Raw genomic sequence first — 230,686 nt, 5'->3', positions numbered from 1 at the left:
GCCCCAGGTGTATTAATAGGATCCTTCTAAATATAGATATCTTATGCATAGCAATTGGTCAGTCTTCAACGGAAATATAACGAAAAATACCTTTTAATATTCACAAATGAATTCAATTCTTTGCCATTTTCAAGATGTTCAACGAATTCATTTGCAAAATAAGGTGCTAATGTTACTCCTTTTGTTCCCAATCCATTAAAAATACACAACCTATCCAGGTCAGGGTGGCGCCCTACCAATGGTCGGCGGTCCCGAACGGAGGGCCTGATACCAGCCTTTTGAGTGATGGTCGTAAATTGTCCCTTTAGTAAGGAGCTAAGTTTACCTTCTAGCTCCTCGCGTGCTGAAGTGGTTGATTCCCAATCGAGCGGATCCCAAGCATAAGTAGCGCCTACTTTGCAATAGTTGGCAGATGTAGGAAGCAGAAATATCCCCTGATTGACCATATATGGGTTGAGTTTTTCTTGGGTTTGTACCTCAAGAATCTCGCCTTTCACGGGTGTAAAAGGCAACCAATTAAAGTAACGATCGTGTTGTCCCAGTGCACCCTGGCTCAAAATAACCTTTCCGAACCGCAATCCTTTCCATTGAATACACTCCGCCTCGGGTTGCAGATCGTTGGCGTCGAACCCCTCGGCCCTAAAACATTGATGCTGCTGAAAGTAGTGGCGACTTTCGGCTATAAAGATAGGGAGATCGACCCATCCTGATCGGACGATATGAAGCCCCCCGTGTGGTGCCTTAATATAAGGTACCACCTCTTCGGCCACCAGCGGCTCACCTACATAGGACGCCAGTGCGGGATCGGCCGACTGGGCCAAATACGAATTTTGTTCTTCTATGCTCCTATAAGGCCTAATAAAAGGTAAATGATGCAAGAAAGAGACGTTCAGCTTTTTCTCTATTTCCCCATAAAAGGTAGAGGCGTAGGGGAAAATAGTATCGGCCATCCAGGTCTTCACCAGTTTTTTGCCAGTGAGCGGATTAAAAATACCTGCCGCCACCAGCGAAGAAGCCGGCAATGCGGGCAAATCTACAATAAGAATCCGCTTTCCCCTTTCCAAGAGCGTCCAAGCGAGGGTAGTCCCTCCTATTCCTTGACCCACTATCAAATAGTCATAATCCACTGCTTGCTCTTCCATGGTTATATGCCGCCAAAGTTTCGCTTTCGCAAGTTGAGCCCTATTTGTTCGTCGGCCAACCTAACCACCATATCCACTTGCTCATCGAGCGTCATTAGGGAGTTGTCGATATAGACGGCATCGGCAGCCTGTTTTAAAGGACTCTCGGCTCGGGTAGTATCTATAAGATCGCGGTGTTTCAGGTTTTCAAAGATTTTCTCTATCCCAATCATTTCCCCCTTTTCCATAAGCTCCAGCTGGCGCCGTTGGGCCCTTATATACGGATCGGCCGTCATGAATATCTTGAGCTCCGCCTCCGGAAACACCACGGTTCCTATGTCGCGACCGTCCATCACGATACCCCTGGTTTTGCCCATCCGCTGTTGCTGTGCCACCAGGGCGTGTCGGACAGCTGGAATGGCACTCACCTCACTGACCTTATCCGATACATACATTTTACGTATCTCCTCTTCTACATTCAATCCGTTGAGATAGGTATCATTTTTACCGGTTCCAACATGCATTCGGAAACTGATGTGAATTTGGCTGAGGGCCATCTCCACTTCCTTGGGGTTGGATAAGGTTACATGATTTTGAAGGAAATATAGGGTAACAGCCCTATACATAGACCCTGTGTCGATATACGGGTAGTTGAGCTGCTGAGCTACTAACTTGGCAGTTGTACTCTTACCACAACTAGAATAGCCATCGATGGCCACGATTATTTTTGGCATAAAAAATTAGAGTTTGTAGGCTATCTTGTTCCGTATCAAATAACTCATGAGGCAAAGGGATAGCGTCCCTCTGCCAATTGCTGTTTTTTGCCTTAACAACATTCGCAAGCCAGACCAAAACTCGGAATACATAATTAATTAAAAACATCGAAATTATGTATTTTTAAAGAAATTCTGAAACCTATGCCCATATAATTCCCTATAAGTTGTCCCTGAATGTGTGGAGCTACTTCGGGGGCACTAAGGAATTCTTTATATTCAACATTACTCTTCCAGCAAGTACACCACCAAACTTCTGGAGCCGTGCGCACCAATTACCAGCGACTGCTCGATGTCGGCCGTCTTGGAGGGGCCAGAGATGAAGCACCCCCATCCCGTGGTGTCGGTCAGCCTTTTATAAGCCTCATGCATATTGCCTACCAAATTTTGGGCAGGGATCACTAAGGCCAGATTTTGAGTGATAAATGGCAAGACTCGGTGGGGCAAATGAGCATCAGAAATCCAGATAGCCCCATTTTCAGCCACTCCAAATTCAGCCTTTAATACCGCCAATTCCAGAGTCTCTAGTTCATGAGGATCCGAAACCGACAGGCTGAAGTCGGCCCAAGGAAGCAAGCTGGGGATGGTCGTCGCCCTGTTCACCACACCTTCATACCGAGCGGTTAGCAATTGCAATAACTCCGTTTCGTTTTTGACCGGAACAACTTCGGTATATACCGTTTTGAGTAGTTCAGTAAATGTCTCGGTTAGGTCCGCAAAATCGCTCTCAAAAGAGAGGGTCTCTGGAAGGACCAATTCCGCAGGTTTATTGATTTTAATTTGTTCTAATATATGATCTCTGGCACTCATGCGATAAAATTTATAGGCTTTGTGAACAAAACTTACTCCCCTTAGCTACCTATAGGGAGATAAATGGATGATCAATTTTCCCTGTTTCTTACATACCAATCCCTAAAACTCTCCTTGGGTGGCTCAGGCATTTCGCGCTGTTTATACCAAGGGTTCATTGCGTTATTGACTACGAAAGGAACCGAGCGCATAACGGCCCTCCCTAACCTCCCCGACCACTGATAAAAACGTGGCTGAGAGAGCACTACCGACATGGCTTTAATCCCCATTTGCTTGCCTTTAGGGACATGTCCATTCTTGGCCAGAACCTGTCGCCATTTATATAGCTGATCGTGGATATCTATTTTCACCGGACAAACATTGGAACAACTACCGCATAAGGTACTTGCGAAGGGCAAATCTGCATTTTTGGTCATATCGAGATTAGGAGCCAAAATAGAGCCTATTGGTCCTGCCACAGCATTATGATAGCTATGCCCTCCACTCCGCCTATATACCGGACAGGTATTCATACAAGCTCCACAACGGATACACTTCAAAGAATTCCGAAAGTCCTCTCGCCCCAGCTGGGTACTGCGCCCGTTGTCGAGTATTACCACGTGCATTTCTTGTCCCTCCCGAGGTTTTTTAAAATGACTACTGTAAGTAGTGATGGGTTGGCCAGTAGCACTGCGTGCTAAGAGTCTTAGAAAGACCCCTAAATGTTCCTGCTTTGGAATTATTTTTTCGAATCCCATACAGGCAATATGTACATCGGCCAGATGCGCCCCCATATCGGCGTTGCCTTCGTTGGTGGCTACTACAAACCCTCCCGTCTCCGCTACGGCGAAGTTCACACCGGTAAGGGCCGCTCTGCGGGTAAGAAACTTATCGCGTAAATGTTGCCGGGCCGCTTCTGTTAAGTACTGAGGATCGGTGGCCCCAGCGTCGGTACCGAGGTGTTCATGAAACAGATCGCCGATGTCTTTTTTCTTAAGGTGGATCGCAGGCAGTACGATATGGCTGGGCGGCTCTTGCCTCAGCTGTACGATTCGCTCCCCCAAGTCGGTATCGATCACATCGATGCCGTTTTGGGCCAAAAATTCATTCATATGGCACTCTTCAGTAAGCATCGACTTACTCTTTACCATTTGTTGCACCTGGTGCTTTTTCAAAATATCCAGGACGATCCGATTGTGTTCGGAAGCATCCTTGGCCCAATGAACGATTACGCCATTTTCCTTGGCGTTCCGCTCAAACTCCACCAGCAGCCTATCCAAATGGGATAATACATAGTGTTTTATTTGTGAGCCTGCCTCACGTAAGGCTTCCCATTCAGGAATATTTTTAGAGGATTTATCCCTTTTTTGACGAACAAACCAAAGGGTTTCATCATGCCAATTGACATAACCCTCGTCTTTGTTGAAGACCTCGGAGGCCTCTGCGTGATCCTTTGGAAGTATAGACATGGCAACTTTAACAATTAGTTAATAGTACTTTATAAAGAACTTCAATTGAACTCCTTATAAACATTGTACTATATCAAGTTTACAGTTTATTTAATAAACAATATTAACCCAAACCAGAATCAGCCTATTTCATTGTATAGCAATACCTTATATATTTGCCATACAAAGTTTTTCGATTGGGTAATCGGAATCTGATCAAAGTTTTGATTTAACTTTTTTTAGATACATTAAATTTTTACTCCTATGAAAATCACAAAAACAATGTTATCCTTCGCCCTGTGTGGCGCATTCCTTTTGGGGATCATTTCGAATGGTCAGGCCCAAAACAATCCAGAAGCAAAGCCATTGACACAAACCGTCAATCAAGATAAATTATCCGTAATTCAATCCAAACCAATGCAATTCCGGGTATCCTATTTGGCTCCTAAAACGGAGGTGATTTATGTACGCATTTATGACCTTCAACACAACATATTATTTTCTGAGTCCAAGCGTGTCGATGCACAATATGTCAAATCTTTTGACCTCTCCAATATCGCCGATGGTACCTATACCTTCGAAATAACGGATGGAAAAGAGAAGCATGCACAGACGTTTGATATACTTACCAAAACGAGTCGCGTGGCATCGGCCAACTAAACGTTGTCGGCGGCTTCTCAGATTCTGAATTCCGAAACTTTGTATTATACCGGCTCTCCTTGGGGGGTCGGTATTTCTATATGGCTACCGTTCAGAATCTGTGCAATATGAATGACCTCTACCTTTGATCCCCCCCTTTTGAGGATCCCCTCGAGGTGCATCAGGCAACTCATATCGGAACCGGTAATGTACGCCGCCCCATTCCGCTGATGATCGGAAACTCTATCCTTGCCCATTTTTACGGAGATAGCCTCTTCACTTACACAGAAAGTACCACCAAATCCGCAGCATTCGTCCTTTCGGTCCAGCTCTACCAGCTCTAAGCCTTGGACCTTCGAGAGTAAGTCGACAGGTTTTGAATAAGCTGGAGCATTTAATTCACTCATTTGTGCCAAGTGAAGCCCCCGTTGCCCATGGCATCCTTGGTGCAAGCCCACCTTATGGGGAAAAGATGACTTTATTTCCGTAATCTTTAAGACGTCGGTAATAAACTCAACCAGTTCGTACACCTTCGTTCTTAAGACTTTGGAGGCCGCCTCGCGACCTTCTACCTTCATATGTTCTTTCAGATGCAAGACACAACTGCCAGAAGGTGACACTACATAGTCGCAGCCTGCAAAACAATCGTAGAACAGTTGATTACAGGCTCCCGTCATATTCTCGAAGCCTGAGTTGGCCATGGGTTGTCCACAGCAGGTTTGGTTGGTCGGAAACAAGACCTTGCAACCTAGCTTTTCCAATAACTCCAGGGTGGCAACCCCCACTTGCGGGTAGAACTGATCGACGTAACAAGGGATAAATAGGCCGACTTTTAATTCAGAAATAGACTTCATATTACCAAAATTCTATGGTGGCTGTTATGGGATAGTGATCGGACACTTCGGGGTATTTCCTAATGACCTTATAATGACTCACCCTTACACTATTATTCAATAAAACAAAAATATAATCCAATCGGTCTCCCGATAGTCCTTCGTTCCAGGTGCTCAATAGCGAACCTTCTGCTGCATCTCGCCAGTTTTTCCTAAAAGAGAAATAGGGTTGTTCATTGGGACGAGCCCCCATATCCATTCCTAGTACCACCGGCTGAATGCTCTCCTCTAACATTCTATTGATATAAGCGGCCTGCAGGGCACGATCTAATACAGAGGCATACTCCAATCGAGAACTACAAAATCGAATTGAAAACCCCTTATGAAGCTTCACAAGCCCACATAATAACACCTTAGGATCGGCTCCGGGAGTGGATGGCAAATTAATGATCTGACTCTTTTCAAAAGGCCATCTCGAGAGTATGCCTACTCCTTGGCTTCCATTGTCGGAGCGATCGGTAATACCATATACATAGTACATCCCCGTTTGAATAGCCAGTTGTCGTAGTTGAAACTGAATTTTACCTTCCGTTTCCAGGCTATCCACCGCCTGTAGGGCCACCAAGTCGGGCTTTTCATTTTGAATAATTTTTAATATACCGAGCATATTATTTTGCTCGTCCATGCCAATACCATGTCGTATATTAAAGCTCATGACCTTTACTTCGGTGGCCCTTTTATGTTCGGTACTGGTTAAGGTGAGCATCATCAAAAGTAATAAAACCGCATGCACTGCCCTCTTAACCAGACCAAACCTTTTGCTTTTCTTCGGTGGACTATACATTTAAACAAATACCATAATTTTAGACTAAACAGTTGTATTTGCTTAAATTAACTAGTCTTATTTCTATTTTTCAAATTTTAATATTACTACCCGACACCTGCTTACCTGAGTATTTCGAAAATTAGGCCAGCTCAAGGCGATAAAACTTCGCGGCATTCCCCCCCATAATCTTCTCACGATCCGTGTTCTCGAAAGAGGCAAGATATTGGTCGAGCACTTGTTTCATTTCTTTATACGATGCGGCCACAAGGCATACTGGCCAATCGGAGCCAAACATCAGGCGATCGGGACCAAAAGCCTCGAAAACCACATCGAGATAAGGGGTAAAATCGGATGGCTTCCAAGCCGTCCAGTCCGCCTCGGTGACCATACCCGACACCTTACAGGACACATTGGGCAATGATGCCAACTGGACCATCCCCTCAGCCCAAGCGTCGACTTCCCCCTTCTTGATATACGGCTTGGCAATATGATCGACGACCATTCTTACTTCTGGCAACTGTCGGGCAAACTCAAAAGCCTCTTGCAGCTGGTGCGGATATATCAGGATATCGTAACTAAAATCGAATGCCGCTAGGGCTCTTACCCCTTTTACAAATTGCGTATCGAGCATAAACCCGTCGGGTTCTCCCTGAACCACATGGCGGAATCCTTTTAGTTTTTCGAACTGTGTCAGGCGGTCTAGCTGGTCGTATAGATCCTTATCTTTTAGGTCGATCCAGCCGACCACCCCCTTGATAAACTCATTGGCCTCTGCCTGTTGCAGCAAGAAAGTCGTTTCGGAATCGGACTGGCTGGCCTGAACGGCCACACAACCCCCAATCCCATTTTCATCGAGAATCGGCTTTAAGTCCTCTGGAAGAAAATTCTTCTGAATCACCGACATCTCGGTAGTGATCCATGAATCACGTATTGGATCGAAAAACCAAAAATGTTGATGCGAATCGATATACATTCCTAAATACTGTTTGGAAAGGATTAAAAATCACTGATAAACATTCTCAAACGCCCTTTCAAGCCTTCCAAGCCTGAGCCTCCTGACGTTGTACCCCAAGCCCTTCAATTCCTAACTCTACGATATCGCCTGGTTTCAAGTATACCTGTGGCTTCATACCTAGCCCTACGCCCGCCGGAGTCCCCGTCGTGATAACATCACCCGGAAGTAAACTCATAAACTGGCTAAGGTAGCTTACCAGGAATGGAATTTGGAAAATCATATCCGAAGTATTGCTATCTTGAATCTTTTTACCATTCAATGAAAGCCAAAGATCCAGCTGATTGGGATTGGCCACATCACTCGCAGGTACCAGGTAGGGTCCTATTGGAGCAAAGGTATCGTTGCTCTTTCCTTTCACCCATTGCCCACCTCTTTCTAGCTGGTAAGCCCGCTCCGAATAGTCGTTATGAATGGCATATCCTGCCACATAACTCAAAGCATCCTCTTCAGATACATAGCTGGCCCTTTTGCCGATTACTACGGCCAATTCTACTTCCCAGTCGGTCTTCTCTGATCCGCGTGGAATCACCACGTTATCGAAGGGTCCGCATAGCGCCGAGGTTGCTTTAAAAAAGATAATCGGCTCTTTAGGAAGCTCCGTAGCACCTGACTCGTAAGCATGCTTGGCATAGTTCATCCCCACGCAGACAATCTTTGAAGGGCGAGCCACACAGGATCCATAGCGAAAGCCTTTTTCCAAAATGGGACAGTCGGCCTGGTTCTCTTTTAACCATTCCTGCAAACGGGAAAGGCCATCGGTAGCAAAAAACTGCTCATTAAAATCTTCTCCAAAGCCAGAAACATCTAAGGACTTACCATCGCTTAGTTCAACACCTGGCTTTTCTTGTTCAAACGCACCAAAACGAAATAATTTCATTATATCAATAGATTTATGGGCTACCTAAGCGGCCACTTATTACACATCAATTCTTTTCAAATTTCCAACGGAAATCGTTAGGTATTCAATTTTTCAAAACCTCCGTCAATCAAATAATCGCAGCCCGTTACGAATCCCGCCTCATCGGAACATAGGTAAAGTGCCAAGGCACCAATTTCATCAGGCTTGGCCATACGACCAATGGGTTGGGTTTTCGATAATTTTTCGAACATCTCCGCTTCCTTGCCTGGATAATTTTTCTTTAAAAAACCGTCTACAAAAGGAGTATGTACCCGGGCAGGAGATATACTATTGCATCGAATGTTCTGATCCAGATAGTCCCTGGCCACCGACAAAGTCATGGAATACACCGCACCTTTGGCGGCAGAATAGGCGAAGCGATCGACCAGCCCTACGGTAGCGGCAATAGAGGCCATATTTAATATTACCCCACCTCCGGCGCCGATCATATGGGGCAGCGTGACGTTCAGGCAATTATAAACCCCTTTGATATTTACCTGGTATATTTTATCCATATCCTCTTCAGAGGTGGTATGCGCCTTGCCAATATGGGCAATTCCAGCATTGTTGACCAGGATGTTGATAGGGCCTAAGGTGGCAATCGCATCGACCACCTTCCGAACTTGGGCCTGATCGGCCACGTTGACGACATGCGCCTGAGCCAACCCACCATTCTTAATGATGTCGGCAGCCACTTGCTGAGCCAAATCTTCATTTAGCTCCAAAATATGTACGAAGGCTCCTTGCTTGGCAAAAGTTTGGCTTATCGCCAAACCAATCCCACTGGCACCTCCAGTAACAATCACTACTTTACCTTTTAAACTAAACATATTTTTTCTTTCAAAGAATAATACTCTGTTCTTTGGCACCTACTTCGAGGCAGACACCAAAGAGGTGAATCAATTAAAGGGATACCCCTCTTTTCCAGGGGATAAAGTCATCTTGTCCTAATTGTTGCGCCTTTGTGAGCTCTCCGCTAGCCGCCTTAATGACATACTCCAGCAGATTTTCTGCATTTTCTTCTATAGATTGGCTCCCGTCGACTACGGGCCCGCAGTCGAAGTCGATCACGTCGGGCATCCGCTCGGCTAGCTTAGTATTGGTCGCCACCTTAGCCACCGGACATACCGGGTTACCCGTTGGGGTCCCCAAGCCAGTGGTGAACAGAATCATATTGGCACCGGCGGCTGTTTGTCCCGTGGTAGCTTCTACATCGTTACCTGGTGTACATACCAGATGTAGCCCAGGTAGCGTAGCCCTTTCGGTGTAGTTTAACACATCGGCAATATAGGCGTTACCTCCTTTTTTGGCGGCACCCGCCGACTTGATGGCATCGGTGATCAGCCCATCTTTAATATTGCCTGGGGAGGGGTTGAAGGCAAAGGCAGAGCCTACAGCTTCCGCTTTTCCGGCGTAGTCCCTCATTAGTTTCTCAAATTTGGCTGCTTTTTCTTCGGTAACACACCGGTTGAGCAATTCCTGTTCTACTCCATTGAGTTCAGGAAACTCTGCCAGTAAGGTTTGGCCTCCCAGGCCTACAACCAGGTCGGAAAGGTGTCCTAATACCGGGTTGGCCGATATCCCAGAAAAGCCATCGGATCCTCCGCATTTTAGTCCAACGCTCAATTTGGACAAAGGTGCCGCCTCCCTTTCAAATTGATTTATCTTGGTAAGTCCATTAAAGGTCTCTTTAATGGCTCCGGACATCAATGAATATTCCGTTCCTTTTTGGTGCTCAAAAGCAAAGAATGGCTTATCAAAGTTGGGGTCCCTTTTCTTAATTTCGTCTTCTAAGGTTTTCAATTCAGAGTTTTGGCATCCCAAACTCAATACCGTAATACCCGCCACATTGGGGTGAACGGCATAGGCAGCAAAAAGCGCACAAAGGGTATTGGCATCCTGGCGTGTCCCTCCACAACCCCCTTCATGAGTCAAGAATTTGATTCCATCGACATTGGGAAAAGGGCGCTCTGAAAACTGCCCCTGGTCAGGCTTTTCGGCAAAGGTCTCTAGCCGCTTCAATTGGCTGTTATCACCCGTTTTGTAAGCCTCTAACATAGCATGAACATGCCGACGGTACAGGTCGGTTTGGGCATATCCCAATTCCCTTTCAAAAGCATCCTTCATGATCAGAACATTCCTGTTTTCACAGAACACGAGGGGCAGAACCAGCCAGTAATTATAGGTACCTACACGGCCGTCGGCACGATGGTACCCATTAAAGGTACGATCGGCCCATTTGCTTACATCAGGCTGGGTATAGCTATAGGGTTGGCGATTGGCCGTGCTATAGTCGTGAGCATCATGCTTTAGGTTAAAAGTAGTAATAGGTTCCCCTCTCTTAATAGGCTGGGTGGCTCGTCCCACCAACACCCCATACATGATGATGGCGCCTCCTGTATCGATATCCTCGGTAACAAATTTGTGTTTGGCCATTACCCCATAAGGTAAGGTATATTGCTCCCCCAGGTATTCAGCTACCGCATTGGACTCTTGATCACGCAGGGCTACAATTACATTATCGGAAGGATGAACTTTTAAAAATTTAGACGCCATGTTATATTTTATTGTTATTTATTAAGTCAAGAAATTATCTCTGAAGCAAATCTATGGAGGCATTTCGGATAAAACCACTGAATTACATAAGAGATTAATCAGTAGCTGAAATACTGATCAAAGAAACATAATTTTTCGGTTCCTGACTTTCTACGACAAAATAATGAAATATAAGTCATGAGAAATTTTACATTTCTAGCATTATCTTAAACTATATTGGCAACAAAATACTTAAATTCGTCACTTAAGTGTATTTAAGCTATGAAACCACAATTAATTAAGGTACCAAAGGCTACCCAAAATTCCTTTAGCATTCGAAGGGATGTGGTACTGTACTTTTACGATCGTTGGCATTATCACCCCGAAATGGAGCTAGTTTTGATCGAACAGGGATCGGGCCGACAATTTATAGGCGATAACATCCAGAACTTCCATAACGGCGATCTCTTGTTGATAGGGCCCAATTTACCACATTATTGGCGCTGCGATGACAAATACTTTGAGGGCCACGAAAACCTGCACGCTCAGGCTACAGTTCTTCACTTTTTACCCGATCTGTTCGGCACCACCTTCCTTGAGCTCCCCGAAAACAAACCCCTCCGCGACTTATTCCAAAAGGCGGCTTCAGGCCTAAAGTTCAATGGCAAAATAAAAGAGCAAGTTATACCCTTAATGCAACAATTGCTGCGAAACCCCAAGGAAAACCGAATCATCCTTTTGCTTCAAATATTAAACAAGCTGGCATTTGCCTCCGATACCGTACAGTTGTCCAACGACTTTAACTTAAAGTCCCTGGATCCCTTCGATACGGACCGGATCAATGCCATATATAGCTATACCTTACAGAATTTCCAAAAGAAGATTAGCATTGCAGAAATAGCCGATATTGCCAATATTAGCCCACATTCCTTTTGTCGGTATTTTAAGAGTCGGAGTCGAAAAACGTACTCCCAGTTTCTAATAGAGCTTCGGATAGGGCATGCTTGCAAGCTATTACTGGAAGAAAAGTGGCCCGTTGCCCAGATTTGCTTCGAAAGTGGGTTTAATAACTTCGCCAATTTTAACAAATGTTTTAAAAATATAATGGGAATCAGTCCATTACAATACCAAAAAAATAATCGCTACTAGTGCCCAGCGACTTTTAAGAAGTATATTCGGTAATAATATCCATTAAAACTGCTGGTAGCCAAATGGCTAAGGCATTCAAAAGATACCTTATGAGAGTCAACCATATTAATCTGCTCGACAGAACAATACAAGAAGTAGTCCTTACCATTTCGGGTGCAAAAATTCAATCCTTGGCTCCTGTGGGCCCCGAAAACCAGGCTTTACCTTATCTTCTACCTGGGTTTGTAGATGCCCACGTACATATAGAGAGCTCTATGCTCACGCCCAGCCAGTTTGCTCGAATGGCCGTAACCCATGGCACAGTGGCTACGGTGTCCGATCCGCACGAAATCGCCAATGTATTGGGCATCGATGGCATTAACTTCATGATAACAGACGGGAAACGCACCCCCTTCAAATTCTGCTTTGGAGCGCCATCCTGCGTCCCTGCAACGAGTTTTGAAACTGCGGGAGCCCATATCGATGCGGCCGACATAGCCGCCCTTATGGCTAGAGAGGATATAGGCTATTTAGCAGAAGTGATGAACTTCCCTGGAGTACTCCACGGAGATCCAGAACTTTTGGCAAAGATCGCCCACGCGCAAGACGTCCAAAAACCTATTGACGGGCATGCTCCGGGGCTCAGGGGCCAAGCCGCCAAGGACTACATAGACCGGGGGATCAGTACCGACCACGAATGCTTCACTTATGAGGAGGCCAAGGAAAAAATTGGGTACGGGGCCAAAATATTGATTCGAGAAGGGAGCGCAGCCAGAAACTTTGATGCCCTCATTCCATTGATGGCCCATCATCCCGAGAGACTCATGTTTTGTTCCGACGACAAGCATCCCGATTCTTTGGAGGAAGGGCATATTAACCTTCTGGTAAAAAGAGCCCTTGCCCTAGGCTACGACCTGTGGGATGTACTCACCTGTGCTTGTGTCAACCCCGTGCTGCACTACCATTTGCCTGTCGGGCTAACGCGGGTGGGCGATCCGGCTGATTTTATTATTGTAGACAACCTCCAGGATCTGAATATCATAGAAAATTGGCTTGATGGCAACAAAGTAGCCGACCAGGGAGTCTCCTTACTACCCGACCTGAGGAGCGAACATATCAATAAAATGGACTGCCAAGCCACCGTAGCAGAAGATTTCAGAATATCCGCAAAAAAAACCGACCTCCCAGTAAGGGTAATACAAGCCTTAGAGGGTCAACTAATTACAAATGAACTAAGGGATACTTTAAATATCCGAGACGGGTATTATCAAGTAGACTTGGAAAAAGACATTTTAAAATTGACCGTTATTAACCGATACCATCCAGCTAAGCCGGGGCTATCCTTTATCAATAATTTTGGACTTAAAGAAGGCGCAATAGCGTCGTCGGTGGGGCACGATTCCCATAATATTCTGGCAGTTGGATGTGACGATGAGAGTATTAGTCGTGCCGTCAATTTGGTGATTGAAGCTAAGGGCGGATTGTCGGCGGTAGGGGCACACCAGGAAATGATAATCCCTTTGCCTATTGCTGGCCTAATGAGCGACGTGGAAGGATACGAAATTTCGAGACAATATACTTTACTGGACCAATTCGTGAAAACCAATTTGAAATCTACCTTAAACGCTCCATTTATGACCCTTTCATTTATGGCTCTTTTGGTGATCCCTCATCTAAAACTAAGCGATAAGGGACTTTTCGATGTGAATGAATTCAAACTTATCGTAGCGGAATAATACAATTCTAATAACTTTAGATATAATACAATTCATTTGGAATATGATTTTTACCTGAAATATTTTTTTTAATCTATTATTTTATAAATATATTTACCAGCGATTTTTTGACCCTTATAAATTCCTAATTCCTAACCCCATCAAATCCTAAACCTTAAAATGGCACATTTACGCTACAAACAAGAAGAAGAACTCAATTTCTGGGATCAATTTAGAAAAGGAGATGAGTATGCCTATGCCTGCTTATATCGCTCCTATGTTAACATTTTGTATCAGTATTGTTCACAATTTACCATCGACAAACCGTTGATCAAAGATTGCATTCACGACCTGTTTGTGGAGCTCTGGAAAAACCGTAACACCCTTGGAGATACGACCTCGGTGCGGTTTTATTTAATGGCCTCCATCAAGCGTAAACTGGTACGACACCTTAACGCCCAGCAGAAGCATACCAGCAACGAAGACATCCCTGTCGAATACTGGCACATTCATACCCCCTCTCATGAAAATCATATGATCTCTGAAGAGGAATTTGACCTCACCAACCATCATTTGAATTCGGCTATTCATAACCTACCAAAAAGACAAAGGGAGGCGGTATTTCTCAAATTCTATATGAACCTCAACAATCACGAAATTGCCGATTTGATGAAGATAAATATTCAGTCGGTTTATAACTTGATCTTTGGCGCATTAGGCAACCTTAAAAAACAGATGGCATTGGAAAGCGTAACGATCTGACCGAAACCACCTATTAAAAAGCACGGCAAGAACTATGCCGTGCTTTTTTTGTTATACAGAGTATATTTAGTAGAAATACGCTGTTTATGAATCAAAGTACCCCCTTAGCAGAAAGGCTACGGCCTCGTAACATTAACGACTATATTGGACAACCAAAGCTAATGGGCCCCAATGGCCCATTGCGGAATGCCATCTCCCAAAACACCTTACCCTCCATGATCCTTTGGGGGCCTCCTGGAGTAGGTAAGACGACCCTCGCCCTGTTGATCGCAGAGGTATCCAAGCGCCCATTTTATAATTTGAGTGCCATCAATTCGGGAGTTAAAGAACTCCGTGAAATTCTGGCTAGGCCATCAGGCCTCTTTCCTGCCATCTTATTTATCGACGAAATACACCGGTACAACAAAACACAACAAGATGCCCTGCTAGGCGCCGTCGAAAAAGGGAAGGTCACGTTGATAGGAGCTACTACCGAAAACCCCTCTTTTGAAATCAACTCCGCCCTGCTTTCGCGATGCCAAGTATATGTATTAGAAGGCTTTGGAGAAAAAGAGTTGAAACAACTCATTATGAGGGCAGTTCAAACCGATCAGTGGCTATTGTCCAAAAATATTCGTTTCGAATCGGACCGAGCCCTGTTCCGACTATCTGGAGGAGACGGCCGGAAATTATTAAATCTATTGGAAATGGTGGTGTTGAGCCAAGGGGATCAAGCCGATATAGTTATAAACGATGAACTAGTAACCCATGTAGTTCAACAGAATATGGGTCGCTACGACAAATCGGGAGAGCAGCATTACGACATTATTTCGGCTTTTATTAAGTCGATACGAGGTAGTGACCCTAACGGCGCTTTATACTGGATGGCCCGTATGATTGTAGGTGGCGAAGATCCTGTTTTTATTGCCCGTCGAATGCTTATTCTCGCCTCCGAAGATATTGGCAATGCCAACCCTACGGCTATGATTATGGCCGAGTCATGCCTACAGACCGTAAAAGTGATTGGCTATCCCGAGTGCCGGATCCCCCTTTCTCAGGTAGCCATCTATTTGGCCACCTCTCCCAAGAGTAATGCCAGCTATCTGGCCATAGACAAGGCCTTGGCCTTAGCAAAGAACACCGAGCATCTATCGGTACCATTACATCTACGCAATGCACCTACTAAGCTAATGAAGGAGCTTGGATATGGGCAGGACTATCGGTATGCCCATGACTTCCCCGGCAACTTCATTGAACAGGACTTTTTACCGCAGGAAATTTCAGGGACCTTACTATACGAACCTGGCGTAAACAATAAGGAACAAGAGTTAAAGAAAAGACTACAGCAGTTATGGAAGAATCGGTACAACTACTAAGGTCAAAAGTCGTCCCTATAATCACTAGAGAATCGATTGGAATTGACTTTGCGAACCTTTGGTAGTTTGGGACGAAGCAACGATTTTTGCTGAAAACAACGCGTACTCATCCCGTTAGGATCCAAGACAGTACTGTGCTTAAAGGCACCACTTAATATTTGTACTTCAACAGACTGTCGGCTCCATTCCACTTTCATTTGAGCACCTAGCTTCTTTAAATTGGCCGGTGTTTCCATTTCTAATAAAAGTGCTTCCAATACAGATTCGATATAGGCCGACCCCCTTAATTTGGATCCAAATAAGGCATATTTTCGAATCGCATTTTCATTTGTCCTCATAGGATACGTCTAAAAATGGATAGAACTCCAACGTTTAAATTTTGCTAACACAAAGATAATCGCAGAAATTCTAATATAGAAAAAAAATATTAAATCATACCAATAGTTCAACCAATAAATAGAAATTATTTATCAATATTCTAGCCAAAATACCGGACTTTGCAACTATATTTTCATAGAGAAATCTCTACACAGTTCTTTCATTTCTATTTTTAGAACCAAGCTGCTCCCCTAGCCAGGACTCAAATTACCTTAACAAAAGGGCCAAGAATAAGGCTAGATATTCCTTAGACTTATAAAAACAAGAAAAGACACTATTTAAACGAGTAAAATCGTATTGACATTTATAACAGAAGGAAACATATAAATTAATTAGCTCACCAAATATAGCTCGAGGCGGATATAATAGGGATTTGCCCGGCCCTTGACCCCTGGAGCCGACCTATGTTTACTTGGCTAGCGTATGATATAAATATTTATTTGTTATATAGATAATTACCAATAATTAATTAACTTTGTTTTTGAAAACCTGTAATATGGTTCTCATAACGTTGAGTAAAATCGAACATCCCCGGGCCTTGCCTTCGGGATGTTTTTTTTTAAAAGGTGGCCAAAGTCATCAGCCTAACAATCTGTAAATGAACGCTCGTCTCCATTATTAATTCCGTATGCAGGGGCACTCTTTGTGCCAATCCATCGTACATTATTCCAACGGATTCTGGCATCCCATTACAGACCTAAAAAGTAACCATGTGATAATAAGTAATTGAAATCCAAACCATACAGGATGGAGAATACTGCCGAATTTTCGGCAACCAGGAGCCTCAGTATTTTAGGATCCTTTGAAAAGAACTACACTTCACTAAAAGAATTCAGGGCATCAACCGATATGTCCCCTATCGTAGGGTAGACTCCACAGCCGTTGGACTACATCTGACCGGATCGCATACACTAAGTCTACCCATAGGCAGCGACTATACGGGAGATCGGACTGCTCTCTTAAGAAAGCCTTCAACAAACTTATACCAAAATTTATCATGCATTCGTACCAAACAGAGAATGGAGTACGAACTTTAAGAAGGAATTTTAAGTATACTACTTGAAAGAAAGTATTCAAAGACAAACATTGCTAACAATTGATTAGTATTTAATAAGAAGCCATTACTTTACCCATACAACCCTATCACAGAATCCATTTAAGTTAAAAAAAACGAAAAAACACCTACAAAAAGCAGTGGATTGCATAGATTCACTTGGAAATAAGCTTTGGAGTGGTTTAATTTGTCGTATAAATTCGAACTACCCCATAAGAATTTTAAATTCCACTTTCTCCACACACTAATGTATCAGGACGCCTAAAAATAGAACCTGGATTCTAGCGGACAATTTTTACATCAAAAGAAAAACTACATTTTCGAAAATATTGGTAAAAATCAACTAATTTAGTTTCGAATTTAAAATTTTTATTTATGTAATTTCGTTATTAACTTCAGAAGTATAAATTAACCCGAAATATTAATTAAAATAACCAAACCATTTAAAGAGCTCTCTAAACCATGAACATAGCGCTAGTAGATGATCACCTACTCCTTACGGAGTCCCTTAGCAACCTTTTGTCACGTATGCCAGAAGTGGAATCTGTAAGTATTTACAATTCAACTGAATCATTTATCCAAAGTAAACCACAAAATGTCGCAGATTTAATTATTACCGACATTATGATGTCTGGTGTGAATGGCATTCAGCTTCTTGATTATTGTAGGGAGAATATGGATGAAAACATAAAAATCATTGTTTTCTCTTCAGCTTATGACTCACAAACGGTTCGTAATGTAATTAGGAGAGGGGCAAATGGTTTTTTAACGAAGTCGACTACCATTGCCGAGCTTAAAGATGCCATCATTCAGATCCATAATGGCAAGCAGTATATCGGCAAATCGGTACGTGAAAGCTTGATCAACAGTGTATTTAGCGACGAGCAAGCAGTATTCCAGCTTTCTCAACGCGAAAAAGACGTGCTTCAAAGCATCTGTCAAGGAAAAACGATTAAGGAGATTGCTGATGATCTTAAATTAAGCTCACATACGGTACAATATTACCAACGGAAAATCATGAAGAAATTCCAGGTAAAACGTACCATGGATATGATTGTTTACGCTATTAAGCACGGGTACTATGTTCCCGAGTTGCGTCAATCGTAATAACTAAAAGGCTAAAATCAGCGGTAATCGGAATCATATATGAAACCGATTACCGCTGATTTTTTAGTAGAAGGAAGGTATTGGGTTCAGGTCAGGATTCATTCGCTGATGCCAATAGGGGTATATAGGTGCTCGTTGGCTTACTTGGTCTAACCGTTGGATTTGCTCTTTGGAGAGTTGCCAACCGATAGAACCTAAGTTCTCCTGCAACTGCTCCTCTGTACGCGCCCCAATAATGACGTTGCATACGCTAGGCCTATTCAACACCCAATTGATCGCCACTTGGGCCACAGTTTTGTTGGTCTCCTTGGCAATGGCATCCAGTTCGTCTATGATTCGATAAAGAAATTCCGGATCCAATTCGGGGCCTTCTCCGCCCCCTTCGGCAATTCTTCCCCGGCTAGGTGCAGGCAAATCTCGGCGGTATTTACCTCCTAACCTTCCCCCAGCCAATGGGCTCCATACCATGCTTCCCACGCCTTGATCCAGAGCCAAAGGCATCAGGTCCCACTCCAGTTCCCTACTTAACAGACTATAATGAACCTGGTGTACCACATATTTGGCCCATCCATATCGTTCCGAAATACTCAATGACTTCATTAAATGCCATCCAGAAAAATTGGAACAGGCAATGTAACGAACCTTTCCGCTTTGAACTAGGCTGTTTAATGCATTTAAGGTTTCGTCAACAGGAGTAATTCCATCGAAACCATGCATATGGTAAATATCCAGATAATCGGTTTTCAACCTTTTCAAACTGTTCTCACACGATTTGATTAGATGAAACCGCGACGATCCAAAATCATTGGGCTCTTTCCCCATTTTAAAAGTGGCCTTCGTAGATATCAGCACCCTATCCCGCAAGCCATGAATAGCCTGGCCGAGTATTTCCTCACTTAAGCCCTGGGAGTACACATCGGCCGTATCAAACAGATTTAAGCCGGCGTCCAAGCATCGATTCACCATTTTTTTGGCATCGTCCACACCAGTATTTCCCCAAGCCTTAAAAAAATCGCCCGTTCCGCCGAAGGTTCCCGTTCCAAAGCTGAGCACAGGAACGCGAAGTCCTGAATTCCCCAGTTGTCTATATTCCATAATAGTCAAATTAATGTTAGAATTACAAGTTACAAAACCTTGGAATGTATCTCAAATTTTAAGGATGCAGATATCTCCTACTTGGCGCCCCCTGATTAATGAATAAAGGCATTGCAGAAATCGGGCGTAATAGTGCGCTACCTACTCTAATACTAAAATAAACCTTACCTTTGAAGAAATATAATGCGTATGGCTTCATCAGATTCCCTGATCGAGAAGGCCATGCGACCTTATTCTATACCAGAGGCCCCCAAGTAGCATGCGTTTCCCCTATATTTCCAAATTATTCTTTCGCGAACCAATCGCCTTCTTCTTACTAAAATGGTTAATTTTATCTGCCATCATAGGGGCGTTAGTAGGTTCGGCATCGGCATTGTTCCTAGTATCGCTCGAATGGGCGACCCTCTGGAGGGAATCTCATCAGTGGATCATTGCCTTACTTCCCATAGGGGGCTTTGTTGTAGGCTTGTCCTACTACTATTGGGGTAAAAATGTAGAAGCCGGCAACAATTTATTATTGGATGAAATACATCACCCTGCCAAAATAGTACCCTTAAAAATGGCCCCTCTCGTATTAATAGGTACGGTGGCCACCCATTTTTTTGGTGGCTCGGCGGGTAGAGAAGGCACAGCCTTACAAATGGGCGGATCCATAGCCGACCAGCTCACCAAGTTATTAGGGTTACGGCCTAGGGATCGAAAACTTATATTAATTGCTGGAATCGCTGCAGGTTTTGGGTCCGTTTTCGGAACCCCGTTGGCAGGGGCCGTATTCGGCTTGGAGGTATTCTTGATAGGACAGCTCCGCTACGAGGCCCTATTCCCGGCCTTTGCAAGCTCTATTTTTGCCGATATCACGACTAGGGCTTGGCATGTAGGCCACACGACCTATCATATTCCTCTTTTCCCAGAGCTCACCTACGGCAATGTAGCCTGGTCCATTGTAGCAGGGATAGCTTTTGGTATTTGCTCATGGATATTTAGCAAAAGTACACTGGAACTGGGCAAACTTTTTAAACGATACATTGCCTTCCCACCACTCAGGCCCTTCGTAGGCGGAGCCATTGTAGCCTTAGCGGTATACCTAATGGGTACCACGCGCTATATTGGCCTTGGAGTTCCCGTCATTGTAGAGGCTTTTCAAACTCCGGTCCTCCCCTACGATTTCGCCCTTAAGATTATCTTTACTGCCCTTACCTTAGGAGCAGCTTTTAAAGGCGGTGAAGTGACTCCTCTGTTCTTTATAGGTGCTACTTTGGGCAACGCTCTGGCATTGGTGATTCCATTGCCCATGGGATTATTAGCAGGTATGGGGTTCGTTGCCGTTTTTGCCGGGGCAGCCAACACCCCCATAGCTTGCACCCTCATGGCCATTGAGCTCTTTGGTGCGGAATGTGGCGTGTATGTCGCCATTGCTTGTATAACCGCCTATTTCCTATCGGGGCATACGGGCATATATCAGTCACAGGTAGTGGGACAGCCCAAACATTTTCTTTTTGGCAGGCAAAGCGGCCGAAAGCTGTCGGAGGTACCTAAAAAGTACAACTTTTAGCTTGCTCAGTGGCCTTCAAGTAGGCCTCTAGTTTCTACACCTAGAAGCTACAAAGACCAGGGCTTCTTCCCGCCTGATGGACAAAAAAAAGGCCCAGTCAACGACTGAGCCTATCTTATTTTTTAAAGGTTTTACTTTATCTCTTCATAATCGACATACTCCCCGCCCTTAAAGTCGGATCGGTCGTTATTGGGGGGGGATTTGTCTACCCGTACTCCCTCATGACTTTGGCCCCTTTTATAGGCTTGATACTGTTTCTTTTGTTCCTTAACCAGCTGTCTACCAACTAGCAAATGAAAGATGAACCGTCTAAACATCGGTACAAATGCGATCAACAAAAAAAATATCAATAATATATTAAAAACAATCTTCATTTTTCCTTTGTTTTAATCCTACTGTATACTGTAAACTTACCAAATTAAGCACAGAATCGAAAACAAAAAGTAAGAACAATCAATTTTCATGATAACGGAGTGCCTAAAAGGTACAAACGGTTATACCCATGCAAATTCGGTGTTATCACGTGCCCCTATAATAGGCCCTTGGGTTATAAAACCATTTTGGCATTTTCAACGACTTTCTCGTAATACGCTTCGTATAATGGAAGTATTTTGGCGATATCAAACTCCTTGGCCCTTGCCAGGGCATTGGCTTTAAAGGTCTCTAACCTGGAGTCGTCAAGTATATAAGCGGCATTTTTGACCATATCGTCCACATCCCCTACGTCACTCAAAAATCCAGAATACCCGTGTACATTCAGTTCGGGCAAGCCGCCTACGTTAGAAGAGATCACCGGTACTTCGCAGGCCATGGCCTCAAGGGCCGCCAGGCCAAAGCTTTCCGATTCGGATGGCAGCAAAAATAAGTCGGCCACCGACAGTACCTCCTCTATGGCATCTAGCTTTCCTAGGAACCGGACGTCGCTGCACATATCCAAGTCTTTACACCTCCGTTCGATGCGGGCGCGGTCGGGACCGTCGCCTACCAATAGAAGCTTGGAGGGCATTAATTTGCGTAATTTCTCGAATATTGAAATCACATCATCAATACGCTTTACCTTTCTAAAGTTGGAAGTATGCACAATCAGCTTTTCATCACCAGGACAAATAGCCTTTTTAAAGTGCTCCTTTTTTTGCCTGTTAAAACGCTCTAAATCTATAAAATTGGGTATCACCTCAATCTCCTTGGTGATATTGAAATGGCTGAAAGTATCTTGGCGTAAAGATTCGGAAACTGCCGTAATACCATCCGATTGGTTAATACTGAAAGTAACAACGGGAGCATAAGATTCATCTTTTCCTACCAGGGTTATATCGGTCCCATGCAGGGTGGTGATTACCGGGATATGAATCCCCTGCGCGGCCAAGATTTGCTTCGCCAAATATGCCGATGAGGCATGAGGAATAGCATAATGCACGTGCAATACATCCAATTCTGAACCTGCCACTACTTGTACCATTTCACTGGAAAGTGCCGATTCATAAGGGGGGTATTGAAACAGCGGGTAAGAAGGGATGTTTACTTCGTGGTAGTACAGATTTTCATTAAAAAAATCGAGACGCTGTGGCTGTGAATAGGTTATAAAATGAACCTGATGCCCCGCTTTTGCGAGTGCTTTTCCAAGCTCGGTGGCCACCACACCACTACCACCGAAGGTAGGGTAGCAAACAATTCCTATTTTCATACAATTACTTCTTTAATATCAAAAAACTACCCGTTAAGGTCTAAAATTAGCGACCAGATAGGCTAATAACACAAAACCTTTGTTTTTCGTCCCAAAACCGGGACAAACTTAAACTTTTCACTTATTCTTATGGGTTAATCTACATTTCTCCGACCCGGTTGACCCTATAGGAACAAGAACTAAAATACTAATAATTAATCACTTACCATCAAAACTATTTTCCCCTGATGTTTCCCTTCTCCAAAATATTGAATTAACCTTGGGGCGTCGGTCCATGGGAAAGGGCCATCAACATGGGTATTCAAGAGGTTGTGATTAAACTGATCCCCAATTTTCGCTAAATCTTTATTGGATTTCAAGCTCAGTACTTGAAACCTTTGCTTGGTTAGTAGGCCTAGGATTTTACCGAAGAGCGCTACTTGCAACAGGCTTAGAACCTCCCCTCCAATGGCCACATAACGCCCCTTGGGGGTAAGTATCTTTGGAAATAAAAATATGGACTTACAACACTTACAATCCAAAATCAGATCATACCGTTGAGAAACCTTGGTAATGTCGGTTTGGCGGTAATCCAGCACCTCATCAAAACCCATCGCTTTCATCTTAGTCAGTTTTTCCTGTGCATCGACCCCTACTACTTCGTAGCCTCTGTTTTTGGCTAATTGTAGGCCAACGGCACCTACACCTCCACCCGCCCCGTTGATCAACACCCGTTGCCCCTTTCCCGCCCTATCCAAATCCTCTAACGCCTGAAAGGCGAGGCCAGCCGCATGAGGAATGGCCGCAGCCTCTACAAAACTCATCCCTGGAGGCATTTTCACCACGGCCTTGGCGTCTATAGCGATGTATTCGGCAAAGGTCCCGAAGCCATAATGAGATATATCTCCAAAAACTGCGTCACCCACTTCAAACTGCCTAACCTCAGCCCCCATTCCTACCACCTCACCCGATAGCTCCATGCCTGGTATATTCATCTTGGGCTTCAGCAGCCCATACATTAGGCGGTATACGAGAGGCTTTCCCCTTAGTACGCTCCAGTCATAATCATTGACGGCGGTGGCCATAACCCTGATCAAGACTTCATTTTCCTGAGGTTCTGGACGGGCTATTTCCCCTAGCTGGAGAACGTCTTCTGGACGACCGTATTTCTCAAATAGTAGGGCTTTCATGGCTGAAAATCGATAAGTATTGCAATTTTTCTAATAAGGCACCATTTCTTTTCTGTCTTCAATATGGGCAAAAGGATCGTAAAATTGAAGTAAATTCTATTTTGATCCTATAGGTTCTCGTTGCTCGACCCTCCCATGGCGCCAGTCATTGGCTTGCGCATCGCACCATATAAAAGCCATTGCTCCGCAGCGCACCATCTTTACGGCTACAAGCCATCCAAATCGGCCGAAACCAACCCTATTCCTGGTTTTGAGCCATTTATATTAAAAGTTTTGGAATCAATACCATTTTGCGTGTTAAGAAAGTTGAATAACTTTATCTTTGAATAATTATCTCGGTAAATTAGCCTAATGAATGTGTCGGCACGATCAAAAATTAAAATCAGGGAATATCTTTGGGGAAGCTTCCGACTGGTCCGGATAACGAATCTAATCATCGTTACCCTTACTCAGTACTTCACAAGAATATTACTAATAGGCCCTGCAGAGAATTGGAGACAAATTGTGGCAGATAAGGATATGTTTATCATTTCGTTGTCTACCGTATGCATTGCTGCTGCCGGCTATATTATTAATGATTACTTCGACATCAAAATCGATATCGTTAACAAGCCCGAGAGAGTCGTGGTTGGCCGATACCTTAAAAGACGTTGGGCCATGGGGGCTCATCAGGTTTTAAATGTATTGGGAGCCGCTTTAGGACTTCTGGTCAGTCCTAAGATATTCCTTATAAATGTCTTTTCAATTACGCTCCTGTGGTTTTACTCCGAACGGTTCAAACGGCTCCCGTTTATCGGCAATTTTATAGTTTCTTTACTCACAGGCCTCTCTTTACTGATCCTGACGGTCCATTATCCAAATAACCGGCAACTGGTGCTTATCTATGCGATCTTTTCCTTCTTTATTTCGTTTATACGAGAAGTCGTAAAGGACATGGAGGACATTAGAGGCGACATGGCCCATGGTTGCCGTACCTTGCCTATCCTATGGGGCATCCCTAAAACTCGAAATTTCTTGTATATTTTTATTGGTGGTTTCGTTCTTATCCTGTTTTCAATGGCCTCTGTACTCAATAATACCTTACTCATGGGCTTGTTTCTGATACTACTGCTGCCCATTATTTTTCTAACCCAAAAGCTTTCAAAAGCCGATACCATTCGTGACTTTAAAGCGCTGAGCACTTATTGTAAAATTATCATGTTGCTAGGCTTGCTGACGATGATAGCCGCTTAGAACTACCAAACAACTATAGGCCCCCAATAAGCTAGGCTCTACAAAGGCCCCACCTACCTAGTCCTCGAATGACAGACTACACAATAGAAAAAATCACCTACCCTTCAAATTCGGTCATTTACTCAGTGGTAGCCAACTTTTCTATTATACTTCGTATCTTTAAAGTGCTTCTATTCACATAAACAAAAGACAACATGTTAAGATCTCTCTATGTATTGCTACTGCTATTCGTCGGAACCATGGCCCACACCATGGCCCAAGAGTGTATGGGAGTGGCTTTAAAAAAAGGTAGTGGCTTCGAGATGGCTACCTTTGACGGCAAAGGTAAACCGTCTGGAAATTTGATATACAAAATCACTGATGTCAAATCGGAAGGCGGCAAAGTGATCGTAACCTTGGAATTCGAGGCTTTCTCAAAAAAAGGAGACTCCCAGATGAAAAACAGCTATAAGATGATCTGTGATGGAAATTCCACCATGATAGATGCTGGATCGATGATCAACCAAGATCAGCTTAAATCCCTGGAAAGCTTCCAAATGAAATTCACTTCCACCGATATTATTTACCCAGGGCAGCTAAATGTAGGCCAAAAACTTAAGGATGCTTCAATAGTGGGCGAAGGAAGCTCTGGCCCATTGAATGTTACCTTTGGACTTTCTATAACCGACCGGAAAGTGGAAAGCAAAGAAAACATTACCGTCCCAGCGGGCTCATACGACGCATTTAAAGTGACCTCTAATATGCTCATGGAGACCAAAATGGGTATGGGGATGAAAATGGAAATGTCCAGCATCTCTTACAGAGCCCCAGGGATATTATGGGATATCAAAACAGAGTCCTATAGAAAAGGAAAGCTTATATCACGTTCGGAACTGGTCAAAATATATTGATCACTGGACAAGGGTAATCCTGAAATTTTACAAGATTATAAAATGCTAAAGCGGCTTTCACACTCGAAAGCCGCTTTCTTTTTATAATTTTACACTTTCTATGGCTCCTTTTCAGGGAAGGAAAGTACCTACAACGATAAAGAAACCCAGTACTCATGAATCGCATTGCCCTATTTGCCTCCGGCTCCGGCACCAACGCAGAAAAGATATTTGAATATTTCGAGAATCAGACCGATGTCGAAATTAGTCTCGTACTCACTAACAATCCAGATGCGGGGGTCATTAGAAGGGCCAGGAAGTTTAGCATCCCGACACTCGTATTCGACAGAAAGAGTTTTTACGATACAGGCAAAATCCTCAACCTATTAAAAAATGAGGGAATAGATTTTATCATTTTGGCGGGTTTTATGATGCTGATTCCAGACGCAATGGTCAAAGCCTATCCGAACCGCATGGTCAATATCCACCCTGCCCTACTCCCTAAGTTTGGAGGTAAGGGTATGTATGGCCACTTTGTACATGAAGCCGTCAAGGAGGCCCAAGAAATAGAATCAGGGATCACCATTCATTTTGTCAACGAACATTACGACGAAGGAAATATCATTTTTCAGGCGCATTGTTCGATAACCCCAGCAGACAGCCCCGAGGATATAGCCCGTAAGGTACAAGTGTTGGAACATAAGCACTATCCAGAGGTGATAGACTCCATTTTACAAAACCTGGCCGATTAACTTTTCAGATGATTTACTTTGCGCTGTCGGTATTTTTTACGGTTTGTTTATACCTCATTATGAGGGCCTACCCAAGCCATCGGGTCAATTCGTTCCATGCCGTGGTCGTAAATTACTACGCCTGCGTGTTAACAGGATTGGTACTTACCCCCGATCTTAATATTTTCTCTCAGATAGACTATAGCAGTAAAGCGAGCTTGTTGACACTGTCCTTAGGGGCTCTTTTCATTGCTATATTCTTACTCATTGGACTTACCGCGCAGAAGGTCAGCGTAACGGCCTCTTCCTTGGCGGCCAATATGTCGTTGGTTATTCCGGTAGTATTCGGCTTGTTTATTTTCCAAAATAACAATAAGGTGTTTACCCCCCTCAACTATGCTGGTATTGTTTTGGCCCTAGTCGCACTAACCTTGGGAGGCATCAAAAAGAACAGCACCCAACACCAACGGAGGAACTTATGGTTACTATCCCTCCCCATACTCACCTTTATAGGTACCGGAACCAATAACACGCTGATCAACTATCTTACTTTCACTTATTATAGCCCGAGTCAAAGTACGGTATTCATGATTATTGCCTGCTCGGGTGCCGCCCTGATTGGGACCCTACTGCTGGCCACATCCATATGGAAAACCAAAGAAATGCTATCGATTCGGAGCATTATGGGTGGAGTCCTTTTGGGCATACCCAATTTTTTGTCGCTTTATTTCTTACTTAAAGCCCTTCAAATATTCGCCAATAGTGCCGCCTTCGTCTTCCCAATTTACAATATTCTTACCATGTTGGTATCGTCAGTAGCTGCATGGCTTCTGTACAAGGAAAAACTTTCAGGCCTCAACCGGCTTGGATTGTTGGTAGCCATTATTTCCGTCATTCTGATCTCCTACCAGGAGCTAGGCATCTCCATCTGACCCGTTATGAACGAACCAACTAAGGCATTACTCCCTATAAAACAACCAGAAGCCTTATGGAGTAAAAAGCAAAAGGAGTTCAAGCAATTGTCTGTAGCCTTAGAAAAAGCTGAAGCTGAATTGTCCTCCTTGAGGAGTACGATTGAGCATTACAGGAGTCGACGGCAATTGGAGTTGACTCCCCTCCAAAAGGTGTATGCCGAATGTTTTCAGGAAATGGTACAGAAGCTCGACCAATGGTACCGAAGCGGGGTATTCGCCCCACACGAAAGCAAGCACCTGGCGAGTATCATCATCGAGTATACCACCTACCTGATGCACGGCTCCGGAACTGAGGCCTTGAAAAACCTCTATCTTCGCTATTGGAACATTACAAACCAGGAGAAACCTGAAGATAATAGAACCCTAGGCCCACCTATAACTCCCACCGAGGAGCAGGGCGACACAGGTACTACATTAGACGAAACAATACCTCTGGCAGATGAATCGAAGGCTTGGTCGCCGGAGGAAAAGCTAGCCGATCGGGCACGACGGGAGCAAGAAAGGCTTCGGCTAGCCATAAGGAAACTCTATCTAAGGCTCATCAAAGAATTTCATCCAGACCTCGAACTGGACGAGAGACTTAAGGAAGAGAAAACTGCAAAAGTGCAAGAAATAACTGCGGCCTATCGAAACGAAGACTTAAAAGAAATGCTGAATCTTCAGCTATCACTAGAAACCGTCCACCTGGAGAGTAGCTCGAAGGTATTGAATCATTATATAAAGGGTTATAAAAGGCAGCTTGAGCGTTTAACAGAACGCTTATCGGCCGAAAGAGAAAACCTGGCGGTGATTTGCCAGATAGATTCGGTACATACACTCAACCCGAAAGCAATAGAAATACAGTTTCAGACCAATATAAACCAGGTAAAAAAAGAAATTAGGACGCTGAAAGCCTATGTTCGGGCCATTCAGGATCCTCAGTTTCTTCGTCAAGAAATAGCCCATCGTATTCAGTCTACCCCGTCGGAGTAGTGCCGACCAATGGCCCACTACGGGAGCATATAATCAAAATAATGTGATAAAAGCTTACCTTTGTGCTTTATTCACCTATTATTGGCATGACTTTCGAAGACCTCAATCTCAACAAACCCTTACTGAATGCCCTTTCGGACCTTGGTTTAAGCACCCCTACCACCATTCAACATAAAGTTTTTTCCGTTACTATGTCAGGAAAAGATGTGTGTGGCATCGCTCAAACAGGAACAGGAAAAACCTTCGCCTATTTGCTTCCTAGTCTTAGACAGATGCAATTTGGCAAGGATCGTCTGCCCCAATTGGTCATATTAGTCCCTACCAGAGAGCTAGTCGTGCAGGTGATAGAACAGGTAGAGAAGCTCAGCAAATACCTCACCCTCCAGACGGTGGGTATATATGGAGGAGGGAACTTAAAAGTTCAGATGGCCGAATTAAAACAAGGCGCCGACATTATCGTAGCCACCCCCGGTCGACTGATCGACATGGCCATGAATGGTACCTTTAAGACTAAGTCGGTCAAAAAATTGGTCATCGATGAGGTAGACGAAATGCTGAATTTAGGCTTCAGACACCAGTTGAATACCATGCTGGATCTTTTACCCAAAAAAAGGCAAAATTTATTATTCTCTGCTACGCTCACTCCAGAGGTAGAAGCCCTCATGAAGCTGCATTTTAATGACCCCGAAAAGGTGGAAGCCGCACCAACCGGAACCCCTTTGAGCAATATACAGCAAGGAGCTTATGCCATACCCAATTTTTACTCCAAAGTAAATTTGTTAGACAAGCTCTTGGAAGACCCTAGCTTCACGAAAGTGATCGTATTTACGGCGACCAAACGCCTGGCCGACCAGCTTTACGAACAAATGGAAGTAAGCCAATTGGGGAAGGTAGGGGTGATACACTCTAATAAGGCTCAAAACAACCGGTTTCAGACTGTCAACCACTTTCAGGATGGCACTTACCGCCTTCTGATTGCGACCGATATTATTGCCAGGGGCTTGGATGTGGCCGAAGTGTCGCATGTCATCAATTTTGATTTGCCGGAAACTCCAGAAAATTACATGCACCGCATCGGCCGGACTGGCCGTGCCGATCAACAGGGGATCGCCATTTCTTTTATTACCGAGCGGGAGCAGGAGTTTCAGGAAGCTATAGAAGAACTGATGAACTATAAGATTCCGATGCTCGACCATCCCGAAGGACTTAAGCTATCGGAAATCCTTACAGAGGATGAGGAACCCAAAGTGCATATGAAGAACATTTTGGTAAAGAGGCCGAAAATGGAAGATGTAGGCCCGGCTTTCCATGAAAAGAAGGCAAAAAATCAAAAAGTCAATGTGCGCAGGAATCATGCGGCCGAAAAGGCGCTAAAATATGGAAGACCTATCAAAAGGTCGGGAAAGAAATAATAACAGAGCACCTCTTCCCAGGCTCATGGACTCCAAAGCACTTCTTAAGCGATTAAGCAGTGCTTTTTTGTAGGCTCAGTATCGACTATTCTTAATTTTGAATTTTTTTTCACCCGGTACTGATCCAAATGTACTCTTTCCTACGTAAGTATGGTAGAACATTTGTTTTGGATCAATTCATTAAAAATATATAACCAGTAAAGGAAACGCGCTCAGGCGATTCATTTTGTTATGGTTATTGTGGAGGGTAAGGTAGTTTTTAGAGCGATAGGCAGCTGCTTATCGCTCTTTTATAATAAAAAATGGCCTATGGAATAGATCCATCGGCCATTTTTTTAGTTATATATGCGCAATGATATTGCTCAATGATTCTCCTTTTCTTTCTCCAAATTAAACAGGTCGTTGAGCACATCGATCAGTGTTTCGGCCTCTCCCCGCTTGCAAGCCGCTTTTAGTTGTAACACGGGCAGCTTTAGGATCTTCTGCATCATACTAGCCGTAATCCTATCCACCTTTTCCATTTCCAATTCGGTAAGGCTCTTATTGAATCGCATAAGCTCCTCCTTACGGATTTGCTCCAAGGCACCCTTCAACTTTTGAATCGTAGGTGAAACGACCATTTCTTTGGACCAGTCATTAAACTCTCTGAGTGCTTCGTCGATAATCTCTCGTACATGAGGTATCGCATTCATGCGTTTTTCTAAAGCCTGATCGGCCCTCGAACGAATGGAGTCCATGGTATATAGCATGACCCCGGGTATTTCCTCTACTTCGGGAGAAACGCTGCGTGGGACCGATAAGTCAATAAAATATTTGAAAGACATCCCTCTAAGCCTCACCATCATTTCTTTGGTAAATAGCGGCTTATCCATAAAGATGGAGCTGACAATAATATCGGCCTTAGCGATTTCCTGTTCTAAGTCGGCAAAGTCGGCTACGCCAAAGCCAAGCTCAGTGGACAGTTCCTCCGACTTCTGGCGCGTTCTATTGAGCAGGGTCACTTCGATACCATCGCGTTCCGACAAATTTCTTACTACATCGGTACCTATCTCCCCCAGCCCCGCAATAAGGATCTTTGGATGAGGCATAAGGCTCTCTAATAGCTCCACGGCGGCATAAGAAACAGAGGCGGCGCCATCTCGAAAAAAGGTCTCTTGAGCTACCCTTTTATTGGCAAAAAAGATGGTATGTAGTAGTCTATGAAGGAAAGGCCCAGCCATATTAAGATCGGCCGACCACTGATAAGCATGCTTAATCTGGTTGGGAATCTGCATATCCCCCATTACCTGAGAGTGCAACCCCGTGGCCACTTCGAATAAATGCCTAGCGGCTAGATCACCACTATCAAATTTTTCGAAATAGGGTAAATACTTCTCAAAGGATGAAATACCTTTTTCCAGCAGGAGCAATTTTATAATTTCATCATTCAAATCACTACCAGCCGAATAGTATACCTCCGTCCTATTACAAGTCGAGACCACCAATACGTCGGTAATCTCAAAGAAGTCTTTCAACCTCAGCATCAAACTCTTGGCCGAATCTTCATTCAAAGCCAGCCGTTCCCTAATCTCTAGAGAGGCGTTATGATGGGATAAACTTATTAATTTGAAATGATTATACATCACTGTTTTCTATTCGATTCACAAAAATACTTCACATTATTCAGATAAAGAACCTATTCAAATGCCTTAATGTTTATTTAGAAAGCATACAAATAAAATCACCTCCGCTTGCTAATTTCTGACCTTTCCGTTCAACAATTCATGATGCTCGTCAGGAAATCAACTGATGCCTATTCAAGATCGGTCCTTAGAAATCCACTAACCTGAAATATTTTACGTTATTTGTGAAAACTAACAATAAGGGGAGCAAGAACGTGCCCAATAATACATGATAATCGAATCGGGAGAAAAAAATAACAAGTCTGGAACTGCTGCTAACAGCAACGCAAGCGGTAAGAAACTGCGATTTTCTATGGCCGGTAACCTGGAAAAAACCAGTTTATACAAGTATATTATTGCCCTTATTCTACTATTACTGAGCATTGGATCGTTGTTCTATACCAATTACCTGGTAGACAAACTAGAGGAAAGGGAACAACGAGAAGTTACGCTTTATGCCGAAGGACTGCGCTATGTAATTAACAGCCAGCCGGGAGAGAACTTCAATGTAGTGATGCAAGTATTGCAGGATGCCGTTAATTTTTACCAAATACCGGCCATCTATGTGGATCAAAACGGTTTTCCCCAGGAAATAAAAAACATCGATTTCCCAGAAAATGCCAGTCCTCAGCTCAAGGAGGAGATTATCAACCAACATCTCACCAAGATGAAGGAAGAACATCCTGCCATCCCGGTGGAAATTACCGGTATTGGTGTCGGATATATTTATTACAGCAACTCATTTTTGCTTACTCAGTTGAGGCTTTATCCCTTCATTTCTCTTTTCGTAATGCTTTTTATTGGCTACTTGGCCTACTTAGCCTTTAGTTCGGCTCGTAAGGCCGAACAAAACAGGGTCTGGGTCGGCTTGGCCAAGGAAACGGCCCATCAGCTCGGCACGCCGCTCTCTTCTCTAATGGCCTGGGTGGAGTATTTCAGGTCCGACCCCGCCATAGACTCCTCCATTGCCGAGGAAATTGAAAAAGATGTGATCCGCTTAGAAATGATTACCACCCGTTTCTCCAATATTGGCTCCATACCCACTATGAAAGATGAGTCGGTAGCGGCAGTGGTTACCAACTTCATACACTATCTGGAAAGAAGGGTGTCTTCCAAGGTCAAATTCCATATCAGCAATGAATTGGCCATTGGACAAAAAGTATCCATGAACAAGAATCTTTTTGAATGGGTAATCGAAAATATCTGTAAGAATGCCGTAGACGCCATGGCAGGCATTGGCGAAATCCATATCATCCTACAATCCCCTCCGCAAACGAATCAAATATTAATCGACATTACGGATACCGGCAAGGGAATGAGCAAGGCAGCCGCATCAAAAATATTCGCACCCGGCTTTAGCACAAAAAAAAGAGGCTGGGGCCTGGGTCTTACACTAGCAAAAAGAATTATAGAAAATTACCACCACGGTAAGCTTTTTGTAAAGTCGTCGGAGCCAGGAAAAGGCACTACCTTTCGTATCGTTCTGAATAGGAACAAAAACGAATAGGCGGCATTATAGAGGATACCCTGGCACGGAGATAGTATCGGTCTCAATCTGGTTACTTACCCTTAAGGCTCTGTCGCGGATGCGGACTTTAAACTTGAGCGTAACTGGGACTGTCGAATTTCCATAGAGATAGGAAGTATTCAAGTCAATTTTACCTTTTATGGGTCCCGATTTTCCGTTTGGCTTGAGCAAGGGCATCCACTTGACCTTGTCTTCTGAAAGAATAAATTCCTGCCAGGTACCATCGGCTAATTTCCGAACAGTTACTAATTCATAATTCCCCCAATCTCCATAGGGTTTTATAAAGGCGGAGTCGCTTCGCTCTTCTGTTGAAACTCCCAGATCACCATCACCATCTGTAAAATCAATAGTAATGATAACGTTCTCCCTTACTTTTTCGTTGGTGGTAGCATTCAATTCGGTAAATTGATCTATCCCATTATAGAAAATCTCCGGAGTTGCATCATAATCGGGGATTTCTACACAGCCTCCTACGGCTAACATTATTAGGGCATATATTGGTATAGGCAATTTCATAGTTTCGCTGGTTTTACTGGCAGTCTTTCATCCCGACTAGAGATAAACTATTTGATAAAAGTGGATAATCTACTAAAATTATTATTTGCACCGATCATATCCTTCCTATTTCTTAGTTCACCCATTAACTTTGCTTCTTCACAACAAAGTAATAGTATTGAACCTAGCAAACAAAATCCCGGCCTCCGAAATCCGCAGTAAGCTGCGAAGAAGAATTTTCAACCTGGAGGAAAGTCAGTTTTCAACCTTGGCTTTGGATATTTTTCGATATCAAGCGGTTTATAACCCTATATATTCGGCATATCTCCGCAATTTAGGAATCAATCCAGACAATATTACGGATATAGCCAAAATTCCCTTTCTACCTATTCAGTTCTTCAAAACACAGGACATAAAAACGGGTACTCCACCAGCAGCTGTCCAAACTTTTGAAAGCAGTGGCACTACGGCCCATCATACGAGTCGGCATCATTTGTACGACCCAGAACTGTATAATTTGGTTGCAAGGAAAATTTTCGAAAGCCATTATGGCCCCATAGAAAATTTTACCATTCTGGCATTGCTCCCTTCCTATCTTGAACGTAATAATTCGTCCTTGGTGTATATGGTAGAGCACTTTATTGGACGCACCCCGTCTAAATATTCTGGTTTTTTCTTACATCACAACGAAGAACTCTCCGAACAGTTGGCGAATATTAAAGAGGCTAACCCTTCAGAAAACGTCCTTCTCCTGGGAGTAACCTTCGCATTATTGGACTTGGCCGAGCAAGGAACGATCGATCTACGCGGTTTTCAAAATTTAACGATCATGGATACCGGGGGGATGAAGGGCCGTAGGAAGGAGTGGTTGAGGGAAGAGGTTCACGACTTTTTGAAAGATCAATTTGAGCAGCCCTTCATACATTCGGAATATGGCATGACCGAACTCTTATCGCAGGCATACGCCAAGGGCGAGGGTCTTTTTGAGGCGCGCTATACCATGCGGGTATTGTTGCGGGATATCCACGACCCCTTCGCCGTTTACAGCGGCCCCAATGCACCTATCCGTACCGGAGGCATCAACGTCATCGACCTGGCCAATCTCGACAGCTGTTCGTTTATAGAAACGCAGGATCTTGGCCGCTTTGGGGACGAACCGGGTACTTTCCAAGTCTTGGGCCGATTCGACAATTCGGATATCCGAGGCTGTAACCTATTGATGTTGTCATGAAATATTATCGGTTGATTTAAGCAACCAGGTTCGGCCTGTTAGGTGCTGAATAGGGCCCTGTGGAGGGTACATGCGCAATTTTAATCTGATAATAGATTTATATTGCTCTGATTTACATCCTCCTAATCCATATTGGTTTTATATAGAATGTTTCTAAAGCAAAACCTGTCCTAAAATTGGTTAAATTCGCCCTATTAATTAAATTGCACTTTACGGGTTTAATATTTAAATTAAAGACCATTAACCTATTACCAAACATATCATGAAAAGACGCGATGCACTAGGTCGGGTAGCCCTGTTGATGGGCGGTGCCTTATCGGCACCAACTATGGTGGCTTTTTTACAAGGTTGTAATCAATCCGGTGAAAATGCCTCTGCAATGAGTTTTCCCTTCACTAGCGAGAGAATGGATTTGGTTTCTGAGGTAGCCGAGGTAATACTTCCTAAGACGGATACTCCAGGAGCAAAAGATGCGAAAGTTGGTCCCTTTATCGAAAAGATGCTAAAGGATTGCTATGAGGCCAAGGACCAGTCAAGTTTCGAAAAAGGACTTGAAGAACTGGAGAAAAAAGGATTCCTAAAGGCTTCGGCGGAGGAAAGAGTGAAGATACTAACCGAAATGGAAAGCCAAGCTAAAGAAGAAATGGCGAAGGCCGGTGAAGATAAAAAGAAATACACCGAGGCTGGAAAAGAATATACAGACGCCGGGGTGCCGTTTTTCAGGCTCATGAAAGAATTAACCCTGTTGGGTTACTTTACGTCTGAAGAAGGAGCCACATTGGCTTTAGAGTATGTACCCGTACCTGGGCGTTACGATGGATGCATCGACTATACTCCTGGCCAAAAGGCATGGGCCATGTAATAAGGGATGCCCAGGCATTGGGGATACTACTTTCCGGTAAATATAAAAACGACATTCGACAATGAATCTAAATATTAAAGCAGCAAAACAAGATACCTACGATGCCATCGTAGTAGGATCGGGAATCAGTGGCGGTTGGGCCGCCAAGGAACTAACCGAAAAGGGCCTAAAAGTGGCGATGCTAGAGCGCGGCCGTGACATAGAACATATCACAGGCTATAAAACAGCCACCCTTGCTCCCTGGGAGTTTGAACATCGCGGCCGTGTAACTACCGAAGCGAAAGAACAATATTGGGCAGGTGTTCGTACTGGCTACACAGCCAATGAAGAACACCGCTACCTATTTGAAAATGATTCTGAAAACCCTTACAAGGAAACCCGTGGGTTTGACTGGATCAGAGCTTACCATGTTGGAGGCCGTTCTCTTTTGTGGGGTCGCCAGAGCTATCGGCTAAACCCACAGGACTTCGAGGCCAATGCCAAAGATGGCCATGGGGTAGATTGGCCGGTTCGCTATGACGAAATAGCTCCCTGGTACGATTATGTGGAGAAATTCGCTGGTATTAGCGGTAACCGCGATGGCCTAGACGTACTTCCAGACGGGCAATTCCTGGCCCCTATGCAGATGAACTGCGTAGAAACTCACGTAAAAGGTCAAGTTGAGAAAAAATTTGCGGGTAGGAATATTATCATTGGCCGTGCGGCACACCTTACTTCCCCTCAAAATTTCCATACTGAGTTGGGCAGAGCTGCTTGCCAGTTTAGGAATATGTGTATGAGAGGCTGCCCTTATGGCGCTTATTTCAGCACACAGTCCTCTACGCTTCCCGCTGCCAAAAAAACTGGGAATTTAACCCTGATAACTGATACTATCGTGTCGGAGGTCATCTACGACGACAAGCTAGGCAAGGCAACGGGCGTACGCACCATCAACCAAAACACCCTAGAAACGAAGGAGTACTATGCCAAGATCATTTTCTTAAATGCATCGGCTATCGCTTCGACTTCTATTCTGATGAACTCTAAATCGTCCCGTTTCCCCAACGGAATGGGCAACGATGGAGATCAGCTGGGACGTAACGTGATGGACCACCACTTGGCTGTAGGGGCTCGTGGAACCATGGACGGCTTCGAGGATAAGTATTATTTCGGACGAAGAGCCAACGGAATCTATGTTCCCCGATACCGTAACTGGGGCAACGACAAAAGAGATTATGTACGTGGCTTTGGTTACCAAGGTGGAGCCAGCCGAGCTAACTGGGGTCGTGGAGTAGGAATGGACGGCTTTGGGGCCAGTTTCAAAGATTCCCTTTCCGAGCCAGGAGGCTGGTCGATGAACTTAGGAGGCTTTGGCGAAATGCTACCTGACGAAGCCAACCGATTCACTTTACACCCTACCGAAAAAGATAAATGGGGACTTCCGGTAGTGGTATTCGATGCCGCTTATGGGGACAACGAGAAAAAGATGCGTCAGGATATGATGAATGATGCCGCCGAAATGCTTGAAGCTGCCGGTCTTAAAAACGTCACCAAATACAACGACGAAACCAAGAACCCTGGAATTGGTATCCATGAAATGGGTACTGCCCGTATGGGACGTGAGGCCAAGTCGTCGGTACTGAATGGGAACAATCAAGTATGGGGAGCCGAAAACGTATTCGTAACCGACGGCTCTTTTATGACTTCTGCATCCTGTGTGAACCCATCGCTTACCTATATGGCTTTTACCGCTCGGGCGGCTGATTTTGCCGTTAAGGAATTGAAAAAGAAAAATCTATAAGGGAGATTCACCCGTTTTTTGATATCAACCAGTCGTATTGGAGTCCTCAGGGAATCTCCAATACGACTTTTTTATTTTCTGTACATCAGTATATCCTTACTACTCCCGACTTTTAAAATCATGGTATCTTAATATATGACACCTATTTTCGGGCTATAGGAAAGCCCACTCTGACCTAAACCTTACTCTTTTTGGAAGCGGCTAAACCCACCCTTCAACGCGTTGCATCGATTGATGCATTTCGTGGATTCGTCATGTTATTAATGATGGCTGAAGTCCTGAACTTCTCCTCAGTTTCTGAAAAGTTACCGGAGTCTACCTTCTGGGCCTTTATAGCCTGGCACCAAAGCCATATACCATGGATCGGCTGCTCCTTACACGACTTAATACAACCTTCCTTTTCATTTTTGGTGGGCATGGCCTTGCCATACTCCCTTGCCAGCCGGAGTCTACAAAACCAAAGTAGTACGCAAATGTGGCTCCACACGCTAAAAAGGGCTCTTATACTCATACTTTTAGGGATTTTTCTAAGGTCCATGCATGCGAGTCAGACGAATTTTACCTTCGAGGATACACTTACCCAAATTGGCTTAGGCTACCCCTTCTTATTTGCGCTTGGGTTTCGATCGACCAAGGCCCAATGGATCGCCCTGGGAGCTATCCTTATTGCTTATTGGCTATTTTTTGCGCTCTATCCTCTGCCAGATGCTTATTTCGACTGGTCGCAAACGGGCCATACGGCACAATGGGCGCATCATATGGAGGGATTCTCTGCCCATTGGAACAAGAACACCAATGCTGCTTGGGCTTTCGACCAATGGTTTATGAACCTGTTTCCGCGCGAAAATATTTTTTATTATAATCATGGAGGATATAGTACCTTGAGTTTTATACCGACTCTGGCCACGATGATCCTTGGTTTGATTGTAGGTAGAAGCCTAAAAAACAGCCAGATACCCAAGGTATTTATTAAAAATCAGCTTTACCTGGCGGCTGGGCTCCTCATTACGGCTGTCATCCTCCATTTCGCCGGCATCAATCCCATCGTTAAAAGGATATGGACACCGGCATGGACCCTTTACAGCGGAGGTTGGGCCATTCTTATTCTTACGTTTTTTTACTACGTAGCCGATGTAAAAGGGTATAAAAGCTGGTTCTCGCCCTTAGTGACTATTGGGGCAAACTCCATAGCCGCGTATATTATGGCGCATACCCTCAACGATCTTATAGACCAATCGTTCCGAATACATCTGAACCCCCACTACGATCAGCTGTTTGGTGTACCTTATGCCACACTGGTTAGTGGGATGGCTATACTGGCTATCGAATATTGGATACTATCCTGGATGTATAAGAAAAAACTGTTTATTAAGATTTAACTAAACAGCTAAGTTCAAGAAACCACTAAAAAGGATTAAATTGCTTTTTTATAATTCATGCTGCCAATTACATTATGCTTCAGCTCAAATCGGTTCATCACATTGCCATTATTTGTACAGACTACCCTACTTCCAAGTCTTTTTATGTCGATATTTTAGGTTTTCAAATCGACCAGGAGGTATATCGGGAAACCAGGCAATCCTACAAACTCGATTTAAGTTTAAACGGACAGTATTGTATAGAGCTATTCTCCTTCCCTAACCCACCGGCTAGGCCCTCTAGGCCCGAGGCCTGTGGACTCCGGCACCTGGCTTTCGCTGTTGACAATATAGAAGCCTCCTGCCAAGAGCTCCTTAAGAAAGGAGTAACCACCGAACCCATTCGTATCGATACCCTGACCGGAAAAAAATTCACGTTTTTCTCGGATCCCGATGGCTTGCCATTAGAATTATATGAATTTTAATAAGGCCTACGATCCCGAAATCGGCTCAGTGAGCCACACTTCTCATTTGAATAGGCGATTCGCAATGGGCCATGGTATTTATAAAGTCCCTGATCCTATCCTTATGTTCTAACAATAACTGTCGGGTATGCGTATCCCAGTCGAAATGATGGAACAAGCCTTGGTAGGATTCCAACACCGATTCTTCAAGACCTCTGAAAAATCCAGCGATATGCCTTTCCTCTTCCAAATCAGTAAGAATGATGATCTGGGCCTGATCGCCTTGCTCTTTGCAAACCAAGTCTAAATCGGTATCGCTCATAAAACATTTGGCATAGTCATATATGGTTTTCAGCTCTCGTTTGAAAAGCATAGCGCTAAAATACCCCTGAGAGAGCACTCTTCGCAGGGCTCCTATTCGGTCCTTTCTCAAGGCCTTCAAGTACAAACTTTCACGAATACACTGCTGATCCCATAACAATCTGATACTCCTTGCCAATTCTGGTTTGTCGCCTTCATAAGTTCTCATATTCCGTTCGTTAAGTTGGCTATTTTTTAAAGTATAAATATTGTACCCTAAGTTTTACCATAAAATGATTGGAATCAATTTATCTATGAAAGTCGGAGTTTCATGAAATTAAAACGTTAAATTTCTGTTATACTAATCATTATACTAATCTGAAGGCTAGGTATGAAGCCAATAGGCCTAGAAGATGTCCTATGTCGGTGCTTTTAAACGAATAGGAAAGGAGCTAACTTTGTTTTTTTAGCTGTATAATTTAGTTACAGTGCATCAATATTCATGACATGTTAAAAAAAGCGTATTTATATATATCCATTCCTTTAGTAGTCTTGAACGCCTGCAAGAAGCCCGTTACGGTCTCCCAGGTGGTAGTTAAAAATATACCCGTTGTAGAAATAGGCAATGAGAAAATTCAATCCAGCGAATTTCTTCAATCCTATGAAGCTTACAAAACTACCGCAGACACATTACAAGATCTTACTGTAGAAGAGTATCTTCCTATTTTTACAGAAAACCGCTTAAAACTATATCAGGCCAAAGCCACCGGGCGCGACACTTCAGCCCAGTTTCGGGAGGAGATCGCATCCTATAGAAGCCAGCTGGCCAAAAATTACCTGAAAGATCAATCCCTGATCGATGAGCTATCGAAAGAGGCCTATGAGCGCATGAAATGGATGGTGAAGGCCTCACATATTCTTGTGGCCGTGGCGAGAGATGCCTCCCCTGCCGATACCCTCCGGGCCTATAGGGCTGCCATAGCTATGAAGGGGCGCTTAGAAGAAGGGGAAAACTTTGATGAAATGGCTACTCGATTCTCTAAAGACCCCACAGCAGCCCAAAACCACGGAAACTTAGGTTACTTTACCGCTTTTCAAATGGTGTACCCACTCGAAACTGCGGCTTATAGCACGCCGGTGGGCAAAATTTCCGACCCTATTCGTAGCAGGAATGGCTATCATCTTGTCAAAGTAATGGATCGGAAAGCTAACCCAGGCCACGTTCAGGTTAGTCATATTATGATCCGAACCGACTCTACCGACTCGGAGACGAAGCAGGAGATCATCAAGGCTCAGATCTACGACGCTTACAACAAGCTGCAAGAGGGAGCCCCTTGGACGGAGGTACTTCAAGCCTATACCGACGACAAGCAGTCTATAGGAAGAGATGGCCAATTGCCTGTTTTTGGAATAGGACAGATGGTCCCCGAAATAGAACAGACTGCCTTTTCTTTGTCCAAGATCGGTGCTTACTCTACCCCCATCAAAAGTATATATGGGTGGCATATTCTCAAACTAGTGGATAAAAAGAACCTGGGTTCGTATGAGGACATGCGCGCCTCCCTACAACAACGTGTGGTGACCGACAGCCGTGGAGATCACCTGGCGGCTCTTACGGCGGAGCGTCTACGGAAAAAATATACGCCTATCGAAGATCCAGAAGGCTGGAAGCAGGTGGCGACCTTAGCAGACACGAGCTTATTAAGAGGGCAGTGGGATTATTTGCGGGCCGTGAATAATGACTGGCAGTCGGTTAATCTATTCAATATAAAAGGAACTCCCTATCCCGCCCTCGATTTCCTACAAACTGTTAAGAAGAACCAGGTACCTGTAGATCTCACCAGCAGTCCGCTGGTTTTGATGCGTCGACTCTATAACGAATACCTCAACAACCGGCTCGCTACCTATGAAAGGGAACATTTGGAAGATACCAGCCCCGAATTCAAAGCCTTGATTTCGCGTACAAAAGAAGGCGTATTGCTGGCACAAATGATGGAGGAGCAGGTATGGCAACGGTCCTTGTCCGATTCGTTAGGGCAAGTGGCTACCTATAATAAAAACCCACAGAAATATCGTTACCCGGAAAGAGCTTATGGAAGGGTAATCCTCGCATCAGATCAGAATACCCTTGGCAATATCCAAGATCTATTGTCTCAAAAGCCCTTTTTACTAACAAGAAAAACCAAAGAGATACTCTTTGATAAACAAAAAGCGGAAATCACAGCCGATCATGCTTCCGCGCTGAAAGAGTTGGTGGTACTCCTAAAGACAAACCCCGATTACCTCGTAGAGGTAGCCGGATATCGTACCAGCGAAGAGGCGGAAAGGGCCTCTGCCGATAGAATCAGAAATGTGGTAAACCATCTGGTCGCCAATGACATTTCCATTTTACGAATTTTAGAAAAAGATTATGGCTCATTTAGACCTACAACCATCGTGGAACGAAATCGTCGAGTAGGTTTTCAGTTATATTCCAACTCCGTAGAGGACGTAGCCAAGGTATATAACCAGGACAACAGCCAACCCGTCACCATAGAAGAAAGGTACTTCACCAAGGATGACCCTTTAATGAAAGATGCGAAGTGGCAAAAGGGAATACAAACCAGCGCCCTAAGTACCGGCATAAGGTATATCGCAATCGATCGGATAGAAAGTGACCGCGTAAAGAAATTTACCGAAGCTAGGGGCAGTGTCATCAATGATTACCAGAAAGAGTTAGAAAAAAATTGGCTGGAAAAGCTAAAATCCCTGTATCCGGTGAAAGTCAATCAAGAAGAAGTACGGAAAATAGCACCATAAGATGTAATTTAGCATTTTGAGAGACTATGTTGCCACATAGCAGTGAGAACTAACGTATACGAACATAAAGGGAATCCAAATAAAATGAAATTATTGAACCAGCATCTATTCCGACTTCTGACATTACTTTTAGTGGGTATAAGTCAATTATCCATGGGACAAGGCCAACAAGGGGTAAGTTTAGATAAGATTATTGCACGCGTCGACAACCATTACATATTAAATTCCGACGTGGAGGATATGTACATGTCGTATGTATCTCAAGGACAATCTGCTCCTGACAAATGTCAGCTGTTAGAATCCTTAATCATTAATAAACTCTTGCTGGCCAAGGCCGAGATCGACTCTGTGATTGTGGAGGACGATGTGGTGAGTGGTGAGCTCGATGCAAAAATGGGCTATATGATTCAGCGATTTGGGTCTGAAAAGAATATCGTCGAAGCCTATGGAAAAAGCATCGATAATTTGAAATCGGAGCTACGCCAGCAAGTTAAGGAGCAGAAAATAGTAGAAAAAATGCAGCAAACGATCTCTGGAAACGTAAAAATTACGCCCAGTGAAGTTCGCAAGTTCTTTAACTCTATTCCAAAAGACAGCTTACCTTATATACCAGCGGAAGTAGAAATTGGAGAAATAGTCCGTTTAGGAAAAGTTACCAAGGAGCAAAAAAGCAAACTACGGAATCAACTTTTAGAACTAAAGCAACGTGCAGAAAAAGGGGAAGACTTTAGTATGCTAGCCCAAATATACTCTGAAGATTTGGGCTCTGCCAAGAACGGCGGCGATTTAGGATTTGCCAAACGTGGTGCCATGGTCCCTGAATATGAAGGAGCCGCATTGGCCCTGAAACCAGGAGAACTTTCGGATATTGTAGAGTCTCAATTCGGCTTTCACCTTATAAAACTCATAGAGACCCGTGGAGCAGAATATCACTCCAAACATATTCTTTTGAGGCCCGACTACAATAAAGGCGCCGACATGACCGACGCCATCAGAACATTGGACAGTCTGCGGGCATTAATAGAAATAGACAGTCTACAGTTTGCTAAAGCGGCCTTGGACAATTCTGAAGATAAGATGACGGCAGAAACCGGAGGACTCATTCAAGATATGAATACAGGATTGAGCCGACTGACTCTGGATGCCTCCATGGACCCAGCGCTATACTTCGCCATCGATACCATGAAAGTGGGGCAAATAAGTAGTCCGTTGTCCTATAGGACTAGCGATGGAGCCAGTGGGATGCGTATCTTATGGTTCAAGAGTAAGTCGGAGCCGCATACGGCTAACCTCCAAGACGACTATGAGAAAATATCTCAACTGGTGCTCAGCAACAAACGTAATAATGCCCTGGAAGAATGGTTTAAGAAAGCACAAGGTGATGTATATATCAGTGTAGAACCAGAATACAAGAATTGTAAGGTATTAGGACTTCTGCAAGAAGGGCAAAATCTATGATACTGAATTGATAATAAAAAAGAGCCATTTAATATTCCATATTAATGGCTCTTTTTTATTGGGCTTTCCTGTAATTTACCTTAAATTAGTTTTCACAAACTTAAAAGTTTACATACATGGTAAATTCGTCTTCCGATGTAGAAGCGGCAGCAGCGATGAAAATCGCATATGATAAAATTAATAGGGAAATAAGCCAGGTTATTGTGGGGCAAGAGGCGGTTATTAAAAGCCTACTCACTGCCATCTTTTGTCAAGGTCACTGCCTGTTAGTAGGGGTACCAGGACTCGCCAAAACCCTACTCATACAAACGATCGCCTCTTCTTTAGACCTGAACTTCAATAGGATTCAGTTTACCCCAGACTTAATGCCATCGGATATCCTAGGTTCGGAAACCTTGGACCAAAATCGAAATTTTAAGTTTATAAAAGGCCCAATATTCGCCAATATTATTCTGGCCGATGAAATAAATCGTACCCCGCCTAAAACTCAGTCCGCCCTACTGGAAGCGATGCAGGAATACTCGGTTACGATTGCCGGGGAAAGACATAATCTCCAGAAACCATTTTTTGTTTTAGCCACACAAAACCCCATCGAACAGGAAGGCACCTATCCCCTTCCGGAAGCCCAGCTCGACAGGTTCATGTTTATGATTCAGCTAGACTACCCCAGTTTTTTGGAGGAGGTTAGTATTGTTCGATCTACCACCAACGATGCCCGTCACAAGGTACAAGAGGTAGTAACAGCCGAGGAGATATTGAAATTCCAACACCTGGTTCGGCGGGTTCCCGTGACCGACCATGTTATTGAATATGCCGTAAAATTAGTCCACAAAACCCGACCTACGGGAGAGTTTGCTACCGAAAACACCAAACAATACCTGGAATGGGGAGCGGGACCACGTGCCTCTCAGGCCTTGATATTGGCCGCCAAATGTAACGCCATCCTATCGGGCAAATATTCTCCTGACATAGAAGACGTTCAGGAAGTGGCGCTGCCGGTCCTTCGGCATCGCATTATCCGTAACTTTAAGGCAGAGGCCGAGGGCATCTCAGTCGACAATATTATTGGTAGGCTTTTATAGCTTACTCTATCTCCTCTAGCAGGGATTTCATTTCGGCAATTTCTTGCTTTTGGGCTTTAATAATATCATCTGCAAGTTTTCTGACTTTAGGGTTCTGTATTTTGGCCGATTCACTGGTCAGAATGGCTGAAGAGTGATGGGGAATCATGGCCTTCATATACTGCACATCCGAAATAAAAACCTGCTTTCGCAGGCCTGTCAAAGCCAATACAAAAAAGAGAACGCTAGCGCTGATGATGATGAGATTGGTCTTGACATGCGTATACATTTTCGGCATCATCAGGATCATCATCACCGCCATGGGTGTTACCATTAGCAAGGTCATATATAGCCTGGTTAGACTAAAGTATATATGAGAAAATTGATCCACATTCAAAAACATCACGAGATACATCGTGATAAATGACAGGGACATCATTAGGGTGAATTTCAAATAACTCGTTCGTTTCATGTCGTATCGGTTTGGTAAATAAACCAATGGAGCAAAAAAACCAGGCCATATCCGCCCATCCTATGCTTCTAACCTCATTTTGCCTAAAATTCCGTGAAGGGGCCTCCCCTATGCTATCCGCTCATCTATTGGGGAGCTATCGGGAATTGTGGTGGCCCACTTTCCTCGACGGCGACGGGTAGTCAAAGGCAAGGTATAGTTTTTTTATCTTCGCTATTATGGAAAATACGATTACATGCTTGCTTGTCGATGACGATATCGATGACCAGGAAATATTTTATATGGCCCTTGCAGACACCGCTTTACCCGTAAATTACTTTGCGGTTCGGGACTATTATGAAGCCATTGCGATGCTTAACGATTCGAGGATGGGTATCCCCGACTTTGTGTTTATTGACTGGAACCTTTCCAATATGTGTGGAAAAGATTGCCTAGTGCTATTCCAACAAATCCCAAAAATGAAAGATTGTCAATATATCATTCAAAGTGGGGTCTTACCGATGGACTGGGAAAATATAGCTCAAAATCTAAGTTGTCGGTTTATACAAAAATCTGGCTCGATAGCACAATTTTCGAATCAAGTGAAATCAATATTGGAATCTTCCCCAGAAAGACTCAAATTTGCTAGTCATTAAATTATTCTTTTATGCCTAATCAATGGAAGTATTTTAATAAAATCGGCTGTTTGGTTTTGATATTTCTTACTTCTTGCCGTGCATCAACGGAAGAAAGTGCTCCTCCCGAGATCAGTACAGAACCTGTATCGCAAATAGCTAAATATTGTTATGCTTCTTTTGCAAATAAGGATTCCATAGTACTTAATTCACGCATCAACGGTGATAGCCTTATCGGTACTTTGGCCTATAATGGATCCAAAAAGGAAAATAATAACGGACCTTATTTGGCTTCAATTCATGGTGATACCATTATTGGAATATTTAATACTAGGCCGAAGGGGACTTTGCGCCAGGTCGTTTTTTTACTAAAAGACAACCACCTCATAGAGGGAATTGGAGAGACGATTAAAAGTAATGGCCAGACCGTTTTCAAGGATATTAGTAGCTTAAAATTCTCCGGAACGGCTCTTAAGCCAACCAATTGTAACTAAATAGACCCTAAAAATAAAGGCTTCCATTTCGCAGGTCATGGAGAATCGTCTTCTTGAAAAAATAGACTTAGACAGTAAACTAAGATTACGCCTTACTTTATTTGGTAAACATCCCACTATTCCCAAGAGCTTTCTAATTCTAAAAAATTTCGACTTTATTCAATTTCTCTAATATTCCTTGTAATTTTAGCATAACTGAGGATCTATTTTACGGATCTCAGAGCGCTTTGGCGTTACAAAAAGAGGAATAAATGATAAATCTATACATCCGTCTTGGTCTATTATTAATTCTTTCGGTTTCATCGGGCTGGGCACAAAGCTTGGCCGACACCTATCGTCTGATGGGCAACTTCGAAGTCGACAGCCCCGCCTGTGGCAACGAACTGGCGGCCGTGCGAACTTCTAATGGATGCAATAATTTTTCGAGCTCCGGCCAGTTTGTAGAACAGATGGTTTCCTGCAATACCCAACGTAAAGTGTACAATTTGTTTTCAGACAACAGCCTCCTTTACGATAATTCTAATGGTCTTATTGGAAAAACCTACACCATTCAGTTTCTCGTCAGCAACAGTGCCTGGCCTATTAATCGCGCTCCTGTATTAGATTTTTCTCAGGGAAACAGCACTTCTGGTATTCATTATAAGCGCCTAGGGGGCGGTGATCAGGCCTGTTTGTCCCTCGACGACGCCAACTTTAGCAATTGCATCCCCCTAAACCTTAACGAGTACTACCTCATTTCTATTACCAGAAATGACGTAACAGGGCTCGTGGAACTTTACGTCAATGACCAACTTGTGGCCTCAAAACAGGATCCTTCAGGACTGTATTGCGCTAAAGCAGGGGCCTCAATCCGTTTATATGGCAATTCGAGTAAGAGTACTTGTGAATCCGCTTCCGCATATTTTGCCTTTTTGTCTTTCGCCAATACTTATCGGACGGGCACCGAGCTGGCTGATCGTTATCTTCAAGCCTGTAGCTTCATTCATGACAACCCCAATGCTGATTTCTCCATCGACCCGGGTAATAGCTGTAAAGATGGAAAGGCTACAATTCAGTACACGGGGACATTGCCCATGGACTCCCCCTATGCGCTGGAATGGGACTTCGATGGCGCGCAGGTTTTGAATGGAACCGGACGAGGTCCTATTGACATTCAATGGTCCACGGCAGGTACAAAAAATGTTAAGCTATCGATTGTCAATAAGGCATGTAGCCAGACATTGGATAATATTAAAAGCCCTATCGTATCACTGCCCAGCATCGAGATCGATCAGAATATCACCGGTTGTAGTCCAATCCAAAACGTACTTATTCGAGTAAAAGATGGTGCCCCGCCCTACCAATATGCTTTAAACTCGGGGGCCTATCGGTCCGACCCTTCTTTTTCTCTACCTCAAGGGATCCATAGTTTTTACATAAAGGATACTAATGGCTGCATACGTGACACCTCCGTTACCGTAACTGGTCGTAATATCAAAGTGGAGAGTCTACCGGACACCACCATTTGCGAGGGCCAAACCATTACCCTACTCACTACCAGCGATGGGAGCTCCTTCGTATGGTCCCCCAATAGCAACATAGACCATATTGGCATTCAGAGCCCTACGGTAACCCCACAGGCTTCTACGAGCTATATTGTTCACGCTAAGTCGGTAGATAGCGTCACGGGGGATGACTGTGAGGCTACGGATACCGTAAGGGTAACGGTACTTCCCCGACCCCAGCTGAAGGTCACACCAGGCCAAATCATAGAGCCCAATAATCCTTTTCAATTGAGTGCTACCGTCTCGAATGCTACTGGGGTAACTTTTGCGTGGACGCCTCCTAATGGGCTTGATGACCCTACCTCTCCTACTCCAACCGCCACTTTAGACCAAGACCAAAAGTATAGGGTGGTAGCAGCGAATGTAAATGGATGCTCAGAGGACGCTACCGTATACTTACAGATAAACAAACGAATGAATTTAAAATTCCCAGAAGCTTTTTCACCCAATGGCGATGGTATCAACGACCACTTGCTGCCCATCTACGATCCGACAATTACCCTCAAACATATGAGGATATATGGCCGCTGGGGAGCGCCTATCTTCGAAAGCAACACGCCCTTATCGGGTTGGAATGGCCTGGTGGCCCAGTCGCCTGCGGAATCGGGCACCTATCAATGGGTACTCGAAGGCGAGCTCCCCAGTGGGGAGTCGGTGCGGCAAACAGGTACCCTTCTACTTTTAAGGTAGGGGTAAATTTCTGATCCATAGATTTCTCATTCCCACAAATTCTAAGTAGATTTTGGTATTGTTACCACACTTAGCCTTTACGCCATGTCCGAAATTGTCAAAAAGTACAGCAATGGAGAAATGACCATTATATGGAAACCCGCATTATGCATCCATTCGCGCATATGCTGGCAAAAGACGGGTAGCCTACCGGAAGTTTTTAACCCGGCCGAAAAGCCCTGGATCAAACCCGACGCCGCTCCCACCGAACGTATTGCAGAGCAAATAAAACGTTGTCCATCTGGGGCCTTGAGTTATGAAGTGAACACCGAGCAGCCTCCAGAAGCGTTATCGGAGCAGACAGCCCAACCTACCGTCATTGATGTAACAGCGAATGGACCTCTGCTCATTTACGGTAGTCTGACTGTAAGAGAAAGTACAGGGGAGGAATCTCACAAAACTAAGGTTACGGCCTTTTGTCGTTGTGGGCACTCGGCTCACAAGCCTTACTGTGATGGCTCCCATATCGCAGCCTCATTCCAAGATTCTTAAACCTATCTAAGGTTTTGGCCTATAGTATTTATTCCTTTAATGATTACCTTATGCAAATCGCGTTTTTCAATACCAAATCTTACGACAAGACCTATTTTAACCAATCTACCTTTCTTAAAAACCATCAAATCACTTATTTCGAGGTCCCCCTCAACCTTCAAACTGCTAAATTGGCAGAAGGTTTCGATGGGGTATGCGTTTTTGTAAACGACGTTCTGGACGAAGCAACGCTCAAAAAACTTGCCGGTATTGGAGTAAAAATCATTGCCCTTCGTTGCGCAGGCTTCAATAACGTGGATCTTGAAGCGGCCCACCGGCTCAGCCTACCCGTTGTGCGCGTGCCGGCCTATTCACCTGAATCCGTTGCTGAGCATGCCGTAGCATTAATCCTTACCCTCAACCGAAAGACACACCGTGCTTATAACCGAGTAAGGGAGGGAAACTTTTCAATTGAACATCTTACTGGATTTAATTTGTTTAATAAAACCATTGGGGTGATAGGAACGGGACTGATTGGTGCTAGCTTTTGCAAGATCATGCTCGGTTTTGGTTGTAAAGTCCTCGCATATGACATTCAAGAAAACCCATCACTCGTCGCTGAAGGGGTAAGCTATACGAGCTTGAGAGAACTCTTCGCCCAAACGGATGTGCTCTCCTTACACTGCCCTTTAATACCCGCTACCACGCACCTAATCAACGCCGAGACCATCTCACAAATGAAACCCGGTGTCATGATTATCAATACGAGTAGAGGAGGATTGGTAGACACCAAAGCGGCGATAGAAGGCCTAAAAACTGGACAGATAGGATACCTAGGAATCGATGTATACGAGCAGGAGGCCAATTTATTCTTTAAGGACCATGCCGACAACGTCATTCAGGACGACGTCATAGCTAGGCTGATCTCCTTCCCTAATGTACTTGTAACGGGCCATTTGGGCTTCTTCACCCAGGAGGCCTTAGAGGAAATTGCCCATATTACCCTCCAAAACCTTACAGAATTTGAAGAGCACATACCCCTTACCAACCAAGTAAAATTGCCTAAATAACCTATCAATAGGAATAGCCACCGAACTTGGTGCAAAAACACCCTATCGGAAGGCTTCTCGATGTCTTACCTATAAAAAAGCCACTATCAATTTATAAGTCGAGACTTATAAATTGATAGTGGCTTCCCTGATAAACCAAAAATTACTTGATCCAGCTAAACTCGTAGCTCAGTTCAGGAACACGGGTACGGTCGGCAATTCGGCGTAAACGAGCCGGCAGAGCCATTAAATAGTCCCTTCCCTTTTCGGCTTGCGTATTAATATCTCTCACCGACTCTATATTCCACTCCTGAAGCAAAGACTCCAAAATTTCGATATAGTCGATGGTCGTATAAACCCCCAGACGTTGGGCTGCATCTGAAAAATGCGAGAACGTGCTTCCCATTTTGGTTCCCGTTTCACGAAGGAAATGAGCGGGCATCACAATCTTCTTCCGCATCATATCTTCCAAAGCCAAGATGAGCTCCGAAGGGTCTACGGCCAAAATTCGGCTCACAAAGGATTTATAGGCCTTCGCATGACGCATTTCGTCCGCTGCAATCACCCCGCAAATCTTAGATAAATGTGGATTGCCAAATTTCTTAGCCAAGGACGCGGTACGACGGTGCGAAACGTTGGTGGCTAGCTCTTGAAAAGAAGTATAGATAAAGTTACGATAAGGATCCCTATCAGTGCCAATATCGAAGCCATCGGCTATCAGATACTGTGTGGATACCTCCATGGCCCGCATGTTTACCCGGCCCGACAAGTACAAATAACGGTTCAAAAGATCGCCATGTCGATTCTCCTCAGCCGTCCATGCACGTACCCAGCGCATCCAACCATTGGGCTCATGAACTTGGTCTACGCCTACCACCGACGACAACCACGACTCATAAGTAGGAAGGGCCTCCTCGGTAATGGTATCGCCAATCAGTACGGCAATATAATCATAAGGCAAGTCGCGACAGCTCTCCTGCAACAACTTCACTTCCTTTATAAAGTCTTCGTCGGCTGAGTCTGGTAAAAAATCAGAAGGTTGCCAATTCTCCTCTATAGGCTTTAAATAATCTGCTATAAGACCGTCTAGGTCCTTCCCTACGTGTTGCATTACTTCAAGACGTACGGCTGAAAGTGCGGTGTCCATTAATTAGTCTGTTTAAATTCCATTTACAGTAATACAAAGTACGGTAATAAAATGTAAGTATTTATATGACTTTTCTCATTTATAGCCTCTCATATATTTATTATCCCCATAGTTTTGGCTTATTTTTGCAAAAAATAAAGAAGAATGAAAAAAATAATCGACTATCTGCTCAGTAGCATATACCTTGTCTATTTTTTATTAACGATTTTAATTTTCCATCCTATTCAATGGGTGGCATTTAATATTTTCGGAAAGAAAGCCCATAAAGTTACCGTCGACTATCTCAATTTTTTCATCAACTTTGGCTTACACCTCACTGGAGCGCGTATCACATTCGATATGCGCGCTAAAATCCCCGAAAATCGGCCCCTCATTGTCCTGGCCAACCACCAAAGCATGTTCGATATTTCGGGTATGACTTGGTTTTTCAGGAAATACCATCCTCGTTTTGTATCAAAAATCGAGCTAGCTAAAGGCATCCCTAGTATTTCCTATAACTTACGCCATGGTGGGTCGGCGCTTATTAACCGAAAAGAAGGCAAAAAGGCTATTATTGAGATTGCCAAGCTGGGTGCGCTTATTCAGCAAGAAAAAACCGTAGCCATGATATTTCCCGAAGGAACTAGGTCGGCCTCGGGAATCATGAAGTCCTTTCAACCTGGCGGTGTGGCCACTTTACTCAAAAAAGCGCCTGACGCTCTCATTATTCCCATGGCCATTACGGGAACGGGGCAACTTAACCCCAAAGGGTATTTCCCTTTACGCTCTTTTACAGCTCTGAGTTGGACGGCCCTACCCGCCATAGAACCTCAAGGCAAAACGTTGGAAGAAATACTTTCCCTCTCTCAGGACTCCATTCAGCGGGTTCTGGATGAAAAAAAATCGAAACACAACTACTCCACCTTAACTCCTTCAGTATAAATAACTTTCCTAACCTTACTTTTTTACCGTAAGGCCTACTACCACTTTGCTTAACAATCGTTAACAAGCAACACTTAAACCCATCATGGCATTGGTGCTCTAACCTTCGAATTTAACCAATATTAGCCATGAAAAAGATACTTATTGTTGCCATCCTATTCGCCTTTGGACTCACTTCCGTTCAAGCTCAAAACTACCCTCAATACGACCGTTATAGTTCTTATAACGATCCTTACCACAAAAAAAATGACCGTCGAAGCACTGAAATTGATCGGCTGCAATTCGAGGTAAAGAAAGGAATAGAAACGGGGGTTCGTCGACGTGCCCTATCCCCCAGGGAAGCCTCCCATCTTCAAAACGAATATAGAAGAATTGCGGCCTTAGAAAGGAAATACAGTAACCGAGGTCGCCTTTCCAACAGAGAGACCCGCATCCTTAAAGATAAACTGTTGAGGCTGATGGCCGATACCCAACGACTATCCAAGGATTATCGAAACTCAAGAGCTGGTGGTCAATATGGTCGTTCCCGTTATTGATTGAAGAACTGTAGGTTTAGGGTAATACTTAAAGCATCTTTCCGCTTGGGGAGATGCTTTTTATTATTGATAACTCATTAATTGGCCAAACGAATATACTTTCCCGTCTCACCTAAGTTGGAACTAACGATCGCCCTACAATAATGACGCCCGTAGGATAGGCGTTTTATCAAAAAACAAGGTTGCTAACCACTCTAACCCTAGAATTGTAAAAATACTGGAAGCTTATCTGAAGTTGTAGTGTTAGCCAAACGATGGAAAACCTCCATGAATATTTCAATGCAAGCAATAATAATTCTCGCCCAAATTAACTTAATCTGAGCGTCGACTCACGAATGATCAATTCTGCAGGCAAGACAATATTTTCATGCCTAAAATCCTCTGAGGCATTCAACTGGTTAAGGAAGAGTCGGGAGGCCTCCATGCCAATCTTCCTCCCTGGTCGGCCTACTGTAGTGAGAGAAGGATAAGTATAGGCCGTAATCGGGGAATTATCAAAGCCAACCAAGCCAATGTCTTGAGGTATGCGCAATCCACGGTCCTTGGCCACGCGCATCGCTCCAATGGCCACCTGATCGTTCACACCAAAGATGGCATCTGGAGGCAAGGGTAGGTCTAGCAATCGTTTGGTAGGGACAATAGCACTTTCCACTTTGAAATTTGTATTGATTATAAGTTCTTCTGAAATGTCTAAATTATACTTTCGGAGACAGTCGATATAGCCTTTAAACCTTTGCTCTGTTACCGTAAGTCCATTTGGTCCTTTCAGATGGGCGATGTGGCGATAGCCCATCTGTATGAGATGCTCCACAGCGGCAAAGGCGCCATGATAATCGTCTACAGTAGCCCTGCTGGTTTCGAAGGTCTCGTATTCCCGATCTATAAATATTAATGGAGTATGTCGCTGGTTTACCTGCTCAAGGTGTTCATAATAGCCCGCATCGTAGGTTTCCTGAGCCACAGACAGGAAGATGCCTTCTATACGGTTAGACAGTAGCTTTGTCAGGTATTCCTTTTCCAACAAATAGTTTTCGTTGGTCACACAGATATTGAGTGTATAACCCAAAGGTTGCAAAACGGCATGAAGCCCCTCTATTACCGCCGTTTCATAATAATGGCCAATGGATGGTACCACAACACCTAAGGTTGCCGTTTTTTTATTGAGCAGGCTTAACGAAACTTCATTTTTCTGATAGCCAACCTCTAGGGCATATTCCTTGATATTGCGCCGGGTGTCCTCGTTAATGGCCGGGTGATCGTTTAAAGCACGAGACACCGTCGATGGAGAGCAATGGAAACGTTTGGCAATATCCTTGATGGTGATGGGGCGGGCGGAAGTCATTAAATGGTATGATTACAAGTTTTAATTATACATATCCGCAAACGTTTGAAGCATTATTTCAAACGTTTGCATAGGATATTAACATATTTATATTTTGTATTTAATTTATACAAACCTATACTTGTATGAATTAAATACGAAAAGATGAGCAAGTTACTCGTTAAACCACGAAGAGAATCCAAAACCTATCATCATCTTACGAGTCAAGATGCCGGATGGGAACACCTTAATTTCGAAGCCAAGGTACTCGATTATGGTGAACAAATTAAACTAAATTCTAGAGAATTCGAATATTGTATTGTACTACTTGGCGGCAACTTTCAGGTAAACGCTCAGGGACAATCCTGGGAAACCGGCAACGGTCGTAAAGACGTATTTAGTGGGATAGGACATGCCATGTATATTTCACGTCGTACCGACTTTGTATTGACGTCTCAACAGGATGGCACCGACATTGCCATTTGTAGGGTAAAGTCGGACCAGGATCATCCCCCACAAATGAAGCGTCCCGAGGAGGCAGCGATTGAATTCCGAGGTGGTGATAATGCCAACAGGCAAATCAACAGTTTGCTGGAGCCTGGCTTCGACTGTCATAAAATTGTATGTGTTGAAGTATACACCCCTTCCGGTAATTGGAGTTCTTTCCCAGCCCACAAACACGATGAGCGAAAACTAGACGAAGCAGGCAAGCTCTTGGAAGCCAACCTGGAAGAAATTTATTTTTATAAAATTGACAAACCACAGGGATATGCCATTCAACAGGTATATACCGACGACCGTTCCTTGGACGAAATTGTAAGGGTACAAAACAATGAGGCAGTATTGATTCCTAAGGGCTATCATCCAGTTGTAGCGGGGCACGGATACAATGTTTATTATCTGAATTTCCTGGCCGGTAGTGATCAATCCCTTGCCAACACCACCGATCCCGACCATGAATGGATATATGGTACCTGGAAGGGTTCCGACCCCAGGCTACCTTTGGTCACGGCCGAAATGAACGGCTAATCATATATTCAACGAGGACCTTACCGATTGAGCAGCTTTCAACCTATTTACTATGTCAAATTACGATTTACTCACTTTGGGCCGTTCATCCATAGATCTATATTCAGCCAATGTTGGGTCGCCATTTGAAGAAATTAAGGCCTTTAATGCCTTTGTAGGGGGCTGCCCCCTCAACATAGCAACTGGCAGCCAACGACTTGGCCTAAAAACCGCCATACTCACCGGGGTCGGAAACGATCAGGTAGGCCTTTTTATCCGGCACTTTTTAGAGCAGGAAGGTATAGCTACCCAGTGGGTGCCAGTCATCGATGGCACCAGAAGTTCGGCCGTAATATTGGGCATAGAACCTCCCGACAAATTCCCCCTGGTCTATTACAGAGACAACTGTGCCGATATCAATTTGTCCCTGGACCATGTCGCCGCTTTACCTTTTGCGTCTTTTCGGGCGGCCGTGTTTTCGGGAACGGCCTTCAGTAAAGACCCCAGCCGGACGGCCATGTTCTATGCCCTCGAGCAAGCACAAAAGAACAAGGTAACCTGCATTTTAGACATCGATTTCAGGGCCGACCAATGGTTCGACCCTCGGGCATTCGGCGTTACGCTGCGGGCCGCCTTAGGGAAATTCAATGTTGTGGTGGGTACAGAAGAAGAAATATTAGCCACCTACCTGACCGATCAGGGCCAATTACTAATCCGGAATCAGCAAATTTCTGCTCCTGAAATCCAAGGGAATATCGACCAGGCTATTGACGAGATCATGCTAGTCGGGGTGGAGACGTTAGTCGTAAAAAGAGGAAAAGAAGGAGCTTCCATCTTTCAACCTGGGCAGCCAGAAATAAAAGTCCCAGGGTTTCCGGTAGAAGTGCTCAATGTACTCGGTGCCGGCGACGCCTTCTGCGCGGGCTTTTCCTATGGACTACTCAACGGATGGAGTCTTTTTAAAAGTGTACGGATGGGGAATGCATGTGGGGCCATCATCGTAACCCGCGAAGGCTGTGCCAACTTTATGCCCACCTATGACGAGGTAATGACCTTTGTAGACCACCGGGGAGGGCTTTAAGCCCCATGTGATTATAACCTATAAAAACACGAGTACTTGAAAGACCTTAAAAAATGGAAAAATTACAAAATTACATCAATGGCCAATGGGTAGAAAGCCATTCGGATGAGACTACCCTCGTGCTCAACCCCGCAACACAAGAGCCCCTTGCCAAAGTGCCAAAAGGCCAGGCTAGTGATGTATCGGCCGCTGCTGAGGCCGCACTACAAGGCTTTCATGAATGGAAATCCACCCCTGTTTCTAAAAGAATCCAATATTTATTCAAACTGAAGACGATACTAGAAGACAACCTCGACGATATATCGCGGACCATCGTGCTGGAATCGGGAAAGACGTACCTTGAGGCCAGGGCTGAAATGATACGGGCCATCGAAAATGTAGAAAATGCCTGCGGCATGCCTACATTGATGCAAGGAGAGTTTTCAGAAGACATCGCCAAAGGCATTGACGAATATATGATCCGACAACCCCTAGGGGTATGTGCCTGCATTGCACCTTTCAACTTCCCGGGTATGATCACCTTTTGGTTTCTCCCGTATGCACTGGCCTGCGGCAACAGCTATATCATAAAGCCTTCGGAAAAGACACCGATGACCATGACAAAAATTGTACGGCTGATGGAGCAACTCGATCTGCCACAGGGCGTAGTGGGCTTGGTACAAGGGAGTCGTGAGGTGGTGGATGCCCTCCTCGAACATCCGATTATCAAGGGAATTAGTTTTGTAGGCTCATCGGCCGTAGCCCAGTATGTTTATTCAAAGGGAGCCTCCCATGGCAAACGGGTACAGGCTCAGGGAGGTGCAAAAAACCCGGTAATCATATTGCCCGATGCCGACATAGACATGACCACCCAAATTGTGATCGATAGCGTATATGGTTGCGCAGGTCAACGTTGCTTGGCGGCTTCTACTATCGTAACCGTAGGGGCCCACCAAGATATCACTGAAAGCCTAGTAGAAACGGTAAAGACCAGAAAAACTGGATTTGGCCTCGACTCGGACGTGCAAATGGGGCCCGTTATTTCAACAGACAGCAAAAAACGAATCAATGAATTGATTGACCATGGCCTGCACGAGGGTGGTAAACTTCTGGTCGATGGCCGAAAGGGTCAGGTGGAAGGCTACGAAAGTGGAAACTTCATTATGCCTACCGTGATAGAAGACATCCCCTTAGATGGGCTACTAGCACAGACAGAAATTTTTGGCCCTGTATTAAGCCTCGTCCACATGAACACCACCGATGAAGCAATAGCTTACATCAACAGCAATCGATATGGAAATATGGCTTGTGTCTTTACCAGCAGCGGCCTCAATGCCCGCAAATTCCGCCATGAGGCCGAAGCTGGAAACATAGGCATCAATATCGGCGTCGCCGCACCAGTGGCCCAATTCCCGTTTTCGGGCTGGAAGGATAGCTTCTATGGGGATCTGCATGGACAGGGCAAGCATGCCGTGGAGTTCTTTACACAGACCAAAGTGGTTGTTGAAAGATGGCTAAAAGAATGGAGTCGGAAATTTTAGATTGAATCAGCTATCTGTCGTTGACCTTGTCGTTGACCTATTTCATAAAACCTATGTGTAAAAAATTAAAAATCGGCGTGATTGGTCTTGGACGGATCGGCCAGATCCACCTGGCCAATTTATGTCGCCACATGCCTGAAACAGAAGTGGTAATAGCATCGGACCTATCGGTTTCGACCCATGACATCGCCAGGAACATGGGCGTTCAAAACCTGTCCACCGATGCCTCTGAGGTCATTGATCATCCCGATGTTGAAGCGGTGATCATCTGCTCCCCCACCTCTTCTCATGTGCCATACACGATAGCCGCCGCCAAGCAAAACAAACATATCTTCTGTGAGAAACCATTAGATATATCCCTTTCAGGAATTCAGCAGACCCAAAAGGTTGTAGAGGCTCATGGTGTGAAACTGATGTTAGGTTTCAATCGGCGTTTCGATGCAAACTTTAACCAGGTACGCGAATCAGTCCTGTCGGGAAGAGTCGGTCAGCCTCATATTCTTCGTATTACAAGCCGTGACCCTTCACCTCCACCTATTTCCTATCTTAAGAAGTCTGGAGGGATTTTCCTGGATATGTCCATACATGACTTTGATATGGCCCGGTTTATCGTTGGCAGCGAGGTAATGGAAGTCTATGTCAAAGGAGACGCTTTGATACAGCCAGAAATTAAGGAATTCGGAGACATTGATACGGCGATTATAGTCCTAACCTTCGAGAACGGAGCCATGGCAGTCATCGATAATAGCCGGAAAGCAGTTTATGGCTATGACCAGAGATTAGAAATTTTTGGATCGAAAGGAATGGCTAAGGCCGAAAATAATACACCACATAATACCCAATTTTACGCTGAAACAGGGATTCATGGAGCACCTCCATTACACTTTTTTTTAGAAAGATACCAACAAGCATATCGAACTTGTCTAGAAACTTTTGTAGCTTGTATTACAAAAGATTATCCATCTCCAATAGATTGTCAGGACGGACTGATGGCAACAGCCATTGGCATAGCCGCCATGAAATCTTTGTCAGAGAATCGACCTGTCAAAATGCAGGAGGTACTCGAATCCATCCCATCTATCTGAATCACAGATTAGATGTCAAAGGCTAACTTAAAAAAAGTGTAACTCCTCCCTCCAACTAAAAACAAACCCCATGGATCAAACCGGTTTAGAATTTTTAGATTACATCGTATTCATTATTTACCTGATCGGTGTATCTGCTTATGGCTATTATATCTATAAGAAAAAGGCACCTAAAAATATAAATTCGACAGACTATTTTCTGGCTGAAGGGTCCTTAACCTTTTGGGCCATTGGGGCATCTATTATAGCCTCCAATATTTCCGCAGAGCACTTTATTGGCATGTCCGGGTCGGGTTTTGCTATAGGCTTGGCCATTTCATCCTATGAATGGATGGCCGCCGCTTCACTAATTGTCGTCGCCGTATTCATCTTACCGGTGTATTTGAAGAATAAGATATATACCATGCCCCAGTTTTTAAGGCAACGGTATAATCCGACGGTAGCCACAATAATGGCTATTTTTTGGCTACTGCTCTATGTTTTTGTAAACCTTACCTCCATTTTATACTTAGGAGCCTTGGCTTTAGAAGTCACAGCCGGGTTTGACTTCACCTATTCCATTTTTGGCTTAGGCTTATTCGCTATACTCATCACCGTTGGCGGCATGAAGGTGATTGGCTATACCGATGTGGTGCAGGTGGTGGTACTCATCATTGGAGGGCTCGCTACTACTTATTTAGCCTTAGATCTGGTATCTCAACATTTTGACCGTCCAGGTATATTTAATGCCTTAGGAGTCTTGAAGGAACAAGCCGACGACCATTTCCATATGATTTTACCCCGAGAAAGCCCCTATTACAAGGATCTTCCGGGCCTAAGCGTGCTGATAGGCGCCATGTGGATCAATAACCTGGCTTATTTTGGTTGTAATCAGTACATCATTCAAAGAAGCCTGGGAGCCAATTTAAAAACAGCAAGGAAAGGTATTCTTTTTGCCGCCGTATTGAAACTTTTGATTCCCATCATTGTGGTACTACCGGGCATAGCCGCTTACGTCTTATATCAAAACGGTATGTTTCAACAAGAAATGCTGGACCCCGATGGCATTATAAAACCCGACCATGCCTACCCCGTACTATTGAACCTACTACCAGCCGGACTGAAAGGAGTAGCCTTCGCCGCCCTTACAGCCGCCATTGTAGCCTCCCTTGCTGGAAAGGCCAATAGTATAGCCACCATCTTCACCTTGGATATTTACAAGCAGTATATCAATCCGTCGGCCTCCGAAAAACAATTGGTGAAAATTGGAAGATGGTCCATCTGGGCCGCCATGGCGATCGGGATGGCCATAGCGCCACAGCTAAGGGTATTAGAGCAGGCATATCAATTTATACAGGAGTATAGCAGTTTTATCACACCTGGTGTATTTGCCATTTTTATGTTTGGCATGTTCTGGAAGCGAACCACTTCCAGAGCCGCTCTTACGGCAGCAACCCTAACCATACCCCTCTCTACTGCGGGAAAATGGCTAGTACCCAACATTCCCTTTCTAGACCGAATGGGCATTATATTTTTGATATTAACCGCTGTTATAGTGGTCGTTACATTACTCGACCCCCATGGAAAGAATAATCCTAAAGGCCTGGAGATTGATCGAAGCATGTTCAGCCCGGGGAGAAGCTTTATGGTTGGGTCCATCCTACTTTGTGGTGTGCTGACCGCCCTGTATTCTATATTTTGGTAATGGATTGGCAGCAGGATTACCTATGTTCAATTAAAGCCGTAGTGAAATGCTATTAACAACAAAAGAGCTATTCGAAACCTGTTACGGACGCTATGCAGTGGCGGCGGTTAATGTGTTCTTTATGGAAGAAATCCATGCCCTTTTCTCTGCTGCGCAAAAAGCCCAGGCACCCTTTATCCTGCAAACAACCCCCTTTGCAAGAGAGTATGCCCATCCTACTATGCTTTTAAAAATGATTGAGGCGGCCGCCGAAATTTATCCCAATACCGTCTATGCCGTCCATATGGACCATGGCACCGAAACGCATATTCTAAATGCCCTGCAAACCGGGGGGTATAGTTCCGTCATGATCGATGCCTCCCACGACCCCTTTCCTACCAATGTCGCCCGGACTCAACTAATCGTTAAAAAGGCCCATGCCCTTGGAATCAGCGTAGAGGCTGAGCTAGGCGTATTGACCGGGGTTGAAGACGACCTTGTCGTAGATAAAACCCAATCTTTTTATACCGACCCCGATCAGGCTGTTGAGTTTGTAAGCGCCACCGGATGCGATAGCCTAGCAATAGCCATAGGAACCAGCCATGGGGCCTATAAGTTTTCGGGAGCACAAGGACTACAGATGGATATCTTACAAGAAATCCAAAATCGACTCCCAGGCTTCCCGCTGGTGTTGCATGGCGGATCCAACGTTAACCCGGAGGTCATACGAAGAATTAATGCAGCCGGTGGATGCCTTAGAACCGACTCCACCGGGGTACAGCAGCATGAAATACAGGCTGCCATCCCACTGGGTATCTGCAAGGTCAACATCGCTACCGACACGCGTCTCCTATGGACCATGGTTACCCGGGAGTTTTTTAGGGATCAACCCGAGGAATTTGCACCAACTACCCCGGGCAAAAACCTGATGAAAACTTATGAATCATTTATGATAGACAAGTTCCAACGCTTAGGAAGCACAGGCAGATCCGTCGATTTCAGATAATCCATCGACTTGCTTTCGCGAAAACCAAATAAACAGATCTATCCCAATATTAAACGCTCTTGTTTTATGACCATTAGACTCACCGTAGCACAAGCTACCATCAAATTCCTTAAACAGCAATACCTTGAAAGAGACGACATTGTGTCGCCTTATTTCGGTGGATGTTTCGGTATTTTCGGTCATGGAAATGTCGCTGGATTGGGTCAAGCTCTTAAAGAAAACCCTGACTTCCGCTATTTTCAATGCCGCAACGAACAATCCATGGTACATACTGCGGTAGCCTATGCCAAAGTTAAAAACCGACTGGGTGCCATGGTTTGCACGAGTTCCATAGGTCCTGGTGCCACCAATATGCTCACAGGAGCCGCCTTGGCCACCATTAATAGGCTGCCTGTCTTATTATTGCCCGGAGATATCTTCGCCACCAGGGAGCCAAACCCCGTCCTCCAACAGTTAGAAAGTGCATCTACCCAGGATATTTCAGTTAATGATTGTTTCAAGCCTGTCTCCAAATATTGGGATAGGATCAATAGACCCGAGCAACTGATATATTCTTTACCCGAGGTGATGCGGGTGCTAACTTCACAAGCGGAGATGGGGGCCGTAACCCTCTCCATGCCGCAGGACGTACAGGTACAGGCGTACGACTTCCCTGAAGCCTTATTTAAGAAACGCATTTGGAAAATTGCCCGCCCCCGACCCGACCTAAAACAACTTATTACCGCAGCCGAATGGATTAGAATGGCCCAAAAACCAGTCATTATTGCAGGGGGTGGGGCCATTTATAGCGACGCCTGTGCAGTGCTACATCAATTTGCCAGCAAAACGGGCATTCCAGTCGGTGAAACCTTTGCCGGCAAAGGTGCCGTTCGTTTCGACCAACCTTATAGCATTGGTGGGCTCGGAGCTACCGGCACCAAATATGCCATCGAAATCGCCAACGAAGCCGACCTGGTCATAGGAATTGGGACTCGGTACAGCGATTTCACGACGGCCTCGAAATCGATCTTTAAAAATCCAGCAGTACGGTTTATTAATATAAATATCAACGAATTAGACTCCTTTAAACATGCCGCCCTGCCACTTACCGCAGACGCCAAAGCGACTTTGGAAGAACTTTCCGTGCAGCTGAACGACTATGAGGTTGCATCAGCTTACAGAAAAAGGATCGGCGACATCAACAAGGCTTGGGACTTGGAAGTCACCAAAATCTATGAGGAAGGGAATGGCTCCGTCCCCCCCATCGACCAGGCGGTGGTGATAGGTGCGCTGAACACCTTTATGGACGATCGGGATGTGATGATCAATGCATCTGGAAGTGCCCCTGGTGACTTACACAAGTTATGGCGTGCCACAGACCCAAAAAACTTTCACTTAGAATATGGATATTCCTGTATGGGATACGAGATTGCAGCAGGCTTAGGGGCTAAAATGGCCGACCCAAGTAGGGAGGTGTATGTGCTTTGCGGGGATGGAGGCTATCTGATGAATAACCATGAAATCGTGACGGCCATCCAGGAAGGAATCAAGTTCACCATCTTGCTGCTAAATAATAACGGTTATGCCAGCATTGGTGGCCTCTCAGAGAGTATTGGCGGGGAAAGGTTCGGTACACGTTACCAATTTAGAGAAGGAGATACAGGACAACTTTCAGGCGATTTCCTCCCGGTCGATTTGGCTCAAAACGCGGAAAGTCTGGGTGCCATGGTGATCAGGACTACCGATAAAGATTCGTTGGACCAGGCCCTGGTACAAGCTAAACTCAACCCTCGAACCACCCTGATCTACATCGAAACCAACCTATATAGAACCGTCAAAGGATACCATGCCTGGTGGGAGGTTCCTGTGGCGGAGGTATCGACCTCAGCTGCTACCCAGGCTGCCTATAAAAGCTATCAGGAAAACAAAAAAACACAGAGAACATTCCTTTAACTGCTTAAAACCATGAACTTCAAAAACATACAATTGGGCATAGCGCCAATCAATTGGACCAACGATGACATGCCCGAATTGGGCGGTGAGAATACTTTTGAGCAGTGTGTTAGTGAAATGGCCCTGGCAGGATTTACAGGTTGCGAGGTGGGGAACAAGTTCCCAAAAGATCCCGATGTCCTAAAAAAGGCCCTCCATTTACGAGGACTACAGATATGCAATCAGTGGAATAGCTATGAGCTGACTACCCGGCCGCTCGATGAAAACATCCGGACCTTTAAAAAGCTGATCGATTTCCTAGAAACAATGGGTTCCAAGGTGATTGGTGGAGGCGAAACAGGCAATAGTTGCCAGGGCCAATGGGATGTTCCAATTTTTGAAGGAAAAGGACACCTGAAGTCCGACCTGGAGTGGAAGCGGTTCGCTTCAGGGCTTAATACCCTGGGTTCCTTGGCTCGGGAAAGAGGCATAAAGCTCGCCTTTCACCATCATATGGGCACCTGTATCCAGACTATCCAGGAAACCGACCGACTCCTTGAAGAAACCGATCCTGAACTGGTATTCCTCAACTACGATTGTGGACATTTCTATTTTGCTGGAGAAGATCCTGTAGCTGCCTTACAGAAATATATTCATCGCACGGCCCATATTCATCTAAAAGATATTAGACAAGGGGTTTTAAACAAGGTGCATCAAGAAAGATGGAGCTTTTTGAAAGCAGTTAAAAATGGCGTATTTACCGTGCCCGGTGATCCCGATGGCTGTATTGACTTCGAAGGGATATTTACTATAATTCGCAATAGCAATTATAGTGGTTGGATCGTGCTGGAAGCCGAACAAGACCCAGCTACCGCTAACCCACTGGAGTATGCCATAATGGCCCGTAATTTCTTTAAATCCCACACCGGAATCTAGCCTAGGAAGGATCATCGTTTCCATTCAGGTATAAGTAATGCTTTTACTATTGGAATCGAAGCACAAAGGGTAAACAACGATAACGAAACTCAGGGGCTACTCCATCGCTCGACAACCCTGCCAAAGAAAGAGCCCGCAGGTAGGAACGTGGAGGATATCCACGCTGAACACCAGCGGGCGATGCTTTTTATTGGTGTAGGCTAGTGGTACTTCATAAGTTCGTCGGACAAATGAATATACTTACCCTTATCCTCTTGTTTGGCAAATGCAAATAATGCCGCCGCAACCCGATCCGAGTCTATGGCCCTATACTTACGCAAGGGACCAAACAAAAATGGGTTGAGCATCCTTGCAAAAACCGTACTGATCTGCTCCCCTATTCGTTTCTCTTCGCGATCGCCCAATAATAAAGAGGGCCTTAATATATGCAGGCTGTCAAAATTCAAGTCCGCCAACTTTCGCTCCACTTCTCCCTTCACCTGATTATAGAAGATAGAAGAACCAATGTCGGCGCCCATGGCCGTAACAATTAAGAATTTTCGAGCTCCGTTGGCCTTCGATAAGCGGGCTATCTGTAAGGGATACTCCAAGTCTACCCGCTTAAAAGCTGGCTTCGAACCCGCCTTCTTGATGGTCGTCCCTAAGCAACAGAATACGTCTTGTCCCTGAATCTTTTGGGGATCGGGTTGCTCAAAATCATATAATACTTCTATAAGCTTATCGTGGGTAATCCCCAAACTTTTCCGGGTAAGCACCCTAACTTGCTGGTAATAGGGCGACTGGAGAAGTCGCGTAAGCAGTTGGCCACCTATTAATCCCGTAGCCCCTACCAAAAGCGCCGTCCTTGTTTCTATTGTTTCCATGGTCGTAGTGTTTAAAGTTGTAGGTGCCCCCCCTCTCCTATTTGAAATAGATAGTCGTAAGGGGCATGAATCCTGAACACAACAAACTAAATTGGCTTCCAATCCGTCGTCATCAAGACGGGTTCGTACTACTGTCGGCCATCGGCGGTCCGACTTTCCCCTATAACGTATAGCTAGCTGATGGCTGGGGGATCATTGCCGAAATTAAAAATACCTATACAGTACCCTTCGCGATACAGTCTAATATGTTCAAAATTTTTGGCAAAAACAACTACTAGGAACTACTTACAAAAAGCTTGCCTGGACCCTAAAAACAAAAACGGCTTAGAATTTTGAATTCCTAAGCCGTTTAACTGCATCTATAATCCGGAAATTTCTACCCCAAGTAATTTATAAAATTCCTTTAAGATAGCCGGGTGACCGGGCCAAGCCGGAGAGGTTACCAAATTGCCATCCACAATGGCCTGATCGGCCGGGATGTTTTTCCAGGTACCACCAGCCAATTCGATATCGGGCCCTACCGCCACATAAGCCGTAAGCGTCCGACCTTCCAGTACTCTGGCAGTCGTTAATATTTGAATACCATGGCAGATGGCCGCTACTGGCTTATTAGTTTCAAAGAAGTGTTGGGTGATTTCGATGATGCGTTTGTTAAGCCGGATGTATTCTGGGGCACGACCTCCACATACGTACAAACCGTCATAATCTTCAGGATTGACCTTATCGAAGTCGATATTAATAGCAAATTGATGCCCTGGAGTCTCTCGGTAGGTTTGGTCGCCTACAAAGTCATGAACGGCCGTGGGGACGGTATCACCACTCTTGCGGTCTGGGGCACAGGCATCTACCTCAAAACCCACCGATAATAGGGCCTGAAAAGGCACCATAGCCTCATAATCCTCCACATAATCTCCGGCAAGCATTAATATTTTCTTAGTCATTACATTTGGTTTTTAACATGGAACATGCCTCAAGTTAGTAATAATAACGGCAGAGCAGACAAATATTCAAGCAAAAAAAAGCACTTCACAATTTCTTAATACGTTCCACTTTTGGCTAATATACCAACCACCCCGCTTCAGTGACAAAAGAGTTCAACTACGGCCTCGCCTGGTACCCCCCTGCAGGTTCCCTTGGCATATTTATTGTGAGGCCTTCACTAGCACAAAACAGTAGAAAATATGCAATCCAACAAAAAAGATAAGCATGTAGAAGGTGGCAAACCGACGACTATGAACCGGTCCAATTCCGAAAAGCATGAAGACGACACGGATATGCCGCTACGTAAAAACCTAAAGGAAGCCGCAGAAAAGGCCGAAAAAGACAACCAGAATAATAAGAAGGGGTATAATGAGAAACCACCCGAAAAGTCGACTGAGGAATAAGATAAAAAAATGTTTCAGCCGTTTTCCGAACCTTTATAGCTTATCTCAGTCTGGTATATTCGAAAACCAGACTGAGATAGGTGCTGGCTATTTTAAGACACCTTTTTGGGCCCAACAGAATCGTATATGACTACTTTCTCCCATAAATGGCTGTAGTCTTCTACAAATTTTAAATGAATAGGGTCCGATTGATATAACTCTTGTTCTATGATATTTTTAAAGAAACACATCCACGAGAAAGAATAATCTTTTACGATTACGGGACGACTCGTAGAAGCTGGAGTGCCAATATGCACATATTGGATGGTCTTTACCTTCGCCAATTTGTGGAGGCCTTCCAGCAGTTTGGCTGCATCTTGGGCATTATTTTTATCCTTCAAATAAAACAATACATGATGAATAAAAAGCTCCTTGTTTTTATCGGGCGCTAAAACTTCGGGAGAGGCTACGGCAAGAGAGGCCAAGCTTGCCTTTTGCAAAAACTTCCGACGTGAGGACTGGTTCATAAGTTAGGTATATATAATTGAAAGTTATTCGGTATCCTTGGCCATTTCCACGAGCTTAAGCACCGTTTTCCAGTTTCTAGTGGTGGCCTTTACGTTTAATTTTTTTTCAAAATAGTTATTATTCAGCTTTGTTTTTCCATAGCCCCCGAGCACCTTTAAATAAATACAATGCTGGGCCAGCTCAAAATGATCCGTGCAGCCACTTGGTAGCGCCAAAGAGTCGGACAGGACGCCATCGGGTGTTCTTGCAAGAAAAGTCACATAGAGTTTCTCAATTTCGACTGGTTCTTGATTCAGATATGTATTCCCAGCCGCAATCTGTCGTAACCCACTGGCCGACACGACTATCACTGGTACTTCCATCCCAAAGCCTTCGGCTATTCCCTTCATGATTCTTGTTTCGAGCTGGCTAGTATCACCTTCTTCTGCACCAAAAACCACATTGCCACTTTGAATATAAGTTTGAACATCCCTATAGCCCATCGATAAAAACAGACGCTTTAGTTCGTCCATTTTTATAATATTCTTACCACTAACATTAATACCTCTTAAGATGGCGATGTACTGGGTCATTGTAAAGTAGGCTCGTTGAAAGAAGATAACTAAGGCTAAAACAGCTAGCTATTCCGACAAAATTAAAGGAAGCAATGGAATTTCCACCATGATATAGTGAAGAGAAAGAATTATTCTACCTTGGGAAGATTAGGGCTCGAAACTAGAATGGCGATCCCCGGCAAGCCCAGAGATACTACTGAACCCAAACATAAAAACGGGCAGGTGCCACCTCTGCGATGGTCACACTGCCCGTATCATTCATCCACAAATAGAAGCTTTATTTGGTGCCAGCGAACTTGGTGGCTTCCGCATTCAGAGCGGCATCGGAAAGATGTTCCGAAGCTACCACCATCCGATACCTAAAGGTAGTGGATGAGCCATTTTTAAGTACAAAATTCAGCACCTCTTTCCCATCACTAAAGGCCTTTTGTCCTAAGGGGTTGATGGCGAATAGGCCGTATCCTCTTGCATGAAAATAGGCAGGATATCCCACATTTTTAGGATGGTCTATAATCGCTACGCTAATAGGCTCAGATTTTATTTCACCTGTCAAATTACACCACACGGCTCTTTTGCCCCATACGTCTTCACCCTCTACCCCATTGCTATTCCGATAATTTCCGGTAATTCCTTCGTTATTAAGGCTAGGAACCTTCGTAGCAATGCCGGAAGCATCTGTAAAAATCTCAGGCTTTTTGGAGGGGAGCTCTAGCTCACGAGCCACGCGTATCGCAAACATCCCATCTTTAATATCGGGCATGGCCACATCGCCATTAACGGCGGTTAGTGTGGTAGCACGGTCCATCACCCTCTTATTACCCTTCCCACTAAAGGTGTAGGTAGTAACTTCTTTTAAGGTAAGTTTTCCATTTTTATCGACCCAGTCGGCAGTAACGACCAGCTCGCCCTTACCTTTCTTACTTTTCATGGACGTGATTCCGGTATGAATAATGGTGCCATAGGCCCTTTTGGCATGGTCTACCGCGTCGGAATTGTTCCAATAGTCATTCCCATTCACATCTTCATAGTTCAACCATACACCTACGTGGTGCGGATGATCCACTCTTTCTCCCGGCCTTGGGTCCAGCGGCCATCCTCTGGTGACCAAGGTACCTTGCGGACTGTATACTGGATACAGCACCGCCTTTTTTAACTTATCCTCTCCTGGATAAAAGTAGTTGGTAAAAACCTTTCCGTCGATCATGACCTCCACCTTTTTCTCTGAATCCTTTTTATTAAACGTTACTTTTTGCGCAAAGGAAGTTCCAGCGGCGCAAAGGAGGGATAAAGAACCCAAAATAAATTTGTTGGTTGCTATTTTCACAATAGATATATTTTTACATGAATAACCTGTATATGCAGCTATTATGGCTTTCGACTCCTGGTAGCCACTATTACGAATACGGCAAGCACTTACTCTTAAGCGCTTGCCGTAAATTCAACGATATATTTAGCTATTAACTCGCTATAATCTCCTTTTTCTTAGGATCCCAAGTTACCTTCTTGCCTGTATGCAGGGCAGTGGTAGCCATAATATTCGCCACGGAGTGGTTAAATCCTACTCTTGCTGGAGCGTTGGTTTCCTTACGGCTACGGATACACTCCATCCAGTTGAGCATATGCAAAGAAGTCATCGGATCGGAACCTGTATTGGCATCCGTTTCAATTTTCGCTGATTCGGACAAGGACATTTTCGGGAGTAAATTCTCCTTCATATTCATGGCTCCTGCTTCTTTGGCTCTTAAGCCACCCTCTGGGGTAATTTCGTTGGTATCCAGATTGATCATCCCGGCATTAGAGTAATAGTACTCTTTTACTCCCCCTGCCGAATTATTGAAGCGAGACGAATAAATAACCTGAAAGCCCTTGTCTTGCTGATCGAAAGGACCATAATCGAATGCAGCTGTAAACGTATCGGCATTGGTACGTCCATCTTTCCAGGTATATACCCCCCCATTGGCCACCACACTACGAGGTGCGTCTAGTCCTGAGAACCAGTGTACGGTATCAATTTGGTGGGCCATCCACTGTCCAGGAATACCCGACGAATAGGGGTAGAACAAGCGATATTCCAGATAATAACGTGGATTCCATGCCACCTTCGGGCGATTCATCAAGAAACGGTCCCAGTCAGTATCTTCTTTACGTATCTGAGAAACCAACTCGGGGCGTCTCCAACGACCAGGTTGGTTGACGTTCCAGGTCATTTCGACGGTTGTGATATCGCCAAACTTTCCAGAGTTAATAAATTCATTTGCTGCATGGTAGTTGGGAGCACTTCTGCGTTGTGAGCCCACCTGCACGATCTGCTTGGAGGCTTCCACAGCCGCAATAGCCGCCTTACCATCGGCAAGAGACTCCGCGAAGGGCTTTTCGACATATACATCACGACCAGAACGAACGGCTTCAGCACACATTAAGGCATGTTGAAAATCGGCAGTACTAATAATAACCGCATCTACATCCTTCCTGCCGAGCAGTTCATCATTATTTTTGGCCTGAACGAAGTCCTTAGCGGCATAGTCTTTTCCTTTCATATAAGCAGCCGCTTCTTCCCTTCTGCGGCTCCAAATATCGGAAACACCCATAAACTCAAAGTTCATTTTTTTGGCATGCCCACCAAAGCTAGGAGCCAAAGAGCTCCGGAAACGATCGGAGAAACCAATGATTCCGACCCGTACTCGGTCATTAGCTCCCAAAATACGACGGTAACTAGAAGCACTAAAGGCATTGGAGCCTAAAGCCACACCAGCGGTAGCCAAAGCGGCGTTCTTTATAAAATCTCTTCTGTTCGACATAATCAATCATTAAATTAGTTATACTTTATTCAGTCAATAATAACCTAATACTAGTTTGCTGCTTTTACTTTCAAATTGCGGTAGTGAACCAAATCATGATGATCTTGCAATACAAGATATCCTTCCTTTGCCAAACCGAAGCCTTCGTGTTTAGCATATTTGGAACGTGCCACCAAAGCTTTATAAATGGCCGAGCCACGCTCATAGGCTACTACCAGCTGTCCATTCAGAAAATGCTGAACCGTACCATCGGCATGGGCCACGATTCGCCCTTTGTTCCATTCTCCAATTTTATGAATAGAGTTATTGGGTTTCTCAGCAGGAATAAGATCGTACAAGGAAGCCAGAGTACGGTTACCTACCACACCCATCTTGGCATCTGGATGTACTTTATCGTCCAAAATCTGATATTCCAGGCCAAGAGCGCCGTGAGATTCGGGATTGGTGGCGTCTGGCACAAAATATTTGATACCACTATTCGCACCTTCGGTAAGTTTAAACTCGAATTGGAATTCGAACACGGGTCCAAATTTCACTTTAGTAGCCAAGTCGCCTCCGGGCTCCCCTTCTTTCGATTTCATGATGGTGATCGTTCCATCCTCCACCTTCCACCGATTGGCCGGAATGCTGCTGCTGTTATAACCCGTCCACTGATCCATCGACTTGCCATCGAATAAGGAGGTCCAACCCAGGTTTTTCTCCGCTATAGAAAGGTCGTTAACCAAAAAGTTTTCGATACGGTTGTTGGTAAGCGGACTAGGTGTAAGGTTAGTAGTCTTAATACGGATATTCTTCCATTTCACCTGAGTACCAGCGCGCTCCTGGTCCTTGCCTATCCCATGTACCTGTAGGCATATGAATCCTTTTAGCGTAAGGTCGTCTACGATATGAGCTACAGGAATACCATTTACAAAGGTGCGGATATCCGGCCCTATCGCCTCTATCCTATATTTATTCCATTGGTTCCTACGAAATGCCTTCTTTCCCTCAGGGTTAAGATCGCCGGGATACAACCATCCTCTGCGTGCCTCATCGTAAATACCACCTGCCCAGCCACGATCCGACGGGTCTATTTCCATTTGATAACCATGTACCCGACCATTATTATAATCGGCTTTAGAAAGGCTTCTAAACTGAATTCCTGAGTTCAGCTTATTGTCTACCATTACATCGCACTCAAAAATAAAGTCGCCATAGTCCTTTTCTGTCGTCAAAAAAGAATTGGGAGTGTCCATCACCGACGTGCCCACGATGGTCCCATCTACTACTTCATACTTGGCCTTGCCGTTCAACTGCTTCCAACCTGTCAGATCTTTCCCGTTAAACAAGGATTGCCATCCTTTTTCAGTACCCTGTGCCTGAATGGTAATATTGGCTCCCAATATTACAAGCAAGGACAATGCAACAACTTTTATTTTCATTCCGACGATTTGTTAGATTATAATTAAAATAATGTCAAAAAAAATCAGCTCATAGTGAAGCCTCAACCCTATAACGAAATCTATACAGGTATACCCTTACAAAATGGATAAAGGCTAAGCATTTTTTAATTAAATTTTAAAATGAAATAGAACAAAAAAAATATGTTTCAAGTTAAAGAAAAGCCTTAGGACCAAACCCGCTCAGTTGAGTCCTATATTACTTAGCCAATAAGCACCTAACGCCGTATCAACTCAGCCACCTGGCCTTTTCGTGCCCACCACCTACTTGCTGAGTAGCCGGAAATCTTCCCTATGGACGATTTGACCCGTCCAAAAGGCCAATTAGCTCCCCTTGAATTATAAGAAAAAGTCCATCGATGCTTCGATGGACTTTTTCTTGCCGTTAATTTATAATGCTAATAACCAGTATTCTGTGGGAATGCCGAGGCTCCACCTTCTACCCGGTCGATCTGATTTTGAGGGATCGGACGCAGCACATGGAAATCCTGGATATTAGGAGCGGCTTGTGGGTTATACTTCTTAACCCTTTCTACCAAAAGCCCCCAACGTTTTAAGTCAAACCATCTTTTCTGCTCCCCTAATAACTCTCTTTCTCTCTCCTTGATAAGAAAATCCATGGTCATATCGGCAGCAGTAATCTCCATTTGATCCACCTTTCCGGGCCATGCCGCACGACGACGGACTATGTTGACGTTCTGGGTAGCCTCTGCAGTTTTACCCTGCTTTAACTGCGCCTCGGCTAACACCAAATAAGTTTCTGCTAGCCTGTACACGATATAGTCTCTGGTTCCTTCGAACTGCGTACGGTCGGCACGAGCCCCATCGATATGCTTACGCAAGGCGGGAAATACCCTTTCCGAATAGGCACTCGGCACCAACACTTGATAAGGCTTTTTGGCCATTTCTGCAGGGGACATTTCATAGCCTGGATCGAATATGGCCGTATCACCTAAGGCAAAGGTTACTTGAGCTTTCGACTTATCGAAAGTCGTATTAAAAACCCCGGGTTTGTTAGAATAATAAACATCCTTAAAGGTTTTATAGTACCGGCTATCCACCTGGCGATTCACAAACACTTCGTTCAAGGTGAATTCGGTAGGTCGGTACCGCTTAAATGGACGACCATTCACAACATCGCGCTGCATACCTGGAAGTACATCGTACTCCATCAAGAAAAACACATGGGAGTTGTTACCACCTCCGTTGGTGAGGGGATCGCCCGTGTATTGCACACTAAAGATAACCTCATCGTTTTTCTCATTCCCTTGTTGGTGTACCTGGGCAAAATCCGACACCAGCTTAATTCCGTAATTATTGATTACGTTTTTGGCCAAAGTTTCGGCTTTCGAGTAGTCGTCGGCTGCCTTGGCTTCAGAAGTAGCTTTTGTAAGATATATGATCGATAGCATATTCTCGGCCACTGCCTTTGTTACACGTCCATAGTCCGACGAGCGGGCCTTATCCTCCAAGTCGGGGATGGCCTCTTCGATATCCTTAGTAATGGCGGCATACATTTCCGCAATAGAGGCTCTAGTCGCTGCCTTAGTAGGGGCAACGGTCTCGGTAAGCCGAAGGTCCACCCCGCCGTAAGTTTGCGTCAAAATGAAGTAGTAGTGGGCACGTAGTACCTTTACTTCTGCTACACGCTGTTTTCTTACGCTCTCAGATAAACCTTCCACGGCAACCGAACGTTCTATAACGGCATTGGCAGCGTTGATACCCTGATAAAGCAGGTCCCAAACTTCACGGGCATGAGCAGAGCGCGCATCGAAACCTCCATCGTAAGTATTGATAAATTTATGGCTACCATCTGCTCCATTTTGATAAGTATCCGTTCCGAAGATGGTAAAGTTATTCCCTCTTTCGGTTCCGTACCAGTCGCGTAAAGTCGAATAAACCGCATTGACCCCGTCATTGAAGCCGGTCGGCGTATTCAAATAATTGTTACCAATTCCAGATACTACTTCTTCATCCAATACGCTTACGCTACAGGACTGCCCAAACATTAGCACCGCGCTTAGTATTCCTATTTTTAAGAATCGAAATTGATTCCTTCTAAAATTTATATTCATAATATTCTATATTTTCTAATGTCCCAGACCAATTAAAATTTAGCATTTAATCCAAAGGTAATCACGGTCGTTGCCGGCGATAGATCCGAACCAATTCCCTGAGTCGTGTTACTCGCCCCATTGTCAAGCTCCACTTCTGGATCTATCCCTTTGTATTGGGAACGGTATTTCGACCAGATTTTGGGCTGTTGAATGCTCGAAAACACTCTTAGGCTTTTCATCTTAAGCTTCTCGGCAAGGGACACCGGCACATTGTACCCGATGTTAATATTCCTGATTTTCAAGAAGGAACCGTCAAAATAGCGTAATGTAGAGCTATACCGAGGTGACTCCTGGTTTTCATTTGGACGCGGGAACTCATTGGTAGGATTATCTGGCGTCCAATAGTCGATGTCCAAGTTATTGTATCGTCCGGCCAAAGAGTTGTTTCCTTGGTGGAAGCTACTGATAATTTGCTGTCCGGCACGAGCATAAAGGAAAAACGAGAGATCAATTCCTTTAAAAGAAAGGCGATTGGTAACACCAGCCACGAAATTCGGCACTGCAGAACCTAGGATCTGACGATCGTCGGCATTAATGATTCCATCATTATTGACATCTTCAATTTTGATTTCACCCACTTTACTCTGATACTGGGTGGCCAGGTCTTCCTCATCGCTTTGCCAGATACCAATTTTACGGTAGTCAAAAATCACAGACAGGGGCTCACCAATAAAACGTCCGGCGGCTACATCATCCACCTTACCATTGGCCAAGGAAATGATACGTTCGTTATTCTTGGTAAACATGATATCGGTACTCCAGCGGAAGTCGCCCTTATCTACGTTAATTGTCGACAACGAAAGCTCTATCCCACGGTTCTCGGTTTCACCAATATTGGTGGTGAACCCGCCAAAGCCGGTAGAGTTAGGCAAGGGCTGTGGGGCCAACAAGTCGGAGGTTCTGGTGATATAGTACTCAATCGCACCAGAGATACGGCCATTCAGGAAACTAAAGTCCAATCCAGCATTGGCAGTAGAAGACGTCTCCCAGCGAAGGTCAGGATTTCCGATGGTACCAGGACGGTAGCCAAAGGCGGCTGAATTGTCCCAAGCATAAGAGGTACGACCCAGCAATGGCTGCGTTTGATAAGGATCGATGGCCTGATTACCCGTAGACCCGTAGCTAAGTCTTAATTTCAACATGTCGAGGAAGCGAACGTCACGCAAAAAGTCTTCCGACGATATGTTCCAACCTAAAGCCAAGGATGGGAAGTAGCCAAACTTGTTATTGGCACCAAACACCGATGATCCATCCGCACGAAGCGTCGCAGTAAGCAGGTATTTCTCCTTGAAATCGTAATTGATCCTGGCCATATAAGATAGCAGTGCCCATTCTTCTAGAGAAGTCCCTACGCCTGTTACCTGGCTGGCACTCCCTAAGTTGTAAAACTGTTGAGATTCGGCAGGTATTCCATTCACACCTATTCCTGCTCTCTCCTCAGTATCTTTCTGATAGGATTGTAGCAAGGTCACGTTCAGGTTATGAGTCGAGTTAAATTGCTTCGAATAAGTCAAGATATTTTCGACCGTGTAGTTGAAGTGAAACTTGTTCTCGGTGTTACCAGCCGCAGGAGCACCACGTCGTGCATTGGTCTGGCTACCAAAGAAGCGTCCATACCGATCGATCTCGAAGTCGGGACCAAAGTTAAACCTATATTTCAGTCCCTTAAGGATATCTACTTCGGCATACAAGCTATTAAATATCCGGTAAGTTTTCCTTTCATTAATAACGGCCCCAGGAACTATCTCTGCTAGCGGGTTGGTACGAAGGCCATCCTGAGTAGGCAAGAAAATCAAATTGCCCTCATCGTCGTAAGGCTTACCCAACGGGTTTTCTGCCAAAGCTCCTCCAAGTGGGTTGAATTCCTCACCATTACGAATACTATACACACCCAAGGTAGATGTTCCGATCCGAACCCGGTTGTTAATTTTATGGTCTAAATTGATCCGGAAGGTATTTCTGTTAAAATCCTGATTTTTAACGACCCCTTTGTCTTTAAAGAAATTGGCAGAAATATTAAATATAGTCTTCTCGCTACCACCCGAAACCGCTACCTGGTGACTTTGAATGACCCCTGTCCGGAGCAATGCCGCTGGATAATCGGTACTTCTACCCAACCGAATAGACTCTAGCTCAACGGGCTCAAAGATAGCCGCATCGGCCGCATCGGTCGCTGGCCCGGCAGGATAATGCCCCCCCGTACGGCGCGACTCCCGCTTGTATTCGGCAAACTCTGCTCCGTTCATCACATCGATCCTTCCTAAGGATTTACTAACCCCAGCATAGGTATCTACGCTCACGATGGTCTCCCCTACTTTACCTCTTTTTGTAGATATAATAACTACCCCGTTGGCTCCTCTGGAACCATAGATAGCGGTAGAGGACGCATCTTTCAAAACTTCCATGGAGGCAATATCATTGGGGTTGATATCGTCGATACCACCCGCCAATGGAATTCCATCGACCACATAAAGTGGGTCGTTGCTGGCATTGAAAGAACGACGTCCACGAATACGAATTTGAGGCGCTGACCCTGGCTTACTACCTGCCTGGTTCACATCCACCCCTGCCGCTCTTCCTTGCAAGGCTTGGCGGGCATTGGTTACGGGCAGCTCGCCGATCTCCTTAGCGCCTACCGACGATATAGCACCAGTCAACTGGCTTTTCTTCTGAGTACCATACCCTACTACCACTACTTCACCAAGCGTTTTCTGGTCAATAGCTAGTTTAATACTCACATTGCTTTTATTGCCTACGGTAACTTCTTGGGTCATAAACCCCACCGACGAAAATACCAGTATTGCATTCTCATCATTGACATTTAAAGTGTATTTTCCGTCAACATCGGTAATGGTACCGGTACTCGTATTCTTAATCATTACACTAACTCCAGGAATAGGAGTGCCATCTTCCACGCTTACAACGGTCCCATTCACCGTCTTTTCCGACGATATTTCAGAAACAGATGCAATTCCACTCTTTTCGAAGGATGATGCATGGACAAAGCTCGGAACACCCAGACTGAATGTAAAAACTCCCCCCAATAAGATCATCCTTATTTTTGTAAAGCCTCTCTTCATTTGTCGATATGGTTAAATTTAAAAGTATTTAAGTACCATTATGACGAATAAAAAATAAAACACCCTACCTATTTTTAATTTTTTTCTTAATATAGTCTAATATACTAAATCCGTTCAAATCCATGAAAACCACTCTAAATTCCCCTTAATCTGCTATTTAACATTCTTTTTAGGAAAAAATTTGACCAATAATTTTTTAAGGGAAGACAAGAAATAATTGGGTGCCCCTTACGATAGGGCTCCTGGGGAGTCAATATCTGTAGGCTATTGGAATAATTAACGGCCTAGATCGACCGTTAGGCTGGAGCCAGCATGGGCTCCTTCAGGAAGGGATACCGACAAGATACTCGAACGAATAATAGGGTCCCATCGAACTTCCACCTGAGGGTCGGCCACTTGATATGAACCATTCAAGGCTATTTGAATCGACTCTAATTGCGTGGTTGGATCGGCCACAGTGATAGAGGTAATGTCTTTCCCTTGCAGCTGAAGCATGAGTAAGCAGGGTTTTTCTACCCTAATCTCCAGATCATGATGCTTCAATTCGCCGGGAGTATAAAAGATGGCTTGTAATAATTGAAGCTTTTTGTGCCATACTGCCTGAAGCTCCCCATCGTTATGGACCGTTTCTAACACCGGCTCCGCCTCGTATACGCTCCACGCTGCTTCATCCACATCCGGAACCACCACATATTCATACCCTTCATCGCTGGGCTGAATGCCATGGTCTAGCCATAGAGAAAAAACATCCATTTTGACAGTTGAACGATCATACCGAAGTTGGTGGTTGATTCTCCGCCAATTACCTGTAGTGGAGGTATTTTTAAGTTGCACCGACCTAGGAACGGGAAAAATATAACCAACCCGGTCGTGCCATACACCTTCCACCTCCGTCAAATCATGAATTCCTTGGCGCAGCAAACTATCCTTACTAAATCGCCCTTTTACACGCACAGGTCCCTTTAGTAAGGATTGGTTTAGGGTTGTAGCCACCGGAAAGCTCGAAGTGGAAGTAATGCTCGTGCCTAGGCACATATATTCTTTATCGAAAAAGAACCACGATTTTTTAGCTTTTAAGGGATCATGAACACTTTCAAAATCGAAGACCACTACACCATAGCGACCGTCGGTAAGGCCTCCGGCAAATTCCCGCTTTCCTCTTTTAGCTATTTCTTTCCAATGTGGTAGCTCAGGCTTTTGAACGACCGTAGTGCCGGGCACCTTTTGCCAGTCCCATACCGGAAATATTTCGCTATACTCTGTCCCTTGCACCGAAATAAAGTTACTCCCATCGCCCAAATGATGGTTAAGTATTCCCTCATCATTATGAGGTTGCTCTATATTACTGGCCCTATCGGAATGGATCCGTACAGACGTAAAATAATTGCTCCGTTGATGGGAGTAATAATGTGAATGCCAAAAATAGGCATCCTTGGGTTCAAAAACGACAGGTTCTTCCCTCCTACTTTGGACAATAACCTGCAGTTCTGCGTTCCGGTAGGGGCTTGCTTTTATTAAATTTCCGGCCATGTCGTCCCCTACCCGACTCAGGGCCCAAGCCCTGGTTATTTCTCGATTCAGCGCACCTGGGTCGGGATATTTCCCATACACCATGGATTGACAGATCCCATCTAAAAAATAATCGACCACCAATTGGGTTGCTTTTTCTGGTAGCTGAAAGGAAGTGCCGGCGGTTTTGGCCGCCCAATAGCTGTAGGATTTAGCAAAGCCAACCCCATAAGCGAGGGTAGAGATGACGCGGTCGGTCCTATGCTGAAAACTCATATCGGCCTGTAACCCTCGGCCCGTAGAGACGGTGATCTCCCGTCCCATCAGGCCCATGATATTTCCAAATTCTTCTTCGTTTCGGTAGTAGAGGGCTTGTTTGGCTCTCATGGCTGCTATTTGGAGCAAATCACCGCCCGGTCGGGCTCCAAACGCCGCCATATTGGCCCGTCCTGCTATATACATCCCTTTTTCAGATTGTTTCGGACTCAAGTCCTCATCCATCATCAACAGCAGGTCTATCATTCGACCCGGAGTACCCATTTCATTCCACCACCAATTTTCACAAATAAAATCGTTGGCAAGCCAAAAATCTAAAGATTTCAATACAGCCTTTTTCAGTTTTTTCTTGTTGACCGTTGCCCCTTGGCGATAGGCCCTGGCCAAGGTCAGCATATGGTCCAGGTGACGGCTATGGTCGAAACCTGTTCTTGAAAGATCGGCATAGTCGATATCGGGCCAGGTTCCATCGGGCCGCAAGGCCTTCAATAGCGCCGTCGCCTGTGGTAGGTCTACTGCTTCGGCTATCAAATCGGCCTGGACTTGGGACCTTACTTTTTCTAACTCCGCATGGGTGGCCCCCATTCCTATTACCACCGGTACCGAGGGGTGCTGCTTATCGACATCTACGCCCTGACCTAGACAAATGCCTGTACTAATGATCAAACAAAATATAAACTGGTACATGATTTCGGTTTTACAGATAGAAGTCAAAAATGTTGCCTAACCAAGCCCAATAGGTCTACGCCAGATGCCCTTTGAGCCATACTAGAGAGATGGAGGCGATCCTCGATAATGCCCAAACGTATGTCAATTCCTGTAGGCCTACGAGTTTTTTTATACAAATAATGTATAGGTAAGTATTAAGAATAAGATAGCCAGTACAATGGCAATTAATATTCCCTCCCAGCCTATTCGAGAGGAAGGTACAATATGGCTGGGCTGGGCGCTTTCCCGTTCCGTCCTATTCTCTAAAGTACTCTTTATTCTACCCCAAAGGGTATGGGCATCTTGTTGAGAGATTGAGTCAATCCTAGGATCGGCGGCCCTCAGCACCAAGCTACGCGCCGTATGTATCGTGGCCTGCATATCTGGGTTTTTACGCTGCCACCCCTCCCAAAAAGCATTGATAGACGGGTCGTCCGGGAATCGGATCCACCTGATGAACAGCTTTTCCATTGCAAGCTCCTCCGCCGTATACTCGGAATAAGGTTTCATTTCTATCACATTAGGAAGTTTTTCTTTAATAATGCTACATCTACATGGAGATGAATGTAGGACTGGTCTTTGAGCCAGACAACTATAAAATAGTAAAGAGAGGGTATTAATTTTTATACTCCCCATCTTAGAGAATATGGTCATCGAAACCGCCATTAACCCGGGTACATCGCGCCGGACCGACTAATAGTGACTGGTTTAGTGCTTTTCAAAAAAAACATAAGCCCTCTCTTTTTGAGGAGCAAAAAGGCTCAGAACAAATTACCAAATCCAATACGATCAATTTTTACTACCTTTGCGGCAATTTTATGTTGTTATATTTTTTTGGGACTTCGTTCCATTAAGGCAAATCCAATCGTAAACAATTCGCATGAATTCGCAACAAATACGTCAGGCCTATTTAGATTTCTTTAAGAGCAAAGAGCACCTTATCGTACCCTCGGCCCCTTTGGTGGCCAAAAATGATCCTACCCTCATGTTTAACAATTCGGGTATGGCGCAGTTCAAAGACTTTTTCTTAGGAAACGGGACCCCACCGGCCCGACGGATCGCCGATACTCAAAAATGCCTTAGGGTGTCGGGTAAACATAACGACTTGGAAGATGTCGGCTTCGACACCTATCACCATACCATGTTCGAAATGCTAGGAAACTGGTCATTTGGCGATTATTTCAAAAAAGAAGCCATTACATGGGCATGGGAACTACTCACCACCATATATAAACTCCCCAAAGATCGCCTCTACGTTTCGGTATACGAGGGAGACCCTAAAGACGGAGTACCTTTTGACCAAGAGGCATGGGACCTGTGGAAGCCTATAGTAGGCGAGGATAGGATCATCTTAGGGAATAAAAAAGACAACTTCTGGGAAATGGGAGATACAGGCCCCTGTGGCCCCTGCTCCGAAATCCATATAGATCTTAGGCCCGAATCGGAAGTCCAGGCGGTTTCTGGAAAATCGTTGGTCAACCAGGACCACCCGCAGGTTGTGGAAATATGGAACCTGGTCTTTATGCAATTCGAAAGAAAGGCCGACGGAAGTCTGCTCCCATTGCCAGCTACTCATGTAGATACCGGTATGGGCTTCGAGCGACTGTGCATGGCCGTTCAGCAGAAAACATCTAATTACGACACGGATGTGTTCCAACCTACCATAGGGTTGCTTGAGCAGATGTCGGGCAAGACCTACGGCCAGCAGACCTATCCCGACATCGCGATGCGGGTCATTTCGGATCATATCAGGGCAGTAGCCTTTGCTATTGCCGATGGCCAACTACCGGCCAATGCCAAGGCGGGCTACGTGATCCGCAGGATACTTCGCCGTGCCGTTCGGTACGGATACTCTTACCTTGGGCTTCAGGAACCCTTCTTTCATAGCCTGATCCCTCTGATCTCCGCTCAGTTCGAGACGGTATTCCCAGAACTTAAGGCACAGGAGACCTTCGTCACCAAGGTGATCTTAGAGGAAGAGAAGAGTTTCTTACGAACGCTGGCTTCAGGACTCAAACGCCTCGACGTGATGATGGCCAAGCAACAACAAGATGGGCTTAACACCATTCCTGGTCCTGACGTTTTTGAGCTAAGCGACACCTTTGGGTTCCCTGTGGACCTCACCGCACTCATAGCCAGGGAGAAAGGACTGCAAATCGACGAACAAGGATTTAACGACGCCCTGGCCCAACAAAAGAACCGTTCTCGCAAGGATGCGGCCAAAGAGGCCACCGACTGGGTAGAGTTGCGAGAGACAGAGGACTTCGAATTCCTAGGATACGACTTCGAAGAAACCCATAGCCATATCGTCAAATATAGGAAGGTAAAAACCAAAGGTGGAATAGAATACCATATCGTATTGGACCGCAGCCCGTTCTATGCTGAAATGGGGGGACAAGTAGGTGACACGGGGCATTTAACTGGAGAAATTGACAACGAGCCATTCAAAATTTCTATTGTCGACACCAAAAAAGAGAATGATCTCTTCGTCCATATTTCTAAGGATAAGGATTTGGAAGTGATATTGCAAAATGCAGGTGTAGTGACTGCGCAGATCGACAGTGACCGTCGGGCGCGAATTAAGGCCAACCACTCGGCCACCCACCTCATGCTGTCCGCTATGAAAGAGGTACTCGGCTCGCATATCGTCCAGAAGGGGTCCTTCCTCAACGATCAGGTTCTCCGATTCGACTTCTCTCATTTTGCTAAAATGTCAGAGGCTGAAATGAAAGCCGTCGAAGACCGGGTAAACGAAAAAATCAGGGAGAACATCGCCCTCGACGAAAGGAACAATGTCCCCATACAAGAGGCCCTCGACTTAGGTGCTACGGCTACCTTTGGTGAAAAATATGGGGATTTTGTCCGTCTAATTATTTTCGACAAAGACTACTCTTTCGAGCTTTGCGGGGGGACCCATGTGCCCGCGACAGGCGAGATCGGTCTTTTCAAATTTGTTTCCGAGGGATCTGTATCGGCCGGAGTACGCCGTGTGGAGGCCGTCACCGGCGACAAGGCCCTACAAATGATGCGGGAGCAAGAAGACAAATTGAACCAAATAAAGGAGCTTCTCAAGAACCCTACAGACTTGGTGAAAGCAGTTGAAAATTTACTAGAAGAACGCAGCAGCCTGCAAAAGCAAGTGGCAGCACTTCAAAACGAAAAATTACAAACTGTAAAAGCCGATCTTATTGCTGGCCTTGAAAAGCACCGAGCCTTTAGCTTGATAGTAGCTAAGGTAGAAATCCCCTCTGCCGATGCCCTAAAGCAACTTTCGTTCGAACTAAAGGATCAAATAGAAAACTTAATTGTGGTACTCGGGGCTGTGATTAATGATAAGCCACAACTCTCGGTATATATCGCCGAAAGCCTGGTTAAGGAAGCTAACCTCCATGCAGGTAAGATCGTCAAAGAGCTTGCCCGGGAAATAAAAGGAGGTGGCGGTGGCCAACCTTTCTTTGCAACAGCGGGCGGTTCCGATGCCTCAGGATTAGAAACAGCCTTGGAAAAGGCCAAAGACCTATTCTAGAGCTTAACGCTTACAAGCAGGTACGCATCATGAAGAAAGGGAGCAGCCAGTTAGGTTGCTCCCTTTGCAGTTCAAGTGTGCATACAAGTGTCCAATATATTGTTAATGCATTAAAGACACATCGTTTTCAAATGTATTTCAACCCAATTTGCCAATCCTTTACTAACAGAAATTGGGCAAATTATGACACACCTTTATGTATAAAAATAGTACCTCATTCTCCCACACAAGAACATAAAAATCACATAAATAACTCATAATCAGTATTTTATTATTTCATATTGAAAATTATATATAATTCACACCTAAAAATTCATGCCCCATTTTACCCCAATTTGACGCATTAATGCGCATGAACACCACTCAAAACTGTGGATCCCATGATGAAGTGCTCCGGTGGCGCCTGGCAGGGTCTGGTTAAATGCCTCCACTCCACTGGGGTAAAAATTTGAAGGACTGATCGCGTCATGGCGAATGTTTATAACTTTGTCCCCTCATCGATGGCCATGAGCACAGATAGATCGTTTAAGCACAGTTAAAACTTCAGGTCAACATTAAAATTCGACAGGACTAGCCTTTTCTCATGAACATACAACAACTGGAATACATCATTGCGGTAGACAATCACCGACATTTCGTTCAAGCAGCTACGCACTGCCACGTGACGCAGCCTACCCTTTCCATGATGATCAGAAAACTGGAAGATGAATTACAGGTAAAAATATTTGACCGTACCAAGCAACCCATCGTACCCACAGGAATAGGCCGTAAAATTATAGATCAGGCGAAGGTGATTCTCCGAGAGTCGGGGCAGCTACACGAAATCGCTCGTTTTTATAATGGGGATTTGTCAGGGGAGCTAAGGATCGGAGTCATTCCCACTATCGCACCTTATTTGCTACCATTTTTCGTTCAGCCCTTCATCCAACAGTACCCCGAAATAAAGCTGCATATTTCGGAGATGATCACGGATCGAATTTTAGCAGAACTTAAAATGGGCAATCTGGATGTGGGCATCGTCGCTACAAACCCTGAAGATGATGCTTTAACTGAAATCCCCTTATATGCCGAACGTTTTTATGTTTATACCTCCGAAGACACGGCTCTTTTTAATAAGCAGTACATATTACCATCCGATATAGAGCCAAATCAATTATGGCTTTTAGAGGAAGGCCATTGCTTTAGGACCCAAATCCAAAGGCTCTGTGAAATCAGTCGAAATAGTAGTTTCGGCCATAGTTTTAACTATCGGTCGGGAAGCATAGAAACGCTTATGCGAATGGTAGACCGGAATGGTGGGCTCACCATTCTTCCAGAACTGGCCCTGCACGACCTTAGCGAAGAAAGAAGACTTAAGATTAGGCGATTCCAGTCACCAGAACCCCAAAGGCAGGTAAGCCTGGTATTCAATCGAGAACAGGTCAAATCCCGCCTGATCGACGCTTTAAAGATGGGGATTATGGATGCCATTCCCCAGTCAGCAGAAAAGCAGAGCCAGCAGTCCTAAACTACTGGCCCCACGATCACCCCCTTTTTGAGGCCTTTTCTTTAAGATACGCTTCCATTTGTCCTAAAGAAAAGGCATTAAAGGTCCGCTCCAAGGTAAGCCCCCCTTTCCTGGCCACTTCCACGCCATAATGCATATCGAAATAGCCAGCCATGGCGTGAGCATCTGGATTGATACTTAGCAATACCCCTTGGTCCATACAGTACCGAATCCAGCGCCAGTCTAAGTCGAGGCGCCATGGAGACGCATTGATCTCTACCACTACACCATGCTTGGCACAGGCATCAATGATGACCCGGTGGTCGAGCGGGTAACCTAGACGGGTTAGGAGCAACCGCCCCGTAGGATGGCCCAACACGGTGGTATACGGATTTTCTACCGCCTTCAGCACACGTTCGGTAGCCTTTTGGGCACTCATTGTAAGGTTGCTATGTACAGAGGCCACCACATAATCGAAGCTGGCCAACACTTGGTCGGGATAGTCCAATGAACCGTCGCCAAGTATATCCGACTCTATCCCCTTCAGTATCTTAAATGCAGGCAAAGCCTTGGCTTCGGCATAGCCTAGGTTGAGGCGATCAATTTCTTCATGCTGCCGTACCACATCTTCCTCCTTCAGCCCTTGGGCATAGGTGGCCGTTTGAGAATGGTCGGCTATCCCCAAATATTCAAAACCAAGTTCTTGACAATAGTCAGCCATCTGTTTGAGCGTATGCTGCCCATCGGAATAGGTACTGTGGTTATGAAGGATTCCTTTCAGTCCATCCCAGGTGACTAGCTGCTCTATCTGGTTTTTCTCCGACCACAAAAATGCCTCCCCTCCATCGCGCATTTCAGGTATTATATAGGGCAAGCCGGCAGATTCGTACAATTGTTGATCCGAAGCGACCGCTTCACCCAATGCCTTTTTCCTAAGAGTACCCCCTTCGGCTGTAGGATAAGCCAAATGTTCGGCTCCGGCACTTTCTAAGAACAGGGTGTTGACCATGCGCCCCGGGACCACATATACGATCTCTACCATGGTCGATATCGACTCCATCTTCCCCCTCCATACGAAGGGTGAGGACTCCTTCTCCATTTTTTGCAAGCTCCCCATTTCGTCCAGTACGTCCTGTAGCACCTTAGGACTCTCGGCCTCCACCAGTATAACTATGGAAGCTACCACCTCATTTTTTCTGCGCACATCTCCTGCCACTTCTACCCGCTCAAAATGCACCTTTAGCATTTCCATCAATCGGTCGGCGGCTTGCCTGCCTTTGTCCATTCTCAATTTTCCTTCCTGGCTCCTCACGAACGCCAGGGAATCTAAGATTTTTTGCTGGGTACTTCCCCCAAAGCCCTTCACCTTGGCCACCGACCCATTCAGACAGGCGAGCTCCAGCTCGTGCAAATTATCGATCCCTAGCTCCCTCCACAAAACAGCAATCTTTTTGGCGCCTATTCCTTTAATCTTAAACATGTCGAGTACCCCTGGTGGTGTCTTGGCCAGGAGCGTATCTAATTCGGCAAAGGTCCCTGTTTGAGCAATCTCTACGATTTTGGCCGCTGTGCTTTTTCCCACCCCCTGAAGTTTTGTAAGCTCTGCCGCCGTCATATCCTCTAGCGCTGCATCATTGAATTTGTCAAGGTAAAATGCAGCCACAGAATAGCCCTTTATTTTAAAAGGGTCTGCCTGATGTAACTCTAACAATTTGGCTGTGAGCTCCAGTACTTCTACTATTTCAGAATTTGTCATATTATTATTTAGTAAAGCTCCACCAAAACCATGGGTCGATGAAGGCTACATTGGTTTCTCAATAAAAAAACAGAAGTTCGGACGAATCCACCCAGTCTTTTCGTTACGAATTTCGCCGCATGCGGTCGTATTTGCAACTAACCCTTTCATTTATTTCCCAAGTCACAAATTATCCCCTAAGAAGTGAATACACCTAAAATGGTTTTCTGCGAGATTTGCTGGGCATAAAGCAAAAAAATCCCTCCTCAGTTTTTAGTTGAGGAGGGATCAATACGATATCGTTTAAGTTTACTTGGCAGGGGTAATCACAATGTTCCGGTACTCCACTGGGCCGTGGTCGCCTTGGATATAGAGTGGTCCTGGCTCGCCTTCATGGCTGTCCAACGCTCCACCCGTAATACCTGGGATTTCCTGGTTCGTTATTACCGTCTTGCCATTCGCTACAACGGTCACCATCCGGCCCACCAATGTAATATCGTAGGTGTTCCACTCTCCCGGCTCTCTAGCCGCCATTTCACTCGGCAATAAGAATCCGTAGATGGCCCCTAATTGATCTAGAGCAGGCTCCATTCCTTTGCTGTCGGTAACTTGTACTTCGTACCGGCCCCTAAGATATACTCCGCTGTTACTCCCTTTGGGAATCCGAAACTCTACATGCAATTTAAAATCGCCAAACTTTTGGTCGGTAACCAAATTAGAACCCGATTTTGGGCTGCGTAGGATTCCATCTTCGGCAATCCATTGATTCTCCCCTTCGGCATGCCATCCTTTCATGGAGTTACCACCAGTAAGTTTAATAGACTTACCCCAAGCAGGCATTTTGGTAGGCCTAAGGATGGGGGCTCTAACACCTACGAAAGTCTGCTTGTTTCCCTCGGGAGTAATAATGGTACCCGAAATTTTATCTCCATCTAAAGTACCTTCAAGTTTCAAATATTCGGTACCACGCTCCCACTGGGGCGGTATAGCGAAGCTAAATTTCCCTTCTTTAAAATGAACTTCGGAGATGGGCCGAGCACTTCCCGAAACGCTTACAAACTGACCTACCAGTGTTTTGACTCCGGAGTGACGTACCTCGAGCCACGATGGTGCGGGCTTGCCATCAACATCCACAGTAATATCCCACCGTCCTTCGATTGGTGCGGCTGCCTGTACGGCGCTATTAAAGGCCATAATAGTAAAAATAAACAGCAATAAGGACCTCAGGCCCTTATTGCTCAATTGGAAAATTTCCGCCTTCATTGGGTTTAGTTTAGTTATTTAATAAAAACGGAAATATACAGAGTTATTATTAATTTTTCTAATTAAATCGGTCCTTTACCGAAGTGTTTTACTTCACTTGTTCTTTCAATTTTTTAGCCATAGTCAGGTGGGATTCTAGGGTCGGAACTTTGCCCGCTGCCCAAGCCTTCACTTCAGGATCGTGGCTCTCTTCGGCGGCTTCTTTAAAGGCCTTTACATCTTCTTCATGATCGTCGACCATCAATGCCGCGTACGCTTCATCAAATTCCTTCCCATTTTTCATAGATAAGTCATCGAAATGCTTTTGCTTATCATCACTTAGCTGGGAGGGCAGCTGCAAGTTCTTCTCTTTAGCCAAGGCCTTAAGTTCCTCATTGGCCTTGCCGTGTTCTTGAGCCATTTTTTCTCCAAAGCTTTTAACATGTGGTGATAAGCCCCGCTCTTGGGCCAGTTCACCAAGTTTTACCTCCAGCATGCCACCATCGGCGGCCTCAACCACAAATTCACTATCGTCTTCCAAGGCGGTGTCATCGTGAATTTCTTCATTTCGCTCCTCTGCCATTTCAGCACTGTCTTTGTTTTGGGTTCCGTTACAGGCTGCTACAGCCAAAAAACAAGCTAGAATTGCTACATTGATTCCTATCTTTTTCATGGTGTTCATATCAATTAGGTTAAACATACCCCAAATGATAAAAAATATATACCAACCCCAGATACTACCATACAACTAGCTACTAATCAGCAATATATAATCAAACAACCTTATAAACACGTTTCCAAAGGCCTGTCCAGGAATGGAAACATATACGTCCCCAGCCTGTACCTATACGAGCGAATAACTGAGAAATTTAACCACAACTGGAGCGAAATTATACACGAATCATACCAAGGCATAAAACTTTTAAGAACTGAGGAAGTAACAAAATACCTCATAAACTTAACACAAACGCTATGGAAACGACCAATGAAAATCTGATAGAAGTATTAAATGACTTAATCAGAATTAATAATGACAGAACAGAAGGATACCTAAAGGCCATCGATGAGCTCGATAACATCGATGTAGATCTCAAAACAGTGTTCGAGAAAATGGCTGCTGATAGCCGTGATTACAAGCAGGAACTCAGCAGGGAGGTCGTGGCTCTGGGGGGCGAAGTGGCAACCGGAACCACCAATATGGGTAAGATATATCGGGTATGGATGGATGTAAAGGCGACATTTACAGGTACCGATCGCGAGGCGGTCCTCAACAGCTGCGAATATGGCGAGGACGCCGCACAAGAAGCCTATGAAGAGGCCTTAAAGTCCGACACCCCACTACCTGTAGATCTACGCCACCTCATCGGAAGGCAAAAAGCATCCTTGCTGGAAGCCCATAACCTGATCAAAAATTACCGTGATCTTCAAGAAGATATTAACGACTGATGATGCCTAAAACCTTTAACGGGTTAACGCTCCTATAAAATGGGGCTTAGAATAACAAAAGCTAGTCTTCAACTGATATGGGGACTAGCTTTTGCTATTTTTGTAAATTGCAATCATTTATCGCATGGGCCGACTGCCTCACCTTTATATACCCTATCTGGTGGACCGGCATGCCCGCAATCATGAAAGGGTATATTGATCGGGTATTTAGCTATGGGTTTGCTTACAGCTATCAAGGAGGGGTTCAGATGGGGCTACTCAAGGGCAAGAAAACAATAGTGGTGAATACCCATGGAAAATCGAAAAAGGAATACGGAGCCCTCGGCATGGATAAAGCCTTAAGCCTCACTTCCGACACCGGGGTCTATAGCTATTGTGGACTGGAAATGATTCAACATTTTTTCTTCGACCAGGCCGACAGAGCGACGCCAGAAACCATTCAAGCCTGGAAAAATGGGATTACCGAACTTTATCAGTCCCAGTTTCTGCCAACAAGAGTAGTCGAAGGCCATTAAATAAAAACACGGAGATGGACCTCAAAATGTGGAGTTCATCTCCGTATGGATCAATAAAATGCTATCATTAGCCCAGGTGCTTACGAAGCTCCGCCGCGGCAAGCGCAAAGCTCGACTCCACTGCAGGTATATGCGACAAGGCATTCAGCAATCCAAAGTCATGAATCATACCATTAAAACGAACGGTGGTTACAAGCACACCCGCTTCATTTAATTTGCGCCCATAAGCTTCAGCTTCGTCTCTCAAAACATCGTTTTCGGCAGTAATAATCAAGGCTGGAGGCAGTCCCTGTAGTTGCTCGGTGCTGGCACGTAATGGAGCCGCATATATCGACGCCCTTTCGGCAGCATCCGTAGTATATTGGTCGTACATCCATTTCATTAGAGATGTCGTAAGAAATCGGTCTTCACCAAATTGCTGATACGAGGCCGTTTCAAAATTGGAGTCGACGATTGGCCAGAACAACACTTGAAGGCTAATCTTGGGCCCGCCTTTTTCCTTGGCCATCAGGGTGGTGACCGTGCCCATATTACCTCCCACGCTATTTCCAACTATGGCCAGTCTGGAGCCGTCCACATTGATGTCGTCCCCATGCTCGGCCACCCAGGAGGTAGCGGCATATATCTCGTTAATAGCCTGAGGAAAAAGTGCCTCTGGAGAAGGGGTATAGTCTACAAATATGGCTACATAGCCCGACTGTACGACCAAATCGCGTACCATACGCTGGTGGGTAGGAAAGTCTCCCAAAATCCACCCTCCACCATGTATAAACATAAAGGCAGGAAGTGCTTCGCTCTGCCCGGCGGGTCGCACGATATGGAGTTTCACCTGGTAGCCCTGGCTTTCTATCACCCGCTCACTCGTATCCACACCCGACAAATCGACCGGAATAGAGGCCTGGGCCCCTATTAGCACTTGTCTGGCCTCCTCTTTTGACAAGGTTTCTAAGGCCGTACCTCCAGCATTGAGGGCCTCCAAGAATTTTTTTGTTTCGGATTCAATCCGTTCGTCATTTCTAAAATTAACAATGGTCGTTTTCATAATATTGAGATTGGTTATATAACAAAGGGAGATGAAAAAAATAGGATACGGTTATAGGCTCATGGGAACTTCCATCAATAGGACTTCGGCATCTTGTGAGTGCGCAGTAAAGTCAAAAGAAGAAATATCCCATAATCCATAGCCATCACGATCGGACAATTCCTGTTGATTGATCGCGATGTTACCATTAAGAACGAAGACATATACCCCATTTCCTTCTTTTTTGAGGGTATATAGCGTCTTAAAGTCCTTATCGAAACGACCTAGGTGGAACCATGCATCCTGATAGATCCACACCCCTTCGTCGGATTCGCTTGGCGATAAAATTTGTTGAAAACGGTTGTGTCTATCGGCGATTTTCAATGTTTGTTGGTCATATCGCGGTGTCACGTTTTGCTGATTAGGAATGATCCATATCTGCAAAAACTTCACTAGACTATCTTTGCGATGATTATACTCACTGTGTTGAACGCCCGTACCAGCACTCATCACTTGGATATCGCCATGCCTTATAGTAGTTACATTCCCTATATTATCCTGATGTTCCAAAGCACCCTCCAAAGGGATGCTAACAATTTCCATGTTTCGGTGAGGATGTGCACCAAAGCCCATCCCGGCATCGACGGTGTCGTCGTTGAGCACGCGGAGTACGCCAAAATTCATACGCTCCGGATTGTAATAGCTCGAAAAACTAAAAGAATGATAACTATTCAACCATCCATGATGGGCATGGCCGCGGGTGTTGGCTCGATGTAAGACCGAATTTTCCATGATGCTTTTGCTGTTATTTGGGTTTCAAATGGTCCCGCTCCTATCTGGAGAGAACATTGCAAAATTGCATCAGTTGGGAAGCAAAAAAAATGAACTAGTTTAGGAAATTCCCTTGATCTAGTTCAACTTTTGTTGTGAAGGCGTCTCTTACGGATACGGGATAGGAATTCGGTGGTCATCCCCAGAAAAGAGGCTAAAGCATATTGGGGGACACGCCCCATAAATTTTGGAAAATTGGTTTCAAAATGTGTAAACCTTTCCTCTGCCGTGAGCGTCAGGTTCGAAATAAGCCGTCGCTGATGGGCAGCAAGGGCACGTTCGGCAATGATTCTAAAGAAAGACTCAAAGTGATGGTTGGCATTTTTGAGCTCTTGTTCCTTATGAAAATCGATCCGAAGTACCAGGCTATCTTCTAGAGCCATCACAAACATACTGGCTGGTTGTTGAAAAATATAGCTATTATAATCAGTAATCCACCAGTCGTCAATGGCAAATTCAATGGTGGATTCTTGGCCCTGATCACCTACGACAAAGGAACGAAAAGCCCCTTCCAGTACATAGTTGCGGTATTTGGCAGTAAAGCCAGGTTGTACGATATATTGCCGTTTCTTAAACCGAGCGGTCTCAAAACAACTGGCAAAATAATCGGCTTCTTCCTCTGTTATTTCAATATAACGTTGTATATAGGATTTTATAATTTCGTGAGGATTCATGAAGGAAATGCCAAGGAGAAGAAGTATGACAAAAGAGGGAAACTATCAATAAAACTCAAGAAAATATAGAAGTCCTGCGAGTAAACAGTAGCTTATAAGCAACCATTTCCTTTTCAGTTTATAGGCCTCATAATGGTGAAAATAATCGTACACCATCGAAATAGAAAATGAAACAACCATAAGCACGAAAGAAAAAACCCCACAATCGGTGCGGTAATGAGCATAAGTATGAGCGAAAGGTGCTCCCAAGGCCAAATATAAGAGCCACATACCAAAACCCAATCGGTATAGGTACAGGCTCAGCCTTTTATCGTTCTTGATGTCAAAAATATGTGCAAACATAAGCCATTCCTATTGTTTGAAATATGAAGTTACAAAATCTTATAAAAAATTACTAATAGCGCATTTATCGAATAGATATCTGTATTATTACTAAAAAATTACGGCATGAATAAAATCGGTACCTACACCCTTCTAAAAATACTCAATCTATTTTCTAACCTTTCCTGGAAATATTCTTATTGGCTTTCCGATGCACTTAAATGGATCATATTTGATGTAGTAGGCTATAGAAAGAAGGTAATTGCTCAGAATTTAAAACGCAGTTTTCCTGAAAAATCGGATGCGGCCCTTCATAAAATTGCAGAAGATTTTTACCTGCACTTTAGCGATTTACTGGTAGAGACCATTAAATTAAAGAAAATCACATCCTCAGAAATTAACGATAGGCTCCAAGGAGATATATCGATCATGGACGGCTACTTCAGAAGCAATACCAATCTTATCTATTTGATGGGGCATAGAGGGAACTGGGAGCTGGCGAACCTATTTTCCTCTCTACGCTTCAGCCATGATTGTATAGTGGTATACCGCCCCCTTCAAAACAAAGACTCTGACGAGTGGTTCCTAGACCTGCGCACCAGGTTCGGGGCCAAGCTGGTACCGATGGACGAAATCTTTAAAGAATTACAAAAGCCCAGAACTACTCCCTATTGTGTGGTATTGGCCAACGACCAATCCCCTAACCCGAAAACGGCCTTTTGGACCCAATTCCTTCATCAGGACACGGGTATTTTTAGGGGGGTAGAGGCCATGGCTCGCCGGTATGACCTTACCGTCCTGTACGCCGACTTCAGGAAGGCCCCCCACCAACGAGGCCATTACGAGGTAGAAATTACGGTAATAACAGAAAACCCAAAAGACGAACCAGTAAACGGTATATTGGAAAAACAAATCAGGTTATTGGAGCAAGATATCTGTAACCAGCCCCATAATTGGCTATGGAGCCATCGGCGTTGGAAGCATGCCCGGCCCGTGCATTTACGACCCGATCAGGTATATTCTCAGCCATCGGCAACCTAGGTCGTTTTAGAAAGCCAAGCCAGTAGTCATGAAATGAAACTAATCGATCTTAATTCGTTGTTGTGGCAAGAAAATCCCAACTTTGTGGGGGTACTCAGAGTTAAATCATCTATCAATTTACTATCTTAGGATAAGATTTTGTAACCATGGCCAGGCTTGCTAATAAAATTATATTGAAGACCTTACAAGGTATAGGTAAAAAATCATGGAAAACGATATATAGACTATCGGACTTTCTTAGTTTCACACTCAATCGGCTTTTGGGGTATCGCCGTAAGGTGGTCATGAAAAACTTACAAAACAGTCTCCCCAACTATTCCGAGTCACAGTTAAAGTCCGTTGCCGACCAGTTTTACCGAAATCTGAGCGATATTATGTTGGAATCATTGAAGCTCCAGAGTATCAGCAAATCGGAACTCCTCGAACGGGTTAGTCTAGATACCTCCCTCTTCGACAAATACTATGAGCAAAAAAAGAACTTAGTGGTCGTTTTGGGTCATTTAGGAAACTGGGAAATCGCCAACCTATTTGCGGCAGTAAGGCTTTCACATCAGGTAGTGGTGGTATATCACCAGTTGGCCAACCAAACGATGGATAGATGGTTATACGAATTGCGCTCTCGTTTTGGAAGTGAAATGATCCCTATGCGACAGGCCATGATACAAGCCACCGCACCAAGAGAAAAACCATTCTTGTTCTTTTTGGTCAACGACCAGTCGCCCAACCCAAACAAGGCTTATTGGACTCAATTTCTCAATCAGGAAACAGGGGTCTTTCGAGGTGTAGAGAATATTGCCAGACTTTTGAATGCTCCGGTTCTTTACTGTGCGATCATGCGAAAACCCAAAAAAAGAGGTTATTATGACATAAAAGTGGAAGAGATTACCGAAAACCCTCAAGAGCTTGAGCAAAATGCCATTATTGAGAAACAGATCAAGCTTTTGGAAAGGGACATAAAAACACAACCCGACAACTGGCTATGGAGTCATAAGCGTTGGAAACATGCCAAACCTAGGCCACTACAAACGAATGAAACCCTCGACCATAACCAACAAAATGAAGCCTCGTAAATTCCTTATCCTTCGTTTTTCGTCTATTGGCGACATCGTGCTCACCACTCCCGTGGTCAGATGCTTAAAGTTACAGCATCCCAACGCCGAAGTACATTACCTGACTAAGGAAAAGTTTGGCTTCTTGCTTGCCAACAACCCTTATGTCGATAAGGTCATAACCCTGTCGAAACCATTGGGCGAATTACTCAAAGAATTAAAAAAGGAAAACTACGATGGCATTATAGACTTGCACCGAAACATCCGAACCCTGCGGATCAAGCTCGCACTACAGGTGCAAGACTTCAATTTCAATAAGTTGAATGTCCAAAAATTTCTGATGACTAATTTTAAAATCAACAGAATGCCATCCGTACACATTGTGGATCGATACCTGGCGACACTGTCTACATTCAATATTATTAACGACCAAAAAGGACTCGATTATTTTATTCCACCTAGCGATGAAATCGACCCGGTAACCCTTCCACAGTCGTACCAAAAGGGCTATGTGGCCTTCGCTATTGGCGGCCAGCATGCCACAAAAAAATTACCCTTGCCTCGACTCATTGAGCTCTGTAAAAAAATAAACTTCCCAATCCTACTATTAGGAGGGCCTGAAGATAGTGCCGTTGGTACAGAAATAGAAAAAACACTAGGCGCCGACCTGGCTTTAAATACTTGCGGACAGTATAGCTTTAACCAATCGGCCTCGCTGATCCGACAGGCCCATGTGGTGTTCACCCACGATACGGGATTAATGCACGTGGCAGCGGCATTTAAGAAACGAACGTATTCCGTTTGGGGCAACACAGTCCCTGCCTTCGGTATGTATCCCTACCTGACATCCTATGAGGTCATCGAGAACAACAACCTCTCCTGTAGGCCCTGCTCCAAAATTGGCTATAATAAATGCCCCAAGGGTCATTTTAAATGCATGACGGAGTCTTCGTTTGACTTCCCAATGCCTGAACTACCTCAAGCCAATTGATGTTGGTAAGCTTGAGAATCCATTAATTAGTATTTGCTGTTTTCAATAAGATATGAACAAAAAGATCAATATAGGACTCGTACAAATGAGTTGCTCGGCCGAGGTAGCATCCAACCAGGAAAAAGCCATAGTAAAAATTAGAGAGGCTGCTGCTCAAGGGGCCCAGGTCATATGCTTACAGGAGCTTTATAAATCCTTGTATTTCTGCGATGTAGAGGATCACCACAACTTCGAGCTAGCCGAGCAGATCCCCGGTCCTACCACCGACAGCCTGGGGGCATTGGCCAAAGAGCTCGGTGTAGTCATTATCGCCTCATTATTCGAAAAAAGAGCGCAAGGACTATATCATAACACGACGGCCGTTCTCGATGCCGATGGAGCCTATTTGGGCAAATACCGAAAAATGCATATTCCTGACGACCCTGGTTATTATGAGAAATTCTATTTCACCCCCGGAGATGCCCAGGATACCGAGACAGATACGAGTGGGTACCGCATCTTTGACACCAAATTTGCCAAGATAGGGGTATTAATTTGTTGGGATCAGTGGTATCCGGAAGCGGCCAGAATCACCAGTTTGATGGGGGCCGAAATTCTCTTTTACCCTACGGCCATCGGCTGGGACACCAATGAAACCGATCCCGTGATCAACGAGGAACAATATGGCGCTTGGCAGACCATCCAACGCGGCCACGCCGTAGCCAATGGCGTATATGTCGTGGCTGTAAACCGAGTGGGGCGTGAGGCCGATCAGCTATTTTGGGGAGGTTCTTTCATTGCCAACCCGCAAGGACGACTGCTTTACCTGGCTCCACACGACCAAGAAGTGGTGCATACGGAAGAACTCGACCTGGGCCGCCTAGACTATTATCGTACTACCTGGCCTTTCCTACGCGACCGACGCGTGGATAGCTATAGCCCCATTGTAAAGAGGTTTATTGACTAACCTAACTTCTTCCACCCAGCCGAAGGCCTGACGCTTTCGGCTGGAAATACAACCTCCCAGGCCAAGTTTCTTAGCCCCATAGCGCTACACTAAAACACGACGTTCCTGGCCACAAGTTGTGAATAGGCCTTCCCTTGAGCCTTCCAGCATAGCATCAGCTGGTAGGGTTGGTGTGGAATCTTATCGGGGATCTCACCCATCAGGTTCCTAAGTCCCCCCTTAACCTTTAACCATTTCCCTCCCTCCTGCCTCAAAGCAAGTAAATAGACCGTCGAATCCAAGAAATGGGGCGTTACCATTAAATAGGTATCTTCTATAGGCACCGATTCTGGCAGCTTTCGTAAGTTGATTTGCAGCATAGATTGGCGGTGTTGCTTGATCTCAGCTGGATTGGTAATTTTGGTAATGACCAGATTCTCTTTGGCCATCATCTGGACCGTATCCACTCCCCCTTGCCATTGGCGAATGTCGGCTTCCTGAAAATAGGTAGGGAAACGACAGTTGGCATAGAAAAGTGGATCGGGATCGGGCAGGTTATAGTACTGATGCAAAAACACTTTCCAATGCGTAAAATTATAGGAGTCGGCTTTGAGCCCTGCTTCCAGATAATGTACGGCTGCTTCGTATTTGAGGTAGCTGTATCCATGCATCAGCACTGAACCAAATAGAAAAGAGAATCCCAAATAATGACGCTTGTGTGACGGCATACGGCTAAGCAAAAACAAATAAAACAACACCACGATACTGACCGAGTAGATCTGGAATCGTATGGCGACCATATTACCCATGCTATCCATATGCCGCCCAATGGCGATCATGGCCGCACTGGCCAATACCCTAAGAAAGGCTACCTCAACGAAATCGAACTGCAGAAGCCCTCTTAAATAGGCAGTAGGTGTAACTACGACAGGCCGTCTCCAAAACTTAATAGCAATATAAACCAACCAAATAATCGCTCCTCCCGCTATAGACAGCCCCAAGGCATGGGTGTCGGAAAGCACTTTGGCCAAAGAGCCGGTCATGGCCAAGAAACTCTTAGCTAAGGAAACCCAATAACCTTCCGAGGGCGCCATGGCACTTGTCTGACTGTAGCTGAAATTTTGAAAATAAATAAGACAATAGCTCAGTGAAAAAAGGAAATAGTAACCCGCCTCCCTCCTTCTTCCCTGCAAAAGCAGCCATAGAAATGCCAGAGGGAGTGTGGATATTCCGTCCAAATTGGTGAGGGTGGCCGCTATGCTTAGTGGAATACTAAGAGCCCACCAATTTCTTTTGCTTGGCTGTAAAAAGTATAAACTAAATATTGAAAAAGCAATAGAAAGGGTATATTGATAGGCCGTAATACTCCAAAGATGGACCTGATATACGATTGGCGAAAAGAGAAGAATGGTAATGGGTAAAAAATACAGATACCTTCGCTCTACGGATTTGAAGACCCGATAAAATGCTAGGCCCAGTAATATCAAATTGGAATAGCCCAGCAATATGGTCCATCGAAAATCGATAAAACCGGTAATCCAGTAAGGCAATAACGCACCTAACCTCGAAAATACGACCCTATGGTCATTTTGTTGGCGAACCAAAAGTGATAATAAAGCTTTAAAACCTGTCCGGCTCAAATTGACCACTTCCACCAAATCGGCATCGTCCATATAAGGCATATTGACGGCATGCCTCCAAATATAGACAAAGAAAGCCACTACAGGGCTCCATACCAGCCATCTTAACACGCTCGACTCGTGATTCTTCCAATTCATGACACTTTATTTTACCATTTATAGCCAGACTATTCTAACCCATAAATAAGATCAAAAAGCATCATAAAAGAAAAGAACAATTACAGAAGTTAGTAAGCGGCAATAACTAACTTAAGACAAATCATATCCTAATAGGTAAAACAAACCAGTAGAACCTACAAGTAAGACTACGAAATATCGGATTAAAAGTACCGCAAATGAAAGAAATATCAGGAGTTCACCAGTCGTATCACGTTTTTAATATTTAGCTCTATGATATCAGTCATGCTGTCGCAACGGTAATAATTAGCATCCTGACTGTACACCGCTAAGCCATTGCGAAGTTCCTCAATATTTTCGGGAGTAGATATATTATCCTTCTTAGATACATCCCTAAGTTCTTTTAAGCGATGCTTCTCACTCCTCGCTTGGTACATGATCGACGACTGTTCTTCCTGCTGGTACTGCAGCACCGTTTTGTCGGTAAGGTGCTTCATAGCCAGTTGAACATAGGGCAAGTTCTCTTTAAAAAACTGAGGCATATACACCTTTAGATTGCCTTCATAAAACTGCTGATCAAAATCGATGGCACGTAGATGAAACTGAAAGTCGTCGAAATCCGGCGTAATTTGCATCACGAAATTATAGGCTCTCATATCGCCCAAAAGGGTGATTTTACACCTTTCATTGAATTTGACGAATTCCTTGGCTATCCGGATGGGGTTATAATCGGTGTCGGACAGGCGGGTCTTGGCGAAGACATCACCGGGAATCCCGGCAATATGCTCCTCAATCAGGGTGGGGCCATCCACCAGATAGTTCACTTGGTTTGGTGAAAAAATCTCCTCGAGTTCTAGGCCATAAATACGAGAAGCATCGGCTTTTTTAACGTAAAAATAGTCATATACATCGTTCAGGCGATTCACGATCCGCACTCTAAAAGGATTGGAATTCCCAAAAGTGCAATAGTCGATCCTGTCTATGTATTTATGCTGAACGATTCGCAGGTTGCCGGAGGCCTTCAGGAGCGCATAGGCGACTTTCAGGCCTTGATGAATCCTTTCTATCTCATGGGGTGGATACAAGGGGCTCTCCCAAAAAGTATCGTTGCCCGACTTATCCATCACAGGAAAGGACTCATGAAAGTTCAACAAATCTTTATAGCCAATGGGCAGCCGCGCATCTCTTTGATAAAAACGCAAGTACTTTCGTAATTCGGCACTGATCGGATAAATCGGCTTCTTTTTGGCTATGGTAACATCCCCTACTTCCATGACTTTTCAATTATGATTTGGCTACGGAATGTAATCAATTTTTATTTAAAACATAAATACAGCTGCCTCCAGGCCAAATTTTAGACCAAGAAAAGCGGGTCCTTCCATTTTATTTCTTTTACAATTCTACAAATCGTAACTTCAACCTTATGAATACGCCGTCTATCTCCGAAGGACCACATACACCCATAAGCCCCTTGCTGGGACTTGTAGCTTGTGGGGGATTGAGCAGCCGAATGAAACAGGATAAAAGTGGGCTGGTATATCATCAAAAATGCCAACGCCAACATGTTTTTGATATTCTTCAAAAGTGTTGTGATACGGTATATTATAGTTGTAACGAGGCGCAAAAGTCTAAATTTGAAATAGAAGCGCCTGTCGTGGTCGACGCCCCCGAGTACCAAAACCATGGGCCTATTGCGGCGGTACTTACAGCCTATCGGCATTTCCCCGATTATTCTATACTTCTAGTGGGCTGCGACTACCCTTACTTGACTTTACAGGATCTTGAAAACTTCATCGATTTTACCAAAAGAAACGAGTCCCCTGCTGCCTTTTATAACGACCAAGGATTTTATGAACCATTATTAGGCTATTACCCTAGCTCCTTCTATGACAAGGCTGTAAAACAAGAACAAAAGGGTCTATATTCTTTACAGCGGTTACTAGCTCAAAATTCGGCGAGGCAATATAGGCCCCTCAACCCACAAATAATGACCAGTATAGACACTCCAGAGGGATTCGAAAGAGTTCGCTCTATCCTAAAAAGCTTATAATATGGAAGACACTGCGACCATACTTCATTCCATTGTCAAATACAAGGGCACTCAACCGACTGACTTAGAAGATATTTTGGCCATTGAGGAGCCATTGGAAATTAAGATCAAACATCCCGAGGAGGGGCCTGGCGAAACGCATACGCTGGCCGTGACGATGAGAACCCCCGGAGAGGATGAAGCCCTAGCCTTAGGTTTTTTATTTACCGAAGGCATCATAACCTCCCCACAGCAGGTCGACTACGTAGAGGCTCCATTTTGGACTCCAAATAGCATTACGGTTCACCTACAAAAAGGAGCCACGATAAAAATGCCAGACCAAAAAAGAAATTTTTATACCACTTCTAGTTGTGGAGTTTGTGGCAAGGCCAGTATAGAAGCCATCAAAACCGTGTCCAGTTTTGTAATAAACCGGCATACCGCTCCTGTTGGTATGGACGTCATCTATGGCCTTATGGACAGCCTTCATCACCAGCAAAGCGTATTTTCGACAACCGGTGGACTTCACGCCTCGGCGTTATTCACTACCGATGGCACCTTGGCCTATCTATGTGAAGATGTGGGCCGGCACAACGCCCTGGACAAAGCGATAGGGAAGGCCCTTCAGGGGGAACTTCTCCCCTTGAAAGATAATATTCTTTTGCTCAGTGGACGAGCTAGTTTCGAACTGCTTCAGAAGGCCAATATGGCGGGGATACCCATAGTAGTGGCACTTGGAGCCCCCTCTAGCTTGGCGGTACAGACGGCCCAAAGTTTTGGTATTACCTTGATTGGCTTCCTTAAAACCCATAGCTTTAATATTTATACCTTTCCAGAAAGAATCAAATAAACCTAAAGTCTTAAGTTTGACTTTTAATCATCATACCCCTTATGAAAATTAGAATTTTCGACAATTCGGTACGGATAAGACTTTCCAAAAAGGAAGTAGCTCAATTGAGTGAAACAGGTTATCTGGAAAGTCGCACCCTTTTTGGTACGGGCGAGCTCATCTACGCAATTGCCCAACACCCTAGCCAGGATACCTTGTCGGCCCGTTTCGTCGACCAGAAAATAACCATAGAGGTCCCTGTCGACTTTTTGAATACCTGGCCCACCAACGACGTCGTCGGCATGAACGCCAACCAGCCTCTGCCCGACGGGCAAAATTTATATATATTGATAGAAAAGGATTTTAAATGCCTGGACAATACCTCAGAAGATCAATCCGATAATTACGAAAACCCCAATAGTACTTGTTAGGGCCTCGCCAAACGAAAAGAATATGTCTGAATCTAAAAACCAAATACCGGAAGCAGAAAACCCCTTGGCGCTGACCGGACTCAAGAAAGGAGCTATCAAAAAGGTGGCAGCAGGTATTCCCGCCGTAGTATCGAGCTTTCAAAAAACTGTTGAAGAGGCTGGACTATCCCGTGGCATGAAGGCACTCTGGAGCCTCAACAAGAAAGGAGGGTTCGACTGCCCTAGCTGTGCCTGGCCCGACCCCGACGATGAGCGTTCGGGAATAGCGGAATATTGCGAAAATGGCGCAAGGGCCGTAGCCGACGAGGCAACGGCCAAAAAACTAACTCCTGATTTCTTCGAAAAAAATTCGGTAGAAAGCCTTTCAAAGCTATCGGATTATGAAATTGGACTAAAAGGCCGGATTGCCCAGCCGATGTACCTGCCTTCGGGAGCTACGCATTATAAGGCCATAAGCTGGGAGTCGGCCTTCAAAAAAATCGGTTTCGCACTTAATACGCTTAAATCTCCGGAAGAAGCGATTTTCTACACCTCAGGCCGCACGAGCAATGAGGCAGCATTTCTCTATCAATTATTTGTAAGGGCCTATGGCACCAACAACCTTCCCGACTGCAGTAATATGTGTCATGAAAGCAGTGGCGTAGCCTTGGGCGATTCGCTGGGCATAGGAAAAGGATCGGTGACCCTGGACGATTTTAATGAAGCCGAAGTCATTGTGATCCTAGGCCAAAACCCCGGCACCAACCACCCGCGCATGCTCACGGCCCTGCAAAAGGCCAAGGCACGAGGAGCACAAATCGTTTCCATAAACCCCCTTCCTGAAACCGGCCTCATGGGATTTAACAATCCGCAAACCATTCGCGGAGTATTAGGGCTAAAACCCGAATTAACGGATCTGTTTCTTCCGGTCAAAATCAATGGCGACCTGGCCCTTTTACAGGCTACGGCCAAGCTCCTCTTGGAACAAGAAAGACTGGCGCCAGGTACCGTGTTTGACCCCGAATTCATAAACCAAAACACTGAAGGATACCAGGCTTGGATGCAAAACATCGATGGAGTCGACGTGGCTTCCTACGCCGAAATGGCGGGATTGAGCCTTTTGGAAGTGGAAAAATTCGCCAAGGTCCTACAGTCCAAAAAGAAAATTATTACCTGCTGGGCCATGGGCCTCACCCAACACAAAAATGCCGTTGACACCATCAAAGAAGTCATCAACTTGCTGCTGGTAAAGGGCAGTATAGGTAAGCCAGGTGCAGGAACCTGCCCAGTTCGCGGCCATAGCAACGTACAAGGCGACAGAACGATGGGCATATACGAAAAACCTTCAAAAGCATTCCTGGACTCCATCCAGCGCACCTTCGGCTTTGAGCCTCCCCGAGCTCATGGTTACGACACCGTCGATAGCATCAAGGCCATGCACGAAGGGAAGGCATCGGTTTTTATTGCCATGGGAGGCAACTTCCTCTCGGCCACCCCCGACACCCTGTACACTGCCGAAGCACTCCGCAACTGTACGTTGACGGTCCATGTGTCGACCAAACTCAATCGCAGCCATTTGGTACACGGGCAGGAGGCATTGATATTACCCTGCTTAGGGCGTAGCGATAAGGATGCTACCGGGATAGGCGACCAGTTCGTTTCCTGCGAAAACTCCATGGGCGTGGTCCAACTTTCAAAAGGGGTATTGGCACCCATCTCCGATCAGCTCATGAGCGAACCGGCCATCGTCTGTGGCATCGCCAAGGCTACTCTTTCTAAAAAGACCATCGATTGGAATCGCTATGTGGAGGACTATGACGTGATTAGGGAAGATATTGCCAAATGCATAACCGGTTTCGAAAATTACAACGAAAAAGTAAGGCTGCCGGGAGGCTTCTACCTTCCCAATTGCACCCGTGATGGCCGTTTTGATACCCCGACCGCCAAAGCCAAGTTCCACGTAGCGAAGCCAACTCAGTCGGCGCTGGCTCCCGGTGAGCTTATGATGATGACCATCCGGAGTCACGACCAGTACAACACGACGATCTACGGACTAAACGACCGATACCGGGGGATTTATAACGAACGGCGCGTAGTGCTCCTGAATAAAACGGATATGGATGACCAAGGCCTGGCCGAAGGCGACCTTGTGGACCTGATCAATCAAGCGGATGGCCGTACCCGAACGGCTCATCGGTTTGTTGTAGTCAGCTATCCTATTCCAAAAGGCTGCTGTGCTACCTATTTCCCCGAAGCCAACGTACTGGTGCCCATCGGGAGCGTAGCCGACCATAGCAACACACCCGTTTCTAAAAATGTGATTATTACCCTGGCCAAGGCATAAATAGGCTTCCACCCGCACCAGTTTCAGTAAAAGTTAACGGATGGGTAAACAAAAAAATTAATCAATAGCCTAAGTTTGTTATTTAAACCAAATCCGCTAAAAGACAGATGAAGAAAATAATAGTATTAGCCCTCATAGCCGGCCTGATGTCCCAGTCGGCGGCTTTTTCACAAGGTCATAAAATGGAATCAAAAACCAAGGTAATAGCACATAGAGGGGCTTGGAAAAATACCCAGGTCCCCGAAAACTCCCTGGCAGCTTTACAAGCAGCCATCAAAATGAAGTGTTATGGCAGTGAGTTTGACGTCCATATGTCTGCCGATTCGGTGTTGTACGTCCACCATGACCACGATATAAAAGGCACCGACATCGAAACCAATAATTCCACGGATCTCGATAAAATACAACTGAGCAACGGCGAACCCCTCCCCCGGCTCGAAAGCTATTTGAAGGCTGGCAAAAAGCAAAAAAGAACCCGACTGGTATTAGAAATCAAAGCCTCTAAGCAGAGTAAAGAGCATTCTCTGGCTTTGGCAAAAAAATGTGTGGAGTTGGTAGAGCGCCTTAAAGTGGAGGCTATAACCGACTATATCAGCTTCGACTATGACGTATGTTTATTGGTAAAAAAAATAAACCCTAAAGCCGAGGTGCTATATTTATCGGGAGATAAATCTCCAGAGGTTATTAAGGCTTCTGGGCTCGATGGGGTAGACTATCACTATTCTGCCTTTAAGAAAAACCCGACCTGGATTGCAGAATTCAAACAATTGGGTCTTATCACAAACGCATGGACCGTCAACGATAAGTCGACCATGAAGGACCTTATGGATCAAGGCCTGGACTATATGACGACCAATGAGCCGGAACTTCTTTTTGAGCTTTTAAAGTAAAATCAGGTAAAGGCATTAAAGATAGAGGTTACTTAATTTCAGTGAGAAGGTCGCTAGAAATTAAGTAACCTCTTCTATTTTATAACTTTCCTCCTGCTGATTTCCTAAGACGATTCTTTTAAATAATGATACGTTTTTAATTAACCAAAATCAATAAACGGTTTTCAAGAGCTCTATACCAAGGTTTCCATCTCAAATTCTGAAACTATTTGACCATTCCTTTGAATCATTTTCGCCCATGGTCTTCACCTTGGTTTACCATCAAAAGATTTGTATCAAAACGAACTTCTAGCCACGGCGCAAAGGCTTACAACCGTTTGTTAAGGAAAGCCATTTTAATAAAATCGGTTGCCACTTGCATCCTTAATTCTTCTGAAATTAGCTTTTTTTAATAATGAATCCTTTATTTTTAAGGTCAATTGCTTTTCAGCAACGATGGCTTTTAGTTCTCGGTTTTCACGTAAGATCCGCTGCATTTCAGCATCTTTATCCGAGCGTGTTCCAAGTGTTAAACCCGCCTCGCCGTTCTCCGTATAAAGAGCATCCCACTTATAAATACTGGTAGAAGACACCACAAACTCAACCGAGGTAGTGCTTAAACCTTTCTCGCGATAGATATGGATAATCTCCAATTCTTGTTGCTGATTCTAGCTCTTACGGTGCTTGCTCCTAGAACATAGATTTAAACATAGTAAACATAAATTTGTGTCCAGTAATTTATCAGGCTTTTACCACCATACCCCCACCTATTGTCTATAATAATAAAGCACCAAAGAGTCCGCTTGATAATTTAGATATTTAAAGAAAAAATAAGTATTTACAATAAGGATATACACGATATGGTGTATTATTTGGGAGTTAAACAGCCTGTGTATGCCATGGGACAAAGGAATACCATCGCTCATTGGGCACATTTACAACGCAAGGCAACCCACAAACTAGGCTTTGCAAAAGAGCCAAATCTCTGGCCCAACGAGAATTCCAATATTTGCCAGTATTCTGATTTACTGGCGTTTTTTTGATTTCAAATATTCACCAGAATTTTGTAGTTTTGGTAAAAATTTGAATTGAAATGCCAAAAATAATAGAGAATAGGTTGATTGAAGAATTTAAGGACAGGGAGTATTTTACCCGAAAAGACCTCTTTGAATTCTATCGCTATTTTGAACCTGATCTGAAAGAGGGAACCTTTGGCTGGAGAATCTTCGAACTCAAAGGCAAAAACCTAATTAGACCACTCAAGAGAGGGCTCTATGTTATTTCATATAAACCCAAGTACAAACCCGAAATATCGCCAGAACTTATTAAGCTCGCAAAGCGAATCACAGACAAATTTGAGGACGCCAAACATTGCATTTGGGAAACAGAATGGCTTAATGAGTTTTCACAGCATCAGGCCAGCAGACGAATCATCCTGATAGAAATAGAAAAAGATTTCATTGAGTCCTTGTATTACGATTTAAAGGACACATCAAGAAACGAGCTTTATCTCAATCCTGATAATAAATCCATCGATTTTTATATCGCTGAAAGTGACTATCCAGTAATTATTAAAAAATTAATTACGCGATCCCCAATTGCCCGAAGATCGGAGAAAAGGGTGAATTTTTATACTCCACTACTTGAGAAGATCTTGGTGGACCTCTTTGCAGAAGAAAGGCTTTTCTATTATCTGCAAGGTTCTGAATTGATGCACATCTACGAAAATGCCATTAGCAACTATGCCATCAATTTCACCAAGCTCTTCAGCTACGCAAAACGAAGGGAAAGAGAACAAGACATTAAGCAGTTCATGACGAACCACATGTACCACCTCGTAAAAGACATTATTGAATGATAAAGGAGCATTGCTTTACTGATGAATGGTTAGAGGGTTTTAAGAAGCAAAAAGACCATAAGCGAATTGACAAAATCATTTTGGAAAAAATGATTTACGCTTTGCATTTGCTGGAGCGATTAAAAAGCAATGGACTTCATTTTGTTTTCAAAGGAGGTACCAGTTTGGTCCTTTTATTAGAATCAGGAAACCGATTCTCCATTGATATCGACATAATTAGCAAAACTGATCGGAAAGAACTGGAGGATATTTTGCAAAAGGTTATAGATTCTTCCAATTTCACGAGTGTTGAACTTGACGAACATCGGAGCTACAAACCAGGAGTACCAAAAGCGCACTACAAATTCAAATTTGATTCTGCTAGACAAGGATCTGGTACCATTCTATTAGATATTCTAATTGAAGATTCAATTTATCCGGATGTGATCGAAAAACCTGTGATTACCAAATGGATCGAAACAGAAAATGAGACTATGGTCACCATGCCATCTATTGATTCAATCACAGGAGATAAACTAACAGCATTTGCTCCAAACACCATTGGCATCCCTTACTTCAAGGGGAAAGACCAGCAACCGTTCTCCATGGAGATTTGTAAACAGCTTTTCGATTTGAGCAAGCTCTTCGAGAACATTCAAAACATGGAAGTGGTAGCGGCCAGTTTTCAGGTATTTGCTGAACATGAAATTTTTTACCGGAAAAAGGGAACCCAAGAAGCTAAACTAACTCCGGAAATGGTACTACAGGACACGATTGATACTTGCATCATTCTGGCCAAGCGTGATAGTGGCAATGATGATGAAAAAGCAAAATTCAAAGAATTGCAAAAAGGGATCATTGCTTTTGGTACCGGATTCTTAATCGCAGGAAACTTTAGGATTGATGATGCGATACCGGCATCTGCCAGAATTGCTTACCTGGTAGCAAAAATCAAGGTAAATGATCTTTCCCCAATTATATACTATGAAGGTCAGGATATTAAAGATTTGATGATCGAAGACAAAGATTGGACCTTCTTGAATAAGTTAAAAAAACAGCCTGATAAATCTTCCTTCTTCTATTGGTTCAAAACGGTTGAACTTTTAACAGCCAAAAAATAATAGCCATGAGAATAAACGAGCAAGAAATAAGATATCATTTAATTGACCTAATACTCAGGAAAAAGGGTGACGATAATAATCAAATGGCTGGAATGCAAAACACCAGCTCCTGAAGAATGTACAGGTCCAAAAGGACGAAAAAAAGAAAGGGGAAATACGGATTATCTACTTTATGTTCAAGTTGGTGACATGCCAAAAATATTTGCCAGTTGCGATTATTGTAGCAGAAAAAGAAGATGAAGATCCGTTAAAAGGAATGCAGCAAGCAAAAAAGTATCTAGAATGTGAGCCTTTTGAAGTCAAGTATGTTTTGCCAGTAACGGGCATCTTTATGGAGAATACGATCATTTCCTAAGCGTAAGCAGTAGACCATCCCCCTATTGCTATTTAGTTAACAGGGCTTAGGATATTTTCCACCTAAGTGGAAGTAGTTCAAAGAACTTACCGTCGTAATTGATATCGTTGAGTTTGAATAACACGTCCAATAGCCAGTCGTTTGGATTCACTTTATGTTTTTTACAGGCAGCTAACAAGGAGTAGATCATAGCCGCATTTGGGGCTGTTCGTGTGTATTGGCGAACAGGTACGGTGCGGTGATTCGCCACTTTCTCCCCACGTCCACCGGTCTGATGGCATTTTCGATCAGGTTGTTGTACAGCTGCAGATCCTCATGTACTGTATAGTTCTTCATGCGGTCCACTGCCGCGGTTGTCCAGCAAAGGCAATGCATAGGCTATGGCCTTTCCGATTTTTTAAGCCCATTCGTTCAACGGTTTGTTTCTGCCGGTGGAGCGGTAAGTGATCGACTAACGTATTTACCCGAAGGAATACCAGTATCGATTTATCGAAGAGCCCTTTTTGGATCGTTCTGATGGGGACCGGAGCGATGACTACCACTTTTTGTCTGACTTTATCGGATCTCTCGAAGAGATTAGCAGTTCTCCATCCTAGGGGCGTTCGAAAGTACCCAACTCCAGGCGTTTTGTTTAGTGGGCAAACCAGCCTTTGTCCCACCGACCGTCGGACCGTTAAAGCAAACCGATTTGATTGCACCGCTTACCGCTAAAAACGAATACATCCCCCGACACACGATTTAGGTGCAGACCATTCTGTACCCGTCCAGCTAATGAGTATATGCCGTAACGCTTGTCTACAGGTTGGTTATAAAGAAAGTAACGAATGTTGGGTGTTAAAAGCAACATGACTTTATGAAAGCAGCGATTTAATCCCAGTAAGGTCTGGGAATTCGTAAAACGACAAGCTGGTCCTAGCGCAAAACTAAGTACCGCTACGGGATTTGATGGGTTAGGTCCAACTCCCAATCTTAACTCAGTAAAGCCAGTAGCGTCTTTTATCGATTACTCCAATTTTTCGAACCCAATATCTAAATGTGGCAAATTGGGCCGATGGCTGCTCGCAAAAGGCCTTGACTCCTAAGCTACTATCCTTCCACTGTCCATGAAGCTGCTGGTAGTAATGCTCGTTTTTTATTTGTATATTTTCCATTCGACAAGCTCCAAAGAAAAGCGTTGGGTGGAAAGAAGGGGATGGGTGGTTGCTTACAATCAATCAACATTTTGCCATTTGACAAATTCCGATTAAAATGCAATGACAATCTTTGCGACTATGGACAAATTAATAAACTATCTGTTGGAATTTGGGCAGCTAAATCAACAGCAAATTGACTTGATAAAAAGAAAAGCACGGGTATTGGCGTTGAAAAAGGGCGATTACTTTTCCGAAGCAGGAAAAATACCAAAACAAGTAGCTTTTATTGAAGAAGGTATTTTACGGGTATGTTACTATAACAGCGGAGGAGATGAAATCACCAAATACTTTGTTGATGAAAACAATTTTGCAGTGGACATAAACAGCTTCAATCAAAAAATCCCCTCTTCAGAATATGTACAGGCTGTAACAGATTGTACGCTACTTGTATTTTCTACAGAATCACTCCACGATTTATCAGCAACTATCATTCAGTGGGACGGCATTATCAATAAAATAACAGAAAAAGCATTGGTTGAAAAGGTAAATAAACTAAGTCCAATGTTAGCCGAAGATGCCAAAACAAGGTATCTTAGTTTTTTAGAAAAGTTTCCGAATTTAGCCAACAGAATTCCGCTTTCCTATCTCGCTTCTTATTTAGGAATCACGCAATCATCATTGAGCAGGATTCGAAAAAGTATCTGAATTCACTATTTGCCAAATGGCAAAAGCTTTTGTTTTTGAAGTGCTGAACTTTGCTTCATCATTTTAATAGAAAACAAGAAAATATGGATTCAATTATTATTACAGGAGCAACCAGTGGAATTGGTTTTGAGTGTGCTTTACAAATGGCTCAAATGGCCAAAGACGAACAAATTATCATTCCTGCCAGAAATATTGAAGCAGGAAAAGGAGTAATAGAAAAAATAAAAACCAAAACAGGTCATAAAAACCTGAAATGCTTGGAATTAGATTTGGCTTCTTTAGAATCTATAAGAAAATTCTCTGAATCATTTGCCAAAGAAAAAAACAACTCCATTTCTATTTTGATAAATAATGCAGGAGTACAGAATATTGGCGAAACACAATTTACGGCAGATGGATTTGAACAGACATTTGGTGTAAATCATCTTGGTTCGTTTGCCTTGACTATGCAATTATTACCCTTTGTGAAAAATGAAGGACACATAACATTCACATCTAGCGAAACACACGACCCAGCACTCAAAACACCAATAGAACCCCCTATTTATACCAGTGTTCAAGAGCTTGCTTTCCCAAAAGAAACTTCCGAAAAACCTAACTTTGTTGGGCAAAGAAGGTATTCTACATCAAAACTGTGTAACATCATGACCACTTATGAATTACAAGAGCGGTTGAAAAACACAAACATTCGGGTAAATGCCTATGACCCAGGAATGACACCAGGAACAGGACTTGCCAAAACGTATTCACCTATTATGCGATTTTTATGGAAAAACGTATTCCCTGTTTTGACCCTATTTAAAAGCAACATACATACCCCAGCTCAAGCGGGAAGAAATTTAGCAAACCTTGCGTATTCTGACAAGTATAAAGACTTAAAGGGAATTTATTTCTCAGATGGAAAAGTTGTTAAAACATCAGTTGATTCTTATAACAAGGTTTTTCAAAAAAGCCTGTGGAATGGTAGCCTCGAACTGACAAAAACCATATGTACAGAATAACATAAAGAAACTTTTGGAAAAAATGGCAGCAGGTAACAATGTATATAAATAACAGGCGAGATAGCAGTAAAATCAACGATTGCAGCCCGCTTCAACTTGGTGGCGGCACGATAAGTTTGAAGTCCGCAATCGCCTCCTTGCGGCCTACCCCTGCCAACTGCATAGGCGGGCTTTACCATAGGCCGACTTAAAATAGAAAAAGCCCAGGATTGAACCGATTCAGCATTTACTTGAAAACTATAATAAAAAATCCCCGGACAGGCCCTTATAAGGCTCCGATCCGGGGAAGTATTTTTTTGTAGTTGGTGCGACCTATAGCTGCTTACAGATATCCTTTGTCCTGTTGCCAGCCTCTTATAATTTGAGTGAGCTGCTTATACTCTATCAGGAATCCATCGTGACCATATAGCGAATCAATTTCCTGGTAAGTGGCCATAGGGATATGACGCGCTAAGAATTGTTGTTCGGCAGGTGGGAACAAAATATCCGATTTTATTCCTAGCACCAGCGTTTTGGCCTTTACCATGCCCAGTGCATGTACAATCCCCCCTCTATTTCTCCCCACATTATGGGAGTCCATCAGCTTGGTAAGCGTCCAATAGGAAAAGGCATTAAACCGTTTCATAAATTTTTCCCCTTGGTACTGTTGATAGGATGAAGCCCTAAAATTATCGACTTGGTCAGGGTTGTCCCGGGCCTGGGTAAAGTTGTAGGTATCATAATTACGATACGACAGCAGGGCCATAGACCGAGCAGCCTTCATCCCCAGTTTACCACCATCGGCACGCTTCTCCATAAAACTAGCATCTGCCTCCATTGCTATGCGCTGAGACTCGTTGAAGGCCACTCCCCAAGGCGAATGCACCGCATTGGCGGCAATCAGAATCAATTGTTCAAAAAGATCGGGAACCTCTACGGCCCACTCTACGGCCTGTTGCCCCCCCAATGAACCGCCAATACAAAGTTTAATTTTACGAATTCCAAGCTCCTCCCTTAGTAGATCCAAAGCGCCCACCACATCCTTGACCGTTACGACGGGAAAGTCTCTATAGTATGGCTCCTTGGTAGCGGGATTGGTAGATAGGGGACCGGTAGAGCCATAGGCCGAACCCAGCACATTGGCACAAATGATAAAGTCTTTTTCCGGATCAAAGTATTTCCCCGCTCCTACCAGGCCGTCCCACCATTCGGTTACATTGGAGCTACCCGTAAGGGCATGGCAAATCCAAACGATATTATCGTCGGCCTCGTTACGAGTACCGTAAGTAGTATAGGACAACTCAAACCCACTCAATTCCTGACCCAATTCTAGTGTGTACGCGTAGGGATATTTAAATATTTTTTGTTCGGCTTGCATATTCGCCATTTCATGTTTTTGTTGTCGTGAACCTATTACTATCAATTTGCTATACCCATTAGAGCCATCGATCCTTATCTACAGCCACATCTATCCCATAGCTAGCAAGTAAACGGCTGCTCTGGACAAAAACAGAGGCCCTTGCTGGCTTTGGAGAAGGCCAACTGAGATGTGAATGAATTGAAGCTTGTACGCTTCCCGCTAAATAGAATAAAATATGCATCAACGAATTGAGTTTATATTTCCTAATTGCTTAGGTGGGAATTAGCACCTTTCTCCAACAGTGGTAGCAGGTTGCCAGAGGTTCGTAGAGCCCATTCTCTCGCCTCTTCTCTATAAATCAATCGCCAGAATATGTGAAGCAATTGACTTGATAGCACAATATTAAGTCTCCAGCTCCAAAATACCAAATTTTATATCCACGCTCTGGAAGAAAATGGGCCATAGAGGCCCATTGCCGGCTGATACCACCCCGGCCAGTGGGCCCATTTAAATTCGTTTGGATTTATGTATTTACTAGTAGGTCCACATTTACTTTTTTATCTTTGTTTTCATATCTTACGACTCATGGCACAACAATATAGATTCGATCGAGAAAAAGCCTCTAGGCGCCCAGGGGTAACCCCTCTCAAGGACGCCATAGAGCAAATGCTAGACAAGTACCAGCTTCGCAACCGCTTCGAGCAGTCGTATGTAGTGGCTCATTGGGATAAAATTATGGGATCTACCATTGCCTCTCGTACCAAGAAAGTATTCATCAAGGATCGATCGCTGTATTTGCAAATAGAATCGGCTCCTTTACGGAATGAGTTGGTAAGGGCCAAAAGTAAAATCATCGAGCTCATCAACCGGGAAATGGGTTCTGAATTGGTGGAAGATGTAATATTTATATAACGCTCCCCCCACCCCCCACCGCCCACCATTCGCCGGGTTTTAGAAACGCACCATATTTCAAGTTTTAGTACATAATCAGTTTTGATAGATATAAATACATCTCCCAGACGACCGGCCGATTTGCGTGCCGGCGACGCAGTGGGCCTATTAGCTCCAGCCAGTATCGTTCGCTACGAAGACCTGCAGGAAGGGATAGCCACCCTCACCGACGACTGGGGCCTCAAGGTCGTAGAGGGTCAGACCCTGCATAGCGGCTATTTTCAGTTTTCCGATACGGACCAACGCCGTAGCCAGGATCTGCAAACTATGCTCGATCATCCAGAGCTAAAAGCCATCTTTGCCGCTCGTGGGGGGTATGGCTGTTCTCGAATTATTGACCAACTCGACTTTACCAAGTTTTTGGAAAACCCCAAATGGATCATCGGCTTCAGCGACCTCACCGTACTAGGCAACCATTTGTACAACATAGGGGTACAAAGCATACATGGCCCCATGGTTAAATCGATGTCGTTGATCGGTGCCGAGCAAGCGAGCTTGGCGCTAAAAAATATGCTTTTTGGAGAAGAGCCTGCCTATCACTGTCCGCCACATGCCCTCAACAGGCTAGGACGCGCCGAAGGGAATCTGGTGGGAGGCAACCTGTGCTTGCTGTCGCACCTGATCGGTAGCGCCTCCGAGGTCGACACCCGAGGCTGTATCCTATTTATAGAGGATATTAACGAATACCTGTACAACCTCGACCGCATGATGCTTCAACTGAAAAGGGCTGGAAAATTAGCTGGATTGGCAGGTATCATTATTGGACAATTTACGGATATGAAAGATAATTCGGATCCCACATTTGGGCAAACATATACCGAGATTATAGCAGAACATATCCAAGAATACCACTATCCGGTATGCCATAACTTCCCTGCCGGACATGTAGCCGACAACCGACCACTCCGAATAGGAGCACCAGCCGTCCTGGAGGTTTCGGCAACCGAATCTATCCTTTACTTTTCTAATACCAACCCGATCACCCGATCATAGATGAAAAATTTTAACCACAAAATCGTTTGGATTACCGGAGCATCCTCCGGAATAGGAGAAGCCCTAACCTTAGCCTTCGCCCAGGAAGGGGCTAAGCTAGTGATATCAGCACGCCGAATAGAGGAACTAGAAAGGGTTAAAAACAAAAGCAAATTGCCCGACGATCGCATCCTAGTGCTTCCTCTCGACGTCACCGACTTTGAGCAAGCCCAACCCGCTGTCGACAAAATCATCCAGAAATTTGGCCGAATAGACCTGATGGTCCATAATGCCGGAGTGAGTCAACGATCCTATATAAATGAAACGGATTTTACTGTTTATAAGCGACTCATGGACGTCAACTTCTTTAGTACGGTAGCACTCACCAAGGCCGTCCTACCCCATATGATGGCACAAAAGGAAGGGCATTTTATAGTCATGAGTAGCGTAGCCGGAAAAATTGGAACCATTATGCGATCGGGCTATAATGCGTCCAAACATGCGCTTCATGGCTTTTATGATTCGCTTCGGGCCGAAGGTTATCAGTATGGCATAGGCGTTACTACGGTATGTCCTGGTTACATCCGCACCAATATTTCATTGAACGCGCTGAATGAAGGGGGAGGAAAATTTGGAAAGATGGACCAAAATCAGGCCAACGGGATCCCCCCGGAAACTTGCGCACAGACCATCCTAAAGGCGGTAAAAAAGGATAAAAAAGAAATCTACATTGGCGGATTAAAAGAAGTAGCGGCTATATACTTAAAAAGATTTTTGCCTAATGTTCTTTTCGATCAGGTTCGTAAAAATATACCGGAGTAAACCTAAAGGCCATTGTTTCGGGTTAATACCCGTAGATAATGGCCTTTTCCATTTTATGCTTAGAACGCCCCGCATCCAACTTGTTTTCTTTGGTTAAGAATATCAAATGCCCTTCTTGCTTCGCTGCTAGCTTTTTTACCCGCTGTAGCTCCTTGTTTTCATAACCATTCACTCCAGAGAGCTTTATATCCCCTATGCTACGGATCCCAATCTCCCCCTTTGGCGTCAGCCCCTTAACTTTTAAAGGATTATCGGTAAGCTGTACCTTCTCCCAGTCCTTGGCCCCCTGCACGTCGACCTTCGTCGAAATCCCTTCTACAATCCCTTTTTTATAGATTATTTTTTCAACGAGCGGCTTAGGAATCGTTTCGGCCTTAAGCGTGGTGTTACTTCTGTAATGTACTTCACTAGTAGTGAGGAAGTTAACCTTCCCTTCTATAATTTCGCCATTATGCATGACAATCTTATCCTGGGCCATGGTCGGGAAATATACTAAGGACCAAAGCGAAACGAATACCCAAATTTTCATTCAAAAAAAAATAATAATTAAACAATGCTAGACAATCTCTCTTGGCAGGAAATCTGAAAATCTAAAATTTGCATTTAAATAAGTAAGTATTTTCTAGTAACCTTTTATTTGCCATCTTTAGGGCTGTAAACCCCGTATTATTCTTATAATGAGCGAAGTAACAGCTCCGTATTCCGACCAGTCAAATGAATAAAGCAGTAAGAGTCACCCTCCATTTAATTTTAGGATCTATTCTAATCGTAGCCACGTTAGTTGCCGCTCTTTTGGTATCCCCCCTGCTTATTCTCTACTTCTTGATCAATTTGACCGTAAAAATGAAGCGCAAAAAGTCACTTACGCCAACGAGTAAGATCCCCACTTCTGGACAATAATTAGAACATTTTCGACGAGTTTTCTTGACAAGAAAACCCGGATTAAAATCAAACTTCACCACATTACCTCTATAGGGCAATTTAAAATGACCGCAAATCTAAATAAATAATCTAAATCATTTGCATAGTTTTCTATTCAGTATAGAAATAAAATTATATGCTTTATAATAAAAACTCCATTCGAATAAAATTGATCTCTTAGAAAATCCCGTCTATAAAAAATGGCCCTCACCTGGGGAAAATCTCCTTGGTGAGGGCCATGCCTACTGATGTAAATGGATGTTACTAATCTTATTTCACGACTGGTATGGCATAATAGATGCTAAACTGGAGAACACTGTTCTTAAAATCGGGACCAATATTACCCGCATCAAAGTTACCTACCTTGGATAGGCCAGCAATATATCTTGCGCCGAAACCAAGTCCAAAATTGGCTTGATATCCCAGACCTAAGGCTGCTGCTAAATCTAGGTTTTTGGCAAAATGATCGATGGTTTGATCCGGAATATCCTCGGAGGTCCGGAAGCCAAACTGCGGCCCCAACTCCACGAAAAGGCCTCCATTGGCTTTAAGCTTAAACAACACAGGAACCGTAACATAGGACGTTTTATAATCTCTCTTACTCCCCGCCACGTCGATTTTGGCTCCTTGTGTAGAAAACAACACCTCCGGTTGAATGGAGAAGTTCTGCCCTATGCCAAAGTTCAAGATACCACCCAGGTGGGCTCCCACCAAGGCGTCCGATTCTATATTTCCCCCGGTATAATTGCTGACATTGAGTCCTACTTTGGGTCCAAAGCTAAATGTCTGGGCTTGGGCCATCAAGGCCGTGATAACCAATACGAATGTGATGCTTAATTTTTTCATATTAATAAATCGTTCATGTTTTTAGATTAAGAGCACAAAGATCATGCCACGAAAAGCCCCATGGAGGATTCCCCAGTCCGAGGCATTAAAATGAGTCCAGTTGTCTACTCTCCATCATGCGATGTTACCGCACATTAACTGCTCTGTATAGCACTTGAGCCCTTAGCTTGAAATGATGAATTTGACATTATTTGATTAAAATAAGCTTAAATTATATCAATATTAAGAATATATTATCCTTTAGAATATCATATATAGTAAGATTTTAATACTTTTGATAAAAAATCCATCGTTATTCTTGATCCCTTTCGCCGACAATACTGAAGACCAATTGCTTTGGAGTGCCTTTCAACAAGGGGATAGCAAAGCCTTTGAAAAGCTGTATAAGCGCTACGTTAGGGTTTTGTATTCGTATGGGTACAAAATACTCCCAGATGCATCCGTAATTGAGGACCTCATTCAGGATCTTTTCATTGATCTGTGGCAGAGTCGCGAACGCCTGTCTGAGGCCGTATCTCCTAAATACTACCTCTTTCGCTCCTTAAGAAGGCGTATCTACAAGGCCGAAAAAAGACATATTAACCGATTCCGGGAACTCGATTCGGAAGATTCCGATATTTTACCCCCCACCGTACCTATAGAATACGAGATTATTCAGCAAGAAGGGGAGACTCAACAACGCAAGGACCTGGAGTTTCATCTCAAGTCCCTTCCTTTACGCCAGTATGAGGCCCTTACGCTCCGTTACTATCAAGACCTTAGCTATGCTGAAATAGCGGACATTTTACTAATCAACGAACAATCGGTCCGTAACCTAATTCAGAGGGCAGTACTGAAGTTGAAACATCTAGCTTTAGCCCTCTCTCTATTCCTATTTTTATTTTTATTATAAAAAAATTTCTAATTAAGTGAGTTAAAACCTCCCAAGGTGGTCTCTGGTATTATAGAACGAGTTAAGTAAATATCCCAAATCAGGATAAGAAATGTCCTATAAACATTACCAGTTAGACGATTTCCTTTTGTATCAGCCCTTTAGGGAATGGTGCCTTGCACCCGACCCAGAGTCTGATGCCTATTGGCAAGGTGTTATAGAGGAGTATCCCGAAAAAAATGAAATAATACAGCAGGCCAGGCAATTGCTGGTCAGCCTGCATAAGGAGTCCAACTTAAACGCACCTACAGTAAAGCAGGTGACGAGCATGTGGTCTCAAATTGACCATTATATTGTAAGTGATGAAAAACAAATCACACCCAATAGGACCTTTCGATTCCTGGCAACTTATAGTGCCGCCGCCGTTGTACTCCTCGTATGCGGCTGGGCTATATGGTCCTATGTTTTAAAACCTGACTACAGCTACCAATCCCAGACTTTCCCCATCCGAAATACCCTTATTGAAAAGGTAAACTTGGGGCCGAGTTCTTTAATGGTCATACTCCCCGATAGTAGCACCATTACCCTACAACCCAATAGCAAGCTTAGTTATCCCACGGCATTCGCCCGCAATGAAAAGCGGGAGGTATACCTTACTGGTGAAGCTTTCTTTAATGTAACAAAAAATGCGAATAAACCTTTTTTCGTCTATTCGCATGAGCTAGTCACGAAGGTACTGGGTACCAGTTTTACTATAAAGGCCTTTGAAAAATCGAAAGTGATGGAAGTGGCGGTAAAAACGGGTAAGGTTTCGGTTTTCTCCAGAAAATCAAAGAGTCATTCCTTTTTGCAGAAAGACCAGCGACCAAACGCCACGTTAACCCCCAATCAGCGTGCTATATATACGCGGGACATTATCGATATTGAAAAACAACTGATAGAAAATCCCGCCCCTTTGCTCACTCCTTACCAACTGGGTAAGGTCAGTCAGTATCAGGATACTGGCGTGGGGGCCATATTGGACAATCTTGAAGCGATATATGGAATTAAAATAGAATTCGATCGCAATTTATACCGCAACTGCGTTTTGACAGCATCTTTTACCAACGAGAGTCTTTTTGACCGAATCAACCTGATATGCAAAGGGTTGGAGTCGACGTATAGCGTAAAAGATGGCAAGATCTGGATCGAAGGTCCGGGTTGCTTATAAGACCTATAACAAACCTAATCTAATTTTTAACTAAAATCCCCCCCGCTTATGCAGTAGTACTTCATAAAAAAAGGTTGATGATGTTGCAGCATCACCAACCCTCCACCAATTTCCTCAAATCGTAATGATATCCGGAATAACCGGATAGAGGATTTGTTTTGTCCAATTATCATACTCAAACAAAACTTTGTAAAGTTATGCAAAAAAAGTTTTTTAACTATCCTCACTGGACGACCCTTATGAGATTTAGTTTTTCGCAGCTGCTCATAGCTGCCCTTATTTCTACTCTTGCCTTTGCCCGTACGAGTGAAGCACAAGAGGTTCTCAACAACAAAATCACCCTTCATTTAAAGAACGAGGCGGTTGGAATTGCCCTATCAAGAATAGAAGCACAGGTTAATATCAAATTTTTGTACAGTTCATCCCTTATCAAGGCCGACCGGACGGTTAGTATTCATCTAGACAAGGAGCCATTAGGGGTGGCACTAAAAACCATCTTGACCCCTTTGGATTTGGACTTTGAAGTTTCGGGAAAGCAAATCATCCTAAAACGACAAAAAACTACGACCCCATTAATGCGCCCCACCCAAAGCGTAGAGCAAAGTATGGTGGACCGCAAAATTAGTGGTAAGGTTATCGATGATACGGGTATGGGCCTACCAGGAGTATCCATTGTCGTAAAAGGCACCCAAAGAGGAAGCAATACGGATGGAGAAGGAAATTACCAAATAGAAACTCCAGATGGCGAGGTAACGCTTACCTTTAGTTTCGTAGGTTTTGCTCCTAAGGATGTAGTGGTATCCCCTTCTCAATCGAAAGTAGATGTAACCCTGACACAAGATCAAAAACTACTTAGTGAGGTAGTGGTAGTGGGATATGGTACGGCCAAAAAGCAGGATATGACTGGAGCAGTATCGGTAGTTAAAGTGGGAGAACTTACTCAAAACCCCAATTCTAACCTTTCCAACCAGTTGCAAGGTCGGGCTTCGGGGGTTACGGTACTTAGCTCTGGACAGCCCGGACAAGCGCCACAGATTCGGATTAGAGGTATTAACTCCTTTGGTAACAACACCCCTCTTTTCGTTGTAGATGGTGTTCCTACCCAGGATATCAACAACCTAAACCCCAACGACGTGGAGACGATGCAGGTTCTAAAAGATGCCGGCTCGGCTTCCATCTATGGTTCGAGGGCTTCTAATGGGGTGGTGATCATCACGACCAAAAGAGGTAAGGGAAAAGTGACCGTCAACTACGACATGTACTATGGCGTTCAAACGGTACGTAAAGGCAATGTATATGATATATTGTCGCCACAAGGAATGGCGGAACTTCAATTCAAAGCTTTGGCCAACTCTGGAACCAACCTTAATGACCCTACTTTCAAAGACGATCAATACGGATCGGGCCCCAACCCTACCCTTCCCGATTATATCGTGCCGAGTGGCAAAAGTGAGTCGGAAGTGGATTTAAGCAATTACTACGTAAACCCCAACTATACCGACCAAGGAGACCTAGATTCTTTTAACAGAATTGTAAAGGCCAACAAGCAAGGAACAGATTGGTTTCACGAGATATTTAGCAATGCGCCCATCCAAAGCCATAACCTTTCGGTAAGTGGTGGAGGGGATCAGGGTAACTATCTATTCTCCTTCAACCATTTCAACCAACAAGGAAACCTTAAAAATACCTATTTAAAACGGTATACTTTAAGGGCTAACAGCCAGTACAATGTAAGTAAACGCATTCGAATCGGTGAAAATATCGCATTTTCTCTAGTAGACAACCCCAAAGCGGGCATTTTAGAAGAAGGTGGCGGTATTGGTATGGCCTTTAGAATGCAACCCATCATTCCGGTATACGATATTAACGGAAACTATGCTGGTTCTTACGGAAGTGGCCTTGGAAATGCCAAAAACCCAGTAGCTATCCAGGATCGGATGCGTAATAACAAAAGCCTGAGCAACTTGCTCTTGGGTAATATGTATGCAGAGATAGACATAGCCAAAAATTTGGTGGCCCGTACCAGCTTCGGAGGAACTATTTACTCCAGCAACAGCCATTCATTCACTTACCCTGAATGGGAGAACTCAGAAAATAACACCACCAATTCTTATTCAGAAAGTGCGTCTTCGGGCTATAACTGGACCTGGAGCAACACCCTTTCTTACGAAAAGAATTTCAATAACGTCCATAACCTGAAAGTATTGGTAGGTACGGAAGCTTACCGTTCTACAGGCCGGGAAGTGGGTGGGACCACTCAAGGATATTTCTCTTTTGACCCCAACTACGTCAATCTATCTACTGGTGCCTCTACGCCAACCAACTACAGCAGTCGCTTTGCAGAGGCCTTGTTCTCCTATATTGGTCGTATCGACTACACTTTAAAGGACCGTTATTTGTTTAGCGTTACCGCTCGTCGCGATGGTTCCTCTAAGTTCGAATCACAGTATGGTCTTTTCCCTGCCGTGAGTGCGGGATGGAGAATCTCCGAAGAGAACTTCATGAAACCACTGAATTGGTTGTCAGAATTAAAGCTTAGAGGTGGATACGGTATCATGGGTAACCAGTTCAATATTTCGACTGCCAATGCCTTTACCACTTACGGACAAAATCGCCAGTACTCGTTCTATGACATTACGGGTTCGGGTAACACTTTGGTCCAAGGTTTTCAGCGTACCAGTGTAGGGAACCCACAAGCCAAATGGGAACGTAATATCAACTCTAACATCGGTATCGACGCCCAATTGTTCAATGGTGCCATCGATTTGAGCATTGACTATTACCAAAAGAACATTCAGGATCTGTTGTTCTCACCAGAATTGGCCGGTACGATTGGCCAAGGTACTGCCCCAGCCGTCAACATCGGTAAAATGAAAAACAACGGTATAGACCTTTCTATCTTTGGTGAAAAGAAGGTGACCAACGACTTTAAGTTAAACGCCACCGTTACCTTAACGACTTATAATAACAAGATCGTTAAGATCACCGATGGCGTCGATTACTTCGATCAGGAGTCTCGCCGTTTTAACGGAAGTAGTATCGTAAGAAACGGTGTAGGACATTCTATTGGCCAGTTTTTCGGATATAAAATAGATGGATTCTGGAACAGCCAGGAGGAAATTGACGCCGCTAACGCATCGGCTCAGTCTGCAACTGGCAATACCAATGCGGTATACCAGAGTGAGGTTAAAGTGGGACGTTTCCGTTATGAGGACATCAATGGCGATGGACAAATCACTTCTGATGACCGTACCTATCTAGGAAATCCAAGTCCAAAAATGAGCTACGGTCTAAACCTTGGCGCCAATTACAAAAACTTTGACTTTGGAATATTCTTCTATGGAGTGGCTGGAAACGACATCTGGAATAACCTTAAATGGTGGCACGACTTCTACAGCAACTTCCAAGGTGCCAAAAGCAACACCGCCTTATACGACTCCTGGACTCCCGATCATATGAATGCTACGGCCCCTATTCAAGAGAATACAGGATCGTTCAGTACTACCAACGTACCTAACTCGTACTATGTAGAAAAAGGGAACTACCTACGTGCCAAGAATGCACAACTAGGCTACACCTTACCTAAGGAGCTTTTAACCAAATTTAAAATTGAGAGGGCACGAATCTATATTCAGACGGCTAACTTATTTACCATCACCAAATACTCAGGTCCAGACCCTGAAGTAGGACAAAGCCAAGTAGATGGTTCTACCGCATTTGGACTGGATGAAGGGGTTTATCCAAATACCCGTCAATTCTTGATTGGTTTAAATCTGTCGTTCTAAATCCTCTGAACCTTAAAAAAGAAACAACATGAAAATACCAAATATTTCAAAAATAGCCTTGGCTGTTGCACTCACCATTGGAAGCAACGCTTGCAAAGATAGTTTTTTGGAACAACCGGCTCTTGGCGCCTTAAGTGATGCCCAGCTCAATACCAAGGCTGGAGTTGAGAACGTATTAATCGGGGCATACGCTGCCTTAGATGGCAACGGCGTAGGTGCCGCTAGTGCTTGGGACGCCGCTCCCGACAACTGGATCTACGGTAGCATAGCCGGGGGAGATGCCAAAAAGGGAAGCCAAGGCTCTGACCAACCCGGTATCAACTCCATCATGCTTTATTCGTCGGGTCCTAGCAACGGATTCTTCAATAGCAAATGGAAAGCGGTATATGAGGGAATCAACAGGACTAACACCGTCCTACGTTTGGCACCTACCATTACTGGAAATATAACTGAAGCCGAAATCACCGACTTCCAGGCAGAGGCACGCTTCTTACGCGCTCATTATTACTTCGAGCTCAAGAAGATGTTCAATATGGTACCTTGGGTAGACGAAAATACCGAGGATCCTGCTGCTGTAGCCAACGATAGTGATATCTGGCCTAATATTGAAGCCGACTTCCAATATGCCTTCGACAACCTTCCGGCCGTACAGTCGGAAGTAGGACGGGCAAACAAATGGGCTGCTGCGGCATATCTGGGTAAGACCTACCTCTATCAAGACAAATTTGCCGAGGCCAAAACCATGTTTGACCAAGTGATTTCGCAAGGGGTAACCAGTAACGGCCTTAAATATGGCTTGATGCCCGCATTCCAGGAGAACTTCGATGCTGCTAAGAAAAACATGCAAGAATCGGTTTTTGCCATCCAGATGACGGCCAACGATGTGACTGGTACCATTGCCCATGCCAACGAGGGTGGAATGCTTAACTTCCCATATAATTCACCTTTCCGTTGCTGTGGATTCTTCCAGCCTAGCACCGACCTGGCCAATTCATTCCAGACTTCTGCTGACGGCTTGCCTCTCGTAGATAGCTACAACAGCAAGACCCTAAAAAATGATATGGGAATCGATTCGGAAACCGCCTTTACCCCCGACAAAACCACTCCATTAGATCCCCGTATCGACTGGACGGTAGGCCGCCGTGGTATTCCTTATCTAGACTGGGGCAATCACCCTGGCCGTACCTGGATTCGTGACCAAGCCTATGCCGGACCTTATTCGCCTAAGAAAAATATTTATTGGCAGGCTACTCAGGACTTGTATTCGGACCAGCATTCCTGGGCTCCTGGAACGGCTATCAATGTTCTGGTTATTCGCTATGCCGATGTGCTGTTGATGGCTGCCGAAGCCGAAGCGCAAGCTGGAAGCCTGGACAAGGCTCAAGAGTATGTTAACTTAGTAAGGGCTAGAGCGGCACAACCCGCTAGCCAGGTGCACACCTATAAAGACCCTGCTGCTCCTATGGCAGGCTTTACAGATACGCCTGCTGCCAACTATAAAATCTCTCAATATCCAGCGGGAGACTTTCTAGCCAAAGGTAAAGAAGCAGCCCTCAAAGCCATCTATTTCGAGCGTAAACTCGAATTAGCCATGGAAGGCCACCGCTTCTTCGACCTTTCCCGATGGGGTATCGCCGACCAGGTGCTTAACAACTACATTTCTTTCGAAAGTAGTGTTACTCCCGACGTGCAAGGCGGTAACTTTATTAAGGGTGTTTCTGAGTACTTCCCCATCCCACAGCGTCAGATCGACTTGAGCACTAAAGGTGGAGTTTCTTCTTTAAAACAAAATCCAGGGTACCAATAAGCTAACCCCAACGTTTCTATAAAAAGAGGCCGTCTCGTAAGGGGACGGCCTCTTTTTTATGATCAAGAATGCTTCAGCGCTGCTTTAAGCCCTAATCTCGTTTCCAATCGGCGGGAAGTAGATTTGAAAAACGGTCGCTTCCCAGATCGCCGGCGATTTCGAAACCCATGGGCATCACTACCCAGCCCTCGGGGGTTATAATAAAATAACCATTGGGCAGGGTAATCTGTGTATAGGCCCGAGAAATATCGGTATAAGGCGACCTCCCCTTTTTATTCATATCGAAGATCTCCAGCTTAGTCTGCGACACTACCAGCCTCTCAGTTGGCAGCTCGCCAGGCTGGATGAGTTGGGCTCCTCGTACTTCCAGAATACGATTATTGAGGTGATTGCGTAAGGGATTCTGGCCATTTACATACCGCACTTCACTAAACATCCTGAGCGATTCGGGGATCTCTTGAAAGACCCGAAATCCATATTCTGAGAGGCTATCGGCCACCATGGCGGTCAATACCTGCTTTAAAGATCCTTTATACGCTTCCTTTTGATTGGCTCTCCATTCGGCTTTCTGTTGATCGGTCTTGGGATCTAGGAGCTCAAAACGGGTGCTTCCACCATAATAGACTCGGCCTTCATAAAAGTCAAAATCGTCGAGATCTTGGTGAATGATATATCCCAGGGCCAAGTTTTCGATGATTAAAGGGCTCCTTGTTTGTGCAGTAAGATGGCCATTATCCTCCATTCTGATTCGGAGTACCTCCGGATTGACCAACCTGCATTGTTTGCTAAATCGCCCTTGGCCAAGAAGTTCCTTGGCTATTATTTTTAAGTAGCGTTCTCGCTTTTTACTCCTCTTGGAGTATATCGTTACGCCTTCTAGCTCCATTCCCTCCCGCATCTGAAAGGGGACGGTTTTTACCCCGCCTGTCTCATAACGAAGGGTTTGCTTGATGGTCGTGTATCCCAAAAAGGAAACGGCCACCTCCATACTCCCTATTGGCAAATTGACCAATTTATAGGCACCGTGCTCGTCGGTGGTAGTTCCTATAGAGGAGTTGTTTATAAATACGTTGGCAAAGGGTAAAGCTTGGCCTGTTTTTTGATCCGTCACCTTCCCAACCAAAGTCACTGTGGGACTTTGAGCTTGGGAAATAGGTACTTGAAAAAAAAGAAAAAAAAGCACCAGCAAGGTAAGCCGGGCTTCAGATAAATGAGTATGCATCATGGAAGAAAATACCAATTGGACTTAGGGTTAAAGTCCACAAAGATAAATCATGATTCGCAATCACCAGCAAAACTTCCTATCAATGAGGCGATCTTCCCCCGCCAAACCCTAAAAGAAAGAGGCTTTCCATCGCGGAAAGCCTCCATGTCTTATCGAAATGATGGGTGTGACTATTTCAAACCTAGCTCATCGCCAATGGCCACCACCTTCTCTTTAAGGCTAGCATATACCGAATCGAAATCCTCATTGCGGAGTAATTCGGCGCGAACCCCTACGTAAAACTTAATCTTAGGCTCAGTACCCGATGGGCGACAAGTAAACTTGGTACCGTCCTCGGTAAAGAACTGAAGTACGTTGGACGATTCAATCCCCATTTCTCCAGAAGGAATACTGGTGATTTTTCCAGTCACGAAATCCGTGGTCGTTAGGGCCTTATAATCGTCCATACGAATCACCGGTGAACCAGCCAAAGTTTTAGGAGGATTAGCACGGAAGTTGGCCATCATTTGCTGAATCTCATCGGCTCCGGCCTTACCCTTTTTGGTCAAGGAAATAAGTCCTTCATAGTAGAAGCCAAATTTCTTGTAGATTTCCATGAGCATATCAAACAAGCTCAGTCCGCTATCTTTGGCATAGGCGGTCAGTTCGGCTATCATCCCGCAAGAAGCAATGGCATCCTTATCGCGTACGGCATCGCCTATCAAGTAGCCATAACTCTCTTCTCCCCCACCTATAAATTGCTCTTGGCCTTCTTTTTCACGAATAACCTGTGCTATATATTTAAAGCCGGTCAGGGTGTTATAACATTTCACATCATAAGCTTCGGCCATCTTGTCGATCAGGTCAGACGTTACGATGGTCTTACATACAAATTGGCTTCCTGTCAGTTTCCCAGCGTCTTTCCATGCATTGAGCAAATAGTATATCAAAACGCTAGCGGTTTGATTACCATTCAGCAGCTGAATCTCGCCATGGTGATTTTTAGCACCTATCCCTACTCGGTCGGCGTCGGGATCGGTCCCCAACACCAGGTCGGCATCTAGCTCCTTGGCTTTATTCATAGCCATAGACATGGCCTCACTCTCTTCGGGATTAGGATATACTACTGTTGGAAAGAGACCGTTTCCAGCCGGTTCGGCTTGCTCCTCTATCATCGTTACCGACTCGAAGCCCATTTTTTCCAGCAGGGCTGGCACCAAAGTCACCCCTGTTCCATGCAGGGGAGTATATACGATCTTCAAGTCTTTCTGACGTGCAATGGCCTCCTTAGAGATAGACAAGGAAAGGATATGCTCCAAATATTTGGCATCCACATCGGCGCCAATCTTTATGATTTTTGCGGCATCACCATCGAATTTTATCTGATCGATGCTACTTATTGCGCTCACCTCGGCTATCACATTTTTGTCGTGTGGGGCCACCACCTGCGATCCGTCGTCCCAATAAGCCTTATAGCCATTGTATTCCTTTGGATTATGAGAGGCAGTTACCACTACCCCACTCTTACAACCCAGCAAACGAATGGCAAAAGAGAGCTCTGGGGTAGGCCTTAGCGCCTCAAATAGATAGACGGTAATGCCATTGGCCGAGAATATATCTGCTATAATACCAGCAAATTCGTCGGATTTGATCCGGCTATCGTAAGCCACGGCTACTTTTATCTCTTCTCCAGAAAAGGCCGTATTCAGATAATTGGCTAACCCTTGGGTCGCTGCCCCTACTGTGTAACGGTTCATTCGGTTAGAGCCGATACCTATCAAGCCGCGTAACCCACCCGTCCCAAATTCCAAGTCCTTATAAAAGGCATCCGTCAGCTCCGTTTCATTGCCGTCGTCGATCAACTGTTGAATATGCTGTTTGGTTTCGATATCATACTCGCCAGTTAGCCAACCGTTTACCTTGTCTAATACATTCGGCTCTAATTTTGCAGTCATAACTTGTTTAAAATATTAAGAGTTGTCGTGATACAGTTATTCTTTCATTCATTTTTATGTATTTCCTGCCAAGATGGTACATATTGGGAAGTTTGGCCCAAAAAGAGCCTTCAATCGCCTCTTTATTTACTCACTTCCGTTTCCACTTTCTCCTCTATCTGGTTTCTCTCTTGCGCAGTTTTCAATATCAACTCAGCGACAAGGCCTGTCCAGCCCGTCTGGTGGCTTGCCCCTATCCCACGGCCATTGTCTCCATGAAAGTACTCATAGAAAAGTACATGGTCTTTAAAATGCTCATCCTTCTGCATTTTTTCGTCATGACCATATACGGCCCTGTATCCATTTTCATCTTTCTTAAAAATATCAATCAACCGGTCGGCTAGGCCCATAGCGGCATCTTTGATCGATTTCAATTCTCCCGAATTGGTCGGATATTCGATCATAAAGTCTTCCCCATAATATTTGTGAAACTTCATCAAGGAGTCAAATATCAAGTAATTGAGAGGGAACCAGATGGGGCCTCTCCAGTTGGAGTTTCCACCCATAATATTGGTAAGGGCCTCTCCAGGGGTATAGTCTACCTGGAGTACCTCCCCATTGATATAAAACTTATATGGGTTTTCTTCATGATACTTAGACAGTGCCCGCACCCCATAATCCGAAAGGAATTCGGACTCATCCAGCATCCGTTTAAGGATCATCTTCATCCGGTGTCCTCTCAGGATCGACAGCAGCCTATTCTCGCCCTTTCCTGACTCAAACCAACGCGAAATAAGGCGTGCCAAATCGGGACGGTTGGCCAATACCCATTCTACTCTCCGTTTGAATACCGGCAATTTGTCTAGGTTTTGCGGGTCGAGCAATTCTACGGCAAATAAAGGTATTAAGCCCACTATCGACCGTACCTTTAACAGGATACTTTGCCCATTAGGAATATGAATTACATCGTAATAGAACTGATCTTCCTCATCCCACAGGCTGATCGACGAGTTTTTACCTCCAATGGACTCCATAGCGCCTGCAATATGCAGGAAATGCTCAAAAAACTTAGAGGCCATATCCTGGTACACCGGATGGACTAAGGCTATTTCTACGGAAATACGCAACATATTGAGCGTGTACATGGCCATCCATCCAGTGGCGTCGGCTTGTTGTAGCTTTCCTCCGAAAGGCATGGGGGTGGACCGGTCAAATACCCCAATATTATCGAGCCCCAGGAAGCCTCCACTGAAAATATTGTTTCCGGTGTCGTCCTTTTGATTGACCCACCAGGTAAAATTCAGTAGTAACTTGTGGAATATCTTTTCCAGAAACTCAATATCCCCTACTCCATTATTTTGATCCCGGTCGATCTCATATACTTTCCAGGTGGCCCAGCCATGAACGGGCGGATTCACATCTGAAAAATTCCATTCGTAAGCGGGTATCTGCCCATTGGGATGCATATAGTACTCCCTGAGCAATATTTCTAACTGTCGCTTGGCAAAATCGGCATCTACCCTTGCCAGAGGCACACAGTGGAAAGCCAAGTCCCAAGCCGCAAACCAGGGATACTCCCATTTGTCGGGCATAGATATCAAATTGGCCGAATACAGGTGTTTCCATCCCGAATTACGCCCCCATTTACGCCCTTGGTTGGGGCTGGGCTGGGCTGGGTCGCCCTTTAGCCATTCATATACATTATAATAATAGAATTGCTTACTCCACAACATCCCTGCATAGGCTTGTCGCTGAATAGAGCGCAGGTCGTCGTCGGTAACATCCGACTGAATGTCATCATAAAACTCATCGGCTTCCCGAATTCGTTTGTTAAACAGGTCTTCAAATCCACCAAACGGCTCCCCAATGGTATGATTGACCAGTCGTAGACGAAGCACAATGGTTTCTCCCGCTTTTACAGTCCGGGCATATTTGGCCGCTGCCTTGGTACCTATGCTATTAGGATTTACGGTATTGCTCTTCCCCTCACTCACCACATAGTCGTTGATACCGTCCTTAGGATAGTTGGTGGTATTGGCAGTACCGTAGAGTTTTTTAAGATTCGATTCGTTCTCACAAAAGAGAAGCTCGTCGGCATCTTCTAGATATAAGTTAAACTTACCATGTTTCCGGTGGGTAAGCTCAATGAGCCTATTGGAGATCCCATTCATCATGGGCTTGTAATTATACGCCTCGTAGCCCCACGACCAAGTATTGCGAAACATAACAGTGGGCAATACCGTGATAGGCGCATCCTGAGGCCCCCGGTTGGTAATGCTGACCTTCATGAGGATATCTTCCTGATCGGCCTTGGCATGTTCTATTTGAATATCAAAATATTCGTTGTTATCAAAAATCCCCGTATCGGTAATTTCATACTCCGGGTCCTGCTTCCCACGACGACGATTTTCCTGCCTCAGCTGGTCGTAGGGAAAGGGATTTTGGGGGTATTTGTAGAGCATTTTGGTATAGGAATGTGTGGGGGTACTATCTAGGTAATAGTACATCTCCTTCACATCCTCTCCATGGTTAGACTCCCCATTGGTAAGTCCAAAGATGCGTTCTTTTATATTTTTATCCTTATGATTCCAAAAAGCGAAGGATAGACAAATATGCTGCTTGCTATCAGAAAACCCTGCTATGCCATCTTCCCCCCATCTATAGGTTTTGGAATAAGCCATTTCGTGCGTAATAAAATTCCACGCATCACCATTTCCGCTGTAGTCCTCACGTACCGTACCCCACTGCCGTTCCGATAGATACGGTCCCCATTTTTTCCAGCCTCTATTCTCCTTTTGAAGTCGAAGTCTTACTTTTTCCGCACCTTGTGCCATTCGTATGTTGATTTTGTTGAAATGTCGATTGAAAACTCATTGGTTAATAGGTCTTCGTACAAGATCGCTAAAACCTTTATCTGGAAATTTAGGAAAAAAGGAACAGTATCATGTTCCTTTCTTAAAAAAATTTAGGTTGTTAGGTATAATCTTGACTCACTACCACCCATTCATCGATAGATCCTATTAAATCTTTATCTTTTACCTTATATATCTCAAAATCAACCGTTCCGGCAAAAAAGTGGGTAAGTGTCTGTGCCCTTTGGCTAGTCTCCTGCAATAGGGCATGTCGAGGCCGCTCCATCAGATCCTGCACATCCACAATCGTATCTTTAAACATCATCGGTTTGGTGAGCCGATACACCGACCCATCCTTGGCCTGTAGTACGGGGATGGCCTCCTGCGTTCCTGTGGCATTGATGGCGCCAAATCTTTGTCTTGCCAACTGATACTGGTCATTATTATCCTCAAAAAGAACGCCGATTTGCTTCTTTTTACCAGTAGACCGCTCAATAATAGCGACATCCAGTTCCTTCAAAAGCTTACGCCACTCCCAAGTGTTCTTTCCCAGACGAATGCGCTCCCGGAGCGACTGTCGAACTAGATAGGTAAGTGCTTGGGTGACATCCAGGCCTATTTCGGCCATTTGCTTGAAGATAAATGAGGTAGGCGACATACCAGGAATGGTATTGGGGTCATGGAGCAATATCCGCCCATCGGCCGTAAGGAATCCATCGATCCGGACACAGGCCGTCATACCCAGCTGCTTGAAAACAGCGGTAATCATCTGCTGTATCTCCTGGTTTTTTTCTAAAGTAGTATCTACAGGAATTCGCTTACGGCTAGCCCCTGGCTTGTATTTGGAATTAAAATCGAAGACATCAACCATTTTTACCACCTCACTGGGGGGTAAGGCAAGGGGCTCTCCGTTGTCGAATTGTATGCAGCCACAAGAAAACTCCTGACCTTCGATAAACTCCTCGATCAACACCTGGTCTTCGGCATTGGAACTACTCAAGAGCAATTCACCGGATGGATTCGCTCCAAAATATCCTTCTACAAAGGCTATCAGCGTGTCGGGGTGGTGTATTAGCTCCAGTCCATTGGCCATCACAGGATAGCCTATACCTTCGTCCAAATTGGCTATTCGCTGTGCCCAATTCTGCTTTTGCGACTGATTCCACCCCAGCCATTCCGGGGCCCGAAGGGTTAGTTGGAAAAAACACTGATCAACGGCCGATATAAATTCCTCCAGCGAATCGTTCTTCACGATGGCCACCCCAATGGAAGAGCCTTGATGGGGAGCCTTGATCACCAAAGGCAGCCCAAGGTGCTTCTTGAGCACCCTAAACAATATTTCTTGTTCCTGTGGAATCCACTGGTGATGCGTCAAGGTCCAGCTTTTCTTCTCCTGCTGGTTGACCAAGGCAATCATATCGTTTTGAAGAATCTTATCGATAGCCAGTGCCGAGCCCATAAGTCCCGGTCCGCTATAGGGAATCCGATACCATTCGAGCAAACCTTGGATCGCCCCATCCTCACAGTCGGGACCATGCATGGCTAAAAAAGCAAAGTCGAAATGCTTCCCAAAATCGGTAGGAAGCAATTCGACTCCTATTTCTGCTGGAACTGGCTTTTGGGCCAGTTCAGGAAAAGATTCAATATATAGGTTAAAACTACCATTCTGCCCGTCGACGGCGGGGTAAAACGACCGGATTCCCGGACGGTACATCAGCGAATTATTGAGTAAAATAAACCGACCGAAGCTATCGACGAAGACCGGAACGGGTTCAAATAATGACTGATCTAAATATTCAAAAGCGGTTTTTCCTCCAGAGAAGGAAATTTCACGCTCCCGGGATGGCCCACCAAAAAAGATTCCAATACGCATACGGCAGTGACAATTAATTCATTTCATAAATGATGCCTGCAATATAATGCACAAATAGAGATGAACCAATTACGTTGAACCCTCCCACCAATAATTTTACAAGCAGAATGGCTTTGCCTATCCTAAATCGACCAACTTAGGCTAACGAAGGAACATTTTGGGCCACTACCCTATTGATATCGGGCACAGCCTTCCGAATCGACTCCTCCAGACCCGCCTTAAAGGTCATCATACTCATCGGGCAGCTTTGACACGACCCTAACAGCTCCAATACTACGGTTCGGTCCTCTGTCATCTCAATGAGTTTAACATCGCCGCCATCGGCCTGCAGATAGGGCCTTACCGTATCTAAAGCCTGTTCGATCAAGGCCAAGGTTTTTTCTTTTGAATCCATTTTTAATCAATCTATAATGCTAAGTTGCAAGATTTTACCATTAAAATCAAATAATACCTATACGCAATCGATTAGGTATTCATTTCCACCACTTTAGTTTCTGCCTTTTCGGCGTTTCTAATGGCCAATTGCTGGGCCAAAGCCTGGGCGGCATCATTGAAGGCATCGATAACGATCTGGTTTTCTTCCATAAAAGCGGGTTTTCCCGCATCTCCTGCCTCCCGTATTCCTTGAACGAGCGGGATTTGTCCCAATAAGGGAACGTCCCATTTATCGGCCAACAACTGGCCACCACCCGAGCCAAATATAGGATAGCGGTGGTCGGGTAATTCGGCGGGGGTAAACCAAGCCATGTTCTCTACTACGCCCAACACCGGAACATTGATCTGTGGCTGACGGAACATCGACAACCCTTTGGTGGCATCGGCCAAAGCGACCTTTTGAGGAGTAGTCACGATGACCGCCCCCGCTACCGGGATAGTTTGTACCAAGGTAATATGAATATCGCTGGTACCAGGAGGTAAGTCTATCAACAAGTAATCCAATTCGCCCCAATCGGTATCCCCAAAAAACTGCTTCAAAGCCTGGCTCGCCATAGGTCCACGCCATACCACCGCACTATCGGGTGGGGTAAGGAACCCAATCGACATCAGCTTGATGCCATATTGCCGTATGGGGTTTATCAAATTCTTTCCATTATGGGAGGTAATGGTGGGCTGCATATCCTCGGCACCGAACATAACCGGAATGGAGGGGCCAAATATATCGGCATCTACTATCCCCACCTTAGCCCCTGACCGGTGCAAGGCCATCGCCAAATTGGCGGTGACGGTCGACTTTCCTACACCACCCTTGCCCGAAGCAATTGCAATGACATTTTTTACTCCCGGCAATAGTGGACCTGTGGGCTTGGCAGTAGTCACATTGGCGGTTAAATTAATGACCACCTCTACATCGGGGCTTATCAGGGTATGAATGGCCGCTACACACCGACTCTTAATAAGTTCTTTTAGAGGACAAGCGGGTGTGGTGAGCACTACGGTGAATCGCACCTGATTAACACCTACCTCAATATCCTGTACCATCCCAAGCGTCACCAGGTCCTTTTTAAGATCTGGTTCTTCTACTGTGCTTAAGGCCGCCAATACCTTTTCCTTATTCAATGTAAATTCTCCCATTCGTGCTGATAGTTTGTCGGTAATACCGACGAGGATCACTCTTATTTATAGTTTATAATATACTTTGGACTAAAGGCCGTCAACCCGCCTTGACTTATTGTAACATCTATTCCACACTTTGAGTTTAAGTTTTGTCCGAAAATTCCTCTAGCCTACGTGCCACCTCTATTCTTTCTAAAGTAACATCCACTTGCTTGCACAATTCTACCAACTTTTTATCCACAGCCAGCAGCATCTTCCTATAGCTTTCGGTGAACCCATGCCTAGGCTTATGGTCCATCATATGCCTTACTGACTGCCACTCTTCAATAAATTTCTGGGTAGACTCTTCTACAAAATGGCGAACGAAAACATGAAATATATAGTCTTCAGCCATTCGATTCGGATGAATGAGGTCCTCTTTATAATACCGATAATCGCGAAGCTCATCGATCATCAATTCATAACCAGGAAAATAGGTAACATGCTTAAACTTTTCGGTGAGTCGATGACAAACCAATCTTAACGTAGACTTGCTGACCTGGTTGAGCGATAATGTATCCCGGGTATGTCTTACGGGACTCACCGTAACCAGAATCTTTAAGTTCCGATTATACGTCAATAATTGGAAAATGGTATCTTCCAAGGCGTTGCTGATCTGATCGGGGTGTAACAGTTCCCTTACAAACCGGTCGGCGGGCACCTTATGACAGTTCCCTACCAGCTGATTGGTCGCTTTATGGCGGTATGCGAAAGCCGTTCCTAGGGTGATCACCAGTAGATCGGCCTCGCGCAGGAAGGCGCGCACCTGGGCTAACTTATTTTTTATATGACTTTCGAGCAGCTCCCGGCGCGTTTGCCAGAAACTAGAATGAAAATCGTGGTGTAACCAAATCCCATCTAAATTTTCAATAAATAAGGGCGATAGACTGATATTCCCCCCTACAGCCTGGTTAAGGATCTTGGAGATCGTCAAGGGGTTGAATATTGTCGCCAAGGGATTGTTCATCACCTCAAATTTATGATCGGAAAGCTGCTGACCAAGTACCTCAGCAAAACAAGAACCCATAGTAATAACCTTGGTATGCAAGTTCATCTGCCAGTTTGCCGGCTGGATGGCCACTTCGGTGGTGGTAGCGGGTAGTTTCATTGCGGCTGTTTATATAGTAATAGCCACAAAGGTACGAGTATAAAATGCGTATTTAAAATTTGCACCAGGCAAGCATCATCCCAATCCATAATATTTGAGCATATTCATCGATAAGTCAAAAAGAGCCAACAGGTTGTAAGCCCTTACTCCGCAGAAGGGACCGATATGCAAGCAGGAAAGGGAAATAGTAAGCCCTGCCAGGCTTTGAAATTCCACGACGGCAAGCTAACTTGCACCCATGGAGAATTTTGTAGTATCGGCCAGAAAGTACCGGCCGGTAACCTTTGAATCGGTCGTAGGACAGTCGCATATCACCACCACCTTAAGAAACGCCATCCGGACCAATCACCTGGCCCAAGCCTTTCTTTTTTGTGGTCCTCGGGGGGTAGGTAAGACCACTTGTGCACGGATTTTGGCCAAAACCATCAACTGTTTACAACTAACTGAAGATGTGGAGCCCTGTGGAGTTTGTGAGTCTTGCGTCAGTTTTCAAAATAATGCCTCCTTTAATATACACGAGTTAGATGCGGCTTCCAACAACTCTGTAGAAGATATCCGCAACCTGATAGACCAGGTGCGCTACCCTCCACAGACCGGAAAATATAAGATATACATCATCGATGAAGTTCATATGCTTTCGCAAGCGGCCTTCAACGCCTTCCTGAAGACGTTGGAAGAACCACCTTCCTATGCCATTTTCATCCTGGCTACCACCGAGAAGCATAAGATTCTGCCCACCATCCTTTCCCGCTGCCAGATCTTCGATTTTAACAGGATCCAGCCTCGTGACATCGCGGAGCATCTGCAGTTTATAGCCGACAAGGAGGGCATTACCGTGGACCAGGAAGCTTTAGAACTTATTGGCCAAAAGGCCGACGGCGGCCTCCGCGACGCCTTGTCGATGTTCGACCTTAACGTGACCTTTTCTACCGACAACCGGCTTACCTATGAGGCCGTGTTGGAGAACTTGCACGTGCTGGACTATGACTATTACTTTAGGTTGACAGACGCCCTTTTGGAAGGCAGCACCCCTCAGTCTCTCATTATTTTTGACGAAATATTAAGAAAAGGTTTTGACGGACACCTATTTGTAGTTGGGCTTCTGGAGCATTTCCGCAACTTGCTCGTCAGCAAGGACCCGGTCACTATACCCTTACTACAAGTATCCGAGTCGGCCATGCAAAAGTATGCCCAACAATCGACTACCGCTAGCCCTAGCTTTTTGCTTTCGGGCATGAGCATTGCGGGCCAATGTGATATCAACTATAAATCAGCCAAAAATCAGCGCTTACTCGTCGAACTCTGCTTGATGAAACTGGCCAATTTGACGCACGTCCTTAACCTGGATCCTCAAGCCGTTGAAGAAACGGCAAAAAAAAAAGTTGATACCGTAAGCTTAAACCCGAGCAAGGCTCCGAATGAGACGGCTCCTCAGCCTGGTAGCGGCCCCATAGCCCAGCCTGCTGCCACCGACGTGCCCCCCAAGCGCTCCAAACTGCGGAGTACTGCCTTGCTTACTCCGTCCCTGCATGGCGCAGCTACTACCCCCCAGCCCACGGCCGATGCCCCTACTCCCACCGAAGAGGAACCGGTGGTGAAAGAACCCTTGACATCCGAAAAATTACAGTTGGCTTGGTACCAATTTGCAGATAAAAGAAAAAGGGAAATAAACTCTACAACGGAAGAAATAGCCTTAAGAAAGACCTTTCAACTGGTAGATAATCGCATAGAAATAGTCCTCGACAACGACCATCAAATGGACGCCATTCAAGGAATGCGCTATGATTTGCTCAGTTTCCTAAAAAGAAAATTCGATGCCCCTACTTTAGAATTACAACCTAGGGTGGCCCCGCAGGAGGTCAACAGACAGCCCTATACCTCCGCAGAGAAATTCAATTATCTGGCCGAAAAAAACCCCCATCTTAAAGACCTCCAAAAGGCTTTAGGGCTCGATGTCGACTTTTAGGACTTTGCGAGAAATAACTGATGAAGGTGAAATACCTGAGGGATTAGTGCCTGAACTTCGTCGTTATGAATGACAAAATCGGCCATTTGTTTGCGCTCGAGCTCGGTGGTTTGCCTGGCAATAATGGCCTTTATTTCGGCCTCAGACCGCGCGTCTCGGTGTAACACCCGCCGAACCCGCAAGGATTCCGGAGCCTCCACCACGACCACAAAATCGAGATTATTGCCATCGCCAGCGGCCTTCATGATAGCCGCCTCTTTGATGATATAGGGCTGTCCCGATTGCTGTTGCACCCATTCTGCAGTGTCCTGCCGCACTATTGGATGGATAATGGCATTGAGGGCGGCCAACTTATCGGGTTGGGCAAATACCTGTTCGGCCACATACCGACGGTTGTACACCCCAGCGGCATCATAAGCCTCAGGCCCTAGCAAGGCAACCACACGCTCCCTGATGGCATCATGATGGTTGATGAGCCAATGGGCCCTGCTGTCGGCCTCGTAAATGGGCACCTGCAAGCACGAAAATATTTTACAAACCAAGGACTTACCCGAGCCAATGCCTCCGGTTACTCCGATCTGTAAAGGATGGTTGGCCTTATCGACACCCATAGTTTACTCTTCTTTTTGGTCCCCCAGAAACTGTGCCACTTCGAAGCTTACATACACATCCTTATGGCTTATCTCTACCAATGGCGACATAGGAAAAGGGATGGGTAAGGTTTCGTCGTAATTATTCTGAATTTTGGATGTGGGAACGCTTATACGAATGGTGTCCGGATAAGATTGAATAATGGACATGGGCCCATCGACCGAAATTAGCGATGGAGAAACATTAATAACGCTAGAAATCACATATCCCTCCCGCATGTTAATAGACAGACTATCGACCCGAATAGGAATTATTTTCCGCAATTTGCGCTCGAAGCTTAATTCGAAAGTATCGGCAACGACATAATTGACCCTCAGATTGGGAAAAAGACTGGTAATCTGATCGGTTAAGGTGGTGGAGTTGATATAACTCGATTGGTTGGGATTGAGCACCTTATAGGTTACCGGCATGGCGTTAAAGTTGAGCCACGACTTCTGTAGTAAACTCCAGCCATCGCCCGACACATTGACCGACACCCGCTTAGGCAGGGGCTGCATAGGAACGAAGGCCTGTTGATCGTACTCAATGCGTAAAGGATAGTTGATCTTGATCGCATAATTATCCTTGTTGAGTACATTCATTAACCAAAAAAAGGTAGCCGCAATTATACAACCTATAAAGGTTTTGATCTTATTATTCCTGGTTTGCGCTTCACTCACGGGTATTTCATTGGTTAATCCTAAAGGAACTGATAATAGCCGGGAGCCCATGGGCTCCCGGCTATTATCATTAAGCAGTTACCGTACGGGCAACCGAAGTCTTGTCTATGGTTAGCTTTACGCCTTTGTCTAGTTCTAGTGTCACTACGGCTTCATCTACCGCATATACTTTGGCATGTATACCGCCTATCGTAACCACGTTATCTCCTTTTTTCAAGTTATTGATCAGCTCTTTCTGCTCCTTTTGCTTTTTTTGTTGTGGACGAATCATGAAAAAGTAAAATACACCAATGATACCAACCCACATTACTACTTGGTAAATCATGGCGGTGGAGCCACCGGAGGCCGCTTGTGCTAAAAGAGAGAAGTTCATTATTAAGATAGATAAGGTATTTTATGAATTATTATATTAAAAATCGACTATTTACCGGAAGCATCTACGATACCTCTAAGTTTTAGTTCTGAGAAAGCGGGCTCCGTGTTGGCGTAAACGGTGATCGTTTTGACCTGCGGCCCCGTCTTGTTTTTGGTATCAAAGCGAACTACGATACTGGACTCTTCCTTGGGACCGATAGGCTCTTTGGGCCATTCGGGCGTGGTACACCCACAGGAGGAAGTAATATTATTGAGAATTAACGGAAACTCCCCATCATTTCGGAAATGAAAGGTATGTTCAACAATATCCCCCTCTGTCACGGTACCAAAATCATACGACGCACTGTCGGTCAGCGTCATTACAGGTAACTTGGAGGCAATGGCCTCATCGGTTTTCTGGCTGCTCGACTGGTTACACGACGTAAATGATGCCGCCAAGCCTATCAAGAGCACTAATACGTATGCATTCCTTTTCATCAGCTGGTTTGTCCTTTAATTTGTGCCATCAGGCGGTCAACATCTTCTAACAATTTTTCGGCCTTTTCCCGGGCATCATTTACCACACGCTCGCTTTCGGTACGCATTTGATTGTCGGGTTGGGCTTCTCGATCTATTAATCCTTCAATAACCGATTGTAGTTTCTCTCTGTACTTCGACAGGCGGAAGGTGAGCTGGGTACGGAGCTCTTCACCCCGATTGGGAGCATATAATATGCCCACCGCTGCACCAGTTACTACACCCGTCAAAAAGGCGATTAGATGATTTGTACTTTTACTCATGACCTGTTCCTATTTTATAGCTCTTACGAGCCTGCCAATTGGCTTGATAAATTTAAATTTTCCTCAAATTTATAAAAAACCATTCCATAGTACATGGTTTTACCCCATACCTTTTGCGGCTTTTTATTTATTATCGATCAATCCACGGCCACTTTTCCTTATAATTCCTTCATTTGCAAGTTTTACCGACAACACGTCCAACACGCCGTTTACAAATTTACCACTTTTCGGGGTACTATAGCGTTTGGCTATTTCTATAAATTCGTTGATGGTAACTTTTACCGGAATACCAGGAAAGTGAATGAGCTCGGCCAAGGCGGTTTTGATAATGATCAAATCGACTAATGCGATCCTTTCTAATTCCCAGTTTTTGAGTTGCTCATCTAGATAACGATCATATTGATCTCCTTCTTCTATCACAATCTTAAAAAGTTCTTCCACAAAGGCTCTGTCCTCTTCCCAGTCTTTGGTAAGGGGCGAAAGCTGAAATGTTTCCGCACTGTCGGCCGACTTCAGGGTTTTGATGGCTAAGCTTCGTATTAGCTCGCTATGATCGTCCCAATATAAATCGCGCTGCTCTAAAAAATTGAGGGGAACCTCGTGTTTCAAAATGATTTGACGGAGAATATGTTGTACCAGTAGCTGATCCTCCTCCTCGGTATGGGTCTTTTCCTTGCAATAGGCGATGTACTTTTCATCCTTCTTCATGGCCTCTTTGTAGGTTTTCCGTACCACGGCCATGTCGTTGCTCCAGTTAATCCCGTTGCGGATTATTTCTTCTTGTAAGCCTTCGTTCTGTTTCAGTACCTCTATCACCCGATTGCTATCCAAGCCCGATTCCTTAGGGAAAGGCGCATCGGGGTCTTCATAAGTACGCTGCCGATCGATTTGCGCCTGGTAAGCTAGCTCCATTATTAAGGATAATACCCTTACAAAATCGACATGTATCAACTCGGTTTCGTTCAACACCCGACGAACCATTTTCTCTCGGTCGCCGATGGTCTGTCGGTTATAGGCTTCGAAAACCCGCTTAGAAACCTTGGTAACCTCGGAAGGCGCCTCATTATCCAAACTAATTTTTCCATCCTTAATCAACTCATCCAGAGTCACTACCGCCATGCCCTTCATCCGGGTAAGCTTGGGACGATCCTGGTACTCCATCGAGTTAAGATCGGGTGCAAAGGCCAGATCAATCTGATCGATACCTAGTAATCTGTTGGCCTCGGCCGATAACTGACTAGCATATAATGCCTGTACAGCTTTTGTTCGCAATAATCTTCTATTCAGCATAAGCCGCAATACTAATGGGGTATAAGGTACAGTAAACCAAAGAACGTATCTGCATAATTGTGCAAGGAATTTGAATTTACCTCACCGCTTTTTTATAAATTGTCCGCAAAAATAGTCTATTTTGTCCAGAAACTAAAAAATGTAAGGGCAGGTTTTAAATTTGCAACGATTTAAATCGTTTGAATGTTGCAACTAGCGGAGTGCCGAGCCAAGCCTCAAAGGTACCGCTCCCTCCCTGTGACATCGGTAGTACCTGATTTTTTATTAAACGAAGCGTAAGTGAAAGCATTAAAGTACCTCAATAAGTACTTATGGAAATATAAATGGTATCTGATCCTAGGTACCATTTTTACGATCATCTCTAACCTCTTCGGCATCCTTCCCGCTCAGCTGGTACGGTACGCCCTCGACTTGGTCATTGAAACCCTAGATGTATATTACCTTTTTAACGACTTAGCCTTACAAAGCAAGATGTACGACATCTTCGCTTTTAGCATTTTGCTATATGGCTTGTTGATACTAGCCATGGCCTTGCTCAAAGGTATCTTCTTGTTCTTGGTTCGGCAAACCATCATCGTCATGTCGCGGCATATCGAGTATGCCCTCAAAAACGACATTTATAGCCACTACCAAACCCTGCCTACAAGCTTTTTTCGGCAGCATAACACCGGTGATCTGATGGCGCGGATCTCCGAAGACGTCAGCAATGTGCGCATGTACGTAGGCCCTGCCCTGATGTACGGCATTAACCTGGTCGTACTATTCTTCTTGGTGATCTCCTATATGGTGAGTGTAAATGCCAAGCTTACCCTCTATGTCCTTCTGCCACTTCCCATTCTTTCGGTGAGTGTCTATGTGGTCAATCAGATGATCATGAAACGCTCCCAGGCTATCCAGAAACAACTCTCCGAATTGTCTACTTATGTACAGGAGGCTTTCTCGGGGATACGCGTCATCAAGTCTTTTGTCCAGGAAAAGCATTCCTTCCAGAATTTTGAAATAGAAGCCGAGGACTTTAAAAAGAAATCCCTGAAACTCACTAAAGTAGATGCGTTTTTCTATCCAATTATATTGTTATTAATAGGCCTTAGTAATATCCTTATCATTTATGTAGGTGGTAAAGAGATCATTAATGGCAACCTGACCCCAGGCAATATTACCGAGTTTATCTTGTATGTCAATATGCTCACCTGGCCGGTTATGGCCCTGGGTTGGACTACGAGCCAGATTCAGCGGGCCGCCTCTTCCCAGCTTCGTATCAATGAATTCCTGGAAGCAAAGAACACCCTTACTTCCGACAAAAACATCATGATGGAGCTTCAGGGAGCTATACGTTTCGCCCATGTGAGCTTTGTATACCCCGACTCGGGCATCACCGCCCTGCACGACTTCGACCTGGACATTAGGGCCGGAGAAAGTGTAGCCATATTGGGCACCACCGGATCGGGCAAAAGTACCCTAGCCAACCTCCTAGGGCGACTTTACGACCCTACACAAGGGGAAATTCTGATAGACGGAACCCCGTTAAAGGACCTCGAAGTGCATGCCTATAGGAGGCAACTGGGCTACGTACCTCAGGATGTATTCCTATTTTCGGATAGCATTGAAAATAATGTACGCTTCGGCACCAACGATATGCCTTTCGAAAGGATTGAAAGAGCCGTTAAAGACGCCGATTTGCTGAACAATATTGAGGACTTCCCCAAGGGATTCCAGACGGTGCTGGGCGAAAGGGGCATCACGCTTTCGGGCGGGCAAAAACAACGGCTGTCTATCGCAAGAGCCATAGCCAGAGACCCCAAGATCCTGATCCTGGACGACTGCCTGTCGGCCGTCGACACCAATACGGAGAATATCATCCTCAACAACCTGAAACGTATTATGGATAGTCGGACCTCCGTCATCATTTCGCACCGGGTGTCGTCGGCTAAGCTCGCCGACCGCATCGTAATGCTCGACGATGGCCATATCATCGAACAGGGCACCCACGACCAACTGCTGGCCATCAATGGTGCCTATAAAGAGCTGTATGAAAAGCAATTGATGGCCGAAGAAGCCTAGACTTTATCCATCAAGTTCAGCTCTAAAAAGTTATTTCTTACCTAATTTAAGTGTATCTTTTTACTCCGGAATATACCAGGGACTTCATAGGTCCGATATACCGACTAAAAATATTTCACAACCATTAATCTAGGATCGATGAGCTGGACTACACAAAATCTGCCCTCCCAGAGAGGAAAGACCGTTCTGATAACCGGAGCCAACACGGGCATTGGTTTTCATACGGCCTTAGAACTAGCAAGGAAAGAGGCGCATGTGGGGGCATTGACTAATATCCCCGCCCAGGGAGCCCTACCGACGTTGTTCGCCGCTACCGATGTAGTCGACATGGGTGGTTACTACGGCCCCGACGGCCAGGGTGAGGTAAATGGCTACCCCGCTCCCGCCTATATGGACCCTTATGCACAAGACGCCAACCTGGGGAAAGATTTATGGGAATATGCCCAAGAGGAGACCAAAATAAAATTTCCCTTATAACCCAAGCGCATTTAGCGCACCATACGCCTTACTTCTTCCTTTAACTCTTTCATTTCCTGATGCAGGCTCTGTAAGCTTATGCCCTGTAAGTCGGCCTCCAGCTCGAAGGTAATCTTGCTATTGACCTGCCAAAGCTCCCTTATCCCCCCTATTTCGATACGAATAGGGACATACTCGGGATTCAACGATACCAGATGCAAATAAGGACTACCCGGCTCCTGTTGTATTTTTTTTACCAATATACTATCGTCGGTCACTACCACATACATACGGTCTTTGGCCAGGTTGTCCCAAGTGTCCAGGGCCTTACAGACGATCCACTCTCCCGAATGCAGCACGGGAAGCATGCTATCGCCCTCCACCTGAAAGCCCCGAAAGGACGCATTGCGGTATTCGGGCAGAGGGATACTAAAGGCGGGCAACTTCTCAAACCACTGAGCATCCCCAATATTATGTGGATACCCCGCCGCCGCTTTGGCACTCACCAATACAATATTTTCCTTACCGGTGGTGTCGACGGTGATCACGTTAGGACTCGTGCGAATCTGCGCGGGATGCAAGAGCCGTTGCTCACTCTCTCCAAATAGCCATAAGGGGTTGATATGAAATTGTTTGAGGAGCTCCTTAACCACCTGCCCGGGTATGCGAGTACGCCCCCTTTCTATATCGGCAGTGGTGGCCCCTAGGCCTAGCTGCTCGGCGAAGGCCGACTGGGTAAGCCCCAGTTCTTCACGCACCTGCTTGAATCGCTTATATTCTACTTCCATGGTCTTGATTGGTCCCCGGCACCGGTCCGGGAGTGAACACTAGCATTCCTACATACCCTGCCTCCTTTCGCCCTACTTCCGAATGCCCCTACTTTACAAATATATATAATTTTTGGAATAAATCCTTTGAATTTTATGGAACCTATCCATGATATTGGAAATAATCCATAAATTTGTAAAAATTCCAAACCAATGGACCGAACGATACTACATCTGGACCTCGACACGTTTTTTGTGTCGGTAGAGCGCCGGCTCGACAGCCGGCTCAACCACAAGCCTATACTGGTGGGGGGCACGGGCGACCGCGGCGTAGTGGCCGCCTGTAGCTACGAGGCCCGCAGCTTTGGGGTGCACTCGGGCATGCCCATGAAAATGGCCCGTATGATGTGCCCCGAAGCCATCGTCATACGCGGGGAGGCGGGCACCTATACCCAACATTCCAAAGTCGTCACCGAGATAATCCGTGAGGCCGTCCCGCTCTTCGAGAAAGCCAGCATCGACGAGTTCTATGCCGACCTGTCGGGCATGGACAAGTTTTTTGGCTGCTATCATATGGCCTCCGAGCTGCGCCAGCGCATCATCCGGGAGTCGGGGCTGCCCATTTCCTTTGGGCTGTCGACCAATAAACTCGTGTCCAAAGTGGCCACGGGTGAGGCCAAGCCCAACAACCAACTCAAGATCGACTGGGGTACCGAAAAAGAATTCCTGGCCCCTATGCCCGTCAAAAAAATACCCATGGTGGGCGAAAAGACCAATCAAATCCTCTACAACCTGGGGATCAAACAGGTGCGTACCATACAGGAAATGCCCATGGAGATGATGGGTACCGTACTGGGCAAAAATGGGCTGCTGCTGTGGAACCGTGCCCATGGCCGCGACGAAAGCCCGGTGATTCCCTTTCATGAGCGCAAGTCTATCTCCAACGAGCGCACCTTCGGCAAGGACACCGGCGACCTACGCCGCATGCGCGAGATGCTCCGGGCTATGGGCGAGAACCTGGCCTTTCAGCTTCGCAATGGCAACAAGCTCACCTCCTGCGTATCGGTAAAGATTCGTTATGCCGATTTCAACACCTATTCGCGGCAACTAAAAATACCCTATACCTCCGCCGACCACGTGCTGATCCCCCATATTGAGCATCTGTTCGACCAGCTCTATAACCGGCGCATGCTCGTGCGGCTCATCGGCGTCAACTTCAGCGACCTGGTCAGCGGCCACTACCAGATCAACCTCTTCGACGACACCGAAGAGAAACTCAACCTATACCAGGCCATGGACCATATCCGCAACCGCTATGGGTACAATAGCAAGGGCTCTCCCATCCTCAGCTGGGGGACCACCCTGGGCATCCCCAATATGGGGAGCATGGGCAACCCCTTCAACGGAGAGCCACCGATTATCCCGGCGCACCGCAACGCCTAAACCGACCGTTCACACCAAATCTATACTGAATACGCAAAATCTTTATTCCCCCCAGCACCATGTTACTCAATTGCCACAGTTTCTTTAGCCTACGATACGGTACCATTCCGGAAGAATCTCTGCTGGAGCTGGCACAGCAGAACGGCTACCGCTGCCTGGCCCTTACCGATATCAACAATACCTCGGGCTGCCTCAACTTCGTGCGTATGGCCCCACGCTATGGCATCCGCCCGGTACTGGGCATCGACTTCCGCAGCGGCATTCGTTCTAAATATGTGGCCCTGGCCCGCAACAACCAGGGCTTCCAGGAACTCAACCGGTACCTGTCCGAGCACCTGCACCATAAAAAAGAAATCCTCGACCAGGCGCCTCCTTTCGCCAACGCCGTGGTGATATACCCCTTCGAAACCCTACTCGACACCGAAAAAAATCAATTTCTGGACCATGAATACATCGGTATCTCTTCCCAGGACCTACTTAAAGTGCGCTTCTCCAGGCTCTACCAGCACCAGGACCGCTTCGTGATCCTGCAGCCCGTAAGCTTCCGCCACAAAAAAGACTTTAACACCCATAGACTCCTGCGGGCTATAGACGAAAACACGATGCTGCAGAAGCTGACGGTGTTCGACGTGGCCAACGAAAACGAACAGATGCTCCCCATCGAGGAGCTTAAAGCCCGATTTAAAGACTATCCTAACCTGATCTACAATACCGAAAAACTCCTGGAGTCCTGCGAGATACACTTTGCCTTTGGTGAAGGACGGCAACACCAGAACCTAAAAGTCTATGGCAAAAGCGCCCAAGAAGACTACGAAAAACTCCGCAGCCTGAGCTATAACGCCCTGGGCTACCGCTATGGCACGGGGGTCGACGACCGCATCCTCGACCGCATCGCCATGGAGCTGGATCTGATCCGCCAGCAGGACTTCGTGCCCTTCTTCCTGGTCAACCACGACATCGTCTCCTATGCCAGCCACAAAGACTACTATTATGTAGGACGAGGAAGTGGAGCCAACAGCATCGTAGCTTACCTGCTCAACATCACCAACGTAGACCCTATAGAGCTCGACCTGTATTTTGAGCGGTTTATGAACCTATACCGGAAGAACCCACCCGATTTCGACATCGACTTCTCTTGGAAAGACCGGGACGACATCACTCGTTACATTTTTGAAAAATATGGCAAAAATAACCAGGCCGCCCTGCTGGCTACCTACAACACCTTCCAGCACAGTGCCGCCGTGCGAGAGCTGGGGAAGGTCTTCGGCCTGCCCACCCATGAGATAGACGCCCTGAGCGACAAGAAGTTCGACCCTGCCAAGCTCGACGACCTCTCGAAGCTGGTACTCCGCTACGCCCGCTACTTACAAGACAATAACCAGCCCAACCACCTGAGCATCCATGCCGGCGGGGTGCTGATCACCGAAAAACCCATACACTATTTTTCGGCCACCGACCTGCCCCCCAAGGGCTACCCTACTACGCAATTCGACATGGTGATTGCCGAAGATGTGGGCCTCTATAAGTACGACATCCTCAGCCAGCGGGGCCTGGCCAAGATCAAAGACACCCTGGAAGTGATCCGTTATAACCGCCCCGAAGCCCCAGCGATAGACATCCACGACGTCAAGAAGTTCAAAGTCGACCCCAACATCAACGCCCTCATCCGCCAGGCTTCCTGCATAGGCTGCTTTTATGTGGAGTCGCCCGCCATGCGCATGCTACTCAAAAAGCTGGAGGTAGACACCTACCTGGGGCTGGTGGCGGCCAGCTCGATTATCCGCCCTGGCGTGGCCAAAAGCGGGATGATGCGCGCCTATATCCTCCGCCACCGCTTCCCCGAACGCCGCCTCGACGCCCCGCCCGAGCTCCTGCGCCTGATGGAAGATACCTACGGGGTGATGGTCTACCAGGAGGACGTCATCAAGGTGGCGCATTATTATGCCGGACTCACCCTGGCCGAGGCCGACGTGATCCGCCGGGGCATGAGTGGGAAGTTTCGCGGCAGGGCCGAGTTTGAAATGGTCCAGACGAAGTTCTTCGAAAACTGCCAGCACAAGGGCTACGACCCCGTGCAGACCCAGCAGATCTGGGATCAGATCGCCAGCTTCGCCGGCTACGCCTTCGCCAAGGGGCACTCCGCCTCCTATGCCGTAGAGAGCTACCAGAGCCTGTTTCTAAAGACCTACTACCCTCTGGAATATATGGTGGCTACCCTCAACAACGGGGGCGGCTTCTACAGCCAGGAGCTCTATATCCACGAGGCACGCATGCGGGGAGCGCAGATACAAGCCCCCTGTATCAACCACAGCGAAGCCGAGACCTGCATCGCCGGCACCACCATCTACCTGGGCCTGCAGATGCTCCACCAGTTGGAGCTGCGCACCATACAGCAGCTCCTGCAGGCCCGGCAACAGGAAGGTCCCTTCTCCTCCCTCAACGACTTCCTCGACCGGGTGCCTATCAGCATCGAACAGCTGACCATCCTGATCCGTATCGACGCCTTTCGGTTTACGGGCATCGACAAAAAGACCCTGCTCTGGAAAGCCACTTTCCGCCTCAACAAAAGCCCCAACAAAACGCCCCAAAAACAGCTGTTTCAGAACCAGGTGAAGGATTATAAACTTCCCCAGTTCCAGGAGACTTTCATCGACAATGCCTTCGATCAGATCGAACTGCTCGGCTTCCCACTCTGCAGCCCCTTCGAGCTCTCCCAGGAGCCCATCCCCCCCGGGGTGATGAGCAGCCAGATACACGAGTTTATCAACTTACCCGTAACCCAGTATGGCTACCTGGTAACGGTCAAAAACACCCGTACCAACAAGGGCGAGACCATGCAGTTTGGAACGTTTGTAGACCAAAACGGAGATTTTATCGATACGGTACACTTCCCTCCCATCGTCAAGAAGTTCAAACTCACCGGTCGAGGCCTGTACAAAATCCAGGGGAAAGTCACCGAAGAATTCGGCTTCCTGTCCCTGGAAGTATCGGCAGTGGAAAGGTTGGATATGGTTTCTAGGGTTTAGGGATTAGGGTTTAGGCGAGGGAAGGTTATTGAAGGGAAATAGGTTCTGGGAACGGCAGGAAAATGGAGGATATTATTAATCTTGGGCTGTGTAAAATGAACTCTGTCTTGTTGATGAATCATTCGAATTTATTTTACAATCTCCTAGTTCCGTCTAACCTTCATAATTCAATTAACCAATTAGTAGAGAACATGTTGTCTTGGTTTTTTGAGACCAGCTCTTTTATAGTACATCAAGATCACGGATTTCAAAATGCCGCTCAAGATCCTTAATCTTTGCGAATTCAATATTGAACCTCTCCTTTGGGACTTGCCACTGTATAATAGTTGAGATAAAATCCATCATTCGAGCTAGCTCAAAAGAGGTAAAATCATTTTTTTTGGAGTGAATTCAACAAAATAGCCATTATTATCTCCCATGACTTTTCTTGTGATTTGCATTGATTTATTATTTAAACAGGTCGGAGTGCGTACCCGTTCTTACCAATTCCAGTAGCATTAGTTTTTCATTTTCGTCCCAAATAAGTAATACATCTGGTCGAACATGACATTCCCAATAGCCACTATATCCACCTCTTAATTTATGGGCATTATGCTTCCTATCCAGTCCCTTATGCCCTTTATCTGCTAATATTCTAGCACATTCGCCAATTCATCAAAATCCCTTAAACTACGCTTTTTGAGTAATTTAGCATCTGTAAGAAATTTCGTTGAGTATAGTATTTCAAACATGACTATACTAATTTCAAAAACTCATCAACACTTCCTGCCCTATTACCTTTCCCATTTTTAAGCTCTTTCATGGCCTTAATAGTTTCCTTATTAGGAACTCTTTCCTCCGAAATAATTTTACCATGAATCTTGCTTAAAAATTCCTTAAAAAAGGAGCTTTCTTCCTCTGGCAACTCAATTGTGAACGTTATCATTTTTTTATACAGTTAAAAAGGTTGCTTCATTTATAAACAAATATAACCCCCTTTAGGTTATGTTGACAAATTCAAGAACTACTATTTTAAACATTTTCCACCTCAATTTTCTTCCCGCTTAAGTCCAAAAGTTCCTCAATTTCAATGACTTTCGCAACAGGTCTACCCTTATCCCTTTGGGAAGGTGGTCGGCAGTCGGCAGTCGGCAGTCGGCGAGGGAAGGTTATTGAAGGGAAATAGGGTCCGGGAACGGCGAAAAAATGGAGGATCGGGGGAGGGGGCTTTTTTGTGGTCTATTCCAAAGACCAAACATAACCTACTAAAAAGGCTATCCCTACTAGGGGAAATACTCCCCTACCGACTTATACATAAAAGGATCACATCGTATACTTAACGGCATACAGGATAGCCAAAACGACAAGAAATAATGTAGAAAGGCCTACTGAGGCCACTGTGATCAGCAGCTTATTCCTCTTTTTGATCCCTATGAACAGCAGCAAGGCCGCCAGAATAAATACCACGATTAAAACTCCAGTAGATCCCATCCTATCAATACGTTTTATATTCAGATTGATAAAAATATCCATATCACACCATTCACCAACATATACCCTACTAAATCTTTCGACAAAATGAGTGAACGGTAAGTAATACCGGAAGAGAACCACATAAAAGTAGATTTTGCTAAGCCTTCGATAGATTTGGAAAAGTATTAACGGCTGGGCATTGGCAACTTTGCAGTGTAAATTTAAAACACTAAAAAGATGAACACTAAAAAAGTATGGTTTATAACCGGGGCGTCTAAAGGCTTGGGAATATTGGCGGCTATACGGGCAACTTTGCTGGGTTTGGGATCTATTGTTCCACCAAATTTGCCGTAGCCGGCTTTACCGAAGCACTTGCCGAAGAAATGAAGTTATTTAAGAGTAAAACCAACACTTCACCCCTTGCCTTTAAACAATCTTTTAATTAGCATCCGGGAACCCGCTTATCAGGATCGACTCCGGGCTATTGACCAAAGTATGCGCTTCAGGCCAGGACCATTCCACGAACTGAAACCCCAGCAATTTTCCAGATTTAATATAAAAAAAAGGTTTCCACCTTCCTAGCCCTACCAGATCGCCCTCATTCGTTGATAGGAATGGTTATAATAAAGGAGTCGTCGCCCAGCTTACAGGCCAGGCCCAGCACCTGTAGGTCACCATCCTCCCTATACACAAAGGGCCGTTCTAGACGGTCGGGGACCATGGTAGTGCCATCCTTTCTATTTATTTTCTTAGGCATCACCTCATACTCCTGAGCCTTTTCCCAATGAATGCCATCGTCGGAGCTTACCAGGCCTATGAATTTATGGGCATGGAAAATACCGAAATATTTATTCCTTTTTTGATCGTACCAAAGGGACATATCCTCCGTGTCAATATAATCGATCACCGGCTTGGGTTGAATGACGAACGGGCCCAATGGACTGTCTGAGATGGCCATGGCCTGATTTCTAATAAACTTGGTTTCATTGGGCTTGTCCCCTTTTATAATGAGATAGTAGCGTCCATCCCGACCCCGGTCGATGGCTGGGTTTACGGTCAAAGTGGCGATTGGCCCCGAAGGCTCGATTAAGGGTGCATCGAAACGCTCCCAAGGGCCCTCCAAGGAGGTGGCTACGGCCACACCAGTCCTTTGGTTAGGGCGTAAAATCCCCCATTTAGGATGGGTATATCCTTTATGGCTAATTTCCATGAGTTCATCCTCGCTATAGGCCCTATCGCCCATGTTCGTGGAGATATAATACAGGTAGTACTTGCCTTCGAAAAATTTGATCTTAGGATTATGCGCCGTGATGGCATCCCAATGTCCTGCACCCCTGCCCTTCAGTACCGTTTCTTTATACTCCCAGGGCCCGCTGGGAGTGGTCGACACCGCATGGGCTACCTCAGAGTACAGTAGCCAGCCGGTGAATTTTGTCGCTTTGGGCCAGCGGGAATAAAACATATGATAGAGCCCATCCTCGGACTTTACGATCGATCCGCACCAATTATAATAATCCTTGGTGCGGAAAATGTTGGTATCATCTATATCGGTAATTTTTCCTTCAAATAAAGGCGGGGAATAGCTCGATTGCGAAATCGCCTTGTGCCCCAAAATGGATAGCAGTACCATCACTAATGCAGTTCTCAGCATGTCTTTGCTCTTACTTTGTAAAATGATCTCTGGAAAATATCAAAACCCAAATCGTCGTGTGCCTATCATGAGAAATGATGATTCGGAAAGCAAGGGGAGACTCTAATCTACTCAGACTCGCTTCAAAGGTACAATTAAGGAATAGACTCCTAAAAATCATTTACGTTTATGCCTATGCGCGTACGGCTACCTCTATAGGAATCTTTCCACTTAAAATTTCGCATACCTGATTTTGCTGTACTCCGTCTTCCAAAACTGCAACCAGAGTCTGGGCTACATCGGCTCGTGTAATATTCCCCTGCCTTTCAAATTTTTCCTGTAACTCTATTTTGCCAGTCCCTTTTTCGTTTGACAATGAGCCGGGCCTAATAATGGAATAATTCATACCGCTTGCCATCAAGTGCTCATCAGCCTCTTGTTTGGCCTGTAAATATGCTTTTAGATCCTCATTGGCCGAAGGGTTGTCGGCACCCATAGAGCTAAGCATTACAAACTTGGTTGCACCCGCTTCTTTGGCAGCATCTGTAAGGCGCTTGGCCCCATCCCGATCGATCCCTTCTACATTCTTCCCCTTTGATCCTGCAGCAAAAATCACTTTATGCACGTTCATCACTGCCTGACTGAGGTCTTTTTCCAAATCGGCCAGTACGGCAGATACGTTCTCCTTTTCAAACGCTTCTTTTTGCTCCTGTTCTCTCACCATGGCGACAGGCGTATATTTCTCAGACTTTTTCAATAAATCAATAATGATCTTGCCTGTCGTTCCATTCGCCCCCGCTACCAATATATTTTGCTTTTCGTTATGCATCGTATTCCTATTTAGTTGAAAATAATTTGTTAATACCCTTAACCATATAGCCTCGTCTGCGGGCCATCCTTGCCGGTAGGTCATGGAAGTCTCCCTCCATGGTTCAGCATATAAAATCAAGAAGGACGCGCCATTGCTGGTCACGATGGTATGGATATACCTGCTGACCTACAATAGTCGTGCCGATAGGGGGTAAAAGCGCAGGAGGGGTTCGCGTAGTGCGTTGACAGACTGTTGTGCTTTCCGTTTAAAACGGAACTGTACATGCTAATCCCGAAAAACTTAGCTTCTAGAGATTAGCTTACTCAACTTTTTAATTTAGCTTTATGTAAAATTATCAGTTAATATATACTCATAGTCAGTAGTTTAAATTATTTGGGATGTCAGAATCAAGACAGATCCTATTCTTTCCACAATTGAAGATTTATATATTCACGGTAAACCAAAATTATGGCAGACACACTATTTCAAAAAATTTACAGTCATCCGCTGATGAACCCAGAGGATTTAGAAATTATAGCCTCCTTACATCAAAGGGTGATCTTATCGAAAAACGATTTTTTACTGCGGGAAGGCAAAACTTCTAATGCTTATTATCTGGTAGAAAAAGGGTTGATACGCTTTTTCGTGAATGATTTTAATGGCCAAGAAATCACCACCCAGTTTATCTGCGAAAATGAAATAGCGAATGAAGTGTCGTCTTTGTTTCAACACCTACCATCCATACAGAATATACAATCTGTCACCGATGCCGTCGTGTGGAAGATTGAATTTAACGATTTTCAATATTTATACCATAGCATGGAATCGATACGGGAATGGGGCCGGGAATGGATGTCTGGACAACTATTCCAGACGCAGCAGCGCTCTATTGAAATGATTACACACTCTGCCTCCATGCGATATTTACAATTGATAGAACACCGACCTCAAATTGTGCAACAGGCTCCCCTGAAACAGATTGCCTCTTACTTAGGCATTGCAGACACCTCCCTCAGCCGTATTCGCAAGGAAATGATTACCAACTAGCATTTCTTGACATAGGTAAAGTGGCCTTGCTTTTCCAATATCTAACTTTGAGAAATCAAATCGGGTAGGCAATGGAAAAACTTAAAACCATATCATTTTCTGTCTCTATAAATGCTCCTAGAGAAAGAATCTGGGAAGTTCTGTGGCAGCCTAAAACGTACGAAAAATGGACCAGTGTCTTTATGGAAGGCAGCCATTATAAAGGAGACTTGAAGCAGGGACATACCATTGATTTTCTAGCCAAAAATGGGGATGGTATGCGTTCACTGGTCGAAAAATTGATCGTCAATGAGCAGATGGTATTCTCGCATCAAAAGGAGTTGAAAGAGGGCGTAGAAACCGCAACAACTTGGCAAGGGGCCAAGGAGATTTATTTTCTAAAGAAAGAATCTGACACAAGTATCGAATTACAGGTGATTATGGATATTACCCCAGAAATGGAGGAATATTTCAACGATGCATTTCCTAAGGCCTTAGGGCGGATCAAGCAATATTCTGAATCCTAAATTTAACCAATTAATACGATGACTATAGACACTTCAGTATCAAAAAAACTGGACATTATCATTCCTGCTTATCGCATGCATTCACAAAGTTTTAGAAATGCATTGGACGGTATTTCCGAAGAAGCGGCATTAAGGCGAATGGACAACAACACCAACCATGTCGTCTGGATGGCTGGAAACCTGGTTAACTGCCGGTATTGGATCGGCAACCTGTTGGGTATAGACGATAAAGACCCTTATGAGCACTTATTTAACGAAGCCAGGGCATTGGATGAAAACTTTGCCTACCCCACACTGGAAGAGCTAAAGGACAGTTTTGCAATCATTTCCCCTAAAGTGTATGAAATGCTGCTTATAGCACCCGACGAACTCCTCGAAATGGATTATCCCTTCGGAATGAACGTTTCCTTCGTTAAGGAAAACGTGCTGAATATGATAGGGATGTGCATAGGTAGAGAGGATTATCTTCTGGGCCAGATTGGCTTGATGCGAAAACTACTCGGCCTAAAAGGTATGCGCTACGACATAGACGACAGTCTGAGCTATTGAACAATCAAAATTCGGGAAACACCTTAAAATTTAATCACGAAATCGATAAAATCATGGCAAAAGTAAATGTTTATTTAACTTTTCAAGGAAACTGCGAGCTGGCATTTAATTTTTATCAATCGGCGCTCGGCGGAGAATTTAAAGATCTAAGCCGGTTTGGTGAGATGCCTCCAGAAGAAGGTATGCCGGAGCTTTCGAACGAGATGAAAAACAGGCTGATGCATGTGTCTCTTCCCATTAGTACAGAAACTGTTTTAATGGGCAGCGACACAGTACCCGGCTTTGGACCGGATGTAACGATGGGAGATAACTTTTCAATATCCTTAAATGTAGATTCCAAAGAAGAGGCGGATTCGTTATTTGCGAAACTTTCGGAAGGAGGCACCATAACTATGCCCTTAGACGAAACTTTTTGGGGCTCTTATTTTGGAATGTTGAAAGATCAATTCGGCATCAACTGGATGGTAAATCACGATCTACTTGAAAACGAGTAATCTTCATATCAAGAAGCAAATACTAGATTTTTTACCATTCAATGATTATTTCCGAACTTATATTTTAAGAATATGGTGGAGGTGTATAGCACGAACGTGGAGAATCAACATCAGGCAAACCTTCTTTTACAACATCTGGGCGCCCTCTTCCCTGCCTATGAAATCAACTTTGACCTAGAGGATTGTGACAACATTCTTAGGGTAGAATCGGCTTGGGAGACCATTGATAAAAGGCGGCTGAGTAAACATCTGAAGCACCTGGGGGTTGTCGCCCAGGTGCTTTCAGACCTTCCTCCTTGCCCTGCCATACCGGTCGCTACTGAAGACCTCTAACAAGAACCCTAGACACTCAAAGAGAGCGTGCTACCGCATCAAAATAATTGTATTATGAGCAACTCAGTAACCTTATAACGGGCACTATCGACCCCTCCAGAGAAAGTCTTCCGGGCATTTTCAAACTCCCAGGCCTTTTGCACTTGGCTCCCTCCATATGGATTTAGCTGTAACATGCATTACAGGGAGTTTCAGGAAGGCGGAACATATAAATTGTCCTTTCTCAATTTTTCTACGGATCATTTCTTTAGATCCTCTGATTTAATGGCTTTAGAAGAACGGCTGGCTCTGACCGATTCCATCACAAAGAAAATACAGATTCTTCAAAAATTCCTGATCGCTAACCTCCATTTTCAAAATACCGATCTAATTATCGATAGGTCAATCGAAAAAATAAAAGCCGTTAATGGTTTCATCAGCATTAAGGAGTTATCCTCTAGTCTGAATATGAGTTTGGATGCATTTGAATAGAGATTCCGAAAAACCATTGGCGCATCTCCAAAGCAATATGCCAATATAGTGCGGATGAAGCAACTCATCCATAGTCCAATGTTGACCAGTACCGTTCTGGACTCGGCCCTGGATGTAGGATTTTTTGATCAGTCACACTTTATCAGCCATTTCAAAAAATTTACGGGCCTAACGCCAAAGGAATTCATGGCCGCCTCGCAGGAAGTAATAAAATAAAAGTCCATCTATGTTAAAGCTGCTAAAAGACTAATGGGTCGGATCCTCTTCCTTCAACAATGCGATACGCCTATAGTGCTCAGCCATTTTAAACAAATCAATCATAATTTTCCCTGTGGCGCTAGTAGCATCCATATATTCTGTGAGGGTTCTTCATTCGGAATTTAAAGATTTTCCATTAGTGCCCCCATTCTATTTAAAGTTAATTTGGTCCTAACAAAGAAATATTGGGCAAACTTATTATCAGTTTGAAGTTACTGTGCCTGAATTCCACTACTGGTCATTTCAATACTGAATGAGCGCTTAGTAGCTTTGCCTTCGATTTCACCTATCGGAATCTTAAAAACGGTACTATCTTTTTTTATAGCGATAGCCTGAAAGAACCCTGATTGCAGAGAATCTATATCGTTTGCCAAAAAACCAATCCCTATATTACTATAGTACGGTATACTAGGAGATTTTAGTGGATAGTGATATACAGAATCAACTGGGGTTAACATACCATTTTTTAACTCAAAGGCTATAATCTTTACTTCCTCAAATACAGTTTTGTCTGAATTGTAGAAGACAAATTGAATCATCTCTGGATCCTTATCCAACTCGAATCTACAGGAACTCAAAAAACAGATCATTGATATTAGTAAAAACCTATTTTCCATTGTTATTTCATTTTTAAATGGGTACAGTTTTAATCGCTTCTCTATACTAGCAACCTTTTTTCATTGGGACAGCCGATTAATGTTCTGATCAATAGTCATAGAAATCCAGTCAGTCATTGTCGTCAGTGCCAGGGGAGAAAAAGTTTCCTGAATATCGGCGTATTCATTCGGATGCCCCGAATTACAATTTTGAAAAAAATGATTGAGGTTTGGTAGTTCCTTTATGGCAACGTTAGGGTTCCCTCCATTTTTGACGGCTTTATAAATGAGAGGCAAATTTTGTTTTGCATCTACTTGTAAGTCTTTCGATCCATTCAGTGCCAGTACCGGACAAGCAATTTTTCCATAAAAATCGGCTGGATCTACCTTTAATAACCACTGGTACCAGGGCGTACACATGAAATTGACGGAATTTTCAAAAAACATGGCCTTCGATTGACCCGGAGGTACCATTTCTTCTGGAAATTGTTTTGCATTGGCCTTAAAGTAAGCCATTAGCGCCTTTCTCAACACAGTCGTATCAGGAGTAGTATTCAATATTTCTTCGACTTCTCGATTAGACTTTTTAATCAAAGCAATACCAGCTTCATTAACACCACCAACTCTTGCGATCAATTCGGTCTGCAAGCCGAGCACTTCTAGCCCCCTGGCGCCAGGGCCTGCCAAAGAAATAACGAAGCGCACCTCCTTGCACTGAAAAGCCGCGATGGCCGACACCAGCCCTCCCTCACTATGTCCTAAAAGACCTATCTTCTGGACATTTATTTCACTCCTTGTCTTCAGATAGTTCAAAGCACTTATGGCGTCTGAAGCAAAGTCTTGTGATGAGGCTGTCATGAAAGAACCCGTAGACTTTCCAATACCCCTGTCGTCATACCGCAAGACAGCTAATCCCTGGCGCGTAAAATAGTCGGCAATAACAAGAAAAGGCTTATGTCCAAACACTTCTTCATTCCGGTCTTGTGGTCCGCTTCCCGTGATTAGTATCACCACCGGAAAATTGCCTTCTTTATTTGGTATGGTCAACGTTCCCGATAACGTGATACTATCTTCTATATTTTTAAAGGACACTTCCTCACTATAATAGGGATACGGTGGAATTGGCTCCTGAGAATGCCTTAGGGCGGGCTTTTCCGTTAAAACCAGATAGAAAAGACCTGCCAAGGCCACGACGAAAAAAGCTATATAACCCGTTTTTTTCATGACAGAAACGATAAGAACAAACCTCTGCTAAAATAGCTTAATTATGGTTACAATTGATACCGACGTCCCCAAAATATTAATCCATACCAACTATTTAAGGCTGATCCACAACGAATAGGGTAGAATTCTGCTCTTCATGAATGAGGGTGCAGTTTAAAAACTCCCTCACGTACCTCTTCCTGACTGATATTTTTCCGATCGGTGATGGCTACCCAATTACCCCGTCGGCACGATGGGGGCTGGGCTTCCCGGGCCCATTATATGGCACTTCCATGTTGAGATTACGGACTAGAAAAGCGGATAGAAAACTATAGTCGTATCGAATAAAATCCTCTAACCCCCACCAGCACATCAGTTCCTATGTCGGCCCTGTAGCCACTGACAAAAATATACCCTGGCCACAGCTGAGCTGAAACTTTAGTGGCTAATTTTCGTTGAACCTCTTAGGTAATGCACATATTCCAGTGGGAATAGCCAGACAGATGGACCTATTGACAATACGGCCGAACGTCCCTATCCACACGGTCAGGCACTCTATTTTTGTATGTGCAAAATTAAAATACTACCTATTGCTCCTATGAACCAGAATACCTTTCGTGCATTCAAAAGCCATAATTATCGTCTTTTCTTTATGGGTCAGTCCATTTCATTGCTGGGCACTTGGATGCAGAAAACGGCCGTAAGCTGGGTAATATACTCCTACACCCACTCCAAAACGATGCTTGGTCTAAGTGTTTTTGCCACCTTGATGCCCTCTGCCCTGTTTACCTCCTTAGGTGGGGTGGTGTCGGACCGATACGATCGGTACCGAGTCCTGTTGGCGACTCAAATATTATCGATGGTTCAGGCTTTATTGCTAACCCTGGTCGTTTATTATAAAGATAACGCCGTTTGGGAAATCATTGGATTGAGTGTTCTATTGGGAATCATCAACGGGTTCGACGTACCCGCTCGGCAATCGTTGGTGTTCAGCATGGTCGACGATAAAAAAGACCTGCCCAATGCGGTAGCATTAAATTCGTCAATGGTCAACTTGTCCAAATTATTGGGGCCGGCCGTGGCCGGCGTAGCGATAGCCCATTGGGGGGAAGTAGTATGTTTCGGCATTAACGCCCTAAGTTTTGTAGCGGTTATAGGATCCCTTAGCCTGATTCGTTTACCCAAGCATATCGCCAAGGAACGTACCCAAAATATTTTGGGCGACCTTAAAGACGGAATAAAATACGTAAAAGAAACCCCTTCTATCGGCTTTATCATCCTGATGTTATCGGCTATTAGCCTCTTTGGTTTACCTTTTACCACTCTAATGCCCGTCTATGCCAAAGACATTTTCAATGGAACGGCCAAGACTTTTGGATTTATCGACAGCGCCATAGGACTAGGGGCCTTTATAGGCGCCATTTTCCTCGCATCCTTAATGCCCGAAACGAACCTCAGTAAGGTGCTAGCCATCAACACCTTTGTTTTTGGATTTGGGTTAATCCTATTCTCTCATACAACCGTCTACCCCCTGGCCCTCCTCTTTATCATGATCGGTGCCTTTGGTATGATGTCGCAGGTTACGATCAGTAATACCCTAATCCAGACCTCCGTAGCCCCGGCCATGCGTGGGCGGGTCATCAGCCTATTCGTCATGTCCTATTCGGCCATGGTTCCAATTGGCAGTTTGCTAGTCAGCACGGTAACCAAGTACATTGGGGTGCAAAACACGGTACTAGGCGAAGGTATCTTGGCCTTATTTATTGGCATCGTTCACTTACGGTTTTTGTACAAACCCGTGGGTGCCAAGGCCTCACCTCCAGAAGGCCTGGATATTCGATAGGGTCCGACTTTCTAATCGAGAACCTTTTCACTCAGATTGATATAGATCGCTGAATATGCTATCCTGGACCATTTACCAAAAGTATCATATGGCGACCTACTCAATATTTTTCGCCTTGCAGGTTAGCAAATAATCTGCATAAGTTCTTTTCAATATCGCCTTTACCTGCGACTGATCCCAGGGGGTAATCAAAAAATCATGTATCAGGCGCCCCTGCCCCTGTCCCCTGTCCTCATCGGCATAGTCCGATACCATCAGCCGGATAGAGCAAGGATGGGTAGCCATCGATTTGGCCAAAAACGTCGCCCCATTCATTTCTTTCATATTTTTTGCACTCACTATAATTTCAAAATGTTGTGACTGTAATATTTCTAGCCCCACAAAGGCCGAGCCAGCCGATACGATATGGTACTCTCGGCGCAACATCGCCACAAAGGCCGTTATATTATGCACCTCAGAGTCTACATACAGTATCGCTGGCTTATAGTTGTTGTCGGCAATGTCATTTGGCATATACCACACTTCTATTTGATATCCCCTATTGCCTTTCTATAGGCGGCCTCATTTATTTTATACGCTATTTTAGCATCGATGATATTACTGTTGGCCTGCTCCCAGAGTGTCTGAGCTTCCAGGACATCCTGTCCGGTAACGGTCCCAGCCGCAAACCGATCCGTACTTAAGCGCAGGTTTTCCTCTGCCTGTATCACCGACGCATAGGACAAGCTAATTCGACGGGCCGACTGATTGAGCTTCGAATAGGCCTCCTGGACTTCCAGCGTAAGCAACTCTTTGGTTTCGTCAATCTGACTCTGTAAGGCATCCATACGGTAGGATTGTTCCTTCACCTTACTCGCTTTCTGTCCCCAGTCCCAAATCGGCACACTTACACTCAGCATACCAAAATAGGAAGACAGGGTATTTTCCCCAGTAGTAAAATTCATCTTCTTTCCTACACCGGTAAATCCACCGAAAAGTAGACCAACGGTGGGCTTAAAATCGGCCTTAAGTATTTCCTTCTGAAGCTGCTGAGCTTCCATGGTGGTTTTCAGCATTTGGATTTCTATGCGGTTTTCGGCTATACCAGGCAACGGCTCACTAGCAAGGGGGCGAAATGTACCTGAAACCGAGTCGTTGATAGAATAATTTACATCTCCGGGCATGCCAATGATTTGGGCTAGGCTTAACTTGGCAAGCATGAGTCCATCCTCTGCTTTCGCCAAATTGAGGGCCGTTTCATTTCGTTGTACCCTTACTCTTAAGAGGTCGTTTTTATAGATTAACCCGGCATCAAAGGAATTGGAAAGTTGCTGGTCCAAAGAGTCTAACAAAACGATAAATCGATTGGTCAGACCTATTTTTTCTTTCAGACTCACGATCTGCCAATACGCCGTTTCGGCCTGGAGCAACACCTGAGTTTCTGTTAATGTCTTCTGGTTTTGATATATTTCTACCCCTTTTGCTGCAGCAGACTGCCCGAGTTTTATTTTACCTCCTGCATAAATAGCCTGAGAGACCGTTAGCGAAGGGCTAACCCCAACAGAGGGTAGAAGGCTACTCAGAGGCTTACCTACATGAAAAGCAGAGACAGAACCATCGATCTGTGGCTTATTGAGACCTTTGGTCCCAGCCTGTACGGCCTCAGCAGCCTTGATATTATACTGGGCCTGGGCAATTTTTCTGTTATGTTCGGTGGCCAGTTGACGGATCTCCTGCAAGCTTAAGGATTGCTGTGCTTGAGCGACAAAAGCCATAAGCAGCAATATTGGAACCAGGAGGCTCGATGCGTTGGTATTATAACCCCTTTTACCGGTGATTGATAATTTCATACTGGATTAAAATTTAGTATTGATGATGTCGGTAGTAACATCGGTCACAAAAATGGTAAGCAGCTGAAGACTGGACGCCGCCTACCATTCATCATTACTGCTACTACCGTCATACTCTATTTTTTTGATTACTTAGAATGAGAAGGCTTGAATTGGATATGCTCACTGGTGGGTGCTGGGAGCTCTTCTTCGGGCACAGGTTTTATAAACCTATAGTATAACACGGGCACCACAAATAGTGTCAGGATCATGGATACGATCAAGCCAAATGCTAGGACACTTCCAAGCGGAGCCCATAGGGGAGATTTTCCTATTATCATAGGCACAACACCCACAGCAGCGGCCGCAGAGGTCAGGAAGATGGGGCGCATCCTCCGTTTGGCCGCCGATAAGGCTGCCGCTCTTATGGAATATCCGTGATCCAATACCAGTTCATCGGCGTAGTCGACCAGTATAATTCCGTTACGAACCACAATTCCAATCAAACTAATAATCCCCATAAAGGCCGTCATACCAATTGGATTCCCCGTCAGATACAACCCCAAAAATGCCCCCAGAAGACTAAGCGGAAAGGTAGCCAGGATAATGACACTCTTTCCAAAGCTTTTGAATTGAAATAACAAGGTGATAAAAATCAGCACGAGTGATACACTCAAGGCGGTCATCATCCCTGGCATGTTCTCTCCACTCGACTCGGCATCGCCACCATACTGGATGCTGATACCATCGGGAAGTTGCATCTGTTCGATCTTTGGCTGCAACTCCTTAAGAATGCTGGACGCCCTGCGGCCCAGCTGGGCTTCTGACAATACCGTTAGGGTACGTAGCCCATTGCGATGCGCCAGCACACCTGTATGCCAAGAAGGCGCTAGGTCGGCGACTTCCTTCAGGGCCACCTTGTTTCCATACATCGAGCTAATATGGAGGTTTTCAAGGCTTCCAAAGTCCTTACGACTGCTCTCATTAAGGCGCAAAAATATATCTACAGGCTTATCCCCTTCCCATATTTGAGATACTGCAAACCCCTTGAGTCCGGCTGCAAGTGTCTGGGTTATGGCCTGATTGGGGACCCCTAGCCTGGCGGCTACATCCTCTTTGACCTTCAAACTTACCGCCAGATAATCATCTTCATAATCGGTGCGGACCCAGTTGGTTCCTTCCGTATTTCTCAACATGTCTTCTATTTGTTGAGCGACTCTTTTCTGATCTTTAAGATTCTCTCCGATTACGCGAATAGCCAAAGGAGACCCCTCTTGGAAGCTTAGCTGACGAAAACGTACGTAACCATCCTTAACGAAACCTTCAAATTTGGGCCGATACTCCTTCACCAATTCATTGGTGGCCTCATTACTTTCGGTGGTTATAAATAATTGTGCGAAGTTTCGTCGAGGAATTTCAGGCGCATAAGAAGTCTGGAAGCGAGGTGAGCTGGTACCTACAAAACTGGCAATGTTCACGACCCTTTGATCCTTATTTAGTATGGCCTCTATGCCCTTTACAGTCGATTCAGTTTCCGACAATGCCGTTCCATTTGGCATCCATACTTCGACGTTAAACTGGTTTCTTTCACTGACTGGAAAGAACTCTTGCTCCACATTGGCAGCCACGACAAAGGCCAAGATAACCGCCCCAACAGCCGCTGCCATGGTGCTCTTGGGCCATCGGAAGCAAAACTCTACGGCCATATTGAAAACATTTTGAAGCCTATCGAGTAAGGACTTTCGTGGCGGGCGCTCGCTAATTTGATGTTTTAACCCTTTTTTGATAAATACAAAGCACATATAAGGGGTCAGCAGAAGGGCCACCAGCATAGAGGCGATCAGCGCTACCGCCACCGTGATGGGCAGAGAAGCCATAAAGTCTTTGGCTATTCCATTCATAAAAAAGGCCAATGGAGCAAAGGCAAAAATAATAGCCAACGTTGCTGTAAATATGGGTAAGGACAACTGCTGTGCCGCCTGCCAAGCGCCCGTCCAGGGCGTCACGCCCTCATCGAGCTTTTCTATATAATTATCTACCACCACTATGGCATTGTCTACCACCATTCCTAAGACGATAATAAGACCTGCCAGTGACACTTGATGCAGCTCTATCCCAATAATGCTCAGCACACCAAAGGTGATCAGTATGGCGATCGGCGCGGCCACCGAAGAAACGGCCGCTACTCGGATGGGAAGCAGGAGCATCACCACAATGATTACTGAAAGAATTGCCAAACAAAATTCGAACATGAAATGACTGATACTTTCTCCTACCACTTCTGGCTGATTGACGATTGTATTGATACTAATATCATCGGGAAACTCCGCCTTTAGTTCTTCCAGCTGTCTATCTACCTTTTCCCCGAAAGCCACGATATTATTGCCCGGTTGCATCTCTGTGGTAATGAGCATTACCTTATCCTCTCCAATACGAATAAAAGACGACTCTTCTTCATAGCGCCTTTCGATAGTGGCCACATTTTTCAGACGTACCACTACGCCTTGGGGGCTGGTATATACGATCTGGTTGGCGATATCGTCTTGGGTTTTATATTGGCTGTTTGTAAAAACGGGTATGATGTTTGAGGCTACCGTCAGCTCTCCCGAGGGAGCGGTAATATTCTGCATTTGCAAAGTCTGGACAATCACTGACATGTCGAATCCGTATTGCTGCATCTTTCGATCGTCCACAGTGACATAGATCTGCTGCCGTTGCCCACCCGAGCGGTTTATCTTAGATACTTCTGGAATGGTTTTCAAAACGGCCTCCATCTTGTCCATATATTTTTCCAACTCGCCATAACTCCTTTTCGGAGAAGAAACAGCGATAATTTGCGCAGTTACATCTCCAAAATTACTGTTAACGATCGGCCCCATCACTCCCTGCGGTATACTGGCCCGCATGCTGGTATTGAGTCCATGCTGTAGGGTAGCCCAAAATTTCTTTCGGTCCTTTACCTCCGAATGGAGCTGCACGGTAATAAAGACCTGTCCTTCCCGCGTCTGCGACTTCGTTTTTTGCTTGTCAACTTCCTCAAAGGAGAACAAGAATTGCTCTATCTTGTTGGTTACCTGTTGTTCCATCTGAAGCTCGTCGGCACCAGGATAAAAGGCATAGACCATCGCCACAGGGGTTTCAATTTTCGGGTCTTCGGCTCGGGGCATATTTTGCAAGGCCCAAGCTCCTAGAAGCATCATTATTCCCGTGATTACAAGCGTAACTTGCTTGTACTTCATGGCCGCTTCAATGAAGTTAATTTTTCTATTTTTCATATTTTCAAATCGATCTTACTGATTTTAATTCATTCGCCAGAGGTAATTCAAAAGGATATCTCACTTCCATCCTTAAGGCCAGACTGGCCTGCTATTACAAGGGTATCACCAGGCTTGATACCCTTGCGAATCACGACTTCTCCGTTGCCTGTAAGCCTACCCGTTTCAACCCTTCTTTTTACAACCTTCTTTCCCTCCCCTACCAAATACACATAAGACAGATCCTCTACATCGCGCACCACCGATTTGGCCGGAACAACCAGTTCTTCAACCTCTTTCCCCGTCATAATTGTAGTTTCTGTGAGCATGCCAGGCATTAAGCGATGTTCGTTATTTGCTATTCTGATCTTAACGGTATAGGTTCTCGAAACGGGATCGGCCTGGGGGTTGATAATACTGATATTTCCCTTTAAGGTATCTGCTAACGTGGGTATATATACCCACCCTGGCATACCCGCCTTTAGGCCCCCCACTTCACTTTCTGGTACAGAAAAACGAGCATATACCTGATCGTTCTTAACCATGGTAAAAGCAGGTACGCCCGGAGCGGCCATGCTCCCACGCTCAATAGCCCTGACCGAAATAATGCCTGCCATAGGGGCATGCAAGCGGCTATCGGAAATATGTTTGGCATTAATATTCTTATTGGCCCGAGCCTGGGCGACTTTTGTTTTGATATCGATAAAGTCCTTCGCGGGCAGACTTCCCTTCTTATAGAGCTCATTTAATCGGTTGTACATGTCCTCTGCTTGCTCAAGGCCCGCTTCGGCAATGGCCAGCGCTTGCTCGTATTCGGTGGCGTCGATAGATGCCAATAATTGCCCTTGTTTCACGCGTTGCCCCTCTTGGACCATTACGTTATTAACAACCCCTCCAACGGCAAAGCCGATTTGAGCCACATTATCCGGCTCTATACTACCTGAATAGCTCAGTTGCTGGCTTTGGCTGGCCTTACCTACGCGGTATATGCTCACCGCTACTGGAGTAGCCTCTTTGGACTCCTCTTTCTTTTCCTTGGTACAACCGCCCAAAGCGAGTCCAATTACTAATAATGGAGTCAAGGTTTTTATCAATACTTGCATTGCTTTTTTTATTTTTTATTAAATTTTGTTTGAAAAGAGAAATTGATCCTTCTAAAGGCTTAAAACAACTTGGCGGACATCAGCCTCTAAACACTCCGTTTGCCCCAGGTATAATTGAATGATATAGTCGGCATAATCCTTTTTTAAGGAAACAGCCTCGTCTTTATCCCCCCACGATTCCTTTAAGTAAAGGTGATGATAGCGGGCGTTGGTACTGGCCAGTTCTGGCAGAAAATACGGGTGACTTTCCAAACGTAACAGATGGCGCAGGTCGGCTAGGATATTTTGATTGTCGCCCTTAACTACCGGTTGCCTACCCGCTGTCACGTATAATGAAGTCTCGTCTTTAAGATAGCCCAGTATGAGAAGATTGGTGAAGTAGAACTGGATATGCTCTTCTGTCGTCCGTTTCCAGTCGGCCACCAGTATGTCCTGCGGAGTGGCCAGTGGGCTGTAGTTGGCCAAGGTGGTAAAAACGAGGTCAATATTTGACCAGGTTTCCTTGATATGTGCCAATATGTCCAGACTCTTGGTATAGTCGAGGGGGTCGGTCAGAAAAGGATGGAGCCTTGATGTCTCTTCATTTTTGAGAAAGTATTTAAGTTGACTCAAGTCCTCAACGCTAGCCGCCAGTACGGCTACCTGGCCACCTTCTAACAACAGAGCTCGAATTACTTGACGGTCTAATATACAGCCCACTCCGATGACTACTGCTATTTTATTTGAAAGCTTATTTCCCATTATCGCATGGTATTATAGATTATTTACCCTGCAAAATTCGGTAGCTTTATTTGGCCCTAAAAGACCTAAACGGTGGAAGAATTGGTCAAAACGGTGGATTAAGCGTCGTTCGGCTCAACGAACGATACTCTGAAGGGGAGTATCCGGTATGTTGTTTGAAATATTTACCAAAGAAAGACTGATTACTAAACTGTAAGATTTGAGCCGCCGCAGCCACATTGATCGAGGACTGAGACAGTAGCACCCTAGCCTCCTGAATGACCAACTCATCGATCAGTTCTCCGGCAGTTTTTCCAGTAACTTCCTTGAGCACCTGCGAAAGATGACGTGTGGTAATGGCCAAGACGTTGGCATAATAGGACACACTTCGTTCTTGTCGGAACTTCTCTGCCAGCAACCCGAGAAATTTAGATGCTATTTCTTCTTTCCGACTTAATTGTACATTTAATACGGGTAGTTGGGTAAAAAATATAGAGGCTACCTGATACGTTACCGATAAAAAAGTACTTTTGACGAGTTCATCATAAAAAGGTGTCTCTCTATTCATGTTAATTTTTCGAGCCAAAACCGATATCCCATAGACGATATCTGCATGATCCATTGCCGACAGCTGAAAGTGATGTTGAACGTCTTTGGAGAACATTAATACCGCCTCCGAACTAGACATGATAAGGCCCAACTTTTCAATGTATCGTTTTTGAAATGCCAAGCAGATGAAGTTCAGGTCTTCAGATTGGTATTTCAATTCGTTCAGCGAATCTGGCAATACAATTAAAATGCTTTGAGGCAGGAGGGTGTAATTTTTCAGATTGGATTGCACCTGTAACTCCCCAGTTTCAACTACAATTAGGGCGAATGCTTCTGCCCTAAAGGGAACATTAGGCTCCAAAATGTACTCTGCATCATGGGCAGTAAACACTACCAAATCATCACTAATCTGTTTACGAGATATATTCGTCTCCAAAAGTTTGGACATAACTACTCGGCAAGCTTCTTTTCACAAAAAACACAATACTTGTTTAATGAATACCTTTTAGCTGAGTAAAGTTCATTTGCTATAATGACAAATTTTGAATTTGTACGAATTATTGACGACCCGTATAGGCATGTTTGGCGCACATGCAGTAGCATTTAAATGGCTAACCCCTAGCTATTATTCCGCTTATAACAGGTATATATTTTCAAAAACCGGCACACTAAAGCTCTAAACATGCTTCAAAATGTGCCGTTTTTAATTACTGCCCTAACTTATACTATTGCACAGCCAGTACCACGCTCTTGCCCAAATATACTCCTTGAGGCAAATCGACAATAAAAAGGGTGCTTCCAGCCTGCTGATCTACAATCGTGCGGTAATTATCGGCCTCCCCTGCATATTGACCACTCACTGTCACCAACATACGACTCAGTTTGCGTGAGGGATCTGCCAAAGTAAGCTGGGTGAGTCGACCGGCCGTTTGCTTCAGCATCACCATCCCAGGGCTATCCAGCCTGACTGTCAAGGCGTTGTCGACGACTAATTCTCCGGCTTGATAAAAATTCAACTGACTAATTCCCAACCCCTTGTGATGTACGCCCTGGATACTTGCCGTATTCGACAGGATATCTATAGAACGGTTATCCTGGCTAGACCTCTCGAGTTCCTGTTCCGATACGTTGGGGACCACCATATAGGCATAGGAGGCGTTGGATGGTTTGCTACCATGGTCGAACCAGAGTTTAAAAACTCCCTCATGCACCTCTTCTTGACTGATATTCTTTTGGTCGGTGATGGCTGCCCAAGTACCTGTCTCTTCCTGATTGCTCAGGGTGACTTTTGCTGGCTTTGGAAACACATAGCCGATTTGGTTATGATGGACCCATTTTACTTCGTCCAATTCCCTATTACCAGGTGTCAGCTGCTTACGAGCACCTTGTTGCCCTATGGCTACCTCCGACCGTAGCAGGGACTGATCGACCGTGGTAGCCACCTGCAGCTTCGAGTTCGACTTGATACCAGTGCCTAGGCTCACATATTCCTTGTCGAAAAAGAACCAGGACTTTTTAGCCACTAAAGGATCATGTGGACTTTGAAAATCGAATACCACGGCTCCGTAAAGTCCGTCGGTTACTCCACCTACGTAATCGGTAAGTCCTTCTTTTTGAATATCGTCAGGGCCAGGTAAGGAGGGTTTTTGAACAATCGTTGTGCCCGAAATCTTTTGCCAATCGTAAACCGGCCAAATATTATGGTATTCGTCCCCTTTTTTCAACAAGTAGTTGGTCCCATCGGCCCGGTGGTGGGTCAATTTGCCCGGCCCATTATAGGGCACTTCCATATTGCGATTCCTAGTCGAATACATGCGGACGGTGGTATAAAAATCGGGTCGCTGAAAAACGAAATGCTCTGTCTGCCAAAAGAACTTGGCAAAGGAGGCGGAGGGTTTTACTTCACCTTTCCGCAAACGAATAATTTCTTCTAGCTCATCCTTTCTATAGTCTGTACTCACCAATAGCCGTTCTATTTCGAGGGTACTGTGGGGGCTAAAGGCGGATCTTTGGATAGAGATATTCCGGTTTTGAACGCTCACATCGGAATATACCCCATACACCATTTGTTTGTAAATCCCATCTAAATAATAGTCGACGAGTTGATTGATCTTTTCTTTTGAAAAAGCATAGGGTGTTCCTGAGACGAAGTACGACCAGTCGCCAAAAGCATTGGCATATTTACTATATCCATACGAATCGGTATTATTTACCCGGTCGACCCGATGGTGGAAGCTGTAGTCGTGCTGCATGCCTCTTTGGCCCGTTGCAAACTTTAGTTCACCTTCTATGATTTTTATAATTTCATTAAAAGTCTTGTAGTCACCGACAAAAAGTAGATTTTTGGCCAGGATGCTCGCTATAACAATGCGGTCTCCGCTGGGGCGTGCTCCCGATGCCTTCATATGGGCTCGGCCAATCATCGGTTGCGCCTTAGCCACAAGCTCCTTGGGCAGGTCGTCGCCAATGATCAGCATCAGCTCCCCAAGGTTGGTTGGAGTCGTCACCTGATTGTCGTGCCAATTGTCCCCTACAAAATCGTGACGAACCCAATAGTCTAACCCCTTTTCAATTTTTTCTTTAAGGTACTTTTTCTTGTAAAACTTCGACCCACGACTCTTATAAGCCTTGGCCATTTGCATCAGGTTATGGGTATGACGCCGGTGTGGGAACCCCGCCGTACGACTAAGATCGCTATAGTTTATACCTTCGAAGCTTCCGTCCGGTTTCATTTTCCCTATTACCTCTTCTATGCGCTCATCCTCCCACCGGCTGAGTAGTAGGTCGTCTGCTATTCGCTTTTTTATCATTTTAAGGTCATCCGAAGAGCCACTGGCTGGAACGGAAGATGGCTGAGCCGACAAGGGGGAGGACAACAAAGCCAGTACCAATACTACTAGCTGAAACCGTAGGAGGGAGTTCATAAAAATGAAAATTTAGGATTTAGGATAGTGGGTAATCTATGACTGAACATAGAAATATACCCTTATAAACTAGGACGTTTTTTATTAAGCCCCACCCTGAAAGCTCTAGCCTTAGTTTTTAAACGGAAAGCGCACATTTTGTATCTGCTAAGAGATTCACCAATTGTCGGTTAGAAAATTTTCTCATAAAGCCCATTGGCGTTCTTTAGTTTTTTTATCCTTTTTTTATTTACTTTAAACAGGGCGAAGAGAAGTTTTAAAAAAAAATGGACTTACCCTTACAATCGTCATACATCCTTTAAATATTTACTGGTATCATGAAAATACTTAAAATAGCTTTCGGGCTATTATTCCTACTGTTTGCTTATTTCCAAAACAACGATCCAGATTCTGCTACCTGGATATTTATTTATAGTATTGCTGCGCTAGCCTGCTATATGAGTCTGAAGGAGCTATGGCCCAGCTGGGTCTTTTATGTACTGACGGCAGGCTATGTGGTTGGGGCCATACTCCAATGGCCTCCCCAGTTTGAAGGGGTGTTTTGGGGAGAAGCTCAGATGCGCAGTCTTAATATAGAACTGGCCAGAGAGTCGTTTGGTCTCGGGATTTGCGCGCTAGCCATGGCGATCCTAGGAAAATGGGGCTAGTGCTCCCAGAGCCATTGCAGCTCTTTGAGGTCCATTTCTAATACAGAGCCCTGCAAAGTACGCAAGAGCAACCGACCTTGGGCGGTGACCCCCACGACCGTCGCCTGCATCAGTTGCCCTTGCACTTTAAATCCCCGTATTTCATTCATTCCGAGGAGCTTGTCCCGATACAAGCTCCGAATCGCATCTACTTCGCCGGCATAAAGACGCAACAGAGCCTTGTCTATGGCTATTAGCAACACCTCAAATACCTGCTGCAGCGACCATTTTTTCCCTGACAATAATGCCAAAGAAGTAGCCCGGATAGCCCCGAAGTCCAACTGATTGACATTTAGGCCGATCCCTGCAATGGTAGAGGCAATCCCACCCCCTTGGATGCTGTTTTCGATCAGTGTACCACAGATCTTGCGGTCACCAATATATATGTCGTTTGGCCATTTTATGGTGGCCACCAGGCCCAATTCCTTCAACCCGGTTACCAAGCCTATGGCCACGGTTTGGCTCAGTAAGAACTGCTCCATTATTGGAACGCCTTTTGGTTTTAATAGGATACTAAAAGTAAGGTTCATTCCAGTAACCGACGACCAGTTCGTCCCCCTTTGGCCACGCCCTCCGGTTTGGTTATCGGTGATGACAACGGTCCCCTCTTCAAATGCCTTTTGATGTACTAATTCGGCGGCTATGTCGTTTGTTGAGTGACAACTTGGCAGGTAAACAACTTTTTTACCAATTATTCCGGTGTTAGATATAGAATTGTACAATTTTTTTGGCTTATTTTAAGGTTTATAGAAATGGGAATCCAATAGCATGAAAGAACGCAAAAATAAAGAACTATCTTCAAAAGAACTCTCTGAACTCGTTGCCAAAGGAATGGCCGAAAAAAAGGGCATAGATATTACAATAATGGACCTGAGAAAGGTCAAAAATTCCTTCACTGATTTTTTTGTTATCTGTTCGGGTAACTCCGACACTCAAATTGACGCGTTGGCTGACTCCGTAGAAGAGCAAGTGTACAAGGCGTCGCAAGTAGACCCTTGGCAAAAGGAAGGGAAAGCCAATGGCGAATGGATATTGATCGATTATGTGGACGTCATAGCCCATATATTCAACAAGGACCGAAGAGAACATTACGATCTGGAAGAGCTTTGGGGCGATGCCATCGTAACGCAACTGGAGGACTCTGTTGCATAAAACAATCTGTAAGGTGAACATTCGCTGAATGCTTCACGTTATCATTAATATTTCCTCTTAATTTATTCTAACTTAGAATGTCTGAAAACGAAAACAAACGAGGGCCACTAAATCCTAAAAACCCACAAAAGGGTTACCAAGGATGGATCATAGCCGCTCTTATAGCCACTATACTCGGAATAACGTACCTTAGCCGCACCTCAACCGTTCGACCTACTACTCAAAAGAAGTTCGAAAAAATGATGACCGACAAGGAGGTTGATCGGGTGACGATAGTAAACGACAAGACCGTTGAAGTGAGCCTTAAGCCAGAGGCCCTTAAACTTGACAAATATAAGGCCATAGCCAAGGAGAACACGTACTTTGGAGCGGAAGCACCCGCCCATTACCAGTTTCAGGTCACCTCGGCCGAGACCTTCAAAAAGGACTTTGATAAGATGCAGGAGGGGGTACCCGACCAGGAAAAGGTAACTTTTGTGGTGGACACCCGAAACGACTGGACGAGCTTCCTAAGCACCTGGGGCTTCTTTATCGTAGTGATACTGATCATGTATTTTGTGCTGGGACGGATGTCGGGAGGCGTGGGCCCAGGCGGTCAAATCTTCAATATAGGGCGTTCCAAAGCCACCTTATTTGACGCTGAAAATAAGGTAAAAATAACCTTTAACGATGTGGCGGGCTTGGACGAAGCCAAAGAAGAGATCAAGGAGATCGTAGAATACCTACAAAGTCCTGACAAATTCAAGAAACTTGGAGCCAAAATCCCTAAAGGAGCCCTTTTGGTAGGCCCTCCCGGAACGGGTAAAACACTCCTTGCCAAGGCCGTAGCAGGAGAAGCGGGCGTACCATTCTTTTCTCTTTCCGGTTCCGACTTTGTCGAAATGTTTGTGGGAGTAGGTGCCGCAAGGGTTCGTGACTTATTTAAGCAAGCAAAAGAGAAAGCACCTTGTATCATCTTTATCGATGAGATCGACGCAGTGGGTCGCTCAAGAGGCCGTGGCGCTATGCCTGGCTCCAACGACGAGCGCGAAAACACCTTGAACTCCCTATTGGTAGAGATGGATGGTTTCGGTTCGGACTCTGGAATTATCATTGTGGCTGCAACCAACCGTCCCGATGTATTAGACCCTGCCCTTCTTCGTCCTGGCCGTTTCGACCGCCAGATCTCGGTAGACAAACCCGATGTGGTGGGCCGTGAAGCCATTTTCAAAGTACACCTTAAGCCTTTGAAACTATCGTCGGATGTTGATATGCACCGCCTATCGTCCCAAACACCTGGATTTGCAGGTGCCGAAATCGCCAACGTTTGTAACGAAGCCGCGCTGATAGCGGCCCGTAGAAATCGTAATGAAGTGACTATGCAGGACTTCCAAGATGCGATGGACCGGGTGATTGGTGGACTCGAAAAGAAAAACAAAATTATCTCTCCAGAAGAGAAGGAGATCGTTGCCTATCATGAGGCGGGTCACGCAGTATCGGGATGGTATCTCGAGCATGCCGATCCCTTGGTAAAGGTCTCTATCGTACCCCGTGGTGTGGCTGCGTTAGGATATGCCCAATACCTTCCTCGTGAGCAGTATTTGTACCGTACAGAGCAGCTTTTCGATGAAATGTGTATGACACTCGGAGGACGTGCCGCAGAGCAAGTGGTGTTCGGTAAAATCTCCACTGGAGCATTAAGTGACCTGGAAAGAGTTACTAAAGTAGCCTATAGCATGGTCACCATGTACGGAATGAACGAAAGAATTGGAAATATTTCTTTCTATGATTCCAAGCAGAGCGATTATAACTTTACCAAACCCTATTCCGAATCTACTTCTCAAGCGATTGACGAGGAGGTTCGTAAGTTGGTAGACCAAGCTTACCAATTCGTGATCAAACTATTGACCGATAAGCGGGAAGCCTTAGAAGTGCTCGCCAAGGAGCTTTTAGAAAAAGAAATTCTCTTCCAAAGCGATCTTGAAAAATTGATTGGCAAGCGCCCCTTCGATAGGGAAACTAGCTACCAAGCCTATGTGAACCGCCGCTCCAATGAGGAAGCAGCCCTTCACGAAGAAATAGTGAAGGAGCACAATCACCAAGACGATGAAGATGATAAGGACGATTCGGATTCTAAGATTTTGGCTGACGCCAAAGACAATACTCCGTCATAAATCTTCCATATTACCAAATTTTAAAAACCGGGCTACTGATGTAGACCGGTTTTTATTTTATATTTTAGCCCCCCCAATCCTAAACTTAACATGAATAATGACCTTTGAAATAATAAAGCAACAATTTGGTGAGTTAACCGAATATGTGGTCCAGGATACCCGCAATGGCAATCGCTTTGCTGTGGTTCCCGAACTTGGTGCTGTGGTACGGCAGCTATCGCTACGAAAGGGCCTGACCTTATTTTCGATCCTAAAAACCCCACCTACCCCCGACAAACTCAAGGAGGATACCCAGAGCGCTAGTGAGCTGCTCTTTCCCTTCGCTAGCAGAATCCCTTCAGGAAAATATCACTTCCTTGGAAAGGACTATCAGCTCCATAAAAATGAAAAGGGCGGGGTAAATGCCATACATGGTTTGGTTCGAAAGCACCATTTTAGCCTACAAGAGCAGCGCATTCAACCCGACAACGCCAGCATCAAGCTAGCATACCACCTGTCACAACAGGAAGGCTATCCCTTCGAGGTCCTGTTTTCGGTCACCTACTCACTTAACTTGGATGGGATTTTTAGCCTGAGCTACCAAGCCCATAACCTCGGAAAAGACGCATGCCCTGCCATGTTTGGTTGGCATCCCTATTTTGACCTTGGCAACGAAGAGGTAGACGCCTGGAAAATTAATATCCCTTCCAAAACCATCGTTACCTTCGACGATCATATGATTCCTACTGGTGAGGCACCCTTTCCACATCGCGGGGCCTTTTCTTTATTAAGAAACGAGCTAGACAATTGCTTTGTAGTCGAATCGGAAGGCAATACAGCCATTACAGAGCTTATCTCGGACAACCAGGAGGTCACCCTCGAAATAAAACAAGAAACAGGCGAGGGCAAATTCAACTACCTAGTGGTATATACCCCACCCAGCCGCGACTGTGTGGCCATAGAGCCCCTCACGGCCAACGTAGATGCCTTTAATAATGGAGAAGGACTCAATATCATAGGACCCGACCAGCAAATAGCTGGAACCATTACCTTAAAGCTTCGTTAGCGTGGCTACCATAGCATGGCCAACCGGTGATCCTGAGGAAGGATCATCGGTTTTTTCTATAATACTTAGCCTTGGGTATCAACAACCGCCATTCGAGCAGATACGCCAGATGAGAGGCCAATATCTTCGCCTTCACACGCCAATGATCGCGGTAGCGCATATTAAAATAAAATATTTGCCAAGACTTTGTCTTTGGCTTCATCCTACCATGCTCCCAGTGCCGGTAAACCGCCTCCTTAAATGAAGCGGTAGGGTACTTCATCACCATCCCACTTTTCCCGTATTTCAGGAACTTCTCCCCGGTGAGTTCCTCTGCCAGGCCTAATGATTCCAATAGCAGGCGATAAAAGCCCTTTTGTCGGGCTTTATTTCCAATATAGTCCCAGTCCATTTCGGGTCCAAATTTCCTTAGCATCCTAACGAAATCGGCCATATATTTCAATTTGTCCCATTGCTCTACCCCCGCATGATGAATCACCATCATCAGCAGTTGGTGCTCCTTGGATGGCACCATTATTTGCTGACCACCTCCTGGCACATCGAATGCCATAGGCCGGGCCATGAGTTCATCATACCCAAAGCTAAAGGCAAAGCGAGGATAGGTAGTATTCCACTGGACTTCTAAGGACTGTATGAGGGCATCGGGGCCAGGCACCAAGGGCAACTGATAATCCTCTTTAAAATACAAAGCGGCAACATGGGCATCGGCTAGCAAAAACTGGCGGTAGTCGTCGGCATGATAGCCATGCCGGGCTAGTACAGCAAGTCCTTGGGTAATATCTTTTTTCTGAAAAAAGTAATCGATATCTCCAAACTCCCTCAAGCTAGGCTTTTCGTATAACATCCAGGCCCACAGGGCACCCTTCATCAAAAAAACCTGGAGCCCTTCTTTCTCAAAGTCATAGACGATGCCGATGGATTGCTTTAACGAGACCATATTATATACCGCCCCTTCTACTGAATACCGCTTTAGGGGGTCTAAAATTTCCTCGCCACCCTCTATAGGGTTTTGCCCTAGGTAGTCATAAAGCATTACCCTAACCTGATGCCTTTGGGCCAATTTTAGGAGGCTATTAGGGTCGGGTTGCATGGCTCCTGAAAAGGGCTTGTTTGGACTCAAAGAAGCCGACACCAGAAATTGAAGTTCTTTTGAAAAAGGCATATCAGGATAGGTCAGCAGCCGGAAGCGTTTGAGAAACGACCCATTCATGAAGGGCATCAAAGGATTTGTCCCGTCTCTTCCGAAATAAATCGGCGAAACCTGCTATTTGAAAACTTTGTTGGAAATGCAGTTTCAAGGTATCATTTTGAACCAAGGAGGCAGGTAATGGGAAATTTTTAAGCAACTCAATGGGTATACTCACGGCCGATAATGCCTCCATGTATTTTCTATTACGCGCCTTATGAAGGAAAAATACCCGCTTCAATCTTACTGGAGTATGGTCAAAGCCTTCTTTGGGTTGGTACGAAAACTTATTGACGCCTTCACTAACTGGTGTGAGACTTTCGGTGTCATAGTCCAGTCCTTTTACCGTCTGTTCCCAGATTTTTAGTTGGGGGTAAGCCGGAATTACGAAAGGGACACCCTGCCGATCGAACCGAATGGCAGTCAGGTCGTCGCTCAACAAGGGGCAGCCTGCTTTGATAAAGGAGGCGGCAGTAGTGGACTTGCCAGCTCCTGGATTACCCATAAAGCACCAGGCTTCGTCGCCCACCCGCACGGCGCTGGCATGTAAAAGAAAATCGCCACGCTGAAAGAGAATTAACCCCAACGCTTCGCTTACGGTGAATAGACTGAGCAAATTCTCATCGGTAATTAGTGGATCTATTCGAAGCAGCTTACCACTAGATGCTTGAAAATTGGCAATACCTTCCCAGTGTAACAGCAAATCGTCCCGTTGGTTTTTGCCAAATGTAGCCATTACTCCTCTCCGATGAATATTGGTAGGAGCCATGGTAGGCAAATCGATGGGTGCCACTTCGATGGTAAGGTCCACCTCTTGCCCTTCTTTAGCCACAGACAATTCCGGTAGGGGAATCTGAGATTGAATATGAAGGCCAAAGGCCGTATAGAAATACATACTAGTCTATTTTAAAAATTACTCCCAAGACCATAATCGCTGATAACGGATGGTCTCATTCCAGTCTCCTATTATGATCTCCCCTGCCCGCTCAACCCAGGCATGTGCTTCGAAAGAGTCGACCCTATCGAGTTCAACACCAATCTGCAAAACCAAGCCTGGCTCATTTCTAAGTAAATACTTAGCGGCTAACGCACGTGGGAGACAAAGTAATTGGAAAGGGAGGTGATCGGCCATAATGTTGATAGACCTCGCCACCTCCTTGATCTGTTCCTGGGTCAGTCGCTCTGGAGCTGTGCCCCGGGTATACCGGCTATACCGGCTGCGGAAAGTCTGAAAAGGCAAAAAAGTCAGCCCTGCTTTGATAACCAGAAGGGTAACACCGGCTTTTAACAAGTACCATTTACCAAAAGTAGAGAGGTCTTTCCATTTCTGCCAGTATCCAGCCAGTTTGTCCACAGTTATCAAATTGTCTTTTCTACCAATTTCTCGTCTATCAGTGACTGAATCAGGCTATCCAGGTCTTCCTGGCAGGTTTGCTGACTTACATCATACTGCGCCATCACCGAGGTACACAAATCCTCCATTGTTTGTGGGCCTTCCTCTAAAAGGTCCCAAACCAGCACCCCTACCTCATCGAGCCCATAATAGGCACCCTTATGATGGTTAAGAATCACCGTTTCACCGGCTACTTTGGAGGCTACTTGGTTGCTTGTTAATTGGTATTTCATGAATTGCTGTACTCGATTGTGTATGGTGTATATTTAGGGCACAAAGTTAGGAATAAAATCCACTCACTCAAGATCAAACTTAATTCCTTGCGCCAGGGGCAAATCACTACCATAATTTATGGTATTGGTCTGCCTGCGCATATAGGCCTTCCAAGCATCGGAGCCCGACTCACGGCCCCCACCCGTTTCCTTCTCTCCCCCAAAGGCCCCGCCAATCTCGGCACCAGAAGTACCAATATTCACATTGGCAATACCACAATCAGAACCAGCTGACGACAAAAACAGCTCCGCTTCCCTGATATTGAGCGTAAAGATGGCCGACGATAGCCCTTGAGGCACGTCGTTTTGCAAGGCTATGGCCTGCTCTAGATCCGTGTATTGGAGAAGATATAGTATGGGAGCAAAGGTTTCCTGCCGCACGATGTCCAATTGTTCAGACATTTCCGCCACACAGGGCTTTACATAACAGCCCGATTCATACCCCTTCCCTTGAAGTAGGCCAGGTTCGACCAAGAATACGCCTCCTGCCTCTTTTATGACTTGCACGGTTCTTTCATACTGTTCTACCGCCTGCCGGTCGATCAAGGGTCCCATATGCATGGCTTCGTCGAGCGGATCGCCTACTTTTAGTTGGCCATATACCTGCTGAAGTTTGGTCTTGAGTAGTTCATAAATACTTTCATGAACAATAACCCGACGGGTAGAGGTACAACGCTGACCAGCAGTACCTACGGCACCAAAAACGATGGCTGGAATGGCCACATTGAAGTCGGCACCAGGGGTCACGATAATGGCATTATTGCCTCCTAATTCCAGCAAACATTTCCCTAGACGACTGCCTACCCGTTCTGCCACCGCCTTGCCCATCCTAGTGCTTCCTGTGGCCGAAAGCAGATCGATCTGGTTATCGGCGGCCATAAGCTCGCCTATGCTCCGATCGCCACAGACCAAGCTCACCACTCCTTCGCCAATGCCGTTGGACTGCAATACCCTTTGGACGATGCGCTGACAAGCTATGGCCGTCAGGGGCGTTTTTTCAGAAGGCTTCCAAATGCATACATTGCCACAAACAAGGGCGATCATGGCATTCCACGACCATACGGCTACCGGAAAATTGAAGGCTGATATAATTCCTACCGTACCCAAAGGATGCCACTGCTCATACATCCGATGGTTGGTACGCTCGCTGTGCATAGTGAGGCCGTACAGCTGCCTACTTAGCCCCACCGCAAAATCACAGATATCGATCATTTCCTGAACCTCCCCCAAGCCTTCTTGAGCACTTTTCCCCATTTCATAGCTTACCAGGGTCCCCAAGTCGACCTTATGAACTCGTAAGGCTTCACCTATTTCCCTTACAATAGCCCCCCTTTTGGGTGCTGGCAAAGCCTTCCAGTCTGCAAAGGCCTTTTTTGACGCCTCCACTACTTTGCTATAGTCGGTACTTGAGGCCATGCTCACACGAGCTATAATAGCCCCGTTGACAGGACTAACAGAATCGATACTACCCGCTCCCCCTTCCCAAAAGATATTGCCAGTACTCACACCAGGATTATTTGCTTCAATACCTAATCCATTTAAAACATCTTGTATATTTTTCATAAGGTTATATCATTGTGGTATGTCGATTAATAGGTAAGTGAAATGGCCCCATCAGTCGATATACTGTTTAAAAAATTGTCCATTCTTAGTCCCTAAGAAGTCTTCCAAAGGAATATCCTCTTGTCTAATAAATCCTGTTCCTGGCAAGGCACCATGAGCTACCAATTCCACTGCAGCGGCTATGGAGGCGGCGGTAGTCCAGGATATGGCCCGCCAGTGCTGGCCATCGATCTCTATGGGATGGTATGCCTGGTAAAACTCTTCTCTTTCCAGCCGATCGTCTTTCCAGCCCTCCACCACCGCATACACGTACACCACATCTTGCTGCACCGGTGGCTTAGCCTCTGTCAGTATTTTTTCTATAAGGGCTCGGTCGTTCTTTAACAACAGTTCATAGAGCATAAAACGCATCAGTCGACAATGCCCTGGGTACCTTATCGTCTTATAATTCAGCGTATCGACCTGCCCTTCGAAGCTTTCGCACATGGTACCTAGGCCCCCCGAAGTACTAAATGCCTCAAACTCCTGGCCTTCAATATTAATCATCTCTATTCCTTCCAATGAAGGCACTAGCTTTTTCACCCCATTATGGATTACCTCGGCATCGTTTATATATTCGTTGACAACCCCAGCTGGCGACCAGGTAAAAGAATAGCCCATTTGCCCGTTCGGGTACCGTGGCAGAGCCCCCACCCGCAGCTCTATGTCTCGAAGTTTTGTGAATTTATTAGCCAAACTCGTCCCCACGATACCAATAAACCCTGGTGCCAGTCCACATTGTGGGACCATGGCACCCCGACTAGTTTTGGCCATTTCTCGTATCGCCGACGTGGTCGCCACGTCCTCCGTCAAATCGAAGTAGTGAAGTCCTTTTTGATGTGCCATACGCGCTATTGGCAAATTAAGATTATAGGGCATACAGGATACCACAGCGTCTTTACCTTCCATGCATTGGCTCAAAAATTTGAGATCCGTAATATCTCCTAGGGCTACATCGAAAACCAGAGAAAGGGCTGGCTCCTGCTTGTCGACCCCCAGAACGCTAAACTGATGTGCCAACAGGGTTCCTACAAGGGAGCCCACTTTTCCTAAACCGATTACAAGGATGTTTTTCATATATATAGTGGTAGAATAGTTAAACTAAAACGACTAAACTTTTTAATCAAAATCGCCATTCGAACATTTGATATACTCCCGAGCGTCTCATTTTATGCCTTTATTTTGAGCAATTAAAGAAACCGTGCCCTCCAAGGCCGAACATTGGATAAGGATAATATTTATTCAAGGTAATATATTAATAAATATGATGAAATAGCAGCGCGACACCCCAATACTTAACGCCTTCTTTAAATTAAAATGGTCTCGTACGACCATCGATGAAGGAGGGCATAGCACGCTTGCCATCGTCCCCAACAATGGGAGGCCACGATGTAGCGGGATAGACGGCGTTTATATCTTAGCTCAAATAAAAATAAGGCCGTGTTAAGGGATATCCATAAGTTCGGGTCATTTTTGCAAAGTTTTTAAAGAATTAACCTATGCAGATTATTATCATTGGCGGAGGGGCATCGGGCTTTATGGCGGCCATTACCGCCGCCGATTTTTTTCCCGAGGCCTCCATTTCCATTATTGAAAAAAATAAAACCGTACTCAACAAGGTCAGGGTGTCGGGAGGGGGGCGTTGTAATGTGACCCATACGCCTGCCGACCTCAAACGATTTCCGAAGCAATATCCCCGAGGAGAACGCTTCTTACGCAAACTTTTCGGCCAATTTGACGCCAATGATACCATCCGCTGGTTTGAAAACCATGGGGTATCACTTAAGACGGAAGAGGATGGGCGCATGTTTCCGGTAACAGACTCCTCTCAGACGATCACCGAGTGCCTTACACGCATCGCTAGGAACCGTGGAATCACCATACGTACCAGTACCGCCATAACTTCTTTTAGAGTTGTAGGCCACTCCCCCTCCACTCAATTTGAGCTAACCACCGTCGACGGAGAGCTTATCCGCACCGACAGGCTGCTCATTGCGGCTGGAGGCCATCCGAAGGCCAATGGCTTTGGGTGGATCACCGACCACGGCCATAGCATAGAGGAACCCGTCCCCTCCCTTTTTACTTTTAACACCCCAGGCAACCCCTTACTCGAATTGGCTGGGGTCTCTGTTAAAGACAGCGAGGTCAAAATAATGGGTAGTAAGCTAGCCTACAGGGGGCCTCTGTTGATCACCCATTGGGGATTTAGTGGTCCGGCAGTATTGAAGCTCTCGGCTTGGGGAGCCAGGCACCTCTCAAGCCTCGGCTACCAGTTTGCTTGTAGGATCAATTGGCTCCCAGAATACCCAGAACAAAAGGTGCGGGAAATACTATTGGCCGAAAAAACCAATACCCCCAAGCAGCAGATCACCTCCCATGCCCGGCTGGGTATCCCTCTCCGTCTTTGGAAAGCCTTTTGTCTGCAAGCCGAAATCTCCGATTCCTTACGCTGGGGCGACGCAGGCCATAAGGCCATTAACCGCTTGGTGGAGTTGCTTACCAATTCACAATTTGACGTACAGGGAAAAACTACTTTTAAAGAGGAGTTCGTTACCTGTGGCGGCATAAAACTCGACGAGGTTAACCCTAACACCTTGGAAAGCAAGAAGCTTCCCGGCCTTTACTTTTCCGGCGAGGTGCTCGATGTCGACGGTATTACGGGAGGTTTTAACTTTCAAAATGCCTGGACAACCGGATATGTTGTCGGCAAAAACATAGGATTGCCTGGGGCTTCTAGCCTTGCATAGTTTCGAAATGCTTGCGTAGCTTGCCTGCGAGTGCAGGACCCACTACCTCTGTAAGTTTGTCAACGGGGCTCTCCCTGATAGCCCTTACCGTCCCAAAATACTTGAGTAGCTTGGTGGCCGTCACCTTTCCTATTCCATCGATCCCCTCCAATTCGCTAATGAGGCTTCCTTTGCTGCGCTTGTCGCGGTGGTGGGTGATCCCAAACCTGTGGGCCTCATCGCGTAATTGTTGGATGAGCTTGAGCGACTCCGACCGCTTGTCGATATATAGGGGCACCGAATCCTCCGGAAAATAGATTTCTTCCAAGCGCTTCGCAATGCCAACTATCGGAACCTGTCCATAGATGCCCAGCTGCTTGAGCGCATCGCAGGCAGCGCTTAGCTGGCCCTTGCCCCCATCGACGATGATCAGGTCGGGCAGGGGTTGGTTTTCGGCGATCAGGCGTAAGTACCTTCGGCCCACCACCTCGTTCATCGATGCGAAATCGTTGGGCCCTACCACTGTTTTGATATTAAAATGTCGATAATCCTTTTTGGAAGGTTTACCATCCTTAAAGCACACCATCGCACCTACCGGATTGGTACCCTGAGTATTGGAGTTATCGAAACATTCGATATGGCGGGGTAGGGTCTTCAACTGTAAATCTGTTTTAAGACGGATCAACACGCGGTCCTTTTTGGAGGAAGTAGCCGATGCCTCAACGGCCCTCCTTTCCGCTTTTTCTCTTCGGAAATATAGGACGTTTTTCATGGACATATCCAGTAGCTTTTTCTTATCGCCGATCTGCGGTATCACCACATCGACCTTCGATTCCATATGGGGTTTAAGGTTAGAAAGTACCTCTTTAGACTCATGCCCATATTTTTCACGCATTTCTACCAACATCATCTCCAAAATTTCAACGTCCGATTCGTCCAATTTCTTTTTGACTTCAAAAGTTTGGGTTGCTACCATATATCCCTGCTTTACTTTCATAAAATTGAGATAGGCGGCCTCTTCGTCCGAAACTATAGTTAGCACATCCACGTTACCAATTTTGGGGTTGACAACCGTCGCTTTACTCTGAAAACTGGCCAGATGTTCCAACTTGGTTTTCCAGGAATGCGCCTCTTCAAAGGCCATAGATTCGGCAGCCTTCAGCATTTTTTCTTTGAAATACTGCTGTGGAAGTGATAGATTCCCCTTTAAAATATGGTGTACTTGCTCTATTTCCACGGCATAATCCTCGGGCGACTGAAGTCCTTCACACGGCCCCTTACAGTTGCCAATATGATATTCTAAACATACCTTAAACTTGCCAGCCTCAATATTTCCCTTGGTAAGCGCCAACTGGCAGGAGCGAATCGTATATAACGCCTTAAACATGTCTAACAAGGTATGCATAGAGCGCAGTTGCGCAAACGGGCCATAGTAGGTCCCCTTTTTCAAATCGACATTCCTGGTTACATACACCTGCGGATAAAGCTCGTTGGTTACACAAATAAAAGGGTAGGTCTTATCGTCTTTGAGCAGGATGTTAAATTTAGGCTGTAGTTCCTTAATGAGTTGGTTCTCTAACAGCAAGGCATCCCATTCGCTGGGTACTATCACGAACTCTATCCGCCTAATCTGAGACACCAGCCTTTTGGTCTTTCTATCGTGTTGGTTGGACTTGAGAAAATAACTGGAAACGCGATTTCTAAGATTTTTGGCCTTCCCTACGTAGATCACCTCCCCTAGTGCATCGAAATACCGATAAACTCCGGGATCAAAAGGGATTTTGGCTATTTCGTCCTTATAATTAAATACAGACACGTATGAATAAATGGGAATATTGAGCAGAAACTAAAAACTAAGGTACGGGTAAAAATAACCGTACCACCTTACCTGGAGAAGGAAAACAATCGCATCATCTGAATAGTTGCATGTTTTACCAAGTCGTAGGCTTCTTCCAATGCCGCATCGAGATTCATCGGCCTGTTGATAATGGAAGCGGCATAAGTAATGCCTGCGGCATCTAACTGGGCAGAGGTAAGCTGAAGGCTTCCACAAATAACAGCCATTGGTACGCGATTTTCTCTACAAAGGTTTGCCAGGCCTTGCACTACCTTTCCCTCCAAAGTCTGTACGTCTACCTTTCCTTCACCGGTTATTACCAGGTCAGCTTGGGCCATAAGAGTCGGCAAACCACTCTGCTGCATCACGAGGCTTACCCCCTCTTGTAGCTTTCCATTCAAAAACCACAAGCAACCCGCTCCAAGTCCTCCTGCCGCACCGGCTCCTGGTACCAGGCCGACGTTGGTACCAAAAAAAGTAGTGGCCACCTGGTTGATCCTCTCTAGCCCACGATCGAGTTTTAAAACCATTTCGTCGCTGGCTCCCTTTTGTGGGCCATAAACGGCGGCGGCACCATTGGGCCCATACAAAGGGTTACCTACATCGCAGGCAATAATAAAGGCTACTTTTGCAACCCGTGGATCGACCCGCTGAGCATCAATTTGGGATATCCTTTCCATATTCCCACCTATCGGTGGCACGGCTTCTCCTGCCTCATCGAAGAACCTGAAGCCAAGAGCAGCGGCCATTCCGATGCCGGCATCGGTAGTGGCACTCCCCCCTATGCCTAGCAGAATGGTGGATGCCCCATTCTCTATAGCATCTAGTATCAACTCGCCAGTACCGTAAGTATTGGTCAGCATAGGGTTATGTGCCTCTGGCGGTAGCAATGCCAAGCCCGAAGCGGCAGCCATCTCTATAAAGGCCATCTGGCTCGAACGGGAATAGCCATACTGGGCTAGAACAGGCCTACCGAGTGGGTCACTCACCTCTTTCTGAATATAAACACCATCTCCTGCCAGCTCCGTCAAGATTTCCATGGTCCCTTCGCCTCCGTCGGCCAAGGGGAAAGCATGGATATCAGCCTGTGGGCACACCTCCGCGACCCCCTCCGAAATAGCCCTGATCACCTCGGCACTATCTAAGGATCCTCTGAATTTGTCGGGGGCAATGATGATGTTCATGGGCGATAGGCGTTAGAATAGAACCCCTTCGTCGTCGGAACGCGATGGAGGGATATAAGTATCCGATGGTTCGGCCTCTATCTTACCACAATCCAAATCGTAATTTTCAGGCTTTACAAATGGCCCTTTGCGGTATTGCTGTAGGGTTTCATCTTTATAAACTTTTTGCATAAACAACCCCCAGGCCGGTAAGGCCATGCGTCCTCCTTGGCCATAGGTGATCGTACGGAAATGGACGCTCCGATCTTCGGCACCCACCCATACTCCGGTCACCAGATTCTGAGTCATCCCCATAAACCAGCCATCAGAATAATTAGAGGTAGTTCCGGTCTTGGCGGCAATCTCATTTCCTTCCGTCACGCCATATAAGCGCAACCTTCCCGAGGTACCCCCCGGATCTTCAACTGCACCGCGCATCAGATACAACATATTATAAGCCATATTGGCACTTATTTCCTGATTTTGCTTCGGATAGAACTCTTGCAACAAATTGCCATTCCGATCTTCTATCCTGAGGATCGTCATCGGCTCTACCCGATGGCCTCCATTGGCAAAGGCCGAATAGGCCGTTACCATATCATAAACCGATACTTCACTAATCCCCAACGACAAGGATGGCACCTCCTGAAGATCGGTGGTGATACCTAACTTATGGGCGTATTCGACCACGGCCTTAGGCTTTACCATCTTGATAATTTGCGCACTGATGGTATTGACCGACTGCCCCAAGGCTTGCCGTAAGGTAAGGCTCTGATAGGAATATCGCATATTGGAGTTTTTGGGCGACCAGCCTCCAGGAACGCCATCACTGGGTCCGAAATATACCGGGTGATCGACCAGACGATCGCAAGGGGTCAAGAAATTTTTGTCTAGAGCCGTAAGGTATACGAAAGGCTTAAAGGTAGACCCCGGCTGGCGGGTACCCTGCTTTACGTGATCGTACTTAAGGTACTTAAAATTGACGCCTCCTACCCAAGCCTTTATTTTTCCATTGCGTGGATCCATAGACATCATACCGATCTGTAAAAGCTTTTTGTAATGCTTTATCGAATCGATCGGACTCATCGTCACCGTCTTTTCCCCATCCCAGGTGAAAATTTTCATCTTCCTGGGAGTGCGCATCACCTTCCAGGCCTGTTCTTCGCCTAAGTCTCGTTTTAAGGTTATGAAATGTCCAGACATTTTGACGGCCCTATCCACGAATCCTTTCATTTCCCTTCCGCTGTCGTCGCGCCAGGGCTCACCTTGCCCTTTCCAATGGTCATCAAAGAGCTTCTGTTGGGTACGCATATGCTCCTCAACGGCTTCCTCTTGGTATTGCTGCATTCGGGAATCGATGGTCGTATAAATCCTTAAGCCCGAAGTATAAAGATCTAAGTCGGTTCCATGCTCTTCATTATACAATTTGACCCAACTCTTGAGGTAATTCCGCATGGACTCTCTGAAATAAGGCGCCAGGCCCGTGTTATGACTGTCTACGGTAAAGTCCATTCCCAAAGGCAGTTTCCTAAGCTCAAGCATCTCCTCTCTAGGCAAATAATTATATTTACTCATCTGAGCCAAAACGGTGTTACGACGGTTAAGGGCATTGGTTGGAAACCGCAAGGGGTTGTATAAGGTAGGGTTTTGTAACATCCCGACCAAGAGGGCCGACTCAGTCACCGACAATTCGGAGGCTTCCTTATTGAAATAAGTGGTAGAAGCCACCTTGATACCATAGGTATTATTCCCAAAAGTTACCGTATTCAAATACATCTGCATGATCTCTTGCTTGGTATACTTTCTTTCGAGAATCACGGCCAAAATCCATTCCTTCGTCTTAGCGATAACTATACGTACACCCGGAATACCCCCGAGTAAGCCCTTATATTCTTCGGAACGTGTATTAAACAAATTCTTGGCCACCTGCTGCGTGAGGGTACTACCACCACCAGAACTAGAGTTTCCGGATATCACCCCTTTGGCAACTCGAACCAGACTTCGGGCGTCTATACCCGAGTGATTGACGAAGCGGGCATCCTCTGTTGCCACAAGGGCGTGGATCAAATTAGGCGAAATCTTGCCTATCTCTATCTGGGTACGGTTTTCAAAAAAATATTTACCCAAAGAATTCCCATCTTCCGAAATTAATTCGGAAGCCAATTCACTGCTGGGGTTTTCTAAAGTCTTCAAATCGGGCATTCCACCGAACAACCAAAATAAGTTGTAGGTAACAGCCAAAATATACAAAATCACTAAGCCCAGGCCGATTCCAGCAAACCGCCATAAATTAATTATACGTCGGCGGTATTTTCCAGGTTGAAATTCAATCATAAATGGGAAATTATTATTTATTAGATTACAATAATACGAAAGTATAAGCTTATAAGCGACCGAAAGAACCACTGGCCAACTCTTGCATTTCTTTGACCCTCTCTAGGTAGATGCTCTGCGGGTACAGTTGCAAAAACTCGCTAATGGCCTGGGTATAGTCCTCTTTACCCCTCACTTTACCGATCAAAAATAGCCTTAGCAAGGCGAATTTATCCTCGAAAGCGCCTCCTTTATAGGCAGGCAAATTTTGCTCAATATCTTTAAGTGCCGTGTCGTATTCACCCCTAGCGTAGAGTTGATAACTATTTTCATAGGCAACCTGCGGGTTTTTCAGGGCATTATTGTCGGCACCATTTTCAGTCTTATCACTCACCAGGCGAGCGTAAGTCGAGTGAGGAAACGCTGTGGTTAGTTTTTGTTTCCAAGCCAATCCTTGAGCCGATTCGGCACCATAGGACAAAAACATCAAATAATACAGCTCTTCCTTGTGCTTACTCTCGGGATATTCCTGAAGAATGCGTTCAAAAGTAGAAATTGCCTTTTTATCTTCCTTTAAATCGAAGCGGTATATTTTCCCTAATTGATACAAAGCTTCTTCCTTAGCCTGCTCTGAAACCAACCATTGTTCATCGGTAAGGGGGACATTCTTTAAAAGCACCGCCTTTACCTGCTCCCATTCTTCCGAACCTTTTACAAGCTTATCGTCCACCGCTTTCTCCGGTGTAGCATTCTGAGGAGCAGAGGCCGCTCCGGCAAGGCTAGCCGTGGACGTTTTACCGCTCCTGCGCCAATCGTCTTCCAAGGGCCTATTGCCCCATTGCCGCTTAAACTCCAGCTTACCCTTCTCGATCAGGTTGGGATCATAAAGCTCCCAGCGCCGTTCACCAGCAACAGCCGGCAGCGACGAAGGGACTACAGGACTAACGACCGTAGAGGCTTGTAGTATGGCCTTCTGCCGCTTTTCTTCTTCGATGCGTGCCTTTTCACGGGCTTCTATGATGTCATCCAACTTCGAATCTAAAGCAGTAGACGACAGTTTGGCTAATCTCTGTAAGCTATCTTCTTTGGTAACGATATTATATTGAGTCACGAAACCATCCAATGCACGTTTCCGATCCGATACGATTTGATAATCCAAAATCCCTTGGGGTAGCAGGACTAATGCGCTGTCATAATAGGCTTTGGAGATTTCAAATTTCTCCAAGGACTCATAATTAATCCTAGCCAAATGCAGATAAGTATATGCTTTTTGGGTAGGATTCTTATTTCCTAATGCAGCCGACTTCCCTAAATAGGAGATCGCTTCGGGGATATTATCCTTATGCTCGGCTAAAAGCCCCATCGTAAAATATATTTTATCCTTCAGGTCCTCATTCTTTCGGTCTTTCAACATTTTATCGAAACCCACTGTCGACAGATCGATGTCCGGATTCAGGAACACCCTGTTCTGCAGGGAATTCATAGAAGAATAGAAGTTCAAATCGTAGGAAGGACTATTTTTCCCTACACTTTTGTAATGCTGGTTGGCCAAGGCATATTGCCCTAGCAGGTCGTACATCTGACCGGCGGCAAAGTGAATACGGGCCGTTTCGGGGGATTTTTTTAAGAGAGGAAATGTATTCTCTAATATGGCTACGGAAGTCAAATATTCACCGTTATTCTGATGCAAATAGGCTTTGATAAGATAAAACTGAAGTCGAGCTTCCTTCTTTAGCGGTTGCTGACTCAAATACTCTGCCACACCCAAAGCGTTCGAATAGTCCTCCTTAATGATATAGGCACGCATCAGCAATACCAGAGCATCATTTTTATCGTCCTCGTCTTTACCATTGGCAAACACGAAGCGCAGGGCTTCCAGCCCATCGGCCCATTGGCCCAAATACAACCTGGCTTTCCCTAAAACAATATAGCTATTGTCGAGCCATTTACTGTTCTGATGACGTTCGGCTACGATGGAGGCCTTTTCTATGGCATTGGACAATTGTGGTTTCACCGCCCCAGAGGCAATGGAATCCATAGGATATAAAATGGGGAGAAGCTGATTATAGTCGTCTTTATAGGCCTGTTGCAATAAAAATTCCGCTTCCGCCAGTTCTTGTTCGGCAATAAAATAAGCGTTGTAGCGAGAGGTAATATTATGAAAGGTAATCGCACCCGGCCGCGTGCTATATTGAGAGCAACTTGCTAAAAAAAGTAGGATTGCCCCGATTGAAAATCCTGAGGAAAATATTTTAACAAAACGGTAGATCACAAATTCTAGTCTGTTTGAAGGTTTAATTCGGGCTCAATATTATTAAAATAACGGTAATATTTGCAAAACCGTATCGAAGATAAGGCCATTTACAAAATATTGAAGCAACTTTACCTATATTTTAGTAGGACATTTATGGAGGATCCATCCAAAAAATACAAGAAGAACCCCTTACAACGCCCCCAGGCTATTTTAAAATATTCTGGAATGGCGATGCAAATGCTGGGCACCATTCTGGTGTTCACTTATACGGGTATTCGTCTCGACCGCTGGCTGGAAAACCCAACCCCATGGTGGACGCTCCTGCTTTCCTTAACGGGAATTGCGGCTTCGTTATATCTTTTGATACGGAATATGCCTAAACTTTAAATTTTGTAACCGTTATGCTCCGTGCAATTGTAGCGACACTCTTCATAGGAATTGTATTTTTTATAGTACAAAAGTATGTCAACTCGGCCTGGGTTCACCCCTATTTTTGGTACATCCTAAGCTTTTTCTTTGGACTATCCTTTCTTATAAATCGCCTGATGGACTACGGTCTGAAAGACAATCGCAAAAAATTCGTAAGTTTTTACCTTTCTACCGTTGTAGGGAGGCTTCTTCTCAGTATTATTTTTATTGGAGTATTTTTATATCATGGGCTAACTGACTCATTACTATTCGTCATCAACTTTTTTATACTGTATTTGTGTTATACTGGCTTTGAAATATATACTTTGTATTGTAACTTGCGCCGCGATTGACAAAGCGTAGTATTTCAAGCCATTATGTATACATCATTACAACAGTTTTTTACCACCGGATTCCTGGCAGCAGCGTTGCTGATAGCCGCACCATCATATGCCGATCAACCCGAGCATGACCACGGTCATCCGGTTCAGGAACAAATCAATGAAGCCGAGCATCAAATTGAACAAAACCTCGAAAAACATGAGGAAGAGTTCAATATTGGACAAATGATTATGCACCATATCGCTGACTCCCACGAATGGGAATTCACTCATGGCGTAGTGCTTCCATTGCCTGTAATACTATATTCGGAAGATCGTGGCTTAGAAGTTTTTTCTTCAAGCAATTTCCATAATGATCATCATGCCTATAATGGCTACCATTTGGTACATGGCGATTCTGAGAAAATTGTTCCTGAAGATTCCTCCAGAGAAATCATCGACATATCGATCACCAAAAATGTGGCCTCTATGATTTTGAGTGCCATTATTTTGATTCTCATTTTCACCAGTATTGGATCGGCTTACCAAAAAAATAAAGGTAAAGCCCCCAAAGGGTTCCAATCGGCTATGGAGGTCGTTATCCTCTTTATTCGTGACGACGTAGTGAAGCCTAACATCGGCCCCAACTACGAAAAGTATTTACCCTATATGCTTACCTTGTTTTTCTTTATCTTGGTAAACAACATTCTAGGGCTACTACCAGGTGCCGCTAACGTAACGGGCAATATCGCCGTAACGATGACACTGGCGGTCATTACCTTTATTATCGTACACCTGAATGCCAACAAGCATTACTACAAGCACTTGGTAAGCCCAACGGGAGTACCTGGCGCATTGCTTCCCGTAATGATCCCTGTAGAGATAGTAGGTGTGTTTATGAAGCCTTTCTCTCTGATGGTCCGGCTATTTGCCAACATGACTGCGGGACACATTATATTATTGAGTCTATTTGGTCTGATCTTTATTTTCCAAAGTTTCATGATCGCCCCAGTAATTTCGCTTTTCGCCTTGTTCTTGAACCTTATTGAGATCATGGTAGCCTTCATTCAGGCATTTATTTTTACGCTTTTATCGTCCATGTACATCGGATCGGCCATAGAAGAACATAGCCACGCCGACCACGGACATTGATTTTTCATTCTCTTTTTTTATTCATAACCATTTATTAAACTTAAAAATTATGTTGCTTCAAATTTTGCTTCAAGCTGCGGAACAAGGTGGTGCTGGTCTTGCTGTTTTCGGTGCTGCTATCGGTGCTGGTCTTGCTGCCATCGGTGCTGGTCTTGGTATCGGTAAAATCGGTGGAAGTGCAATGGAAGGTATCGCTCGTCAGCCAGAAGCTGCTGGTGCCATCCAGACTGCCATGTTGATTATCGCCGCTCTTATTGAGGCCGTAGCGCTTTTTGCAGCGGTAATCTGTCTGCTTATCTCGTTTAAGCTTTAAAAAAACCGACAGGCCTCGGTCTGTGGTGCTATAGACTCGGCGCATTAGGCGTTGTGACTGGCAAAAAAAATTCCCGTGGAAGCAATAGGCTTCCACGGATTTTGATAAAAAAAGAGTTTAGTATTGGAATAGTAATTCCGCCGATCCTAGAAATTTATTAATTAAAACTCATCTATTCATATGTCATTGCTTACTCCAAACCCAGGTCTGATTTTCTGGATGCTGGTAGTATTTTTACTAGTGGTTTTTATTCTTGCCAAATTTGCCTGGAAGCCTATTATCAACGGCCTTAAGGAAAGGGAGAACGAGATTCAGGGGGCACTCGACCTAGCAGAAAAGACTCGTGCAGAGATGGCTCAGCTTAAAGCTGACAACCAGAAGATGATTGCCGAGGCGAATGCCGTACGCGATAGCATCCTTAAAGACGCTAAAGAAGCAGCAGATCGTACCATTGCCGCTTCCAAAGAAAAGGCTGCTCTAGAAGGACAGAGAATGCTCGATGCCGCTCGTGAAACCATCCGCAACGAACAACAACTTGCTGTTAAGCAAATTCGTAATGAAGTAGCGACTTTGTCTATCGACATCGCCGAAAAAGTATTGAACAGGGAATTGAAAGATAAAGCGGCCCAGCAGTCGCTCGTTGCCGAGCTTGCCAATACGGCTAGCCTCAATTAATCTTTGTTATTACCCAGTTACCTAAAATTGATCTAAGATGTCAGTAAGTATAGTCGCTTCCAGATATGCCAAGTCACTCATCGAGCTGGCTCAGGAGAAAAATGTGTTGGAGTCCGTATACCAGGACATGATCCTGTTTCGGGCTACTGCCCAAGAAAACCGTGGCTTGATGTTGGCCCTTAAAAGCCCCGTAGTACGCCACGAGAAAAAATTGGCCATCTTAAAAGCCATTTTCGAAAGTAAAGTCAATCCGGTAACCTTCGCGATATTCAATATTATCACAAGAAAGAATCGGGAATCTATATTAGACGCTATCGCCGATGAATTTGTACTTGCCTATAACGATCTGCAAGGGATACAAAAGGCTACTGTTACCACTACCTCAGAGCTTACCGACGAACTTCGCCAGCAATTTACCCAAATTGTAGCTTCGGCTACCGGCAAAACCGTCCAGTTGGAGGAACAAATAGACCCAAGCCTTATTGGGGGTTATTTGTTAAGAGTGAACGATCGTCAGATTGATGCTTCTATCAAGCATCAACTGAACCAGTTGAAACTTCAACTTACGAAATAATTTTTATCTGCATAATGTAGAAGACCCGATTGCCATGCGATCGGGTCTTTTTGGTTACCCCCCCTTGGGAATTCGCTTCTTCTGATACTCCTATCAAAAAAAAACGGGCAACCTCTTCAAGAGATTACCCGATTCTTATATTTCCCAGTTTCCTGGCTTATTCTGTTAGTTCCTCTTCCTTTTTACGTACTGATATCACCAGCTCATCACTTCCTTTTTCGTGAGTCGCTACCAATACATCTCCCTCTTTAAGGTCACCTTTAAGGATTTCCTCTGCCACGGGATCTTCGAGGTATTTCTGGATGGCCCTGTTCAAAGGACGCGCTCCATACTGCGGATCGTACCCCTTTTCCGATAAGAAGTCCTTAGCCTCCAAAGTGAGCTCTATCTCATAACCTAGGCCTTTGGCACGGCTAAACAACTTGCCAAGGCTAATATCGATGATCCGATGAAGGTCCTCTCTTTCTAGTGAGTTAAACACGATGACATCGTCCAAGCGGTTTAAGAATTCTGGAGAAAACGCCTTCCGCAAGGCACTTTGAATGGTGCCCTTCATGATTTCATCTTGATTTTCGGACCTTGCCCGGGTCGAGAATCCTATTCCAGAACCGAAGTCTTTCAAGTCACGAGCACCAATGTTAGAGGTCATGATGATGATCGTATTCCGGAAGTCTACTCTACGTCCCAGTCCATCGGTAAGGATACCATCGTCCAACACTTGTAACAGGATATTAAATACATCGGGATGTGCCTTCTCGATTTCATCTAGTAATACCACGCTATAGGGTTTTCTACGGATTTTCTCGGTCAACTGGCCACCCTCTTCATAGCCCACATATCCCGGAGGTGCTCCTACCAAGCGCGATACGCTGAACTTCTCCATATACTCACTCATGTCGATACGAACCAGGGAATCCTCCTTATCGAACAAGTAATTGGCAAGAACCTTGGCAAGCTCGGTTTTACCTACGCCTGTAGGTCCTAAGAAAATAAATGAACCAATAGGCTTCTTAGGATCTTTAAGACCTACACGGGTCCTCTGAATGGCCTTTACCAATTTCTCTATAGGAGGATTTTGGCCAATGACCTTACTTTTCAGTACCTCACCCATTTTCAAGAGCTTCTTGCCTTCGTCCATAGACACGTTGGTAACTGGTATTCCAGTCATCATAGCTACTACTTCCGCTACATTTTGCTCGTTAACCTGGTATCTTTTTTGCTTGGTTTCTTCTTCCCAAGCTATTTTGGCGCGGTCCAGTTGATCAATCAATTTCTTTTCACGATCGCGTAGTTGGGCCGCTTCCTCATATTTCTGGCTTTTAACGACCCTATTTTTCTCCTGCTTGATATTTTCAATCTGTTCTTCCAGATGCAAAATTTCTTCAGGTACCGTAATATTGCTAATATGAACCCTCGCTCCTACTTCATCCATCACATCGATGGCCTTATCAGGGAGGAATCGGTCGGTTATATATCTTTCAGATAGCTTTACCGCAGTTTCTAAGGCCTCAGGGGTATAGTTTACATGATGGTGCTCTTCATATTTGTCCTTAATATTATGAAGAATTTGCACCGTTTCTTCTATCGAAGTAGCATCCACCATCACCATCTGAAAACGACGTGCCAGAGCACCGTCTTTCTCTATATATTGACGGTATTCGTCGAGGGTAGTAGCTCCAATACACTGTATTTCACCCCTAGAAAGAGCCGGTTTAAACATATTTGAGGCGTCCAAAGAGCCCGAAGCTCCACCAGCCCCAACGATGGTATGCAACTCATCGATAAACAAGATTACATCCGGCGACTTTTCTAACTCATTCATCACGGCCTTCATCCGCTCTTCAAACTGGCCGCGGTATTTGGTACCCGCTACAAGAGAGGCCAGGTCTAAGGTCACGACGCGTTTGCCAAACAGCACCCGAGATACCTTTTTCTGCACAATGCGAAGGGCCAACCCTTCGGCGATGGCCGTTTTACCCACTCCAGGCTCTCCTATAAGGATGGGGTTGTTCTTTTTACGTCGGCTTAATATTTGCGCTACACGTTCTATTTCTTTTTCACGACCTACTATAGGATCGAGCTTACCAAGTTCTGCCATTTTGGTCAGATCCCTACCAAAATTATCGAGTACCGGAGTACGTGATTTTTCGGCACCCTTGGACTCCTTGCCCGAAGAGGCTCCTCCCCCGCCACCAAACATGCCGCGACCTTCTTCGTCGCCGTCCTCGGTGTCGGGACCCATTGAAGGTTTAATCCCTGAAGATTGATACTCCAGCATCTCTTTGATGACCTCATAACTTACATTGAACTTATGGAGGATCTGAGTGCCGATATTATCCTCGTCTCTCAGGATCGACAATAACAAATGCTCGGTTCCTATTAGCGGTGATTTAAATATTTTAGCTTCCAGATAGGTGATTTTAAGTACCTTTTCCGATTGACGTGTTAAAGGGATGTTTTGAAGATTTTTCACATTACTCGTAGCAGCGCCTTTGGTGGCCTGTTCCACGGTTTGCTTCACCTCTTCCAGGGACACACCCAGCTTTTTGAGTAAGCCTATTGCTATCCCGTCGCCCTCCCGAATCATCCCTAAAAGAAGATGTTCGGCGCCGATGTAATCATGGCCCAGCCGCAAAGCTTCTTCACGGCTCAGGGTGATTACTTCTTTCACTCTATTTGAGAATTTTGCTTCCATTTTCAGCAATAATAAATGTTTCTTAATGTACTAAACGCTACTCAGCTGTACTTTGTTCAAAGTAGCTACTTGCTTATTGTCGATTGCAGTAATATACCTCTCGCCTCCGGACCCATATTGAAGAGAAGATCAACAATACTTAGATTCTCTACAAAACCATTCCCAAAAGTCTGATAATAGGGAACCGGTTGATAGTATATATAATTTTTTGTACTTTTTTTGTTATTTATTCTTGAATTCAGGTTTTCTAGCTTATCTGAGGCTATTCTAGGACCTGACAATTTGTACCTAACTTCTTTCTTATGGCCTAACAATCTAAGACAAATTGTCAACAATTCATAATTCAAATCGACCAAATATTGGGGATCCTGGTCAAAAACGGATTTGAACTCCGGTGCAAAATATTCGTAAAAAGGGGATTTTCCATAGGCCGATTGAAGGCATCCCCAATGCCTCCGTTTCCAATCCTGCGAATAGTCAATTTCAATCTCCCTGCTCAGCGTACCAGAATCATAATGCTTGACCGGCACCGAAAGGGTGTCCACTTTATTGGCCGTCAAAACCATACAGCGATTCCGGAAGGTCTGTTTGCGATATAGCTCGTCGATGTCGAGAATACTATAATCATGCCGCAGTAAACAACCAAAATATTCTAGGCATGGAAAATATTGCAATTCAATCTGTACTCCCTCCAATGGGGTGTTACTTTGTATAACTTCGCTCACTACCAAATATGAGAAAGGACTTTTAAAAATCAAAAATTAAACGATAAATATTTATGCTAATTGTAGATAGGGTGGTTTTTCCAGTCAATTACACGCATCTGAGACGTAACATTCTCGAGAAAGTCATTCCCATCATTACTGGATCACACTGATATCCCCCAACCCAGCACGTACAATTTCGAATTCGTCGGAGTTCGCCATAATCACGGTAGAACCCATATTCCCTCCATAGCCCCCATCAATGATGATGTCCACCTGATGTTGAAACTTCTCGAATATTAGCTCCGGATCTGTTGCATATTCGATCACCTCGTCCTCATCCTTGATGGAGGTAGTCACTATCGGGTTGCCTAGTTCCTTTACCAGGGCCCTTGGTATATTATTGTCGGGTACCCTAATCCCTACCGATTTTTTATTGGTATTCAGTAGCTTTGGAACATTATTGGTAGCATCCAATATAAAGGTATATGGCCCAGGAAGAACCTTCTTCATGAGCTTAAAGGCGGAATTACTGACCCTGGCAAAGTCGGAAATATGACTTAAATCATAACATATAAAGGAAAAATCATTCTTTTGAGGCTTGACCCCCTTTATTCTTGCTACCTTTTCTACGGCCCTAGAATTATAAATATCGCATCCTAATCCATAAACCGTATCGGTAGGGTAAATCACCAATCCTCCACCCCTGAGGCATTCCACCACCTTTCTAATTTTTCTTTCGTCTGGGTTTTCGGGATATATTCGAATAAACTCGGCTGGCATATTTAATTTAGTTTTTATTTTAACAAAGTAATATCGAAAATCCTTCCCTTAAGCGCTTAGTTTCTTGAAAATTCGAAGGTATAACCGATATAAACCGTTGACCGGCAACCGAAATCTACATAATAATAACAATAGATTGGTGAATAAACCCGGTTTTTGTAACTGAACCAATAGCATTCCGAACTCTTGGGCTAGTGAGAACTCCTGCGCATACCAACATTTTCTAATAAAACCACGAATTCTATTGGCTAGCAAATCCTTCTGACGGTTGGTAGAAAGGAAGCCAAGAGCCTTATGACAGACTATCAAATGGCTATTGAGTATCCCACTTCCCCTACGGACGATCTGCATGCCTAACGACCCCTGTAGCATTCGCTTAGCGACTAAGATACGATCGAGATAATGGTAGCGATACCGATGGGCCGTCCGAATCCAAAGGTCAAAGTCCTCTACCACCAGCGACTCGTCATACCCACCCATGTCCTGCAACATTTGGGTGCGCATGATCATGGTGGGCGTGCAAATAAAATAGCGCTCCAGCACTTGGTCGTACACCCAGCCGGTAGGAATAGGCTCACGAGCATGCCCTTGGCCGTCTATCCGGTAGTGTGTACGGATCATCCCCCCACGGGAATCGACATAATAGGCATTTGAAAAAACCAATCCATAGTCTCCGGCAAGGGATTCAAAACAACGGACCTGTTGCTCGATGCAGGAGGCCAATAGTATGTCGTCGGCTGCAAGGTCAATGATATACTTCCCTCCTGCCCTTTTAAGTCCCTGATTAAATGCACCACAAAGCCCCATATTATACTTATTGTATATGCACAGCAGGGAAGGAAATTGTTTTTCGTAGGAAAGAATTAGGCCTTGCGAACCATCGCTACTTGCATTATCGACAATAATGAGTTCTATACACGCGTAAGTCTGCGTCAAGACCGATTCAATGGCCTGTTCCAAATAGCTCGCTCGATTATAGCTCACCAGTACTACCGTAACCAGGGGGGTGGAAGGTTGCATCCTTGCCGATTAGGTTCTAACGCTAATACGACCAAACTACCCCAAGTGTCACAGGTCCTGATGCATAATACTTTAATTTCCTTGATCCGAAAGGTGATTTTTTGTTTTGGCAGCGGCGATACTGGCATTTATTTCAAAACCGAGTATCAATAAAAAGGCTAAAAGATAGAACCAGATCATGAGGGCGATGATTGCCCCAATGGAGCCGTAGAGCCGGTTGTAAGTATGAAACTTGGAGAGGTAAAATGAAAAACCAAAAGTGGCTACCAATATGAGTATAGAGGCCACTATTACCCCTGAATTAATGAATGAAAAGTCACGACCATTGGTGGGGGCAAATCGATAAATCAGGGATATGGCCGTCATTAAGGCGCCAAAACTGACCATGTACCGACTAAAATTTAGAATGAGTATCACCACCCCGTCGGTGATGATGTTCCATTGGGCCATGATACTCATGACGGCATCCCCTACTATCAGCAGCACCACGGTCACGCAAATGACCGCTATCAGCAACACCGTCAACATCATGGCTACGGCCCTCGCCAAAAGAAACCCACGGGTGTTTTTTTCTTCGAATATCACATCGAAGGATTTCATGAGGGAAATCATCCCATTGGTAGACGCCAATAGGGCGAAAATAAACCCAAAAGAAAGTACACCACTACGGGGACGATTCAAGATATCGGTAATGGCATGTGCTACATGACGATAGATCCCATAGGGAACAATATCCTGCAAAAGACTCATAATCTGCTCTTTGGCAGTGGGCAAGGGTAAGTATGGAATCAGGGTAAAAAGAAACAGAACGGCAGGAAAAGAGGCCAAGGTAAAGCTAAAAGCGACCGCTGACGCCCTTTGATCGATATCGAATCGTTTATTATTATCAATAATATTAACGATAATATCGTACCATGACACGGTTTCTCTAAAAAAAAGAGTTTTCTGAAGCCAGGCAATAAATAGTTGAAATTGTCGGGATTGCAAAAAATCATTGAGCATGCTAGTCCATTTAGGTAAAAAATAAACGCAGCTTTTCCATCAACGTCTCAGGGGCAAAACAAAGCTTTCCGGTATCCATACGCTGAAATACCAAAACGGTGGATCCAGTATTCAGTAGGGTCCCTGTCTGGTTTCGAATTTCGTAATGGAAGGTCACCCGTACCCCGGGCAACTCGGCAATTTGTACGCGTATGGTTAGCTCGTCATCGTACCTGGCGGGCTTAATATATTTACTATGGTTTTCATAAACAGGCATCATAACACCCGTATCTTCCATTTTTTTGTAATGAAACCCCAGACTCCTTAAGGCTTCCACCCGCCCAATTTCGTAATATCGGGCGTAATTACCATAGTAAACATAGCCCATTTGATCGGTATCCGCATAGCGAACACGGATACCTTTCACTTCATATGAAAACATACTTCTTTTAATTTGACAAAAAAACGCTTAAAACTCGCTCCTACTTCATAATTTTCAGCCGATTCAGCTCCGCCTGATATTCTCTGGCATTTTTAAGATGCTCTGGGTAGGTCTTAGCAAAAGCATGATACCCCGACAAATCGGCTTTAGCACACATATACAAATAATCGTGCTGGTTAAAATTAAGAACCGCATCGAGGGAGTTCAAGTCGGCCACACGAATGGGACCGGGAGGCAAGCCAATATTGACATAAGTATTATAAGGAGACTGTACCTTGAGTTGTTGGTTCAAAATACGCTTAATAGCGAAGTCCTGCAAGGCATATTTTATAGTGGGGTCGGCCTGAAGTGGCATTCCTGACTTAAGGCGATTATAATACAGCCCAGCCACCATAGGTCGTTCATCTACCTTACGCGCTTGCTCTTCCTCTACAATGGATGCTAATATAGAGACTTCTATGGGAGTAAGGCCCATAGAGTCGGCTTGCGCTAAGCGTTTTTGGTTCCAGAATTTCTTATACTCGCTATGCATCCGATCCATAAACTTCTCCGTATCGGTGGTCCAGAAAATCTCGTAAGTATTGGGTAAAAACATGCTGACAATCGTCGTTGTGTCGAATCCATATTTTTGGCAGACGGCGGGATTAGTAAGGGCTGCGCTGAACTTCTCGGGTCCAAATGCGAATCGACTACCAATACGGTTAACCAGATCCTGCTTGAGACGAATATTATTGAAGGTAAGCTTTACAGGGTCCTGCACCCCGTTAGCCAGCTTCTTAATGGCCTGATAATTACTCATATCAGGTTCTAAAAGATACCTACCCGCTTTCACCTTTTCGGGGTAATCCATAAACTTGGCCAAAAATCTAAAAGAAATCTGGTCGGCTATCACCTCATGTTTGTTCAGCGTGTCGATCACCTGCTGATAGGTGGCGCCATTGGGAATATACAGGGTAAAGTTCGACGTTTTGTCTACCTGGATATTGGGCGTTTTGACAATCTGCCAAAAGTAGAAAGTGAAGGTAGTAGTAAGAATGGCCAAGGTAAGAAATAAACCGACCTTAAAATTTCTTGACATAAGCTGTTGAATCAATGGACCAAACGGTCCTATAAAATAAATATAAAGATAGTATGTTTATTAGGACTCCCGAGCCATGGAAGCATCGAAATCTAAACCAAATCGTCCTGCCAACTCCACCAGAGAGTTCACCACAGGCTCCAGCAAGTCTATGCCTTCGGTAGCGCGCACACGTTCTATTTCGCGTTCAGGGTCTCCGGGGATTAGTACCTGATGGCCTTCTACGGCCCGAGCATTCCGAAAGGCGCCAATCCACTTGTCCATATCCGCTTTAAACTCCTCGACAGGCCTAAACCCATCCACGCGCATGGCGCCAACAAAATGCCCGGTTCCCAACCCTGCGGCTTGCTGGGTGCCCATAAAACCGGCCGTAGCGAAAGGAGGCACCCAGGGGCCAAAATTTGCTCCAGATAACACCCCCGAAAAAATATCGACAATGGCACCGAGTCCGTACCCCTTATGGCTTCCATGCTCCCGGTCGGAGCCTAAAGGAAGTAACCCGCCTCCTTTCCTAACGGCGTTGGAGTCGTCGGTGGGCTGCCCCTGTGCATCCTGAGCCCAGCCAATAGGAGCTGGCAAGCCCTTACGTTGTAGTATTTCAAACTTTCCATAGGCAACGGCGGTCGAGGCAAAATCTGCAACGAAGGGTGGTTGCTCCCCTGCCGGAACGGCTACAGCTATAGGATTGGTACCCAGCAATTTATCCAAAGAGTAGGTAGGAGCCACTAGTGGACCGGCATTGGTCATAGTCCAGCCTATCATATCCTTTTCTAAGGCCATCATGGCATGATAACCTGCAATACCAAAATGATTGGAATTCCGTACCGACACCCAACCCGAGCCTACCAGAGCCGCCTTTTCCATGGCTATCTCCATAGCCTTAGGGGCTACCACGAGCCCAAGCCCTCCGTCGCCATCGACCACCGCCGTGCTAGGGGTTTGGTACACCACTTTTATTTTGGGGGTGGGATTGAGCCTACCATGGTCAAAAAGCCGCACATACCCTGCCAATCGGGCAATGCCATGGGAATCGACCCCGCGCAAGTCGGCACTGATCAGCACGGTAGAAGCCAACTCGGCATCCTCCTGCGAACATCCTATGGACAAAAATACCTGACGGGTAAAATCTTTTAAAACTTCGGCCTGAAACATATATAATTCTATAAAAACTTAAAACTAAATTCTTGGATTTTCGAAGATCGACATCCAACTGGTTCGCAAATATCCGTATTCCTTCGGCGGCTTGCAATAAAAACCCTTTCCAGCCCAGAATAGTTATCAAATCTCCCTTGAATTGCCCCTTTTGACGGAACCAAATTAACGGAATTACCGTAGCATATACGAAGGCCTGAATGCATCCGCTAGATCAACCATAGGCTTAAATATTCGATGGAAATAAGAAATAGAATTATCAAGCGATTACTAAGCTACTTTGTGAGGGGATTGGTGTTGGTAGCCCCATTATATGTCACCACCATCATTATTTGGACGGGTGTAGAGTTTTTGGATAACATTATTCCCATCAATATCCCTATTTCGGACCACCAGAACGTTTACCTTCCGGGACTAGGGGGGCTAATTATCATCGGGATCATCATCTTACTAGGTTTCGTTTTTTCTACGATCATTCCCCAGTCTTTCTTTAGGTTAACGGAGGCCTTGTTAAGGAAAATCCCTCTGGTAAGTCTTATCTATTATTCTATCAAGGACTTATTATTGGCCTTTGTAGGGGACAAAAAAAAGTTTAATCAGCCCGTCTTAGTTACCATGTACCGCGACACGGGAATCAAAAAAGTAGGGTTTATCACGCAGTCCGACTTAAAGCAGTTCGAATTGGTCGACCATGTAGCCGTCTATATGCCATTTTCTTATGCGCTATCGGGCGAAATGTATATTGTACCCAAGAAGCATATTCAACCCCTCTCGGCGAGCTCTACCGACATTATGAAAATGGTGGTATCGGGAGGAGTGTCCTTACAAGTCAAAGCTCAGGAAACTCCCGACCTTCCTGAAGAGTCAATTTAGGGCAGCAACATCTTGGTGAGTTTAGCCGTTTTAAGAATGATTCTCTATCTTTGATAATTCTTTTATTCGTTATGAAGCAACTACCCATTTATATCTTGATTGCCCTTTTCTTTGGCACCTATGCCCAGGCACAGGAAAAATATAACCGAGCCAAGGCCTTGAGCAGTGAAGAAATATTCATCCAAAAGAGCCCTAATAACCGTATTATAGCGAAGCCAGAGCAAAAGTATCTGGTATTAGATGCCTCTCCAGTATTGGGTTCTTTTCACCGTTACCGGTACTTCCCTGGCGACCAAATAAAGTTTCGTATGAAGAATGAAACCATTCGCTTTAACGAAACCATCGCCGCCATTTCGGATTCGTCCATCTCAATAGCCATCATTAATGTGGCTGCCGGAAAGATGGAATACCAAGAGATACCACTCAAGGAGATTCGACTGGTGAAAACTTCTAGAAAAATCCCCTTCGTAACAGCCGCAGCCCCTATTTTACCCTTTGCTGGGTTGCTGTTTATAGGGGCCGATTTCTTTAACCCAGGAATCGACAATAGGCGTTTTACCACCGACGCCTCGGCCATAGCCGTAGGGGGTGGTTTTATGTTAGCAGGGTTTATATCCTATAAACTATCCTTTTCTAGCCTAAAGATCAACGGACGCAATAAGCTAAAGGTACTAGAGACCTACTAAACAAATTGGGCTCTAACCTAATTTTTTTTAATTTTTACAAGCATTTAAACCATCTCAGTGAAAAGTATTGTTGTCAATCCACCGCAGTCACCCATTCGGGCCGTTATCAAACTGGCAGCATCCAAAAGTGAATGCAATAGAGCACTCATTATCGATGCCTTGACGGGTTTTAAAAGTGATTTATCGAATATTTCGGAGGCCCGCGATTCTCAAACCATGCTCCGCCTCCTTCATGAAGATTCGCCAACGGCCGACGTCCTAGATGCAGGCACGACCATGCGATTCCTAACGGCCTACTTTACTGCTACCAACCAGTCCAAGATAATGACAGGTACCCCGCGCATGTGCGAAAGGCCCATTGGCATATTGGTGGATGCCCTACGAAAGCTCGGTGGCAAAGTCACCTATTTGAATCAGGAGGGCTATCCCCCCTTACAAATAGATGGGTTTGAATATAACGGTACCAATACCGTATCGGTTAAAGGTAACGTAAGCAGCCAATACATATCGGCCCTATTGCTTATTGCACCTTCACTGCCCCAAGGGATCAGGATTGAGCTCGAAGGGGAGGTAGGATCGAAGCCTTATATCGAGATGACCCTAAAGCAAATGGCTTTCTTTGGCATTCAATATGAAACGGATTGGCAAAAGAACACCATACAGGTACAGCCCGGTGCCTATACGCCACAGGCCTATGCCATCGAATCGGACTGGTCGGGAGCCAGCTATTGGTATAGCATGGTAGCCTTGGCTCAGGATGCGGAGGTAGAGCTATTAGGGCTAAAACAGGACTCCTTGCAAGGGGATAGCGCTATTGCCGAAATAATGGCCTCTCTTGGTGTAAAGACGGAATATACCCCCACGGGAGTTAAGCTATCGAAAATTGAGGCCAAGGACGCTTTACGCTACGACTTTACCGATTGCCCCGACCTCGCTCAAACGGTAGCCGTTTGCTGTGCGTTAAAAAACATCCCCCTTACCTTAACCGGGGTTGAGAGCCTAAAAATCAAAGAAACCGACCGGATATTTGCCTTGCAACAGGAGCTAGCAAAGTTAGGAGCTCAGCTAGTCGAGACCATCTCTTGCCAGGAGTATGTGGTAAGTAAGGTATCTGAGAAGACCGATCAAATCCCATCGATAGACACCTACGACGACCACCGCATGGCCATGGCCTTTGCACCCGTTGGCATGCGCTATCCTATCAATATAGAGGAACCCGGCGTAGTGGTAAAATCATATCCCGGTTTCTGGTCCGATTTGGAACAGATCACAGAACTGGACGAAGTGGTAGAGATGGATCCCCAATAAAGGATAAAAACGCATCTCTAACCGTCGCTCCTATTATTTCCAAAATAATGGAGTTGCTCAAAAAACACTTCATTAGCATGAAGTGTTTTTTGATTAAATCCCACCCTCTTTATTTTGAAACCTCAGTTAAAGTCACCAAAATATTAAGAACATGATCATAGCCTCCATCTTGACTTTTTTCCCTATTTGGCTACTCGTCATCATCGGCCTGCTCCTACTGCTAGCCCTTAAAGATATCCTTCAAAACAGGCATACGATACAACACAATTTCCCTGTTGTGGGACACCTCCGTTACATTATCGAACGCATAGGCCCCGAACTCCGCCAATACATCGTGGCCAACAACCGGGAGGAGCTCCCTTTCAATCGTAAGCAAAGGGCTTGGATCTATGCCTCAGCCAAGAAAGAGAATAATTATCAGGGCTTCGGCACCGACCAGGACATCATGCAGCCCGGCTTTGTATTTATTAAGCCCAATCTGCTAGGAACTACCCTTTCGCCAGGCCACCCACATCATTTATACAATAGTGGTGATAAAAACCATTATACCTTACCCAGTGCCAAGCTAATCGGAGGATCGCACCAGCGAAAACTTCCTTACCGCCCTCGGTCTATCATGAATGTGAGCGCCATGAGCTATGGGTCCCTTTCGGCTCGTGCTGTAGAAGCGCTCAATAAAGGATCGTTTCAATTTGGCAATTACCATAATACTGGTGAAGGAGGGTTGTCGCCTTACCACCAGAATGGAGCCGACGTGGTCTTCCATATCGGCACCGCCTACTTTGGAGTAAGAGACGAAGCAGGCAAATTTTCGATGGAAAAGCTGGTGCGCCTATGCGAGCAGCACCCTTACATCCGGATGATAGAAGTAAAGCTGTCCCAAGGGGCTAAGCCAGGAAAAGGAGGCGTGCTTCCTGCCAGTAAAATAACCCGTGAAATTGCCGAGATACGCCATGTCCCCATGGGCCAAGACATTATTTCTCCCCCCTACCACAGCGCCTTCGACTCGGTGGATGGGTTGATTCAATTTGTCGAAAGCATTGCCCAAGCCACGGGACTGCCCGTCGGGATCAAGTCGGCAGTTGGCAAAACCGATATGTGGGAAGAATTAGCCTTCAAAATGGCCGAATCGGGCTCAGGGCCCGATTTTATCACCATCGATGGAGGTGAAGGTGGCACGGGTGCCGCTCCCCCAGCCTTTGCCGACCACGTCTCTCTCCCTTTTGTTCAAGCTTTTAGCAGGGTATATAAGATATTCCAAAAAAACAACTTGAATGACAAAATCACCTTCATCGCTTCAGGTAAGCTCGGCCTTCCTGGGCAAGCGGTGATGGCCTTCTCTATGGGGGCCGACATCATTAATGTAGCTCGGGAAGCCATGCTCTCCATAGGTTGTATTCAGGCTCAAATATGCCATACCAACCGTTGCCCAACGGGCATCACCACCAACAACAAATGGCTAGAGTCGGGAATAGATCCAACCCTAAAAAGTCAACGCTTTCATAACTACGTGCGCACCTTTACTAAAGAGATGATTGAGATTGCCCATGCAGCAGGCTATCAACATCCCTGCCAGTTTACCACCGACGACGTTGAAATATCCCTGGGCGACAATGCCACCACGACTTTGGGCGAACATTTTGGTTATCAAAAAACCATTATCCCATTCGATGGCATAGAAAACCTGTTAGAGTGTCCCCATTTAGGGAATAAAAAGGAAGCATAACTACAATTGATTAACCATTATGATGCGAATAACTCCGGTTCGAACCCTGCTTACCCTACTTTTGGTTTCGTTAATCTTATGGAGAGCTCAGGCTCAAACTGATCCTAGATATTTAGTTTTATTCACCGATAAGGCCAATAGCTCGTATTCGCTGGAGGCACCCGCTGAATTTTTATCAGAAGCCTCTATCTCACGTCGCCAAAAACAAGACATACCGTTGCATGACAGCGACTTACCCGTAAGTGAGGCTTATTTGGATGGCGTTCGCAGTACAGGAGCTAAAGTGATAGCGACCACCCGGTGGTTAAATGGCGCATTGGTGGAAGCCACTAGTAACCAGCTCGCTGCCATAAAAACATTATCCTTTTTCAAAGAAGTAGTTCTCAATAATCCGGTAGCCATGGGTCAGGAACCAGGAATAGCCCGAATAGCCTCGAACACCTCGAGCGCAGCTACCTTGGACGAAATAGACTATGGTAAAATGCGGACTCAAACCTTACTATTAGGGGCCGACTATTTCCACCAAAAGGGATTTATGGGTCAGGGTATGTATATCGCCGTGATCGATAACGGCTTTAGCAGAATCGACCAGTTATCGTATTTCAGCCAGTTGTTCCAAGAAAACAGGATTTTGGACACCTACGACTTCATTCAAAGAGAAAGCAACGTTTACGATAAAGATTCGCATGGGACCAATGTGCTGTCGACCATTGCCGCTTACGAGCCTGGCCTAATGGTTGGTATTGCACCTATGGCCAACTTTGCCCTATATAGGACCGAAAATGACGCCATCGAGTCGCCCTACGAAGAGGTAACCTGGCTGCTAGCCGCCGAAAGGGCCGACAGCATGGGGGTAGATATCATCAGCTCATCGCTCGGATACTCCTTTTTTGACGGGGCGTTCAACACGCCCGACTACAACTACGTGTATCAGGACATGGATGGGCATACGACCATAGTGTCCAAAGCCGCTCGGTGGGCCACACGCAAGGGTATTTTGGTGGTTAACTCCGCTGGAAACGAAGGGAACTCCCTGTGGAAATACGTGGTAGCTCCAGCAGATGTGGACTCAGTACTCAGTGTGGGAGCTACTAGCACTACCCGTACTTATGCGTCGTTTAGTAGCCAAGGGCCCAACGCCTCTGGACAAATGAAACCCGATCTCTCGGCGGTGGGTCTTGGGGTATATGTTGGCAGCAATACCGGAACAGGAACCGCCATAGCCTCTCAGGGCACCTCCTTTTCGTGTCCGCAAATCGCCGGATTATCCGCTCTGGTATGGCAAGCCTATCCTTTTCTCAAAGCCCAAGAACTAATTTCCGTTCTTAAAAATTCGGGGCATCTCGCCGAAAAACCCGATAACTTTTTGGGTTACGGAGTTCCTGACTTACATGTGGTAGAACAGCTCATTGCAGACTCTTACGGCCCCTTAGCTACCGAACCCACTCAAGGACTTTCCATGATGGTAGCGCCTAACCCCGTAGGGTCCGTGTTGGCGCTTAAGGTTCCCGCTTCTTTCATCGGCTCCATAGCCAATGCCGATATCATACAAGCGAATGGGATATCGATCCAACGTACCGTTATTAGCCTCAATGCCACTACCTACCTACCCATTGCCGAACTGGCCAGTGGGGTCTATTTACTCAATGTACAGATTGGCCATCAGCAGCAAGTAATACGTTTTGTAAAACTTTAGTTTTTCGTACCAGGCGCAGAATCGACTCGGAATCATTAAAGGACGCTACTTCGTCCAATGGTATCCATTTCAGGGCACGCGATTCCTCATTGACCGTTAAAGGCGTAGCCGGATCGGCCGTAAACAGAAACCGTATATCATAATGCAAGTGCTCAGGGTCCTTGGCATTGCCGGGAATCGTGTGGACATCGACGTCCAAAATCTGTGGAAAAGCCAAGGTGGGATTAAGCAGGCCCGTCTCCTCTTCCGCTTCCTTACGAGCAACGCCTATCACATCAGAATCACCATCGCAGTGACCTCCGGGCTGAAACCACCGTCCTAACTTACGATGGTGCATCATTAATGCCTGCCCATAGGTGGGGTCGATCACCCAAGCTGAAGCCGTTACATGCCCCTCAGAAAGGCTCCGTTCGAAACAATTGGAATGTGATGTTACAAACTCGACGGTTTGACGGTACATCGCGTCTTCGGTGGGGTCTAAGGGACTGTAATTATTTAGTAAAGCTAAGAGGCTACTCATGAATCAGGTAGGGTTATTGATAAAATACCACTAATTTAGTCGCAAGATTTATAAAATATTCTTCAAAAACACATTTGACATGAAAAAGTATTTCCTAACAATGATAGTTGCGATGGGTACCTTGGTACATGCTACAGCACAACGTACTCCCCAGCCCAGCCCTGGAGCCAGTACTACCCAGGCCGTTGGCGTAACCGACTTTACCGTAAAATATTCGCGTCCTGGCATCAAGGGGCGTAAAGCATTTCAGGATAGTTCCGCATTAGCTCCGCTCAATCAACTCTGGAGAACGGGAGCCAACGCCGCCACAACCCTCGAAGCGAGCACCGCATTTGTATTTGGTGGGCACAAAGTGCCTGCGGGCCAGTATGCCTTGTTTACAATCCCTTCGGGAAGTGCGTGGACTGTTATTTTAAATAAAAACGTAAAACAAGGGGGTACCGCCAATTACAGCCAAGCCGAAGACGTAGCCAGAGTGATGGTGGCTCCACAGTCTTCTAACTTTACAGAGACCTTTACGATCGACTTTTCTAATATTTCGGACAGCTCGGCAGTCATGAATCTGTCGTGGGCCTCGGTAACCGTCCCCATCGAATTGATGGTAGACACTCAAGAGCTAACGATGGCCGGACTTAATAAGGCTATCGCAGAAAAGCCCGAAGATCCGGCCCTTTTGCAGAGTACTGCGGGCTATATGCTTTCTAAAGGGAAAGATTTGGGCCAGGCACTGTCGATGGTCGACAAGGCCATAGGGATCAAAGAGACGTTTTCTAACTTGTGGCTAAAGGCTCAAATTCTTGGTAAACTAGGAAAAGTAGCAGAAGCACTTCCCTTGGCGCAGAAAGCCCTAGCGATTGGACAATCTTCAGGAGATTCCTCTTTTGGTTTTTTTAAGGGTCAAATCGAAAAAGGAATAACGGACATGCAAGCCAGCCTCCCTGCCGTCAAAAGCTTGGCACCTGCTCTAAAATCCAAGAAGAAAAAATAAGACAGTGGGTACTGAAACTACCATACCCTATAAAAACAGCGCTATTCGAGTACGAATAGCGCTGTTTTTATAGGATAGCTCGGCGACTAACGAAAGAAGGCTGGTACCCGCCATTTGTATTTCACAGCCAATATCCTAATTATAATAATGACGAAAGCGGCGGTTATAAAGGCTGTGTAACGTCCTACCCCCATCCCATTCAGCATCAAATAAGTGCAGGCGCCCGTAAAACAAGCCGTGGCATAAACCTCCCTACTATATATAATTGGGATTTCGTTGGTCATCACATCCCGTATTACCCCTCCCATGACGGCAGAAAACACCCCCATAATGGCGGCTATTTCGGGCCTGACGCCTAGGTGTAAGGCCTTTTCGGTCCCGACAATTGTAAAAAGTGCGATACCCCAGGTATCGAAGAAAAACAAAGTCTTCCGCAAACCTATAAGGTATTTATAAAAGACGAAGGTAACCAGTATCCCAGCCATAACGGCGTAGATGATGGTAATGTCGCTGATCCAAACCAAAGGATAGCTATCCAATAAAATGTCCCGTAGCGTACCCCCACCTATGGAGGTAATAAAGGCGGTAAAAGAGGCACTAAACCAGTCTTGGTGTTTCTGATCCCTAACGGCTAGGGCTCCGGAGATGGCGAAGGAGAATGTCCCCACGATTTCCAGAATGTATTGAATTTTCATGATTCAGATCCTTCCACTTTTAGGAAGGAGCCTCAACGAATGGGTGATTAATAAATAAAAAAAGAAGTAAACAGGGCTATACGGCCACGGGTGCTTTAATTCCCGGCCATGGGTCATATTGTTCCAATTGAAAATCGGCATAACGAAAATCCAACACTTGCTTCACATCGGGGTTGAGCTTCATGGTGGGCAAGGGACGGAGCTCCCGGCTCAACTGTAGGTTCACTTGCTCCAAATGGTTTAAGTAGATATGGGTATCCCCACCGGTCCACACGAAATCGCCGAGTGCCAAGTCACACTCTTGGGCTATCATCATCGTGAGGAGCGCATAGCTGGCAATATTAAAGGGCACCCCCAAAAAAATGTCCGCACTTCGCTGATATAGCTGGCAAGAAAGCCTTCCTCTGGGATCGGGGGAGTTCTCGGCGGGTGGTGCTACATAGAACTGAAAAAGGGCATGGCAGGGCTGAAGCTTCATCTCTCCAAGCTCAGCGGGGTTCCATGCCGAAACGATGATACGACGTGAGTCGGGACTATGCTTCAACTGTTTCAAAACCTCTTGTAATTGATCGACCGACTGTCCATTAGGACCCGACCAGCTTCGCCACTGTTTTCCATACACAGGCCCTAAGTCCCCATTGGCATCGGCCCATTCGTTCCAAATAGAGACACCATTATCTTTCAGATAGGCAATATTGGTATCTCCCTGCAAAAACCATAATAACTCATGGATAACCGACTTCATATGCACCTTTTTGGTAGTGACCAATGGAAAGCCGTCTTTCAAATCGAAACGCATTTGATAGCCAAATACGCTTAAAGTTCCCGTTCCGGTACGATCGGTCTTCTTCACCCCATTTTCTAGGACATGCCGGAGCAGATTATGATATTGTTGCATGGTTGTATAAAGTAATTACTGCCTGAGCCCCTTCCTGAGGATAGGGATTGGTCAGCAAATCAGATTTTAAGATTAATACGGCCAAAACAGCCTTAGTCACTGCACCCCGTGCAGAATCTTACATTTCGACACTATAGGTAATGGTGGCCAGGGCTTCCAACTGAGCCGTCGCCGAGCAGTATTTCTCCATTGAAAGGCCTATTGCGCGGTTTATTTTGTTTTCGTCCAAGGACTCCCCGGTCAGTTTAAAGGTAAGGTGTATGGTCCGAAATGGACTGCGCTTGGTGCCTTCCTCTTCCTGCCGTTCCCCTTCTACCACCACACGAAAGTCGGTAATTTCTTGTCTCTGTTTTTTCAGGATCAGGACTACATCTATAGCGCTGCAACTCGCGAGCCCCATCAAAAGCAACTCCATGGGTCGTACACCTGCATTACTCCCTCCTACAGCCTCTGAGGCATCCGTATGGACAGTCACCGACGAAGAACCCGTTCCTTCGAAGTGAAATGCGTCGTCGACGCGTACCATTTCAATTTTCATATCTTATACTTTCAGTTGTTACGTAATAGCCGGCACAGCGGGTGCCACAGTTGAAGAAAATATCCTCGAAAAAAATGCAAATATAAAGGATCCCTTACGATTAACTAAAAAACAAGAGTTTCCTTGTATCTTCGTTAAACCATTCCTAGGGAGTTTTGGTTTATCCTTCCCAAATTATCTTATTTCACCTCGACAATCGCATTATGATGGACCCCATTTGGCAAGAATCCAACGATCAGCTTACCCGTACTTTTCTCTTCAAAGATTTCCTAGTAGCCTTCGAATTTATGAAGGAGGTGGCACTGGTAGCCGAACAACAGGGGCATCATCCCAACTGGTCCAATGTCTATAACAAGGTAATCATAACACTCACCACACACGATGCCGGCAATACGGTGACCGAAAAGGACCGTTCCCTTGCCTCTAAGATCGATATCATTGCTCAGAAATACTTGCCATAACCAACTGTGAACCGACCTAAGGGTCGTTTTTTTTGAATGCCATCATGAAACTTTATATAGTCCCTACCCCAATTGGAAATCTGGAGGACATCACCTTGCGGGCCATCAATATACTCAAATCCGTCGACGTAGTCCTAGCAGAAGACACCCGTACTTCTGGGAATTTGTTAAAACACCTGGGCATTTCCAAGCCTATGCTCAGCTACCATATTCATAATGAACACCAGTCAGTAGCACGGGTTATGGACCGTATCAAAAAGGGCGAAACCATGGCCCTGATTTCGGATGCTGGAACACCGGCAGTTTCCGACCCGGGATTCTTGCTCGTAAGAGCCTGTATACAGGAAGACATTGCCATAGAATGCCTCCCCGGACCAACCGCCTTCGTGCCTGCATTGGTTAACTCTGGATTACCGACCGACCGCTTCGTATTTGAGGGTTTTTTGCCCCATAAAAAAGGACGGCAGACACGATTACAGAACCTGGTGGACCAAGAGCGAACCATGATCTTCTATGAGTCGCCCCACCGTTTACTTAAGGCGCTACAACAGTTTTCTGAATTTTTCGGAGCCGATCGGCCCGTAAGCGTATCCAGGGAGCTGTCCAAAATTTATGAAGAAAATGTTCGGGGTACCTTATCAGAAGTAATCGCTTATTTTGAAAGTAAGACAATAAAAGGTGAAATTGTGATTGTGTTAGGAGGAAAACCTTCTGGCAAAAAAAATCAAGAAAACTGACCCGATCCTAAAAAGATACCATTACCATCTACGACAGCCATGTTTTATCAGAGAAAATCATTCGTTTTTTATATTGTTTGGACGACCCTCCTGTTCATCCTTCCAGGAGCCATCACACAGGCTCAAACCTTAAGTCCCGATGCCAGAGTAAGCTTGGTAACCGTAGGCCCAGGCACCGAATTATATTCCGGTTTCGGCCATAGTGTACTGTGGTTTAGCGACCCGGCTACGGGCATGGACCGGGCTTATAGCTACGGGACATTTAGTTTTGAGACTGGGAATTTTTATGTTAAATTTCTACGCGGCACCTTACCTTATACCATTTCTGTGGCCCCATTGGCCCCACAAGCGGCTTATTGGCAGTCCGAAAACCGCTCCATCAAGCAGCAAGTACTGAACCTTTCCCCCTCTCAAAAAGAAAAGCTATATCAGTACCTAGAAACCAACTACTTACCCGAAAACAGAGAATACCAATACAAGTTTTTCTTTGACAATTGTGCTACCCGACTCGGCCTGGCATTACAAATGGCCTGTGGCGATAGCCTAATCTACCCGGGTTATACGGCCGAAAAAAGAAGTTTCCGGGAATGGATCGACAAGTATGCCTATGTACAAAACCCATGGGCCGACTTCGGGATGGATCTGGCCATAGGCGCCCCTTCCGACGAGTTGGCCAGTCCCATGCAAGCCACGTTTTTACCCGATAACCTTTCGGCCGCATTTGCTGCCGCCACCCTAAAAACCGATTCGCTGACCGTTCCACTCGTAGCGAACGAAACCATCCTGTATGCCGCCAGTCCGGTAGCCTATGAAACCGTATTCACTCCTAAAAACACCTTCTGGGCATTGGCCGTCTTAGTGGTTCTGTTTACCGTTTGGCAGATCAAAAAGAACAAACTCAATTTTATACTAGACAAAATCCTCTTCACTATTTGTGGGGTAATGGGCTGGTTTATACTCTTGCTGTGGTTCGGTACCAATCACGGTGTTACGAGTTTCAACTTCGATATCTTATGGGCCTTCCCCTTGTGGATTCCCATCGTGTATATGTTTTCTAAAAACAAAAGACCCGTATGGTTTCAGTTCTTTTTGGTTTTTTATGGATTTCTCCTACTTTGTGCTACCGGAATCCTAGAGAAGCATAATCTAGTACTCATTCCGATACTGGTCATGTTAATTACCAGGGTATACTATATTAACAATTCACTTTCTAACATCCCCATAGAAGGGGAAATGCAACATGAACCTAGAACTGCTCACAAAGAAGACCATTGATATCGTGAAGCTGGCATCGGCCTTCATACAAAAGGAAGCTGCGGAGTTTTCGAAGGAAAAAATTGAGTACAAAGACATTAACAATATGGTTTCCTATGTAGACAAGGAGGCCGAAAAGCTGCTCATCAAAGAACTTAAGGCCCTGCTGCCTGAAGCAAGCTTTATTACCGAAGAAGGCATGTCGGGTATGGAGCCCGACCCAACCGCCTTAAACTGGATCATAGACCCCTTGGACGGCACCACCAATTTCATACATGGGCTTCCGATTTATTGTGTCAGTGTAGCCTTGGCTCGTGGAAAGGAAGTGCTATTGGGGGTGATACATGAACCAAGTAGAGACGAGCTCTTTTCGGCATGGCAAGGTGGAGGAGCCTGGTGCAATGGTAAAAAGCTCCAGGTATCGTCTGTAAGCAGGTTAGACGAAAGCCTTATCGCTACAGGTTTCCCCTACTATACCTTTGAAAAACAAAAAAGGTATATGTATATACTCGAATTGCTCATGCAAAAAACCCATGGGGTACGTCGACTAGGGGCAGCAGCCGTAGACTTAGCCTATGTAGCCGCAGGGCGTTTTGAGGGCTTCTACGAGTACAATTTGAAGTCGTGGGACATGGCCGCTGGCGTATTGCTCATTCAAGAAGCAGGAGGCACCGTGACCGACTTCAATGGAGGGGACAGCTACCTTTTTGGTGGAAACATTGTGGCCGGCTGCGGTTCTCAACAGGAATTGATGGAGACCATCCGCGCTCATTTTTAATAGGATATTATTTTTAAACCATATTAACGCTTACCTACATGATGATGGAACTAGAAAATTTAAAATATCCCATCGGGCGATTCAGCCCCCAGCCCAGCTATAGCGAATCCGACATCAGAACCAATATACAGATTATCAGCGCACTCCCATCAAAATTCATAAACTTACTAGGCAACTGGAACGCCGAAAAGCTCAACACCGTTTATCGCCCCGATGGCTGGACGGTACGACAGGTAGTACATCATGTGGCCGATAGCCATATGAATGCCTATACGCGTTTTAGGCTCGCCCTTACGGAGGAGAACCCGGTAATTAAGCCATATGAGGAGGCGCTTTGGGCGGAATTGCCAGATGCGAAAACGGCCCCCATCGATTTGTCCACCCAGCTAATACGCTACATACACCTACGCTGGGTGTTGCTCCTCAACTCCATGAACGCTGCCGATATGGCCCGAACCTACACCCACCCAGAAGCGGGGAAGGTATTTAGACTCGATGAAGTAATAGCCCAGTACGCCTGGCACAGTGAACATCATTACCAACAAGTATTCCACTTGGCAGCCCGGAACAATTGGCAAGCATAATCTGTTGAAAGGGCATGGACAGTCAAAGTATCATTGTTTTAGTATTATTTGCGGCGGCCGTAGGGTTTATGGGCTGGAGGTTATATAAGGCCCTATCCATTGAGCAAGGCTCAGGTTGCGGCAAGGGCTGTGGCTGTAGTCCGCAGAAAGGGTCCATCAAAAAGGCCTAGGTGAAATGTCAAACAAAAAACGAGGATCATTACTATACTAAAAAGGCCGGTCGGGACGAATCCCAACCGGCCTTTTTAACTGCAGGTTATATGAGCACTACAAGGCTCCTTCTTTAATCTCCTCTACAACGGCGGGATCTAATAGCGTAGAAGTATCTCCCAGGCTATCAAACTGGCCCTCAGAAATTTTCCTCAAAATTCGTCGCATAATTTTCCCTGATCGTGTTTTTGGCAAGCCACTTACGAATTGGATCTTATCGGGTTTGGCGATAGGCCCTATAATTCGAGAAACCGTAGCGGCAATACCCTTTCGGAACATTTCGGGATCCTCCGGTTTTTGGTCGGTAATAATAAAGGCGTAGATACCCTGCCCCTTAATATCGTGCGGATAGCCCACTATGGCCGATTCCACCACGCCCAAATGCATATTGATGGCGTTTTCTACTTCGGCAGTACCTATCCTATGGCCCGACACGTTTAATACGTCATCGACCCTACCCGTAATGCGGTAGTAGCCATCTTCGTCGCGAAGGCAACCATCGCCCGTAAAGTACATGCCTTCGTAAGTAGAAAAATACGTCTGCTTGTTACGTAGCTGATCCCCGTAAATCGTACGAATGATTCCGGGCCAGGGAAACTTAATGCACAAATTTCCTGAAACGCCATTTCCTTCCAAAACATTACCATTTTCATCGACCAACACGGGCTGCACGCCAGGTAATGGTAGTGTGGCAAAAGATGGCTTCTCAGGAGTGATCCCCGCTAAGGGCGCGATCATAATACCTCCCGTTTCGGTTTGCCACCAAGTGTCCACTAATGGACAAATATTGCGTCCAATATTGATTTTGAACCAATGCCAGGCTTCCTGGTTGATAGGCTCCCCAACCGAACCTAGCTTGGTAAGTGAAGAGAGATCATGATCTTTTACAAAGTGTAATCCATAGCCCATTAAAGAACGGATGGCTGTAGGAGCAGTATAGAGAATATTTACCTTGTGTTTCTCAACGATTTTCCAATAACGGCTGGCATCGGGAAAGGTAGGTACTCCTTCAAAAATAAGTGAAGTGGCCCCTGAGCACAGCGGACCATACACAATATAACTATGACCGGTGATCCAACCTATATCGGCGGTACAGAAATGCACTTCCCCAGGTTCATATTGAAAAACATTGGTAAAGGTGTAGGTGGCATACACCATATAGCCTCCACAGGTATGCACCACTCCTTTGGGCTTGCCCGTAGAGCCGGACGTGTACAAAATAAAGAGAGGGTCCTCGGCATTCATAGGCTCAGCAGGGCAAATAGAGTCCACATGCTTCACTTCCTCTTCCCACCATAGGTCACGTCCCTTAAGCATCGAGACGGGAGTTCGGGTACGCGCCATCACGATCACATTCTTCACACTGTTACATTGCTCCAGGGCGTCGTCGACGGTCTCCTTCATAGGAATAACCTTAGGACCTCTAAAGGCTCCATCGGAGGTGATCACCATCCCGCACTGCGCGTCATTGATCCTGTCGGCAATAGACTTGGCCGAAAACCCCCCGAAAACTACCGAATGAATAGCCCCTATACGCGCACAAGCTAACACCGCCACGGCGAGCTCGGGTACCATAGGCAAATAAATACATACCCTATCTCCTTTTTGAACCCCATGCTTTTTTAGAACATTGGCAAATCGACATACCCTATCATGCAAAACGCGGTAGGAAATTTCGACCGAACGTTCGTCGGGATCGTTAGGCTCCCAAATGATCGCCGATTGCTCTCCCCTTTCCGCCAAATGCCGGTCCAAAGCATTTTCGGTAATATTTAATTCACCTCCTTCAAACCACTTGGTTACCCCTTCATTGAAGTTCCAGTTTAAAACCTTTTTCCAAGGTTTTCTCCAAGTAAACTGCTGGGCGATTTCGGCCCAAAATCCTTCTGGGTCTTCGACACTTTGATTGTAAGCCTCTTGATATTGTTCAAAGGTCTGTATTCTCATAATTCTAATTGGTTTTATTGGGTATAAGGAATTTCGGGGTGAATTTATAATTTTCAACTGGTTAGTCCTACTTAAATAAAAATTTCATTTAGGGTAGAAAGGATCTCCATCGTATATTGCAGACAATTAGATACCGAGGCATAAGCCGTATACATATGTCTCAAAGAAGATGACCTAGCCCAGTGAGGGTGATTTTAAATGAAAACAGAACGACCACAGGCTGAAATTACACTCACACCAACAGAAAAGGATTTTATTCAAAGCCATCTGACTATTGATATTAACGAATTAATCCTAAAAGCCCATACCTTCCCCCATCTTAATATTCGGAAGCTTGGGCAACAGATTTTAGCGCGTCAAAAGGCCAAGAAGAAGCTGCCAGAATGGTATGCCAACGATTCCCTGGTGTTTCCACCGGCCCTATCCATCGAACAGGCCTCTTCGGAGGCAGCCGCCCGTTTCAAAGCAAGCCTTATGTCGGGATCAACACTACTGGACATTACCGGCGGTACCGGTATCGATCATTTTTACATGAGTCAGGGTTTTGACCGTAGCTATTACTGCGAGATAAATCCAGAAGTAAGCCAAGTAGCAGCCCATAACTTTAACGTACTCATGGCCACGCAAACCACCGTGTTTCATGGTGACTTCTTAACTTTTGTCAAGGAGTTTTCGGAGCCCGTCGACTGGATATATGCCGACCCAGCCCGCCGTGGCACTCAAAAGGAAAAGGTAGTACGCCTTACCGACTGTACCCCCGACATTCTGGCGCATCTTCCGGTATTGTTTGCTCAGGCCCCCAATATTTTGCTCAAAACTTCTCCCTTACTCGATATAACCGGTGCGGTTAAGGCCTTAGGATGTGTTTCGGAGGTCTATGCCATTGGACTGGGAAATGAATGTAAGGAACTGTTGTTCGTCCTCAGGCGGGATACCCTACAGCAGGACCCTATACGAAAAGTGCGGCTATTGGATCAGGAAGGAAAAGCGATGGCTAGCCTTGATTTCAATATGCATGACGAGCAACAGGCCCTTATAGCATATAAAGACCCTCAGCGGTATCTTTACGAGCCGCATGCCGCATTACTTAAAGGAGGCGCTTTCCGCATGCTAGGCCCTAAGTTTGAGGTCGGCAAACTAGCGCCATCGAGCCACCTATACACCTCCGAATCTTTGGCGGAGGGCTTCCCAGGACGCAGTTTTGAAATATTGGAAGTTTGCAAACCTGATGCCAAAGAACTAAAAAAACACCTCCCTACGGGGCAGGCAAATGTAACAATAAGAAACTTTCCTGGGACGGTGAATGACCTACGCAAAAAATTACGTCTAAAGGAAGGTGGCGACACCTATTTGTTTGCAACTACACTTTCTAATCATAAAAAGGTGGTACTAGTAACGAAGAAGTGCTGAACCAACATTTAGTTTATATCACTCAACAGTTTAAATTTTAACCCAACACAATGATGAAAAGGAACATAACCCTATTCTTGAGCCTTATGGTTCTCATGGCTTTTGGCCAATTGAAGGCACAGAGTGTCTATCCTGGAAAGAAAAACATCAATAAAACGGAGTATCTAGGGCTTCTGCTCAACCAAAGCATTTCGGAGAAACAGCTTACCGAGTACTGGACGGAGTACCTCTCGAAATTTGGAAAGGCTAAGGAAAAGCGCGGCGTAGTAACGGTAGAAAAGGCCTCCATTCCTCAAATATCGGCTAACCCTGTAACTATTTTGAGTGAGGTAAGCTCCCCAACGAAGGGGCAATCGCAGGTATTTTTGGCTTTGAAAGTAGATGGGCAATACATCCAACAATACTCCGGGGCCAACTACACCAGCACGGAGTCCATCCTCAAAGACTTTGCCGATAAGGCAGCCGTGATGAACGAGGTACAAGTGGCAGATGATGCCTTTTCAGAGACCGAAAAGAAGCATAAAAAGCTTATAAAAGACGGTGAAGATCTTACCAAGGACATAGAGAAAGCCGAGAAGAAATTGGCGGAGCTCAGAGAGGAGCTTAACAAAAACAGATCGGAGATAGAGATGTCGCTTACCGACCTACAGAATAAACAGAAGGCCTTGGAGCTTCAAAAATCCAGATTGCCAAAATAACACAAAAGGGGCGCTGAAATGCAGCGCCCCTTATTTATAAAAATGCCTTCTTAAAAACTTCCTCTGAAAATCCACGGGTTCGAATAACCCCCTGTTCATCTTCAATGATAGGCCGTTTGATCATGGAAGTACGCTCCATCATCATTTTGGCAGCATCGCTGGGAGTCTGAACGCTTAGTTTTTCTTCCTCTGTAAGCCTCTTCCAGGTAGTACCCGCCTTATTAATAAGCTCGGTCCAGGGAACCTGTTCCATCCATTGTCCTATCTTATCGGCATCGACCCCCTTTTTCTTAAAATCGTGAAAAGTATAGGCCACTTCGTTTTCTTCCAGCCATACCCGTGCTTTTTTAACGGTATTGCAATTCGGAATTCCATATAAAGTCAACATATTCAATAGCGATTTAGACGTTTGTAGCTTCCGTCTCTAATATAAGATCGGAATTTTGCATCTTCTCATCGTCAAGCTCTCCTTCCCAACGCGCCACTACAGCCGTAGCCAGACAGTTCCCTACCACGTTCACCGATGTGCGGGCCATGTCCATTAGCTCATCGATACCCATAATCAATAGTACAGGCCACTCTGGCATCCCAAAGTTAGCGATGGCACCTAGCAATATTACCAGCGTAGCACGTGGTATACCGGCCACCCCTTTACTAGTTAGCATCAGAAGGAGTACCATAGTAAGCTGCTCACCCAGGGTCATTTCGGTACCAGTAGCCTGTGCCACAAAGACCGTCGCCAGTGCAAGGTACAAGGTGGAGCCGTCCAAGTTGAAGCTATAACCAGTAGGCATAACGAAAGATACGATCTGCCGGGGAACCCCAAACTTCTCCATTTTCTCCATGGCTTTGGGCAAGGCCGATTCGGAACTGGTAGTAGCGAAGGCGATGGAAACGGGTTCGAAGATAGTCTTTACAAACTTGATGATCGGTATACGTGCAAAAAGCATGATAGGAACGAATACCAACAGTACAAAAGCCACCAAAGCGACATAAAGCGTAGCCAATAATAGGGCCAAGTTTTTGAGAACGTCTATGCCCATATGCCCCACCGTTTCGGCTATGGCTGCACCCACCCCAATCGGAGCAAAAAGCATGATAATTTTGGTAAACTTAAACATCACTTCGGCCAACAGCTCTACTCCCCCAACAAACTTCGCTTTTTTGTCGGCGGGTAAAAGGGCAAGACTTACTCCAAATAACACACTGAAGACGACGATCTGTAATACCTCCCCGTTATAGATGGACTTGGCAATATTTTCGGGGAAGGAATGGAGGATAATTTCCTGCCAGGTTTGATTTTCGGCATGGGGCAATACCACATTGAGGGCTTCTGGAGGAATAATCCCCTCGCCCGGCTTAAACCAATTAGCAAAAAATAGCCCGATCAACAAGGCAAAGGTGGTAACGACTTCAAAATACAAAAGCGATTTCCAGCCCATTCTTCCGACTTGTTTCAGATCCGAATGCCCGGCAATACCGGCCACCAAGGTTGCGAATAGCAAGGGGGCAATTACGGTTTTGATCATTTGTAGGAATATTTGGCGCAGAAAATGCACTTGAATTCCTACATCCGGGAAGTCGTAACCTATTTCGGTCCCCACCAACATGGAGATCAGAATAGAGGTGGTTAGGTTTTTCTTTAATACAGCATATACGATTAACCCTACTAATGCAGCCCATCGAATCGACATCAAAAAGGTTTCCGGTATCGACACCAGATCATAAGCATTTAACAAGGATGCGACTGCCGCTACGAAGCATAATACGATATTCAGCAGGGTAATTTTACTCTTCATAAAACTAGATTAGGATTGAATTAGCGGTTAACAACGGTAAACTTAGGAAAAATAGCCTAAACTACGGCATCATTTCAGGTTGCATACTCAGATTATGACCAAATAAATTATCATTAATCTATCCTTTTTGGTATATTCATACCTATAATTACAAAATTCATAGAACATTCCTAAGGTATTTCCAAGATATGCCGTTATCACCAAAAGCTAGGAAAAATAATTGTCTCAACAATTAAGCAATATTACTAAATAATTATGAGTTTAAAATCTGTAAATTACCTGACGAAGGTCATTTAAGGTTGGCACCATTATTGATTATCATTGTGAGAAGTACGAAGAACGTATGGAATGCTATTAATATCCACCGAAACCTGCAGACTCATGAAAAAGATACTGATCCCCATTGATTTCTCTGAAAATGCCCAGAAAGCACTGGATGCTGCCAAAATTATAGCCTCCAAATACCATTCATCTTTATTGGTCATGCATGCTTACAAGCCCTATTATGCCAATATAGGTGCCTCCGATGGAGGAATGATAACGGCTGTAGGCTCTCCCGACGCCATGGCTTTGACCACAGAGCTAGAGTCCGAATTCAAAAATAAACTATCCAGTATTGAGGCCCAACTCATCCAAGAGGGCTATCAGGCTCAGGCCTTCTGGCAATATGGGTCCGTAAAGTCGGCGGTAGACACCGTGGTAAAAGAGCAAGCACCAGACCTTATTGTGGTAGGACGTACTGGTGAGGGTGGGTTTCTGGACAAACTCATAGGCAGTTCGGCTACCTCCATTGCCTTGCATACCCCCTGCCCAGTAATGATTATCCCACCACAGAGCAGCCCAAAAGCTTTCCGGGAAATCGTGTATGCCACCCAACTGGAGTTTGACGAAAACAGCAACCTGGAGCAAGTATTATCCTTCTCCAGAATCATGGGGGCCAATATACAGTTTCTTAAGATCAACAGCCCGAGCCAAATGGATATCCAGCCAGATGGTCAATATTTGCAAGAAATGAAAGACACCTTCCAATTACCCGACGATGTGTTTGTGCAGCGCAATGCCAAACATGTGATGGAAGGTATTGAGAAATATTGTGACGATGCCGACGCCGACCTTATCGTCGTTTCCTCTAGGGAGCGTTCCTTTTTGGAGGAGCATTTGATTAATCCTGGCCTTACCAAAAGGCTAATTCTAGACACCCATATACCACTATTGGTGTATCACCGAAAATAAACCGTTTTGACACAGAAGCACCCCGCAACCAAAAAGGCCTTATCTAAAAAGGGAGGGCGTAAAAAACAACATTATGGTAACGAGAACCTGCTCACATCGCCGGGGACCGTTACCTATGTGGGACCTTCTGTACCTCTTAAAACCGAAATCAGAAAAATCGCCTTTAACGAGACGGTTTTTAATAATAAGGTAGCCAAATCGATTCAGGAGTGCTACCCAGCTACCCTGGACCCTACCCTGATATCGTGGCTCGACGTCAATGGGATCCACGATTCGAAGCTTATTGAGAAGATAGGACAGATATACCGGCTGCACCCCCTGGTGATGGAGGACATCGTGTACACGGAGCATAAGCCTAAGCTTGAGGTGTATGAAGACGAATATGTTTTCCTCACCTTAAAAATGATGCACGTAGAAGAGTCCCAACCCTTTAGCCTTTCTTTTGAGCATGTTAGCTTCGTACTCGCCGACCGCCGGCTCATATCCTTCCAGGAGGAGCTCACTGGCGATATCTTTGAACCAGTACTCACCAGACTCAAAGCCTCTATTGGCAAGACGCGCACCAATGGAGCCGACTATCTCCTGTTTGCCTTGATGGACATTATCGTCGATCATTACTTTATATGCCTGGAGCAGCTGGGCGACAATTTGGACGCGCTCGAAGAGGCCGTGTTGAGTGAGTCGGAGCATTTATCGCTAAAGGACCTGTATCTGCTACGGAGTGAGCTTACCACTTCTCGAAGGATGATATGGCCGCTCCGGGAGATGATCGTCCAATTGATGCGTGAAGAAAACCGATTTGTAAGCCGCGACACGGTCCCCTATTACCGCGACCTCCACGACCATGTCATGCAAATCGTGGAAACGATCGACTCCTACCGCGACCTACTAGCCAGCTTGGCCGATGTGCATCTTTCTACGGCCAGCAACCGGATGAACTCCGTCATGAAGACCCTTACGGTATTTTCAGCGGTATTTATGCCCCTTACCTTCATTGTAGGGGTGTATGGTATGAATTTCGACAATATGCCCGAACTCCACTTCAAGAATGGATATTTCTGGACTTGGCTGCTAATGGGGGCCACCACCCTGGGAATGTTGTTCTATTTCAAAAAGAAAAAATGGCTTTGAGTCCTGATAGTCGTTACCAAATCAATTCGAAAACTTAGTCCTGCATCACCTAGGTTGGTAGGGCCTCCGACCTAACCAACCCGGGAGGCCGCAGCCCTAGTCGGCCGAAAACATTATTCCCCCCCTGAGGGCCAGCAGGTTTTACTAATTGGGGCATGAGAGGCTATAGTGATACCTTGCTTCAAGCCCAACTACCGCCGGCACCATGCGCCACCCGACCCGAACCTTACCCTCTTCTGGGGCCCCTGAGCCACAAAAAAAAGCGTATCGAGATCGATACGCTTTTTTTTGGATCCTATGATAATTCTGATTCCTTATTTTCTGAAACCAGCAGGATAGGTAGAACGGATGCTGTTTTGAGGAAGAATTTTGATCTCCACACGACGGTTCGACTGAAGACCTTCGACACTGCTGTTGTCGGCAATGGGTCTCAACTCACCATAGTACTCAGCGATGATGCGGCTAGGATCTTGCAAACCAGCGCGAATCAAGAATCTCTTAGCGGCGTCTACCCGACGACGCGATAGGGCTACGTTATAGCTATCGCTAGCGCGCGCATCGGTATGTCCTACCAACACAATTCTACAGTTAACACGCATGTTCAAGAGCTCTACTACTTTGCTCAAAGTCTCCTTAGAAGCGTTACGGATAATTGCTTTATCGGTATCAAACTCTATATTAGAGAATAAGGCTTCACATTCGTCTTTTGGAAGGTTATTCTTAATGGCATCACGGATAATTTTGTCCAAGTCCATGGCTACCCCACCCCCAGAAACGATACTTCCCATAGGGGTATTGGCTTCTTTATCGAAAAGGTCGGCAACTCCATCACCATCGCTATCCGTATACAAGCGAGGATCGACAGGCTTAGGCATATTGGCTTTTGCAACGGAATCCGCATCATCCAAGGTAGGATTGTACGGCACGGGGATCAACGACTTAGGATCGGCCCAACGCAGGTGGTAGCGACCACTCTCAGTATTGTACACGCCATCTTTAGACTTTACGGGGTTCTTACCCAGCTTATAGGTCAAAGCTATAGAAGCCATTCCCCAGCCATCGTTTTTCGAATCGCCCTTCGCAAAAGTCCAGATTCCGGCTTGTGACTGGTAGTCGGATAGTCCACCCACTGTAAGGTCCAACTTTTCGGTATTTACATAGCTGTAAGTAAAGTCAACACCCAAATCGAAACGGGGAGAAAGCTCGTAGTGAACGGCTAGACCAGCTGGAACTACCCATTCGCGTGTGTATGTGGATCCGTTTCGTTCCCAGGTACCGGCAGTCTTAGAACTTGCATTGGTGTTAGAAGAGAATTCTCCGCTCACGCCAGTGTCCAAATTCGAATACTTTAGGTCGGTATGGTAATACATGATACCACCACCAAGGTGTGCATCAATTTTCCAGTGCCGCATTTTATTCGGCCCCAAAAGCAAGCGGTTAAGATTTACGGTTCCATCCAAAGTCAGTTGGATGAAAGAGGGGCTGTTGAAGCTGGCATTGTAGGTGTTGCCCGTAATGGAGCTTTGAACCCCCATTTTAGAACCCTGAAGCTGCCCGTTGTACCCAGTGAGTTGAACTCCAAATATAGGTGACAATTGCTTATTAACGGAGAGCCCCCAACCGCCAGTTAGTTTTTCATTCTCGCCGAGTTTGAAGTCATATTCCTTCAAATCGCCAAAAAATTTGGTAATACCACCATAGCCAGTAATAGACCAAGTATTCATCTTATTTGGTCCATCGTATGTTCTATTCTGAGCAGAAGTGTTTAAACTTAATAGGGACAAACAAGCGATAGCAATGTAAAGATTCTTTTTCTTCATGGGAAACACCAGTTATGTGATTCAATTATTCACTATTAATTTAAATAAAACAAAAAGTATAAGCCTGTAAGCCGGATTCTGTATTTCGTAAAACGAATTTTACGAAACTTCTACCATTTATCCAGGACTGCAGTCACCCACAGCCTCTAACGATCTACCCATGCTGATGCCTCCCAAGGGAGACGGAGGCGAGTAACCTCACTAACCAGCACCTATTTGATCTTTCAGCCCGTAAGGTTTACCCTGCCTCGTTTGTTGCCAATCGAGCGGTAGGCTCTTACCCCACCTTTTCACCCTTACCTGATATAAAAAATATGCCAGGCGGTATATTTTCTGTGGCACTTGCTGTCAACTGGACGTTTCCAACCAGCTGCCTTCCCGTTAAGAAGTACGGCACTCTATGCTGTCCGGACTTTCCTCCCCGGCCAAAACCGCGGCGGTAGAACGGCTTAGACCCTTTGTTCAGCTGCAAAGCTAAGAAATACTTTCCTTTGATCTATATATAAGATATCATAAAACTAAAATTTTACTGGTTACTTCCTACCCATACCGATTCTAAGAAAAGTTAAAAATTCTTCAACCCCTTAACACTTAGGCCTACCCGGCCGTTAGCAAAGACCACCGCACAAATATGTTCGGGTGTTAAATAGACCCTATCGGGTTTGATCTCATCCAATTGACCCTTTACCGTCACACCATCAAATACTTGAAGTTCCTTTAAAACCGCCTGCATATTCGTTTGGGTCTCCAAAATCTGTTCTCCAATAGGGAATACCATTCTTTTTTGCATACTTTTTGCGAACTGGCCCTGTAACAACCAATCCGCCGCCTTTACCAAGGCGTTCTTGGTCTGTAGGTCATAATCCAAGTCTTTAAAGGACAATGTTTGAGATGCTGGGTCAAAAAAAGGCACTCCTTTCAGGAATATGGTACCATTGAGCCCTCCTTTCAATTCCGCCTTTATTACCATTTTATTATTTTGTCCATAGAGGGCAATGGATGCCACCGTAACCTTATATTTCCCTCCCAAAAAAGAAAACTCCTGTCCTCGAAATTGGGCATCGGCCAATTTAGAAGCCTCCTCATAACTGATACGATTCATCAGCGCTACGCGGAAATGCTCCGGCACCTGCGACACCAACTTCAGCATAGGCAGGTTTTTAACAGGCTGAACGACAGGGGCAGTAGAAGAAGTTAAGGTTTGCGTTTCGCCTTGAATACCAATAACAGAACGCAGAACACCGTGCTGAGCCGAGAGGGGGGTCATCAGTACTGCCTTAGGAACGACCGTCAACCAGGTATGGTATTCGGGGGCTATTAGCACGGGCTTTTGAACGAGGTTCCACGCCTCCTTGGCATATTTCTTGAGCTCAATCCCCTTAGCGACTTGCTGGTCTATGTTCTCACTAATTTTGGTAGCATTGCGGTTGAGGATCCTACTGATCATACTCTTGACAGGAACCTTGAATCCCGCAATCTGTATATTGGGTTCGGTGATCCAATCGTAGCTTTCGACGATCGTTTCACTGTGCACCTCCCAATCTTTGGAAACGGAGAGTGTAGAGATAAAGCGTATCCGAATGGCAAATTCGGTATCCTTATATCCCGATACGGTAATCCCGAGCGGACTAAATTTATAACCAGCACTGGCCCAGATCTTTAGAGGTACTTCAAACAAAAACGAGGAGTCTATCCCTACCATTTTTATAGGACTCAACTTCCATATTTTGGCTTTCAAATTATCCTCATGATCGTCCTGATAGCTATTATCTTCGTAAATCAGTCCCGATATCTTGGCATTTAGCTGATCTTCAATCTCTTGCAGGGGTATTTCGACCGGCAAATTCAAATAGGACAGGTGACTTTCCTTCGAAACCTGCTCATCACTGTACTGGTATGCTTCCATGGGAGACGGGGGTGTTGTAAATTTTGACGTACAGCCTATCAGAACAAAGATCAATCCATAAATGGCCGTCCCCGTCGGAGACGACCATTTGATTCTATTTAATTTTAACAAGGGTAGCACCGTAGCCAAACTTTTCTTTTTGGGCGTCTTTAAAATAATTGATCTCTTTATTTTTGCTGAGACGCCTGTGGATTTCGTCCCTCAAGGCCCCACTACCCACTCCATGGATAAAGGTAATTTCGCTCATACCACCGGCTATTGCCCGCTCCAGGCAGCTCTCGAAGGCGGCCAATTGCTTGGTGAGTATCTGGTCTTTGGAAATTCCGGAATCCGCCGGACTGAGCTTTTCGATATGTAAATCGATCACATCGGTAGGAGTCTCTAGCGGCTCATTCTCAACCGTTTCGCCTCCCATCATCTTCTCTCTTAGGCGCTCCGACAGCCCTTCCACTGGTTGGGGTTCGGCCTGCTTCAATCCCTCCTGATCGAGCTGAAACACGTAGGCATCCTTATCTAACAAGGGAGCACGGCGCTTGCTTTTATAAAACGACTGAGCCCTACATTTCATTTTCTTGTTCATAGGGAGGGGCAATTCATAATGGCCCTCTCTGTAAAACAAAAAGTTAAACTCAAACACCGGCCAAGCCTCGAAGTCTTTCATCTGAAATTCCGAAAGCTTCTGACTACTACGCGCTTGCAATGCACCAGCGGCTAGTCCTTGGTGGGTTTTCCCATCGAAACTGGTGGCCGTAAAAGGAAGCATCCAATCCGAATTATTGATTAAATGGACCGTCACCGCCCGATCGTTTACCGCCACAAAGGCCAAATACACTCCTTTCTCTGCAAAAGGAGCCGGAGCCTTAAACACATGATCCGACTCTTTTCGGGGTTGTATACCTTGGGCCGTTTTGCCCAACCTCTGCGATTCTACGGGCGAAATCGTCACTAGCTCGTTTCGTAATACCGGTATCCTAAAACCGTCTTCTATCTCCACTTCAACGACATTTCCGGGTAGAAAGGCATAAATAATGCCCTCTTCCCTACCATGCACCAACCTGACCTTATCTCCAATATTCATATATGATTCAATTTTATAATTATGCTAAAATAGGTACTTCTTGATAATCCCCATCGATAGCCCTTTTATTTAAAAATATAACGGGGCGAATTGTATTCCTTTACCGCTGACTACCAGTGCCGGGGCGGGAATTTTGATGGAATTGGTTATAAAAGCAAGGGTTTTAAGGAACTTGCTACGCGTATTGAGCTTGGTGAGATCGACATCAATCGATAGGTAAAACTGTCGGCCTGGCTTATAGCCCATCTCCCTGCTTAGGTTAGTTTCGGCCGATACCATCCCATCGATTCCATAGCCTACCGACAAACACAGCCAAGCCGGCCATTTGCTCCCAGGCAAAAAAGACTTGGGACTCCCTGAAAACCAATACGTTTGCCCATTATAATCCTTTAAAAGTCTTTCGGCTGGAGTTTCTCCTAGTAGCCCTGGCCTTACCTTGGAGTACCCCGTAAAATGGGTAGAGAATTTGGGTTGAATACGAATTTCATCCCATAGGGCCATCTGGCCATAGAAAAGGGTTGAGCCAGCCACATTAGCTATCATATCGCCTGGCGAAAAACCGTAGTCGGGAGAAAAGCCATCTAAAATTTCGATGGGCGTCTGAAAGATAATACCAGAAACAGCGCCATAAACGATCATCTGCCTTTTGGAAATCCCAGCCGTTTTATAAATAGCGGCGGTATGCCGGGCAATTTGGTAGGATGTGTAAAGATGCCCCATTTTGTCCATTTGTAACCACTCATAAGTGTCATCCTTGATTTTAAAATGGGTGGGGTCGTTCTTATACCAGGCCTTACTAAGCCCTACTAGCGTGCCCGCATACAAGATGGATTGCCCGGCAAAAATGGCCCTTAACCTTCGGTAATTGGGCCGCTGCTCAGTGGTGTCGACCTGTAGCGAATCGGACTGGGCCCAGCCTTGCTTCGCCACCATTGACAATAAAATAAAGAAAATTATAAAAACCCTTCTACCTACCATTATATTTTGGCCATATGTTTATAAGGCATACAACCTTTAGAATCTCATTTAATAAGCGCCCAAGTACTTCCTCAAACCCCATTCCATGGTCATCAGTAAGATAATCAACAGGGCTATCCACCAGTAATGAATGATCCCCTGCAGCCGTTCGGCAACATCCAGCCTATCGGCAGGCCTATTTGCTTGCAAGTTCTCAACAAAAGACGCTATCCCCTCTTTTTCAAGGAACGTCCCCCCATTATTTTGAGCCACCTCTCGCAGCAAACCAAAATCGGCGGTGGTGCTACCTTGTTCCAAATCCTGCTTTTTTATTATAAATTGACCTGTGACTTCTTCATTTGCACCATCGATATTCGCTGAAGCTTTAAAGCGATAAACCCCATTATCCAAGGCACTGATCTGATATTTCGGCATTTCCTTGCTCACTCGGTAATTGTAGGACTTAGGGGAATGCTGGCCATCGGCCAACTCCAATTTTATATCGTTCCCATACACGGATTCATACACCTGGTTGTAAACTTCTGTCCGAAAGTCGACCGTTT

General features: G+C 45.2%; 212 protein-coding genes, 1 other RNA gene, 1 pseudogene and 1 riboswitch (2 of these 215 only partly in view). Of the genes and pseudogenes, 104 read left to right on the top strand and 110 right to left on the bottom strand.

Translation table 11 applies throughout. The features are described 5' to 3' along the window. The 5 genes from CLV98_RS10445 to CLV98_RS10425 all read right to left on the bottom strand — a co-directional run. Window positions 1-49, bottom strand: the 5' end (the start) of a protein-coding gene (locus CLV98_RS10445) for a BamA/TamA family outer membrane protein (protein ID WP_109674257.1). Its footprint begins 3,161 nt before the window's first position; only the first 49 of its 3,210 coding nucleotides appear in the window; the start codon lies at window positions 47-49; the stop codon falls past the left edge of the window. Between the two features lie 16 nt (window positions 50-65). Then, complete coding sequence (locus tag CLV98_RS10440; protein ID WP_109674256.1) at window positions 66-1,142, bottom strand: NAD(P)/FAD-dependent oxidoreductase; 1,077 nt, start codon at window positions 1,140-1,142, stop codon at window positions 66-68. A 2-nt stretch (window positions 1,143-1,144) separates the two neighbouring features. Beyond that, window positions 1,145-1,855: a (d)CMP kinase gene (cmk, locus tag CLV98_RS10435; RefSeq protein ID WP_109674255.1), complete on the bottom strand. Its 711-nt coding sequence runs from the start codon at window positions 1,853-1,855 to the stop codon at window positions 1,145-1,147. A gap of 264 nt (window positions 1,856-2,119) precedes the next feature. Further along, complete coding sequence (locus CLV98_RS10430) at window positions 2,120-2,704, bottom strand: LutC/YkgG family protein (RefSeq protein ID WP_109674254.1); 585 nt, start codon at window positions 2,702-2,704, stop codon at window positions 2,120-2,122. A gap of 71 nt (window positions 2,705-2,775) precedes the next feature. After that, window positions 2,776-4,152: a lactate utilization protein B gene (locus tag CLV98_RS10425; RefSeq protein WP_109674253.1), complete on the bottom strand. Its 1,377-nt coding sequence runs from the start codon at window positions 4,150-4,152 to the stop codon at window positions 2,776-2,778. Between the two features lie 243 nt (window positions 4,153-4,395). Here CLV98_RS10425 and CLV98_RS10420 point away from each other — a divergent pair, with 243 nt between their 5' ends. Continuing rightward, window positions 4,396-4,791: a T9SS type A sorting domain-containing protein gene (locus CLV98_RS10420; protein WP_109674252.1), complete on the top strand. Its 396-nt coding sequence runs from the start codon at window positions 4,396-4,398 to the stop codon at window positions 4,789-4,791. Between the two features lie 44 nt (window positions 4,792-4,835). On the opposite strand, the gene CLV98_RS10415 is transcribed toward CLV98_RS10420, so the two are convergent. From CLV98_RS10415 to CLV98_RS10390, 6 genes are all read right to left on the bottom strand, one after another. Continuing rightward, window positions 4,836-5,624, bottom strand: coding sequence for a (Fe-S)-binding protein (locus CLV98_RS10415; RefSeq protein ID WP_109674251.1), 789 nt, complete (start codon window positions 5,622-5,624; stop codon window positions 4,836-4,838). 1 nt (window position 5,625) lies between these two features. Next, window positions 5,626-6,372 (bottom strand): endonuclease/exonuclease/phosphatase family protein, encoded by a 747-nt coding sequence (locus CLV98_RS10410; protein ID WP_229203308.1) that lies wholly within the window; start codon window positions 6,370-6,372, stop codon window positions 5,626-5,628. Window positions 6,373-6,568: 196 nt separating this feature from the next. Further along, window positions 6,569-7,402 carry an amidohydrolase family protein gene (locus tag CLV98_RS10405; RefSeq protein WP_109674250.1) on the bottom strand — a complete coding sequence of 278 codons (834 nt, stop codon included), beginning with the start codon at window positions 7,400-7,402 and terminating at the stop codon, window positions 6,569-6,571. A 58-nt stretch (window positions 7,403-7,460) separates the two neighbouring features. After that, the gene (locus CLV98_RS10400; protein ID WP_109674249.1) at window positions 7,461-8,321 is read right to left on the bottom strand and encodes a fumarylacetoacetate hydrolase family protein; all 861 of its coding nucleotides are present in this window, start codon (window positions 8,319-8,321) and stop codon (window positions 7,461-7,463) included. Between the two features lie 77 nt (window positions 8,322-8,398). Next, window positions 8,399-9,172: an SDR family NAD(P)-dependent oxidoreductase gene (locus CLV98_RS10395; protein WP_109674248.1), complete on the bottom strand. Its 774-nt coding sequence runs from the start codon at window positions 9,170-9,172 to the stop codon at window positions 8,399-8,401. Between the two features lie 73 nt (window positions 9,173-9,245). Further along, the gene (locus tag CLV98_RS10390; RefSeq protein ID WP_109674247.1) at window positions 9,246-10,898 is read right to left on the bottom strand and encodes a UxaA family hydrolase; all 1,653 of its coding nucleotides are present in this window, start codon (window positions 10,896-10,898) and stop codon (window positions 9,246-9,248) included. A gap of 261 nt (window positions 10,899-11,159) precedes the next feature. On the opposite strand from CLV98_RS10390, the gene CLV98_RS10385 reads away from it, so the two are divergent. The 4 genes from CLV98_RS10385 (at window position 11,160) to CLV98_RS10370 (ending at window position 15,837) form a co-directional block, all read left to right on the top strand. Then, the gene (locus CLV98_RS10385; protein WP_109674246.1) at window positions 11,160-12,026 is read left to right on the top strand and encodes an AraC family transcriptional regulator; all 867 of its coding nucleotides are present in this window, start codon (window positions 11,160-11,162) and stop codon (window positions 12,024-12,026) included. 89 nt (window positions 12,027-12,115) lie between these two features. Next, complete coding sequence (ade, locus tag CLV98_RS10380; protein ID WP_109674439.1) at window positions 12,116-13,741, top strand: adenine deaminase; 1,626 nt, start codon at window positions 12,116-12,118, stop codon at window positions 13,739-13,741. A gap of 159 nt (window positions 13,742-13,900) precedes the next feature. Then, window positions 13,901-14,482 carry an RNA polymerase sigma factor gene (locus CLV98_RS10375; RefSeq protein WP_109674245.1) on the top strand — a complete coding sequence of 194 codons (582 nt, stop codon included), beginning with the start codon at window positions 13,901-13,903 and terminating at the stop codon, window positions 14,480-14,482. A gap of 86 nt (window positions 14,483-14,568) precedes the next feature. After that, window positions 14,569-15,837: a replication-associated recombination protein A gene (locus CLV98_RS10370; protein WP_109674244.1), complete on the top strand. Its 1,269-nt coding sequence runs from the start codon at window positions 14,569-14,571 to the stop codon at window positions 15,835-15,837. Window positions 15,838-15,839: 2 nt separating this feature from the next. Here CLV98_RS10370 and CLV98_RS10365 read toward each other — a convergent pair whose 3' ends face one another. Continuing rightward, on the bottom strand, window positions 15,840-16,175 hold the full coding sequence (locus CLV98_RS10365; RefSeq protein WP_109674243.1) for a hypothetical protein: 336 nt from the start codon (window positions 16,173-16,175) through the stop codon (window positions 15,840-15,842). A 1,556-nt stretch (window positions 16,176-17,731) separates the two neighbouring features. Between CLV98_RS10365 and CLV98_RS10360 the strand changes: the two genes are divergently transcribed. Then, complete coding sequence (locus tag CLV98_RS10360) at window positions 17,732-18,376, top strand: response regulator transcription factor (RefSeq protein ID WP_109674242.1); 645 nt, start codon at window positions 17,732-17,734, stop codon at window positions 18,374-18,376. 63 nt (window positions 18,377-18,439) lie between these two features. Here the strand turns inward: CLV98_RS10360 and CLV98_RS10355 are convergent, their stop codons facing one another. After that, complete coding sequence (locus CLV98_RS10355) at window positions 18,440-19,471, bottom strand: aldo/keto reductase (RefSeq protein ID WP_109674241.1); 1,032 nt, start codon at window positions 19,469-19,471, stop codon at window positions 18,440-18,442. Between the two features lie 259 nt (window positions 19,472-19,730). Here CLV98_RS10355 and CLV98_RS10350 point away from each other — a divergent pair, with 259 nt between their 5' ends. Further along, window positions 19,731-21,023, top strand: a complete 1,293-nt coding sequence (locus CLV98_RS10350) for a voltage-gated chloride channel family protein (protein ID WP_109674240.1) — start codon at window positions 19,731-19,733, stop codon at window positions 21,021-21,023. 131 nt (window positions 21,024-21,154) lie between these two features. Here CLV98_RS10350 and CLV98_RS10345 read toward each other — a convergent pair whose 3' ends face one another. From CLV98_RS10345 to CLV98_RS10335, 3 genes are all read right to left on the bottom strand, one after another. After that, the gene (locus CLV98_RS10345) at window positions 21,155-21,397 is read right to left on the bottom strand and encodes a DUF4834 domain-containing protein (protein ID WP_109674239.1); all 243 of its coding nucleotides are present in this window, start codon (window positions 21,395-21,397) and stop codon (window positions 21,155-21,157) included. A gap of 173 nt (window positions 21,398-21,570) precedes the next feature. Further along, window positions 21,571-22,707 (bottom strand): N-acetyl-alpha-D-glucosaminyl L-malate synthase BshA, encoded by a 1,137-nt coding sequence (gene bshA / locus CLV98_RS10340; protein WP_109674238.1) that lies wholly within the window; start codon window positions 22,705-22,707, stop codon window positions 21,571-21,573. A gap of 194 nt (window positions 22,708-22,901) precedes the next feature. Further along, the gene (locus tag CLV98_RS10335) at window positions 22,902-23,876 is read right to left on the bottom strand and encodes an NAD(P)-dependent alcohol dehydrogenase (RefSeq protein WP_109674237.1); all 975 of its coding nucleotides are present in this window, start codon (window positions 23,874-23,876) and stop codon (window positions 22,902-22,904) included. Window positions 23,877-24,227: 351 nt separating this feature from the next. Between CLV98_RS10335 and CLV98_RS10330 the strand changes: the two genes are divergently transcribed. The 6 genes from CLV98_RS10330 to CLV98_RS10305 all read left to right on the top strand — a co-directional run bounded on the left by CLV98_RS10330 (window position 24,228) and on the right by CLV98_RS10305 (window position 30,067). Beyond that, the gene (locus CLV98_RS10330) at window positions 24,228-25,109 is read left to right on the top strand and encodes a geranylgeranylglycerol-phosphate geranylgeranyltransferase (protein WP_109674236.1); all 882 of its coding nucleotides are present in this window, start codon (window positions 24,228-24,230) and stop codon (window positions 25,107-25,109) included. A 194-nt stretch (window positions 25,110-25,303) separates the two neighbouring features. Then, window positions 25,304-25,999 carry a TapB family protein gene (locus CLV98_RS10325; protein ID WP_109674235.1) on the top strand — a complete coding sequence of 232 codons (696 nt, stop codon included), beginning with the start codon at window positions 25,304-25,306 and terminating at the stop codon, window positions 25,997-25,999. 155 nt (window positions 26,000-26,154) lie between these two features. Further along, window positions 26,155-26,730 carry a phosphoribosylglycinamide formyltransferase gene (purN, locus tag CLV98_RS10320; protein WP_109674234.1) on the top strand — a complete coding sequence of 192 codons (576 nt, stop codon included), beginning with the start codon at window positions 26,155-26,157 and terminating at the stop codon, window positions 26,728-26,730. 8 nt (window positions 26,731-26,738) lie between these two features. Beyond that, window positions 26,739-27,641, top strand: coding sequence for a DMT family transporter (locus tag CLV98_RS10315; RefSeq protein WP_109674233.1), 903 nt, complete (start codon window positions 26,739-26,741; stop codon window positions 27,639-27,641). A gap of 6 nt (window positions 27,642-27,647) precedes the next feature. Then, entirely contained in the window at window positions 27,648-28,655 is a 1,008-nt protein-coding gene (locus tag CLV98_RS10310) for a J domain-containing protein (RefSeq protein WP_109674232.1), read from the top strand. A gap of 86 nt (window positions 28,656-28,741) precedes the next feature. Next, window positions 28,742-30,067, top strand: coding sequence for a DEAD/DEAH box helicase (locus tag CLV98_RS10305; protein WP_109674231.1), 1,326 nt, complete (start codon window positions 28,742-28,744; stop codon window positions 30,065-30,067). A 362-nt stretch (window positions 30,068-30,429) separates the two neighbouring features. On the opposite strand, the gene hemA is transcribed toward CLV98_RS10305, so the two are convergent. Then, a complete protein-coding gene (gene hemA, locus CLV98_RS10300) occupies window positions 30,430-31,689 on the bottom strand; it encodes a glutamyl-tRNA reductase (RefSeq protein ID WP_109674230.1) in 1,260 nt (419 codons plus the stop codon). Window positions 31,690-31,957: 268 nt separating this feature from the next. Here hemA and CLV98_RS10295 point away from each other — a divergent pair, with 268 nt between their 5' ends. Beyond that, window positions 31,958-33,235 (top strand): sensor histidine kinase, encoded by a 1,278-nt coding sequence (locus CLV98_RS10295; protein ID WP_109674229.1) that lies wholly within the window; start codon window positions 31,958-31,960, stop codon window positions 33,233-33,235. A 6-nt stretch (window positions 33,236-33,241) separates the two neighbouring features. On the opposite strand, the gene CLV98_RS10290 is transcribed toward CLV98_RS10295, so the two are convergent. Further along, on the bottom strand, window positions 33,242-33,772 hold the full coding sequence (locus CLV98_RS10290) for a hypothetical protein (RefSeq protein ID WP_146202257.1): 531 nt from the start codon (window positions 33,770-33,772) through the stop codon (window positions 33,242-33,244). A 157-nt stretch (window positions 33,773-33,929) separates the two neighbouring features. Between CLV98_RS10290 and CLV98_RS10285 the strand changes: the two genes are divergently transcribed. The 5 genes from CLV98_RS10285 (at window position 33,930) to CLV98_RS10265 (ending at window position 39,467) form a co-directional block, all read left to right on the top strand. Beyond that, window positions 33,930-34,982: an acyl-CoA synthetase family protein gene (locus CLV98_RS10285; protein WP_109674227.1), complete on the top strand. Its 1,053-nt coding sequence runs from the start codon at window positions 33,930-33,932 to the stop codon at window positions 34,980-34,982. A gap of 262 nt (window positions 34,983-35,244) precedes the next feature. After that, window positions 35,245-35,844: a gluconate 2-dehydrogenase subunit 3 family protein gene (locus tag CLV98_RS10280; RefSeq protein WP_109674226.1), complete on the top strand. Its 600-nt coding sequence runs from the start codon at window positions 35,245-35,247 to the stop codon at window positions 35,842-35,844. A 61-nt stretch (window positions 35,845-35,905) separates the two neighbouring features. Then, window positions 35,906-37,624 (top strand): FAD-dependent oxidoreductase, encoded by a 1,719-nt coding sequence (locus CLV98_RS10275; RefSeq protein ID WP_109674225.1) that lies wholly within the window; start codon window positions 35,906-35,908, stop codon window positions 37,622-37,624. Window positions 37,625-37,815: 191 nt separating this feature from the next. Next, the gene (locus CLV98_RS10270; RefSeq protein WP_262512145.1) at window positions 37,816-39,003 is read left to right on the top strand and encodes an acyltransferase family protein; all 1,188 of its coding nucleotides are present in this window, start codon (window positions 37,816-37,818) and stop codon (window positions 39,001-39,003) included. Between the two features lie 74 nt (window positions 39,004-39,077). Then, complete coding sequence (locus CLV98_RS10265; RefSeq protein WP_109674224.1) at window positions 39,078-39,467, top strand: VOC family protein; 390 nt, start codon at window positions 39,078-39,080, stop codon at window positions 39,465-39,467. A gap of 25 nt (window positions 39,468-39,492) precedes the next feature. On the opposite strand, the gene CLV98_RS10260 is transcribed toward CLV98_RS10265, so the two are convergent. After that, window positions 39,493-39,975 carry a hypothetical protein gene (locus CLV98_RS10260; RefSeq protein ID WP_109674223.1) on the bottom strand — a complete coding sequence of 161 codons (483 nt, stop codon included), beginning with the start codon at window positions 39,973-39,975 and terminating at the stop codon, window positions 39,493-39,495. A 278-nt stretch (window positions 39,976-40,253) separates the two neighbouring features. Between CLV98_RS10260 and CLV98_RS10255 the strand changes: the two genes are divergently transcribed. The 3 genes from CLV98_RS10255 to CLV98_RS10245 all read left to right on the top strand — a co-directional run bounded on the left by CLV98_RS10255 (window position 40,254) and on the right by CLV98_RS10245 (window position 45,085). Beyond that, window positions 40,254-42,545 carry a peptidylprolyl isomerase gene (locus tag CLV98_RS10255; RefSeq protein WP_109674222.1) on the top strand — a complete coding sequence of 764 codons (2,292 nt, stop codon included), beginning with the start codon at window positions 40,254-40,256 and terminating at the stop codon, window positions 42,543-42,545. 84 nt (window positions 42,546-42,629) lie between these two features. Further along, complete coding sequence (locus CLV98_RS10250; protein ID WP_109674221.1) at window positions 42,630-44,003, top strand: peptidylprolyl isomerase; 1,374 nt, start codon at window positions 42,630-42,632, stop codon at window positions 44,001-44,003. 116 nt (window positions 44,004-44,119) lie between these two features. Next, window positions 44,120-45,085: an AAA family ATPase gene (locus tag CLV98_RS10245; RefSeq protein WP_109674220.1), complete on the top strand. Its 966-nt coding sequence runs from the start codon at window positions 44,120-44,122 to the stop codon at window positions 45,083-45,085. Window position 45,086: 1 nt separating this feature from the next. Here CLV98_RS10245 and CLV98_RS10240 read toward each other — a convergent pair whose 3' ends face one another. Continuing rightward, complete coding sequence (locus tag CLV98_RS10240) at window positions 45,087-45,536, bottom strand: DUF305 domain-containing protein (RefSeq protein WP_109674219.1); 450 nt, start codon at window positions 45,534-45,536, stop codon at window positions 45,087-45,089. 26 nt (window positions 45,537-45,562) lie between these two features. On the opposite strand from CLV98_RS10240, the gene CLV98_RS23435 reads away from it, so the two are divergent. From CLV98_RS23435 to CLV98_RS10215, 6 genes are all read left to right on the top strand, one after another. After that, entirely contained in the window at window positions 45,563-45,718 is a 156-nt protein-coding gene (locus tag CLV98_RS23435) for a hypothetical protein (RefSeq protein ID WP_158281228.1), read from the top strand. A gap of 36 nt (window positions 45,719-45,754) precedes the next feature. After that, a complete protein-coding gene (locus tag CLV98_RS10235; protein WP_109674218.1) occupies window positions 45,755-46,171 on the top strand; it encodes a response regulator in 417 nt (138 codons plus the stop codon). A gap of 11 nt (window positions 46,172-46,182) precedes the next feature. Continuing rightward, complete coding sequence (locus tag CLV98_RS10230; protein ID WP_109674217.1) at window positions 46,183-46,644, top strand: hypothetical protein; 462 nt, start codon at window positions 46,183-46,185, stop codon at window positions 46,642-46,644. Between the two features lie 251 nt (window positions 46,645-46,895). Then, complete coding sequence (locus tag CLV98_RS10225) at window positions 46,896-48,878, top strand: T9SS type B sorting domain-containing protein (protein WP_109674216.1); 1,983 nt, start codon at window positions 46,896-46,898, stop codon at window positions 48,876-48,878. A gap of 84 nt (window positions 48,879-48,962) precedes the next feature. Beyond that, a complete protein-coding gene (locus CLV98_RS10220; RefSeq protein WP_109674215.1) occupies window positions 48,963-49,409 on the top strand; it encodes a (4Fe-4S)-binding protein in 447 nt (148 codons plus the stop codon). A gap of 50 nt (window positions 49,410-49,459) precedes the next feature. Beyond that, window positions 49,460-50,458, top strand: a complete 999-nt coding sequence (locus CLV98_RS10215; RefSeq protein WP_109674437.1) for a 2-hydroxyacid dehydrogenase — start codon at window positions 49,460-49,462, stop codon at window positions 50,456-50,458. 142 nt (window positions 50,459-50,600) lie between these two features. Here the strand turns inward: CLV98_RS10215 and CLV98_RS10210 are convergent, their stop codons facing one another. Beyond that, entirely contained in the window at window positions 50,601-51,584 is a 984-nt protein-coding gene (locus CLV98_RS10210; RefSeq protein ID WP_109674214.1) for an acyl-ACP desaturase, read from the bottom strand. Between the two features lie 144 nt (window positions 51,585-51,728). Here CLV98_RS10210 and CLV98_RS10205 point away from each other — a divergent pair, with 144 nt between their 5' ends. Both CLV98_RS10205 and CLV98_RS10200 read left to right on the top strand, forming a co-directional pair. Further along, on the top strand, window positions 51,729-52,505 hold the full coding sequence (locus CLV98_RS10205; RefSeq protein WP_109674213.1) for a lysophospholipid acyltransferase family protein: 777 nt from the start codon (window positions 51,729-51,731) through the stop codon (window positions 52,503-52,505). A gap of 128 nt (window positions 52,506-52,633) precedes the next feature. Further along, window positions 52,634-53,041: a hypothetical protein gene (locus CLV98_RS10200; protein ID WP_109674212.1), complete on the top strand. Its 408-nt coding sequence runs from the start codon at window positions 52,634-52,636 to the stop codon at window positions 53,039-53,041. 307 nt (window positions 53,042-53,348) lie between these two features. On the opposite strand, the gene CLV98_RS10195 is transcribed toward CLV98_RS10200, so the two are convergent. Then, window positions 53,349-54,383 carry a LacI family DNA-binding transcriptional regulator gene (locus CLV98_RS10195; RefSeq protein ID WP_109674211.1) on the bottom strand — a complete coding sequence of 345 codons (1,035 nt, stop codon included), beginning with the start codon at window positions 54,381-54,383 and terminating at the stop codon, window positions 53,349-53,351. 144 nt (window positions 54,384-54,527) lie between these two features. Between CLV98_RS10195 and iolB the strand changes: the two genes are divergently transcribed. The 8 genes from iolB (at window position 54,528) to iolE (ending at window position 64,572) form a co-directional block, all read left to right on the top strand. Further along, a complete protein-coding gene (gene iolB / locus CLV98_RS10190) occupies window positions 54,528-55,391 on the top strand; it encodes a 5-deoxy-glucuronate isomerase (RefSeq protein ID WP_109674210.1) in 864 nt (287 codons plus the stop codon). Window positions 55,392-55,443: 52 nt separating this feature from the next. Beyond that, window positions 55,444-56,451 carry a 5-dehydro-2-deoxygluconokinase gene (gene iolC, locus CLV98_RS10185; RefSeq protein ID WP_109674209.1) on the top strand — a complete coding sequence of 336 codons (1,008 nt, stop codon included), beginning with the start codon at window positions 55,444-55,446 and terminating at the stop codon, window positions 56,449-56,451. A gap of 53 nt (window positions 56,452-56,504) precedes the next feature. After that, on the top strand, window positions 56,505-57,971 hold the full coding sequence (locus tag CLV98_RS10180) for a CoA-acylating methylmalonate-semialdehyde dehydrogenase (protein WP_109674208.1): 1,467 nt from the start codon (window positions 56,505-56,507) through the stop codon (window positions 57,969-57,971). 53 nt (window positions 57,972-58,024) lie between these two features. Beyond that, complete coding sequence (gene iolG, locus CLV98_RS10175; RefSeq protein ID WP_109674207.1) at window positions 58,025-59,056, top strand: inositol 2-dehydrogenase; 1,032 nt, start codon at window positions 58,025-58,027, stop codon at window positions 59,054-59,056. A gap of 70 nt (window positions 59,057-59,126) precedes the next feature. Next, window positions 59,127-60,740 carry a sodium/sugar symporter gene (locus tag CLV98_RS10170; RefSeq protein WP_109674206.1) on the top strand — a complete coding sequence of 538 codons (1,614 nt, stop codon included), beginning with the start codon at window positions 59,127-59,129 and terminating at the stop codon, window positions 60,738-60,740. Between the two features lie 46 nt (window positions 60,741-60,786). After that, window positions 60,787-61,725, top strand: a complete 939-nt coding sequence (locus CLV98_RS10165) for a class II fructose-bisphosphate aldolase (protein ID WP_109674205.1) — start codon at window positions 60,787-60,789, stop codon at window positions 61,723-61,725. Window positions 61,726-61,791: 66 nt separating this feature from the next. Next, complete coding sequence (iolD, locus tag CLV98_RS10160; RefSeq protein WP_109674204.1) at window positions 61,792-63,657, top strand: 3D-(3,5/4)-trihydroxycyclohexane-1,2-dione acylhydrolase (decyclizing); 1,866 nt, start codon at window positions 61,792-61,794, stop codon at window positions 63,655-63,657. A 12-nt stretch (window positions 63,658-63,669) separates the two neighbouring features. Beyond that, window positions 63,670-64,572 carry a myo-inosose-2 dehydratase gene (gene iolE / locus CLV98_RS10155; RefSeq protein ID WP_109674203.1) on the top strand — a complete coding sequence of 301 codons (903 nt, stop codon included), beginning with the start codon at window positions 63,670-63,672 and terminating at the stop codon, window positions 64,570-64,572. Between the two features lie 200 nt (window positions 64,573-64,772). On the opposite strand, the gene CLV98_RS10150 is transcribed toward iolE, so the two are convergent. Together CLV98_RS10150 and CLV98_RS10145 are read right to left on the bottom strand one after the other, a co-directional pair. Then, a complete protein-coding gene (locus CLV98_RS10150; protein WP_109674202.1) occupies window positions 64,773-65,435 on the bottom strand; it encodes a Rossmann-fold NAD(P)-binding domain-containing protein in 663 nt (220 codons plus the stop codon). A gap of 359 nt (window positions 65,436-65,794) precedes the next feature. After that, a complete protein-coding gene (locus tag CLV98_RS10145; RefSeq protein ID WP_109674201.1) occupies window positions 65,795-66,376 on the bottom strand; it encodes a DJ-1/PfpI family protein in 582 nt (193 codons plus the stop codon). 240 nt (window positions 66,377-66,616) lie between these two features. Between CLV98_RS10145 and CLV98_RS10140 the strand changes: the two genes are divergently transcribed. After that, complete coding sequence (locus CLV98_RS10140) at window positions 66,617-66,820, top strand: hypothetical protein (RefSeq protein WP_109674200.1); 204 nt, start codon at window positions 66,617-66,619, stop codon at window positions 66,818-66,820. Between the two features lie 92 nt (window positions 66,821-66,912). On the opposite strand, the gene CLV98_RS10135 is transcribed toward CLV98_RS10140, so the two are convergent. The 9 genes from CLV98_RS10135 to CLV98_RS10095 form a co-directional block, all read right to left on the bottom strand. After that, window positions 66,913-67,326 (bottom strand): Dabb family protein, encoded by a 414-nt coding sequence (locus tag CLV98_RS10135; RefSeq protein ID WP_109674199.1) that lies wholly within the window; start codon window positions 67,324-67,326, stop codon window positions 66,913-66,915. Window positions 67,327-67,350: 24 nt separating this feature from the next. After that, window positions 67,351-67,899 carry a DUF1697 domain-containing protein gene (locus tag CLV98_RS10130; protein WP_109674198.1) on the bottom strand — a complete coding sequence of 183 codons (549 nt, stop codon included), beginning with the start codon at window positions 67,897-67,899 and terminating at the stop codon, window positions 67,351-67,353. Between the two features lie 259 nt (window positions 67,900-68,158). Beyond that, window positions 68,159-69,205 carry a DUF6807 domain-containing protein gene (locus CLV98_RS10125; protein WP_229203307.1) on the bottom strand — a complete coding sequence of 349 codons (1,047 nt, stop codon included), beginning with the start codon at window positions 69,203-69,205 and terminating at the stop codon, window positions 68,159-68,161. 133 nt (window positions 69,206-69,338) lie between these two features. Further along, window positions 69,339-70,679 carry a Gfo/Idh/MocA family protein gene (locus CLV98_RS10120; RefSeq protein ID WP_109674197.1) on the bottom strand — a complete coding sequence of 447 codons (1,341 nt, stop codon included), beginning with the start codon at window positions 70,677-70,679 and terminating at the stop codon, window positions 69,339-69,341. A 50-nt stretch (window positions 70,680-70,729) separates the two neighbouring features. Next, window positions 70,730-72,100, bottom strand: a complete 1,371-nt coding sequence (locus CLV98_RS10115) for a 3-keto-disaccharide hydrolase (RefSeq protein WP_229203306.1) — start codon at window positions 72,098-72,100, stop codon at window positions 70,730-70,732. A 416-nt stretch (window positions 72,101-72,516) separates the two neighbouring features. Next, the gene (locus CLV98_RS10110) at window positions 72,517-74,193 is read right to left on the bottom strand and encodes a RagB/SusD family nutrient uptake outer membrane protein (RefSeq protein WP_109674195.1); all 1,677 of its coding nucleotides are present in this window, start codon (window positions 74,191-74,193) and stop codon (window positions 72,517-72,519) included. 32 nt (window positions 74,194-74,225) lie between these two features. Continuing rightward, complete coding sequence (locus tag CLV98_RS10105; protein ID WP_229203305.1) at window positions 74,226-77,315, bottom strand: SusC/RagA family TonB-linked outer membrane protein; 3,090 nt, start codon at window positions 77,313-77,315, stop codon at window positions 74,226-74,228. Window positions 77,316-77,591: 276 nt separating this feature from the next. Next, entirely contained in the window at window positions 77,592-79,787 is a 2,196-nt protein-coding gene (locus tag CLV98_RS10100; protein ID WP_109674193.1) for a polysaccharide lyase family 8 super-sandwich domain-containing protein, read from the bottom strand. A gap of 150 nt (window positions 79,788-79,937) precedes the next feature. After that, a complete protein-coding gene (locus CLV98_RS10095) occupies window positions 79,938-80,318 on the bottom strand; it encodes a hypothetical protein (protein ID WP_109674192.1) in 381 nt (126 codons plus the stop codon). 370 nt (window positions 80,319-80,688) lie between these two features. Between CLV98_RS10095 and alaS the strand changes: the two genes are divergently transcribed. Together alaS and CLV98_RS10085 are read left to right on the top strand one after the other, a co-directional pair. After that, window positions 80,689-83,334, top strand: coding sequence for an alanine--tRNA ligase (gene alaS, locus CLV98_RS10090; protein WP_109674191.1), 2,646 nt, complete (start codon window positions 80,689-80,691; stop codon window positions 83,332-83,334). Between the two features lie 583 nt (window positions 83,335-83,917). Next, window positions 83,918-84,841 (top strand): hydrogen peroxide-inducible genes activator, encoded by a 924-nt coding sequence (locus CLV98_RS10085; protein WP_109674190.1) that lies wholly within the window; start codon window positions 83,918-83,920, stop codon window positions 84,839-84,841. Window positions 84,842-84,857: 16 nt separating this feature from the next. Here the strand turns inward: CLV98_RS10085 and CLV98_RS10080 are convergent, their stop codons facing one another. From CLV98_RS10080 to CLV98_RS10070, 3 genes are all read right to left on the bottom strand, one after another. After that, complete coding sequence (locus CLV98_RS10080; protein WP_109674189.1) at window positions 84,858-86,576, bottom strand: DNA polymerase/3'-5' exonuclease PolX; 1,719 nt, start codon at window positions 86,574-86,576, stop codon at window positions 84,858-84,860. Window positions 86,577-86,864: 288 nt separating this feature from the next. Then, window positions 86,865-87,818, bottom strand: a complete 954-nt coding sequence (locus CLV98_RS10075; protein WP_109674188.1) for a 3-keto-disaccharide hydrolase — start codon at window positions 87,816-87,818, stop codon at window positions 86,865-86,867. 88 nt (window positions 87,819-87,906) lie between these two features. Further along, the gene (locus tag CLV98_RS10070; RefSeq protein WP_229203304.1) at window positions 87,907-88,479 is read right to left on the bottom strand and encodes a DUF4142 domain-containing protein; all 573 of its coding nucleotides are present in this window, start codon (window positions 88,477-88,479) and stop codon (window positions 87,907-87,909) included. A gap of 290 nt (window positions 88,480-88,769) precedes the next feature. On the opposite strand from CLV98_RS10070, the gene CLV98_RS10065 reads away from it, so the two are divergent. Both CLV98_RS10065 and CLV98_RS10060 read left to right on the top strand, forming a co-directional pair. Continuing rightward, a complete protein-coding gene (locus CLV98_RS10065; RefSeq protein ID WP_109674187.1) occupies window positions 88,770-89,243 on the top strand; it encodes a ferritin-like domain-containing protein in 474 nt (157 codons plus the stop codon). Between the two features lie 107 nt (window positions 89,244-89,350). Continuing rightward, window positions 89,351-89,758, top strand: coding sequence for an NAD(P)H-dependent oxidoreductase (locus CLV98_RS10060; protein WP_211320009.1), 408 nt, complete (start codon window positions 89,351-89,353; stop codon window positions 89,756-89,758). A gap of 67 nt (window positions 89,759-89,825) precedes the next feature. On the opposite strand, the gene CLV98_RS10055 is transcribed toward CLV98_RS10060, so the two are convergent. The 4 genes from CLV98_RS10055 to CLV98_RS10040 all read right to left on the bottom strand — a co-directional run bounded on the left by CLV98_RS10055 (window position 89,826) and on the right by CLV98_RS10040 (window position 92,626). Then, window positions 89,826-90,800: an alpha/beta hydrolase gene (locus CLV98_RS10055; RefSeq protein WP_109674185.1), complete on the bottom strand. Its 975-nt coding sequence runs from the start codon at window positions 90,798-90,800 to the stop codon at window positions 89,826-89,828. 51 nt (window positions 90,801-90,851) lie between these two features. After that, on the bottom strand, window positions 90,852-91,571 hold the full coding sequence (locus CLV98_RS10050; protein WP_109674184.1) for a pirin family protein: 720 nt from the start codon (window positions 91,569-91,571) through the stop codon (window positions 90,852-90,854). Between the two features lie 122 nt (window positions 91,572-91,693). Further along, entirely contained in the window at window positions 91,694-92,284 is a 591-nt protein-coding gene (locus CLV98_RS10045) for a Crp/Fnr family transcriptional regulator (protein ID WP_109674183.1), read from the bottom strand. A gap of 45 nt (window positions 92,285-92,329) precedes the next feature. Further along, window positions 92,330-92,626 (bottom strand): hypothetical protein, encoded by a 297-nt coding sequence (locus tag CLV98_RS10040; protein ID WP_109674182.1) that lies wholly within the window; start codon window positions 92,624-92,626, stop codon window positions 92,330-92,332. 105 nt (window positions 92,627-92,731) lie between these two features. Here CLV98_RS10040 and CLV98_RS10035 point away from each other — a divergent pair, with 105 nt between their 5' ends. From CLV98_RS10035 to CLV98_RS10020, 4 genes are all read left to right on the top strand, one after another. After that, window positions 92,732-93,646 carry a lysophospholipid acyltransferase family protein gene (locus CLV98_RS10035; protein WP_109674181.1) on the top strand — a complete coding sequence of 305 codons (915 nt, stop codon included), beginning with the start codon at window positions 92,732-92,734 and terminating at the stop codon, window positions 93,644-93,646. Between the two features lie 146 nt (window positions 93,647-93,792). Then, entirely contained in the window at window positions 93,793-94,716 is a 924-nt protein-coding gene (locus CLV98_RS10030) for a lysophospholipid acyltransferase family protein (RefSeq protein WP_109674180.1), read from the top strand. After that, on the top strand, window positions 94,703-95,686 hold the full coding sequence (locus tag CLV98_RS10025) for a glycosyltransferase family 9 protein (RefSeq protein WP_109674179.1): 984 nt from the start codon (window positions 94,703-94,705) through the stop codon (window positions 95,684-95,686). Before CLV98_RS10030 ends, CLV98_RS10025 begins: the two co-directional genes overlap by 14 nt. Window positions 95,687-95,738: 52 nt before the next feature. Further along, window positions 95,739-96,632 (top strand): carbon-nitrogen hydrolase, encoded by an 894-nt coding sequence (locus CLV98_RS10020; protein ID WP_109674178.1) that lies wholly within the window; start codon window positions 95,739-95,741, stop codon window positions 96,630-96,632. Between the two features lie 89 nt (window positions 96,633-96,721). Here the strand turns inward: CLV98_RS10020 and CLV98_RS10015 are convergent, their stop codons facing one another. Together CLV98_RS10015 and CLV98_RS10010 are read right to left on the bottom strand one after the other, a co-directional pair. Next, complete coding sequence (locus tag CLV98_RS10015; RefSeq protein WP_109674177.1) at window positions 96,722-98,389, bottom strand: hypothetical protein; 1,668 nt, start codon at window positions 98,387-98,389, stop codon at window positions 96,722-96,724. A 209-nt stretch (window positions 98,390-98,598) separates the two neighbouring features. Continuing rightward, window positions 98,599-99,642 (bottom strand): hypothetical protein, encoded by a 1,044-nt coding sequence (locus CLV98_RS10010; RefSeq protein WP_109674176.1) that lies wholly within the window; start codon window positions 99,640-99,642, stop codon window positions 98,599-98,601. Between the two features lie 149 nt (window positions 99,643-99,791). Between CLV98_RS10010 and CLV98_RS10005 the strand changes: the two genes are divergently transcribed. From CLV98_RS10005 to CLV98_RS09985, 5 genes are all read left to right on the top strand, one after another. Further along, window positions 99,792-100,418: a molybdenum cofactor guanylyltransferase gene (locus CLV98_RS10005; RefSeq protein WP_109674175.1), complete on the top strand. Its 627-nt coding sequence runs from the start codon at window positions 99,792-99,794 to the stop codon at window positions 100,416-100,418. A gap of 1 nt (window position 100,419) precedes the next feature. After that, on the top strand, window positions 100,420-101,247 hold the full coding sequence (gene fdhD / locus CLV98_RS10000) for a formate dehydrogenase accessory sulfurtransferase FdhD (RefSeq protein ID WP_109674174.1): 828 nt from the start codon (window positions 100,420-100,422) through the stop codon (window positions 101,245-101,247). Window positions 101,248-101,288: 41 nt separating this feature from the next. Beyond that, complete coding sequence (locus CLV98_RS09995; protein ID WP_109674173.1) at window positions 101,289-101,657, top strand: DUF7009 family protein; 369 nt, start codon at window positions 101,289-101,291, stop codon at window positions 101,655-101,657. A gap of 22 nt (window positions 101,658-101,679) precedes the next feature. Further along, window positions 101,680-103,980, top strand: a complete 2,301-nt coding sequence (locus tag CLV98_RS09990) for an FdhF/YdeP family oxidoreductase (protein WP_109674172.1) — start codon at window positions 101,680-101,682, stop codon at window positions 103,978-103,980. A 107-nt stretch (window positions 103,981-104,087) separates the two neighbouring features. Then, window positions 104,088-104,870: a glycerophosphodiester phosphodiesterase gene (locus tag CLV98_RS09985; RefSeq protein ID WP_109674171.1), complete on the top strand. Its 783-nt coding sequence runs from the start codon at window positions 104,088-104,090 to the stop codon at window positions 104,868-104,870. 335 nt (window positions 104,871-105,205) lie between these two features. On the opposite strand, the gene CLV98_RS09980 is transcribed toward CLV98_RS09985, so the two are convergent. Beyond that, on the bottom strand, window positions 105,206-105,502 hold the full coding sequence (locus tag CLV98_RS09980; protein WP_109674170.1) for a transposase: 297 nt from the start codon (window positions 105,500-105,502) through the stop codon (window positions 105,206-105,208). A 440-nt stretch (window positions 105,503-105,942) separates the two neighbouring features. On the opposite strand from CLV98_RS09980, the gene CLV98_RS09970 reads away from it, so the two are divergent. The 3 genes from CLV98_RS09970 (at window position 105,943) to CLV98_RS23735 (ending at window position 108,162) form a co-directional block, all read left to right on the top strand. Further along, the gene (locus CLV98_RS09970; RefSeq protein WP_109674168.1) at window positions 105,943-106,707 is read left to right on the top strand and encodes a DUF6577 family protein; all 765 of its coding nucleotides are present in this window, start codon (window positions 105,943-105,945) and stop codon (window positions 106,705-106,707) included. Next, entirely contained in the window at window positions 106,704-107,807 is a 1,104-nt protein-coding gene (locus CLV98_RS09965; protein ID WP_109674167.1) for a nucleotidyl transferase AbiEii/AbiGii toxin family protein, read from the top strand. Before CLV98_RS09970 ends, CLV98_RS09965 begins: the two co-directional genes overlap by 4 nt. A gap of 202 nt (window positions 107,808-108,009) precedes the next feature. Then, on the top strand, window positions 108,010-108,162 hold the full coding sequence (locus CLV98_RS23735) for a hypothetical protein (protein WP_211320008.1): 153 nt from the start codon (window positions 108,010-108,012) through the stop codon (window positions 108,160-108,162). A gap of 186 nt (window positions 108,163-108,348) precedes the next feature. On the opposite strand, the gene CLV98_RS24170 is transcribed toward CLV98_RS23735, so the two are convergent. The 3 genes from CLV98_RS24170 to tnpA all read right to left on the bottom strand — a co-directional run bounded on the left by CLV98_RS24170 (window position 108,349) and on the right by tnpA (window position 109,313). Beyond that, the gene (locus CLV98_RS24170; RefSeq protein WP_158281227.1) at window positions 108,349-108,498 is read right to left on the bottom strand and encodes a hypothetical protein; all 150 of its coding nucleotides are present in this window, start codon (window positions 108,496-108,498) and stop codon (window positions 108,349-108,351) included. Window positions 108,499-108,835: 337 nt separating this feature from the next. Then, the gene (gene tnpB, locus CLV98_RS24165; RefSeq protein ID WP_109674165.1) at window positions 108,836-109,009 is read right to left on the bottom strand and encodes an IS66 family insertion sequence element accessory protein TnpB; all 174 of its coding nucleotides are present in this window, start codon (window positions 109,007-109,009) and stop codon (window positions 108,836-108,838) included. Window positions 109,010-109,136: 127 nt separating this feature from the next. After that, a complete protein-coding gene (gene tnpA / locus CLV98_RS23430; RefSeq protein ID WP_158281226.1) occupies window positions 109,137-109,313 on the bottom strand; it encodes an IS66 family insertion sequence element accessory protein TnpA in 177 nt (58 codons plus the stop codon). 120 nt (window positions 109,314-109,433) lie between these two features. On the opposite strand from tnpA, the gene CLV98_RS09945 reads away from it, so the two are divergent. Continuing rightward, the gene (locus tag CLV98_RS09945) at window positions 109,434-110,000 is read left to right on the top strand and encodes a Crp/Fnr family transcriptional regulator (RefSeq protein WP_170120675.1); all 567 of its coding nucleotides are present in this window, start codon (window positions 109,434-109,436) and stop codon (window positions 109,998-110,000) included. A 50-nt stretch (window positions 110,001-110,050) separates the two neighbouring features. After that, window positions 110,051-111,001, top strand: coding sequence for an SDR family NAD(P)-dependent oxidoreductase (locus CLV98_RS09940; protein ID WP_229203303.1), 951 nt, complete (start codon window positions 110,051-110,053; stop codon window positions 110,999-111,001). A gap of 322 nt (window positions 111,002-111,323) precedes the next feature. Here CLV98_RS09940 and CLV98_RS09935 read toward each other — a convergent pair whose 3' ends face one another. Continuing rightward, window positions 111,324-112,358: a homoserine O-acetyltransferase family protein gene (locus CLV98_RS09935; RefSeq protein ID WP_109674434.1), complete on the bottom strand. Its 1,035-nt coding sequence runs from the start codon at window positions 112,356-112,358 to the stop codon at window positions 111,324-111,326. Between the two features lie 233 nt (window positions 112,359-112,591). Further along, a riboswitch (SAM riboswitch) is annotated at window positions 112,592-112,700 on the bottom strand. A gap of 225 nt (window positions 112,701-112,925) precedes the next feature. Here CLV98_RS09935 and CLV98_RS09930 point away from each other — a divergent pair. The 3 genes from CLV98_RS09930 (at window position 112,926) to CLV98_RS09920 (ending at window position 115,085) form a co-directional block, all read left to right on the top strand. After that, window positions 112,926-113,252, top strand: coding sequence for a DciA family protein (locus tag CLV98_RS09930; protein ID WP_109674162.1), 327 nt, complete (start codon window positions 112,926-112,928; stop codon window positions 113,250-113,252). A gap of 81 nt (window positions 113,253-113,333) precedes the next feature. Then, the gene (locus CLV98_RS09925) at window positions 113,334-114,284 is read left to right on the top strand and encodes a S66 peptidase family protein (RefSeq protein WP_229203302.1); all 951 of its coding nucleotides are present in this window, start codon (window positions 113,334-113,336) and stop codon (window positions 114,282-114,284) included. Next, on the top strand, window positions 114,285-115,085 hold the full coding sequence (locus CLV98_RS09920; protein ID WP_109674161.1) for an SDR family oxidoreductase: 801 nt from the start codon (window positions 114,285-114,287) through the stop codon (window positions 115,083-115,085). A gap of 22 nt (window positions 115,086-115,107) precedes the next feature. Here the strand turns inward: CLV98_RS09920 and CLV98_RS09915 are convergent, their stop codons facing one another. Continuing rightward, complete coding sequence (locus CLV98_RS09915) at window positions 115,108-115,614, bottom strand: hypothetical protein (RefSeq protein ID WP_109674160.1); 507 nt, start codon at window positions 115,612-115,614, stop codon at window positions 115,108-115,110. A gap of 185 nt (window positions 115,615-115,799) precedes the next feature. Here CLV98_RS09915 and CLV98_RS23335 point away from each other — a divergent pair, with 185 nt between their 5' ends. Next, on the top strand, window positions 115,800-115,985 hold the full coding sequence (locus CLV98_RS23335) for a hypothetical protein (RefSeq protein WP_146202256.1): 186 nt from the start codon (window positions 115,800-115,802) through the stop codon (window positions 115,983-115,985). A 291-nt stretch (window positions 115,986-116,276) separates the two neighbouring features. Here the strand turns inward: CLV98_RS23335 and CLV98_RS09910 are convergent, their stop codons facing one another. Beyond that, window positions 116,277-116,852 (bottom strand): porin family protein, encoded by a 576-nt coding sequence (locus tag CLV98_RS09910; RefSeq protein ID WP_109674159.1) that lies wholly within the window; start codon window positions 116,850-116,852, stop codon window positions 116,277-116,279. Between the two features lie 274 nt (window positions 116,853-117,126). Here CLV98_RS09910 and CLV98_RS09905 point away from each other — a divergent pair, with 274 nt between their 5' ends. The 4 genes from CLV98_RS09905 to CLV98_RS09890 all read left to right on the top strand — a co-directional run bounded on the left by CLV98_RS09905 (window position 117,127) and on the right by CLV98_RS09890 (window position 124,525). After that, a complete protein-coding gene (locus CLV98_RS09905) occupies window positions 117,127-117,744 on the top strand; it encodes an RNA polymerase sigma factor (RefSeq protein ID WP_229203301.1) in 618 nt (205 codons plus the stop codon). A gap of 91 nt (window positions 117,745-117,835) precedes the next feature. Continuing rightward, window positions 117,836-118,933, top strand: a complete 1,098-nt coding sequence (locus CLV98_RS09900; RefSeq protein WP_109674158.1) for a FecR family protein — start codon at window positions 117,836-117,838, stop codon at window positions 118,931-118,933. A 197-nt stretch (window positions 118,934-119,130) separates the two neighbouring features. Further along, the gene (locus tag CLV98_RS09895) at window positions 119,131-122,718 is read left to right on the top strand and encodes a TonB-dependent receptor (RefSeq protein WP_109674157.1); all 3,588 of its coding nucleotides are present in this window, start codon (window positions 119,131-119,133) and stop codon (window positions 122,716-122,718) included. A gap of 28 nt (window positions 122,719-122,746) precedes the next feature. Further along, a complete protein-coding gene (locus tag CLV98_RS09890) occupies window positions 122,747-124,525 on the top strand; it encodes a RagB/SusD family nutrient uptake outer membrane protein (protein ID WP_109674156.1) in 1,779 nt (592 codons plus the stop codon). A 91-nt stretch (window positions 124,526-124,616) separates the two neighbouring features. Here CLV98_RS09890 and CLV98_RS09885 read toward each other — a convergent pair whose 3' ends face one another. The 7 genes from CLV98_RS09885 to CLV98_RS09855 all read right to left on the bottom strand — a co-directional run bounded on the left by CLV98_RS09885 (window position 124,617) and on the right by CLV98_RS09855 (window position 135,089). Continuing rightward, window positions 124,617-125,750, bottom strand: a complete 1,134-nt coding sequence (locus CLV98_RS09885) for a carboxypeptidase-like regulatory domain-containing protein (RefSeq protein ID WP_229203300.1) — start codon at window positions 125,748-125,750, stop codon at window positions 124,617-124,619. Window positions 125,751-125,920: 170 nt separating this feature from the next. Then, window positions 125,921-127,684 carry a phospho-sugar mutase gene (locus CLV98_RS09880; protein WP_109674155.1) on the bottom strand — a complete coding sequence of 588 codons (1,764 nt, stop codon included), beginning with the start codon at window positions 127,682-127,684 and terminating at the stop codon, window positions 125,921-125,923. 122 nt (window positions 127,685-127,806) lie between these two features. Further along, the gene (locus tag CLV98_RS09875) at window positions 127,807-130,497 is read right to left on the bottom strand and encodes an MGH1-like glycoside hydrolase domain-containing protein (RefSeq protein ID WP_109674154.1); all 2,691 of its coding nucleotides are present in this window, start codon (window positions 130,495-130,497) and stop codon (window positions 127,807-127,809) included. Between the two features lie 139 nt (window positions 130,498-130,636). Beyond that, window positions 130,637-132,388: a D-alanine--D-alanine ligase family protein gene (locus tag CLV98_RS09870; protein ID WP_109674153.1), complete on the bottom strand. Its 1,752-nt coding sequence runs from the start codon at window positions 132,386-132,388 to the stop codon at window positions 130,637-130,639. A 136-nt stretch (window positions 132,389-132,524) separates the two neighbouring features. Then, a complete protein-coding gene (locus CLV98_RS09865) occupies window positions 132,525-132,782 on the bottom strand; it encodes a NifU family protein (protein ID WP_109674152.1) in 258 nt (85 codons plus the stop codon). 71 nt (window positions 132,783-132,853) lie between these two features. Further along, window positions 132,854-133,960 (bottom strand): Mrp/NBP35 family ATP-binding protein, encoded by a 1,107-nt coding sequence (locus CLV98_RS09860; RefSeq protein WP_109674430.1) that lies wholly within the window; start codon window positions 133,958-133,960, stop codon window positions 132,854-132,856. A 124-nt stretch (window positions 133,961-134,084) separates the two neighbouring features. Then, window positions 134,085-135,089, bottom strand: a complete 1,005-nt coding sequence (locus tag CLV98_RS09855; RefSeq protein ID WP_109674151.1) for a GSCFA domain-containing protein — start codon at window positions 135,087-135,089, stop codon at window positions 134,085-134,087. A 238-nt stretch (window positions 135,090-135,327) separates the two neighbouring features. Between CLV98_RS09855 and CLV98_RS09850 the strand changes: the two genes are divergently transcribed. Beyond that, window positions 135,328-137,055, top strand: coding sequence for a DNA polymerase III subunit gamma/tau (locus CLV98_RS09850; RefSeq protein WP_109674150.1), 1,728 nt, complete (start codon window positions 135,328-135,330; stop codon window positions 137,053-137,055). On the opposite strand, the gene coaE is transcribed toward CLV98_RS09850, so the two are convergent. From coaE to nusB, 6 genes are all read right to left on the bottom strand, one after another. After that, window positions 137,052-137,666, bottom strand: a complete 615-nt coding sequence (coaE, locus tag CLV98_RS09845) for a dephospho-CoA kinase (RefSeq protein WP_109674149.1) — start codon at window positions 137,664-137,666, stop codon at window positions 137,052-137,054. The two genes, CLV98_RS09850 and coaE, sit on opposite strands and share 4 nt — an antisense overlap. 3 nt (window positions 137,667-137,669) lie before the next feature. After that, window positions 137,670-138,365: a YbbR-like domain-containing protein gene (locus CLV98_RS09840; protein WP_229203299.1), complete on the bottom strand. Its 696-nt coding sequence runs from the start codon at window positions 138,363-138,365 to the stop codon at window positions 137,670-137,672. A 70-nt stretch (window positions 138,366-138,435) separates the two neighbouring features. Further along, entirely contained in the window at window positions 138,436-138,738 is a 303-nt protein-coding gene (gene yajC, locus CLV98_RS09835; RefSeq protein WP_109674148.1) for a preprotein translocase subunit YajC, read from the bottom strand. A gap of 47 nt (window positions 138,739-138,785) precedes the next feature. Then, the gene (locus tag CLV98_RS09830; protein ID WP_109674147.1) at window positions 138,786-139,217 is read right to left on the bottom strand and encodes a DUF1573 domain-containing protein; all 432 of its coding nucleotides are present in this window, start codon (window positions 139,215-139,217) and stop codon (window positions 138,786-138,788) included. Next, a complete protein-coding gene (locus CLV98_RS09825) occupies window positions 139,217-139,519 on the bottom strand; it encodes a YtxH domain-containing protein (RefSeq protein ID WP_109674146.1) in 303 nt (100 codons plus the stop codon). The genes CLV98_RS09830 and CLV98_RS09825 overlap by 1 nt, the downstream gene beginning before the upstream one ends. A 123-nt stretch (window positions 139,520-139,642) precedes the next feature. Next, the gene (gene nusB, locus CLV98_RS09820; protein ID WP_229203298.1) at window positions 139,643-140,791 is read right to left on the bottom strand and encodes a transcription antitermination factor NusB; all 1,149 of its coding nucleotides are present in this window, start codon (window positions 140,789-140,791) and stop codon (window positions 139,643-139,645) included. Between the two features lie 297 nt (window positions 140,792-141,088). On the opposite strand from nusB, the gene CLV98_RS09815 reads away from it, so the two are divergent. Then, window positions 141,089-142,870: an ABC transporter ATP-binding protein gene (locus tag CLV98_RS09815; RefSeq protein WP_109674144.1), complete on the top strand. Its 1,782-nt coding sequence runs from the start codon at window positions 141,089-141,091 to the stop codon at window positions 142,868-142,870. 138 nt (window positions 142,871-143,008) lie between these two features. Beyond that, complete coding sequence (locus CLV98_RS23730) at window positions 143,009-143,347, top strand: SDR family NAD(P)-dependent oxidoreductase (protein ID WP_211320007.1); 339 nt, start codon at window positions 143,009-143,011, stop codon at window positions 143,345-143,347. Window positions 143,348-143,358: 11 nt separating this feature from the next. Here the strand turns inward: CLV98_RS23730 and CLV98_RS09800 are convergent, their stop codons facing one another. Then, window positions 143,359-144,114 (bottom strand): XRE family transcriptional regulator, encoded by a 756-nt coding sequence (locus tag CLV98_RS09800; RefSeq protein ID WP_109674143.1) that lies wholly within the window; start codon window positions 144,112-144,114, stop codon window positions 143,359-143,361. A gap of 192 nt (window positions 144,115-144,306) precedes the next feature. On the opposite strand from CLV98_RS09800, the gene dinB reads away from it, so the two are divergent. Both dinB and CLV98_RS09790 read left to right on the top strand, forming a co-directional pair. Next, a complete protein-coding gene (dinB, locus tag CLV98_RS09795) occupies window positions 144,307-145,536 on the top strand; it encodes a DNA polymerase IV (RefSeq protein ID WP_109674142.1) in 1,230 nt (409 codons plus the stop codon). 59 nt (window positions 145,537-145,595) lie between these two features. After that, a complete protein-coding gene (locus CLV98_RS09790; RefSeq protein ID WP_109674141.1) occupies window positions 145,596-148,562 on the top strand; it encodes a DNA polymerase III subunit alpha in 2,967 nt (988 codons plus the stop codon). A 447-nt stretch (window positions 148,563-149,009) separates the two neighbouring features. On the opposite strand, the gene CLV98_RS24160 is transcribed toward CLV98_RS09790, so the two are convergent. The 5 genes from CLV98_RS24160 to CLV98_RS09760 form a co-directional block, all read right to left on the bottom strand. Next, the gene (locus CLV98_RS24160; RefSeq protein WP_374755185.1) at window positions 149,010-149,195 is read right to left on the bottom strand and encodes a type II toxin-antitoxin system mRNA interferase toxin, RelE/StbE family; all 186 of its coding nucleotides are present in this window, start codon (window positions 149,193-149,195) and stop codon (window positions 149,010-149,012) included. A 100-nt stretch (window positions 149,196-149,295) separates the two neighbouring features. Then, the gene (locus CLV98_RS09780) at window positions 149,296-149,487 is read right to left on the bottom strand and encodes a type II toxin-antitoxin system RelB/DinJ family antitoxin (RefSeq protein WP_109674140.1); all 192 of its coding nucleotides are present in this window, start codon (window positions 149,485-149,487) and stop codon (window positions 149,296-149,298) included. A gap of 377 nt (window positions 149,488-149,864) precedes the next feature. After that, complete coding sequence (locus CLV98_RS23425; protein WP_158281225.1) at window positions 149,865-150,032, bottom strand: hypothetical protein; 168 nt, start codon at window positions 150,030-150,032, stop codon at window positions 149,865-149,867. Between the two features lie 580 nt (window positions 150,033-150,612). Then, entirely contained in the window at window positions 150,613-151,665 is a 1,053-nt protein-coding gene (locus tag CLV98_RS09765) for a glycoside hydrolase family protein (protein WP_146202255.1), read from the bottom strand. 172 nt (window positions 151,666-151,837) lie between these two features. Then, window positions 151,838-152,473 (bottom strand): SDR family oxidoreductase, encoded by a 636-nt coding sequence (locus tag CLV98_RS09760; RefSeq protein ID WP_109674427.1) that lies wholly within the window; start codon window positions 152,471-152,473, stop codon window positions 151,838-151,840. A gap of 450 nt (window positions 152,474-152,923) precedes the next feature. Here CLV98_RS09760 and CLV98_RS09755 point away from each other — a divergent pair, with 450 nt between their 5' ends. The 5 genes from CLV98_RS09755 (at window position 152,924) to CLV98_RS09735 (ending at window position 155,384) form a co-directional block, all read left to right on the top strand. Continuing rightward, entirely contained in the window at window positions 152,924-153,502 is a 579-nt protein-coding gene (locus CLV98_RS09755; protein WP_109674137.1) for a Crp/Fnr family transcriptional regulator, read from the top strand. A gap of 71 nt (window positions 153,503-153,573) precedes the next feature. Continuing rightward, the gene (locus tag CLV98_RS09750) at window positions 153,574-154,008 is read left to right on the top strand and encodes an SRPBCC family protein (protein WP_109674136.1); all 435 of its coding nucleotides are present in this window, start codon (window positions 153,574-153,576) and stop codon (window positions 154,006-154,008) included. Between the two features lie 18 nt (window positions 154,009-154,026). Then, window positions 154,027-154,557 (top strand): DinB family protein, encoded by a 531-nt coding sequence (locus CLV98_RS09745; RefSeq protein ID WP_211320006.1) that lies wholly within the window; start codon window positions 154,027-154,029, stop codon window positions 154,555-154,557. 53 nt (window positions 154,558-154,610) lie between these two features. Then, window positions 154,611-155,051, top strand: coding sequence for a VOC family protein (locus tag CLV98_RS09740; RefSeq protein WP_109674425.1), 441 nt, complete (start codon window positions 154,611-154,613; stop codon window positions 155,049-155,051). Between the two features lie 72 nt (window positions 155,052-155,123). Then, window positions 155,124-155,384 (top strand): hypothetical protein, encoded by a 261-nt coding sequence (locus CLV98_RS09735; RefSeq protein ID WP_109674135.1) that lies wholly within the window; start codon window positions 155,124-155,126, stop codon window positions 155,382-155,384. 38 nt (window positions 155,385-155,422) lie between these two features. Here the strand turns inward: CLV98_RS09735 and CLV98_RS24320 are convergent, their stop codons facing one another. Beyond that, window positions 155,423-155,560, bottom strand: coding sequence for a hypothetical protein (locus CLV98_RS24320; RefSeq protein ID WP_158281224.1), 138 nt, complete (start codon window positions 155,558-155,560; stop codon window positions 155,423-155,425). Window positions 155,561-155,648: 88 nt separating this feature from the next. Here CLV98_RS24320 and CLV98_RS09730 point away from each other — a divergent pair, with 88 nt between their 5' ends. Together CLV98_RS09730 and CLV98_RS24155 are read left to right on the top strand one after the other, a co-directional pair. After that, a complete protein-coding gene (locus tag CLV98_RS09730; protein WP_146202254.1) occupies window positions 155,649-155,855 on the top strand; it encodes a hypothetical protein in 207 nt (68 codons plus the stop codon). Between the two features lie 12 nt (window positions 155,856-155,867). After that, window positions 155,868-156,071, top strand: a pseudogene (locus tag CLV98_RS24155) (helix-turn-helix domain-containing protein); the annotation flags it as partial. Window positions 156,072-156,325: 254 nt separating this feature from the next. On the opposite strand, the gene CLV98_RS09720 reads toward CLV98_RS24155, so the two are convergent. Both CLV98_RS09720 and CLV98_RS09715 read right to left on the bottom strand, forming a co-directional pair. After that, complete coding sequence (locus CLV98_RS09720) at window positions 156,326-156,730, bottom strand: hypothetical protein (protein WP_109674132.1); 405 nt, start codon at window positions 156,728-156,730, stop codon at window positions 156,326-156,328. A 60-nt stretch (window positions 156,731-156,790) separates the two neighbouring features. Continuing rightward, complete coding sequence (locus CLV98_RS09715) at window positions 156,791-157,933, bottom strand: alpha/beta hydrolase family protein (RefSeq protein ID WP_109674131.1); 1,143 nt, start codon at window positions 157,931-157,933, stop codon at window positions 156,791-156,793. Window positions 157,934-158,510: 577 nt separating this feature from the next. Between CLV98_RS09715 and CLV98_RS09710 the strand changes: the two genes are divergently transcribed. After that, window positions 158,511-159,755 carry an MFS transporter gene (locus CLV98_RS09710; protein ID WP_109674130.1) on the top strand — a complete coding sequence of 415 codons (1,245 nt, stop codon included), beginning with the start codon at window positions 158,511-158,513 and terminating at the stop codon, window positions 159,753-159,755. Between the two features lie 96 nt (window positions 159,756-159,851). On the opposite strand, the gene CLV98_RS09705 is transcribed toward CLV98_RS09710, so the two are convergent. From CLV98_RS09705 to CLV98_RS09675, 7 genes are all read right to left on the bottom strand, one after another. Further along, window positions 159,852-160,268 carry a response regulator gene (locus tag CLV98_RS09705; RefSeq protein ID WP_109674129.1) on the bottom strand — a complete coding sequence of 139 codons (417 nt, stop codon included), beginning with the start codon at window positions 160,266-160,268 and terminating at the stop codon, window positions 159,852-159,854. Window positions 160,269-160,279: 11 nt separating this feature from the next. After that, the gene (locus CLV98_RS09700; RefSeq protein WP_109674128.1) at window positions 160,280-161,584 is read right to left on the bottom strand and encodes a TolC family protein; all 1,305 of its coding nucleotides are present in this window, start codon (window positions 161,582-161,584) and stop codon (window positions 160,280-160,282) included. A gap of 128 nt (window positions 161,585-161,712) precedes the next feature. Next, window positions 161,713-164,838, bottom strand: a complete 3,126-nt coding sequence (locus tag CLV98_RS09695) for an efflux RND transporter permease subunit (RefSeq protein WP_211320005.1) — start codon at window positions 164,836-164,838, stop codon at window positions 161,713-161,715. Window positions 164,839-164,885: 47 nt separating this feature from the next. Further along, on the bottom strand, window positions 164,886-165,920 hold the full coding sequence (locus CLV98_RS09690; RefSeq protein ID WP_109674127.1) for an efflux RND transporter periplasmic adaptor subunit: 1,035 nt from the start codon (window positions 165,918-165,920) through the stop codon (window positions 164,886-164,888). 51 nt (window positions 165,921-165,971) lie between these two features. Further along, window positions 165,972-166,661, bottom strand: coding sequence for a Rossmann-fold NAD(P)-binding domain-containing protein (locus CLV98_RS09685; protein ID WP_109674126.1), 690 nt, complete (start codon window positions 166,659-166,661; stop codon window positions 165,972-165,974). Between the two features lie 85 nt (window positions 166,662-166,746). Next, window positions 166,747-167,637, bottom strand: a complete 891-nt coding sequence (locus tag CLV98_RS09680) for an AraC family transcriptional regulator (protein ID WP_109674125.1) — start codon at window positions 167,635-167,637, stop codon at window positions 166,747-166,749. Between the two features lie 277 nt (window positions 167,638-167,914). Then, window positions 167,915-170,113, bottom strand: a complete 2,199-nt coding sequence (locus CLV98_RS09675) for a polysaccharide lyase family 8 super-sandwich domain-containing protein (protein WP_109674124.1) — start codon at window positions 170,111-170,113, stop codon at window positions 167,915-167,917. A gap of 317 nt (window positions 170,114-170,430) precedes the next feature. On the opposite strand from CLV98_RS09675, the gene CLV98_RS09670 reads away from it, so the two are divergent. After that, window positions 170,431-170,760: a transmembrane 220 family protein gene (locus CLV98_RS09670; protein ID WP_109674123.1), complete on the top strand. Its 330-nt coding sequence runs from the start codon at window positions 170,431-170,433 to the stop codon at window positions 170,758-170,760. Here the strand turns inward: CLV98_RS09670 and CLV98_RS09665 are convergent. After that, window positions 170,757-171,521, bottom strand: coding sequence for a biotin--[acetyl-CoA-carboxylase] ligase (locus CLV98_RS09665; RefSeq protein ID WP_109674122.1), 765 nt, complete (start codon window positions 171,519-171,521; stop codon window positions 170,757-170,759). The two genes, CLV98_RS09670 and CLV98_RS09665, sit on opposite strands and share 4 nt — an antisense overlap. A 46-nt stretch (window positions 171,522-171,567) precedes the next feature. Between CLV98_RS09665 and rsfS the strand changes: the two genes are divergently transcribed. From rsfS to CLV98_RS09650, 3 genes are all read left to right on the top strand, one after another. After that, a complete protein-coding gene (gene rsfS / locus CLV98_RS09660; protein ID WP_109674121.1) occupies window positions 171,568-171,951 on the top strand; it encodes a ribosome silencing factor in 384 nt (127 codons plus the stop codon). Window positions 171,952-172,028: 77 nt separating this feature from the next. Continuing rightward, the gene (gene ftsH / locus CLV98_RS09655) at window positions 172,029-174,104 is read left to right on the top strand and encodes an ATP-dependent zinc metalloprotease FtsH (protein WP_109674120.1); all 2,076 of its coding nucleotides are present in this window, start codon (window positions 172,029-172,031) and stop codon (window positions 174,102-174,104) included. 97 nt (window positions 174,105-174,201) lie between these two features. Then, on the top strand, window positions 174,202-175,149 hold the full coding sequence (locus CLV98_RS09650) for an aldose 1-epimerase (RefSeq protein ID WP_109674119.1): 948 nt from the start codon (window positions 174,202-174,204) through the stop codon (window positions 175,147-175,149). A gap of 43 nt (window positions 175,150-175,192) precedes the next feature. Here CLV98_RS09650 and CLV98_RS09645 read toward each other — a convergent pair whose 3' ends face one another. The 6 genes from CLV98_RS09645 to CLV98_RS09620 form a co-directional block, all read right to left on the bottom strand. Beyond that, a complete protein-coding gene (locus tag CLV98_RS09645) occupies window positions 175,193-176,311 on the bottom strand; it encodes a nucleotidyltransferase domain-containing protein (RefSeq protein ID WP_158281223.1) in 1,119 nt (372 codons plus the stop codon). A gap of 1 nt (window position 176,312) precedes the next feature. After that, the gene (locus CLV98_RS09640) at window positions 176,313-177,230 is read right to left on the bottom strand and encodes a phosphoenolpyruvate carboxykinase (ATP) (RefSeq protein WP_109674117.1); all 918 of its coding nucleotides are present in this window, start codon (window positions 177,228-177,230) and stop codon (window positions 176,313-176,315) included. Between the two features lie 18 nt (window positions 177,231-177,248). Then, the gene (locus tag CLV98_RS09635; protein ID WP_109674116.1) at window positions 177,249-177,689 is read right to left on the bottom strand and encodes a lasso peptide biosynthesis B2 protein; all 441 of its coding nucleotides are present in this window, start codon (window positions 177,687-177,689) and stop codon (window positions 177,249-177,251) included. Window positions 177,690-177,694: 5 nt separating this feature from the next. Further along, window positions 177,695-177,961 carry a PqqD family peptide modification chaperone gene (locus tag CLV98_RS09630; RefSeq protein ID WP_109674115.1) on the bottom strand — a complete coding sequence of 89 codons (267 nt, stop codon included), beginning with the start codon at window positions 177,959-177,961 and terminating at the stop codon, window positions 177,695-177,697. 63 nt (window positions 177,962-178,024) lie between these two features. After that, a complete protein-coding gene (gene amaB, locus CLV98_RS09625) occupies window positions 178,025-179,563 on the bottom strand; it encodes an L-piperidine-6-carboxylate dehydrogenase (protein ID WP_109674114.1) in 1,539 nt (512 codons plus the stop codon). A 51-nt stretch (window positions 179,564-179,614) separates the two neighbouring features. Further along, on the bottom strand, window positions 179,615-180,679 hold the full coding sequence (locus CLV98_RS09620; protein WP_109674113.1) for a saccharopine dehydrogenase family protein: 1,065 nt from the start codon (window positions 180,677-180,679) through the stop codon (window positions 179,615-179,617). A gap of 422 nt (window positions 180,680-181,101) precedes the next feature. Between CLV98_RS09620 and CLV98_RS09615 the strand changes: the two genes are divergently transcribed. After that, a complete protein-coding gene (locus CLV98_RS09615; RefSeq protein ID WP_109674112.1) occupies window positions 181,102-182,349 on the top strand; it encodes a BaiN/RdsA family NAD(P)/FAD-dependent oxidoreductase in 1,248 nt (415 codons plus the stop codon). On the opposite strand, the gene uvrC is transcribed toward CLV98_RS09615, so the two are convergent. The 4 genes from uvrC to porW form a co-directional block, all read right to left on the bottom strand. After that, window positions 182,336-184,144, bottom strand: coding sequence for an excinuclease ABC subunit UvrC (gene uvrC, locus CLV98_RS09610; protein WP_109674111.1), 1,809 nt, complete (start codon window positions 184,142-184,144; stop codon window positions 182,336-182,338). The two genes, CLV98_RS09615 and uvrC, sit on opposite strands and share 14 nt — an antisense overlap. 68 nt (window positions 184,145-184,212) lie before the next feature. Continuing rightward, window positions 184,213-185,349, bottom strand: a complete 1,137-nt coding sequence (locus CLV98_RS09605) for a glycerate kinase (RefSeq protein ID WP_109674110.1) — start codon at window positions 185,347-185,349, stop codon at window positions 184,213-184,215. Window positions 185,350-185,361: 12 nt separating this feature from the next. Beyond that, window positions 185,362-187,662 carry a penicillin-binding protein 1A gene (locus tag CLV98_RS09600; protein ID WP_109674109.1) on the bottom strand — a complete coding sequence of 767 codons (2,301 nt, stop codon included), beginning with the start codon at window positions 187,660-187,662 and terminating at the stop codon, window positions 185,362-185,364. Between the two features lie 49 nt (window positions 187,663-187,711). Beyond that, the gene (gene porW, locus CLV98_RS09595; protein ID WP_109674108.1) at window positions 187,712-189,913 is read right to left on the bottom strand and encodes a type IX secretion system periplasmic lipoprotein PorW/SprE; all 2,202 of its coding nucleotides are present in this window, start codon (window positions 189,911-189,913) and stop codon (window positions 187,712-187,714) included. Window positions 189,914-189,973: 60 nt separating this feature from the next. Here porW and CLV98_RS09590 point away from each other — a divergent pair, with 60 nt between their 5' ends. The 5 genes from CLV98_RS09590 (at window position 189,974) to atpH (ending at window position 193,337) form a co-directional block, all read left to right on the top strand. Continuing rightward, window positions 189,974-190,282 (top strand): AtpZ/AtpI family protein, encoded by a 309-nt coding sequence (locus CLV98_RS09590; protein WP_229203297.1) that lies wholly within the window; start codon window positions 189,974-189,976, stop codon window positions 190,280-190,282. 398 nt (window positions 190,283-190,680) lie between these two features. Beyond that, entirely contained in the window at window positions 190,681-191,775 is a 1,095-nt protein-coding gene (gene atpB, locus CLV98_RS09580) for a F0F1 ATP synthase subunit A (RefSeq protein ID WP_109674106.1), read from the top strand. A 49-nt stretch (window positions 191,776-191,824) separates the two neighbouring features. Further along, a complete protein-coding gene (atpE, locus tag CLV98_RS09575; protein ID WP_025762265.1) occupies window positions 191,825-192,088 on the top strand; it encodes an ATP synthase F0 subunit C in 264 nt (87 codons plus the stop codon). Between the two features lie 180 nt (window positions 192,089-192,268). Beyond that, window positions 192,269-192,763 carry a F0F1 ATP synthase subunit B gene (gene atpF / locus CLV98_RS09570; protein ID WP_211320004.1) on the top strand — a complete coding sequence of 165 codons (495 nt, stop codon included), beginning with the start codon at window positions 192,269-192,271 and terminating at the stop codon, window positions 192,761-192,763. Window positions 192,764-192,800: 37 nt separating this feature from the next. Beyond that, window positions 192,801-193,337 (top strand): ATP synthase F1 subunit delta, encoded by a 537-nt coding sequence (gene atpH, locus CLV98_RS09565; protein ID WP_109674104.1) that lies wholly within the window; start codon window positions 192,801-192,803, stop codon window positions 193,335-193,337. A gap of 157 nt (window positions 193,338-193,494) precedes the next feature. Here atpH and CLV98_RS09560 read toward each other — a convergent pair whose 3' ends face one another. The 8 genes from CLV98_RS09560 to CLV98_RS09525 form a co-directional block, all read right to left on the bottom strand. Then, window positions 193,495-196,032 carry an ATP-dependent Clp protease ATP-binding subunit gene (locus tag CLV98_RS09560; RefSeq protein ID WP_109674103.1) on the bottom strand — a complete coding sequence of 846 codons (2,538 nt, stop codon included), beginning with the start codon at window positions 196,030-196,032 and terminating at the stop codon, window positions 193,495-193,497. Window positions 196,033-196,097: 65 nt separating this feature from the next. After that, complete coding sequence (locus tag CLV98_RS09555) at window positions 196,098-196,757, bottom strand: WbqC family protein (protein WP_229203296.1); 660 nt, start codon at window positions 196,755-196,757, stop codon at window positions 196,098-196,100. 135 nt (window positions 196,758-196,892) lie between these two features. Continuing rightward, window positions 196,893-197,519 carry an L-threonylcarbamoyladenylate synthase gene (locus tag CLV98_RS09550; RefSeq protein WP_109674102.1) on the bottom strand — a complete coding sequence of 209 codons (627 nt, stop codon included), beginning with the start codon at window positions 197,517-197,519 and terminating at the stop codon, window positions 196,893-196,895. Window positions 197,520-197,567: 48 nt separating this feature from the next. Next, on the bottom strand, window positions 197,568-198,539 hold the full coding sequence (locus CLV98_RS09545; protein ID WP_109674101.1) for a glycosyltransferase: 972 nt from the start codon (window positions 198,537-198,539) through the stop codon (window positions 197,568-197,570). A 72-nt stretch (window positions 198,540-198,611) separates the two neighbouring features. After that, the gene (locus tag CLV98_RS09540) at window positions 198,612-199,541 is read right to left on the bottom strand and encodes a YihY/virulence factor BrkB family protein (protein WP_109674100.1); all 930 of its coding nucleotides are present in this window, start codon (window positions 199,539-199,541) and stop codon (window positions 198,612-198,614) included. Window positions 199,542-199,551: 10 nt separating this feature from the next. After that, window positions 199,552-199,962: an acyl-CoA thioesterase gene (locus tag CLV98_RS09535; protein WP_109674099.1), complete on the bottom strand. Its 411-nt coding sequence runs from the start codon at window positions 199,960-199,962 to the stop codon at window positions 199,552-199,554. A gap of 40 nt (window positions 199,963-200,002) precedes the next feature. After that, entirely contained in the window at window positions 200,003-201,040 is a 1,038-nt protein-coding gene (gene mltG, locus CLV98_RS09530) for an endolytic transglycosylase MltG (RefSeq protein ID WP_109674098.1), read from the bottom strand. Between the two features lie 60 nt (window positions 201,041-201,100). Then, on the bottom strand, window positions 201,101-202,192 hold the full coding sequence (locus tag CLV98_RS09525) for an Ldh family oxidoreductase (RefSeq protein ID WP_109674097.1): 1,092 nt from the start codon (window positions 202,190-202,192) through the stop codon (window positions 201,101-201,103). Between the two features lie 237 nt (window positions 202,193-202,429). Here CLV98_RS09525 and CLV98_RS09520 point away from each other — a divergent pair, with 237 nt between their 5' ends. The 5 genes from CLV98_RS09520 to CLV98_RS09500 all read left to right on the top strand — a co-directional run bounded on the left by CLV98_RS09520 (window position 202,430) and on the right by CLV98_RS09500 (window position 208,481). Beyond that, window positions 202,430-203,065 (top strand): DUF502 domain-containing protein, encoded by a 636-nt coding sequence (locus CLV98_RS09520; RefSeq protein ID WP_109674096.1) that lies wholly within the window; start codon window positions 202,430-202,432, stop codon window positions 203,063-203,065. Between the two features lie 71 nt (window positions 203,066-203,136). Continuing rightward, entirely contained in the window at window positions 203,137-203,751 is a 615-nt protein-coding gene (locus CLV98_RS09515) for a hypothetical protein (protein ID WP_109674095.1), read from the top strand. A gap of 57 nt (window positions 203,752-203,808) precedes the next feature. Further along, window positions 203,809-205,059, top strand: a complete 1,251-nt coding sequence (locus CLV98_RS09510) for a 3-phosphoshikimate 1-carboxyvinyltransferase (protein WP_109674094.1) — start codon at window positions 203,809-203,811, stop codon at window positions 205,057-205,059. Between the two features lie 151 nt (window positions 205,060-205,210). Beyond that, complete coding sequence (locus CLV98_RS09505) at window positions 205,211-206,785, top strand: FMN-binding glutamate synthase family protein (protein WP_109674093.1); 1,575 nt, start codon at window positions 205,211-205,213, stop codon at window positions 206,783-206,785. A gap of 19 nt (window positions 206,786-206,804) precedes the next feature. After that, complete coding sequence (locus CLV98_RS09500; protein WP_229203295.1) at window positions 206,805-208,481, top strand: S8 family peptidase; 1,677 nt, start codon at window positions 206,805-206,807, stop codon at window positions 208,479-208,481. Here CLV98_RS09500 and CLV98_RS09495 read toward each other — a convergent pair. Next, window positions 208,429-209,001: an NUDIX hydrolase gene (locus tag CLV98_RS09495; RefSeq protein WP_109674091.1), complete on the bottom strand. Its 573-nt coding sequence runs from the start codon at window positions 208,999-209,001 to the stop codon at window positions 208,429-208,431. The genes CLV98_RS09500 and CLV98_RS09495 overlap by 53 nt on opposite strands. 79 nt (window positions 209,002-209,080) lie before the next feature. Between CLV98_RS09495 and CLV98_RS09490 the strand changes: the two genes are divergently transcribed. After that, window positions 209,081-209,989 carry a DUF2911 domain-containing protein gene (locus CLV98_RS09490; protein WP_109674090.1) on the top strand — a complete coding sequence of 303 codons (909 nt, stop codon included), beginning with the start codon at window positions 209,081-209,083 and terminating at the stop codon, window positions 209,987-209,989. Between the two features lie 86 nt (window positions 209,990-210,075). Here CLV98_RS09490 and CLV98_RS09485 read toward each other — a convergent pair whose 3' ends face one another. The 3 genes from CLV98_RS09485 to CLV98_RS09475 form a co-directional block, all read right to left on the bottom strand. Next, window positions 210,076-210,684 (bottom strand): trimeric intracellular cation channel family protein, encoded by a 609-nt coding sequence (locus CLV98_RS09485; protein WP_109674089.1) that lies wholly within the window; start codon window positions 210,682-210,684, stop codon window positions 210,076-210,078. Between the two features lie 76 nt (window positions 210,685-210,760). Next, window positions 210,761-211,582, bottom strand: coding sequence for a thymidylate synthase (locus CLV98_RS09480; RefSeq protein WP_109674088.1), 822 nt, complete (start codon window positions 211,580-211,582; stop codon window positions 210,761-210,763). Between the two features lie 118 nt (window positions 211,583-211,700). After that, entirely contained in the window at window positions 211,701-212,120 is a 420-nt protein-coding gene (locus CLV98_RS09475; protein ID WP_109674087.1) for an OsmC family protein, read from the bottom strand. A gap of 215 nt (window positions 212,121-212,335) precedes the next feature. On the opposite strand from CLV98_RS09475, the gene CLV98_RS09470 reads away from it, so the two are divergent. The 6 genes from CLV98_RS09470 to CLV98_RS09445 are packed head-to-tail and all read left to right on the top strand — an operon-like array spanning window position 212,336 to window position 216,104. Then, window positions 212,336-212,581, top strand: coding sequence for a 4a-hydroxytetrahydrobiopterin dehydratase (locus tag CLV98_RS09470; protein WP_109674421.1), 246 nt, complete (start codon window positions 212,336-212,338; stop codon window positions 212,579-212,581). A gap of 44 nt (window positions 212,582-212,625) precedes the next feature. Beyond that, complete coding sequence (gene rsmI / locus CLV98_RS09465) at window positions 212,626-213,318, top strand: 16S rRNA (cytidine(1402)-2'-O)-methyltransferase (RefSeq protein WP_109674086.1); 693 nt, start codon at window positions 212,626-212,628, stop codon at window positions 213,316-213,318. 39 nt (window positions 213,319-213,357) lie between these two features. Next, window positions 213,358-214,593 carry a lipoprotein N-acyltransferase Lnb domain-containing protein gene (locus CLV98_RS09460; RefSeq protein WP_109674085.1) on the top strand — a complete coding sequence of 412 codons (1,236 nt, stop codon included), beginning with the start codon at window positions 213,358-213,360 and terminating at the stop codon, window positions 214,591-214,593. Next, window positions 214,559-215,350 (top strand): inositol monophosphatase family protein, encoded by a 792-nt coding sequence (locus CLV98_RS09455; RefSeq protein WP_109674084.1) that lies wholly within the window; start codon window positions 214,559-214,561, stop codon window positions 215,348-215,350. The genes CLV98_RS09460 and CLV98_RS09455 overlap by 35 nt, the downstream gene beginning before the upstream one ends. 38 nt (window positions 215,351-215,388) lie before the next feature. Next, window positions 215,389-215,934 carry a YfiT family bacillithiol transferase gene (locus CLV98_RS09450; protein WP_310588710.1) on the top strand — a complete coding sequence of 182 codons (546 nt, stop codon included), beginning with the start codon at window positions 215,389-215,391 and terminating at the stop codon, window positions 215,932-215,934. A 14-nt stretch (window positions 215,935-215,948) separates the two neighbouring features. Further along, a complete protein-coding gene (locus CLV98_RS09445) occupies window positions 215,949-216,104 on the top strand; it encodes a FeoB-associated Cys-rich membrane protein (protein WP_109674083.1) in 156 nt (51 codons plus the stop codon). A 97-nt stretch (window positions 216,105-216,201) separates the two neighbouring features. Here CLV98_RS09445 and acs read toward each other — a convergent pair whose 3' ends face one another. Beyond that, window positions 216,202-218,091 (bottom strand): acetate--CoA ligase, encoded by a 1,890-nt coding sequence (gene acs / locus CLV98_RS09440; RefSeq protein ID WP_109674082.1) that lies wholly within the window; start codon window positions 218,089-218,091, stop codon window positions 216,202-216,204. 198 nt (window positions 218,092-218,289) lie between these two features. Here acs and CLV98_RS09435 point away from each other — a divergent pair, with 198 nt between their 5' ends. Together CLV98_RS09435 and CLV98_RS09430 are read left to right on the top strand one after the other, a co-directional pair. Further along, a complete protein-coding gene (locus CLV98_RS09435) occupies window positions 218,290-219,501 on the top strand; it encodes a class I SAM-dependent methyltransferase (RefSeq protein ID WP_109674081.1) in 1,212 nt (403 codons plus the stop codon). 50 nt (window positions 219,502-219,551) lie between these two features. After that, window positions 219,552-220,199 carry a hypothetical protein gene (locus CLV98_RS09430; protein ID WP_146202253.1) on the top strand — a complete coding sequence of 216 codons (648 nt, stop codon included), beginning with the start codon at window positions 219,552-219,554 and terminating at the stop codon, window positions 220,197-220,199. 34 nt (window positions 220,200-220,233) lie between these two features. On the opposite strand, the gene CLV98_RS09425 is transcribed toward CLV98_RS09430, so the two are convergent. Next, window positions 220,234-220,587 carry a Spx/MgsR family RNA polymerase-binding regulatory protein gene (locus CLV98_RS09425; protein WP_211320003.1) on the bottom strand — a complete coding sequence of 118 codons (354 nt, stop codon included), beginning with the start codon at window positions 220,585-220,587 and terminating at the stop codon, window positions 220,234-220,236. A 13-nt stretch (window positions 220,588-220,600) separates the two neighbouring features. Further along, entirely contained in the window at window positions 220,601-221,998 is a 1,398-nt protein-coding gene (locus CLV98_RS09420; RefSeq protein ID WP_109674079.1) for a dicarboxylate/amino acid:cation symporter, read from the bottom strand. Window positions 221,999-222,379: 381 nt separating this feature from the next. On the opposite strand from CLV98_RS09420, the gene CLV98_RS09415 reads away from it, so the two are divergent. Both CLV98_RS09415 and corA read left to right on the top strand, forming a co-directional pair. Then, a complete protein-coding gene (locus tag CLV98_RS09415; RefSeq protein WP_109674078.1) occupies window positions 222,380-223,231 on the top strand; it encodes a universal stress protein in 852 nt (283 codons plus the stop codon). A gap of 6 nt (window positions 223,232-223,237) precedes the next feature. Beyond that, the gene (gene corA, locus CLV98_RS09410) at window positions 223,238-224,362 is read left to right on the top strand and encodes a magnesium/cobalt transporter CorA (RefSeq protein WP_109674077.1); all 1,125 of its coding nucleotides are present in this window, start codon (window positions 223,238-223,240) and stop codon (window positions 224,360-224,362) included. Between the two features lie 314 nt (window positions 224,363-224,676). Here corA and CLV98_RS09405 read toward each other — a convergent pair whose 3' ends face one another. From CLV98_RS09405 to CLV98_RS09380, 6 genes are all read right to left on the bottom strand, one after another. Beyond that, window positions 224,677-226,182: an OmpA family protein gene (locus CLV98_RS09405; RefSeq protein ID WP_109674076.1), complete on the bottom strand. Its 1,506-nt coding sequence runs from the start codon at window positions 226,180-226,182 to the stop codon at window positions 224,677-224,679. 51 nt (window positions 226,183-226,233) lie between these two features. Continuing rightward, window positions 226,234-226,638, bottom strand: an RNA gene (gene rnpB / locus CLV98_RS09400) — RNase P RNA component class A. Window positions 226,639-226,747: 109 nt separating this feature from the next. Next, window positions 226,748-228,088 carry a DUF4403 family protein gene (locus CLV98_RS09395; protein ID WP_109674075.1) on the bottom strand — a complete coding sequence of 447 codons (1,341 nt, stop codon included), beginning with the start codon at window positions 228,086-228,088 and terminating at the stop codon, window positions 226,748-226,750. Between the two features lie 94 nt (window positions 228,089-228,182). Then, window positions 228,183-229,166: a Smr/MutS family protein gene (locus CLV98_RS09390; protein ID WP_109674074.1), complete on the bottom strand. Its 984-nt coding sequence runs from the start codon at window positions 229,164-229,166 to the stop codon at window positions 228,183-228,185. Window positions 229,167-229,235: 69 nt separating this feature from the next. Next, window positions 229,236-230,099 (bottom strand): DUF2279 domain-containing protein, encoded by an 864-nt coding sequence (locus tag CLV98_RS09385; RefSeq protein ID WP_229203294.1) that lies wholly within the window; start codon window positions 230,097-230,099, stop codon window positions 229,236-229,238. A gap of 93 nt (window positions 230,100-230,192) precedes the next feature. Further along, a protein-coding gene (locus tag CLV98_RS09380; RefSeq protein ID WP_109674072.1) for a hypothetical protein crosses the window boundary here: on the bottom strand, window positions 230,193-230,686 show its final stretch. The gene runs 1,579 nt beyond the window's last position; the window shows 494 of its 2,073 coding nt (coding positions 1,580-2,073); its start codon lies beyond the right edge, outside the window; it ends in the stop codon at window positions 230,193-230,195.

Source organism: Dyadobacter jejuensis, assembly GCF_003149085.1.
Lineage (GTDB): Bacteria > Bacteroidota > Bacteroidia > Cytophagales > Spirosomataceae > Dyadobacter > Dyadobacter jejuensis.
This window is presented reverse-complemented; position numbering and strand designations above follow the sequence as displayed.

Coding starts and splice junctions, on each gene's coding strand:
- CLV98_RS09390 (WP_109674074.1), bottom strand. CDS start 229,166: ATGAATATTGGAGATAAGGTCAGGTTGGTGCATGGTAGGGAAGAGGGC.
- atpB (WP_109674106.1), top strand. CDS start 190,681: ATGTATACATCATTACAACAGTTTTTTACCACCGGATTCCTGGCAGCA.
- CLV98_RS10065 (WP_109674187.1), top strand. CDS start 88,770: ATGGAAACGACCAATGAAAATCTGATAGAAGTATTAAATGACTTAATC.
- CLV98_RS10245 (WP_109674220.1), top strand. CDS start 44,120: ATGGTAAATTCGTCTTCCGATGTAGAAGCGGCAGCAGCGATGAAAATC.
- CLV98_RS10195 (WP_109674211.1), bottom strand. CDS start 54,383: ATGACTTCCGCCCGCCCCATCACCATCAAGGATATTGCCAAACGTTTC.
- CLV98_RS09995 (WP_109674173.1), top strand. CDS start 101,289: ATGAAAATTAGAATTTTCGACAATTCGGTACGGATAAGACTTTCCAAA.
- dinB (WP_109674142.1), top strand. CDS start 144,307: ATGGACCGAACGATACTACATCTGGACCTCGACACGTTTTTTGTGTCG.
- CLV98_RS10215 (WP_109674437.1), top strand. CDS start 49,460: ATGCAAATCGCGTTTTTCAATACCAAATCTTACGACAAGACCTATTTT.
- CLV98_RS09930 (WP_109674162.1), top strand. CDS start 112,926: ATGGCACAACAATATAGATTCGATCGAGAAAAAGCCTCTAGGCGCCCA.
- CLV98_RS09485 (WP_109674089.1), bottom strand. CDS start 210,684: ATGAAAATTCAATACATTCTGGAAATCGTGGGGACATTCTCCTTCGCC.
- CLV98_RS10295 (WP_109674229.1), top strand. CDS start 31,958: ATGATAATCGAATCGGGAGAAAAAAATAACAAGTCTGGAACTGCTGCT.
- CLV98_RS10200 (WP_109674212.1), top strand. CDS start 52,634: ATGAAAAAGATACTTATTGTTGCCATCCTATTCGCCTTTGGACTCACT.
- CLV98_RS10325 (WP_109674235.1), top strand. CDS start 25,304: ATGTTAAGATCTCTCTATGTATTGCTACTGCTATTCGTCGGAACCATG.
- mltG (WP_109674098.1), bottom strand. CDS start 201,040: ATGTCAAGAAATTTTAAGGTCGGTTTATTTCTTACCTTGGCCATTCTT.
- tnpA (WP_158281226.1), bottom strand. CDS start 109,313: ATGGAAAATATACAAATAAAAAACGAGCATTACTACCAGCAGCTTCAT.
- CLV98_RS09675 (WP_109674124.1), bottom strand. CDS start 170,113: ATGAACTCCCTCCTACGGTTTCAGCTAGTAGTATTGGTACTGGCTTTG.
- CLV98_RS10040 (WP_109674182.1), bottom strand. CDS start 92,626: ATGTTTGCACATATTTTTGACATCAAGAACGATAAAAGGCTGAGCCTG.
- CLV98_RS09480 (WP_109674088.1), bottom strand. CDS start 211,582: ATGCAACAATATCATAATCTGCTCCGGCATGTCCTAGAAAATGGGGTG.
- CLV98_RS09450 (WP_310588710.1), top strand. CDS start 215,389: ATGATGATGGAACTAGAAAATTTAAAATATCCCATCGGGCGATTCAGC.
- CLV98_RS09855 (WP_109674151.1), bottom strand. CDS start 135,089: ATGAAACTACCCGCTACCACCACCGAAGTGGCCATCCAGCCGGCAAAC.
- CLV98_RS24320 (WP_158281224.1), bottom strand. CDS start 155,560: ATGTTACAGCTAAATCCATATGGAGGGAGCCAAGTGCAAAAGGCCTGG.
- CLV98_RS10180 (WP_109674208.1), top strand. CDS start 56,505: ATGGAAAAATTACAAAATTACATCAATGGCCAATGGGTAGAAAGCCAT.
- CLV98_RS09705 (WP_109674129.1), bottom strand. CDS start 160,268: ATGCCAAATGACATTGCCGACAACAACTATAAGCCAGCGATACTGTAT.
- CLV98_RS10415 (WP_109674251.1), bottom strand. CDS start 5,624: ATGAAGTCTATTTCTGAATTAAAAGTCGGCCTATTTATCCCTTGTTAC.
- CLV98_RS10130 (WP_109674198.1), bottom strand. CDS start 67,899: ATGACCCAGTACATCGCCATCTTAAGAGGTATTAATGTTAGTGGTAAG.
- CLV98_RS10305 (WP_109674231.1), top strand. CDS start 28,742: ATGACTTTCGAAGACCTCAATCTCAACAAACCCTTACTGAATGCCCTT.
- CLV98_RS09425 (WP_211320003.1), bottom strand. CDS start 220,587: ATGTTGACTTTATATGGAATTCCGAATTGCAATACCGTTAAAAAAGCA.
- CLV98_RS10265 (WP_109674224.1), top strand. CDS start 39,078: ATGCTTCAGCTCAAATCGGTTCATCACATTGCCATTATTTGTACAGAC.
- iolB (WP_109674210.1), top strand. CDS start 54,528: ATGAGCAAGTTACTCGTTAAACCACGAAGAGAATCCAAAACCTATCAT.
- CLV98_RS09890 (WP_109674156.1), top strand. CDS start 122,747: ATGAAAATACCAAATATTTCAAAAATAGCCTTGGCTGTTGCACTCACC.
- coaE (WP_109674149.1), bottom strand. CDS start 137,666: ATGGGTGTCGATAAGGCCAACCATCCTTTACAGATCGGAGTAACCGGA.
- CLV98_RS09830 (WP_109674147.1), bottom strand. CDS start 139,217: ATGAAAAGGAATGCATACGTATTAGTGCTCTTGATAGGCTTGGCGGCA.
- iolD (WP_109674204.1), top strand. CDS start 61,792: ATGACCATTAGACTCACCGTAGCACAAGCTACCATCAAATTCCTTAAA.
- CLV98_RS09670 (WP_109674123.1), top strand. CDS start 170,431: ATGAAAATACTTAAAATAGCTTTCGGGCTATTATTCCTACTGTTTGCT.
- CLV98_RS10115 (WP_229203306.1), bottom strand. CDS start 72,100: ATGAAAATAAAAGTTGTTGCATTGTCCTTGCTTGTAATATTGGGAGCC.
- yajC (WP_109674148.1), bottom strand. CDS start 138,738: ATGAACTTCTCTCTTTTAGCACAAGCGGCCTCCGGTGGCTCCACCGCC.
- CLV98_RS09495 (WP_109674091.1), bottom strand. CDS start 209,001: ATGAGTAGCCTCTTAGCTTTACTAAATAATTACAGTCCCTTAGACCCC.
- CLV98_RS10365 (WP_109674243.1), bottom strand. CDS start 16,175: ATGAGGACAAATGAAAATGCGATTCGAAAATATGCCTTATTTGGATCC.
- CLV98_RS10350 (WP_109674240.1), top strand. CDS start 19,731: ATGCGTTTCCCCTATATTTCCAAATTATTCTTTCGCGAACCAATCGCC.
- CLV98_RS10100 (WP_109674193.1), bottom strand. CDS start 79,787: ATGTACCAGTTTATATTTTGTTTGATCATTAGTACAGGCATTTGTCTA.
- CLV98_RS10385 (WP_109674246.1), top strand. CDS start 11,160: ATGAAACCACAATTAATTAAGGTACCAAAGGCTACCCAAAATTCCTTT.
- CLV98_RS09825 (WP_109674146.1), bottom strand. CDS start 139,519: ATGAGTAAAAGTACAAATCATCTAATCGCCTTTTTGACGGGTGTAGTA.
- CLV98_RS09880 (WP_109674155.1), bottom strand. CDS start 127,684: ATGACTGCAAAATTAGAGCCGAATGTATTAGACAAGGTAAACGGTTGG.
- fdhD (WP_109674174.1), top strand. CDS start 100,420: ATGGAAGACACTGCGACCATACTTCATTCCATTGTCAAATACAAGGGC.
- CLV98_RS09680 (WP_109674125.1), bottom strand. CDS start 167,637: ATGTCCAAACTTTTGGAGACGAATATATCTCGTAAACAGATTAGTGAT.
- CLV98_RS10330 (WP_109674236.1), top strand. CDS start 24,228: ATGAATGTGTCGGCACGATCAAAAATTAAAATCAGGGAATATCTTTGG.
- CLV98_RS09620 (WP_109674113.1), bottom strand. CDS start 180,679: ATGAAAAACATCCTTGTAATCGGTTTAGGAAAAGTGGGCTCCCTTGTA.
- CLV98_RS09490 (WP_109674090.1), top strand. CDS start 209,081: ATGAAAAAGTATTTCCTAACAATGATAGTTGCGATGGGTACCTTGGTA.
- CLV98_RS10150 (WP_109674202.1), bottom strand. CDS start 65,435: ATGGAAACAATAGAAACAAGGACGGCGCTTTTGGTAGGGGCTACGGGA.
- CLV98_RS10240 (WP_109674219.1), bottom strand. CDS start 45,536: ATGAAACGAACGAGTTATTTGAAATTCACCCTAATGATGTCCCTGTCA.
- CLV98_RS09720 (WP_109674132.1), bottom strand. CDS start 156,730: ATGGAAAATAGGTTTTTACTAATATCAATGATCTGTTTTTTGAGTTCC.
- CLV98_RS09560 (WP_109674103.1), bottom strand. CDS start 196,032: ATGGAAGCAAAATTCTCAAATAGAGTGAAAGAAGTAATCACCCTGAGC.
- CLV98_RS09430 (WP_146202253.1), top strand. CDS start 219,552: ATGATGAAAAGGAACATAACCCTATTCTTGAGCCTTATGGTTCTCATG.
- CLV98_RS09965 (WP_109674167.1), top strand. CDS start 106,704: ATGATAAAGGAGCATTGCTTTACTGATGAATGGTTAGAGGGTTTTAAG.
- CLV98_RS09475 (WP_109674087.1), bottom strand. CDS start 212,120: ATGAAAATTGAAATGGTACGCGTCGACGACGCATTTCACTTCGAAGGA.
- CLV98_RS09420 (WP_109674079.1), bottom strand. CDS start 221,998: ATGAAGAGTAAAATTACCCTGCTGAATATCGTATTATGCTTCGTAGCG.
- CLV98_RS10310 (WP_109674232.1), top strand. CDS start 27,648: ATGAACGAACCAACTAAGGCATTACTCCCTATAAAACAACCAGAAGCC.
- CLV98_RS10005 (WP_109674175.1), top strand. CDS start 99,792: ATGAATACGCCGTCTATCTCCGAAGGACCACATACACCCATAAGCCCC.
- CLV98_RS10070 (WP_229203304.1), bottom strand. CDS start 88,479: ATGAACACCATGAAAAAGATAGGAATCAATGTAGCAATTCTAGCTTGT.
- CLV98_RS10220 (WP_109674215.1), top strand. CDS start 48,963: ATGTCCGAAATTGTCAAAAAGTACAGCAATGGAGAAATGACCATTATA.
- CLV98_RS09435 (WP_109674081.1), top strand. CDS start 218,290: ATGAAAACAGAACGACCACAGGCTGAAATTACACTCACACCAACAGAA.
- CLV98_RS10080 (WP_109674189.1), bottom strand. CDS start 86,576: ATGACAAATTCTGAAATAGTAGAAGTACTGGAGCTCACAGCCAAATTG.
- CLV98_RS10280 (WP_109674226.1), top strand. CDS start 35,245: ATGAAAAGACGCGATGCACTAGGTCGGGTAGCCCTGTTGATGGGCGGT.
- CLV98_RS09605 (WP_109674110.1), bottom strand. CDS start 185,349: ATGAACATCATCATTGCCCCCGACAAATTCAGAGGATCCTTAGATAGT.
- CLV98_RS10275 (WP_109674225.1), top strand. CDS start 35,906: ATGAATCTAAATATTAAAGCAGCAAAACAAGATACCTACGATGCCATC.
- CLV98_RS10345 (WP_109674239.1), bottom strand. CDS start 21,397: ATGAAGATTGTTTTTAATATATTATTGATATTTTTTTTGTTGATCGCA.
- CLV98_RS09920 (WP_109674161.1), top strand. CDS start 114,285: ATGAAAAATTTTAACCACAAAATCGTTTGGATTACCGGAGCATCCTCC.
- CLV98_RS09505 (WP_109674093.1), top strand. CDS start 205,211: ATGATCATAGCCTCCATCTTGACTTTTTTCCCTATTTGGCTACTCGTC.
- CLV98_RS09735 (WP_109674135.1), top strand. CDS start 155,124: ATGGTGGAGGTGTATAGCACGAACGTGGAGAATCAACATCAGGCAAAC.
- CLV98_RS09700 (WP_109674128.1), bottom strand. CDS start 161,584: ATGAAATTATCAATCACCGGTAAAAGGGGTTATAATACCAACGCATCG.
- CLV98_RS10225 (WP_109674216.1), top strand. CDS start 46,896: ATGATAAATCTATACATCCGTCTTGGTCTATTATTAATTCTTTCGGTT.
- CLV98_RS10210 (WP_109674214.1), bottom strand. CDS start 51,584: ATGGACACCGCACTTTCAGCCGTACGTCTTGAAGTAATGCAACACGTA.
- atpE (WP_025762265.1), top strand. CDS start 191,825: ATGTTGCTTCAAATTTTGCTTCAAGCTGCGGAACAAGGTGGTGCTGGT.
- CLV98_RS09850 (WP_109674150.1), top strand. CDS start 135,328: ATGGAGAATTTTGTAGTATCGGCCAGAAAGTACCGGCCGGTAACCTTT.
- CLV98_RS10045 (WP_109674183.1), bottom strand. CDS start 92,284: ATGAATCCTCACGAAATTATAAAATCCTATATACAACGTTATATTGAA.
- CLV98_RS10095 (WP_109674192.1), bottom strand. CDS start 80,318: ATGAAACCTTATTCCGAGTATACGGCGGAGGAGCTTGCAATGGAAAAG.
- CLV98_RS09745 (WP_211320006.1), top strand. CDS start 154,027: ATGACTATAGACACTTCAGTATCAAAAAAACTGGACATTATCATTCCT.
- CLV98_RS10260 (WP_109674223.1), bottom strand. CDS start 39,975: ATGAGAACTTATGAAGGCGACAAACCAGAATTGGCAAGGAGTATCAGA.
- CLV98_RS10030 (WP_109674180.1), top strand. CDS start 93,793: ATGGCCAGGCTTGCTAATAAAATTATATTGAAGACCTTACAAGGTATA.
- CLV98_RS09765 (WP_146202255.1), bottom strand. CDS start 151,665: ATGCTGAGAACTGCATTAGTGATGGTACTGCTATCCATTTTGGGGCAC.
- acs (WP_109674082.1), bottom strand. CDS start 218,091: ATGAGAATACAGACCTTTGAACAATATCAAGAGGCTTACAATCAAAGT.
- CLV98_RS10105 (WP_229203305.1), bottom strand. CDS start 77,315: ATGAAGAGAGGCTTTACAAAAATAAGGATGATCTTATTGGGGGGAGTT.
- CLV98_RS10355 (WP_109674241.1), bottom strand. CDS start 19,471: ATGGAATATAGACAACTGGGGAATTCAGGACTTCGCGTTCCTGTGCTC.
- CLV98_RS09860 (WP_109674430.1), bottom strand. CDS start 133,960: ATGGGAGAATTTACATTGAATAAGGAAAAGGTATTGGCGGCCTTAAGC.
- tnpB (WP_109674165.1), bottom strand. CDS start 109,009: ATGTTGCTTTTAACACCCAACATTCGTTACTTTCTTTATAACCAACCT.
- CLV98_RS09760 (WP_109674427.1), bottom strand. CDS start 152,473: ATGCATAACGAAAAGCAAAATATATTGGTAGCGGGGGCGAATGGAACG.
- CLV98_RS09895 (WP_109674157.1), top strand. CDS start 119,131: ATGCAAAAAAAGTTTTTTAACTATCCTCACTGGACGACCCTTATGAGA.
- CLV98_RS09750 (WP_109674136.1), top strand. CDS start 153,574: ATGGAAAAACTTAAAACCATATCATTTTCTGTCTCTATAAATGCTCCT.
- CLV98_RS10120 (WP_109674197.1), bottom strand. CDS start 70,679: ATGTCGAACAGAAGAGATTTTATAAAGAACGCCGCTTTGGCTACCGCT.
- CLV98_RS23730 (WP_211320007.1), top strand. CDS start 143,009: ATGAGCTGGACTACACAAAATCTGCCCTCCCAGAGAGGAAAGACCGTT.
- CLV98_RS10440 (WP_109674256.1), bottom strand. CDS start 1,142: ATGGAAGAGCAAGCAGTGGATTATGACTATTTGATAGTGGGTCAAGGA.
- CLV98_RS23335 (WP_146202256.1), top strand. CDS start 115,800: ATGAATAAAGCAGTAAGAGTCACCCTCCATTTAATTTTAGGATCTATT.
- CLV98_RS10075 (WP_109674188.1), bottom strand. CDS start 87,818: ATGAAGGCGGAAATTTTCCAATTGAGCAATAAGGGCCTGAGGTCCTTA.
- hemA (WP_109674230.1), bottom strand. CDS start 31,689: ATGTATAATCATTTCAAATTAATAAGTTTATCCCATCATAACGCCTCT.
- iolC (WP_109674209.1), top strand. CDS start 55,444: ATGTCAAATTACGATTTACTCACTTTGGGCCGTTCATCCATAGATCTA.
- CLV98_RS10145 (WP_109674201.1), bottom strand. CDS start 66,376: ATGACTAAGAAAATATTAATGCTTGCCGGAGATTATGTGGAGGATTAT.
- CLV98_RS10015 (WP_109674177.1), bottom strand. CDS start 98,389: ATGAATTGGAAGAATCACGAGTCGAGCGTGTTAAGATGGCTGGTATGG.
- CLV98_RS10050 (WP_109674184.1), bottom strand. CDS start 91,571: ATGGAAAATTCGGTCTTACATCGAGCCAACACCCGCGGCCATGCCCAT.
- CLV98_RS10420 (WP_109674252.1), top strand. CDS start 4,396: ATGAAAATCACAAAAACAATGTTATCCTTCGCCCTGTGTGGCGCATTC.
- ade (WP_109674439.1), top strand. CDS start 12,116: ATGAGAGTCAACCATATTAATCTGCTCGACAGAACAATACAAGAAGTA.
- CLV98_RS10235 (WP_109674218.1), top strand. CDS start 45,755: ATGGAAAATACGATTACATGCTTGCTTGTCGATGACGATATCGATGAC.
- CLV98_RS10140 (WP_109674200.1), top strand. CDS start 66,617: ATGCAATCCAACAAAAAAGATAAGCATGTAGAAGGTGGCAAACCGACG.
- CLV98_RS09870 (WP_109674153.1), bottom strand. CDS start 132,388: ATGCGTATTGGAATCTTTTTTGGTGGGCCATCCCGGGAGCGTGAAATT.
- CLV98_RS10375 (WP_109674245.1), top strand. CDS start 13,901: ATGGCACATTTACGCTACAAACAAGAAGAAGAACTCAATTTCTGGGAT.
- iolG (WP_109674207.1), top strand. CDS start 58,025: ATGTGTAAAAAATTAAAAATCGGCGTGATTGGTCTTGGACGGATCGGC.
- CLV98_RS10255 (WP_109674222.1), top strand. CDS start 40,254: ATGTTAAAAAAAGCGTATTTATATATATCCATTCCTTTAGTAGTCTTG.
- CLV98_RS10170 (WP_109674206.1), top strand. CDS start 59,127: ATGGATCAAACCGGTTTAGAATTTTTAGATTACATCGTATTCATTATT.
- alaS (WP_109674191.1), top strand. CDS start 80,689: ATGAATTCGCAACAAATACGTCAGGCCTATTTAGATTTCTTTAAGAGC.
- CLV98_RS09520 (WP_109674096.1), top strand. CDS start 202,430: ATGGAAATAAGAAATAGAATTATCAAGCGATTACTAAGCTACTTTGTG.
- CLV98_RS09865 (WP_109674152.1), bottom strand. CDS start 132,782: ATGGATTCAAAAGAAAAAACCTTGGCCTTGATCGAACAGGCTTTAGAT.
- CLV98_RS10335 (WP_109674237.1), bottom strand. CDS start 23,876: ATGAAAGCCCTACTATTTGAGAAATACGGTCGTCCAGAAGACGTTCTC.
- CLV98_RS09990 (WP_109674172.1), top strand. CDS start 101,680: ATGTCTGAATCTAAAAACCAAATACCGGAAGCAGAAAACCCCTTGGCG.
- CLV98_RS09910 (WP_109674159.1), bottom strand. CDS start 116,852: ATGAAAAAATTAAGCATCACATTCGTATTGGTTATCACGGCCTTGATG.
- CLV98_RS23435 (WP_158281228.1), top strand. CDS start 45,563: ATGGAGCAAAAAAACCAGGCCATATCCGCCCATCCTATGCTTCTAACC.
- iolE (WP_109674203.1), top strand. CDS start 63,670: ATGAACTTCAAAAACATACAATTGGGCATAGCGCCAATCAATTGGACC.
- CLV98_RS10360 (WP_109674242.1), top strand. CDS start 17,732: ATGAACATAGCGCTAGTAGATGATCACCTACTCCTTACGGAGTCCCTT.
- CLV98_RS09755 (WP_109674137.1), top strand. CDS start 152,924: ATGGCAGACACACTATTTCAAAAAATTTACAGTCATCCGCTGATGAAC.
- purN (WP_109674234.1), top strand. CDS start 26,155: ATGAATCGCATTGCCCTATTTGCCTCCGGCTCCGGCACCAACGCAGAA.
- CLV98_RS10230 (WP_109674217.1), top strand. CDS start 46,183: ATGCCTAATCAATGGAAGTATTTTAATAAAATCGGCTGTTTGGTTTTG.
- CLV98_RS09985 (WP_109674171.1), top strand. CDS start 104,088: ATGAAGAAAATAATAGTATTAGCCCTCATAGCCGGCCTGATGTCCCAG.
- CLV98_RS09900 (WP_109674158.1), top strand. CDS start 117,836: ATGTCCTATAAACATTACCAGTTAGACGATTTCCTTTTGTATCAGCCC.
- CLV98_RS10405 (WP_109674250.1), bottom strand. CDS start 7,402: ATGTATATCGATTCGCATCAACATTTTTGGTTTTTCGATCCAATACGT.
- CLV98_RS09800 (WP_109674143.1), bottom strand. CDS start 144,114: ATGGAAGTAGAATATAAGCGATTCAAGCAGGTGCGTGAAGAACTGGGG.
- CLV98_RS10135 (WP_109674199.1), bottom strand. CDS start 67,326: ATGAACCAGTCCTCACGTCGGAAGTTTTTGCAAAAGGCAAGCTTGGCC.
- atpH (WP_109674104.1), top strand. CDS start 192,801: ATGTCAGTAAGTATAGTCGCTTCCAGATATGCCAAGTCACTCATCGAG.
- amaB (WP_109674114.1), bottom strand. CDS start 179,563: ATGAAAAATATACAAGATGTTTTAAATGGATTAGGTATTGAAGCAAAT.
- CLV98_RS09780 (WP_109674140.1), bottom strand. CDS start 149,487: ATGATAACGTTCACAATTGAGTTGCCAGAGGAAGAAAGCTCCTTTTTT.
- CLV98_RS24170 (WP_158281227.1), bottom strand. CDS start 108,498: ATGAAGAACTATACAGTACATGAGGATCTGCAGCTGTACAACAACCTG.
- CLV98_RS09885 (WP_229203300.1), bottom strand. CDS start 125,750: ATGATGCATACTCATTTATCTGAAGCCCGGCTTACCTTGCTGGTGCTT.
- CLV98_RS09685 (WP_109674126.1), bottom strand. CDS start 166,661: ATGGGAAATAAGCTTTCAAATAAAATAGCAGTAGTCATCGGAGTGGGC.
- rsmI (WP_109674086.1), top strand. CDS start 212,626: ATGAAACTTTATATAGTCCCTACCCCAATTGGAAATCTGGAGGACATC.
- CLV98_RS10410 (WP_229203308.1), bottom strand. CDS start 6,372: ATGATGCTCACCTTAACCAGTACCGAACATAAAAGGGCCACCGAAGTA.
- CLV98_RS09515 (WP_109674095.1), top strand. CDS start 203,137: ATGAAGCAACTACCCATTTATATCTTGATTGCCCTTTTCTTTGGCACC.
- CLV98_RS10290 (WP_146202257.1), bottom strand. CDS start 33,772: ATGAAATTGCCTATACCAATATATGCCCTAATAATGTTAGCCGTAGGA.
- CLV98_RS10205 (WP_109674213.1), top strand. CDS start 51,729: ATGAAAAAAATAATCGACTATCTGCTCAGTAGCATATACCTTGTCTAT.
- CLV98_RS10390 (WP_109674247.1), bottom strand. CDS start 10,898: ATGGCGTCTAAATTTTTAAAAGTTCATCCTTCCGATAATGTAATTGTA.
- CLV98_RS09650 (WP_109674119.1), top strand. CDS start 174,202: ATGACCTTTGAAATAATAAAGCAACAATTTGGTGAGTTAACCGAATAT.
- CLV98_RS09550 (WP_109674102.1), bottom strand. CDS start 197,519: ATGCCAGCCGAGTTTATTCGAATATATCCCGAAAACCCAGACGAAAGA.
- ftsH (WP_109674120.1), top strand. CDS start 172,029: ATGTCTGAAAACGAAAACAAACGAGGGCCACTAAATCCTAAAAACCCA.
- CLV98_RS09740 (WP_109674425.1), top strand. CDS start 154,611: ATGGCAAAAGTAAATGTTTATTTAACTTTTCAAGGAAACTGCGAGCTG.
- CLV98_RS09460 (WP_109674085.1), top strand. CDS start 213,358: ATGTTTTATCAGAGAAAATCATTCGTTTTTTATATTGTTTGGACGACC.
- CLV98_RS09615 (WP_109674112.1), top strand. CDS start 181,102: ATGCAGATTATTATCATTGGCGGAGGGGCATCGGGCTTTATGGCGGCC.
- CLV98_RS09970 (WP_109674168.1), top strand. CDS start 105,943: ATGCCAAAAATAATAGAGAATAGGTTGATTGAAGAATTTAAGGACAGG.
- CLV98_RS09935 (WP_109674434.1), bottom strand. CDS start 112,358: ATGCAAGCCGAACAAAAAATATTTAAATATCCCTACGCGTACACACTA.
- CLV98_RS10165 (WP_109674205.1), top strand. CDS start 60,787: ATGCTATTAACAACAAAAGAGCTATTCGAAACCTGTTACGGACGCTAT.
- CLV98_RS23425 (WP_158281225.1), bottom strand. CDS start 150,032: ATGGGATCTACTGGAGTTTTAATCGTGGTATTTATTCTGGCGGCCTTG.
- CLV98_RS10370 (WP_109674244.1), top strand. CDS start 14,569: ATGAATCAAAGTACCCCCTTAGCAGAAAGGCTACGGCCTCGTAACATT.
- CLV98_RS09455 (WP_109674084.1), top strand. CDS start 214,559: ATGAACCTAGAACTGCTCACAAAGAAGACCATTGATATCGTGAAGCTG.
- CLV98_RS09540 (WP_109674100.1), bottom strand. CDS start 199,541: ATGCTCAATGATTTTTTGCAATCCCGACAATTTCAACTATTTATTGCC.
- CLV98_RS09710 (WP_109674130.1), top strand. CDS start 158,511: ATGAACCAGAATACCTTTCGTGCATTCAAAAGCCATAATTATCGTCTT.
- CLV98_RS09535 (WP_109674099.1), bottom strand. CDS start 199,962: ATGTTTTCATATGAAGTGAAAGGTATCCGTGTTCGCTATGCGGATACC.
- CLV98_RS09395 (WP_109674075.1), bottom strand. CDS start 228,088: ATGGAAGCATACCAGTACAGTGATGAGCAGGTTTCGAAGGAAAGTCAC.
- CLV98_RS10425 (WP_109674253.1), bottom strand. CDS start 4,152: ATGTCTATACTTCCAAAGGATCACGCAGAGGCCTCCGAGGTCTTCAAC.
- CLV98_RS09915 (WP_109674160.1), bottom strand. CDS start 115,614: ATGAAAATTTGGGTATTCGTTTCGCTTTGGTCCTTAGTATATTTCCCG.
- CLV98_RS10035 (WP_109674181.1), top strand. CDS start 92,732: ATGAATAAAATCGGTACCTACACCCTTCTAAAAATACTCAATCTATTT.
- CLV98_RS09405 (WP_109674076.1), bottom strand. CDS start 226,182: ATGAAGAAAAAGAATCTTTACATTGCTATCGCTTGTTTGTCCCTATTA.
- CLV98_RS09690 (WP_109674127.1), bottom strand. CDS start 165,920: ATGCAAGTATTGATAAAAACCTTGACTCCATTATTAGTAATTGGACTC.
- CLV98_RS09715 (WP_109674131.1), bottom strand. CDS start 157,933: ATGAAAAAAACGGGTTATATAGCTTTTTTCGTCGTGGCCTTGGCAGGT.
- CLV98_RS09525 (WP_109674097.1), bottom strand. CDS start 202,192: ATGTTTCAGGCCGAAGTTTTAAAAGATTTTACCCGTCAGGTATTTTTG.
- CLV98_RS09730 (WP_146202254.1), top strand. CDS start 155,649: ATGGCTTTAGAAGAACGGCTGGCTCTGACCGATTCCATCACAAAGAAA.
- CLV98_RS10020 (WP_109674178.1), top strand. CDS start 95,739: ATGAACAAAAAGATCAATATAGGACTCGTACAAATGAGTTGCTCGGCC.
- CLV98_RS10010 (WP_109674176.1), bottom strand. CDS start 99,642: ATGGAAGTAGGGGATGTTACCATAGCCAAAAAGAAGCCGATTTATCCG.
- cmk (WP_109674255.1), bottom strand. CDS start 1,855: ATGCCAAAAATAATCGTGGCCATCGATGGCTATTCTAGTTGTGGTAAG.
- CLV98_RS09600 (WP_109674109.1), bottom strand. CDS start 187,662: ATGATTGAATTTCAACCTGGAAAATACCGCCGACGTATAATTAATTTA.
- CLV98_RS09645 (WP_158281223.1), bottom strand. CDS start 176,311: ATGCCTTTTTCAAAAGAACTTCAATTTCTGGTGTCGGCTTCTTTGAGT.
- CLV98_RS09415 (WP_109674078.1), top strand. CDS start 222,380: ATGAAAAAGATACTGATCCCCATTGATTTCTCTGAAAATGCCCAGAAA.
- rsfS (WP_109674121.1), top strand. CDS start 171,568: ATGAAAGAACGCAAAAATAAAGAACTATCTTCAAAAGAACTCTCTGAA.
- CLV98_RS09640 (WP_109674117.1), bottom strand. CDS start 177,230: ATGTATTTCTATACGGCCTTTGGCCTTCATATTCAATCTCAGATTCCC.
- CLV98_RS09695 (WP_211320005.1), bottom strand. CDS start 164,838: ATGAAAAATAGAAAAATTAACTTCATTGAAGCGGCCATGAAGTACAAG.
- CLV98_RS10395 (WP_109674248.1), bottom strand. CDS start 9,172: ATGTTTAGTTTAAAAGGTAAAGTAGTGATTGTTACTGGAGGTGCCAGT.
- CLV98_RS10400 (WP_109674249.1), bottom strand. CDS start 8,321: ATGAAATTATTTCGTTTTGGTGCGTTTGAACAAGAAAAGCCAGGTGTT.
- atpF (WP_211320004.1), top strand. CDS start 192,269: ATGTCATTGCTTACTCCAAACCCAGGTCTGATTTTCTGGATGCTGGTA.
- CLV98_RS10055 (WP_109674185.1), bottom strand. CDS start 90,800: ATGAAAACGACCATTGTTAATTTTAGAAATGACGAACGGATTGAATCC.
- CLV98_RS10315 (WP_109674233.1), top strand. CDS start 26,739: ATGATTTACTTTGCGCTGTCGGTATTTTTTACGGTTTGTTTATACCTC.
- CLV98_RS09630 (WP_109674115.1), bottom strand. CDS start 177,961: ATGAAATACCAATTAACAAGCAACCAAGTAGCCTCCAAAGTAGCCGGT.
- CLV98_RS09945 (WP_170120675.1), top strand. CDS start 109,434: ATGGACAAATTAATAAACTATCTGTTGGAATTTGGGCAGCTAAATCAA.
- CLV98_RS10025 (WP_109674179.1), top strand. CDS start 94,703: ATGAAGCCTCGTAAATTCCTTATCCTTCGTTTTTCGTCTATTGGCGAC.
- CLV98_RS09875 (WP_109674154.1), bottom strand. CDS start 130,497: ATGGCACAAGGTGCGGAAAAAGTAAGACTTCGACTTCAAAAGGAGAAT.
- CLV98_RS09500 (WP_229203295.1), top strand. CDS start 206,805: ATGATGCGAATAACTCCGGTTCGAACCCTGCTTACCCTACTTTTGGTT.
- CLV98_RS10085 (WP_109674190.1), top strand. CDS start 83,918: ATGAACATACAACAACTGGAATACATCATTGCGGTAGACAATCACCGA.
- CLV98_RS10250 (WP_109674221.1), top strand. CDS start 42,630: ATGAAATTATTGAACCAGCATCTATTCCGACTTCTGACATTACTTTTA.
- CLV98_RS09385 (WP_229203294.1), bottom strand. CDS start 230,099: ATGGTGGCGAAGCAAGGCTGGGCCCAGTCCGATTCGCTACAGGTCGAC.
- CLV98_RS10110 (WP_109674195.1), bottom strand. CDS start 74,193: ATGAATATAAATTTTAGAAGGAATCAATTTCGATTCTTAAAAATAGGA.
- CLV98_RS09790 (WP_109674141.1), top strand. CDS start 145,596: ATGTTACTCAATTGCCACAGTTTCTTTAGCCTACGATACGGTACCATT.
- CLV98_RS10430 (WP_109674254.1), bottom strand. CDS start 2,704: ATGAGTGCCAGAGATCATATATTAGAACAAATTAAAATCAATAAACCT.
- bshA (WP_109674238.1), bottom strand. CDS start 22,707: ATGAAAATAGGAATTGTTTGCTACCCTACCTTCGGTGGTAGTGGTGTG.
- CLV98_RS09445 (WP_109674083.1), top strand. CDS start 215,949: ATGGACAGTCAAAGTATCATTGTTTTAGTATTATTTGCGGCGGCCGTA.
- CLV98_RS09545 (WP_109674101.1), bottom strand. CDS start 198,539: ATGCAACCTTCCACCCCCCTGGTTACGGTAGTACTGGTGAGCTATAAT.